Annotated in this window: 184 protein-coding genes, 13 tRNA genes and 2 pseudogenes (2 of these 199 running past the window's edge); 104 read left to right on the forward strand and 95 right to left on the reverse strand. The window is 51.7% G+C overall.

Annotation, left to right across the window (positions count from 1 at the left end):
- From K3T83_RS19095 to K3T83_RS19120, 6 genes are all read right to left on the reverse strand, one after another.
- Positions 1-709, reverse strand: the 5' portion of a protein-coding gene (locus K3T83_RS19095) for an extracellular solute-binding protein (protein WP_220204549.1). The gene continues 506 nt to the left of window position 1, outside the view; 709 of the gene's 1,215 nt are visible here — the first part of the coding sequence; it begins with the start codon at positions 707-709; the stop codon falls past the left edge of the window.
- Between the two features lie 168 nt (positions 710-877).
- Complete coding sequence (locus K3T83_RS19100) at positions 878-1,933, reverse strand: LacI family DNA-binding transcriptional regulator (protein ID WP_220204550.1); 1,056 nt, start codon at positions 1,931-1,933, stop codon at positions 878-880.
- Between the two features lie 178 nt (positions 1,934-2,111).
- Complete coding sequence (locus K3T83_RS19105) at positions 2,112-2,969, reverse strand: site-specific integrase (protein ID WP_373324602.1); 858 nt, start codon at positions 2,967-2,969, stop codon at positions 2,112-2,114.
- Positions 2,915-3,361 (reverse strand): hypothetical protein, encoded by a 447-nt coding sequence (locus tag K3T83_RS56295; RefSeq protein WP_236064931.1) that lies wholly within the window; start codon positions 3,359-3,361, stop codon positions 2,915-2,917. Before K3T83_RS56295 ends, K3T83_RS19105 begins: the two co-directional genes overlap by 55 nt.
- 392 nt (positions 3,362-3,753) lie before the next feature.
- Positions 3,754-4,830: a hypothetical protein gene (locus K3T83_RS19115; RefSeq protein ID WP_220204552.1), complete on the reverse strand. Its 1,077-nt coding sequence runs from the start codon at positions 4,828-4,830 to the stop codon at positions 3,754-3,756.
- Positions 4,764-5,249, reverse strand: coding sequence for an RHS repeat domain-containing protein (locus K3T83_RS19120; RefSeq protein ID WP_220204553.1), 486 nt, complete (start codon positions 5,247-5,249; stop codon positions 4,764-4,766). The genes K3T83_RS19115 and K3T83_RS19120 overlap by 67 nt, the downstream gene beginning before the upstream one ends.
- A 60-nt stretch (positions 5,250-5,309) precedes the next feature.
- Here K3T83_RS19120 and K3T83_RS19125 point away from each other — a divergent pair, with 60 nt between their 5' ends.
- Together K3T83_RS19125 and K3T83_RS19130 are read left to right on the forward strand one after the other, a co-directional pair.
- Entirely contained in the window at positions 5,310-5,714 is a 405-nt protein-coding gene (locus K3T83_RS19125; RefSeq protein WP_220204554.1) for a hypothetical protein, read from the forward strand.
- Complete coding sequence (locus K3T83_RS19130; protein WP_220204555.1) at positions 5,711-6,301, forward strand: replication-relaxation family protein; 591 nt, start codon at positions 5,711-5,713, stop codon at positions 6,299-6,301. Before K3T83_RS19125 ends, K3T83_RS19130 begins: the two co-directional genes overlap by 4 nt.
- 361 nt (positions 6,302-6,662) lie before the next feature.
- On the opposite strand, the gene K3T83_RS19135 is transcribed toward K3T83_RS19130, so the two are convergent.
- From K3T83_RS19135 to K3T83_RS19145, 3 genes are all read right to left on the reverse strand, one after another.
- The gene (locus K3T83_RS19135) at positions 6,663-7,019 is read right to left on the reverse strand and encodes a hypothetical protein (RefSeq protein WP_220204556.1); all 357 of its coding nucleotides are present in this window, start codon (positions 7,017-7,019) and stop codon (positions 6,663-6,665) included.
- A gap of 179 nt (positions 7,020-7,198) precedes the next feature.
- Positions 7,199-7,384 carry a 30S ribosomal protein S21 gene (rpsU, locus tag K3T83_RS19140; RefSeq protein WP_220204557.1) on the reverse strand — a complete coding sequence of 62 codons (186 nt, stop codon included), beginning with the start codon at positions 7,382-7,384 and terminating at the stop codon, positions 7,199-7,201.
- Between the two features lie 5 nt (positions 7,385-7,389).
- Positions 7,390-7,716, reverse strand: a complete 327-nt coding sequence (locus K3T83_RS19145; protein WP_220204558.1) for a zinc-ribbon domain containing protein — start codon at positions 7,714-7,716, stop codon at positions 7,390-7,392.
- Between the two features lie 1,096 nt (positions 7,717-8,812).
- On the opposite strand from K3T83_RS19145, the gene K3T83_RS19150 reads away from it, so the two are divergent.
- Positions 8,813-9,403, forward strand: a complete 591-nt coding sequence (locus K3T83_RS19150) for an RNA polymerase sigma factor (protein ID WP_220204559.1) — start codon at positions 8,813-8,815, stop codon at positions 9,401-9,403.
- 534 nt (positions 9,404-9,937) lie between these two features.
- Here K3T83_RS19150 and K3T83_RS19155 read toward each other — a convergent pair.
- Entirely contained in the window at positions 9,938-10,177 is a 240-nt protein-coding gene (locus K3T83_RS19155) for a hypothetical protein (protein WP_220204560.1), read from the reverse strand.
- A 582-nt stretch (positions 10,178-10,759) separates the two neighbouring features.
- Between K3T83_RS19155 and K3T83_RS57245 the strand changes: the two genes are divergently transcribed.
- Positions 10,760-10,888: a hypothetical protein gene (locus tag K3T83_RS57245; RefSeq protein ID WP_268963468.1), complete on the forward strand. Its 129-nt coding sequence runs from the start codon at positions 10,760-10,762 to the stop codon at positions 10,886-10,888.
- Between the two features lie 244 nt (positions 10,889-11,132).
- Here the strand turns inward: K3T83_RS57245 and K3T83_RS19160 are convergent, their stop codons facing one another.
- From K3T83_RS19160 to K3T83_RS19170, 3 genes and pseudogenes are all read right to left on the reverse strand, one after another.
- Positions 11,133-11,468: a hypothetical protein gene (locus K3T83_RS19160; protein ID WP_220204561.1), complete on the reverse strand. Its 336-nt coding sequence runs from the start codon at positions 11,466-11,468 to the stop codon at positions 11,133-11,135.
- Positions 11,469-12,169: 701 nt separating this feature from the next.
- Positions 12,170-12,607, reverse strand: a pseudogene (locus tag K3T83_RS56300) (ISNCY family transposase); the annotation flags it as partial.
- A gap of 289 nt (positions 12,608-12,896) precedes the next feature.
- The gene (locus K3T83_RS19170) at positions 12,897-13,796 is read right to left on the reverse strand and encodes a tetratricopeptide repeat protein (protein ID WP_220204563.1); all 900 of its coding nucleotides are present in this window, start codon (positions 13,794-13,796) and stop codon (positions 12,897-12,899) included.
- Between the two features lie 179 nt (positions 13,797-13,975).
- On the opposite strand from K3T83_RS19170, the gene K3T83_RS19175 reads away from it, so the two are divergent.
- Positions 13,976-14,614: a TetR/AcrR family transcriptional regulator gene (locus K3T83_RS19175; protein ID WP_220204564.1), complete on the forward strand. Its 639-nt coding sequence runs from the start codon at positions 13,976-13,978 to the stop codon at positions 14,612-14,614.
- 222 nt (positions 14,615-14,836) lie between these two features.
- On the opposite strand, the gene K3T83_RS19180 is transcribed toward K3T83_RS19175, so the two are convergent.
- Positions 14,837-15,265 (reverse strand): glycosyltransferase, encoded by a 429-nt coding sequence (locus tag K3T83_RS19180; protein WP_220204565.1) that lies wholly within the window; start codon positions 15,263-15,265, stop codon positions 14,837-14,839.
- 942 nt (positions 15,266-16,207) lie between these two features.
- On the opposite strand from K3T83_RS19180, the gene K3T83_RS19185 reads away from it, so the two are divergent.
- Both K3T83_RS19185 and K3T83_RS19190 read left to right on the forward strand, forming a co-directional pair.
- Complete coding sequence (locus tag K3T83_RS19185) at positions 16,208-16,687, forward strand: hypothetical protein (protein ID WP_220204566.1); 480 nt, start codon at positions 16,208-16,210, stop codon at positions 16,685-16,687.
- A gap of 243 nt (positions 16,688-16,930) precedes the next feature.
- On the forward strand, positions 16,931-17,140 hold the full coding sequence (locus K3T83_RS19190; protein ID WP_220204567.1) for a septum formation initiator family protein: 210 nt from the start codon (positions 16,931-16,933) through the stop codon (positions 17,138-17,140).
- Between the two features lie 613 nt (positions 17,141-17,753).
- Here the strand turns inward: K3T83_RS19190 and K3T83_RS19195 are convergent.
- The 3 genes from K3T83_RS19195 to K3T83_RS19205 all read right to left on the reverse strand — a co-directional run bounded on the left by K3T83_RS19195 (position 17,754) and on the right by K3T83_RS19205 (position 19,645).
- Positions 17,754-17,969, reverse strand: a complete 216-nt coding sequence (locus tag K3T83_RS19195) for a KOW domain-containing RNA-binding protein (protein ID WP_220204568.1) — start codon at positions 17,967-17,969, stop codon at positions 17,754-17,756.
- 1,131 nt (positions 17,970-19,100) lie between these two features.
- Positions 19,101-19,286, reverse strand: coding sequence for a 30S ribosomal protein S21 (rpsU, locus tag K3T83_RS19200; RefSeq protein WP_220204569.1), 186 nt, complete (start codon positions 19,284-19,286; stop codon positions 19,101-19,103).
- Entirely contained in the window at positions 19,283-19,645 is a 363-nt protein-coding gene (locus tag K3T83_RS19205; protein WP_220204570.1) for a CxxC-x17-CxxC domain-containing protein, read from the reverse strand. The genes rpsU (K3T83_RS19200) and K3T83_RS19205 overlap by 4 nt, the downstream gene beginning before the upstream one ends.
- Before the next feature lie 469 nt (positions 19,646-20,114).
- Between K3T83_RS19205 and K3T83_RS19210 the strand changes: the two genes are divergently transcribed.
- Positions 20,115-20,339: a hypothetical protein gene (locus tag K3T83_RS19210; RefSeq protein ID WP_220204571.1), complete on the forward strand. Its 225-nt coding sequence runs from the start codon at positions 20,115-20,117 to the stop codon at positions 20,337-20,339.
- A gap of 149 nt (positions 20,340-20,488) precedes the next feature.
- Here the strand turns inward: K3T83_RS19210 and K3T83_RS19215 are convergent, their stop codons facing one another.
- The 4 genes from K3T83_RS19215 to K3T83_RS19230 all read right to left on the reverse strand — a co-directional run bounded on the left by K3T83_RS19215 (position 20,489) and on the right by K3T83_RS19230 (position 22,729).
- Positions 20,489-20,938: a hypothetical protein gene (locus K3T83_RS19215; protein WP_220204572.1), complete on the reverse strand. Its 450-nt coding sequence runs from the start codon at positions 20,936-20,938 to the stop codon at positions 20,489-20,491.
- Positions 20,939-21,212: 274 nt separating this feature from the next.
- Entirely contained in the window at positions 21,213-21,644 is a 432-nt protein-coding gene (locus K3T83_RS19220; RefSeq protein WP_220204573.1) for a hypothetical protein, read from the reverse strand.
- 152 nt (positions 21,645-21,796) lie between these two features.
- Positions 21,797-22,213, reverse strand: coding sequence for a hypothetical protein (locus K3T83_RS19225; protein WP_220204574.1), 417 nt, complete (start codon positions 22,211-22,213; stop codon positions 21,797-21,799).
- 153 nt (positions 22,214-22,366) lie between these two features.
- A complete protein-coding gene (locus K3T83_RS19230; RefSeq protein WP_220204575.1) occupies positions 22,367-22,729 on the reverse strand; it encodes a hypothetical protein in 363 nt (120 codons plus the stop codon).
- A gap of 521 nt (positions 22,730-23,250) precedes the next feature.
- On the opposite strand from K3T83_RS19230, the gene K3T83_RS19235 reads away from it, so the two are divergent.
- Positions 23,251-23,565: a hypothetical protein gene (locus K3T83_RS19235; RefSeq protein ID WP_220204576.1), complete on the forward strand. Its 315-nt coding sequence runs from the start codon at positions 23,251-23,253 to the stop codon at positions 23,563-23,565.
- A 40-nt stretch (positions 23,566-23,605) separates the two neighbouring features.
- Here K3T83_RS19235 and K3T83_RS19240 read toward each other — a convergent pair whose 3' ends face one another.
- From K3T83_RS19240 to K3T83_RS19250, 3 genes are all read right to left on the reverse strand, one after another.
- Positions 23,606-24,154 (reverse strand): CHAT domain-containing protein, encoded by a 549-nt coding sequence (locus tag K3T83_RS19240; RefSeq protein ID WP_220204577.1) that lies wholly within the window; start codon positions 24,152-24,154, stop codon positions 23,606-23,608.
- 72 nt (positions 24,155-24,226) lie between these two features.
- The gene (locus tag K3T83_RS19245; protein WP_220204578.1) at positions 24,227-26,986 is read right to left on the reverse strand and encodes a tetratricopeptide repeat protein; all 2,760 of its coding nucleotides are present in this window, start codon (positions 26,984-26,986) and stop codon (positions 24,227-24,229) included.
- Between the two features lie 26 nt (positions 26,987-27,012).
- Positions 27,013-27,699: a hypothetical protein gene (locus K3T83_RS19250; RefSeq protein WP_220204579.1), complete on the reverse strand. Its 687-nt coding sequence runs from the start codon at positions 27,697-27,699 to the stop codon at positions 27,013-27,015.
- Between the two features lie 266 nt (positions 27,700-27,965).
- Here K3T83_RS19250 and K3T83_RS19255 point away from each other — a divergent pair, with 266 nt between their 5' ends.
- From K3T83_RS19255 to K3T83_RS19270, 4 genes are all read left to right on the forward strand, one after another.
- The gene (locus K3T83_RS19255; protein WP_220204580.1) at positions 27,966-29,339 is read left to right on the forward strand and encodes a CHAT domain-containing protein; all 1,374 of its coding nucleotides are present in this window, start codon (positions 27,966-27,968) and stop codon (positions 29,337-29,339) included.
- A 198-nt stretch (positions 29,340-29,537) separates the two neighbouring features.
- The gene (locus tag K3T83_RS19260) at positions 29,538-33,185 is read left to right on the forward strand and encodes a P-loop domain-containing protein (RefSeq protein ID WP_220204581.1); all 3,648 of its coding nucleotides are present in this window, start codon (positions 29,538-29,540) and stop codon (positions 33,183-33,185) included.
- 71 nt (positions 33,186-33,256) lie between these two features.
- Entirely contained in the window at positions 33,257-34,453 is a 1,197-nt protein-coding gene (locus K3T83_RS19265; RefSeq protein ID WP_220204582.1) for a hypothetical protein, read from the forward strand.
- Between the two features lie 38 nt (positions 34,454-34,491).
- Positions 34,492-35,379, forward strand: coding sequence for an LLM class flavin-dependent oxidoreductase (locus K3T83_RS19270; RefSeq protein WP_220204583.1), 888 nt, complete (start codon positions 34,492-34,494; stop codon positions 35,377-35,379).
- Positions 35,380-35,498: 119 nt separating this feature from the next.
- Here K3T83_RS19270 and K3T83_RS19275 read toward each other — a convergent pair whose 3' ends face one another.
- The 12 genes from K3T83_RS19275 to K3T83_RS19330 form a co-directional block, all read right to left on the reverse strand.
- Positions 35,499-35,888, reverse strand: coding sequence for a cupin domain-containing protein (locus K3T83_RS19275; RefSeq protein WP_220204584.1), 390 nt, complete (start codon positions 35,886-35,888; stop codon positions 35,499-35,501).
- Positions 35,889-36,041: 153 nt separating this feature from the next.
- Positions 36,042-36,905, reverse strand: coding sequence for a Cof-type HAD-IIB family hydrolase (locus K3T83_RS19280; RefSeq protein ID WP_220204585.1), 864 nt, complete (start codon positions 36,903-36,905; stop codon positions 36,042-36,044).
- Between the two features lie 11 nt (positions 36,906-36,916).
- Entirely contained in the window at positions 36,917-38,152 is a 1,236-nt protein-coding gene (locus K3T83_RS19285) for a tetratricopeptide repeat protein (protein WP_220204586.1), read from the reverse strand.
- Entirely contained in the window at positions 38,152-39,483 is a 1,332-nt protein-coding gene (locus K3T83_RS19290) for a helix-turn-helix domain-containing protein (RefSeq protein WP_220204587.1), read from the reverse strand. Before K3T83_RS19290 ends, K3T83_RS19285 begins: the two co-directional genes overlap by 1 nt.
- A 219-nt stretch (positions 39,484-39,702) precedes the next feature.
- Positions 39,703-39,867 (reverse strand): hypothetical protein, encoded by a 165-nt coding sequence (locus tag K3T83_RS19295; RefSeq protein WP_220204588.1) that lies wholly within the window; start codon positions 39,865-39,867, stop codon positions 39,703-39,705.
- A gap of 3 nt (positions 39,868-39,870) precedes the next feature.
- The gene (locus tag K3T83_RS19300; protein ID WP_220204589.1) at positions 39,871-40,122 is read right to left on the reverse strand and encodes a hypothetical protein; all 252 of its coding nucleotides are present in this window, start codon (positions 40,120-40,122) and stop codon (positions 39,871-39,873) included.
- A gap of 176 nt (positions 40,123-40,298) precedes the next feature.
- Positions 40,299-41,153: a toll/interleukin-1 receptor domain-containing protein gene (locus K3T83_RS19305; RefSeq protein ID WP_220204590.1), complete on the reverse strand. Its 855-nt coding sequence runs from the start codon at positions 41,151-41,153 to the stop codon at positions 40,299-40,301.
- Between the two features lie 213 nt (positions 41,154-41,366).
- Complete coding sequence (locus tag K3T83_RS19310) at positions 41,367-42,599, reverse strand: hypothetical protein (RefSeq protein ID WP_220204591.1); 1,233 nt, start codon at positions 42,597-42,599, stop codon at positions 41,367-41,369.
- Between the two features lie 25 nt (positions 42,600-42,624).
- Positions 42,625-45,252, reverse strand: a complete 2,628-nt coding sequence (locus tag K3T83_RS19315) for a hypothetical protein (protein WP_220204592.1) — start codon at positions 45,250-45,252, stop codon at positions 42,625-42,627.
- A gap of 14 nt (positions 45,253-45,266) precedes the next feature.
- Positions 45,267-48,275 carry a tubulin-like doman-containing protein gene (locus K3T83_RS19320; protein WP_220204593.1) on the reverse strand — a complete coding sequence of 1,003 codons (3,009 nt, stop codon included), beginning with the start codon at positions 48,273-48,275 and terminating at the stop codon, positions 45,267-45,269.
- Between the two features lie 146 nt (positions 48,276-48,421).
- Entirely contained in the window at positions 48,422-51,109 is a 2,688-nt protein-coding gene (locus K3T83_RS19325; protein ID WP_220204594.1) for a vWA domain-containing protein, read from the reverse strand.
- A gap of 96 nt (positions 51,110-51,205) precedes the next feature.
- Positions 51,206-53,971 carry a dynamin family protein gene (locus K3T83_RS19330; protein WP_220204595.1) on the reverse strand — a complete coding sequence of 922 codons (2,766 nt, stop codon included), beginning with the start codon at positions 53,969-53,971 and terminating at the stop codon, positions 51,206-51,208.
- A gap of 246 nt (positions 53,972-54,217) precedes the next feature.
- Between K3T83_RS19330 and K3T83_RS19335 the strand changes: the two genes are divergently transcribed.
- The 3 genes from K3T83_RS19335 to K3T83_RS19345 are packed head-to-tail and all read left to right on the forward strand — an operon-like array spanning position 54,218 to position 58,526.
- On the forward strand, positions 54,218-54,826 hold the full coding sequence (locus tag K3T83_RS19335; protein WP_220204596.1) for a toll/interleukin-1 receptor domain-containing protein: 609 nt from the start codon (positions 54,218-54,220) through the stop codon (positions 54,824-54,826).
- 24 nt (positions 54,827-54,850) lie between these two features.
- Positions 54,851-56,935 carry a hypothetical protein gene (locus K3T83_RS19340; RefSeq protein ID WP_220204597.1) on the forward strand — a complete coding sequence of 695 codons (2,085 nt, stop codon included), beginning with the start codon at positions 54,851-54,853 and terminating at the stop codon, positions 56,933-56,935.
- 13 nt (positions 56,936-56,948) lie between these two features.
- Positions 56,949-58,526, forward strand: coding sequence for a PDZ domain-containing protein (locus tag K3T83_RS19345; protein WP_220204598.1), 1,578 nt, complete (start codon positions 56,949-56,951; stop codon positions 58,524-58,526).
- A 213-nt stretch (positions 58,527-58,739) separates the two neighbouring features.
- Here K3T83_RS19345 and K3T83_RS19350 read toward each other — a convergent pair whose 3' ends face one another.
- The gene (locus tag K3T83_RS19350) at positions 58,740-59,294 is read right to left on the reverse strand and encodes a hypothetical protein (protein WP_220204599.1); all 555 of its coding nucleotides are present in this window, start codon (positions 59,292-59,294) and stop codon (positions 58,740-58,742) included.
- 84 nt (positions 59,295-59,378) lie between these two features.
- Here K3T83_RS19350 and K3T83_RS19355 point away from each other — a divergent pair, with 84 nt between their 5' ends.
- The 6 genes from K3T83_RS19355 to K3T83_RS19380 all read left to right on the forward strand — a co-directional run bounded on the left by K3T83_RS19355 (position 59,379) and on the right by K3T83_RS19380 (position 66,708).
- Positions 59,379-60,683: a ThiF family adenylyltransferase gene (locus tag K3T83_RS19355; RefSeq protein WP_220204600.1), complete on the forward strand. Its 1,305-nt coding sequence runs from the start codon at positions 59,379-59,381 to the stop codon at positions 60,681-60,683.
- Positions 60,684-60,796: 113 nt separating this feature from the next.
- A complete protein-coding gene (locus tag K3T83_RS19360) occupies positions 60,797-61,063 on the forward strand; it encodes a hypothetical protein (RefSeq protein ID WP_220204601.1) in 267 nt (88 codons plus the stop codon).
- A 27-nt stretch (positions 61,064-61,090) separates the two neighbouring features.
- Positions 61,091-61,669 (forward strand): ubiquitin-conjugating enzyme family protein, encoded by a 579-nt coding sequence (locus tag K3T83_RS19365; protein WP_220204602.1) that lies wholly within the window; start codon positions 61,091-61,093, stop codon positions 61,667-61,669.
- A gap of 62 nt (positions 61,670-61,731) precedes the next feature.
- Positions 61,732-63,915 (forward strand): LysM peptidoglycan-binding domain-containing protein, encoded by a 2,184-nt coding sequence (locus K3T83_RS19370; RefSeq protein WP_220204603.1) that lies wholly within the window; start codon positions 61,732-61,734, stop codon positions 63,913-63,915.
- Between the two features lie 2 nt (positions 63,916-63,917).
- Entirely contained in the window at positions 63,918-65,621 is a 1,704-nt protein-coding gene (locus K3T83_RS19375; RefSeq protein WP_220204604.1) for a TIR domain-containing protein, read from the forward strand.
- A gap of 148 nt (positions 65,622-65,769) precedes the next feature.
- Positions 65,770-66,708: a DUF4097 family beta strand repeat-containing protein gene (locus K3T83_RS19380; RefSeq protein ID WP_220204605.1), complete on the forward strand. Its 939-nt coding sequence runs from the start codon at positions 65,770-65,772 to the stop codon at positions 66,706-66,708.
- A 23-nt stretch (positions 66,709-66,731) separates the two neighbouring features.
- Here K3T83_RS19380 and K3T83_RS19385 read toward each other — a convergent pair whose 3' ends face one another.
- Positions 66,732-67,427 carry an MOSC domain-containing protein gene (locus K3T83_RS19385; protein ID WP_220204606.1) on the reverse strand — a complete coding sequence of 232 codons (696 nt, stop codon included), beginning with the start codon at positions 67,425-67,427 and terminating at the stop codon, positions 66,732-66,734.
- Positions 67,428-67,666: 239 nt separating this feature from the next.
- On the opposite strand from K3T83_RS19385, the gene K3T83_RS19390 reads away from it, so the two are divergent.
- Positions 67,667-70,822 (forward strand): AAA family ATPase, encoded by a 3,156-nt coding sequence (locus K3T83_RS19390; RefSeq protein WP_220204607.1) that lies wholly within the window; start codon positions 67,667-67,669, stop codon positions 70,820-70,822.
- Between the two features lie 73 nt (positions 70,823-70,895).
- The gene (locus K3T83_RS19395; RefSeq protein WP_220204608.1) at positions 70,896-72,167 is read left to right on the forward strand and encodes a DNA double-strand break repair nuclease NurA; all 1,272 of its coding nucleotides are present in this window, start codon (positions 70,896-70,898) and stop codon (positions 72,165-72,167) included.
- Here K3T83_RS19395 and K3T83_RS19400 read toward each other — a convergent pair.
- Positions 72,164-72,553 carry a globin family protein gene (locus K3T83_RS19400; protein WP_220204609.1) on the reverse strand — a complete coding sequence of 130 codons (390 nt, stop codon included), beginning with the start codon at positions 72,551-72,553 and terminating at the stop codon, positions 72,164-72,166. The two genes, K3T83_RS19395 and K3T83_RS19400, sit on opposite strands and share 4 nt — an antisense overlap.
- 775 nt (positions 72,554-73,328) lie before the next feature.
- On the opposite strand from K3T83_RS19400, the pseudogene K3T83_RS19405 reads away from it, so the two are divergent.
- Positions 73,329-73,559, forward strand: a pseudogene (locus K3T83_RS19405) (hypothetical protein); the annotation flags it as partial.
- A 78-nt stretch (positions 73,560-73,637) separates the two neighbouring features.
- Here K3T83_RS19405 and K3T83_RS19410 read toward each other — a convergent pair.
- Positions 73,638-75,311 carry a hypothetical protein gene (locus K3T83_RS19410; protein ID WP_220204611.1) on the reverse strand — a complete coding sequence of 558 codons (1,674 nt, stop codon included), beginning with the start codon at positions 75,309-75,311 and terminating at the stop codon, positions 73,638-73,640.
- A 258-nt stretch (positions 75,312-75,569) separates the two neighbouring features.
- Positions 75,570-76,571 carry a zinc-dependent alcohol dehydrogenase family protein gene (locus K3T83_RS19415; protein WP_220204612.1) on the reverse strand — a complete coding sequence of 334 codons (1,002 nt, stop codon included), beginning with the start codon at positions 76,569-76,571 and terminating at the stop codon, positions 75,570-75,572.
- 476 nt (positions 76,572-77,047) lie between these two features.
- On the opposite strand from K3T83_RS19415, the gene K3T83_RS19420 reads away from it, so the two are divergent.
- Both K3T83_RS19420 and K3T83_RS19425 read left to right on the forward strand, forming a co-directional pair.
- Positions 77,048-78,685, forward strand: coding sequence for a S8 family serine peptidase (locus K3T83_RS19420; RefSeq protein ID WP_220204613.1), 1,638 nt, complete (start codon positions 77,048-77,050; stop codon positions 78,683-78,685).
- A gap of 282 nt (positions 78,686-78,967) precedes the next feature.
- Positions 78,968-79,606, forward strand: a complete 639-nt coding sequence (locus tag K3T83_RS19425; protein ID WP_220204614.1) for a DoxX family protein — start codon at positions 78,968-78,970, stop codon at positions 79,604-79,606.
- 120 nt (positions 79,607-79,726) lie between these two features.
- Here the strand turns inward: K3T83_RS19425 and K3T83_RS19430 are convergent, their stop codons facing one another.
- Positions 79,727-81,214 (reverse strand): lysylphosphatidylglycerol synthase transmembrane domain-containing protein, encoded by a 1,488-nt coding sequence (locus K3T83_RS19430; protein WP_220204615.1) that lies wholly within the window; start codon positions 81,212-81,214, stop codon positions 79,727-79,729.
- Positions 81,215-82,216: 1,002 nt separating this feature from the next.
- Complete coding sequence (locus tag K3T83_RS19435; RefSeq protein WP_236064932.1) at positions 82,217-82,447, reverse strand: helix-turn-helix domain-containing protein; 231 nt, start codon at positions 82,445-82,447, stop codon at positions 82,217-82,219.
- A 144-nt stretch (positions 82,448-82,591) separates the two neighbouring features.
- Here K3T83_RS19435 and K3T83_RS19440 point away from each other — a divergent pair, with 144 nt between their 5' ends.
- Positions 82,592-82,927: a hypothetical protein gene (locus K3T83_RS19440; protein WP_220204616.1), complete on the forward strand. Its 336-nt coding sequence runs from the start codon at positions 82,592-82,594 to the stop codon at positions 82,925-82,927.
- Between the two features lie 69 nt (positions 82,928-82,996).
- On the opposite strand, the gene K3T83_RS19445 is transcribed toward K3T83_RS19440, so the two are convergent.
- Positions 82,997-83,830 carry a helix-turn-helix domain-containing protein gene (locus K3T83_RS19445; protein WP_220204617.1) on the reverse strand — a complete coding sequence of 278 codons (834 nt, stop codon included), beginning with the start codon at positions 83,828-83,830 and terminating at the stop codon, positions 82,997-82,999.
- Between the two features lie 375 nt (positions 83,831-84,205).
- On the opposite strand from K3T83_RS19445, the gene K3T83_RS19450 reads away from it, so the two are divergent.
- The 10 genes from K3T83_RS19450 (at position 84,206) to K3T83_RS19490 (ending at position 90,842) form a co-directional block, all read left to right on the forward strand.
- Positions 84,206-84,487, forward strand: a complete 282-nt coding sequence (locus tag K3T83_RS19450; protein ID WP_220204618.1) for a helix-turn-helix domain-containing protein — start codon at positions 84,206-84,208, stop codon at positions 84,485-84,487.
- A 12-nt stretch (positions 84,488-84,499) separates the two neighbouring features.
- Positions 84,500-85,276 carry a helix-turn-helix domain-containing protein gene (locus K3T83_RS19455; RefSeq protein ID WP_220204619.1) on the forward strand — a complete coding sequence of 259 codons (777 nt, stop codon included), beginning with the start codon at positions 84,500-84,502 and terminating at the stop codon, positions 85,274-85,276.
- Positions 85,277-85,304: 28 nt separating this feature from the next.
- A complete protein-coding gene (locus K3T83_RS19460) occupies positions 85,305-85,670 on the forward strand; it encodes a hypothetical protein (protein WP_220204620.1) in 366 nt (121 codons plus the stop codon).
- Positions 85,671-85,706: 36 nt separating this feature from the next.
- The gene (locus K3T83_RS19465; protein ID WP_220204621.1) at positions 85,707-85,916 is read left to right on the forward strand and encodes a hypothetical protein; all 210 of its coding nucleotides are present in this window, start codon (positions 85,707-85,709) and stop codon (positions 85,914-85,916) included.
- Positions 85,917-86,104: 188 nt separating this feature from the next.
- The gene (locus K3T83_RS57250) at positions 86,105-86,239 is read left to right on the forward strand and encodes a hypothetical protein (protein ID WP_268963469.1); all 135 of its coding nucleotides are present in this window, start codon (positions 86,105-86,107) and stop codon (positions 86,237-86,239) included.
- Positions 86,240-86,353: 114 nt separating this feature from the next.
- Positions 86,354-87,562, forward strand: coding sequence for a rolling circle replication-associated protein (locus tag K3T83_RS19470; RefSeq protein WP_220204622.1), 1,209 nt, complete (start codon positions 86,354-86,356; stop codon positions 87,560-87,562).
- Positions 87,563-87,891: 329 nt separating this feature from the next.
- The gene (locus K3T83_RS19475) at positions 87,892-88,575 is read left to right on the forward strand and encodes a tyrosine-type recombinase/integrase (RefSeq protein WP_220204623.1); all 684 of its coding nucleotides are present in this window, start codon (positions 87,892-87,894) and stop codon (positions 88,573-88,575) included.
- A gap of 242 nt (positions 88,576-88,817) precedes the next feature.
- Positions 88,818-89,474, forward strand: a complete 657-nt coding sequence (locus K3T83_RS19480) for a CpXC domain-containing protein (protein WP_220204624.1) — start codon at positions 88,818-88,820, stop codon at positions 89,472-89,474.
- Between the two features lie 5 nt (positions 89,475-89,479).
- Positions 89,480-89,965 (forward strand): molybdopterin adenylyltransferase, encoded by a 486-nt coding sequence (gene mog, locus K3T83_RS19485; RefSeq protein WP_220204625.1) that lies wholly within the window; start codon positions 89,480-89,482, stop codon positions 89,963-89,965.
- A 1-nt stretch (position 89,966) separates the two neighbouring features.
- Positions 89,967-90,842 (forward strand): WD40 repeat domain-containing protein, encoded by an 876-nt coding sequence (locus K3T83_RS19490; protein WP_220204626.1) that lies wholly within the window; start codon positions 89,967-89,969, stop codon positions 90,840-90,842.
- A gap of 105 nt (positions 90,843-90,947) precedes the next feature.
- Here K3T83_RS19490 and K3T83_RS19495 read toward each other — a convergent pair whose 3' ends face one another.
- The gene (locus K3T83_RS19495; protein WP_220204627.1) at positions 90,948-91,472 is read right to left on the reverse strand and encodes a P-loop nucleotide/nucleoside kinase family protein; all 525 of its coding nucleotides are present in this window, start codon (positions 91,470-91,472) and stop codon (positions 90,948-90,950) included.
- Between the two features lie 324 nt (positions 91,473-91,796).
- Between K3T83_RS19495 and K3T83_RS19500 the strand changes: the two genes are divergently transcribed.
- Positions 91,797-92,192: a hypothetical protein gene (locus K3T83_RS19500; protein ID WP_220204628.1), complete on the forward strand. Its 396-nt coding sequence runs from the start codon at positions 91,797-91,799 to the stop codon at positions 92,190-92,192.
- 366 nt (positions 92,193-92,558) lie between these two features.
- On the opposite strand, the gene K3T83_RS19505 is transcribed toward K3T83_RS19500, so the two are convergent.
- Complete coding sequence (locus K3T83_RS19505; RefSeq protein WP_220204629.1) at positions 92,559-93,953, reverse strand: nSTAND1 domain-containing NTPase; 1,395 nt, start codon at positions 93,951-93,953, stop codon at positions 92,559-92,561.
- Positions 93,954-94,450: 497 nt separating this feature from the next.
- Between K3T83_RS19505 and K3T83_RS19510 the strand changes: the two genes are divergently transcribed.
- The 4 genes from K3T83_RS19510 to K3T83_RS19525 all read left to right on the forward strand — a co-directional run bounded on the left by K3T83_RS19510 (position 94,451) and on the right by K3T83_RS19525 (position 102,391).
- Positions 94,451-99,400: an FG-GAP-like repeat-containing protein gene (locus K3T83_RS19510; protein ID WP_220204630.1), complete on the forward strand. Its 4,950-nt coding sequence runs from the start codon at positions 94,451-94,453 to the stop codon at positions 99,398-99,400.
- 74 nt (positions 99,401-99,474) lie between these two features.
- Entirely contained in the window at positions 99,475-100,185 is a 711-nt protein-coding gene (locus K3T83_RS19515) for a YjbE family putative metal transport protein (RefSeq protein ID WP_220204631.1), read from the forward strand.
- A gap of 147 nt (positions 100,186-100,332) precedes the next feature.
- Positions 100,333-101,352, forward strand: coding sequence for a serine/threonine-protein kinase (locus tag K3T83_RS19520; RefSeq protein WP_220204632.1), 1,020 nt, complete (start codon positions 100,333-100,335; stop codon positions 101,350-101,352).
- A gap of 163 nt (positions 101,353-101,515) precedes the next feature.
- The gene (locus K3T83_RS19525) at positions 101,516-102,391 is read left to right on the forward strand and encodes an isocitrate lyase/PEP mutase family protein (RefSeq protein WP_220204633.1); all 876 of its coding nucleotides are present in this window, start codon (positions 101,516-101,518) and stop codon (positions 102,389-102,391) included.
- A 314-nt stretch (positions 102,392-102,705) separates the two neighbouring features.
- On the opposite strand, the gene K3T83_RS19530 is transcribed toward K3T83_RS19525, so the two are convergent.
- From K3T83_RS19530 to K3T83_RS19540, 3 genes are all read right to left on the reverse strand, one after another.
- Positions 102,706-104,745 (reverse strand): beta-galactosidase, encoded by a 2,040-nt coding sequence (locus tag K3T83_RS19530; RefSeq protein WP_220204634.1) that lies wholly within the window; start codon positions 104,743-104,745, stop codon positions 102,706-102,708.
- Positions 104,746-105,042: 297 nt separating this feature from the next.
- Positions 105,043-105,372 (reverse strand): hypothetical protein, encoded by a 330-nt coding sequence (locus K3T83_RS19535; RefSeq protein WP_220204635.1) that lies wholly within the window; start codon positions 105,370-105,372, stop codon positions 105,043-105,045.
- A 283-nt stretch (positions 105,373-105,655) separates the two neighbouring features.
- Positions 105,656-106,984: a hypothetical protein gene (locus K3T83_RS19540; RefSeq protein ID WP_220204636.1), complete on the reverse strand. Its 1,329-nt coding sequence runs from the start codon at positions 106,982-106,984 to the stop codon at positions 105,656-105,658.
- A gap of 429 nt (positions 106,985-107,413) precedes the next feature.
- Here K3T83_RS19540 and K3T83_RS19545 point away from each other — a divergent pair, with 429 nt between their 5' ends.
- Positions 107,414-108,940, forward strand: coding sequence for a glycoside hydrolase family 10-like protein (locus tag K3T83_RS19545; RefSeq protein ID WP_220208259.1), 1,527 nt, complete (start codon positions 107,414-107,416; stop codon positions 108,938-108,940).
- Between the two features lie 355 nt (positions 108,941-109,295).
- Complete coding sequence (locus K3T83_RS19550; RefSeq protein WP_220204637.1) at positions 109,296-109,679, forward strand: hypothetical protein; 384 nt, start codon at positions 109,296-109,298, stop codon at positions 109,677-109,679.
- A 66-nt stretch (positions 109,680-109,745) separates the two neighbouring features.
- Here K3T83_RS19550 and K3T83_RS19555 read toward each other — a convergent pair whose 3' ends face one another.
- Both K3T83_RS19555 and K3T83_RS19560 read right to left on the reverse strand, forming a co-directional pair.
- A complete protein-coding gene (locus K3T83_RS19555) occupies positions 109,746-110,165 on the reverse strand; it encodes a MerR family transcriptional regulator (protein ID WP_220204638.1) in 420 nt (139 codons plus the stop codon).
- Between the two features lie 60 nt (positions 110,166-110,225).
- A complete protein-coding gene (locus K3T83_RS19560) occupies positions 110,226-112,967 on the reverse strand; it encodes a serine/threonine-protein kinase (protein ID WP_220204639.1) in 2,742 nt (913 codons plus the stop codon).
- Positions 112,968-113,256: 289 nt separating this feature from the next.
- Between K3T83_RS19560 and K3T83_RS19565 the strand changes: the two genes are divergently transcribed.
- Positions 113,257-113,847: a TetR-like C-terminal domain-containing protein gene (locus K3T83_RS19565; protein ID WP_220204640.1), complete on the forward strand. Its 591-nt coding sequence runs from the start codon at positions 113,257-113,259 to the stop codon at positions 113,845-113,847.
- 77 nt (positions 113,848-113,924) lie between these two features.
- Here the strand turns inward: K3T83_RS19565 and K3T83_RS19570 are convergent, their stop codons facing one another.
- The gene (locus tag K3T83_RS19570) at positions 113,925-114,182 is read right to left on the reverse strand and encodes a UBP-type zinc finger domain-containing protein (RefSeq protein WP_220204641.1); all 258 of its coding nucleotides are present in this window, start codon (positions 114,180-114,182) and stop codon (positions 113,925-113,927) included.
- A gap of 302 nt (positions 114,183-114,484) precedes the next feature.
- On the opposite strand from K3T83_RS19570, the gene K3T83_RS19575 reads away from it, so the two are divergent.
- The 5 genes from K3T83_RS19575 to K3T83_RS19595 all read left to right on the forward strand — a co-directional run bounded on the left by K3T83_RS19575 (position 114,485) and on the right by K3T83_RS19595 (position 118,272).
- On the forward strand, positions 114,485-115,405 hold the full coding sequence (locus tag K3T83_RS19575) for a metal ABC transporter solute-binding protein, Zn/Mn family (protein ID WP_220204642.1): 921 nt from the start codon (positions 114,485-114,487) through the stop codon (positions 115,403-115,405).
- 32 nt (positions 115,406-115,437) lie between these two features.
- On the forward strand, positions 115,438-115,578 hold the full coding sequence (locus K3T83_RS19580) for a hypothetical protein (RefSeq protein ID WP_220204643.1): 141 nt from the start codon (positions 115,438-115,440) through the stop codon (positions 115,576-115,578).
- Between the two features lie 82 nt (positions 115,579-115,660).
- Positions 115,661-116,431, forward strand: coding sequence for a metal ABC transporter ATP-binding protein (locus K3T83_RS19585; RefSeq protein ID WP_220204644.1), 771 nt, complete (start codon positions 115,661-115,663; stop codon positions 116,429-116,431).
- Between the two features lie 26 nt (positions 116,432-116,457).
- Complete coding sequence (locus K3T83_RS19590; RefSeq protein ID WP_236064934.1) at positions 116,458-117,372, forward strand: metal ABC transporter permease; 915 nt, start codon at positions 116,458-116,460, stop codon at positions 117,370-117,372.
- A 12-nt stretch (positions 117,373-117,384) separates the two neighbouring features.
- The gene (locus tag K3T83_RS19595) at positions 117,385-118,272 is read left to right on the forward strand and encodes a metal ABC transporter permease (RefSeq protein ID WP_220204646.1); all 888 of its coding nucleotides are present in this window, start codon (positions 117,385-117,387) and stop codon (positions 118,270-118,272) included.
- Here the strand turns inward: K3T83_RS19595 and K3T83_RS19600 are convergent.
- Both K3T83_RS19600 and K3T83_RS19605 read right to left on the reverse strand, forming a co-directional pair.
- Positions 118,267-119,733: a sensor histidine kinase gene (locus K3T83_RS19600; protein WP_220204647.1), complete on the reverse strand. Its 1,467-nt coding sequence runs from the start codon at positions 119,731-119,733 to the stop codon at positions 118,267-118,269. The genes K3T83_RS19595 and K3T83_RS19600 overlap by 6 nt on opposite strands.
- A gap of 26 nt (positions 119,734-119,759) precedes the next feature.
- Positions 119,760-120,434, reverse strand: coding sequence for a response regulator transcription factor (locus K3T83_RS19605; RefSeq protein ID WP_220204648.1), 675 nt, complete (start codon positions 120,432-120,434; stop codon positions 119,760-119,762).
- Between the two features lie 251 nt (positions 120,435-120,685).
- Here K3T83_RS19605 and K3T83_RS19610 point away from each other — a divergent pair, with 251 nt between their 5' ends.
- From K3T83_RS19610 to K3T83_RS19620, 3 genes are read left to right on the forward strand one after another with little or no spacing between them, the layout of a single operon-like run.
- On the forward strand, positions 120,686-121,156 hold the full coding sequence (locus K3T83_RS19610; RefSeq protein WP_220204649.1) for a hypothetical protein: 471 nt from the start codon (positions 120,686-120,688) through the stop codon (positions 121,154-121,156).
- Positions 121,104-122,102: an FAD:protein FMN transferase gene (locus K3T83_RS19615; RefSeq protein ID WP_220204650.1), complete on the forward strand. Its 999-nt coding sequence runs from the start codon at positions 121,104-121,106 to the stop codon at positions 122,100-122,102. Before K3T83_RS19610 ends, K3T83_RS19615 begins: the two co-directional genes overlap by 53 nt.
- Positions 122,102-122,683 carry a ferric reductase-like transmembrane domain-containing protein gene (locus K3T83_RS19620; RefSeq protein ID WP_220204651.1) on the forward strand — a complete coding sequence of 194 codons (582 nt, stop codon included), beginning with the start codon at positions 122,102-122,104 and terminating at the stop codon, positions 122,681-122,683. The genes K3T83_RS19615 and K3T83_RS19620 overlap by 1 nt, the downstream gene beginning before the upstream one ends.
- Here K3T83_RS19620 and K3T83_RS19625 read toward each other — a convergent pair.
- The 5 genes from K3T83_RS19625 to K3T83_RS19645 all read right to left on the reverse strand — a co-directional run bounded on the left by K3T83_RS19625 (position 122,680) and on the right by K3T83_RS19645 (position 129,651).
- The gene (locus K3T83_RS19625) at positions 122,680-123,705 is read right to left on the reverse strand and encodes an arabinan endo-1,5-alpha-L-arabinosidase (protein WP_220204652.1); all 1,026 of its coding nucleotides are present in this window, start codon (positions 123,703-123,705) and stop codon (positions 122,680-122,682) included. The genes K3T83_RS19620 and K3T83_RS19625 overlap by 4 nt on opposite strands.
- Positions 123,706-123,909: 204 nt before the next feature.
- Positions 123,910-124,152, reverse strand: coding sequence for a hypothetical protein (locus K3T83_RS19630; RefSeq protein ID WP_220204653.1), 243 nt, complete (start codon positions 124,150-124,152; stop codon positions 123,910-123,912).
- Between the two features lie 78 nt (positions 124,153-124,230).
- A complete protein-coding gene (locus K3T83_RS19635) occupies positions 124,231-126,039 on the reverse strand; it encodes an NB-ARC domain-containing protein (RefSeq protein ID WP_220204654.1) in 1,809 nt (602 codons plus the stop codon).
- Entirely contained in the window at positions 126,011-127,624 is a 1,614-nt protein-coding gene (locus tag K3T83_RS19640) for a hydantoinase B/oxoprolinase family protein (RefSeq protein ID WP_220204655.1), read from the reverse strand. The genes K3T83_RS19635 and K3T83_RS19640 overlap by 29 nt, the downstream gene beginning before the upstream one ends.
- Positions 127,618-129,651 carry a hydantoinase/oxoprolinase family protein gene (locus K3T83_RS19645; RefSeq protein WP_220204656.1) on the reverse strand — a complete coding sequence of 678 codons (2,034 nt, stop codon included), beginning with the start codon at positions 129,649-129,651 and terminating at the stop codon, positions 127,618-127,620. Before K3T83_RS19645 ends, K3T83_RS19640 begins: the two co-directional genes overlap by 7 nt.
- A 67-nt stretch (positions 129,652-129,718) precedes the next feature.
- Between K3T83_RS19645 and K3T83_RS19650 the strand changes: the two genes are divergently transcribed.
- Entirely contained in the window at positions 129,719-129,856 is a 138-nt protein-coding gene (locus K3T83_RS19650; RefSeq protein WP_220204657.1) for a hypothetical protein, read from the forward strand.
- On the opposite strand, the gene K3T83_RS19655 is transcribed toward K3T83_RS19650, so the two are convergent.
- A complete protein-coding gene (locus tag K3T83_RS19655) occupies positions 129,853-131,139 on the reverse strand; it encodes an MFS transporter (RefSeq protein ID WP_220204658.1) in 1,287 nt (428 codons plus the stop codon). The two genes, K3T83_RS19650 and K3T83_RS19655, sit on opposite strands and share 4 nt — an antisense overlap.
- Before the next feature lie 197 nt (positions 131,140-131,336).
- On the opposite strand from K3T83_RS19655, the gene K3T83_RS19660 reads away from it, so the two are divergent.
- Together K3T83_RS19660 and K3T83_RS19665 are read left to right on the forward strand one after the other, a co-directional pair.
- On the forward strand, positions 131,337-132,452 hold the full coding sequence (locus K3T83_RS19660) for an AI-2E family transporter (protein WP_220204659.1): 1,116 nt from the start codon (positions 131,337-131,339) through the stop codon (positions 132,450-132,452).
- A gap of 184 nt (positions 132,453-132,636) precedes the next feature.
- Positions 132,637-133,203: a hypothetical protein gene (locus tag K3T83_RS19665; RefSeq protein WP_220204660.1), complete on the forward strand. Its 567-nt coding sequence runs from the start codon at positions 132,637-132,639 to the stop codon at positions 133,201-133,203.
- A gap of 83 nt (positions 133,204-133,286) precedes the next feature.
- Here the strand turns inward: K3T83_RS19665 and K3T83_RS19670 are convergent, their stop codons facing one another.
- From K3T83_RS19670 to K3T83_RS19685, 4 genes are all read right to left on the reverse strand, one after another.
- Positions 133,287-133,925 carry a histidine phosphatase family protein gene (locus K3T83_RS19670; protein ID WP_220204661.1) on the reverse strand — a complete coding sequence of 213 codons (639 nt, stop codon included), beginning with the start codon at positions 133,923-133,925 and terminating at the stop codon, positions 133,287-133,289.
- Positions 133,916-135,037 (reverse strand): mannosyl-3-phosphoglycerate synthase, encoded by a 1,122-nt coding sequence (locus K3T83_RS19675; RefSeq protein ID WP_220204662.1) that lies wholly within the window; start codon positions 135,035-135,037, stop codon positions 133,916-133,918. The genes K3T83_RS19670 and K3T83_RS19675 overlap by 10 nt, the downstream gene beginning before the upstream one ends.
- 699 nt (positions 135,038-135,736) lie before the next feature.
- Entirely contained in the window at positions 135,737-136,663 is a 927-nt protein-coding gene (locus K3T83_RS19680; RefSeq protein ID WP_220204663.1) for a DsbA family protein, read from the reverse strand.
- A 117-nt stretch (positions 136,664-136,780) separates the two neighbouring features.
- Positions 136,781-137,722 (reverse strand): manganese catalase family protein, encoded by a 942-nt coding sequence (locus K3T83_RS19685; RefSeq protein ID WP_220204664.1) that lies wholly within the window; start codon positions 137,720-137,722, stop codon positions 136,781-136,783.
- Positions 137,723-138,229: 507 nt separating this feature from the next.
- On the opposite strand from K3T83_RS19685, the gene K3T83_RS19690 reads away from it, so the two are divergent.
- Both K3T83_RS19690 and K3T83_RS19695 read left to right on the forward strand, forming a co-directional pair.
- Positions 138,230-139,576: an ArnT family glycosyltransferase gene (locus K3T83_RS19690; RefSeq protein ID WP_220204665.1), complete on the forward strand. Its 1,347-nt coding sequence runs from the start codon at positions 138,230-138,232 to the stop codon at positions 139,574-139,576.
- A 435-nt stretch (positions 139,577-140,011) separates the two neighbouring features.
- Positions 140,012-142,075, forward strand: a complete 2,064-nt coding sequence (locus tag K3T83_RS19695) for a UvrD-helicase domain-containing protein (RefSeq protein ID WP_220204666.1) — start codon at positions 140,012-140,014, stop codon at positions 142,073-142,075.
- Positions 142,076-142,087: 12 nt separating this feature from the next.
- On the opposite strand, the gene K3T83_RS19700 is transcribed toward K3T83_RS19695, so the two are convergent.
- Positions 142,088-144,634, reverse strand: a complete 2,547-nt coding sequence (locus tag K3T83_RS19700) for a reverse transcriptase domain-containing protein (RefSeq protein ID WP_220204667.1) — start codon at positions 144,632-144,634, stop codon at positions 142,088-142,090.
- Between the two features lie 208 nt (positions 144,635-144,842).
- Here K3T83_RS19700 and K3T83_RS19705 point away from each other — a divergent pair, with 208 nt between their 5' ends.
- Positions 144,843-146,105 (forward strand): RNA polymerase sigma factor, encoded by a 1,263-nt coding sequence (locus K3T83_RS19705; RefSeq protein WP_220204668.1) that lies wholly within the window; start codon positions 144,843-144,845, stop codon positions 146,103-146,105.
- A 60-nt stretch (positions 146,106-146,165) separates the two neighbouring features.
- Positions 146,166-147,194: a CPBP family intramembrane glutamic endopeptidase gene (locus K3T83_RS19710; RefSeq protein WP_220204669.1), complete on the forward strand. Its 1,029-nt coding sequence runs from the start codon at positions 146,166-146,168 to the stop codon at positions 147,192-147,194.
- A gap of 132 nt (positions 147,195-147,326) precedes the next feature.
- Here the strand turns inward: K3T83_RS19710 and K3T83_RS19715 are convergent, their stop codons facing one another.
- Positions 147,327-148,559 (reverse strand): MFS transporter, encoded by a 1,233-nt coding sequence (locus tag K3T83_RS19715; RefSeq protein ID WP_220204670.1) that lies wholly within the window; start codon positions 148,557-148,559, stop codon positions 147,327-147,329.
- A 221-nt stretch (positions 148,560-148,780) separates the two neighbouring features.
- Here K3T83_RS19715 and K3T83_RS19720 point away from each other — a divergent pair, with 221 nt between their 5' ends.
- Positions 148,781-149,629: an MBL fold metallo-hydrolase gene (locus K3T83_RS19720; RefSeq protein WP_220204671.1), complete on the forward strand. Its 849-nt coding sequence runs from the start codon at positions 148,781-148,783 to the stop codon at positions 149,627-149,629.
- 155 nt (positions 149,630-149,784) lie between these two features.
- Here K3T83_RS19720 and K3T83_RS19725 read toward each other — a convergent pair whose 3' ends face one another.
- Entirely contained in the window at positions 149,785-150,279 is a 495-nt protein-coding gene (locus tag K3T83_RS19725; protein ID WP_220204672.1) for a hypothetical protein, read from the reverse strand.
- Positions 150,280-150,534: 255 nt separating this feature from the next.
- Between K3T83_RS19725 and K3T83_RS19730 the strand changes: the two genes are divergently transcribed.
- The 15 genes from K3T83_RS19730 (at position 150,535) to K3T83_RS19800 (ending at position 153,991) form a co-directional block, all read left to right on the forward strand.
- A tRNA-Glu gene (locus tag K3T83_RS19730) sits at positions 150,535-150,607 on the forward strand.
- A 5-nt stretch (positions 150,608-150,612) separates the two neighbouring features.
- Positions 150,613-150,685 (forward strand) — tRNA-Glu (locus K3T83_RS19735).
- A 22-nt stretch (positions 150,686-150,707) separates the two neighbouring features.
- Positions 150,708-150,780: transfer RNA gene (locus K3T83_RS19740), tRNA-Phe, on the forward strand.
- Between the two features lie 82 nt (positions 150,781-150,862).
- Positions 150,863-150,933, forward strand: a tRNA-Cys gene (locus tag K3T83_RS19745).
- 8 nt (positions 150,934-150,941) lie between these two features.
- Positions 150,942-151,012, forward strand: a tRNA-His gene (locus K3T83_RS19750).
- A 5-nt stretch (positions 151,013-151,017) separates the two neighbouring features.
- Positions 151,018-151,089 (forward strand) — tRNA-Arg (locus K3T83_RS19755).
- Positions 151,090-151,096: 7 nt separating this feature from the next.
- Positions 151,097-151,169: transfer RNA gene (locus K3T83_RS19760), tRNA-Met, on the forward strand.
- A gap of 5 nt (positions 151,170-151,174) precedes the next feature.
- Positions 151,175-151,250 (forward strand) — tRNA-Leu (locus K3T83_RS19765).
- 7 nt (positions 151,251-151,257) lie between these two features.
- Positions 151,258-151,329: transfer RNA gene (locus K3T83_RS19770), tRNA-Lys, on the forward strand.
- 3 nt (positions 151,330-151,332) lie between these two features.
- Positions 151,333-151,410 (forward strand) — tRNA-Leu (locus K3T83_RS19775).
- A gap of 4 nt (positions 151,411-151,414) precedes the next feature.
- Positions 151,415-151,487, forward strand: a tRNA-Asp gene (locus tag K3T83_RS19780).
- 5 nt (positions 151,488-151,492) lie between these two features.
- A tRNA-Ala gene (locus K3T83_RS19785) sits at positions 151,493-151,566 on the forward strand.
- A 35-nt stretch (positions 151,567-151,601) separates the two neighbouring features.
- Positions 151,602-151,683 (forward strand) — tRNA-Tyr (locus K3T83_RS19790).
- A 647-nt stretch (positions 151,684-152,330) separates the two neighbouring features.
- Positions 152,331-152,768 (forward strand): peptidoglycan-binding domain-containing protein, encoded by a 438-nt coding sequence (locus K3T83_RS19795; RefSeq protein WP_220204673.1) that lies wholly within the window; start codon positions 152,331-152,333, stop codon positions 152,766-152,768.
- Positions 152,769-152,998: 230 nt separating this feature from the next.
- A complete protein-coding gene (locus K3T83_RS19800) occupies positions 152,999-153,991 on the forward strand; it encodes a peptidoglycan-binding protein (RefSeq protein ID WP_220204674.1) in 993 nt (330 codons plus the stop codon).
- Positions 153,992-154,065: 74 nt separating this feature from the next.
- Here K3T83_RS19800 and K3T83_RS19805 read toward each other — a convergent pair whose 3' ends face one another.
- Positions 154,066-154,428 carry a hypothetical protein gene (locus K3T83_RS19805; protein ID WP_220204675.1) on the reverse strand — a complete coding sequence of 121 codons (363 nt, stop codon included), beginning with the start codon at positions 154,426-154,428 and terminating at the stop codon, positions 154,066-154,068.
- Positions 154,429-154,866: 438 nt separating this feature from the next.
- On the opposite strand from K3T83_RS19805, the gene K3T83_RS19810 reads away from it, so the two are divergent.
- Positions 154,867-155,685, forward strand: a complete 819-nt coding sequence (locus K3T83_RS19810) for an SGNH/GDSL hydrolase family protein (protein ID WP_220204676.1) — start codon at positions 154,867-154,869, stop codon at positions 155,683-155,685.
- Here the strand turns inward: K3T83_RS19810 and hpt are convergent, their stop codons facing one another.
- Together hpt and tilS are read right to left on the reverse strand one after the other, a co-directional pair.
- Positions 155,686-156,270, reverse strand: a complete 585-nt coding sequence (hpt, locus tag K3T83_RS19815) for a hypoxanthine phosphoribosyltransferase (protein ID WP_220204677.1) — start codon at positions 156,268-156,270, stop codon at positions 155,686-155,688. It lies immediately after the preceding gene.
- A gap of 352 nt (positions 156,271-156,622) precedes the next feature.
- A complete protein-coding gene (gene tilS, locus K3T83_RS19820) occupies positions 156,623-158,080 on the reverse strand; it encodes a tRNA lysidine(34) synthetase TilS (RefSeq protein ID WP_220204678.1) in 1,458 nt (485 codons plus the stop codon).
- Positions 158,081-158,224: 144 nt separating this feature from the next.
- On the opposite strand from tilS, the gene def reads away from it, so the two are divergent.
- Positions 158,225-158,746 carry a peptide deformylase gene (def, locus tag K3T83_RS19825; RefSeq protein WP_220204679.1) on the forward strand — a complete coding sequence of 174 codons (522 nt, stop codon included), beginning with the start codon at positions 158,225-158,227 and terminating at the stop codon, positions 158,744-158,746.
- A 204-nt stretch (positions 158,747-158,950) separates the two neighbouring features.
- Here def and K3T83_RS19830 read toward each other — a convergent pair whose 3' ends face one another.
- A complete protein-coding gene (locus tag K3T83_RS19830) occupies positions 158,951-159,343 on the reverse strand; it encodes an RING finger protein (protein WP_220204680.1) in 393 nt (130 codons plus the stop codon).
- A gap of 478 nt (positions 159,344-159,821) precedes the next feature.
- Positions 159,822-162,326 carry a beta-glucosidase H gene (locus K3T83_RS19835; protein ID WP_220204681.1) on the reverse strand — a complete coding sequence of 835 codons (2,505 nt, stop codon included), beginning with the start codon at positions 162,324-162,326 and terminating at the stop codon, positions 159,822-159,824.
- Between the two features lie 291 nt (positions 162,327-162,617).
- Between K3T83_RS19835 and K3T83_RS19840 the strand changes: the two genes are divergently transcribed.
- The gene (locus tag K3T83_RS19840) at positions 162,618-163,295 is read left to right on the forward strand and encodes a response regulator transcription factor (protein WP_220204682.1); all 678 of its coding nucleotides are present in this window, start codon (positions 162,618-162,620) and stop codon (positions 163,293-163,295) included.
- Positions 163,292-164,752, forward strand: a complete 1,461-nt coding sequence (locus K3T83_RS19845) for a sensor histidine kinase (protein WP_220204683.1) — start codon at positions 163,292-163,294, stop codon at positions 164,750-164,752. The genes K3T83_RS19840 and K3T83_RS19845 overlap by 4 nt, the downstream gene beginning before the upstream one ends.
- Before the next feature lie 239 nt (positions 164,753-164,991).
- Here the strand turns inward: K3T83_RS19845 and K3T83_RS19850 are convergent, their stop codons facing one another.
- On the reverse strand, positions 164,992-166,509 hold the full coding sequence (locus K3T83_RS19850) for a glycoside hydrolase family 76 protein (RefSeq protein WP_220204684.1): 1,518 nt from the start codon (positions 166,507-166,509) through the stop codon (positions 164,992-164,994).
- A 194-nt stretch (positions 166,510-166,703) separates the two neighbouring features.
- On the opposite strand from K3T83_RS19850, the gene K3T83_RS19855 reads away from it, so the two are divergent.
- Together K3T83_RS19855 and K3T83_RS19860 are read left to right on the forward strand one after the other, a co-directional pair.
- The gene (locus K3T83_RS19855) at positions 166,704-167,780 is read left to right on the forward strand and encodes a LacI family DNA-binding transcriptional regulator (protein ID WP_220204685.1); all 1,077 of its coding nucleotides are present in this window, start codon (positions 166,704-166,706) and stop codon (positions 167,778-167,780) included.
- Positions 167,781-167,800: 20 nt separating this feature from the next.
- Positions 167,801-168,811 carry an NAD(P)H-dependent glycerol-3-phosphate dehydrogenase gene (locus tag K3T83_RS19860; RefSeq protein ID WP_220204686.1) on the forward strand — a complete coding sequence of 337 codons (1,011 nt, stop codon included), beginning with the start codon at positions 167,801-167,803 and terminating at the stop codon, positions 168,809-168,811.
- 67 nt (positions 168,812-168,878) lie between these two features.
- Here K3T83_RS19860 and K3T83_RS19865 read toward each other — a convergent pair whose 3' ends face one another.
- Complete coding sequence (locus K3T83_RS19865; RefSeq protein ID WP_220204687.1) at positions 168,879-170,339, reverse strand: serine/threonine protein kinase; 1,461 nt, start codon at positions 170,337-170,339, stop codon at positions 168,879-168,881.
- Positions 170,340-170,950: 611 nt separating this feature from the next.
- Here K3T83_RS19865 and purL point away from each other — a divergent pair.
- From purL to K3T83_RS19910, 9 genes are all read left to right on the forward strand, one after another.
- A complete protein-coding gene (purL, locus tag K3T83_RS19870) occupies positions 170,951-173,956 on the forward strand; it encodes a phosphoribosylformylglycinamidine synthase subunit PurL (protein WP_220204688.1) in 3,006 nt (1,001 codons plus the stop codon).
- Complete coding sequence (gene purM / locus K3T83_RS19875) at positions 173,953-175,800, forward strand: phosphoribosylformylglycinamidine cyclo-ligase (protein WP_220204689.1); 1,848 nt, start codon at positions 173,953-173,955, stop codon at positions 175,798-175,800. Before purL ends, purM begins: the two co-directional genes overlap by 4 nt.
- A 78-nt stretch (positions 175,801-175,878) precedes the next feature.
- A complete protein-coding gene (locus K3T83_RS19880) occupies positions 175,879-176,643 on the forward strand; it encodes a phosphoribosylaminoimidazolesuccinocarboxamide synthase (RefSeq protein ID WP_220204690.1) in 765 nt (254 codons plus the stop codon).
- Positions 176,644-176,694: 51 nt separating this feature from the next.
- Positions 176,695-178,191, forward strand: coding sequence for an amidophosphoribosyltransferase (gene purF, locus K3T83_RS19885; RefSeq protein ID WP_220204691.1), 1,497 nt, complete (start codon positions 176,695-176,697; stop codon positions 178,189-178,191).
- A gap of 215 nt (positions 178,192-178,406) precedes the next feature.
- Complete coding sequence (gene purD / locus K3T83_RS19890; RefSeq protein WP_444544562.1) at positions 178,407-179,690, forward strand: phosphoribosylamine--glycine ligase; 1,284 nt, start codon at positions 178,407-178,409, stop codon at positions 179,688-179,690.
- A gap of 133 nt (positions 179,691-179,823) precedes the next feature.
- Positions 179,824-180,453, forward strand: a complete 630-nt coding sequence (locus tag K3T83_RS19895; RefSeq protein ID WP_220204693.1) for a hypothetical protein — start codon at positions 179,824-179,826, stop codon at positions 180,451-180,453.
- 106 nt (positions 180,454-180,559) lie between these two features.
- Positions 180,560-181,222, forward strand: a complete 663-nt coding sequence (gene purN, locus K3T83_RS19900) for a phosphoribosylglycinamide formyltransferase (RefSeq protein WP_220204694.1) — start codon at positions 180,560-180,562, stop codon at positions 181,220-181,222.
- A gap of 681 nt (positions 181,223-181,903) precedes the next feature.
- Entirely contained in the window at positions 181,904-182,476 is a 573-nt protein-coding gene (locus K3T83_RS19905) for a hypothetical protein (protein ID WP_220204695.1), read from the forward strand.
- Positions 182,477-182,492: 16 nt separating this feature from the next.
- Positions 182,493-183,122 carry a hypothetical protein gene (locus K3T83_RS19910; RefSeq protein WP_220204696.1) on the forward strand — a complete coding sequence of 210 codons (630 nt, stop codon included), beginning with the start codon at positions 182,493-182,495 and terminating at the stop codon, positions 183,120-183,122.
- Between the two features lie 2 nt (positions 183,123-183,124).
- Here K3T83_RS19910 and K3T83_RS19915 read toward each other — a convergent pair whose 3' ends face one another.
- The 3 genes from K3T83_RS19915 to K3T83_RS19925 all read right to left on the reverse strand — a co-directional run bounded on the left by K3T83_RS19915 (position 183,125) and on the right by K3T83_RS19925 (position 186,417).
- Positions 183,125-184,540 carry a hypothetical protein gene (locus K3T83_RS19915; RefSeq protein WP_220204697.1) on the reverse strand — a complete coding sequence of 472 codons (1,416 nt, stop codon included), beginning with the start codon at positions 184,538-184,540 and terminating at the stop codon, positions 183,125-183,127.
- Between the two features lie 221 nt (positions 184,541-184,761).
- On the reverse strand, positions 184,762-185,406 hold the full coding sequence (locus K3T83_RS19920) for an alpha/beta hydrolase (RefSeq protein WP_236064935.1): 645 nt from the start codon (positions 185,404-185,406) through the stop codon (positions 184,762-184,764).
- 156 nt (positions 185,407-185,562) lie between these two features.
- Entirely contained in the window at positions 185,563-186,417 is an 855-nt protein-coding gene (locus K3T83_RS19925) for a class I SAM-dependent methyltransferase (RefSeq protein ID WP_220204698.1), read from the reverse strand.
- A gap of 207 nt (positions 186,418-186,624) precedes the next feature.
- Here K3T83_RS19925 and K3T83_RS19930 point away from each other — a divergent pair, with 207 nt between their 5' ends.
- The 5 genes from K3T83_RS19930 to K3T83_RS19950 all read left to right on the forward strand — a co-directional run bounded on the left by K3T83_RS19930 (position 186,625) and on the right by K3T83_RS19950 (position 192,900).
- Positions 186,625-187,908 (forward strand): hypothetical protein, encoded by a 1,284-nt coding sequence (locus tag K3T83_RS19930; RefSeq protein ID WP_220204699.1) that lies wholly within the window; start codon positions 186,625-186,627, stop codon positions 187,906-187,908.
- Between the two features lie 217 nt (positions 187,909-188,125).
- Positions 188,126-188,962: a TRM11 family SAM-dependent methyltransferase gene (locus K3T83_RS19935; RefSeq protein WP_220204700.1), complete on the forward strand. Its 837-nt coding sequence runs from the start codon at positions 188,126-188,128 to the stop codon at positions 188,960-188,962.
- A 143-nt stretch (positions 188,963-189,105) separates the two neighbouring features.
- On the forward strand, positions 189,106-191,097 hold the full coding sequence (locus K3T83_RS19940) for a DUF6909 family protein (protein WP_220204701.1): 1,992 nt from the start codon (positions 189,106-189,108) through the stop codon (positions 191,095-191,097).
- A gap of 185 nt (positions 191,098-191,282) precedes the next feature.
- Positions 191,283-191,996 (forward strand): hypothetical protein, encoded by a 714-nt coding sequence (locus K3T83_RS19945; RefSeq protein ID WP_220204702.1) that lies wholly within the window; start codon positions 191,283-191,285, stop codon positions 191,994-191,996.
- A 268-nt stretch (positions 191,997-192,264) separates the two neighbouring features.
- A complete protein-coding gene (locus K3T83_RS19950) occupies positions 192,265-192,900 on the forward strand; it encodes a class I SAM-dependent methyltransferase (RefSeq protein WP_220204703.1) in 636 nt (211 codons plus the stop codon).
- Between the two features lie 110 nt (positions 192,901-193,010).
- On the opposite strand, the gene K3T83_RS19955 is transcribed toward K3T83_RS19950, so the two are convergent.
- From K3T83_RS19955 to K3T83_RS20020, 14 genes are all read right to left on the reverse strand, one after another.
- Positions 193,011-193,400, reverse strand: a complete 390-nt coding sequence (locus K3T83_RS19955; RefSeq protein ID WP_220204704.1) for a nuclear transport factor 2 family protein — start codon at positions 193,398-193,400, stop codon at positions 193,011-193,013.
- 56 nt (positions 193,401-193,456) lie between these two features.
- The gene (locus K3T83_RS19960) at positions 193,457-194,959 is read right to left on the reverse strand and encodes an FAD-dependent oxidoreductase (protein WP_220204705.1); all 1,503 of its coding nucleotides are present in this window, start codon (positions 194,957-194,959) and stop codon (positions 193,457-193,459) included.
- A 138-nt stretch (positions 194,960-195,097) separates the two neighbouring features.
- Positions 195,098-198,184: a winged helix-turn-helix domain-containing protein gene (locus K3T83_RS56305; protein WP_236064936.1), complete on the reverse strand. Its 3,087-nt coding sequence runs from the start codon at positions 198,182-198,184 to the stop codon at positions 195,098-195,100.
- Between the two features lie 103 nt (positions 198,185-198,287).
- Positions 198,288-198,947 (reverse strand): response regulator, encoded by a 660-nt coding sequence (locus tag K3T83_RS19970; protein ID WP_220204706.1) that lies wholly within the window; start codon positions 198,945-198,947, stop codon positions 198,288-198,290.
- Between the two features lie 107 nt (positions 198,948-199,054).
- The gene (locus K3T83_RS19975; protein WP_220204707.1) at positions 199,055-200,779 is read right to left on the reverse strand and encodes a sensor histidine kinase; all 1,725 of its coding nucleotides are present in this window, start codon (positions 200,777-200,779) and stop codon (positions 199,055-199,057) included.
- Between the two features lie 56 nt (positions 200,780-200,835).
- Positions 200,836-201,363 carry a hypothetical protein gene (locus tag K3T83_RS19980; RefSeq protein WP_220204708.1) on the reverse strand — a complete coding sequence of 176 codons (528 nt, stop codon included), beginning with the start codon at positions 201,361-201,363 and terminating at the stop codon, positions 200,836-200,838.
- Positions 201,364-201,640: 277 nt separating this feature from the next.
- Positions 201,641-202,123 carry an RNA-binding regulator gene (gene rbp, locus K3T83_RS19985; RefSeq protein ID WP_236064937.1) on the reverse strand — a complete coding sequence of 161 codons (483 nt, stop codon included), beginning with the start codon at positions 202,121-202,123 and terminating at the stop codon, positions 201,641-201,643.
- 120 nt (positions 202,124-202,243) lie between these two features.
- On the reverse strand, positions 202,244-203,674 hold the full coding sequence (locus tag K3T83_RS19990) for an anti-sigma factor domain-containing protein (RefSeq protein WP_220208263.1): 1,431 nt from the start codon (positions 203,672-203,674) through the stop codon (positions 202,244-202,246).
- A 390-nt stretch (positions 203,675-204,064) separates the two neighbouring features.
- Positions 204,065-204,961 carry a hypothetical protein gene (locus tag K3T83_RS19995; RefSeq protein WP_220204709.1) on the reverse strand — a complete coding sequence of 299 codons (897 nt, stop codon included), beginning with the start codon at positions 204,959-204,961 and terminating at the stop codon, positions 204,065-204,067.
- 172 nt (positions 204,962-205,133) lie between these two features.
- On the reverse strand, positions 205,134-207,080 hold the full coding sequence (locus tag K3T83_RS20000) for a cyclic nucleotide-binding domain-containing protein (RefSeq protein WP_220204710.1): 1,947 nt from the start codon (positions 207,078-207,080) through the stop codon (positions 205,134-205,136).
- 8 nt (positions 207,081-207,088) lie between these two features.
- The gene (locus K3T83_RS20005; protein ID WP_220204711.1) at positions 207,089-209,515 is read right to left on the reverse strand and encodes an FAD-dependent oxidoreductase; all 2,427 of its coding nucleotides are present in this window, start codon (positions 209,513-209,515) and stop codon (positions 207,089-207,091) included.
- A 106-nt stretch (positions 209,516-209,621) separates the two neighbouring features.
- On the reverse strand, positions 209,622-211,130 hold the full coding sequence (locus K3T83_RS20010) for a protein kinase domain-containing protein (protein WP_220204712.1): 1,509 nt from the start codon (positions 211,128-211,130) through the stop codon (positions 209,622-209,624).
- Between the two features lie 282 nt (positions 211,131-211,412).
- Positions 211,413-211,652, reverse strand: coding sequence for a hypothetical protein (locus K3T83_RS20015; RefSeq protein ID WP_220204713.1), 240 nt, complete (start codon positions 211,650-211,652; stop codon positions 211,413-211,415).
- 307 nt (positions 211,653-211,959) lie between these two features.
- Positions 211,960-212,610: a hypothetical protein gene (locus tag K3T83_RS20020; protein WP_220204714.1), complete on the reverse strand. Its 651-nt coding sequence runs from the start codon at positions 212,608-212,610 to the stop codon at positions 211,960-211,962.
- A gap of 377 nt (positions 212,611-212,987) precedes the next feature.
- Between K3T83_RS20020 and K3T83_RS20025 the strand changes: the two genes are divergently transcribed.
- Together K3T83_RS20025 and K3T83_RS20030 are read left to right on the forward strand one after the other, a co-directional pair.
- On the forward strand, positions 212,988-213,434 hold the full coding sequence (locus K3T83_RS20025; protein WP_220204715.1) for a hypothetical protein: 447 nt from the start codon (positions 212,988-212,990) through the stop codon (positions 213,432-213,434).
- Positions 213,435-213,441: 7 nt separating this feature from the next.
- Positions 213,442-216,798 carry a helix-turn-helix transcriptional regulator gene (locus K3T83_RS20030; protein WP_220204716.1) on the forward strand — a complete coding sequence of 1,119 codons (3,357 nt, stop codon included), beginning with the start codon at positions 213,442-213,444 and terminating at the stop codon, positions 216,796-216,798.
- Positions 216,799-216,805: 7 nt separating this feature from the next.
- On the opposite strand, the gene K3T83_RS20035 is transcribed toward K3T83_RS20030, so the two are convergent.
- Entirely contained in the window at positions 216,806-217,438 is a 633-nt protein-coding gene (locus K3T83_RS20035; RefSeq protein ID WP_220204717.1) for a TetR/AcrR family transcriptional regulator, read from the reverse strand.
- A 379-nt stretch (positions 217,439-217,817) separates the two neighbouring features.
- Here K3T83_RS20035 and K3T83_RS20040 point away from each other — a divergent pair, with 379 nt between their 5' ends.
- On the forward strand, positions 217,818-218,768 hold the full coding sequence (locus K3T83_RS20040; protein WP_220204718.1) for a TIGR03560 family F420-dependent LLM class oxidoreductase: 951 nt from the start codon (positions 217,818-217,820) through the stop codon (positions 218,766-218,768).
- A gap of 99 nt (positions 218,769-218,867) precedes the next feature.
- Here K3T83_RS20040 and K3T83_RS20045 read toward each other — a convergent pair whose 3' ends face one another.
- Positions 218,868-220,553: a serine/threonine-protein kinase gene (locus tag K3T83_RS20045; RefSeq protein ID WP_220204719.1), complete on the reverse strand. Its 1,686-nt coding sequence runs from the start codon at positions 220,551-220,553 to the stop codon at positions 218,868-218,870.
- Between the two features lie 529 nt (positions 220,554-221,082).
- On the opposite strand from K3T83_RS20045, the gene K3T83_RS20050 reads away from it, so the two are divergent.
- The gene (locus K3T83_RS20050; protein ID WP_220204720.1) at positions 221,083-224,598 is read left to right on the forward strand and encodes a DNA polymerase III subunit alpha; all 3,516 of its coding nucleotides are present in this window, start codon (positions 221,083-221,085) and stop codon (positions 224,596-224,598) included.
- Positions 224,599-224,682: 84 nt separating this feature from the next.
- Here the strand turns inward: K3T83_RS20050 and K3T83_RS20055 are convergent, their stop codons facing one another.
- On the reverse strand, positions 224,683-226,269 hold the full coding sequence (locus K3T83_RS20055) for an apolipoprotein N-acyltransferase (protein WP_220204721.1): 1,587 nt from the start codon (positions 226,267-226,269) through the stop codon (positions 224,683-224,685).
- A gap of 207 nt (positions 226,270-226,476) precedes the next feature.
- Between K3T83_RS20055 and K3T83_RS20060 the strand changes: the two genes are divergently transcribed.
- A complete protein-coding gene (locus K3T83_RS20060) occupies positions 226,477-227,094 on the forward strand; it encodes a PadR family transcriptional regulator (protein ID WP_220204722.1) in 618 nt (205 codons plus the stop codon).
- Between the two features lie 175 nt (positions 227,095-227,269).
- Positions 227,270-228,982, forward strand: coding sequence for a PrsW family glutamic-type intramembrane protease (locus K3T83_RS20065; RefSeq protein WP_220204723.1), 1,713 nt, complete (start codon positions 227,270-227,272; stop codon positions 228,980-228,982).
- Positions 228,983-229,057: 75 nt separating this feature from the next.
- On the opposite strand, the gene K3T83_RS20070 is transcribed toward K3T83_RS20065, so the two are convergent.
- A complete protein-coding gene (locus K3T83_RS20070) occupies positions 229,058-229,840 on the reverse strand; it encodes a hypothetical protein (protein ID WP_220204724.1) in 783 nt (260 codons plus the stop codon).
- 376 nt (positions 229,841-230,216) lie between these two features.
- On the opposite strand from K3T83_RS20070, the gene K3T83_RS20075 reads away from it, so the two are divergent.
- Positions 230,217-230,686, forward strand: partial view of an MFS transporter gene (locus K3T83_RS20075; RefSeq protein WP_220204725.1) — the start only. Its footprint extends 799 nt past the window's final position; the window shows 470 of its 1,269 coding nt (coding positions 1-470); its start codon is at positions 230,217-230,219; the stop codon falls past the right edge of the window.

The raw sequence follows: 230,686 nt of genomic DNA on the forward strand, positions 1-230,686 counted from the left end.
CTTTTAAGAAGGCCCAGGTTTTATCCCAACCGTTGGTAGGATCTTTAGGATCTTTGTCGCCAAGCAGGTAGGGTAGCCCCATCAAGAAAGTGCGGCCGGGACCGGAGTTGGAAGGGCGAGCATAGAGAAACTGATGTGGATGAGCCTTGATCCAGGTGCGCAACTCCTCAATGGTCGTCGGGGGATTCGGCACTTTGGCTGGATCGTACTCGAACACAGGGCCGCTGGGTGTCGTGGCGAAGACCAGAGCGTACCCTTTGGCGAGGTCTGTATAAGCTTTGGCAGAAGGCAGGTAGTTATCATCGAGGTTGGGGAACTTGTCCGAGTGTGCTGGTGTAAGCTGCTCAACCAGCCCTTGATCTGTTGAGCTGGCAACGCCATCATAACCGCTGATAATCAACGTATCCTGAATATTGTTTGCATCCTCTTCTGCCTTGAGCTTGCCAGGAAGTTGTGGAGCCTGGATGCGTGGTGGATAGACGACCTTTGAAACTTTGTCGGGATGGGCCTTTTGATAGGCGTCGAGCATCGGCTTAACCTGATCGGAATAGCCGCCAGCATCAACGACTTGAAGTACAATAGGATGGTTGCCCGTTGAGCCGCCATTGCCGCTGGAGGTGCCTCCACCACAGGCTACTGAGAACAGGGCAATGAAGAATATTGCCAGACCATGAATAGAGTACCTTGTGAGCTGTTTTCTCTGGAACATACTGTACCTCTTCCTTGAAAAGTACCATGATGACGATGTGTTACCAGTATGACTACACAAGCAAGCAGTGCATCTAAACGGGGAGACGTATTGAGCGAAAATTGGAATATTGTCTACGCCTTGCCCAGTGCGCTCTGCTTTATACAGTGTGAAAAAGAGACGATGTGTCTATGTTGTTGTGTGATATGGGCTGCAAGATTCGCGAAGTTGCGCTCTGCATTTGAGCGTGATTTTCGCTGCATTTGTGCTTTTGCCATGAGTGAGACCTTCGAGCAAGATCTGTGCGGCTTCTCTTCCTGCCTCTTGTACAGGTAAAGAAAGCGTGGTGAGAGCGGGAACGGTATAGGCGGCGAATGGGGAATCGCCGACGGTGGTGACAGAAATATCTTGTGGTACTCGTAGCCCGGCGTCATACAGGGCTTTGAGTACGCTGGCCGCCATTACATCGTTCGCGACAAAAATTGCGCTCGGCAAGCCGCATTCATGTGCTCTCAGTTCGAGTAGTTGTTGTGTGGCCTGATATCCTCCTTCGTATGTATAATCGCTAATTTGTATCCATTCGGGCGGCACTGTGATGCCATGCTCATGCAGAGCTTCCTGCCAACCGCGATGCCGCTCGATGGCGCTACGTCGGGGTGGTGAATCGTGAATAGGTCCGCTAATCGTGCTGATGCGCGTATGACCGAGCGAGAGCAAATGTTGGGTTGCTTCGTAGCCGGCCCCTCGCTCATCCCATAGGATCTGGGGAATTGTGCTTTCATCCAGACAGCGATTGATAACGACGAACGGCACACCCTCGTTGTTCAAGCGAACGAGATGGTCAAAGGGATAGCAAATAGATAGCGACATAAAGATAAAGCCATCGACCTGCTGTGAGCGTAGGGTTTCGATCGCCTGGATTTCCTGCACGACATCGGGCGCGCTTGCCAGAACGATATGATACCCAGCTGGTCGCAGCACCTCTTCTATCCCAAGAATGACGGGAACGAAGATCGGGTTATCGATCTCAGTCCACACGAGGCCGACCGTCGCCGTTTTGCGTTTGACCATGCTGCGTGCGATAGCATTTGGGCGATACCCGAGCTTATCGACGGCGGCGAGTACTCGCTCACGTTTCACTGCTCCTACATGATGGTCGTTACCGTTTAACACATGAGAGACAGTGCTAACCGAGACTCCTGCGTGTTCGGCGACATCTCGAATAGTGATCAGTTTGCGGCGCATGGACCATCCTTTTTCCTTGTAAAACGTTTTAGTAAAACGCTTTACAAGGATTGTACCCAATCGCTTCTTTGTTTGTCAAGAGGTGGTCAGGGCTGGTTTTAGCCCCTCACACCTCTTCTTCAGTGAGCGTTTTTCGCCCCGTTGGCAGCAACGCGGGCAGCAACCAGCTCGAACACATTTAGCCGCGATTCGACAGCAGATCGTCCAGGCGGTTGATTGCTTCCTCATGGAGCGTTGGGAGCAGGTGGGCGTAGGTGTCGAAGGTCTGGCTCACCTGGCTGTGTCCCAGAGTCTCCTGTACCACTTTGGGGTGGACTCCCAAAGCGAGGAGGAAGCTCGCAAAGGCATGTCTGAGGTCGTGGAACCTGATACGTGGCAGGCCCGCCTTTTCCAGCAGTGGCCGGAAGGAGCGGGTGAGGAGGCTCGCCACCTCGATGGGTCTGCCTACGCTGTTACAGAAGACCCAGCCCTGGTCGTCCCAGAGAGGTCCGGCTGCCAGTCTCGCCTCGTTCTGGCGTGTACGGTGGCGCTTGAGTGCCTCTACCGTGTACGGAGTCAGGTGGATGAGACGCCGACTTTTGGGGGTCTTCGGTTCCGATACCTTGAAGCCCTGTTTCGGTACGCGCGCAATGGTGCGGCGTATCTGTAGCTGACCCTTTATCAAGTCGATATCGTCCCATCGGGTTCCGAGGATTTCGCCTTCCCGTGCGCCGGTGAAAATTGCAACCACATAGAGAGCTTCTAGTGGATCGTCTTTTATCACATCGAGAAAGCGTTGTGCCTGCTCTATTGTGATCATGATCCTCTCCTGCCTCGGCACGCGTGGCGCGTCGAGAGCGTCTGACACATTGCGTGAGACGAGTTCCCACCTGAGCGCGTCATTGAGTGCATGGTGGAGCAGCCGATGGATATTTTTCACCGTACCAGGAGCCAGACCCTCCTGCCGTTTGGCTTTGTAGAGCTTCTGCAAGTGCTGCGGAGTCAGCTTTTGCAGTTTGATCCCGCCCAGTGTTGGCAGAATGTGACGTGTGACGATTTCCCGATAGCGGAAAAGGTTCGGGGCCGCACGTTCATTTGCACGGTATCCTCAAGCCACGAAAGGAGGAACTGGCTAAGCGTTGCGTCCTCGGTGATAAGCGTCCCTTCATCTTTGGCCTTATTCAGCTTGCGAAGCTCTTTGACGGCTTCCGCCTGTGTCTCGCAATAGATCTGCTTGCGTTTTCCGTTTTCGAGAGTGATGGAGGCAACCCATTTCTTGTTCTTTTTCTCCGGGCGATAATAGACACTACCTTCCCCGTTTGCTCGTTTACCCATAGTGATGAACACTCTTCCTTTCTTGACGCTTCCTAGCCCTGCCGATATTTCCTCGGCAAAGGCAAGAAACGTCATCGTAGGATTGGGTCCAGGCAAAGCGTGTGCTGTCTTCATCTTCTCTCGTCTTCTTCCAGTATGTGTCTGCTGACCAGGGCGGAAAGCGCCGCACCTGTGTGCGAAACTCCCAGTCACCAGTTGCACGCTTCGTATAGTAGCACAGACGCGTGGATTTGTGAACAAACGTACCATGAGAAATGCGAGAACCTGATCTTTGTACTCGCTGACAGTGCTTATCAGTTTTTGCTGGCTCGAAAAGACATTGAGGAAAGCTCTGGTGCCGAATGTTACGCATATGCACCTCTCTTTCTTTGGAGCCGGCAACTGTGGGGATTTTCTGGTTGCTGTCGGATGGGCAAGATCTGTTCAAACAGGTCGAAATCAAATTGCGCATCAGTGAACGGACCTGCAAAGTGAAGCGTCACAGGTGACACTCGAACTACATAGCATCAATCTGAGTGCTCACGCACGCCACTGATATAGCCAAGTTCTTTCTTCGCCATCCAGTTGGGTGGATCAAGAAAAAGATGATCGAGGAGGGTCAGGTATTCTGAAGCTTCGGGATCATTTGAGTATCCCTGGTCCATCATTTGCTCTAGCTGTTGGTTGCTTGCCGTTGTGGTTAGTGAACGTGATGCGATGTGTGCGTGGACAGGAGCCATTCGCATAGTAAATGGCTTCGCCCAAAAATCGTTATCATGTATGTGTGGTGGCCTCAAGAACTCCACAAAACAGAGATCAAAGTCTCCTACTGCATCCGGTATATCCCTGGCTAAATTGATGATTTGCGCAATCGCGTAGGATGTGTTTGAGAATAATGTCCTCTCCATAGTATAGGTATTGCCGGTGTTGGTGAGCGTCGTGCCTGACCCGGAGTAAGAGTAGGTGTGTTCCTCCAATCCAAAGGCGTAGACCGTGATCGTCGCGGCAGCGGTGGCGGGATTGCCCGATGGAGTGGTGGTTGCCGAACGGCGCAGCACCCGGTTGCCCGCTGCATCGTAGAGATACCACTCCTCCTGACTGCTGCTTGTGGTTGTCCCATTCCAACGCACCATCTCATCGAAGGCATCATAAGAAAGGGAGCCGTTCTTTCCGCCAGTATTGCGCGTGAGCAGGTTGCCCCAGGTGTCGTAGGTGCCACTGTAGTCCGGGGTGCCACTGGCGCTACAGGTCGGGGAGCCTGATGTGGGAGCAAGCGCTGTGACCTGATGCGGATGGCTGCTGTTACAGTAGAGGTACTGCTCCGTGGTGCCGCTTCCATTCAAGGGACCGCGCCACAGTTGCCCCAGATGGGTGTAGGTATAGCTGGTGGTATAACTGCTGCCCAGCGTACTCTGCAAGGCGGTGCTGCCACAGGTCTGCCCACTGCCAGGAGAGGCAGCGACGCTATTGCTTGCCCACACCAGTCGGCTCTGTTCATCATAGCAGAAGTTTTGCGTCTCGTTGCCGCCTGATCCAGTCACGCCCGGCACGGCGGCCTGAGTGGTGGCACGACTGAGGACATTGCCGACCTTATCGTAGCCCACACTGTCGCTGAAGATGATGCTGCCATCGCTCTGCCAGGTTGTCGTCTTGCTGGCAAGACGTCAGGCAAGGTGGTCGTGGCGATGCTCTGAGTCAGTCGCCCCACTGCATAGTTCGTGCCGGTCCAGGTGACGCCGCTCGGATCGGCATCATAGGTATTCTGTACAAAGGGGTGTGCGCCACTGGTGCAGCCTCCATGTACGTCGAAGCCGGGTGCCGCATCCTGCACACAGCCTACTCGTCCCAGCAGATCATAGCTCGTACCAATGGTCCGACTTCCTGAGACATTGGTCAGAACGTGACTATCGGCATCATAGGTCAGAGTATGGGTTCCCTTATCGGGATCGTTGACGCTGATGACCCGGCCCAGATCATCGTATTGCGCCGTTGCCGATACGCTGGTCACGCTCTGGCCTGGCATTTGGCATGGCAACACCTCTCAGATGCGGCCCCCTGTCAGTTCCATGATCTGTGGCAATCGATGCCAAAAGAGGCAGTGCCACCGGATCTGCTCGCTCCTCGAACGCTTCCAGCAGGTCTGTTTACACAAGAGGTGTCCACATCCTCCAGAGCGATTGTGCGAGGACGATTCGCCACCCGTGCGGCAGAGCCACTCCCCGCAGCATCCACGACCCGTATGCAGAGAGAACGTGAACTGGTCGCCTGGACGAGTCTGCGACTCACCCGCACGCAGCAGGAGATACTCATGCAGGTGTATGCACACCCCTTGTTGGCTCCCCACGAACTGGCTGCGCTGCTGGACATGCAGACCGGAACGCTCCGACGTGCGCTCTCGCCTCTGCGTCAATGTGGCTGTCTTCAAACATGTACAACTGAGATGGGGGAGCGACTGGTATTGGGAGCGCGAGGCATGCGGTTGCTGTGACGCATCTTGCCGAAAGCCGCCAGCACGTGATGGACCCCTTGATCCAACGTGGAGTGCCCTACCTGCAACGCACCATGCGACATACCGCAGGTGTCTATCGGTTCATGGTCCAGATAACACAAGCGGCACGCTCTCAGGGGCACCAACTGCTCTGGTGGGAAACAGGCACACGGTGTAACAGACGCTATCGGTATCGAGGAGCCTGGCATAACCTGTTACCTGATGCGCGGTTTGCCTACAAGACGGGGAAGGAGACGATCCAGCTCTGGTTGGAATGGGATGAAGGCACGATGCGCCAGCGAAGTCTTGCCACTAAGCTGCACACCTATGAGCAGTATATTCGCACGCGACAGTGGCGGCAGGACGAAACGGTGATTCCGCTCCTTCTCATCGTGGTGCCAGATCCAGGGCAAGAACAGCGGCTCTGCCATCTGGCTGGAACGCTGCTGCACGAGATCCCATTGCAGATCTATGTGACGACAGCAAGCAGGTTGGAACGAGCAGGCCCATTGGCTTCCATCTGGCTACAGCTCTCGAACGAGTGGCAACAGAGCATGATAACTCGGCAAGCGTGGATACAGAGATAGCATCTGGAATTGAGGTGAGACCGCGAAGAAAAATGTGTCGAGTGTGCTTGCATTCAAACACGGCTCAAGTCCGGCAGCCGTCTTTACAGATACGGAAGACTTTTACAATCGGGTCCGATGGCATGTTTTCGATAATTAGTTCTCTTACAGAGGTGCCAAAAAAGTTACTCGAAATTGCTGCCAGTTTGTTACGATGGTTTGGTTCTCTTTTCATCTACAGGCTGGGGTCTCATGTTTGCTTAACATGGCCTGGCATGTGTAATGAGGAAATCGAGCCTTATTGCTATGCAAAACCTGCGCAGGTTTTGCGACTGCTCATTGCTACATTTTCGCGTTATCAGAACAAGCGGCAGAGGATGTGTTACGTTTCTTGTTGGAGCCTTCTTCGTCGTTGCTCAGGACTCCACCGGGTCAGGGTGAAGGTTTCGCCATCATTCTTCGGCTCATAATAGACAGTTGCTAGATCAAAGTCTGTTACAGTGCTAAAGCTCACGTAATCAGGGCTGTGCTGACCTTGCAACCATTCAGCCAGCTTTTTCTGCGCACACCCCTCACAAAGGTAGTCAAAGCAAGAGTGTCCCTGCTCATTTCGGTGTTCATACTCGAAAATGGGGATAGCCTGTTTGCATCGCTGACAGAGACGATCCCAATCTTCTCCACCGGTGGTGGTACATCGTCTGAGACTCCAAATAAGTTGGCCTGTCGGTATTCTCTTCATAGGCGGCTTGTCCTCTCCGGCAAGAAAACGCGGGAAAAGCACAGGAGACTGCGTAGATCCATCCCATCCTCATCGGAGTTGCGCCTCGCCCATCTCTCCTGTTCTCGAAAAGAGAGCATGCTTGCATAGAGAAGCACACCCTCTTTCAGGATATCTTTACGAGTTCAACGGAATCGTAGCTAGAAGCGAGAGCGTTTCTGCCTCCGGCGTTGCGCCTCTGCTTTGCGCTTCTGTCGCGCCTGGGGCGTCTCATAGTGACGGCGGCGGCGAGCTTCAGCTAAGATGCCCCCATTTTGCACGCTGCGGCTAAACTGTTTCAGCGCCACTTCAAATGGCCTGTCCGGATTCACAATAATCTGGCACATCAGCATTACCAGCGTGATCTGCTGTTATTGGAATACGCAGTCTCACGGGGCTGATAACAATCCTGGCAATACACGGGGCGGTCATCTCGTGGTTGGAAAGGAACAGTGGCTTCGTTTCCACAACTCGCGCAGGTAGCGGTGTACATTTGTCGTGCTTCGCGCTGGCGGAAGCCACCACGTGTGCCTCCATTTGCCTGTTTGCGGGCAGCCCTGCACTCGGGGCAACGGCCTGGGGTATTGGTGAGTCCACGTGAAGCGTAAAATTCTTGCTCACCGACAGTAAAGGTAAATTCCTGGTTGCAATCGCGACAATACAGTATTTGGTCAGTCAAAAGTAACTCTCTTTCTCACTCTCCGCTTTGCGGATTGAATAAGGGAAATTTCTGTATTGTGCGCCATCACATCGGTCAGTTTATTCAGAGCAACAAAGCACTATACAGTGTTTGTCTAGAATAGCACATTCTCTCTGGTTTTGCAAGAGTACATCTCGAAACTCAGGGCTTTCCAGTTCTCCGCTCAAAGGGGTGCAGGGTCTCCCTGCCGGGGTCTGGGGTGTCCCCAGTTTCCTTCCCTCCTTCGCGCGCCGCCTGCGACGGCGCGCAAAAGAGAAGAAAAAAGGTTTTTGCGGGGACACCCCGCACCCCGGCAGAGGGCTGCCGCCCTCTGCACTCCCGCTAGATGGGAGATTTGGAAAGCCCTGCTCGAAACTGCTCAGACTTTCAGAGGATCTGTTGGGATACCTGGCTGTACATGTGGCTGACAAAGCGTCCAGAACGGCAGCTTGAAGGTATGCCGCCGTAACAGGCGAGCCTGAGGTTGCCGGTGTGGAGAAAGCGAGGGGGCTTTGGCTTTTCCAATTCCTCTTGGAGTACACGGAGTTGCTCTTCTCAATTTGCAATGCGTTCGTCTGCTGTTATGCTTTGAGTTTATCAAAGAGGTCACATCTGAGGAGTTTCGCCGACGTTCCCTTTCAATCGTGGGTTCCCCTCCCTACTGATACTCGGTTTCTCCCTGGATCGGTTCTACAAACGCGAACCAAGGCCAGAGAGGAACCAAAAAGGGGAGACAGATACCCGGCGTTGACAGCGAACTAGCTGGAATGCTACACTCTCTTTATCCCGACAGAGGATCTGTACATGCACTCTTGTATGGGAGGAAGAACGTTGCTGCCGAGACTGGAGGCATTTCCCTTGATGCACTTGAGAAAAAGGACACAAGACTCCAGAGACGCAAGCAGTTTCCACACATTCTTTCTACGGAGGCACGCAACACCGGTGACGCGGAGATGAAAACGGAAGTGATCACCACGTCAAAGGGGTAGCAGGTACATCATGCTCGCCATCTTTGCTCAGAACGTTGCTTCCCCCACATATGAGGCACCACCAACATATCCATCTCCCGTAACCTGTTTGCACTAACACGCTTATTATGAACAATGAGTTGCTCTCATCTCAACCCGAAGGAGCCTCCCCGGTTCCTTCCATCTCGTTTTCTGCCCAGGACGATGTTGCTCTCATCAAAGCCTGCCACCAGCGCAATCAAGAGGCTTTTGCCCTCCTGGTGCGCTCCTATCAACGCCTGCTCTTCACGCTTGCATGGCATATCTTGCAGGATGATGAACAAGCCAGGACTATCACGCAGGACACCTTCTTGGCGGCATGGGAGGCGCTCCCTTCGTTGTCGGCGGACGCCAATGTGTCGCTCTGGCTCTTTCACCTGATCTGTCAACGGTGTCTGCATCTGCACATTTCAGGACCAGAGAGGAACGCCAAGAGAGATGCGATACATCAACAAGAAAACCCTCGTCAGCGAGCCAGGAGAGCGCAAGAGTATCTGCCATACCTGCCAACCCTCCCGCGTGTCGTGGTGATTCTGCGTTATGTGCAAGGACTGAACTATGAAGAAATTGCTCTGGTTCTTACCTTGCCCATACGTACTGTCAAGACTCACTTGTTTAGAGCTAGAAATCTGCTGAAGGAACTGATCCAGACTCATCATCTTTCCGGTCCATCTTTCTAAGAAGGGAAGCAGAAGATGCAGATTCCTGGACCGTGATCTTCTCCTCGTTGCTCCACATTGGTTGATGAGCATATTGCCGCCCCTTTCATCCCAGAGCATTCACACACGCTCTGGGATGAAAGGGGCGGCAACAAGACATAAATACATCTTCTGCAAGCTCAACGTGTTTCCAGTCGGGATGAGTGGTTCTTAGCTCGCTTGTTGGATGTGCGCTCCATCCGGTCAATGCTCCCGGTTGGGGTTCTATAGCCGGAACGTGGCCTATATCGAGTATCCGTTTGAATGCACTGCTTTCCAGATCTGCGACTATGGCAATGACAAACGATGAGCATCATTGGTTTCGACCAAGACCCAACAAACAATGGACTTGCTAAAATAGCTCGGTTCGCCTTGTGCTAGCTCTTTTCGTGTTCCCAAACAGCCGCATGCAGGCATGATCTGAGGAAGCCTCCGTTGGTTTGCTTCACCTGCTTCGACCTGGTCCATTCTCTTCGTTCCCCGTTTTTCATCACCTTTGATTTTTGAAGAAACTTCTCATGGAAATGTAGAGCGGTAGCCCTCTAGAAACGCTTTCGCACAGATACCTGCCCGTTCATGAGCGGCAACCACTGTTATGTATTGGTTGGATTGAAAGAGGAAGACATGGGCAAAATCAGCCGCCAGGACAGCGAGAGCTTTGTCGGTTATAACGCGCTGCTGCTCGCGGTGCCGCTGCTTCATCTGTTGCCCCCGCAGATAAGCTGCCTGCTGGATCTGTTCCGTCGTTTCTAACATGATGCGCTCCTTGTCTCTTGAAAAGACAGCAGGGAAAAGGACAGTCCTCTTGTCTGCTCTACTCTTTTCGATGCAGAAGCGCAACCGTGAGGAGAAGAAACCTCCAACTTCTGCTGGCTACGTTTACGCAGGATCGAGAACGCTTGGGCGAGCCTTGACGAGAAAGCAGAGCGACCAGAAGGTTCCAATACGCGTAAGTTGTTGATGCGACCTGCGTTGGGCCAAAGAAGGATGGCTCACGCTTTGCTGGGATGTTGAGCCTATTCTTACACATGCCATTGCAGATTAGTCGATGACCACTATCCAGAATGAGCCGTTCGTCGCGCATGCCTTGCACATAGGTCTGATTACCCGCAAGCCCGAGCCGGCCTCATGTACCATTCTGATCGTAGCTCTCAGCATGCCAGTCAGATACTCCCAGGCTCAGCCAGGGGTATCTGACAGAAGCATCTTTCTCATGTTTTGTAACGTATTATTGCGGGGGAATACTGTCACGCGTTGGTCTCCCTGAACAACCTGTGTGTTCCCCATGTGAGCGCGTCGGCGTCGAATGGCTAGAGCGAGGGAGGAATGGCAAAGACAATGAAGGCAATCGGACAAGGGATCAGACAACAAATCTGGGTCAAGGTCGGGAAAACCATCATAGTGCTATGCGCTCTGGACGAACCGGCTGTAACCCATCTCGAACAGTTCGAGCAGACAAAGCAATAGGAGGTTGAGCTGCTTGATGAAAGCTGAGTGATCACACAGCAGAGAAAACACAAGAGGAAGGTGTAGCTTATTTCCTGCTTGTCCTCGCTTGAAAGAGCGACAAGAACGAGCAGGAAATGAGCTACACCTTCCTGGTCACCCAATTTGTTGGCTAGTGACCTTGTGTGTCACTCTTGAACCAACAACACTCCTTTGCACAACCTCAAAGGTTGTCAACATCTGAGTTGCCAAACGGAGCTAATGGCTACGAGGTGTGTGATTGACTCTCGGCTCGTTTCTCGGATGCACGCTGCATCCAATCGAGGGCATAGGTTGGCGTAGCATAGCCCAGAAAGTTGCCCATATCAACCATGAGCTTGAGTTCACTGGTTTCCAGGTCCGGGGCCATCGCTGTCACAAAGCGGTGACCATCACTGTCTTCTACCAATGCCCAGCAGACCACTGGCTCAGTAAAGAAGCCTGGTTCCCCTTGTGCTGGTTCCTCTTTCGTCCCCCAAACAGCCCCCCACCCTGGTAATGCTGGCATAATTTGGAGAATACGCAGTCCTGTGTCTTCGCTTGCTTCGATCTGTTCCATCATATCCACCTTTCTTTCATTTCAGGGGTATTTCTCACCCTACATTTTCTGTCTCTCTGTCTCCTGGTAACCGCTTCATGGAAACGCTTTCACGTCGATACCAGCCCATTCATGAGCGAGCTGTGATTACCGTGTTAGAGGTTGGTTGAATTGAAAAAGTGAGACAGAGACAAAATCAACAGTGAGAATCGCGAGCGCCCGATCCGTGTGATGCACTGCTACTTACGATAGTGCAGCTTCATCTGTTGTTCCGCTAGATAGGTTGTTTGCCAGATTCGTTCCACTGTCTTTGACATGATGCGCTCCTTGTCCTCCCAGGAGACAACAGGCAAGATAACGATCCTCTTGCCTGCTTCTCACTATACCCTTTTCGACCCAGGTTTGCAAATCGAGCAACGGAAAGCGATCTCGAACCATTGCTCATTTGCACGTGACCTGCGAACAAGCGTGAACCAAAGAACGCTGCTAGAACCGGAGCCTGATACTGGAGAACGTAACAAAAGCTTTCATCATCGACCATGTACCGGAGCCAGTTACGAGGAGTTATTGCATCCTGGTCTTGACCTGTTGGCGTAACACATACGTGTTCGGCATCCTCACGAGAGCAAACATTTGATTACTCCAGGCCTACACCGTCTCCATTGCCGCATTTCGATACGTGTTCTATAATAGACCATGTTCGGTTCAAGCCAGACAATCAAGACAAGCAGCGATTGCAGTCGCTCCCAATCGGTCACGTGAATGGTCACCAACTCTTCATACCGAGCAAGGAGATTGAGAACGGTTCGTTGACCAATCAAGAGTCCCCGTTCATGCAAGCTGCGATGGATTTCTGCCTGGCTTTGATGTCGTCGGTATCGCAGGAATCCGACCAGCGCAATCACGTCCAATCCATATTCTCCATGTGGCAACACCCATGCCCCTTCCGCCTCTGGCCGATACGGCTGATGGTAGCGAGGGCATTCCGGATGATTACATCGACGCACTGCTAAGTAGAGACGATACTGCCCTTCAAGCGTTGTAACTGTGTGTTGGGTATGATAGGCAATATGAGCAGCCTTGCCACACGTCAGGCACGTGGTTGAGAGAGGTTCAAAGGTTTGAAGAGAAAGCTTGTCCAAAGCATGATGGGGCCTTGCCATACAACTATCTTCTTTCCGTTTCAATGGAGCAGAGAGGTGATGGAGCACCTGATACCGTTGCCAAACCCTCTCTTGATCAGCCAGATAGCTCGCGGCTGGCACAAGGAATCCAAAAGGAGTTTCGTCAACGGTATCGCATAGCGCATGAAAAGTCAGCTCGATCACATGCCCTGTACAGTATACTACCAGCACCTTTCCTGCTAGGTGAGACGCTCCTGGTACTTGCTCTAACGATAGGGAAAGCAGGCTCTAACTCTTGCACGAGCGCTTTTTCATACGTGGCTTGTGCCTATGTGCCCTCTTGTTGGGTAGCCAGAAGGTCTCTCATGTTGGGCATAGAAGACACGAGCGTTGTCAGTCCCATCTCTGAAGCTATGGTAGACGCGATCTCGATGTGGGACTGGGCGTTGGCCGTGTCCCCTTTCGCTTCGTAGATATCCCTGAGCAAGAGGTGATCTAGGGGCAAGTAGGGCTTAAATCTGGCTTCTTCGCGTAGGGATAACGCTTGCAAGGCGAGGGTGAGCGCCTGATCCAGGTTTCCTTGCCTCAATGCATGGATAGAACTATGACGAGTGGGTTCAGTCTTTTCAAAGGGATACCCATGCTGATCAGCTACCTGGCGGGCCTTCGTATAATATTCCTGAGATCGGTCATACTGCTGCGCGCGTTCATACACAACGCCGATTTGAAAGTAGGACTCACTGATTCCTCGGGTATCGTGTAGCGCTTCCCGCAACTCCAAGGCGTGCTGCTGATAGGCGAGGGCTTCATCATATTTCCCTTGACCTTGAGGGCTGAACGGTGAGACGCTATTCTTCAAGCTTGCCACCAAGGTCGCAAAGTTGTGGGCCTGCCCGAGCAAACTTAAAGCATCTGCGATGCCTTGTTGATCATGAGCCGCTTCGGCGATCTGCTTTGCATTCAGAATGGTCGAAAACAGGAGATCAGCGCTCCCGCGAGTAATCAGAAGATTGACGACGAGGACCTGCCCATACAGAATCAATAGCTTGAGACGATGCTGAAGCTCTCTCTCGCTGCCTTCTATCAGTTGCAAAGAGGTACGAAGCAGACGTTGAGCATCGTTTAGTCTGCCAGAAAAAAAGTATGCTCTGGCTATCTCACAAAGCGTATCAATTGCTGTAGCATAGCGTTTCGTAAACTCTTCGTGCGTAGGTGTGAATGACTGCATCTCTTTCTCCTTTACTATTAGCCGTTCCAGTACCAATTGCTAGCCTACTTAACCGTCGTCTATAATACTAAGGCTCGGTGACTCCGCAATCAATAATCAAGCTCGCGCTCTTGTTGATTATTGAACAGAAGAGAGAAACTGTTGAGAAAATATGGCGATCAGAGACAGGAGCAGGTATTATGGCGACCCCGAAAAGGAACGTGGATCGGCGCATCCAGCGCACGCGTCAGGTGTTACAGCAAGCGTTCAAGGAAATCGTCCATGAAAAGGGCGAGGCTGTGATAGGTATCTGGGGAATTGAAAAGGGCTTTCTGGCGATGAGTATCCAGGAGATTACGGAGCGGGCCAACGTCAATCGGGGAACCTTTTACCTCCATTTTGCCGATAAATATATGTTGGCGGATACCATCATCCGTGAGCAGTTTCACCAGATGGTGGCAAGCACACTCCCTTCCTCACCTCGATGGGAAAGCAGGACGTTGCATCTGCTCATTGAGGTGGTGCTGGACAGCTTTGAACACAAATATCACCACCAACACCACTCGTCCTTCGTCCTTGCTCCGCTGCTTGAGCGGGCTACGCAAGAGGAACTCACGGAGCTTCTCTTCACGTGGCTCAAACAGGAGAGGAGCACGAAGACGCGAGGGGCTGTGCCGCTGGAAACGATTGCCAACATCGTCAGTTGGGCAATTTTCGGAGCTGCTCTTCAGTGGAGTCAGGAGGAAACGACGATGTCCAAAGAACAGATGACGAATGCGATCTTACAGGTAATCACGGAGGGAACGGCGTGTCTCGTACCTGATGAATTAGTAGAGTAGCGGCTTGTTGGTTTGTCTCAAGCCTTTGTAGACCAACTCCCAAGTAACCTTACTCATATCCGCTGCTTCCCATCACATGACAGATCAGTACTCACCTTTATATGTTTACAAGTTTTACAGAGTATCTCCTACCAGTCAAGCTTGGGAAAGAAACGGGTCTTTTGCTTTTCACATCCACTTCTATTCTACCATATCATACATTTCCCTATCTTCATATCCTTTTTACGGTTTCTTGACTGCCATCGAAGCTCGCTTGCTCCAGACATGATTGCCGTTCATGGTTTTTTTTGCACCATGAGAAAGCTTGTCCGGCATGAGGAGAGATTCATGTGTTTTCACAGGAACAAGAGGTGCAATGTGTGGCTCCTGGGAGGAATGATACCTCAAAGCGTTCTTTCCACGTGAAGATGCGATGACCTTCTTGTACACTCTGATGTACTTCTCGGTCATCACGTGAGCCGTGAAATGATGCTCAACATGAGTACTGACGGTTGCGCGATCAATCTCGTCGATTCTTCCAATAGATTGCACCATCTCATGTACTCCCTCGACCAGGAAGCCGCTTTTTTGATGGACTACAATTTCTGGTGCCGCTCCACGACGAAAGGCAATGACAGGACAGCCTACCGCCATTGCCTCGATCATCACCATACCAAATAGTTCTTCCCACTAGATAGGGTTGAGCAAGCCACGGCGGGGCAATGTGTGCGATTTTCATAGGTTATCCTTTACAAGAGTGACACAGATACATGGTGGGAGCTAGAAGCAAGTGTGGCTTCTCATGTTAGAAAGGAGCTATCTCTCTCAATAGTCCAGTCTTTGCATAGAAATCATGATTTTCCTGCTCAAGATGGTTACTGATGAGGTATCTCATCGAGACGTTCATTACATATGTCAGAAAGCCTTGCTCTGGTGGGGAAGGAATCGCAGTGCTTCTAGAGTCGGATCTGAGTATGTGTTCATCCAGGAGGCAGAGCGCACGAGAATACATATGCAATACCATCATTATATATTATTTTTTAACTCATTGCAATTAAGGTGAACATGTGGCTTTGGATATACAGATAATATGATAAAATATGATATACTATATACAACATCTAAAAATATATTATGTTGCAGTGCTTATAGAGGACTCCGTTGGGGAGAGTTTTCTTTCGCCTTGCATTTGAACGGTTTACCTAGAGAGAAAGTATTCCGATGAGCAGCAATTGGATCACAATAGTCGAGGCAGTCGCTATAATTAGCAAGAACAGCCATCACCCGGTGAGTCCTTCTCACGTCCAAACGCTTGTCAACGGAGGTAAGATTGGTACGCGATCCTTGTATGGAGGAACGGCATTCCTCAAGCGCAGCGATGTCGAAGCAACCCGTGTGGCAGCAGATACAGGTAACAATCACAGGGAAAGATGTTGAGAGCGGAATAATCAGGATCTCATCAGTTGAAAGAAGCTATCCCCGCTTTGGGAAGTCTCTTTTGCGTAGGATTGTCACCATCTCTGACACCCTGATGTAGAACTCAAAAATGATGATATCCTCATGTTGCCAATCAGTGGCAAGTCATCAGTGAAACAAGCGAAAGGGAAGAGCCAGATGATAAAGAACGCAGTAAGGCAAGATCAGGAGAAGCAGAAGGTGAGAGATATCGGACGAATGTCGGGTTTCTTCAGTGCTTATTCAGCATTGCAAACGGGAATAACACCGTACCACGCCAAGTATGCCATAACATCCGTGTGCGATCCCAAAACACTCAGTGACCCGAAGCTGCTGAAGAGGTCGAAAGAAGATCTCGATCCTCATGCCATCTATCTGGAAGAAAACGACTGCCAGGACCTCTACACAGAAGGGTGGAATGAGGGACACAGCCAGGGAGTTCGGGCGTATGAGACCCGCGATCTGGAACTGATCGGGGAAATCGCACGCCTTGCGGGGCGTCTTGCCCCCTTTTACACCTCTTACACGACAGCGGAAAACGATGCACGCGACTGTCAAGTCGTTGGAGAGGCACGTGCCCACTTCATCATGAACTGGCGACAAACCGGAGGTGATAGACGAAGGCGGAAAGGGATCTAGCTCAAGGGCTGTGTTACAACAAGGTGTGCTTTCATGGCACTGCAAACGGTATCCGGTGCATGGAGAGGCAAGAGCAAAGAGACAAAAGGCGACGTAATGAGAATAGTTTATATAAATAAGTGTAATTGTGTATTTAAATGCGTATTTACATAAATGAATGCACATTCTCTTTTATTTGTTCCAATGTATCACTGTGCGAAAAATAGCAGACCACCTGGGAGGTGAGAAAGGAAAACGGATTATATGGACGGAACCAATTTTGAGCAATTAGCACAAGAGATCCTCACACAAAAGCAGCATATGGATCAACTTGAGGCTGAGAATGGCGAACTGCGTGCGCGTATCGCTGACCTGCGTGCAGGACGAGGACTCACGCTGATTATTTCTGGAATCCATTTCGCTGTAGGAGACAACCCCTCTCCTGGTGCGTACTTGTCTGAGACGAGAAGATAATCTCTTCCTGCTCTCTTACCGTTGCCTGTGAGATGGCAATCTGCAGAACAGGCCATGAGCGTCTGCAGACCAAACGTGATCAACGCATGACGTATACCTCTTAGCCACCTGTGGGCCAGACACTTCGACAAAGGCGCGTGGAGGTATAAGCACAGGATGTCTGGATCACGTTTGGCATCCTCGCCTACTTTCCTGTTTGCAAAAAGTTTTGGGACACTCACTATCTTGTTACGAAATGTGCGCAGAAGTAACGTCGGTGATCTGCTACTGTGACCAACAAATGCTCCTGAGTCGATGGCAGCCATCCTCGCAGTTTTTTCTGTACACACTCCTCACACCGATATCCAAAAAGAGTGCTCCCTTGTTCATTGTAATGTTCATACACGAAACACAGGTGTCTGATGGTGACACTCTTCCTTCTCTTTTGCAGCGGAAACGAGGAAGAGGTGCTACACTCTATCATGGAATTGATTGCGCCTCTTCTCTTGTGCTTTTTTCCTGCTATGAGAGCGATAGGCCATAGATCTAAAAACGAGTTGCCCCTGATAAAAGGAGATCTACCTGTTTCTGACTTGCCATGATGTTTATTATATCCTTTTTTAACGTCTAGACTTTATGTTGTAAAGGATATCTCATCCCCTGGAACGACCAATTCAATGTACGCGTCCTCATCAATATAGGCTTCAAAAAGCCTGGTCTCATGAGTTTCATCTAGCAGTACATACACGACTCCACCATCTGCTGCATTTATTTTTCCTGTTTCTCCGGTGCGTTTGATACGCACGTGATCACCTTCCTGAAAATAGCTTCCATCTGCATCTGTCTTCATTGTTATTCCTCCCTTGCTCAAGTTGCTGGTAGAAGTTTTTCTGCACTTGTCATTCCTGATAGCTCCCCTTCTACTCGCAGCATTGTCAATTGTGGTTCGTTAGCCACCGGTAATTTCCAGTATTCCATCACCATAAAATTGATCCTTTCAGAAATATCTGTATACTATCATACAATATTTTTCATAATTTAACGAATTTTCTTTATTTCTGATACAAATTGCGGTTTTATAAAAAATGGTAGCCATAAGAGGTTGTGGTATTTTAGTAAGTCGTGTTCTCCTTATCACCTCCCCTGAAACAAATCATCCATACTATTCCTCTCATGCAAAGTACTCTTTGAGAGAGTGTCCTCACCACACGATTGAGTGCCGGAAAGGAACTCACCGCGAAAGAATGAGTCGGATCAAGGTAAACTCAATGAGCAGGTCGTGAGTCCTTCGCAGCCCCGAGACACGTGGCGAAAGCGAGCCAACCCAACTAGCGTTCGCTCAATCGCCTAGCGTTTTCGCTGCATCTGAAAGCAGCCTTTGGGCACAGGTACAGGTTCATCATGAACCAATAGCTGGGTTTTGCAGGGCCAGGATGCCAGTTGGTAATTGGTGGCAAAAGACGATTACTTTCACAAGTCTGATCCTCTTGGAGCAGTTATTGGAGCTTTTGAGAGAGAAAACTGGAGGGGGAATGGAAGTGGACTAGCACTGGTGAGAGCGTTGCCGTAGCCCGTCGGTTCCGCGATCAGACCGGCAATGGCTATCGCTGTTGACGGTCTTTTACTTCTTCCCCTCCAGGATTTGCCATCCTCGTTTGCTTTCCTGGAGAGGAAAGTCAGCTTCAGGCCATCCTTGATCCAGGGGCGGCAACTTCATCTGCGACATGCTCTCTCAAGCAATGAACACTTCCTTCTCTTCTGATGCTCCTTCAAAACAGGCCCCACTCTTTCTGACTCTCATGGGGAAGGCGAAGAAGCACAAAGCCTCTATAAAGATACAAGCGAACCCCTACAGAGGCTGTCTTCGTTAAAGTTGCGAGAAAGGTCTTTTCACGAGAAGCGGCCTTCATTGCACGATGCAATCGGGAAGATCACTTATTACACTTATCAAGGTTATATGCTCGTTACTTGGGAATCAAGATTAGCGAACATAGCGGCGGCGTTTACGTCGTTGCGCCTCGGCCTTGCGCTTGCGTCGAGCCTGTGGACTCTCATAATGCCTACGTCGTCGTGCCTCTGACAGAATGCCAGCCTCTTGTACCTTCCGATTAAAGCGTTTGAGTGCGACCTCAAACGAATCGCCTGGATGCACTATAATTTCTGTCATGAAGACTGCCCGTGCGATCTTCGGTCGTTGGAGCGAGGAGTACGCTGAGACTGGTAACAATTACTGCAATAAACTGGTCTGTCTTCTCGCGGCTGAAAAGGTACTTGCGTCTCGCTACCGCAGGTCGCACAGATGGCATCGTACATTTGACGCGCATCGCGGTCCCGATATCCACCGCTGCTTCTGTCAAAGGAAGACCTCGATCCCCCACCAGCCTGCCTATGAGCAGCTCGACATTCTGGGCAGCGGCCAGGTGCATTGTTCAGTCCTCGGCTGGCATAAAATTCTTGCTCACCGACAGTAAAGATAAATGCCTGGTTGCAATCGCGACAATACAGGGTTTGATCAGTTAATGGCATGAGTTCTTCTCAGTTCTGAGGGTGTTTACCCCTCGAAAACGCCTGTATCGCGCAGCTTCCAATAGACATTCTACTCTGAGCAACAATACACCATACAGGATTTTTAAGTATACCATACAAAGCCATGAATTTCATTCATCTTTCCTTACATACAGGGCTTTCCAATTCTCCCATCTAGCGGGAGTGCAGAGGGCGGCAGCCCTTTGCCGGGGTGCGGGGTGTCCCCGCAAAAACCTTTTTTCTTCTCTTTTGCGCGCCGCCGCAGGCGGCGCGCGAAGGAGGGAAGGAAACTGGGGACACCTCAGACCCCGGCAGGGAGACCCCTGCACCCCTTTGAGCGGAGAACTGGAAAGCCCTGCCTTACATAGAGGACATATTCTATAGTACACTTCTAAGATGACGGAGAATGAATAAGATTGCTCTCTCAGGTAGGCTAAGAGGAGAGAGTCCAGAGAAACGAGATAGACTCATGACGATGCCAAATCTCGACCAAACGGAAGGGATCTGGATTGGACGCGCTTCAGATCAGGGATTTCACTTCGTCCAGGATGTGTTTCCAGGAGATACGCAACGTGAACAGTGGCATCGGGCAAATTGTCAGATTTTGATCGCTCGTGGGCAGCTCTGGAGTTGCACCTGCTGGTTACGTAACACCTCATTATTTATCTCGACATCACTCTCTGGATGTACATAGCTCAAAAAAAGTAAATAGTTCTCTAAGGTATCTTCTCGTTCCATTATTCTCACGTCTGCTCATCATTCTCATTTGGGGTTTTCTATGAAAGTGGGTTAACCTCCCATGAAAATACATCAAAACATATCCTCATCAGGACGACTCCCTTCTCAATCATTTTCAAAGTGTTCTAAGACCCATGTATGCCAGCTTTCACGACACTGCTGTTTATAAAAGTCCCATGTGCTTTTCTTTACCTTGAGCATATCCCTTAACAAAGTCAGTTCAGCTTGAGAAAGATCCTCTTCAGCTTGATAGCACAATTTGCCTGTATCTCTTTCCTTTACTACACGGAGAGCCTTTATCCATAGTTCAGGGCCTTCAAGCCGCTTCAACTGAGCCAGGGTCTCAAGGAGCAGCTCCCTTGTCTGTACAAATGTGTTCATCACTTTTCCTTTTCGGATACTCTTCGGCTTTCTCACAATGAAGGAGCGGATAAGAGACATCATAAGCGGGAGGCGAATAAAAATCATCCAGCCATCAGGTTCTGGAGAGCAAGGCACCACATCGTCCTGCAGAGGAAATCCTTCAGTCAGAAACGCGAATGCATAAAACTGCATAGGCAATAATCACCATTATATATTATTTTTAAATAAATTGCAATTAATATGAATTTTTAAATAAAATTACTAAAAATATGATGTATTTATTATGAGCTTAAAATTTACTATCTATTAGTGCTTATGGAGGAACACGCTGGTAGACAACATTGACCCAGAGAGTCTCTACGGGCAAAATTGGATCTCCTGTCAATTTGAGGAAAACTTCGGGAACTGATACAAAAGTTGACCGATATGGTTTGAAAACACTCACTCGGAGAGATATTCGCTTCCTTTACACGTGCGACTCCCGACGGACACGACGTAAATAATCGGCGAGGTGTGCGTGAAATGTTCCTTCCTCACCCCACTCAGGATGGAGCGAGTGATGTGCGTTGAATGCGAGTGGAAGTACAATGGCTGCAAAGCTCTGTAGATTCATTTGCTCTAACAAATTGCGGAGATGATGAGGAGCAGGAGCAAGCCAGTGTGTGTTTGCTCTTTCTTCATATTCCGCTCGATTATTCTTGAGGAGTGTCAAGCATTCCCCGCTCCCAAGCGTATAGCCTAACGCAGACCGTGCTGCTGCCTGCGCTTGGGAAGAGGAAGCAAGTGGTTCCCCACTTATCCAGAGATGCACTATTTGGAAAAGATCACGATCAGAAAGGGCCAGCAAATCCACCTGGACTTGTTTGGCAAAGATTCGAGCTTGTCTTGTTAATCGCATCGAGATCTCCTTGTGTTTGGATGAAAGGAAATTCTATATACTACAGCCATCTGATCTTAGCACGCTTATTATTTCCCTTACACTCTCTGGTCATAATTGCTTGATGGGATGCCTCCTCTTCCTCGCTACGCTTCCAGAGCACCTACCTGCATTCACGCCTCCCAATTATTTTTTCCGTTCTGGCCATTAGAGGATCGATTTGAGATCCTCTGAATGGTTGAGATGATTCCTCTTCCATGCTGTTCAATCAGTTCTTGATCATGCGCATAGTAAAAGGCTTTGCAGTATGTCCCCTCTGGGGTTACAATTCTCACTTCAAGTTGCTCTGCGTCAGAAAGCTCCACATAGGTAGTTGCTGTGGTTTCAGCGCGAGTAAAGGAAATCTCTCTGGCTGGAGAAGTTCGATAGGTTTTTTTGCTGGTGGTTCTCATAGAGAGATGTCCGGCTTCCATCAAAGAAGAGATACTACATGCAATCTCATAGAGATAGGAATCAGAATCCCTGAATCTCTCTTTGAGGATGCATTCATAGGAAATATGAATAAGAGGAACGTCAGATTGCTTCTTCAAAAGATGGGCCTCGTTTGGGAAAACCGACATAGAAATGCTCGCTTTCTCGATAGACACAAAGTGGATAGATAAAAGGAGAATAAACATGCACATCGAATAGTGGAGGATAAAGAAAGGTGGCAGCAAGCAAGGGACAACCAGGATCGCAGACGCTCAGAGATCACCCCCTTCTCCTTGAAGCCTTCGCCGCCGTTGCTCTGAACTCCAGCGAGTGAGAAGCAACGTATCCCCATCATTTTTTTGTTCATAGAAGACAGTAGCGGTGTCAAAGCTGACCTGGCAACAAGCTTCTCCATCTTCAGGCTCCTGCGTCGATTGCAGCCATGCTCGCAGTTTTTTCTGCGCACACTCCTCGCACAGATACCCAAAAAGACTGCGCTCTTGCTCATCGTGATGTTCATACACGAACACAGGCGTCTGATGGTGACACTCTTCGCAGACACGATCCCAGAGATTTTTATTGCGTGTGTATCGATTCAAGCTCCAAATGAGTTTGCCAGATGGTATTCTGCTCATCTCTCTCCTTCCATCACGAGAAATAGTCAACACTCACCTGAAGAAGTTCTGCCTCATTATACAGAAGGCAAAGAGCTAGAAAGAGGATAAATAGAAACATCCAACAACCACGACTTCTCAATGAGATCTTTCATCTGTTAAAGTCTATTTCAGTTCATGAGCATCACATATCACTATAATAAATATACCATAGTTTCGTAAAAAATCCAATACAATCTAAGAAATTTTAAGAATTGCTATCACACTCATAAAATTATGAGACAAATTTGTTTATATATGATATTATTTAGTAATAATTGGATAATATTTTTCCGACTCATTATTAGTCATGTGTTCGAGCAAGCAACTTCATCTGCCCATTTAATAAACACATGTGCTTGCTCCTCCCAAATGGATCAACTTTATGGAAAATCTCCATCCAGATTATGCGTCCAGTAACATATAATTCTTCTAGCACAAAAATTGCTAAAAGATATTGGAATACATCCATATTTTGTCTTTTCTTGAAAGGAAACAAACAAATGGATAAACCTTCTATTGAAACTGGGGAACACTCACGACAACAAAGAATGCGTGATGCTAGTGCTTATTCTGCTCGTCTGCAAGAGGTCATGCGCTACAATCGGCTTCCTTCTTCCGATTATCCTTTCGCTATGGCGATTCTTCGCGCGATATCGCAGGGCGACACGGAAGAAAAATGGAAAGAAGCACTCCAACAGAGGCGAAAGATCTCACTCTCTCCGTCTCCAGAAAAAGAGTCATCATCTGCTGATACAGATGATGACTACACACGATTGGTACTTCGTTTGAAAAGTCTAACGCTCTGGCCCTGGTAGCTGTCTTCTTCTATAGCAGAAAGAGAAGAGGTGTTATACTCTATTCAGGAACATCAGTATCCTTATCCAGCATCTCAAGCTGGATCGCAGCTCGCGCCTGGGTAAAAGTGTCTTGTACAGACAGTCCATATCCTAGCGCTTGGTAGAATGCTTCAGTGAAGGCGAGTGCCGCTGTGTCATGAATTTTGCCTTTCATCGCGATAACGCAATCAACCTCTTCTGTAAGAGGCTCAGCTTCTTGTCTGGAGTAACATGCGTTCAAAACGAGGAGGCGAACGGTATCCTTGACACTGTGGCAGACAGTCTTAAGTGCTTGCAAAGATATAAGTTGAGCATCGTCGTCTTCTCCTAGTTGAAACAGCTTTCTCCCAGGAGAACCATGCCCACTGAAATGTACTATGTTGGGACTATGTTGATTCAACTTGTCGAGCCAATCTTTAGGGCGGCTTGCCGGGACAGATACTAAAGCTAAGCGATCTCTGTATATGGCTGAGCGTAATTTCTCTTCTATTATGCGATATTCTTTATCTACACGGAGATAGCCCTGGTTGGTAGGAAGATTTGTTGAAAGAAAAAGAATCTTTGCCATAAAACTGTTATGTTCCTGTCTTACTTACTCTACATATGAAAAGCTTCATATGTGCGACTTCGATTGTGATACCTATAAATTACCAGATAGCGCCGCTTCTATTATCTGATTTGCTCGTGGATATATCTCGGCTACTGCCGACTCAAATGGCTGTCCGTTTGCCATGCGAAGTTGCAACTCCTCCGTTATCGCTCCGTATTGAGGATAATGTAGTGCCTCAAAAATATCTTTCGCTAGCAGAAAGCAGGCCAGTGCAACATCGTTGCGCTGTACTAACACGTGCAATTGTCCAATGTTTCTGAGTACAATACCTTCCTGCCAGCGATCTCCGATCTCTCTAAAGATGCGCAATGCCTGCATATAATATTCAAGGCTATCTTGTTCCTGCCCACACATCCGATAAAAAACACCCAGGTTATTGCAGGTAATACCCTCTCCTCGTCTCTCACCGATTTCCCGAAAGTTCTGCAGTGCCCGCCGATAGTGGTCGAGGGCTTTCCCGAACTGGTAGAGTTGACTGTAAGCTTCACCCAGGTTATTCCGTGTACGCGCAATTTCTGCCGTATCTCCCGTCGCTTTGTGGATAATTAAAGCTTGTTTGTAGTAGGCAAGAGCCTGCTGATAGTAACTGTTATGACTCTTGTTCGACGCTAGCGCTGCCTGTCCCTGGCTTTGTAGCGCCCGCCCCAGGTTGTTCAGCGTTACCCCTTGCTCAGTACATTCTGGCATTTTTTCACCAAGATGGAGTGCTTCCTGATAATATTTGAGTGCTTGCTCTATCTGCCCATCTGCGCGGTAAATTGATCCCAGATTATTTAGCGCCTTAACTTCTCCTTCTCGTGCCCCTATGCTCTTATATAAAGATAAAGATTTTTCAAAACAATCTTGCGCTTTATACTTGTATCCGAGTCCGTTATAAACTTCACCCAGCTCATTGTGGATTTGTGCAAACCGCTCTGTTTCCTCCTGCAATTGTTCAGAAGATAGTAACAGTTCATAGAGTATCGATAGAGGAGCATTGTCTCCCCAACGATGCAGGTGAAAGAAGAGTCTTTTCTGTTCCATCAAGGCGTAGGCTTCCTGATACTTTTCAGCTTTACAAAGGTGCCAAACCGCTTCGATGAGTGCGTGCATATCTTCTATGCGCTGGTATGGTTTCTCGTATATACTGAAACTATCCTGGTAGTAACGTGCGGCTTCAGCATGAGCTTTGCGGATGTCTATCCGGTTGGCATCATCATTTGTGGTGGAATGATTTCTGAGGAAATCAGCAATCAGTGGATGTAATGCGTAATATTCCTCCTCCACTTGTGAAATATTTAATAGCTTATAATCCTGAATAGCTTCTAATGCTATCAGCGCTTCCTCTTCCGTAACCCGCGTTTGTCTGTGTATAATGGTGTATGCTGCGTGCCAGGGTACGGCCTCACGGTAGATAGAAAATGCAAGGAGTAAATGGAGCTGGTTCTCGTTCTTCAACAAGTGTTCATAAATGTAGTCCCACAAGTTGCGTTTTACGTCCTTGATCCATAGTCGCTTGTAGCGAGGATTGTCAAGCAGAGTTGCAAGGTCTACATGGTGTTTCTGTCGTAGCTGATCTAAGAGTACTAACGCCAACAAGTGTCCTTCACAGTGTTGTATTGCACGCGTCAGATGCTTCTCGTCGTCTTGCACACCCCATTGGCGCAGTAGAGCAACTCCTTCGGGTATATGCAATCCTTCGACGCAGTGTTCTCGCCTGTATATTTGATGATAGACACCTGTCCCTTGAGGATAGGTATGAGCAGTTAATAAAATACGGCAGGCACAAGCCTGGCTGTTTAGCATGTCAAGCCATTCGCTAATTTCTGCATAGTTGCCAGGCTCTCTTCCCGCGTGATCGTCCAGCCACTCTTCAAACTGATCCAGCACGATGAGTCGTGGGGTACTTTCATGTTTCAAAAGATGGAAAAGCTCCACGGCAAGATTGAGGTGAGGATTGAAAAAAACTGGCCTCCAGTCATGCGAAAGAGAATAATCGAAAGTATCGTGAGAAGTTTTTAATGCGACTGCGACAACTCGGATTAGATCTGTTATAGTGCCGCTTGCCTCGATCCTGAGCCAGAGAGCTTCGGATGTGAAAAGACCTTCACCAGCACGGCGACGCTCCTCTGCATAAGAATAGACCTGGGCGGCCAGGGTTGATTTCCCGATACCTTTTATGCCCGTCAAGACTACAGCAGAGACATCTGGTTGGATCAGCTTTGTGTAGACTGTACTGACCACCGATTCACGTTGGAGTATAGCTGTTTTGTGCTGATGTGGTGGTGGCTCTGTGCGTATCACACCTCTAGTTACCTGAGTGGGCCGTCGCAGATCAAGCAGCCGCATAACTTCACGATATATCTCGTCGGCAATACTCGCGTATGCTTCTTCGCGGTGTGTCCAGCTTGTAATAGGCCGTTCCCCATATGGTAATGCCCGTAGATCACCAATAGCAGTCAATTTCCAGCCAGGCGCGAGACGGAGTAGTACAGGAATAACATGTATTCCGGCTGTTGCCTTTCTATATAACGCCAGTTGCATTTCGTTGAGGCAACTATCCTCTTCAAAGTAGTCTGGGCTGATCAGAAGCAAAATGATCTGGGCTTTCTCAAAATAGAAGGTTCTTTCCTGCTCTACAGGTAGTCCGGCTCCGGCTTGAGCCGACTGCCATGTGGTGATCTTTCCCTCTCGTCGTAGTACCACGAGATGTCGGTCCAATTGATGCACCAGTGTCTGATCCACCTGCGAGTTCGCACAGGAATAATAGATTGTTATAGATTTTTTTTCTGCCTCTGAACCTACAGACATATATTTTTCCTTTAATCAGATGGATTTTATTCACCTAAAGCCGCCAGCCGCTTTTTTGCTGATGACAATCCCTTCTGGGCTTCACCATACCAATGTTTCCAGTACCTTGTTTGCTTGATAGAGCGGCTTAAGTCATCAAGAACATCGAGCGCTTCAGAAAATTCATTATATGCCTGTTTAGCCTTTTTCACTCGAATAGAATGAAGCGTTACTTCTCGGCTCTGATTTAGTTTCTCTCGACCACTGTAGATCAGACTCCAGGCAGGCCTTAACGCAAAGTCGAGCGCGGAATCACGGGCTGCTTCGATATCTCCTTCACGATAATTCCCCGAATCCTTTTCGCGCTCTCTCTCTTGTAGAGATTGAAAAACAATCGGGTAAATCTGTTCTGCTGCCAATTGTGCATCATTTTGCAGAATATACAAGTTGAGTTCTCTTTGAGTGGCAATTGCAAGAATAGCAGCTTTTAACCTTAAGATATCTTGACGATCAAGCTGCAACGATTTAACCACTTGCTCTATTTCTTCGGTATCCAGGAGAGGAAGCTGGCTCGATGGCGTATCCAGTGACTGTTTGAGGCGGAACACTGTTTCTTGATCGATGCCCAGATGTTCTAGATACTCCAAATTCTGCCCCCGTTGACTAAGAACACGTTCTAATTCTCTGGTAAAGATATTCCAACATGGCTGCGATTCTTTGTCTTGTTGCTGCATAGATATTTCCCTCCTTGATTTACTATTTTACCTCAAAATAATCGAATATTACAGCTATAAGAATCATCTTTAACATAATATCATTCTTTATTTCTCTTATATAGGTTGCTTGCTAATGTGTAGTATGTGTTGATTGTTGGAAAAGTAGTCTATATGGTTATTGTGTTTATTGTATTTATCTGGTACTCTTTCAAAGAAGAATCATCTTTACTGTCTCAATAGATAACCTGAAACACGAATTATCTCATTACAGGAGGAGATGCGACATGGAGCAGCAGAGAAATAAAAAACAGAATATGAGCCGAAAACCTCTGGTCTACCACGACTTTAACCTGCGTTTTGCCAGTTACAATGAGGCTGAAGGTACATTTAAAGTGTGGGTAGAGGGAGAGACTCTGGGAGGTACGATGCGGCCTGATGACGCTTTCATCTGCTCGTATGAACCAGAGGCTTTCTGGAATGATTCTTCTACTGGAAGCGGCGGTTTACTTGGAGATCTGGAGCGACGGCGGCTGAAGAAAGAAGGGATGTTTGCACTCGGAAAGATGCTCGCCGATCTGGCGTTACCACCAGGACTGGTACGGGATCTCTTCCAACAAAGTCTGAGCGCTCTTCAGATAGGTGAAGGGCTGCGGGTACGATTACACATAGATCCGGCTGCTCTAACCCATTTGCCCTGGGAGTTTATGGCGCTGTCGCAGGTATCGGGGGAACCTCAAGCCACCGATTTTCTAGCACTGCGGCGAGAAATTTCCATTGTGCGTACTGATACAGTAGAGACGTTTATGCAGCCCCTTCCTGAGCGACCTGTTGCACGAGTCGTAGGCGTACTTTCTAGTCCTGATGGTCAGATGGAGCTGGATGTAAGTAAAGATAGGGAGGCCGTCGAAGGGGCTGTGCAGGCACTATGTCAGGCCACCGGACAAAATCTCATCGAGGTGATTTGGGCGAAGAGGCCAGCTACACGTGAAGCTCTTATGCAGGCCCTGGCCGGCGGCGCAGATATCTTTCACTTTGCCGGACATGGTGTGTTTATCGACTCGGAAGGCCAGGTTGTTCTGGAAAAGGGAGATAATACGAGTGACTTCTATAGAGGAGAGCAACTGGCCCAGCTTTTGCATAACGCAGGAGTTCGCCTGACGGTCCTGGGCGCATGTGAGACAGGCCGGCGTAATGGGCGCAATATATGGGGGAGCATTGCAGGGGCGTTGACTCGCCAGAAGATACCGGCCGTGGTTGCTAATCAATTCAAGATCAGAGATGGTGATGCTATTTTGCTTGCAGCCAATATCTATCCACTTATTCTTGCCGGAGGCACTGTGGATGAAGCTGTCTATGAAGCTCGCCAGGCCATCTACCAGCATAACGGTCTGGAAGATCGGGATTGGGGAGTTCCCGTACTTTACTTGCATGATGCAAGTGGTATACTCTTTCCTACGCCTGAAACTGACACAGCCGAGCATTCATCACACAGTCCTTTCTTGCGTGTTTCTGATACCTTTAACAAGGTCCGAGGTCATGTTGTTGATGTCAAGATAGGGGTAGTCACGCAGGGGCATATACAAATCAACAATAAGGTTGATTCTGTTGAAAAAGAGGGAACATTTACCACCTTTGAGGCGGATCAGTTTGGAAGATAAAACGACATACAGGGAGTAGCTTTACAGGAGTAAAGCTATCCAGAAATATATTTCATCGCTAAGAGCAATCAAGCGGCATATGAAAAAAAGAGATAATAGCATGTTAATGTTTTGTTATAGATAAACTCTAACTATATGCTAGTATGAGTAGGAGGATAGAATAACGTCAATGTGAATTTCTATAATTGAGAAGGAAATATGGGTAACGTTTCAAACATAGCCGAGGAAGATCTCTTTTTCAAACCTCTCGTCGAGAAGTATGTAGATAACGACGATTTGTTCATATCCCGATCCTGGCTAACGGAACGTGTTAAAGAAAAGCTAAACGATCCGCTATGTCGCTTTATTCTCATCACAGGAGAGCCGGGCATAGGAAAAACAACGTTGATGGCAGAACTGGCTCGTCAGGACCAGAACAGACTGCGTTATTTTCTCCGACACGATAGTCAGACTCCTTTGAGGGAAGGAACGTTATTATCTTTTTTTCGTGAGATCGGTTATCAATTATTTGAACACCGTCCAGAACTTTTTAAGAGTAAAGAGCTAGAAGTAATTATTAATCAGCATATTCACACCTTACTCCCTGGAGGAGTTGTAAGGGCTGCTAGCATAAAAAATTTCTTCGCCTCTCCTTTTAGCAAAAGAACCCTCGCCATCACACAAGAGGTGGATGTTGCCGGTGGCGAGGCAGAGGCGTTGACAATAGAAAACTTTATATCGGATCAGTATTTACTCGATATAGACAGGCTAAAACTGTTAGCGCTTCTCGGTCCTGCACGAGCACTACAAAAAGAAAACTCTGATGAGCGTATCATTATTCTTGTGGATGCTCTTGATGAGTTACAAAACGGTGATAAACAGCAAAGTATTCTCAACTGGCTTACCAATTGTGCTGTTGACACTCCCGAATTCCCCTCTAACTTACAATTCATCTTGACATCACGACCAGATGACAAGCTGCTGGAACGTTTCAAAGAACGCCAGGAAAAATGGCTACGGGTGATCAATCTTGATCCGACGTCGAAAGATCAAGGCGTTGCGGAGAAGATAAATGAGGACTTGCTGGCCTGTACGGATAAATTTAGCAACCTGGACGCTATCAAGCCCTTGTTTGGTACTTATGGTATAGAAAAAATAGATTTCGCGCAAAATATGATTAAGAGGGCAGAAGGAAACTTTCTGTATATCCGTATGCTGTTCCGAGCGATAGAGAATCCGGTCAACCAGGAACAACAGGAGCATCTCCTTAGACTTGAAGAAATTCCAAAAGGCCTGGGGAATTTGTATCATTATTTTTTAACCTGGATAAAAAGGCGCGACGATCTCCCTGATCTCATAACTGTTTGGGATAAAAAGGCTCGCAAATCTTATAAGATGCCGTATTGGGATGAATTGATCAAGCCTATTTTGGGCGTTTTAGCAGTTGCAAAGGAAGCTTTGGCGATCAGACAAATCATTAATTTTACCGCTGTCGAACTTGAAGAGAGCCTTGTGCTTGATGCCCTGGGATATGTCAGGCAATTTCTGGACGAAGATGATAAGCGCTATTTTCTCTTCCATAATACGTTTGCTGAATTCATGACCTCTGAGGAAACATATAAGGAACATCTTGAGGATTATTGGTCTCCGATAGAGTGGAATAGTAGAATAGCTGCTTATTACTACACAGAGCCAGCTTCCAGGCCGGGTATAGATTGGGATAGATTGGATGAGTACGGTCTGAAGTATCTGCCTACTCATATGGCGGAAGCAGATATGCACCAGGAGCTTTATCATCTGGTGGCGTGTGGAGAAGAGAAGAACGAATGGGCAAGTAGGCGAGCAGAAAGAGATGGTTCTTATGTTGGCTATTTGTATGATCTCAGCCTGGTGTGGAACAGCGTAACTGGCTCGTCCGGCTGGGATGTTACATCTCAGATACGCTGCGTGCTCATTGAGAGTAGCATTCACTCTCTGGCTGGAAATATCATACCATCTCTTTTGCCTTATCACATACAATTTGGAGATATCAAAATAGAGGCAGCTTTTGCCAGTATCTTACATATACCACATCCGCGTCAGCGTGCTCAGGCACTCAAAATCATTGCACCTTATTTGTCGAAAAGTCTAATAGAAACGGCATTAGCACAGGCAACTATTATCTTCAACGACCAGAATCTTTATGAGCGAGAGCGCCTGGATATGCTTTGTGCTATGCTGCCATACCTTTCGTCAGAATCGCAAACCAGGACCGCTCAGACCCTATGGGAAAGATTGCGGGCGCTACCAGAAGGTAAATATCTGGTCAAAAAATTGGTTTCCCTCTGGAGCTTCTTTCCTGATCCCATACAGCGCCAGGCGTTTGAGCGGGTGAAAAACATGGATGACCAGCCGCATCTCGTTGATGCTTTAACTGGATTGATGCCGCAGCTTTCGCCAATTCAACGTGAGCAAGCGCTCGCGAGAGTACAGGCAATCGCTAGTGATACGCTACGCTTGACAGGCCAGGCTAAACTGGCCTGCTATCTGGGCGATGAGAAAAAAATGGACCTCCTGAGGCATACCCTGACCATAACGAATGAACACCAGTGTTTAGCGATTCTGACCCATCTGCTACCAGAACTTCAGGGAACTGAGCGTAGTATGGCGATCAACAAGGCGTGGACAAATATCCAGAAAATAGGAAACAGTTCATACGCTACTCACGCCCTTTATCGATTTACACCATATTTATCACAGAAACAGAAACAAGAAGCTCTTGCTATGGTCTGGCCTGCAAGCTCTCTTAATCCATTGAAGATAAAAACCCTATTCAAACTACTGGAGGATGCTCCTGCCAAGCAGCGCGAAGCAATTTGTGAGCATGTGCGGCAAAGTATGCAAAACTTTATCGATGAAATGCAAAAGGACGATAGTAAGACAGCCAGCCATTTCATGCGGTTGACCGGGTTTATCCCTTATCTTTCGTATGACCAAAGAAGCCAGGTGATGAGCCTGGCTTACAGTATTGCTGATCGTTCTTTACGCTCATGGATACTGCTGAAAATGGTCGAAGAAGATTTAGTGAAATATCTGCTGCCAGATGCTCAGCGTGAATTTGTACGAAAAGGCTTTTTAGTTCAGGAAATAGGTGACTATGCTGAACGAGCGACCATCAGGGCGATACTGGCTGGATATGCATCAGAAAGTGTGCAACGAGATGCGTGGCAAGATGCAGAACGGATTATAGAACAGCAACGAGAGGGACAACTCTCTGATAAGACCAACAAGGCGTTGGAATGGCTTGGGCTGGTTGAATATCTCTCCTCTGAAGAGAAGCAGGTTGAATATGTGGACAAAGCTATAACTCTGCTAAAAGCTGATCGCACGCTGAACGAAATTGCCTACCTGCTTATTCGCTATGGGCCAAATGATGTGCCTTATAAACTGGCTTTTCCAAAAAACGATCTATGGCGTCAGCCTATCAATTTTGAATATGTACGCGATCGCTTGCAACAAAATTTAGGTGGAGAGAGAAAAGGACGGGAGCAGCCAGAGAGAAATAAGGGAAAAGAAGAGCAATTATCACAGAAAGAGAGAAGAGAGATCATCATACATGCTCTAACTTTCATCAAAGAGCACAGTAACAAAAGAACTGATAAGGATGTTCGTAGAGCATTAGATGGTTGGACTGAAAAGGGCTTTTTCTCTGAGAAGGAGTGCAGAGAAATATGGTGTGATGCATTGCGGTCTTCCGCAAGACGAGACCGTAAAACATGCATGTGTGATTTGCTGACCTTGATTCCGTTAACGATTCGCCTGGACGCAGGTTCAGCGGAAGCCGAACTACAACGAGCGCTCCGAGATATAGAAAGGTGGTGGCCCTAAAATATCCCTTTTACATCTATATACCAGGAAAAGTATTGTTGTACACCATTACAATAGAGGAGTTTATTGCTATGGATGATGATATAACCTCTGCGACAGTGGATAATAGTGTGAATGCAGCACAGTTAGATAGCGCGATGGCTTTCACAACCTTTTATCATATTAACGATTATACGGAGGCCGGATACGCCAATTTGCCGCGTTATGTAGCGACAAGCTATCCATTAGTGCTCTGGGCACCATCTGGACTTTTATTGGAGAGATGCTATAAAGATGAAAGCAATGCCTGTTCTATCTCTCCAGATCAATTTATCAAGCTTGTTGAGGCCAATTACATTCAAGTTATCGGAAGAGAGGAATGGTTTGATAAAAGCTGGCGCAATGATCATCGGTGGAAGGATGCGCACTGGCTTGACGGTTTTGACGATAGGCTGGTGGCTATTATGCGCGAACGAGAGAATGCTCCACTTTCTTCACGCTCGGTACGCATAGTAGAAAAAGAAGATGGGCCAGCCTGGGCAGACGAGTATCTGGCAGATAAATCGAGTAGCGTTGTAGCGATTATTTTAAATCTGATTCAGGAAAAAAAGGTGCCTCAAGGAGTGCAGGAAAAAGCTTCGGGATTTCTTGAGAAAGGAAATCACCGGGAGGCAGTTAAAATAGTTTTACGAGATTTACGCAACCATGTGAGAGCGAAGGAACTGGCTGAGGCTAAAGTGCCATTTTTGTCGCAGAAAGATGCTGACTTTTTCCGTTTGATAGAAGCGGAAGGGAAAATTCGTGAGGTCAGAAGGGAACTGGTGGTCAGTGTAGAGATGGGAAGAGCAATCATAGAATTGGTTGAGCGGCTCACGCAACCGGAACACGTTATCAGCCTCGATGGTTTTCTTGGCACCAACTTACATCATGAGCTATCATCATGGTTCAGTCAAGCTACAGATCTAGCAAGCACCTTTTTACCGCAAGATTTCCGTTCTTCTCTCCAAAAACTGCTTGAGGAATATGCAGCAAAAGGACGGTTAAGTGAGTCTTTGACGAGGCGGCTTCGCGGCCAGTCTCCTCTGTTTGCTCCTGTTGTCGATACTGATGCTCTGATTGTCTGGCTTATCCGTCAGGTGATAGATCCTGATGATATACTGGAAACGTCTAACATTTATGTGGATGAAATACCTATCGGAAATGGCATTCTCCAACGGGCAGGGATGGGAAATGCTGTTGGGAGGCAGGAGTTTCCTCACCTTTCTAGTGACCAACTACAGGCGGCTTAGGGCAAGGTAAACAAAAGTGCCGGATCTGAGGAGACGATATGGCAAACATCGAATTTGGCTTAATCATTCGACCAAGCACTTTTACGTTGCCAATAAACCCTTATGACTTGCATGAATATAATTGCCGCTGCATTCAGGCTGTTTCACAGGTATTCACAACCATCTGGGTTGAGGATCATCTTCAATGGGGAAACGATGTCACGCTTGAATGTTTCACGACCATGAGTTATCTGGCAGCCATGTTTCCTCACTTCCGCATAGGCAGCATTGTACTCAGCCAATCGTATCGCAATCCGGCACTGGTCGCTAAAATGATTGCAAATCTTCATTTCCTTTCAGGAGGGCGATGTATTCTTGGCATTGGAGCAGGCTGGAAGGCTGACGAGCACATTGCCTATGGCTATCCTATGCCTGACAAGGAGCGTTGGGAACAGCTAGAAGAGGCCATTGTGATTATTCGTTCCATGTGGATGGAACAGGCTGCTACCTTTGTCGGGAAACATTATCAGATACACAATGTTTACTGTGAGCCGAGACCTTCGCCCTCTATACCGCTTTTGATAGGTGGCGGCGGCGAACGACGTACGCTGCCCCTGGTCGCTCGTTATGCTGATTGGTGGAATTACAATTCTTGTCCAGTTGAGGAATATGCTCATAAAGTTGCAGTACTCAAGGAACATTGCAGACGTATTGGGCGCGATTTCGCTGAAATTACACTTACATATTCAGGTACAGTAAACGTATCAGAAGACCCTGCTGAGATTGTAAGTGCTTCACCCAGATATGTTATAGCAGGCACTAGTTCAGAGGTTATAGAACGATTAAATCGTTATTGTGATGTAGGAGTAAGGCATCTTATGTTACGCTTTTCTGGCTTCCAGGCGCTAGAACATTTTGTTGCAACTGTGGCCCCACACTTCATGTAGCAGTTCGTGATCTATAAGCTTCTGTCGGATATGGCTAAAAGAGCCGCAAGGTTGGGGGGACACCCCCACAAATTAATATCTCCCCAACTCTGTGGCTCTTTCCCTTGCTGAAAGCCACGCTACATTTGCAGTTGAAAAGCAAACATGTCCTGATTCTCCGAGTCAAAAGGAATACTGGAGAAGCATAGCATGGTGCTTCCAGGCTCAAGTAGGAAAGCATGAGCCGTGAGGGGGTGAATTTGAATAACTGATCCCTGACGTACTGGCAGCGTGATCTGTTCCCCGTTGGGTACGCCATCCTCATCCACTGTAACGTAGCAACATTTTCCTCCACCACTGGCAATCACAAAAGTCTCATGTCTTTCCTTGTGAAAATGGTTGCCTAATGGGAGCTTTTCCATGATAGTAAAATACTGCACTGAAGATGTAAGAAAGTTGCATTCCAAAATCTTGCGGCGATTGTCTGAGTGAGCGTGTTCAAAAGTTCTAACCTCGACAAATCCGGTCATTGCTCTGTACCTCATTTAGCACCTGTATGCATTGATAAGTTCAACAGACTGTCGTATCACCAGCTTCTCAAAGTATTCTTTAATTATACGATATAGCAATGTATTTCATATGAATAGTATTTCATTGCGTATACAGTCTCTATTCATGAGCATTCATTCTTTTCTGTGTATGAGATACTCGAGTGTACCTTTTTCGCAGATAGCGTCCGTTAAATGAATAGGAAAAGGGAATGAGAAGCCTCTTAACTGTTCTTTCTCTCCCACAAATACAAATTTGACAGGAATACCATTACGATCTATCTCTGCGGCCATTTCACTATCTGATGGACTATCACCAAATGCGATAAAAGATTGGGAACGGATTTGCTGTTCTTCTAGCCAATGTAGTATCCTCCTGGCTCCAAGAGCTTTACCCAGTTGTTTGTCTTCAATATCAGTAGCAATACGAGTTGGATCAACACGAAATTGATGAGCCAGATGAGTGCGTAGCAATATATTCCTCAATAGCACTTCCAATTGTGCCTGGTCAGCTTTGTATTGCATATAATCGGCTCCAGGCTTCATTTGTGGAGAAAGCACAGCTTCTTTTATTTCGCCTGGAAACATGGTTTCTGCAAAGTTGGAGAGAATAAGTTCTGTAACCTCTTCCCTAAGTGAAGAAGGTATCAATACAACATTTTTTGCAACAACAGGCTTTTCTAAATTTCCCTGTTTATCAAAGGTTACGCGGAAAGCCCCTTTTTGATAAGCAATACAGAGCTTGTTTAGATTACTTCGGCAAGATAATTGATGTTCGAGGGGGGGAAGAATATCCTGGGAAATCCACTGTAATCCTCTTCCAGTATTAAAGGCGACCGGTTCACCATTATCAAGTATCCTGGCAATTTTATCGATGACTTCAGGTTCGACTCTACCTGTGAGGGGATTGGTAATGACTCCATCGATATCAAATAATAACGTGATTGGAAAAGATTGACCCTCCGTACGAAATTCGGAATTGTTAGATTTATCTGGCATGAAATATCCTCTCAGTGAGAAGTAGGGGTGTGATTTGTAAGCCGCCAATAATAAACAAATTCTAGGAATGTCTCTGTAAGCTGTTGACGGGTAAGTATTTTTAGCGAGTGGTACATAACCAGGCTTTGCCATAAATAATGTAAGCCCTTTCGTACGTGCCGCAAAATTAGATGGGCTATTGCTATTCGTCGTAAGCTACTGGCTATTCCTTGCTGATTATGCAACTGGCGGCGCATGGTTAATGATTTTTGCAAATGGATTAAGGCTTCTTCTCCTTGCTGTTCAGTAAGGGCTATACATCCCAATTGTTCATAGGAATCAGATATTCCTCTCTGGTCGCTAATTGCTTCATAATGTGTAATGGCTCGACCACACAGCTTTCGTGCGACCAGTATGTTCCTCTCATCCAGGTAGACCCAGGCGAGATGGTGAGCAGCCGTTGCAATTTTTCCCTGGCTCTGTTCGATTTCTGCCCCTTTCAATAATTGTTCAAGATAGAAGTGCGCTTGTGCATAATCCTTTTTTCGTCGATAAACTACACCTAGCATCAATAGTATATGGCTGGTTGACGCATTTGTTCCCTGTTGCTTGTTTCGTCCGTATATTTCGAGGTAAATTGCCAGAGCTGCATCCAGCTCTTCTCTATTGAGGTGATAAGCTGCTACCTCGGCGCGAATTGCCGCCCATTGTTCAAAGTTCGTTTCTTGTAGTAAAGGTTCTACCTGTTTCATAGTTTGAAAAGCGATTTCATAGTCTCCCTGGTTAAACTGAAGACGTCCGAGGTCTAGTAATGCTCGCGCATATGTGGGCATATCATCTTGTTTGCTTGCTTCTGCCGCAGCGATCAGGTTGTCCTTTGCTTTACTCCACTCTCCTAGCGCATATTGAGTCTGACCGTTGAGTAATAATAGTTGTGCCGATTTCCTTTGTAATGTTGTGTTTAAGGACAGTGTTGCTTCACACCAGCGTAATAATTCCTTTTGCAATCCTCTTTGTTGTAAATAAGGAGTAAGAACTTCGATATATTTATTCAACAACTGCGCTGCCTCTTCGCTGCGAAGGCCAATAAGCCAGTCAAAACTGCTGCGTAAATTGGCAAATTCTGTATCTAATCTGCTATATTGTGCTTGGTACTGCTGTGCCAGGTTAAGACGAGTTTGGGCAGCGATATAGAGCATGGAATGAATTGTGTGGTGTGCCCTGTTCTGTAAATCTATTTGCGCATTATCCGATTGAAAAAGGTTCATTACAGCTCTTGCTCCTGCCATATATTAGGCAACTCACTAAGTACGAATTGTCGAGTGAGTTGGTGGATACTATAACGTATCTGGCTATTGACAAGAGAGGTTTCTAACAAAGAGGAAGCTACTAGCTGATCAATAGCTTCCACTAAAGCAGCATTATTCTCAACCAAACCGGCATTTGCAAGTTCTTCCCATCCTATTGTGGTTACTACAGTACTACCGATATATGTGAGAATGCTCCGAGCACTGTACGAAAGATGTCGCCAGCTTTGGCGAAACATGAAAGAATAGAGCTTGTTTTCAGCGTGTTGTAGTTGATCAAGGACGCGGTCTAGATCTAAAAATCTGGTTTGTGCAAGAACCAGCTTCAATGCCAATGGCGCTCCGCCCGAGACGTTATGAAGCTCGACAATTTTTTCTCGGGAGAGATTCAGCAATTCTTGTCTTCCTTGCAGCGCCAACTCTTGCTGTAAGAAAGCAGAGGTATCATCTAGTTCCAGCCCTCTCAAAGAGTAAGAGTAGCAAAAATCGTGGCGAACTTGCTCTCGGCTAGTAATAATCGCACGGCTTATACCGAGCAAGCTTCGTAAATGAGCGACGAGAGCCTGAGCGTTTTCAGCCGTTTCAAGATTATCTATGAGGATCATGTAAGGCTGCCTTCTCAGTAATTGTACGATGGCTATATGTTTTTCTGTAAACGTTAATGTGAGCAATTCCCAGCAATCCAACTGGCGTGCAATAGTATCTAGTAGCCCATTGAAATCAAGGGTTGCTTCGCTAACACGAATAATTTCCCCACCAACGAATAACTCTTGTTTGGCGCTATCGCCGACAATTCCTTCAAAAACCCCTTGAAGCATCAATCGTTTGCTTAACTCTACTGCCAGAGCGGTTTTACCCATACCAGCCAGACCGTCAATAACAATTGCTAGTGTGTCCTGCGGATCTTGTAACATAGCAAATAATCTGTTCAGGCTTTCCTCTCGTTTTGGTAAATGGTAATAACGTTCATCTGGTATTGCGAGAGGCCATATGATAGGAAGTTCGTTACCACTCTGACGTATAGCTTTTCTACTTGAGATATTTTGCTGAGAATCGGCCTCACCATCCTCAACTACTTTTTCTAACAAGCCCAGCTCATAAGCGTCCTTATTAAAGATTTCGCAGAGCTTGCGACGATAATACGCACTTGGTACGCTACTCCCATTTTCCCAGCGGCTGATATTGACTATGGTCGTCCCTATTTTTTCTGCCAGTATCTCCTGTGTCCAACCAGCAAGTTCCCGCATATGTTTTAATCGACGATTATGATGCGCTCTATTCTCCTTGTCCATAAAGAAATCCTCACAATCTTCTTCCACAAAGAACTGCTATCTTGCCTATCTAGAGAAGACGTTCCAAAGCACTAAATTACTGATACTTTATTTATATTATATATCTCTTCATTTGATATATCAACATTTTATGAAGAGATAAGCCAGTAAATACATACCCAGCTAGAAATAGCGTAACATTCTAGAGGAAAGCCTTTGTGGTTGTGTAACTGGTTTCACTTAGTACAGCGCCTTATTGCTCGCGTAGAGATGACATGCGGCAAGGACCGCACCTGGCAAGAGGCCCCCGATCATTACGACAAGTGGCGTTAAAATGCTGATGGCAAGCAGTCCGATCCCCAGAAAGAGGCACACATCAAAGATGATCGGCCAGAGCAGTTCCATGCCTTATTTCTCTGTCAAATAGTGTGCAATGAGCGGATACCATGCGGGTTGTTCCGCTTCTTCAGCCTGCTGGATCTGGTTCAATGTCTCGCGCCCCAACCGATCGGATGCAACCTCTTGTAGCACTCGCCCCAGGCCCGGGAAGAAGCCGTGTGGCAGAAAAAGCTTCTCATCAAGCAGCTCAAAGGAGGAGTCAAACCAGAAGGAAAGCCACGCCAGGATTCGCGGCACACGCTCCGTCTCACGCGAGAGCAAGAGTTGCTGCTTGCATGCCTGCCAGTAGTCGGGCCAGAAAGACTCAATCGCGGCAGTGAAATAGAGGGAGGTTGAATGATGATGACGTTCTGCTATATCATCCCGACAGTAGAGCTATACTGTTTGTGATGAGCAACAACAAAATTGTTGATGGTGAGCAGTGATAGTGTGGGAACCTATTGTCCATTACTCCTTCTTTTACTTCTCAACTCCTCCACGACTCTACGAATACCTACTGCAATTGAGGCAAACGCGGCATCAGAGTTGCCCCAGGCTTTCACTGACTTTTTCCCAGGAGGGAGTGCGGTGAGCATACCAAACTCGCTGTTCTCCCATTCGGCTGTATCGCGCACGATGATTGGAATAACACGCGCGATACCCGTCTCACGTCGTAGCAGGGCGGCCTTCACCTGTTCTTCATAGAGACGATCTGAGGCCATAAAATCTGGACTCACCAGTAGGAGTACAATATCTGCGGCCTGAAGAGCCCTGTCAGTTTCATCCTGGGCAACGGCTCCTGCCTGGATATCCAGGCTATGCCAACTGGTAATCAGCTTGTTTCTTCTCATCACAGCTAACTGTTTTTCCAGTTCTCGGCAATAGCGTTCGTCTTCAGGGGCATAACAGTAGAAGATAGCAATTGGTTCATCATCTGTTTGTGCAGGAGGAATGGTTTGTGATGATTGTGGTTGATTGGCCGACCCGGATGAACCGGTCGTTTTTCCTGTGCGTTGGGCCTGAGCAACAAGCTGATGTCGCAGTGTTTCTAGTTCATTGGCAAGTGAGATACCAATGATCCGAGAACGTGCATTGTTCAGGAAGATCAATAATGCCCATTCTCCTGAGGAGAGATAGAGATCAGTTAATTGAGAAATAAGCAGACTGATATCGGTGTACGGATTCCCTTCGTTGCGAAGCAAACTACTGCTATTTGGAACTCCAGCTAGCAGAGTTGTTCGCGTGGTATAACTCTGCATGTCAGGTATGCGAAGAAGTAGCTGAATAAGGTCTGTGTGCTGTTGGTGGTTCATGCTCTTCCATCTCGTGTAGAAATGCGAATGCTATCATAGTTTGCTGCATCTCATCTCAAAAAGATAAGATAGCGAACAGGCTTCTTGCATTTGTCACTATCCTCGATCGGATCGGATGATAAGAAGCTAATGATTGATAGCAGTAGAACGACTATCAAAGGCATAGAACAGATGCTATTAAACTAGTATGCACAAAAGAGTATAGCATATAGATTAAAGATGGGAAACAACAACATCGACAAGACTGATCAGATCGTGCGCGCTGGCTTGTAGCGTCGGTGTGACAATGGCATGTACCTGCTGTGTGGATAGGCGCGCCTGCTGCTGACGAATGGCCGTAATCATGGCGCTACTTTCAGGATAGTTTCGCGGTATCACGACGGTCAGCTCGTATGCATTGTTGCATTGGATAAAGATATGCTCCTTTACCTGGGCTAGATCGGGACGTAGTTGCCAGTGGGATTGCTCCGCAAATGCATAAAGCTCCCGTATCTGTTCAACACGTTGTTGCGTGCGTTCTCCAGCGATTGCAGTTGCATGTATGCTCTGCTCATGCTCCTCGTCGTTTTGCTCACCGAGCTCTTGCATAACCTGCGTAATAGCCTGTTGTACAAGTGTATTGCTCAGCGTTGCGGTTAATGAGGCCAGCTCTTCCGCAGCGATGGCCGTGCTATTGCTCCCCCTGATCTCGGCAATAATGGTTTCAATGGTTGGATTTGCGCGTATCCAGAAGGTCTGTAGATACTCTTTTAATGCGGCATGACAATGGGTGCGAAAATCGCCGCCTATTTTTTGAGTCAGGAAACTCTGGTAGACAACCTGTACGCGTTTTTTCACATCCTGTAGCTCTGTGACAAGGCGGCTACGCATACTCTCCTGGCACTGCAACCAGTTGGGGGAAAACTGGACTTGCCGAAGCGTAGCATATGCCTCCATATTTCTCTGTACAAGATCCGGCTGTCCCTCCAGCACATCGGTCAGATTGGTGTTCGGTAGCAGTAGCCGGGCCGCAGGTGGGATCAAGCTATACAGTCCGGGTGTTTCCAGTGAGATCACACTGTTAGCAGCCTGCTGGCTATTCCCCTGTAACACATCTTCCAACGCGGTTTTAAGCTCTTGTATATTATCTGTAGAATGGAACCCTGCCTGTAGATAGGCGACAGGATCGAGCAGGACGATCTTTATATCGATTTCCAGAATACATTTTATGCTAGTAGCCTGAAAAAAGCCGAGCCGTAAAGGGTATGAGAGATGGCGCAGAAATTTGTGTATGGGAGTACGTCGTGAGCCTGGACGCGGCGGTATGGTGCCATCTGGACTGCCCCAGCAGACGGCAAAAATATCCTTTTGCCGCTCATAGAGCCATACCTGGTCATGAGGGATTGGTTGCCTCTGAACTAAAGCAAGCCGATAGTCTATCTGCCCAAGATAAAAGGTATCAGTCATGGAGATATGCTCCTGCTTCTCTCTGTTATAATAAGGCTTCAGCAGAGATGATGATATATGCGAGATGCAGTCCCTGCGTGACACGCATAAAGAGCCACCGTGCCTGATCGGTACTCTCTAATACCTGTGTGCCCGATGGGGAGACGATAGCCGCTAAATTTGGTAACTGCCGGGCATGATGTAGGGCAAGGAATGCTTTATGCACAGATGGATCATCCTGTGGTTTGATGGTACGTCGCAATAAAGGCACGGCGGCATTTGAGAGATCCTGCCAGAGCTGTTCAAGTTGCGCGGTAGATGCCTGCCTGAGAAACTGTTCAATGACGGCCACGACACTATGCCAGTTAGTATGATAATACTCCTGCGTCTCTTGAAAAAGCCATTCTTCTAGCTCCTCCTGGCTGCTCCATGAGCGACGTAGCATCTGCAACGATAGGCTCTGACGCTGTTCCCATAAGTAATTGTGAGCGAGAAACTGGCGGACTGTAGCATGGAGTTCCTGTCTCAGCGTCTCATCAAAAAGGACACGCTCTAACACGCGTTCCTGAAGATGAACCTGTTCCGCTAGCAGGCGATCACGGGTTTCACTGAGGATACCGGCAGGACTGGCAAGCAATGTAATCCTCTGCGTTAAAGCATCGGTTTCTTTGACCATCTGTGCCAGCGCCCAGGACCATGCCTGGCGATCAAGCTCTGCAATGGTTGTATCATATTGCCGTTTCATCTGTCGTAGCGGTTTTTCAAGCGTCTTATTCTGGATAGACCGGTAGATTAGCGAGAGAAGAGCATAGAGGGGCAGCGCTAAGATCAGTCCTACGATGGCAAAAGCAAGGATGTTATTTTTACTGATCAGGAGCGAAAGCAAGACGGACAGCGGCAGCAGTAAAAGCGCACGTCCGGTAATCCCAATACGCCCAGGCGCGCGCTTTAAGGAGTATTGGATGTTGGTAATATGCTCTATCACATTCTGCTGGTAACGTGTGCTGTGTCTATCGGCAAACTCCTGTTGTTGTGTCTCCATAGTGCTGACATCATATGGTGCTTCCGCTTTCCGGGCCTCCGCTATCACGATACGCAGGCTTTCAGGCACAAAACGATACATAGCGGTGAAGGCTGCCTCACCATTATGGAGAAAGGATGTATGATGGCTCCGCATCGCGGCCTGTAATGCCTCAAGATAACGCCGCTGCCGCTCCTGATAGAGATGTAGCAGGTTATTGCGCCGTAGTTTGTTTGCGAACTGCATGGAGAAGCGTGCAAGCGTCTCTTTGATCGCGGTCCGATTCAGCGGATTTAGCTGTAAAAGCTCTTGAATAGTGGCACGATAATCTGTTTTTTGCAGTGCAACAGTGCTAAGCTCAGGCAGAGTTGCCTGGATCTGTTTTTTGTTAAATGAGCGCCGCAACTCTTCAAGATGGGTCTGGACCTCGCCATCAATGCGTGCATCCAGCAGAGGTTCATTGACCAGTTTATCCGCGTGCTCCCCGGCAGCCTGGTCTGGATGATCGCCATGCATCGTCGGCTGAACGCGCTGTAAGAATGTACCGATCATATTGCCATATATCAGGCGATAGAGTTGAGGATAATCAAGGGAGCAGGAGGCAACGCCAAACGTGGCAAATGGGCCGGGATCGCTATAGATTAGCCGCTCTCCCCAGCGCGTGGGGATAAGTGACGATATAACAAGATCACTATTACTGGCAATACACATGTTTAAGGCCAGGGCGGTTCCGACAATGGTTTCGTCTGGCTCATTGCGCCAGAGCCGCACCGGTACGACATTGTTGGCCAGTTGGGTATCAATCAGATAGCATGAGGACAACAATTGTGGTCCCGGTTCTTGCCACAGTTGATTGAGCTTATCAAGAAAGCTATCAGGTGGTGGAGGCACGCCGGGGGGAGAGATCGGGCGTTTTTGCACTGGAATAAGTCGAGCCAGTTCGTTCTGTTCCAGTTGGCTAAATGCGCTCTCATCGCCGCCCGCACGCAGATGTTCCTCCCTGGATGTGCTGCCGACATAGCAGAATACCTGTATTCCTCTGATTAATGTGTCTTGCTGGACATAGAGCTGTCCCAGCAGGCGCAAAAAATCGGGGACAAGTTCACAGGTAGCGGCCTCGCGTGCGGCACAGATAACGGCAATACGCAACTGGGCATCCTGGTCGAGCCCTTGCGTTTGAAAATTGCCCATCTGTAGAGGGGTATTGTGCATATATAATGGCAGTGCAACCGTGCGCAGCCGCTCTCGCGTAGCAGGAAATGCACTGCGAGCCTGCACCCAATCATCGGGATGCCTGTCCTCCTCGCGTATCTGCGGTGGCGTCTCCTCATCCAGAACAGCGATATCGACATTATCTATATCGAATAGTAAGGAGGCAGGGGTACATTGATGCAGAAACCAGCGATCCCAGTCCAGACCCATGATACGTACAAGGCCAGGTTGTATCTCGCCTGCTTCATTGGCCCGTACCAATAGAGGGTGTGTTAACCCCTGTTCCTTCAGTCCCCTCTCAGTGATCGAGAGCCGGACGGCAAGCTGCCTACCAACTTCCTGTCCATACTTGCCAACACAGATCACAAGTGTTGGCAAAATCGGCAGTGGCAGCCGCCTACCCTGTCGCGCAACTGCCTGGGTCATCCTATCCTGTAACATATTTCCCCTCGCTGCTACCGATCAACGCTGACAAACACCCCGGCTTTACGAAACATATTGCTGCTACGGTGCTGATAGGCGCTCATAACGACAAAAATAACCTGTCCAGGCGGCAAAGAAGTCAATCGAACTTCTTTTCGTATCTCCTGAGAATGCGCGTCATATGGGCTGTGAAGCTCCGGCGGCACACATTCCATCCATCCCTGTGTGGCCAGCAGGATATTGAAATCAACCAGTTTCATCAGGGCATCGGCCAGTGCTGGCGTTTGCTGTAATGGAAGGATGATCTCCCTCAGTTTAAGTATAAGCTCAAAGATTGGATCATCTGGCTCCCCTATCACTACGCGCTCATCCTCATCAGGAGGAGAAGCGAGCTGCTGAAGATCCCATCGATAGGTGTGTATCGTCGTACGCACCTCTCTACCTATAGTGGAATGATAGTTTTCTAGACGATCCGCCACCTCTTCCCATTCGGTGATAATCTCGCGATAGGTTATGGATGTGGCAACCAGAGGGCTATAGCCTTTACGCACAGCGTCGGAATAGTCGATATGTAGATAGGGCGCGTTGCGTAAGGTGCTCATTTCATGATAAGCACGCTGTAGCTCATGGATATAGCGTATTGAAGAGATCAGGACACCATGAGAGGTTTTGATATACCCAAGTTCTGTACTAAAATCGGTGGGAATGCACTCTGGCTTTGCGGCATAGTTTCTAAAAAGCTCCTCCTGCGCGAGGTCTGCCAGGTCTTCTGTAGAGATCTGTTGATAGGGATCAGCCCCAAAGCCAAGCAGATCAATGGTTTCCACGTGGGCTGTCAATTCCTGATCGGTATCGGTAGTAATATTCCAGAGGCATTCAGCCCCCTGTAAAAAGGTAGTACGTTGTTTAAGTACGTCGCGTCCGTTATTGGTCATCCTTTCAAGGATGTGCTCGGCATTATCGAGGCTGGTCAGCATATCCTGGACCGTCTCGTTCATAGCAGTTTCGAGCATAGTTTTGACCTCGCCACTCATACGGGGCCAGTCCTCAAAGAGTTCATACTGCATAGTGATAATGCTACGCTCAAGATGCAGCAGCCCGTTGTCCTGGGCAGCCGTGACCTGTTTTTGCTCGTCGTGGCGTGGGCGAAGCATATCCATCGACATCTGTTCACGGCGTATATTTCTGGGGCGTTTCAGTTTGTCCAGGTTCCGGCTCTGACGCGCTTCTAACATTTCATCGACATCTGCCAGCAGCGCTTTGCGTTCACTGAGATAGACCAGGGCGGGCTTGATAATAGTGTCGGCTACATCTTTGTAGAGAAGGGCATGAAAACGAGCGTTGTACCATAGATGGCGTTGATGAGCTTTGCTCTCGGCGATATTCCTGAGTTCTTCAGGGGTGTTTTGCCTTCTGAATGCTCTGAGGATATAGATACGGGTGATCATTTCCAGAATGGCCCGTCCTATGAGTTCTACTTGACTATGAGCGCGTGGGAGACGGCGCGTTTCTTCATAGGAGGTCTGACGCCTGGCAGCATCTTCGTTGCTCTTCTGGGCCTCTTCCTGAATAGCAGCCAACAAAGTACTAAGCCGTTCATCAATACTGACGATTTCCTGTTGTACAGCAATTGGCCCCCGCGTACAAAGCGATTCGCGTATATGAGTATCGATAAACAGCCACAGATCGTTCTTATATTTATTACGAATGCGCTGCCATGTTGGTGAGCGCAGTATATTGTTGAGGGCAGTTTCATATTGTACGGTATACTCTTCAAGCTCCTCATCAATAGCAATCTCGTTGCTGTAGGTACCGGTCGGGCGCAGGGCTTTATCGGGTGGAAAAGGATTGATAGCAGGCTGCTCACTGGTTACACTCTCAAAGAGAGTGGTCGGACCGGTCAACCACGCTAAGAATTGTGGTCGCTGCGGCGTTGCCTGACGAATATGGTCGATCACCTTATTGTCCAGGATGGCGCGTACCCGTTCAATGCTCCAGTCCATTTTGATAGTACTGGAACCAAAGGAGCTATAGATAGAGAAGCGTTTCTGTCCGCTATTATCGGTTCGTCCTCCGCTGGAAAGTGTTTTGCTGCTGAGATTTTTTGCCCGCTCCCAGAATTTGCCCGCCGTTGGTGGCGCGGTTAGCCAGAAAATGGTACGGGCGGTTGTGGTATAGACTCGATCGATGTCGTAGGTCTCGCCGCCAGCAGTGACATTATCGACGAGATAGATATAGTCAAAGGGCAGTTCGGGCGAAGCTACCTGGAAGTTGGTGGAGTAGTCTACATTCCAGAGGTTTCTACCATCCGGGCGCGGCTCTATGCCCATTGCCATATTATGTAGGCGTTCAAGTTCTGTCAGGGCGGCATAAGCATTAGCCTGAAGACGCGTCTTTTGTGGGCGCGAATTGATACGGTTTACATAGGGGCCGGGCATCAGCGCAATACCAACAACAATAGGCTTTTCTGTAAATTTCAGCAAATGGCGCATCACATATGCAACATCAAAAAACAGGCTACTGCCGGTACCGCCACATAAAGAAAAAATGACATAAATGATAGGGCTATTGCCGCTTATCTCATAATTCTGTGCGCGGGCTTGCTGCCGATTAGTAGCATTAGTGATCTCAAATGCAATACGTTGAAACTGTGCCTCGATAGCATGAAAATGGTAAAAGAAACCCATGCGGCCAACGGAACGCATCTGACCAGCCCCTTCATCAACCGTCACCAGATTGGTCGTGTTCCGATTGCCCCACCAGCGTCCAATGATAGGCCAGTTCTCAAGATGTTTCAGAACCTCATTGGGATTGTAGCCGCCGATATAGAGATATTCTTCGCCGTTACGGATCTGCATATGCTCATCCATTCCTGGCGCTTCTTCAAATGAGACCGTATCAAGCACAAGATACTGGAATAGTGGCAGGTTGTAGCCATGTGTTAGCATTTCGCGCTTAATGCGTCGTACAATTTCATTGCCTGTTCCTCCCAGCCCGATAAACACGGTGCGGCGTACCCGGCGTGGTTGTTGCTCGACCATTGCTGCCTCTTTCTTGTCTTTTTCTACTATTGTGGATAAGTGATGCTTGTAACTTTTTTAGCCAGCAGCCTCGTGTGCACCGCTGGTCGTCTCACAAGATCAAAAATCATGATTATGTTTCGCTTATTTTGTCTCTGGCATAGTAACTACCAGACCACTACATCCAGTTCTGAATAAAGAATATCGTTCTCAATCACAATGGCCTCACCTTTCATACAACGCACTGCGGTACGTTCAACCGCCTTGCCAGAAACACGAAACAAGGGCAGTGTATTATCTCTGGCATAGCGCGTGGCTGCCACATTGACACGATAGTTCTTGCCAATGCGTGCAATCGAAAATTCCAGCAGGGCCAGCTCAGGCGTTTCGCGTGTGCTAAAGCGATATACGGAGTCGTTTCTGCGCTCCAGATACCATCTTTCGGAAAAGCGTGTTGCGGGGATAGCAACGGGAATAGCAGTTAGCTGTGTAGACAACTCTTCCTGAAGAGATGGATTGGGATCGGCGGCCTGCATGTCAACAATCACTTTTCCGGTCAGACGTGGTTTACGAAACTGAGCTGTAAATGGCAGGCAGGCAGTCTGGAGCAGGCGTGCAAGCAGGACCGAGAGCAGGAACCAGCACAAGATGCCCCCCAGCAAGTAACGTCCTGTATTGGTAAAGATCGAAGGACAGATCACGGTTGCCTGCCAGCCTGTGGGGTTGACCTGGATTAATGTGTTGCCCGCAGCCAGTTTTGATGGTATGAGCTGATAAGTAAACCTGCTATCAGACCAGAATGGTGCGGGTGCGCATGCATTTACATTGGCTTTCAAAGCGATGTTTGTCGCCGTATTATTGGCAAAGGTTGTAGTGAGCATACCCCCCGGCAGATTGATTGTGGGCGCACCGGTTGCATGGCCGGCTACCTGTGTCGTAAAGGTGAGCGGTTGTTGCGTACAGGCGGTAGACTGGATGGTCACGTTCCATTTGACGGTGCTGCCCGACCACCATTCCAGGTATGCGGGTGCTATGGAAGTAGCCTGGACGCTGGTTGAACTCTGGATATAAGAGGTATAGTCTTTGCCCGGCGCGTAGGTAAGATAATCATACTTGTTATTATTCAACGTCCCCGTTATCTCGCCAAAGGCCGCAAACACATAATGTATTCCACAGCCGCGCTGCGGATGATAGCTACCAAGCAGACGACCATTGTCTGCCGCCTGTGTCTGAATAGGTGTCCAGTTGATGGTAGGGGCCGTTACATCCCGCACAAAAAGGCCGAGGGGCTTCATCTTCACTCCAGCAGGTAGAGATGGAGGCATCATTACGCCGATTGGAATACTGGCGGACGCCGCCAGCGGGTGATCTGCCGTAAACGAAGGCTGAACATTGACGGTCATATTTTGATTGGGTAACTCTGTTTGTGGAATAACAGTAAATGGCTTTGTAAAGTAGTCAGTCTTTCCACCCGTCAGCGCTTCTCCCAGGCCGATCAGGAGCGTAGACTGTCCAGGAGTGTCCAGTATAGCGCCCAGCGTGCCGACCTGAACAGGCACGGCATTGGCCGTAAACGGCGCAGATGGACCAGCAGGATTGGCCGTCAGCTTCACGCCTTCCAGCGGGGTATTATCACTGGTATTCATCGTTGCCAGCAATAGCAATGGTTGGGCCGCAGGCACGTAGCGTGGACTCAAGTCGTCGCCTGATGGAGCTGGATTCAGCAGGATAAAACTTCCCTGTGATTGTGCCAGGATCAAGGTCTGGGTCGGAGTTGCACCAGTGGTTTCCAGATGCCATTGGCCGGTCAGATTGCCCGACCCCACAGTTTCAAGCGCATAGCCACGCCCCTGTGAAGAGTAAAGGGTGCCATTACTGAGGCTTTGCCTGGCCACGTTTTTGCGATCAGGGGTTTGCACTGTCGTCAGCGTCATTTGACCACTCCCCAGGACCAGGACGGTGAGCCGACGTAGATACTCATCGTTGGTGGTCGTAATGACCCGAGGCAGGCTGTTATTAAACGTGGCCAAAAACATGTCCGGGTGAATGCTTACCAACATGTCAGTATACACTTTGGCCAGATCTGGAAAGTTGGTATTATCTACCAGCATCGTAGCGCTGCCACCATGCGCTCTCAAGTGTGCTTCTGTACTGGCAAATTCGCTCTCAGAACCAGGAGGAGTGAAGCCGAACAGTCGCACCGCAATATGTTGATGTTCTAAAGCATTAACCTCACAGAGCCAGTACTGTTCGACAGGGGCATTACAGCCAGCAGGTTGTGGATCGCCAGATAGAGCCAGCGAGTCTGTAATAATGACCACATCTTTGCGATGACCTGGCGGCGATTTGCCAAGGATGGCACCTGCTTTTTGCAGTGCTGGTGTAAACATTGCCGTCTTATTGTGGGTCTCAACCCCGCTCTGCTGGATACGTCCGATAGCATTTTTAATATTTTCGCGGTGGCTACTGACCTCCTCAAGGGGTAAACTGGGTAAAGGCGAGCTAGCAATCTCGACCAGGCCAATCTGATCGCCAGGGGGTGCCAGATCCACATAAAGTCGCGCCGAGTCAAAGCGATAACCCTGCGGATCGTGATCCCCAATACGGTAGATATTATCCATCACCAGTACGGTATCGGCATAAGAAGCGCTGTCTGTGGCCTGTCTGTGTGAGCTGCTCGCCGTATGAGCCTGCGCGGGCTTGCTCTGTAGCCAGAGCGTACCAGTCAGCGCTAAAAGCACCAGCAAGAACACTCCTGCATAGCAACTGGCGCTGACAGAAATATGCAGGAAGGCAAGTGATAGGGTGCTGATGTCCACAGATAGGCGGCGTCTATGCTTTGTTCTATATGGCATACGATGGCCTTTCAGTAATTATTGGTCGCGCTTTCCCAAATAGCAAAAGTCATCAAGGAAACAGGTCAAAAGATGAGCCTGTTTCCTTGATGATCGTTACTGCGAAAACACAATGCCATTTTTGAGACTATCAGCCTGGCGGATGAGGTCAAACCAGCGCATAATCTCCGCTTCATGGGTAAAGAGTTGAGCATCAAGCGCCGACACAAATTGCTCATCCGTCAGTTTCCTCAGCAGCGCAGCATTCAGATCCCTCAGTAATTTTTCAAAATCGCCATCCTCTTCATCGATCCGATCAGGTTCAGCATATTCGTTGACACGATGTAGAATGCTACGCTTCGTCAGCTTGCGAATTTCGCGCAAGAAGTAGTGGATAATAATGAAAGCGCTATCCTGTTGTATTCTTTGCTGCATCTCCAACAATACGTTTTCCATATAAGGATGAACGCGATTGAAAAAGGTGAAGTGTTCTTCATTATTGGACGCGATAAACTGGATCAGTTGAGCAAGTGTGCCCCTTGTCTTGTCCAGAGCATAATGCTCGCCCAGCAGCAAGCCAGAGATCGTAAAGCTACAAATGTTCCCGGCTTGCTCTTTAATATGCTGTTTCAGGCCATCATATCTTGCTTGCATATCAGAATTGTGATCAAAGACACCTACTGAAACCATCTGTAAAGAAAGAGGGCCGCCAGGACGTTCCTCTTTACTCAGGAGTTTCAGGAAGGTATCCGCCAGGACGTCGGCAGCGGAACCGGGCTTTTGCAGTTCTTCTTGTAGCGCTATCAGCAGATCATCGCGCAGGGAAGAGAGGAACTCGCGTGTCTTCAGCTCTCTGCCAAGCCTCTCTGTTACCGGGGCATTTGCTCCTTCGGGACGTCGCCAATCGGTATCGATGGTATGATCAAGATGGCCTTTCTGGATAAAAGTTCTGACATGGCGTACGGCACGAGAGAAAGCTGCCGCTAAAGCCTGATGAAATGCGTTACTGGCAGGTTGAGAGACATTAAAATCATGGTAGAGCTGGTCAACACATTTCTTCCAGGCCTTCTCCATACCTTTGATATTTGAGATAATCGCTTCCTCACGCAGATGGGTCCGTTGCCCCTCATAGTTTGAGCGCACATCAGTGATTCTGTGCGGATCACGATTGCCGATGTCGATATTTCTAGCTTTGAGCTGTTCCCAGCCATAATTGATAAATTCCTGTATGGCGTCGGTCAGTTTACTTCTGGCGGCATCAAGCTGTACCTCATGCCGACTTTCTGTGAGAAAGCGCTCTAAATCGTCGATCAGTATAGGGAGCTGGCTAAATTGCAGCATGGCCTTATGCTGCTCCAGTGTAATATCATTGAAGTTTGTTGCGCTAAAGTCGCCTGGCAGAAACGGGTCAATTTGTCTGAGATCTTCATAGACACCGGCCATATGTCCACGATAGTCTTCGCCACGCTGCTGTAACTTTGGGACAAGCGAGTGCTTCTGTTCCTTGCACTGTATGCCTTGCGTGGCCAGATAGGCATCCTCTGTCCGTATTGGATAGAAGAAGTATGTGTGATTGGGGCCATGCTGATGATACCCTTCATAATTCTCGGGTAGATAGTCCAGGAGATAGCGCATTCCCTCCTCGGTACGGATGCGATCCTCGCCAGGACGGGCAAGATCCCAATGGGCAGCTACGACAAACATCTTACGGGCAGCAATATCAGCCCTCTGTCCCTGAGTGATTTTCAGCTTTACCTGCTCCGAAATCGGTCGCGTCAGATTACCCCTGACGCGGTTTGTGCCAATCACGTAGATCAGGGCGTCAATTTGCTTCAGCTCTTCACTTAAAATCTCCTCATGGCGTTCTTGCCCTGCTTCGCCACCTGGCAGATCGATAAATTCACAGTTGGGCGGGAACTGACTACTGCCGCTTTTGTTTTGTAGCACAAACTCAACATAGAGTACGTTTTTGACTTCGTTAACCGCCGCGCCCACCGGTTCCTGTATATATTTTTCGCATGCCTGCGGCCACTCGGCGCGTGTAAATGGCAGTGGTGATGAGCCATCACGCAGATAGACGGTCATCTTTTCACCATCGGCAGGGTTGTTGGGGTCGGCAAAACGCACCTTGATGCGCGTTCCTGTCACGGCGTCACCACTGCCACTGGGAGAGATATCTTCACCTATGATGGCCCCAAAGAGCGTGCTCTTCCCAGCTCCTGTATGACCAATCAATTTAATCTCAAAGGGGCGCTTAAAATTAAATTGATGTATGGCCTCTGTAAGAGACTGGCGTATCAGGATGTCCGATTGAGGAGCAACGCGATTGGCAACCAGTAATGCTAGAAATGACTGTGTGATCCTGAGCTCGTCTTCCCAATCATGTAGCACTTTGGCGCGTATCTGCCCATTGCCAGGAAAATAGCGCTGTGCCTCATTTTTGTCTATTGATGTGAGTAGTTCTTTTAGAAGATCTTGCAGACGCGCAATGGTTTGCGGCGCAACTCTGGGGGCCTGCGGCTGCGTACTGGATATATCAGGGGTAGGTGCGCCAATATTGAACATATCTGTAGGAGGTGGTATAGAAAGATTATTGGTTGATGATGGCACAAATACAGGTTGATTGTTGATAGGGTCGTCTATTTGTGATAAAACGATACTTCCGACAGCAGGCTCCTGACGCCTGTTCTTGACCTGCATTATCGGTACATTATTTATGTCTGCTTCTACAGGCATAGGAGGTACAGGCTGGGATGCTGCTGCTACAGGTACAGGCTGAGATGATAGAGAAGCTTGCATTTCAGGTATGTACGTGTGACAATTGCCACATTCTCTACCTGCAACGCCGCGCGCACCACAAGTTGAGCAGGATACGATCGCCATCAGAAATTCTCCTTTTAGAATATTTACTTCTACTCAATCCTACCATAAAATTTTGATGCAATCAATATTAATAACGACCCGGACATAGAATATTATACTTTTTTCTATAAAGATGTACAATAATATCTAAGGTATTGACAATATGCTTTGAAAGATATATAAAATAAGTGGCTCGTATTTTCAATCTCGACACATCTGTATACTGGAACAAAATTAATATGGCAATGATGCAACTGGTTTTTATAGATGGCAAATAACATAAGTCGAAAACATATTTTCATCAGCCACTCAAGCCAGGATAACCGCTTTGCACAAGTTCTAGCTCAAGAACTGCAAAACCGAGGCTATGAGGTGTGGTTTGACGCATATAACCTGGATTTTTGTCGTTTTCAGTCACAGCTTGAGGCTACGCTGGCGAACTGTCAGGCTGTGTTGATCCTGCTTTCTGCTGCTGCTATACAGTCTTCATGGGTTAAATGCGGAATAGACGTGGCACAGGAGCTAGAAAAACGCACTGGAGGTATGCTGATTGTACTGGTCCTGATTGAACAATGCGCAGTCCCAGTGCAACTGAACGGTTATCGCTGCCTCTATTTTCTACCAGGGGGTAATCATGCGGCCCAGCTCGATCTCTTCACAGAGATGCTCGAAGATAGGTCGTATCGACAAGCTCAACCAACAACCGAGGCTTCCCCAGCTCAAGCGACGCAAGCAGAGCAGCCAGCGGAAAGGCCAACCACTCACAACAGGGGAAAATTTATCATCAGTGGTTCTATACATGGTGGAACTATTAATATTAATCAAGCGGAAAGTATTGTTACGCATAATACCCTTGCTCGCGATACCGATAAATAGTGGGTATGCTGTTGGAGGTTGATCATGCCAGATGAACAGGCCAGATCTGAGGCGGCCAATAATCAGGGAGCCGCTAATCAGGGAGCTGCTGGTGACCGAGGAGGTGCATCACCACCTCAAGCCCCTCAGCCCGGCAATGCCTTTAATCAACGGCTTGATGAAGCACGTCGGGTTAATCTCAACAACTCTCTAAATAATCCAGCGAACCCGGCGTTTCCAGCACCGCCTGGGGCTCGTCATACTGAGTTTAGTGGTGACGTCCAGGGTGAGCATGTGGGTATTACGCAGGCAGAAGTTGTAATTAATTACAACTTCTCGGCTGAAGCGGCGCGGGCATGGGTGCATGGGGGTGGTAGCAGCGCCCCTTCCGGCGGCTTCAATGGGGGGGCCATCTTCAATCAATACCAGCAGGCCATGCCGGGAGGCATTGCTTTTGCCACAGGGAATGTAAGCGGGGGCACTGCTCAGGATCGGGACACGCTGCCCGCTAATCAACAGGAGATACGTGAATGGTACGGCAGGCTCAATGCTGTGGAGAAGGCGTTTGTGCAGGCAATGGCAATTTTATCAGGTGCACCAGAGCATGAGATCATAGAAGCGGCGGCAGAACTCTACCGGCCATTCCGTGTATCTGACGAGCGGCGAATGATGATCCTTGATCGGTCAGGGGTAGTGGATAATGGCTCCTATACTGCCTTTCAACGGCTGTCTTTAACATTGAATAGTGACTTGCAGGCAAAAACATATACTATACGTCGTCAGGTTGATCGGGTCAGGCGTCTCTTCTGGCAGGATGCTGCCGCCAATGGTTTCTCTAATTTTGCGTTACAGGTATTGAAGATCATTGGAGAGGATACATCCATCGCTGGACCGGTAGGGCAGCATTTTCTACGCCAGCTTGAGAAATTATCAAAATCGCACATGTTCAAAAGAGAGAGCAGCTGGCGCTTACCGCGCACGCTTGGTTCTCTCTGGCTAGACGAAGATGCTTATCAACTTGAAGACATTGCCCGTAACTGGCTTATCGATAGGCGAGGCATGAGAGCAGGCCAGAGGCTCGACGAGCGCATAGGTGAAGCAAGCCAGCTCCTCACCGATGAGAGCGTTGATGAGGTAAGTGAACTCCTCGCCGATGAATACGCTGGTGAAGCTGGTCCCTGGCGCGTTGCTCATTTGCTCTATGGTGCCTATGAAACTGAATGCGGCGATCTGGATGGTGGTAAGGGACAGGTCAGCGGGTCTATTGTGTTGCGCTTGCTCAATACGTGGACGATTGAAGCTCATACATCTTCATCGTCAGTGTTTTATAACCGTTTGGCCTATGCGATTGCCAATACCTGTAGTTTAATCGGTCAAAAGACGCTCCCCGCCGCGCTCAATGGCCTGAAAGAGCTACTACGCTATCCTATCGAAAACGATGGCAGGACTATCTCGATCCCGCAGGAGGTATTTTTCCATGTCGTGCTGGCCTACGTGACGCTGGCTCGCTACGGCTCTCTTGGCGAATTGCTTCGGCATTTCGCTACCACTATTGAATCTCTTTCCTATCACAGAGGAGACCGTAGGATGAGGGATCCAAGGGAGTACCTGAGCCGGAGAGAGGTCACGTTGAATACGCTCTTTTGCGCTTTTATTCTCCTGGCGGTCTTTTCTTTAAGCGATAAAAAGGAAAACACAAGGGGATTGTATAGCCTGACAGAGCATCCAGGAAGAGAGGCAGTGATTCCAGATGAAAAGGGACGCGATGTGCTGCTGGCTGGCATCATCACTAGAGTAGGGCCTGCCTGGAAGCAGGATGTGGTGACTATTCTTTGTGCCATGATAATTGAGGGTGAAGATGAAAGCGAATCGGCCTTTTATCTGATGCACGAATGGGCTGAAACGATTTTACGGGAGCGCGGCCCGCAATGCCTGGACTTACGTGCGGCTTATCTGGAGTTCGTGCTGGATGTGCTCTACCAGGTAGACAGGTGGATCAGGGATTTGCAGCGAAAGATGAATATTCTCACCCTGTTTACAGCTCAACTCAGACAATGGAAAAAGAAAGGCAGCCCATCGTTAGTGGCTTTTGCGAACGATCTACAAAAGAGATTGGGCGTTCGATCCTGAGAAGGAGGCATATATGCAACCCGCCAACTACATGACCGATCAACTGGGCTTAATTGAAATCATTCCTACATCGTTGTGGGATCGGCTCACACTGAGCGTTCCGACGGGCTTTAGCCTGGAAATATTTCGCTCTGGCCGCTATCTTGCCACTCTTACCCCTGAAGATATGAGCAGAAGATGGGATCTGGATGTAGTAATGACAGGGGATACCATTCTCAAGGTCAATCTCGGTTATCGCCATCATACTTTTCGCGGCGAACTCCGTAGCACTGATGGCCTGGTCCGCGCCTATGAAATTGATCTACGCCTGCATATAAGCAATGCACCACTTTTTGCTCTGGAATATCTACAAAAGAGCGATCCGATCTTGCTGGCCCAAAAGGAAGTTACGCTTCAGCTTGAATTATATGCGCAGGGGCGTAATCACAATAGTATGAACGAAGCTGAGATACGTACCATCGCCCAGCGCGATTTTTCGCGCTCTTTAGAGCAGTATTGTGGTATCAGCGTCGATCAAATTATACGTGCCTATCTTCAGCCAGCTTCGTCTTATACGGAGATCCAAACGATCCGAGAGTCTACGATGGTTGAAGAGGTGCGACTGAACGATCAGGCACATCTTGAGGGGTTGCGGCTTCGCAATGAAGTTCCTCTGCAAAGGATGCGCGAAGAGCAAGAGATTGCCTTCCGGGTGCGGGATATCAGGCTAGCAGAGATGACAGACCGGTATCGCAACAGGCAAAGGATATCAGAGGCCATTGGTGAGGGGGCCGCCGCCCGTATCCGCGATCAGTTTCGGCGAGGCTATAACCTGGGAGAGATACGAGACGAAAATCCTGAAATAGAAGGTCTCCTGCAAACAAGTATCCAGGAAGGTACCACCAGGCAGATCCCTTTTGAGCAGCGTGCACAATTACCTGAGAGGACAGGACAAACGCTGCCATCGCGCACTTCACCCCCTTCGCCGACTCCGGGACAGTTTTCCGTTACGCCCAGAAATGTGCGTCAATCGTCGGCTGATGATGAAACCTGGATAGAGCCTCCTTCCTTGCATATCACTGGACGACGACAGGCAAACAGCACGCCACAAGGGCAGGATATCGATGCTATCACTGTCCCTGGCTGTGCCCCTGAGTATACGGATGAGATTATCGACGTGGAGGCGACACCAGTACCACCAGATGTCTCACTCCCTACCGCTGCGACCATTCGGGTAGTGTCGTTTCGCGAGGGGCAAAGGCCACAACCACAACCAGTACCGCCACCCTCTGTGACGCCAGCCGGGGAACCGCTGACTATTGGTCAGCTTGGCATAAGGTTAGTCAACATTACGGAGGAACAAAGAAGCGAGTTGCCCGCACAGGTGGCTCGCGAGATAGCCTTTGTCGTTCAAAACGTTGTTGAAGATAGCCTGGCTCAGCAGGCCCATATACACCCGGGAGATTTGTTAATGGAGATTGCGGATTATCCTGTTACTGATGAAGCTACACTCTTTCTGGCCCTCAACCATCTGGCCACGAGCAGGGCTATCAAGATACGCGTTTTACGCGATAGCCAGATCGTGGATCTGGAAGAGACCAGACCCATATAACAAACGGCGGAAAAACTTTACTCGCATTCATTGAATATTTTGTGTATACTATCTATTAGACATAGAACGATATATACTTGATGGTTTATTGTTTTATGTTTCGCTTGAGGATGGGGAAGACATAATGGAAATAGCAATCATTATCGCAGGTGCAATTATGATCGCCATTATTGCTTCTTTAATGATTGTCAAGTCGCGGCGTTCGCGCCGTACTCACCCAGAAATACCTGGCAGCAATCGTCCATTCTTGTCTTCGCCTACAGGTTCTTCATCCTTGTCATCACCGGCTCTGTCAACGTCTTCTGTACCTACACGGCCTTTGTTAGCATCTTCTGCGCAAAGCACGCAGACAGGTAGTGATGTATCAACTATGCAAGCACCAACACCGAACATACGTGTCAGGAGCAGGCGACCCGGCACAACAAGCGGCTCGGCAGCACCTGCGGTCACTCCAGCAACTAATGGAGCCTCGGCAGCACCGTCAGGAACCGAAGCCACGCTGACAACATCACCCATCACGATAAAGCAAGTACGTCGGCCACAGGAAGTGGCGGCGGCTCCTCCGCCGGATCTGGAAGACCCCATACGTCTGCCGGACACGGTACAGATTTTTAATAGACAGACAATATGCAAAGTATGCAAGGGGGATATCCGTTGGAGTTCGCGACGAGCGGGATGGGCACGCTGTCTCAAGACCAATAGGCTGGTGCATGGATACTGCCGAGATTTTGCAGCAAACACCACAAGTAACACAAACTGGTGCGCCATTTGCAATGGTCCCTGTGCCAGCGGCCAGCCCATGAGAATTGAAGGTATAGATGCTTAGTGTCAAAAGAAGGATGAAGCTCTTCTATGAAAGTTTTACATAAACGCGATTTTAGCATAGAGCAGCAGGAAGAAAGCGCTACAGATCGGCAGGAGCGTATTCAGGGTTGGCATCAGGAATATGTCAACGACGGGCGCGTCCTCTTGCTTGGAGCAGGTGCGCTTGGCAATGAAGCGGCCAAGAATCTGGCTCTGATGGGCCTGGGCTATCTGTTTGTCGCCGACATGGATCATATCACGACCAGCAATTTGAGCCGTGCCGTCTTTTTCAGGAAGGAAGATGTCCAGGAGCAGCGGGCCAAAGCCGACGTTGTAGCACAGCGCTCACAATCTTTGAATGTAAACGAACATGCAGTCGTTCAGACATTTCGTGGAGATATCGTCTGGCGGCTGGGTGGCGGTGTATTCCGGCGTGTTGACGTAGTGCTTGGCTGTCTTGATAATGTCGAGGCGCGTATGCGGGCTAATACACGCTGCCTGCTTACTAATACCCCTTTCCTGGATGGAGGCATCCTGGGCCTGGCCGGTACGGTTACGGCTGTCCATCCGCCCGCTACCGCCTGTTGGGAATGTACGACCACTGCTCGCGAACGCGCGCATGCCAGCAGTCGTTACGATTCATGTTCACAGGTCATGTTGCGCGAGATCGCATCTGGCAAGCTACCGACGGTGCAGGTTGCATCGAGTATTACCGCAGGCTTTCAAACTCTGGAGGCTATCAAAGTTTTACAGGGCTTGCCCTGGTCTGCTGGTCATATTATTCAGTTTGATGCTGGCGCTCCACAGATTGATCTGGATGTGCTCGCTATTTCACGTCGCCCTGGTTGCTGGTGCCATCAAGCTCAGCCTATCAAGGACGTGCTTGAGCTACCACTCTCGGCACAGCACCATAGCTTACAGGATCTCCTCACCTCGCTGCATGAACATGGTTACAGCGATCCACAGGTTGGGCTGGCGGCACCATTTATTGTGATGCGTTCCTGCATAAGCTGTCACCGACAGGAGCCGGTGATGCAGCCGCGTTTTCTGCTCACCACGGAGGCGCTGAGATGTACCTATTGTGGAGCGGAGGGCAATGAATGGATACGCCTGCTCTCCGTTGACAGCACACATCTGAAAAATTTTGAGAAGGCAGATATTGAAAATGCGCCTGCTATGCACGAGCAAATGCTTGCATTATCACTGGCAGCCGTTGGCTTTCCGGCGCTCGCGCTGATCCCCTTCTCTGATGGCGATACCTGGGATTTTGAGCATATGGTAGCCGAGCTTACAGCCGATGCTGTAGCTGTCATGGGCGGTGAAGCCTATGCAACGGTGCGTGAACGAGATTAAAACAGTCCGTCCAGGGCTATTCTCTGACAAGCTAATCAGCTGTTGTGTGAAGATGCTCTGGTCTATCCATATTGTTGATCATTTTTACACCTATGCAAAAGGAGATTGAGACTATGGCTTCTTTAGACCTGACCTTTATTAATGCTGGCGATAATGCTGAACTGGATGCCGAATTGGAAGATACACTCACATCCGATCAGGTTATTCAAGCGTTGATCAATGAACAATTTCTCACACCTCTGACGGACCCGACACGCTCTTATATGCTGACCATCAAGGGACGAAATACTATCGCGGAAGGCCAGACATTGGGGGATGCTCGTGTCCAGCAAAAGGATCGTATCCGCGTGAGCATAACGCAGCGTGGGGGCACACAATAACTGTCACCATAGAGGAGGTTGTCAGCGATGCATGAAAATCAGTACGTTCATCAAGCTCGCTTAGCGAGTGACTACAACTCGATGAAGCAAATCACCGGGAATGTGATTTCCTGGCGCGGCACGCCCGAGGCTGATCCAGCAAATAGGGTATTTCCTGAGAGGTATACCATTACCTATAATATTCTGGCTCCTACGATCAGAGGCGATTCGCGCCATCACGTGATAGAAATCGATTGTTCATCACCAAATTATCCCAGGCAAGCACCCGCCGCCAGGATTACAACGCCGGTAGTGCGACATCCTCATTTTTATGATGATGGGAATATCTGCCTGGGTGGTTTCCCGCTGGAAGAATCTGTAGCCGAACTGTGCGTACGCCTGGCACGCTTTTTACAATATGATCCCGACGTTATTAATATGCGAAGTGCTGCATCATCAGCCTCGATGGAGTGGTACAGATCTAACCGTAATCGCCTCCCTATGGATCGTTCGGAGTTACCGCGTCTGGGAGAAGTTCCTGGCTTTAAACTTAAAAAGCGTCAGTCGCCGCCAGTGCAGGAGCAGGTTAGCGGTGGCATCACCGTCAAACGACGATCTTCCAGCTAGTAAAGTGTGTCCAGCTAACACGATTGATTGTTGCTTATCATTTCTGTGAAAGGAGACGCCTGATGCTTTCTGAGCAGGAGCAGCGGAGGCGTGACGAGGTTGAGGCCGAAATACGGCAGGTAGCGCGTCTGGTGGAAGCCAATGCAGAACCTAAACGCCTGAGTATGGAGTGGAATCAAGCAGCGAGCAGTGAAGAGTTTACCATCAGGCTGACCTTCTTCACGAGAAGCTATGTGGTGTGTGACAGAAAAGTAATTGTGTACTCACCACATAATCTACGTATTAGTATTCCACGCTCATATCCATATGTTACTAGGCTTCATGTAAAAGTAGACTCCTATCCCCTTTATCATCCAAATTTCCCCCTGTCACGGGATTATGAGAGCAGGAGAAATTTAGAGGACACAGTGTTATGGTTATGGGATCTCTTTACGTTTCGTTATATGGACCCCCGATTGGCTTCTAATCAGCGTGCATTAAGCTGGCTAGAAAGTCATCCTGGATACAGGCAGCAATTGGGAACTGAGACAGGCTTGCGGTTGCCGTCAGTTCCTCGTCATGTCGCCGATGAGCAATTTAAGGTGAAAGATAAACGGGGATCTGGTATGAATATCAAGGTGAAGAACAGCCGTTCCTCGGATTATGATGCACGCTCAGGGCCTGACGCTGAAAGGAGGAATGATAGTCAGGGGGTGCCAGCAGTTTCAGAGGCAGGAGAGAGAGCGTATGCCATGAGCCGGTCCATTAGCAGGAGTCAGGCAGAGGAAAGGGTATCCGCTTCTCCTCCCGTTGTTCCAGTGCCCGTACAGGGATTCCTCAATAAAGGATTGCGCGTTTATCAGCCTCAACAACTGGCCTTTCCTGAGCTGCTCAACAAGCGTGACGAATGGACCCGTAGTCCTGACGGATGGCAATATCGGGTGCCCACACACGGGTATACACCCAGCCGCTTGAAAGTGGTATTTCTTCAGAGCGCCTTAACAAAAATTTTCCACCATGCTACTGAGATCAGTAATGTTGAGCGCTTCGGTATACTGATTGGTGGTGTCTTTTACGACGCAGAACGGGCCGAAAACTGGGTCCAGATTGTTGATATGTTACCGGCAGAGCGCGTCCACGCCAATGTTGCGTCCGTTGAGGTCTCCCATGAAGAAATAGCTCGTCTCAATGCGAAAGTTGACAGAATATTAGCAGATACGGGAGATATTATACGCAAAATCGGCTGGTATCATACACATCCTGGTCACGGTATCTTTATGTCTAGCACGGATCAAACCAATCAAAAATATTGTTATACAGCTGACTGGCAAGTGGCTCTGGTTGTTGATCCTCTAAATCGCCATTATGGTGCCTTTTCCGGTCCCGATTGCTATGCTCTGACAAACGGAGTGCTGGTCATCTCTGATGGGCACGCAGCTCAATTAAACACGCCCGCGTTTGAAGCCTGGCAAAAAATTGCACCTCGGACTCCTGATGTGCTTACCTCTACTGTTAATCTGGGATCTCCTCAAGAACCAACCCCGGCAGATACACGTGTTCCGCCACCTGCACCAGCACGAGGGATACCATCAACAGATACAACGCCAGATCCGCCGAGAGATAGCCAGCCGGGCGCTCATAAGCTGATCATCCGGCATGATGTGAATGGTCAAGTGGTAAGCGGAACAGGCAATGAGCCAGTGTCCCAATTACCGATAGGAGGGCAAGCTCTTATCAGGCATCTGAATGTACAGTTAAATAGAGGGAGAAGAAACTGGCGTTCTGTTGCTGTGATTGTAATCTTTCTGTTTTTAGTTTTGCTCGTTCTGGTTGCTTATATAATGGCCCTTACCAGGCTTGATGGGGAGACAACTCAACTTCACGCGCTCGCTACTCAAGTTGCCCCTATGCGACAACAACTTTCTCATACGAAACAGCAACTTTCCAGTATGCAACAGAACGCGGCTCAGACTCAGAAGTCGCTGTTAGAACAGGCCAAAAATGTAAAAGATCCGCTTACTCATCGCAAACTGCTGGAATTAGTTGTACGTATAGACCGTACTTCGGCTAGCGGTAAAACCGCTATTCAGTTGCTTAGTAAACCTGTTTCTTATACTGTGGTAGCAAATGATACCTTTAACGCCATTGCCCAAAGATTTGGGGTATCTCCCAATGCATTGCAAAACGCAAATCCAAAGGTAGATCCTAAACAAATTTACCCGGGACAGGTTCTCATTATACCGGGAGAACAGGTATCTGATAGCTGATCATGCTCGCAGACGCAACACTGCTGTATACACTGAACCACATGGACGGGGACCGGACAGAGAGTAATGGAATTATACATGCGCTCTGGTCGCCCGATGGACAGCAGCTTATCACCTCTTCTTTAAGCAAGAGACAAAATGGCCGTAAACTGAGAGTGTGGGATTTGACTAGCGGGAAACTTCTGGACACTCTTGCTATACCTACAACTCCGCCTATAACTGCGTTCAGCTTGTTCTGGCTGCCCGCTAGCCAACATCTTGTCAGTGCTTTGCGGGACGATGTGCAGGCGTGGGAGTTGACTAACGGAAAGTTGCTGAACGCTGCTCCTCCTCATCGACACCTCAACACCTGGACTTGTTCGCCTGATGGAAAATTTTTGGCTGATGCTCCTAATCCATCTGGCTCCAATCGAGAAGCAACATTGCAGATTCTAGATGCAACCAATGGTCAGCTTTTACGAACCTTAGGACGTAGTGAAGGCAGACGCTCTCGTCTAGCCTGGTCCCCTGATGGTAAGTTCCTCGCCGTTGACACCTTTCTTCCAACAAATAGAGTCTCTATAGAGATATGGGAGCCAGCTATGGGGAGATTGGTGCATAGATTGGAAGCTGGGCAAAATCCGGCCTATGATGTAAGTTGGTCGCCCGATGGAAAGCTTCTAACAGTGAATCGCCAAAATGGGAGGGGTGGTTATCAGGTGGAGTTGTGGGAACCTCTTCAAGGCGTTCTTCTGCACATACATGAAGGTATATATCCGCATTGGTCTCCCGACGGAAAACTTTTAGCTCTCTTTCAGATAGAAGGAATGCAGTATCTGAGGAAAACAATACATATATTGAATGCTGCTGGAAGGCTGCTGCGCGTCCTTGAGAGTGAAAATGACGCTTTCGAGATTATGGCCTGGTCCCCTGATGGGAAACTCCTAGCTACGACTTCTTCCTCAGGTAAGGAGACTGTCTTTCACCTCTGGCGCACGGATATTTGGGAACCAATGACAACGTTGACGGATTTACAAATGTCGGCCGCTAAAATTTCAATTATTGCCTGGCACCCTCATCTCCCACTCATTGTGACTAATGGGCCACAGGAAAGCAGTCTTGCTGTCTGGTGCCTGCGGAAGCAGCAAATTGTCAGCCCCAGTTGTGATGAAGCCTTAACCATTCAGCAAGGAAAAGCTTTGGTACAGGAGGCCGACAAAGTTCAGTTGCAGGTTGCTCAAAATGTAGCACCGCTCCTTCATATCTATATCTCTTCTGCCTCAACACCGGAAGACGAAGCACTTCTGGATGAATTATGGAAACAACTGAGCATGGTGAGGCGTCAGCCTGATGTTCGTTTATGGGAGAAACGCCTTATTTCTCCTGGAGTAAATTGGGAGCAAGATATTGCAACCTGTCTCCAACAAGCTCATCTTATTCTCTTCTTGATGAGTCCCGACTTTCTGGAATCTGATCTCTGCTATGAGGAGATGAAGGTTGCCATCGAACAAAGAGAAATGAGAGGAGCCTGGGTGTTTCCGGTGCTCATACGCCATACGGCGAGTTGGGAAAAGACTCCTGTGGGTGCGCTTGAACCATTGCCTGCTGATCGCAAACCAATTCGTGATCGAATCGATCGAGAAGAGGTGATGCGAACTATTGCGGAACGCATTCAAGATATCACGCAGGCCATACGTCAGAGACTTACAGACGGTTGGTCACAATGAGTCAAAATGGCACAGTTTTGTAACAGTTCTGCCATATAGACGTAATATTATTATTCTATACTCTAAGCATAGTATGGAATAAGTACTTTAACACGCTAAAAATGTTAATCCTCATTAAATTTTCTATAAAAATGGAGATAGGCCAAGAATGCAAACGCAGGAGAATGAACGGCACATGATCAATGTAGATCCACGTGAGCAAGCATATTATCAGCCTACCAATGCGAGAGGAAGATATAGAAGAGAGAGGCAACGGATAGGCATCGGGCCAGTGTGGGTTGTGCTGACAATCCTCATCATAGGCATCGTCTTCTGGGGGCTGGTCGCGTTCCGTCAGACAGCTGCCTTGCCAATACATACCTTCAAGGTTGCTGGACGCGCTCGACTGGTCGTCAGCAATACCGCAGGCGTAATCCACATTCATCAAGGAAAGAGCGATAGCATCGTCGTGCGGGGAACGAAATACACGCGCGGCATCGGTGGCAGCCTCGATGATGTACAGGTTAGCTATCAGCAACAGGGCGATACCGTCTCTGTCACCAGTGATGAGACGTGGAGCTTAATGAATATGCATGGGGTGCAACTGGACATCACTGTACCCGCTACGACTGACCTCAAAATCGACAACGCATCGGGCAACGTTGATATTGAACGGATCAATGGAACGATTGAGGCGCAGACCGAGAGCGGCAGCGTGGAGGCGGATCATCTTAGCGGTACGCTGAACTTATCGAGCGATTCTGGTGGTATTCACCTCAATGATGCCAGCGGAGTTATGATGCTCTCCACCGTCTCGGGTGGCATTGAGGCAAACCATATCCAGCTTCAGGGGCAATCCCGCCTCACAACGACCAGCGGCGGCATCAAATTTCAAGGGACGCTTGATCCTTATGGCAACTATCATATGGAGGCCGTGAGCGGTGGCATCGATCTGACTCTGCCCTCCAACGCCGCCTTTAAGCTGGATGCCTCGACAACTTCCGGCGGTATCCATAACGCGTTCGGGACGACAACGACTGGCAGCGCTCCCCAGCCCGCGTTGACGCTCCACACCACAAGCGGTGGCATCGATATTAACGAACAATAGATGTCAGTGAAATAGAGGGCGAGCTACCCTTCGTCCTCTATTTGTTTTTCCAGCCCAACCTGTCGAGCGATGATATCGCGCCAGAATCTGTGGTGCAGCAGTGGGCAATCAATAAAAGCCTGTGCCTTCTCTACATCTTTGCTGCGACCATGTACAATGTCGTTGGCGAGAGCAATTGTGAGCAATGGATAAGGGCGTTCGACGAGAAAAATTGGCAGGCCCGGCTCGATCAGTCCTTCCCGCTGAACGTTACAATACCACCCTGTACGTCCTGTTTCTGCGACCCGAGCGGTCAATCCTGGCATGTTCCAACGCCGTTCGATCTTCCAGCAGGGATAACGCGGCTCCGTCACGCAAATATGCGCGTCGCCAATTGCATAGATATCTCCAATACAAACCGTTTCCTCCGTCAATCCATCAATGGTAAAGTTTTCGCCAAAACCGCCAGGACCGATTTCAGAATGTTGCAATTCATGTTGCCAGAGCGGATAGTGAGCTGCTGCATATAGCAGTATAGTCTGGGAGGGCGTACCATGATTCTTCGTATCCGCCTGAGCATTGCCTTCGAGATGGGTAGTGAAAAGCCAGCGCGGTTGCGTCGTTGGAACGCGAAAAAAAGATGTTTTCCATCGCCGTTCCATCGTATTGTCTGCTCCTGCCCGGCCATATTGCGTTGGTGCTCCCACCTGCATAGTTTGTAATATCCCGATCTGCTTCATACATTAGCTCCTTCATGGTTTCGATGTGTATAGCTCTCTCTTTGTACAGTTAAAGAAGAGCATACACAATGTGTGCGGAAAGAACAAGGGGACGAATAAGGTTGACGGGTAATCTCCTGCTAGACGTAGCACTGGAATTTTTGTACACTAAGGGCAACCGCATTTCAGATGGGGAGAGAGAATAAGGAGCCGAGAGATTATTCATTGTTTGTTTGCATTGGGAAGGCTGTCAGGATCATATGCTCATTACACGTATTGAGTTAGAAAATATCAAGAGTTATCACAAATTTGCCGTCGATTTTCGGCGCGGCACCACCGCCATCAGTGGCGAGAATGGAGCAGGCAAAACCACACTTGTAGAAGCCATCGGCTACGCCCTTTTCGATTATCTCCCCTACAGTCAGGCACGTTTCGTGCGAGAGGGAGAGAAACATGGTCGCATCGTGGTGCAGTTGATCGGTGGAGACGAGCGCCCCTATGTCGTCGAACGCCGCTGCGGTTCCGGGGCGCGCTGGTTCATTCACGATGAAGAGGCCAATATGCGCATCGAGCAGAGCGCCGACGTACTTGATAAGCTTCATGAACTCTTTGGCATCGACCGCGAACGTCCCCTCGACTCGCTCTTCCGCGATGCCCTCGGCGTCCCCCAGGGCACCTTCACCGCTATTTTTCTCGAAACGCCATCTAAACGCAAACAAACCTTTGATGCCCTGCTTCAGATTGAGGACTACAAAACCGCCGCCGATAATCTGCTCGAAACGCAGCATGAATACAAAGATCAGAAACAAACCCAGCAGGCAAAGATCGATCAACTGACCTATGAGACGCGCAACCTGACCGTCTGGCGCGAACAACTGAAAGATGCCCGTGTGCAGGACGAGGAATGGAAGCAGCTCAACGCACAGTGGGCGATCCAACTGACACAGCTTGAAGCGCGCCTGATCGAGCTTACCGAACAGTATAATCGCTTGCAGGAACTCAAAAACGGTTATGAGACCAGCAAAACAAAGCATGAAAGCACACAAAAATTGCTGGCCCATCACGAACAGCAGCTTCGTCTGGCTCAAATAGCCCAGCAAGCCGTCAACGAGAGCAGCGACGACTATCAGCGCTACCAGCAGACGGAAGTGACCCTGCAAAAGCTGAGGCAGGACGAACAACAGCGCTCAGCTCTGCGGCAACAACAGGCTACTCTGCAAAATCAACAGGCACGTACGCAGACCAATCTGGAGAATCTACAAAAACGCTTGCAGGAGGTAGCCGATGCACGCCAGCTTGTGGTCGAACTGGCACCACTGGTGGATCAGCAGATTGAATTAGAGAAGCAGCGTGACGACCTCCGGCAAAAATGCGTCCTCTATACCAATATCGTCTCTGAGGGCAAGCAGCTTGTCATACGACGAGATGGCTATCAGCGCAAAAAAGAGGAGCTTGAACAAAAAATCAGCGAGATTGAGCCGCTGGTCCCCATTGCCAACAGCTTGCAGGAACATACGCAGAAATTGATGGATTTGCGGGTGCAGCGCAATCAACGCCAGAACAAAACAGAACAGTTGCAGGAAAAGCGTCAAGAGCTGGCAAAAAGGCAGGCCGAGAGCGAGCAGATCGCCGAACGGTTGCGCAAGGCAGAGAACAACGTCGCGATCATCGAAGAACATCGCAGCGAGGCCGAGGAGATGTCGGGCCTGCAAGAGCGCTACGAAAAGCTGACAGCTCAGCAGAACCGGCTGGAAGGCAATATCGAAGGGTACGCGAAATCCAGGGCGCAATCGGCTGGTGGGCAATGCCCCCTGCTCAACGAAAGCTGTCTCAATATCAAGCAGCGTGGTCTGGTCAGCCTGGAATCGTACTTTGAGAGCCTTTTAGAGAAGGAACATGCACAACTGGCTGGTGTGGGACAGCGACAGAAGGCCGTGACGGAGCGCATGAGTGTGATCAAAAAATATGCCGACGCACTCAACAAACTGGATCAATATAAAGAGCGGCGCGACACACTGGCCGAACAGGCTGGGCGCAACAGCCAGGAAAGCACACGGCTCCAACGCGATATCGCCAACCTGACCCGCGAGTTGGACGAGCTGCAAACGGTCGAACAGCAGTTGCGTGAGGTCGAGGTGGCCTACAACGAAAGCAAGAATGCAGCGGCACGAGTGAGCGATTTGCCGGGTCTGCAAAGGCAGGTGCAACAGCTAGTGGAGCAGATTCAGCAGTGCGAACAGGATGTGCGCGAACGACGCCAGAAGGCCGAGAGTCTGCGTGGCAGCGAGAACCTGCTCAAGGGCGTGGAGACGGATCTTGACCAACTCAACGATCCACGCACACGCAGCAAAGCACAGCAGCATACAATTGCCCAGGAAAGCAGCCATCTCGAACAGCAGCGTGGAGAGCAGCAACGCGCCTTCGAGCTACAGAGGCGCTTGCAGGAGCTTCAGCAGCAGCTTGCCGCCTACGAGCAACTCGACGCCAATATTGCCCGGCAGGACGCGCTCTTGCAAATGACTCGTCCTGGCTATCACGCTTACCTCAAATCTATCGAAGTCGCACGCACATTGCCCGCACGAGAGCGCGACTATCAACAACTGGTGCGGGAAAGCGAACTGGCCCGGCAGACGTTGCAAAAGATGGAGCAAACCTATTGGGCAGCTCGCTCCAACTTTGACGAAGCGGAGTTGTTGAGGGTGCGCGATCGCCTCGATCTTTTGCGTAAAGAGCAGGCGGGACTGGCTGAGAAGATGCAGCATCATCAAAAATATATGAACGAGTTGGAGGGCAGGATCGCCGAAGCGGAGGAGAAGCAGAACGAACTGGAAGCGGCGCGCAACGAGTATCAGGAGCTTGACGATCTGCATACCATGACGGAATATTTTCGCAAGCTGATCAAAGAGGCCGCGCCGTTTGTCCTCAAAGCGATGCTGAACGATATCTCATCTGAGGCCAACCGCATCTTTGGCGAGATTATGGGCGACCGCAGCGCTCATCTTTCGTGGCAAAACGATTACGAGATCATTCTGCGGCGTCAGGGCGTGAACCGCACCTTTGCCCAGCTAAGCGGAGGCGAACAGATGAGCGCGGCCCTTGCGGTGCGGTTGGCGCTGCTGAAAAAGCTCTCCACGCTCAACCTTGCCTTTTTCGACGAGCCAACGCAGAATATGGATGAATTGCGGCGCATGAATCTGGCCGAACAGATTCGCCGTGTGCGTGGCTTTGAGCAGTTGATTGTGATCAGCCATGATGACACCTTTGAGCAGGGATTGGATAGCCTGATTCGGCTGCAAAAATCGGGCGGCGAGACGCGCTTGCAGAACGAGGATGCTTTGCCGCAGAAATCCACTGAGTCAGCGCCCAACACGATCTGGGGCCAGGATAACATCGATAATATTTATATAGCGCAATAAAAATCTATACTAAAGGGGATCACACCATGTTGATCTCTCAATAAAAGCTGTCGATACCAAAGGGGATCACACCATGTTGCACAAAGGGAAACTACAGGCGGCGCTCAAGCTCAAGCAGGGCCAGTTCTCGCTCTACGACGGCAACTTTAGCGAACAACTCGGCGCTTATCGCCGCTCGCTGGAGACGCTCCATCAGCGCTATGTCTCCAGTGCTCAACTAGAGCATATGTTGCCGCCAGATGAGAGTGGGATGCCTTCAGCGGGTGCGCGACCGAGCATCGAGTTTGATCGCTGGCTGGTCAACGCCGAGATGAACGATTATCGCGGCCCTGTCTTCCCCTTTGGTCGCGAATTTACCAATCACGAGCAGGCGCGACAATGGGCCGAGTGCATCGAGGGCATCACAACTCTGGCGGTTGATGGCAGCCAGTTGCTCCCCTGGCGCGATGCCTCGGTGCCAGTGGCATTAATCCAGGTCGGCTTTTTTATCAATCCACACACGCCGGGCCGACCGTACACCAAAGATGTGCGCATGGAGGTGTTGACCCCTGACGAGATCATGGAGGAATCAAGAAGCGAGAGTGCCGATCCCGATAGTTATCCCTATTCAGACATGCAGGTCACGCTTCGTCGCTATCTACTGGAGATCGACACGCTCTGTCAGCAGATGGAGCAGTGCGCAGCTGCGCGCCGTTCCGATGATCCTGTCCATAGCCCGGTGGTCTTCTTCGATGGCTCGCTGGTCGTCTCTTTTGCCCTGACCATGCCCAATCCCTATCGCGACCGCTATATCCGCTCTGCTGTCTCGCTGTTGCGCGCCTCTGAACAGTTGCGTGTGCCGCTGATTGGTTACATCGATACCAGCTATGCCCGCGACATGATTACCATGTTGCGCCGCCTCGATGCCACCGAACGCCAACCGATTTTGCGCGAAACCAAGCGCATTCACGACGCGCTGCTCTGGCAGGGACGCTTGAAGTGGGGGGACCGTACGCCTGCGATGATCTGCACCCGCAATGATATTCTGGAGAGCTACGGCCCCTATCGCGATCAGGTGGCCTTCTGTTATCTGCAAACCAAGACGAGGCGACCGCCCGCGCGCCTGGAGTTCCCGCGCTGGATGATTGACGAGGGGCTGGTTGAGCCGGTGATGGATGTGGTACGTGCTGAAATCATCGCCGAGGGCAGCGGCTATCCCTATGCTATTGAGACAGCCGATGCCGTTTCTGTGATTACGATGCAGGATCGCAGCGAGTTCTACACCCACTTTCAGGAGTTTTTGCAGCGCCAGGGCGTTGACTTTACCTTCTCCAACAAATCTATGAGCAAGAGCAGGAGGCGTTAGCTCACCATGACCTGCGCGATCACAGTGTATGCCTGAACCCAGGCATCTTGATAGGCTGGGGTCCATTTGGGGCCGAGGGTGGTCTGGAATGTTTCAATCAGCACCTCGCCAACAATGGGATAGTGATCGGCAACCACGCCGTAGGTTTTATGGCGTGCTCCCAGCTTTTGCAGCGTCGGGATCAGATCTTCCCCCTTCTCGACGCCTGCGACAACAACGGCCAGCGTCGCAGCCAGAGTGCGCGCCTGTTTCTCCATATCAGTATTTGCGAAGAATGCACGTGTTGCTGGATATTTCTCAAATAATCGCTGATAAAATGATGCTGCAAATTCGTCTTTTTCCGGTTCAATCAGGCTAAAGCTCTCTTTCAGCAAAGCTGCGTTCATAAAATAGCTCCTTTTCCAGGGAATGAAGGGATGGTGAGGCGTCGTTGGGGCTGAGCAAGAGATGGAAGGCACCAGGCCAGCCTTGCTCCCTGTGGAGGAAACCGCGCTGAATCCTTCAACTCATTCGTTCTAGTAAAAGTATAGCGGCAGGCGGACAAACAGAACAGGGATAGGTTTCATAAAAACAGCTGCAATTTATCGGGCAAATTGCCTAAAAAAGAGAGAGATGACCATATTTTTTATTGTTATATGTCCAGAAATTAATTTTAAACTCTACAAAAAGAATATTTCATTTGTGTAATTTACACAAATTACTTATCAGATAGCCATAGATGAAGTGAATGGTGTCCGGTGCTCTGGCTCGATGAAGGGACTGTAACCTCGCTCTATTCGCGCGTGATCTGCGATATCTTGCTCAACAATATAGATGATCTGCCTACACTTTTTTAGCTAGTGGGAGGGTGTATGATAGGATGCAGAGAGGGCCATTGCAGGCAAAGGGAAGTTCATGTTTTTTGATTTACAGAATGGTATCAGATCTATGATTGCGAGGTCAAGATATGAGTGAGGATAATCTGGAAGCTGGAAAGCTAGAACGAGAAGAGCAGGCGTTACAAGATCTTCTCGAATTTCCCCTGGTTGAAGCACTTTTTGGCCGCAGATCGCGCCGTTTCTTCTGGGGCGCTGAGATACCCGATGGACCTCTCGCCTATCGTTCGCGTCACGAGCCGCTGCCGCTAACCGAGTTGGAGCGTATGCTCATACTCACGGCAATAGCAGTGCGCAGGTCCACGATGAAAAGTTTCGCGAGTGTGTGGCATTGCAGGCACAATATGCCTACGACACCTTCGGCAAGTTCCCGGCGACCGTGCCAACCATCTTTATTCTCATGTATGTCCAGGCGCACCATCTCGATCTGGAATACTACGACACGCTCTTCCAGCCTGGAGCCTATTTACATACCCATGCGGAACATCTTGAGCGCTGGCACGGGATCAAAGAATAATAAATATTATCGTAGTGGAGCGATTTATCGCGCAATCCCGCCTCTGCGCGATAAATCGCTCCACTACGATAATATTTATTATAAGCGCCAGATATTGACGTTGCGAAATGTTGCTTCGGTGCGATTGCCAAAGGCGGCGGCAAAGAGCGCGAATATCCCATCATGCCGCGTGTTGTCGGTGAAGCTGCCAATTTTCTGCTTGTTGATGTACAGATCAAGCGTGTTGCCGCGTGCGACGACCGCCAGCAGATTGCTCTGATTGTAGCCGGTGTGCAGGGCCGCAACAGGCTCATCAAGCAGCCGTGTGTAGTGTCCACCATCGGGATAGGCAAGCAAGCGTGCAATGCCATTGGCGCAGGCGACAAAGCGATAGCCCGAATTATCTTTGACGTTATATCTAAAAGTGATGCCGCCACAATCGCCTTTGAGCAGTGTGATCTGTGCTTCGTAAATGAAGTTGCTGGTGTGCAGCGTTCCAGCGTCGCAGTGAAAATAGCGGTTATCGGTCACGACCTGGCTGATAGAGTAGGCTCCGTTCTTGAATGTGCAGGCGCCGCCCCAGCCCTTAGCGATTTTATTTCGCCAGAGGAACGGTTTGTTTAACGGATCATTGACCAGCAGCGTGCCTTGATGGGTGAGATAGGGATCGCTGGCAACACTCGTAGCGGTGAGATTGGGTGATGATGTGGGGGCGGAGATCGTGTCAGAGGCGGCTCGTTGTCGCGTCAAAGTCAAGTAGGTAGCATGGAAGGTAGCACCCGGTGTCGTCAAGGTTCCATCGTCGGAGGTGAGATCGGTAGCGCTACCGAGACAGGAGCAGTGCATTGCAGCGAAGACGCCATTCTCGGCCAGCGTTTGCAATGCCCGGGTGTTCCAGTTCTTGATAAACGTAGCATCCCTGCTCTTGTCATCGTTCACTTGACTGTTGGCGGCATAGTTCCATGCTGAAATAATAACGTGTACCTCTTTGCCCATTGTAGCCTTCATAAGCTCGCGGGCACTCTGGATGTGCTGTGTCCAGTCGTTGATACGGTTGAGGCAGATTTCGTTGTCCCAATTGTTATTGCAGCTATATTCATGCCAGCTTATCTCGTCCGGCTGTGGCTGTGCGTTCTGCAAAAAGGTTTTGAGATAGGCGCTATCAAAGTGGTACGTCACTGGACCCAGAAAAAGCGCTCCCGGTGCCAGCTTTTTGAGTTCGGGAATCGCCTTGTTCCAGCCAGCTGTGTAGGTTTCGGCGCTGACTGCCAGTGCATCCTCTTCATCACCATATTCATAGCGAACCGCTTCGCCCGCAAAGGCGCTCTGCATCGCCTTCACGATCCGCGTATTTGTCGCCATCGCATTGGGGGTGAGCAAGTCCTGTAAGACAACGACGGGCACGACATCCATGTTTTTGAGCGTCAGAGCAATATTCTTGAGCGCGGCATCTTTTAAGTTGGAAGGTGGCGCGAGGCGCACACTATGCACGGGGACATTCACCAGGGTGGGAGAGAGCGTGGTAAGCGCTTGATCGCGATTTGCGGAAAGATCGAGGTTGGTGCCAAAAATGAGCGGGGAGGCCGAAGAGATAGGCGCGCTTTGACTTTGAGTTGGGGTAGGTGTGATGCTTTTATTGGTGGTTCTGCTAGACAATCGATCTGGTATGTTTATGATAAGCAGACTGGCAATGAGCATCACAGCAGCGATACCAGCGACAATCACCCACCAGGGGAGGTGTTGTGAACGATCTAACCCGGCATGGGGATGCATACAATAAACTCCTCTGTTCCTGATGAATAAGGCCATTTACTTGAGGCTTCTGGCAAATAAGAGCGACATTACTATAGCATCTGGTATTGATCTGCAATAGGAGGAAAGAGGGAAGGAATCGTCAGCAAGGCCCACATCCCTCCCATAATGAGTTTTTACGAACAAATCTGGTGATGTCTTTCGTAGTCGAGCGATTTATCACGGGAGGAAGCACATCCCACCTGCCTCCCGCGATAAATCGCTCGACTACGAAAGACATCACCACTCGATAACAACTTTGCCAAGATGTGCTCCGCCTGCCAGATACTCGAATGCTGCTGGAGCCTGCTCAAAGGGAAATGTACGATCGATGACTGGATGGATACGATGTTGGGTAATAAAGTCATTCATGGCAGCGAACGTGGCGAGGTTGCCAACATAGAAGGTTTGCACAACGCCGAGACGACTACGGAGATCGCCGAGATTGACCGCGCCGGTGAAGCCACCCAATCCGCCGATCAAATCGACATGTCCGCCCAGGCGAATAGAGCGCAACGAATGCGTAATGGTGTCAGCCCCTCCGACCTCAAGCACGTGATCGACGCCATGACCTCCTGTGAGTGTGCGCACCTGCTCATCCCATTGCGGATAGGTAGGGGTATGAATCGTTTCATCCGCACCCAGAGAGCGCGCTTTCTGTAGCTTCTCTTCCGAGCGGGAGGTGACTATTGCACGCGCCCCGGCTGCCTTTGCAAACTGGATGCCAAAGATCGAGACGCCTCCGGTTCCCAGCGCCAGGACCGTTTCGCCAGCCTGTAGATTACCCGTTGAGAGCGCATTCCAGGCTGTGACGCCAGCACAGGGCAGCGTGGCTCCTTCTGTATAGGTGAGATGCTCAGGCAGCGTCAGCAATTCTCGCTCTTCAGCAACAACATAGTCCACCAGCACGCCTGGCGTTCCAGGCTCGCCTCGTGCCGGGAGAACTTCCTCGCGTGGGGGACCATCGAACCAGCGCGGGAAGAAGGGGAGCAGCACGCGATCACCAACATTAAAGTGCGTGCTTCCCTCGCCCAACGCCTGCACTTCTCCAACTGCATCCGATAGTGGGATCAAAGGGCTGTTTGCTGCTGCGGACCGCTCAAGCATATAGAGATCGCGATGATTCAAAGAGGCGGCGCGAATCTTCACGAGCACCTGTCCCGGTCCGGCGTGTGGCTGCTCTAGCTCTCTTTTCTGTAACTGAGTGACCCCATCAACAGGCACAAGATACCAGGCATACATAAGTAGTTTTCCTCTCTAAACAACAAGCAATAATTGTTTTCTACTACGTTCTGTATGCTACAACAAATTGAGAGAACGGATACCCTCCATCTGGCCCCTCAACCCTGTAAGGTATTTCTATGCATTGTACTTATTGATTCAAGAAAATAGAAGATTCTTCTTGTATTCAATTTTGTATATATTTGCTAATATCGATATTAATGTGTGAAAAACATTACATATAATCTGAATCATAACCAGCTCTTAACCAGAATCACAGGTTTTCTCCTTAGACGCTTGCTTTTGCCTGCCCTATACTCCTCCTCAGTGATGCCCGAAATAGGAAGATAAGCGATATAACGAGAAAAACTGAACTGTTAGCAGCATCTCGCATCTCGCCAGATAGAGTGGCAATGCGCGAAAGGCTATCCGGGCGTCGTTTATATGAAGCTGCGAAGCTGCAACGTATTTTCAGTTAGTAGGAAAGGAAGACGCGTATGCGTATTCTCCATTCGCGTTGGAGTATAGCCGTGCTACTCGGTGCGATTGCTCTGGCAGTCGTGGGAATGGCACTCGGTAGCGCCCTTTTCAGCGCGAAAGCTGCTGCTCCCGTCTCCACATATATTGTCCTGTACAATGCAGGCGCGCGGGCCAATCAAGCGACCCTCAAGGCCCATGGGCATACCATCATCAGAGATTTTTCGCAGGCCGGCCTGTTGATCGTGCGGTCGAGCAATCCAGCTGATTTAGCGACCATGCCAGGGGTGAGCGGCGTGGCGCAAGATGGCCTACACATGAAAATCCCCACCGATGAGGGTGCCGCCATCAAAAGCGCTCCAGGTAAGCCTAAAGGCTGCTCCAGCACTACCAAGACCTGTCCATTCCAGTGGGATATGGCACGTATGCATCTGCCGCAAGCCTGGCGAACTACGCAAGGCTCAGCCAGTGTTCGCGTCGCGGTCCTGGACACCGGGCTACGCTCCACACATGAAGAGGTAGGCAGCAACTATAATGCTATCGCCAGCCGCTCATTCGTGCAGCCAAGTCCCGCTTGCCCGCAAGATGCCAATACCTATAGCAGCACCGAGGACTTCAATGGACATGGCACCTGGACTAATCTGCATGTCGCAGGTATCAACGGTCCGCTAATGACTGGAATAGCTCCCGCCTCGACGCTGATCAATATTCGCGTGCTGGGTGCCTGCGGCTCCGGCACCGACAGCTGGATTCTCACGGGCATGCTCTACGGCAATGAGGTTGGCGCGCGCATCGAAAGCATGTCGCTGGGCGGTTTCCTATGTGCTGATGGTATTGTTCCTGGCTCGGCCTATTGTGGCACCAAAGAGCAGGTCGGCGATCAGCCAGTCATCTATCGCGCCTATCAGCAGGTTGTGAATTATCTGCTCAAGCATGGTACACTGGTCATTGCAGCGTCAGGTAATGAGCACGTGCAGTTGGATCAGCAGGGACGCGTGAGAAGCGTTGGCAGCGCTGCTTATAGCAGTCCCAAGAATGATCCCAAAAACGATCTGCGCGGTACGACGGAGATCCCAGGTGGTCTTCCAGGTGTGGTCTCGGTCGCTGCTGTGAACCGTATTACGGGACTGGCGCCCAGCAAGGCGGCGACGAAATTTGGGCAGTTCGGCACCGGGCTGCGCGATCAACTTACCTACTATAGCAACTATGGACCGCGTATCGATGTCTCAGCGCCGGGAGGCAGTCGTAACTACAACATTCCCAAATCTGATTGCCTGAGCGATAGCTGCGCCCGTCTAGACCCCTCAGCGCCAACGGCCAGCGACAATCCGGGCGACTTTGGAGCCTGGGCTGTGGATGCCAGCGGCAAGCCATGCAACACCTGTTATATGAACGTCCAGGGCACGTCAATGGCAACTCCACAGGTTGCAGGGGTAGCAGCGCTGGCTCTTGCCGCCCATCCTAGCCTTACCGCAACCCAGCTGAGTCAGCTTTTGCGTAGATCGGTGACAGAGTTCTTCAACACCAATGCTACACCGCCTATCAGCTCGAATCCAGCGCAACCAACGTATAACTACAGCCTGGATTATAGCGCCCCGGGCATCTCTAATCGTCAAATGGGATCTGGCGTCATTGATGCCGCCGTTGCCGTTAACTAATACTTATCCTCCAGCCGGCCCTGACACACCAGTCAGGGCCAGTTTTTATCCCATAATTCGTAGTCGAGCGATTTATCGCGGGGCGCTTGTCGTGCTGTTCCCCGCCGCGATAAATCGCTCGACTACGACATGAGTTTATCAGGTTAAAATCGTTCTGTGTAACCCAACCAATAGCTGAGAAACGCTTTTCTCCTCATGAGCGTGTAGGTGTTGACACTGGCATGTCTTCTAATTTTCAAAGCTATTGACGCAATCTGCAAGTCAAGAAGGGGAATCACACCGATGAAACAGACGTTAAAAAGGCAGAATATACTCCCCATGCGCAAGGGTATCATCACTCTGATAGGCCGTTCAGAATCTAGCTCCATGATGCAAGACGCTGGATTGTTGCTTCTGCGGCTGGTTGTAGGTGGATTGCTGGCCGGTCATGGATCGCAAAAGCTCTTCGGTTGGTTTGAGGGACCGGGGATGAAGGGGACGAGAGGGATGGTCGAATCGATGGGTTTTATGCCCGGCGCACCCTGGGCCGCGGCAGCTTCGACCTCCGAGTTTGGTGGTGGCGTGTTGACAACAACTGGCTTCCTACATCCTCTGGGGCCGCTGGGGACAATCGGAGCAATGCTCATCGCGGCGCTCAAAGTTCATGGAGGCAAACCTATCTGGGCCACTAAGGGCGGAGCGGAACTGCCAGTCATCAACATCGCAACGGCCCTCGCGCTTACCATGACGGGTCCGGGGCGTTTCTCGCTGGATAACCTGTTCGGTATTCGCCTGCCGCGCTCATTCGTAGCCGCTGTTGCAGTGATTGAGGCCGTATTGATCGTTACGGGCCTGATCCGAAGTGCTACGCCCGCCGAAGAAGAGACAGAGGAACGCCCGGCAACAACGACAAGCGTTTCAGAATCAAAAGCGGGGGTATAGCATCAGAGCTATAGAGTGCTGGCTGGCACAGTTTTTTAAAGTAGAGATATAGCGTCGTTGCTATAACAAGGTTCCAGTACAGCGGCGGCCTGATTTCGCAGCATATAGGGCTGGCACCCCTTATGCACTGGTTTTGGCCCCCTCCTGAGCATGTTCATGGCGATTCAAGAGGCCGGAGAGGTTCAAACCAAGCGTGCGCAATGAGATCAGGCCAATGCTTGGTATCAAGATGACACAGACAAGATGCACCAGGATCGCCATTGCATTCACTTTTACCGTATTGAAGCCTAGCAGGGTGACGAAGACTATGACTTTGGCCCCTTCGTTGGTGCCAACACCGGCGGGAGGATTGGGTAGGATAGAGAACATTGTATAGACCGTGTAGCCAAAGATCGCAATGCCGAGGTTCATAGACAGACCCACCGCCTGAAACCCTTCCCAGGCAAAGATTCCTTCACAAAGGACCGCTAAAGCAGTCAACATCAATGCTGGAATAAACGATTGCGGACGACTGGCTCCTTCCAGCAGCGAATTGATAAAGCCCATTGCGAAGCCTTCGATTTTTTGCCCAATACCTTTCGGAAGGAAGCGCAGAAAGAAATGGATCAGAGCCATTGCAACCGCGCGTTTCCAGATCATCAATCCCATTACCACAACCATGCCGATCAGGATGCCGCCAACCAGTGCCAGAATCAACCAGAGCGTGATATTCATGTGAATGCCCGGAATGAACGGCACAATGGCGATAATGAACAGCACCGGCATCAGGTCAAGCGCCTTATCCATTGCAACGGTTGGCAATGATTGGCTCACCGGGATACCTGTGGTACGCTTCAGCATTACGCTTTTCGCCAACTCGCCGCCCTGAACCGGTAAGATGAAATTGAGGAAGACGCCAACCCAGAAAATACGAATAGCCGTTAAGAAGCTCACGTTCTGGATGCGGCTCAAAAAGAGCTTCCAACGCGCGCCACGCAAACTGAACGCGGTTGCAAAGGCCATCCCTGAGATCACGGTATGGAGAATGCCAGGGAACGTGGTCAGGTTTTCCGCGATGACGTGGGCGGTCTCCGTGAAGTTAATCAGGCGGCTCATCAGAAGAATAATGACCGCACCAACCAGCAGACCAATAGCGCCTTTGGCAAGCGGAGTGTTGAGCATCTGCTTCCATTTTGGCTGTGCTCTCACTGGAGCCTGCCCCTCGGTGTGCGGTAATTGCTGATCGAGCGCGATCTGTCCATTCTCTATCTTTACCGCAGGGATCGAGCCGGTGAGCGCCTTCTTGATCTCGATGGCAGGCATAGGGGCTGAAACCGCCTGCATCAGGCCACTGAGTTGCATCAGGTGAACTGTACTCATACTGCTCAGGTCAAGATCGTCCTCGATATGATTGTCGATCACCTGATAGTCTTCTGGACTCAGAGAGAAATCTCGCTCTCGTGTGATCCCTCTACCTTCGAGGAGAGAGAGCCTGGTCGCTGGAAGATCCAGTGGATGGTCGTGGTCTATTTCGGCTAATTCTATTTTGTGGAAGGGAAAAGGGCGCTTGATTAATTTACCGCCGGTTGGCACAGCTGATGAGTAGGTGGCTTGCTCGTCTCGTTGCATGCATTCCTCGCAAAAATAGTGTTTTGTTTCTCCAGGCTGTAAAATATGTGGATATATTTCAATATATTTGTTTAGTAACCCGGCCAATCAAAGAAGCGTCTTCGATAAGGAATCCACAATCCCCTCATTAATTAGCACGAGTGGTGATGATTCGTCAAGGAAACCGCCTGTAATTAGGTAATAAGGCTATTGCTTTACGATCTCGATACAACTTTTGCACGAGAAGCGACCGGGAAGCTCTGATACGGGTTGAAGAAGAGGGCGGTGAGTAAGTGTGTGTTCTCTACACAGCAATGCAGGATGGAATATGTTATACTTATACAGTATAATCAGGTGTGAAATGACTTCCCTGGCTGTTTTACGCTCTTTTATGGTGCTGCATCTGTTATACTTCTGCTTTTTCTCTAGCTAGGATTTTTGGTGAGGTATGCCTCTTTTTCTGAGACTCGCGCAAATGGTAGATTTTGGCTGCTTCTCAAGCTATACTAGAGGGGTAGCCGTCAAAGAGGGTGCTGCTGCTCGGAAGAGTTTGAAACATCAACAGGTCCAGTCGCAAGAGACCATCGATGCGGGCCTAAGAAGGGGCAGCAGCTCGGGAGAGTTTGAAACACGAGGTCGAGATCGGGTTTTTCCTCCTCGTTCACAGTCTAAAAGGAGGCTGCTGCTCGGGAGAGTTTGAAACAGGATCAGTAGAGAGCTAGTTGGCGCAGCAGTTGTGGCCTAAAGAGGTATGACCGCTCGGGAGAGTTTGAAACCCTCTGGTGATTGTAGGAATTGCACAGCTTTCTTCAGCCTAAAGAGGCATGGCTGCTCGGGAGAGTTTGAAACTAGGCATCGCAAACACGCTTAATGCAGTGCATACAAAGTCTAAAGAGGGATGATAGCTCGGCAGAGGTTGAAAAAGAAACAGATGTGTGAAGAGATTTACACATCTGTTTTTGTTTGCTGTTTATGAGTTGGGGAAGGTTGAAGGGTGGCTAATGGCTTGCCGTGAACATTCCGTTATACCTCTGGTTTGGTGCCTTCATTATCTGGTATCTCCTCGTACAATTCAGAGATATGTACATCGAGTGCAGTTGCAAGTTTCGCAAGCGTTGTTGTCGTAACTTCCTTATAGGGATTGCGGAATATGTCTCTAATGGTTGGATGTGAGAGATCTGCTAGCCGCTCAAGTTTCCCCATGCTGTACCCTTTTTGCTCGGCGATTTCCTTTACTCTTAGCCGTATCCTCAAAAGTTTCTCCTGATTGATGATAGTTTGATTGTAGCAGGGGTTGCTTGTTGACAGAACTCAAATCGTAATTATATAGTTAGAGCTACGTAGTCATAGGTACTGTTATCGGTATAGGAAGTTCGAGATATGAGGAAGGATTTTTGTATGGAGGATGGAGAACATACAGTTGTGCCGATTTCGCAAAATGATGTCCTGGCGCTCCGGGCTATTCTTCAGTTCTATGGAACGTATCTTATGCAGAACAAGATGCCTTCTGCTAAACGGAGTGCTGATCTACTGATGTTGCAGGTGCTTATCTTTAAGTTGTCCTACGTTAGTTCACTGCCCTTGCTCGTTGAGGAGTTAGAATTGATGAAGGCTGCTTTAAACATCTTTATTGCTGAGGTCAAGCGTCGGGTGTCTGGATCTAAAGGGCGTGATGGCGTGCTTGAAAGTTCTGAGCAGCTTCTTCGATATATTGATGAGTCGTTTAGTGTGTAGATGAGATAAATAGAGGCTCTTACGGCGGTATCAGGTGGTAGATATCTTGTAAGAGCCTGAGCTTATTGTTTATGCGTTGTTGGTTGCCTCCTTGCTTTTACGCCTGGGTTTATTTTGCTTTTCCCACTCCTTGAGACCTTCTTTGTAGCTGTCGAGCAGAAATGATTGAGAGGTTTCAACGTCCAGGACAAACTTTAGCCTTTTTCCTAGCCTTTGACCATATTCTTTCATTCCTGCATGTAGAGCCATTGCTATTCCCGTTGGGGTCTGGCTGGTTGCGTACAATTTTGTGAGAATGATACCATCCTTTCCTAATTCTTTCATTCTGCTCATTATACCCCTTATGAGTACTCTGACATAATGCATCCGGGTAGTATCGTCAACATCCTGCTCGCTGACTATTATAAGCAGGCATTCCAGGGGTTTTCCTGGCTCGAATGGCTCTACGTTTTTGGATGTGATGTCCCAGCCTCTTAGTTTCCCTTCCATGAAGTTTATCAGTGCCTCATGCTCAAGTGGAAGTAGATGGAAGAAAGCAACAACTTTTTCGCCGTGTTTGACGACATAGCAACTCTCGGCATTTTTAGAAAGCCAGTCTCGACGGGTTTCCGCGCTCATGGTTTGCCCTATTGCGCGTTTAGAGAGGTCGTAAACTGCGTCCATATCTTCGGGTTTTGCTATCTCGAAAACGGTTTTAGGTGGCTCCTGGGCGGTAAGGAATGCAAACCACTTTTCGGCATATGTGTCTACCTCTTCTCGAAGATAGACACCGTTTTGTCTTCCCGGTGGGATTACTTTCCTTAACTTTTTCTGGTTTACAAGGTTGCGCAAGGCTGGTTCGGTTATGCCTAATTTGCGCTGTACTTCTCTTCCTGTGTAGTATCTGTCGCTGAGTTTAGCCATTTTATGCTCCCTTTTGTTCGAGTCCCTTTTATATATGAGTGTGATTTATGTTAACCACAAAACTATTATACATCAATTTGTGTTAAGTGTGAAGATGAACAAAAGTTCATCTTTTGAAATTAGTGAGAATGTTTATAATGTGAATGTGAAAAAGGTTGACAGACGAAAAGATATCATGGTATACTCTGAGCATGATAGTGTGTTTAGTGTGAATGTGAAAAGATGAAATGGCTTGCTATTAGGAGTGTTGGCTAAGGTTTGGTACACCTCAGCCAACAGTGAGTCCAGGTCAAACACTGTTCGGTCGTTTTTACTGGCTCGTGTCTAGTATCGCTGACATGGGTCAGGATGTCAATCTCAAGAAAGGGATGGCTCATGTCAGTTTCTATTACATCTTCTGCTGGTGTGGTGACGGTTGCTCCCTTGATGCCAGGGGTGTCATCGTTGAAGTATCAGCGCTTGCTGCGTGGGTGGTCACAACAAGATGTCGTGAATGAATTGTCAGGACTGATTGCGGTGGCTGGTCGGCCTGCGGCTGGAGTGTGCGTGGATATGGTGAGTCGGTGGGAGCGTGGTGTGAGCAAGCCCTCCGTGCTCTATAAAAAGTACCTCTGTCAACTGTATGGCATGAATACGCTTGATTTAGGCATTTTTTAAGGGGGTGGACTCATGGCAATTGCTTCTTCTGCGTCGTCGGTGCATCCATTAAAGCTCGCTCGGATGCAGCGCAATTTGTCACAACAAATGTTAGCCGACTTTACTGGGTTAAGTACTCCGACTATCAAACGCATTGAAAGTGGCAAGCCTGCACGCGTTGATGTTCGCCGCCAGCTTTGCGAATACTTCGGCAAAACCTCGGAGGAATTGGGGCTGTATGATCGTAGTGAGGCCGCCAGGGAACAGGAAGAATTCGCGGTGTTGCTTCGGACCTATCGTAAAGAGATGGGGTGGACGCAAAGTACATTAGCCGAGAAGTGGTCTTACTCCTTTGAAACCGTTTCGGCCTGGGAACGGGGCAAGCGTTTTCCTGCCCGAACAGAGATTGCTCGTCTTGCCGAATTTCTCGACATGGAGGTGGAAGAGGTGGAGGAGATTGTCATTGCCAGCAAAGGTGGGCCGCTCTGCAAGAGGGTGGCAGCTCCAATGGCAAGCCATCAAGAACCCTCGTCAGATGTGGCATCTCCTACACCGTTTGCTGATGGGCGATTGCTCTGGACGCTACACCTGGGGGTAGAAGCTGGTCGGCTGCAATGTCGTATTTCCTGCCCTCTCTCCAGCGGTGAGGCGTGGGAAATGGTGCTTGATCCTGAAATGAGCGGGGCTGATATTCAGTCCATTTATCAGATTGTGCAAGAGCATGTCATGATGCAAGGGATCAAGCAGCATGCGAACGAGCAAGAGGTTTCTTCGCCCAAAGTGTTGCGGTTTGGGCCTCTTGCTCGGTAAATGGCTTGCCATGAAAGGGGGTATGCCTATGAAAACAGGTGTTATTGGGTTGGTGGTGGTTTTGTGGTTGTTGTTTCTGGCTGGTTGTACTGCGTTTGGGAGCCAACAAGTAGCATCGCAGTCTTCTTCTGCATTGCTTGGGGGGCGCGTGGTGGAGGTGATGACGATAAAAGGGACGCTCTCCAGTGCGCAGAAGAGTGCTTGTTATGATCTCAAATCGGGTAACTTGATCTACCGGGTGGTGGTAGATGGTCATGAGGAGGCGTGGCATACCGGGGGTGAATTGCCTTCCGTAGCAGAGACACGTTTTGGTGATCCACAGGTCGGTGATTGTTTTCTCCATGAGGGCAAGTATTATCGGGTGGTTGAGGTCGTGTACCTGCGAAGTTCGTAGCTTAAATGGCAAACCATAAGAGAGGAGGTGATACGTATGAATGGTGATGAAGTCAACCTGACCGAACTAGTAGAGGAGTTAAAAGGGTATGGCTGGACCGATCAGCAGATACAAGCGGGGCTGCGTGGCTGGTTTACGGTGGATACGCGCTTGTTGCAAGCGGACGGGCCAATTGGAGAGGAATATTGTTGGATGCATGATCCTGGCGGCTGGTGCTGTTCCGAGTGCAGAAATAGCTTGCCGTAAAGGTGCTTGTGTGTATGTGTGTGGCAACGCTGCGGGCCCGCAACCTTGCCACACGCTTCTAATGAGAGCAAAGGCGGTGCTTATGGCAGATATGGTCCTGCAACTCAATATGGGGTGGCTGGTTTTTGAATGTCTGTTTGTGTGGGGAATGGTCCTATGGCTGTGTTTTCGCCTTCTCAAGAGGGTGCGTGGCGGTCAGTAGCAGTGGGGGGCGTGTCCGTTGCGGGTTAGGGGCGCTTGCTCCAACGACGCGCCTACTCACTCCCCCCCATCTCTCGCCAGGAGGAGCGGCGGGGGTGCGCTTGTACGCGGCGGTGGGGTAGGGGCCCCGCCGAACGACGTACAAGCGCCAGTGCCTTCCCTTGACACTGAAATGGTTAAGTCACACAGGTAGATGAATGAACAAACACACACACGAAAAGTAGGGAGGTATGCCTATGGATATGATGAAAGCAATTGAGTCGTCGCCGAACTTTATTCCGTTGTCGGTGGAAGAGCGAGCGGCGCTGGCAGAACACTATGGAGTAGAAACGCTCTACTATTGTAAAGACCCCTGGGCTTTGCGTCGGTACTGGCAGAATAAACGCACAGGGGAGGTACAACGGGCGCGGTGCAATCGGTGGGAATGTGCCTATTGTGGGCCGCGCAAGGTCAATTTGTGGCGTGAACTGGTGCGACAAGCGGAACCGGTGTTGTTTCTCACGCTCACGAAAGCAGGGAAGACGGTCGAAGAGGCGCGGCGTGCGCTGACCACCTTTATGCAAGCCTTGAGGCGTGGGTCAAAGGGCTTGGGGCCGAACCATAAAGGGGCGCGTGAAGCCTATCCAGTCGAATACTTCGCGGTGCTGGAACGACATAGCGATTTCGAGCGTAACGGGTTTCACTGGCATTTATTGCTCAAAGGGGTAGAGAGTATCCCGTATAAAGAGGTCATTCAGCCGCTTTGGATGTCGGCAACGCATTATCGACCTGCTACAGAAGAGGATGAAGGCCGGGGGGCAAAGATTGCCGATATTCGGCGGATACGCAACAATAGGGCGATTGGCTATGTCACCAAATACTTGATGAAAGCTTTATCCATCGGTGAGAGGGGGAAGAAAGAGGTAAAACGAGAAAAAGAGGTGCTGGTTGTTGAGGACAATGGGGCGCATCGGGTAGAAACACAGGTGGTGACGGAGCTAGTGACCAGTAAAGCCCATCGAGTCTGTTATTCGCGTCAGTTCTTTCCTGAGCGGGTAGCGGAGTTACGCCAGCGGTTATTCGCTGGTTTAGACCACGACACGACAGGTGGAGGGGACGATAGCAAGCCATTAGAGGAGAGTGAAGAGGATCAGGGGTCAGATTGGGTGCTGGTTGAGCGGGATGTCGAAGGGTATATCGATATGCAGGAATATCAGCGAGAGCGGTATGCAGAGGTCGCCGAAGAGTTGGAAGAGGTGCGCGAGGTTGATCCTGAAGCCTATGCGGAAAAAAAACGGGAGGTTGTGGCTCAGATTGCGCGTGAGGCGCGGCTAGCAGTGCATCAGGTCTATAAGCGGTTGAGTAGAAGGGTATTAATAGAGGCACTAGAAGAGGGAAAGAGTATATCAAGAAGAGTGATTAATATGTGGGACTATCACCGGAAACAAGTACAGTTAGCTTGTTGAGGAAGGATGGTGTGCCTATGAAAGTTGATGAGACAATTACGCATTACCTGTTGAGTCTTGAGGCTCGTCGGTGTTCGCCTTATACGAAAGTTGCATATCGTCAGGCTCTCTCGATCATGGCTCGTTTGCTAGCTGATTTGTTTAGCGTGGAAGAGTTGGAGCGGGTGACGGTGTTGCATTTGCGTCAGTGTGTCCAGCACCTTTTGACGACTCCTGTTGAGAAGAAGAGGGCGCGTCCTCCTGCGAATGGTGGTGTACTCAAGGCTTCTAGCATATGTAGCTATATTCGACGGTGGAAGACATTTTTTACGTGGTGCTGTAAGGAAGATTTGCTAGAAAAAAGCCCTGCCGCTCGTTTAGAATATCCTCAAACTGATGAAGAGGTGATAGACACATTTACTGAATTTCAGATAGAGGAGATGCTTGGGGTGTTTGATCTTTCAACGCCTGGTGGTTTTCGCGATTATGTGATTATTCTCCTGATGCTGGATACAGGTATTCGCCGTTCTGAGGTGGCAAGGCTGCGCGTTGAGGATATTCATGAGACCTACATTTTTGTCTTTGGAAAGAGGAAAGAGCGGCAGGTAGGTATTCATCCAAAGATCAGTACGTTGTTGTGGAAGTATATTCATAAATATCGTCGTCCCGCTCGTCCTGATGAACCTATCCTGTTTTTGGGAGTTGGTAGAGGTCATGCCGGGCATCCCTTTGGACGTGGAGGCATGGAGGGTCTAATGAGGCGACTCAAAGATGCAACCGGGATTGATGACGTACGTCTGTCTTCACACACGTTCCGACACACCTTTGCTTGTATGTACCTGGATGAAGGGGGTGATTTGTTTAGCCTGTCGCGTGAGTTGGGGCATTCTAACATCAAAACGACTGAGAGGTATCTTAGGAGTTTTACAAGCAAAAATGCAAGAAAACATCATAATGATTATTCACCGATAAACCGTGTTAAATTGCGCTCTCTTTACCGGAAAGAAGGGAAAAAGAAAAAATCTGAAGAGTAAAGTATAACAGATGTGACAACTGTCAAGTATGTTATACTAGTTTGAAAAAGTGGGTTGAAAAGAGCTATTGAGGGGGTAAAAACCTTGATGGCTCTTTATGCTGCCCTGGCTTCTAGCCTTGATGAAGTGATATCTGTATGAGAAACAGCGAATTGGTACTCGACCGTTGTCATATGTTATACTTATACAACATACTTTTGATTGTTCGCTATCACCAGTTTTTTAAGCAAAGAACCGATACTATGTCTCGTTCGAGTATACAAACCTTTACCTGCCCCTGTGGTCAGGTGTTTACCAGCACAATTTACGAATATGTCAATGTCGGTCAGCACCCGCAATTGCGCTACATCGTCCTGGCCGGATTGCTCAATGTTTCGACCTGCCCCGCCTGTGGACGTCGGGCTGCCGTTGCTACGCCGTTCATTTATTCAGATCCAGCTCACGACCTGCTGGCCTACGTTCATCCACGCTCAGATGCCCCCGAAGAGGCGCGCCTGCTGATCCTTGAAAAGTTGCGTTCGGTCTATGTCGATGCCACTTCAGCGCAGGAAGAGGGCAATGGAGAGCAGACAGACGGCAACGGTGGACGAGTGGTCTCGCTGACGGCATCGCAGGCCAAAGAGATGCCACCGCTCCAGGTGGTTTTCGGCCTGGATCAACTGCATACTCTGATGAACGGTGTGCTGTCGCCCGATGAGCGCCTCGGTAAACTGGCCCTGAGTACGCAGAGTCGCAATGAGGCCGAGCGCGGCCAATTTCTGGATATCGCTCGCAAGCTCGCCTCTGAAATGGATTGTAATGTCGAGGTGGAAGATATGCCCGACGACTACACCGTCTGGCTCTATGGTTCGCGCCGTCAGATCGGAGCGTTGATGCGCGAACTGGCTCCCGGAGGCTAATGCATATGTTCACGATTGGTGTGTTGACCATCAGTGATGGTGCCTCAAAGGGCGAACGGCAGGATGTTAGCGGAGAAAATATTCGCCTGTTGGTGGCACAATTGCCCGGGGCGACCGTCGTTGAGAGCAAAATCATTCCCGATGAGCGCGAACAGATTGCTGCGGCCCTACGCGAGTGGTGCGATGAAAAGCACTTGCACCTGATCCTGACGACGGGCGGCACCGGCCTGGCTCCACGCGATGTGACTCCCGAGGCGACTAGAACCGTGATCGAGCGCGAGGCTCAGGGCATCGCTGAGGCCATGCGCAGTATCAGCCTGAAATATACGCCAATGGCAATGCTCTCTCGTGGTATCGCTGGGATGCGCGGTCGTACCTTGATTATCAATCTGCCGGGCAGCCCCAAAGCGGTGAAAGAGTGCCTAGAATATATACTACCAGTGCTACCCCATGCCATCAATTTATTGATTGAGGGACCAAAGGAACATTAGTATGCGCCTGACCTATCGCGGCCACAACGATAAAGTCTTTACCGTTGCGTGGTCGCCCGATGGTAGTCAGATTGCTTCGGGGAGCCGCGATGGGGTGATCCAACTCTGGAACCCTCACAGCGGCACCTGTCATCTCTCCATTACCCACCCCACCAGTTGTATTCTCTCTCTCGCCTGGTCGCCCGATGGCCGCTTGATCGCCGCAGGCGATACGGCGGGGATGGTTAATATCTGGTCGTGCAGCAATGGAACGGCCCCCATCACCAGTTATCGCGGTCACATCCGCTTTGTTCGTAGCGTGGCCTGGTCGCCAGATGGACGATATCTGGCAAGCGGTGGCGATCTGGGCGATAGCACGGTGCAGGTCTGGGATGCTGCAACGGGTCAACGTGTGCGGTTGCATACAGAGCAGTATCGTATCTTCGCCGTACGTTGGTCGCCGGATGGAGAGATTATCGCGTCGGGCAGCTTTGATGGCGTGGTGCAGTTGTGGCAGCCGTTCAGCGGCGAAGTGCGCCTGATCTATCGTGGTCACGATGGCCCCGTCTTTGGCCTCGCCTGGTCTCCTGACGGCCAGCAACTCGCATCCGCTGGACAGGATGCAACGGTGCAGGTCTGGTCCACCAGCGACGGAACAAGGGTGCGGAGCTATTGTGGTCACTCGCGGCCCATCAAAGCGCTTGCCTGGTCGCCAGATGGAATTGCCATCGCGTCGGGCAGCGATGACACAACGGTCCAGCTCTGGTCTCCTCAGACGGGCCAGCAACTCACCGTCTTTGATGAGCTGTCAGCCTGGATACGAAGCGTGACCTGGTCGCCCGATAGCGCACAACTTGCCGCCGCCAGCGATAAAATCGTTGCGTTATGGGATGTGTGAGCGCATCACCTTCCCATTTCGTAGTTGCGCGATTTATCACGCACTACTTGTATGATTGTACAATGCGTGATAAATCGCGCAACTACGAAATGGGAAAATATCAGGCTATTGGTTGATATAGCTCAATGCGCTGGCAACGCACTCTTCCAGTGGTCTTGTTGTCTGTAACGTGAGCGTATGGGCAGGGAGATGGGAAAAGAGACGCCGTTCATCCTCGGTCGACCTGACCTCGCTATACGGCAGCGAGGGGGCGACTGTGCGCCTGCTTAGCCTGGACGAGCGCTCTTCATAATCGACAGAACATAAGATTACCTTGAGTTGCGCATCTGCCCGACGTGTTATCGCCAGAGCATGATCGAGAACAAAGGGATGGAGCGCAGAGCTATCGAAGATGGCCGACATGTTTTGCCGCATCAAGATGTCTTGTGCAACATCAAATAAAAGCTCATAGGCCATAGCCGAGGCCAGAGCATCGATCATACTCATCGTGGCAAATAAAGATTTGTACATATCCTTATCGAGGACGAGCCAGCGTAGTTCGCTACCCAGAGCAAGAGCCAGCGTTGTTTTTCCGGCACCAGGAAGTCCTGCCATCAGGACCAATGTTGGTTTTTGTCGTTCGCAGGTCATAAAGTCACCATGTAAATCTGGCTGTTTGAAATAACCGTCTTATCCAGTAGATATTATATAACATTATGACCAGAAAACAGCGCTAAACTGTGCTAATTTTTGCAGGGCGTGAGATACAGCTTCCAGCCCAGTTTCAATAGAGGTCGATTTGTCCCTATTTCCCCCCTTTTTGGCCTGATGGCTTGAATAAACTTAGGAAGAAGAACCCTTTGACGTTGGGATAAGTCGTTATGATCAGATGCCAATTGCATCATACATTATATGTAAAAAACGCATATAATGACAAATTTTGCATTATAGATGAACAGAAAGGAAAAGAGACGCATGGCAACACCTGGTGGAGGTAGAAAAAGCTTTGAGGGTATGAGTGGTGGTGAAGGTGCAAGAGGCGATAATGGTAAAAATAGAGAAGGGGAGATGGAACTTCAGAGACTTCTTTTAGGGGGTAGACAGGAGGGGCAATCTAGCGAGCAATCGCCAGAATTTATTGCTAAGCAGCACAGGTTGAAGGAATTCTATGCTACCAGTGAGAGGGCTGGTATCACATGGCCGAAACCAAAAGATGGATCTGTCCCCTGGGAAAATCCCAATCACCGCATACACGAGAAAAGAATGGGTGATTTGCGTGCTGCGATGGGGAAGGAAGGGGGCTTGGAGGAGCTAAAAGAACAGAACCAGCAAGGTCAGGTTTCGCGCTCGGAAGTGCTACCAGATATGTAGAAGTAATAACGGTAGCATTGCTTGCTAGTCTTCATCGCAAGCCCTTTACGAGGGCAGCCAAGGGCTATCGAATAGTGATCATAGCTTAGAATTTAAAGAGGAGCAGAGCCAGGCGACGCGATTCCTTGCAGAGAGTATGCGTCAGGCGGTGCAACTACTTGGAACTCCTGAGTTGGCTGGTATCAGATCAGCGGAACTAGAAGATCGATCTACTTGGATAAATCTCTTTCACCCAGTGGAGCGTAAGGATGCTGAGATGATAGTGAGCAGGGAGTTTGCAAGACCAGAAGAATAGAACTTGTAAGGTGGAGTTTCGCAATCGGATGCACCACAATCAGACAAGAGGGAGCAATAACGCATTGCTCCCTAATCTTCGTCGTTGCCCCCCGCAAGCATTTCCATCTCGATCAGATTGTTGAAGAGCATTTCGATGGCTCGCTGGCGCTGACGATAGAATTTGCGCGTGCTGCTCAGCCCCAATCGACCGACGATTTGTTCGTTTTTGAGATGATGCTTGAAGTAGCGATAATACAGAATGTTATAAAGTTCCCAGCCCGGAGCCATATCGTTCCGTAAACCAACGCCATGTAGCGACTCAAAGGCGTCGGTCAAAACGCTGCGCACTGCTGCCCCGCGCTCCAATGCGGAGGAGCGACCGTTATTTTTCAAGCGCTGCGAAACGGATTTGAGATGCCGCAAATCGCTCTCGCCCAGTGCTTTGAAATCATCGATATCATCAAGTACCTTTTCAACAAGGTCTATGCTCATACGAAACAGGAGGATCTGATATTTGTCGCGCACGAACTTGCGGAACAGGCCGCTTTCGCTCAGTTCTGGCAGCGTGCGCTCACGCTCGCCCTTGCGCTGTGCCTCGTTCCTCAATTGATCTCGCTGCACTTCATCCAGGCGTTCCCAACTGGCCTCGAAATGGTGTTGCAATTCATTATACGCCTGTATTTTGACGCGATTGGGATTGAACGGTTGCCCGTTTTGCGTTACTTTCTCCTCAAATAGATAATGGCAGACGCGTTGAATAAAGAAGGGATGTCGCCCGGCCTGTCGTAGCACCCACACGCTTTCCTCTTCTGAGAACGGCACCCTTGCTTTAGCCGCCGGTTTCTGTATCAGTTGCTCGGCCTCTTCAGGTGTCAGAGGTCCGACCGGATACATGGCAAAGATGTTGAAGAAAGGAGATTCTTCGACAGCCCGATGGCAGATCTGAGCGAGCGGCGCAACAGATGCAGTGACATACGAGACTTTTGTTGCTTGCGAACGTAGGAACGAGAAAAACTCCAGATCGAAGTGCGGGTTGCGAGCAACGTTATCAAAGGCGTCCATCAATAGGACCAGATGATACCCTTGCTCATTGACCTGATCCAGCAGGCTGCGAAAGATCTCCGCGCGCTCCTCCTCTTCATCCTCAACCAGCAGATCGACCTTGTCGGCGCAATGCTCTATGATCTGTTTGTTCACCTTTTCAAAGAAGTCATCGGCGGTCTTGCGAGACGGAAATTCGCGCAGATCAAGCCAGACAAAAATATGATGGCTCAGATCTTCTTCAAAAAGCTGCTGTACGGTTGGGGAGTCCATACTACATAAGATAGACGACTTCCCGATATGTCGCGGCCCCACCAGAGAGACGCTCTGTTGATGAGCTACCAGAGAAAAAAGCTGTTGGAGCAGATCCTCGCGCCCAAAAAACATCTCAGCCGGACGAACCGCCATCATGTTATAGTAGGGATTAAGTGGCCTGGACTTCATCACATGCTATGCGTGCATATCCCTGGTCTCCCGGGAAAAACACGCCTCTCCTTTCTGGAAGATTGAGCAATCTCATGTTTATTGTACAATAATGACGGGCGTTGCCCTCGCTTTTCGGCTCTTCCTTCTTTTCTAGAAAATGGCAATAATGCGAGAACTGATATATCATTCTTCAGTATAATCGTAAATTGTGCAGCATAGTGCCATATCTCTGCCACTTAACAGGTCAATTGTGATACAAAAAGCTGCTATTTATATGTTTTTCTCGCTGGCACTATTCTGGCAGAAATCTGGCAGAGGAAGACAGCAGTAAGAACTTATAATTCGGTCAACTTCTGTTATGCTATAGAAAATAATCATTATAGCGAGACAGAAGCACTCAGGCCATAGTAACTGGCACAATTTTGTCACACTCTGGCAGAAGGAGACCTCTATACTGTTTTAAAAGTGCGCTTTAAGCGCACTTCTCTGTAAAGAAGAAATAGACGGGGTGGGTTATGCCTGTTTCCGAGCTACAGGACGCATTACGTATCGGGTTGGCAGTAGTTTCCGAAATCTGGCATCATAGCACAAAGAGTTGGGTGACTAGTGTAGCCGCCGCCGATATTGATTCTGATGGTGATATCGAAATCCTCGCTGGATCGCGCGATGGACGCGTCCATGCCCTCACCCGGCGCGGCGATCTGCGTTGGGAGCGCGTCGTTGGCAATAAGAGCTGGGTAGGAACCCTGGCAGTACAGCCGGAGAGCAGTTCACTGGTTGCGCGCATGCTGATAGGCAATCGGGAGGGTATGATCTTTGCGCTTGACAAAGATGGCAAAATCGTTTCGCCCGATGGCAAGTTGTTTGCGCCGCATCGTCAGGATTGGGCCAATGAGCCTGAGCAGACCGCGTACTGGCTCAAAAGCGAACAGGTGATCCGTCAGGTGGTCATTACCGAACCCACACCAGCATCTCCCAGTATGATTGTTGCTGGGTCAGAGGATCGCCGCGTCTATGCCCTGGATGCCGAATCGGGCAAACTGCTCTGGACTTTTCCCACGCAAGGCCCGGTACGAGCCGTCTTTGCTGCTGATGTGAATGGGGATGGCGAGATAGAAATCCTGGCTGGCTCCGGCGACCATCACCTCTATCTGCTTGATAGTCGAGGCCGTTGTCTACACCAGCATCTGATGGAAGATCGCCAGATCTACACCATCTTTGCCGCCGACATCGATCACGATCAGCGCATAGAAATCCTGGTCGGGACCGATGCAAAAGACCTGCTTGTCCTCACGCCCAAATTTTCTCCCAAATGGTCGCATCACTTCCCGAATCGCCTCCTCTGCCTGCAAGTGGCCGACCTGGATAATGATGGACAGAACGAGATCATCGCCGGATCGGAAGATCAGCATCTCTATATTCTGGATCACCAGGGTACCCAGCTCTGGCGACACAATCTTGGCGCGGGTATCTTCAGCCTCTATGCCATCGATTTTGATCACGATGGACAGATTGAGCTGCTGGTGGGGGCAGAGGATAAGCGCCTGCACGTTCTGCGCATACGACTCGTCCGCCAGCTTGCCCGCAAGATTCGCCGCCAATACCAGATGCTGGGAAAACCTCTACTGGAGAGCCTGACCGAATTATTGCCAGCGGAACAGGATCTTTTACGAGATATCCTCGAAGAAGATTTTCGACCACATGCGTTCATCAAACCTGCCACTCTGGAGTATGCGCGCGTGTGCATGGCGGCCGGGGAATATCTCCAAGCGCTGATCGAACTGCTCCGATTGCAACAACAAAAAGTCCAGCGGCGCTGGTATAAAGACAAAATAGGCCATATTCGCGCTCTCTATCTCGGCGATATCTCAGGTGATCCGCAACGAGAGGTCGTGATAGGCACAGCAGAAGGTCTTGTGCAGGCTTTTAACACCACTGGAAAAAGCCTGTGGAATTTACAACTGGGTGGTCAGATTCTCGCCCTGCAAACTGGCTACCTCGACCATCGCAAATGGCAGGATATCCTGGCTGGTTCTTCCGATCATCATATCTATGTCATCAGCGGTACGAAAAAAAGCGTGACGCGCACATCTGCTATGAGCGACTGGATGTCCAGCTTCTATATGCTTGCTCAGGAGAGGCACGGCACTCCTTCCGTGATTGTAGGGACTGAGGATAAGAAGCTCAGCTTTTATGGCAGCAATCTTGCAACGCCTTTGCAGACCATTTCCACACCTCAGGGAATTAAAATCGTCTCTGCCTATGACGCAAAGCAGGCTCCCCATGCTCCTGGTGAACAGATCCCGGAGGTGATCGCAGGCAGCCTTGAGAATACTGTTACGGCCTACAGTCGGCGTGGCCGCTTTCTCTGGAACTATCACACACATGATCGGGTGCTGGCGATTGCGATAAAAGACCTGGACGGTGATGGGCGTGTCGAGATCATCATTGGTTCCGAAGATCGCAATGTTCACGTTCTCAGCAATGATGGGCAGCTTAAATGGCGCTACTTTACCGAGCATCGCGTGATTGCCATAGACGCCTGCGATCTTGATAACGATGGGCTTCTGGAAGTCCTTGCAGGCTGTGGCGATGGTCGGCTCTATGTGTTAAGCGCCCAGGGTGATCTGCTCTGGCATTATCAAACGAACGACCGGATTCGTGTGGTGCGTGCTGAAGACATCGACGATGACGGCCACATCGAGATCGCGCTGGGTTCGGAAGATCGTCTGGAATTACTAAGCGTCATCGATCAAGAAGAGGTGAGCCAGCAGATAGCGACTTGTTGGGAGGCGTTGTTACAGGACCGCCAGGACAACGAAGTTATCACTGCACTGCTGACACATAACAATCCTCTGGTGCGCGCCTTCGCCCTGCGCAAATTTACTGAGCGACCAGATTTTTCTGCCAGCGATATGCAGATGCTCAAAGAGCGTGTCAAGGATGGAGCGCTTCAGGTGCGCTTGTCACTGACATATTCCACCATTCATCGCTATTCAGTTGATCCCCAGCAGGCTACGCTGCTCCTTAATCAACTTTCCACCAGTTGGGATCGCACGTTACGTGTGGCATTTGTCGCCCAACTTCCGGCGTTGGCGCAACAGAACTGGGAACTGGGCCTCGAATACCTCGAACGCTTTTTGCGCAATCAGGATCGCTTTGTACGTCGCGCCGTCATTCGTCAGATCACGCAACTCATTCCTATCGCTCCTGAGCTGCCAGACAATCCCTTGCTTCAACTGGTCCTTCTGGGCTTCAACGACGAGGAATCCAGATGGATTCCCCAGGAGTCAGCTCGCGCCTTTGCTCGCTTCTTAGACAGATATCATGAGCAGATCATCGTCTATCTCTACCATTTTATTACCAGATGCAAGTATTATGATCTTTTACATCTTGTTTCTTACTATGCTTGTAATCCACAGGCACAGCATCTCTTCAGTGCGATGGCTACTCTGTTGATGCATCTGCATGCAAAGGATGCGCAGAAACGTGTTGATGATGCTGTGAACGATGTCGTAGCTGCGCTGGCGGAGATCAGGATGCTCCCATATGGTCAGGATAGCTGGCTGCTCTATCGAGAATTTGCCCGTCTGCTCTCTCTGCGCACGATTGAGAGCATTGCAGACTACCAGTGTAACTTACAGCTCAATCAGTTCAGTCCAGAAAACGAATATGTCCCGCTCACACTGCATATTCTGGGGCGCTTCGACAGTATTACTCGCCTGCTCACGATCTATCTTCATCGCACCGCGCTCAACGATCAACTGAATAGCCTGCTGGAGGCCAATGCCGCTATTGAGAAACTACAGGAGTATCTGGAGCAACAATATACCAGCGCTCTACATGGTGAAAATATCGCGCGGCTGCCGGATCGGAACCTGTTCGAGATCATCTTGCAACAATGGTCCTCAACGGTCAAGGTGGCCTTTAGTGAGCTAAGTGGCCGTCCTGATCTACATGTAGAGCTGAAAACAACCAGTGCCAGGCGTGAAGAGGTGGTTACTATCCAACTTATCATCAGTAATCTGGGGCGCAGTTCCGCCCATCAGGTTAAAACCACGCTGCTGGATAGCGCCGATTTCACCGTCATTGGCCCTGATTCGTCAGAGATCGGCCCCATTTTCTCGCAGGAAGAGGTTGAGGCTGAATTTACTATTCGTCCCCGACATTCTGTCTCGCTACTCACCCTGACCTTTGAAACCGTCTACTATGATGAATTCGCGAATGGCGGTAGCGAACATGCTATGAAGTGGCTGTCATACGAGGGAAACCTGGAACTGACCGCGCCTCCCCAGGAGTTCAAACACATTCCCAATCCATACTCCACAGGCACGCCAACACGCGATAAAAACATGTTCTATGGCCGTGCGAACGATATTGCCTTCCTCAAGGACAACCTGACCCGTACGGAGGCAAAAAGCGTCATCGTCCTCTATGGACAGCGCCGTTCGGGGAAGACCACGCTGCTGCGCCATCTCGTCAACACTTCCGTTCTAGACAACCATATACCCGTGCTGATCGATATGCAGGAGGAAGAATATAAGATTACGGTCAGCAAGTTTCTGCACCATGTTGCTCACCACATCTTTCAAGCGTTGCGGAAAAGAGACATCACGTTGCCGCGCCCGGAAAAAATGGAGTTTACCTCCGATCCGACCTTTGCCTTCAACCTCTTTTTAGATGAGGTCGAGGCGTGTCTGAGTGGTCAAAAGATCGTGCTGCTGCTTGATGAGTTTGAAGTGCTGGAGACGCAAGTAGAGAAGAAACAGCTGGAAGCAGAAATCTTTCCCTATCTGCGCAGCTTGATGCAGCATCGACAGAGCTTGAATTTTGTGCTTTCGGGAACGCATGAGATGGGCCAGTTGACCAGGGGCTACTGGTCCGTCTTCTTCAATATCGCACACCATCACCGGCTCTCGAGGCTGGCTCCACAGGATGCTCACGATCTGATTATCCGACCTGTGGCCGACTATCTGCAATATGAGCAACATGCGATAGAGAAGATTCGGGTGCTGACGGGCGATCAGCCCTATCTCATTCATCTGGTCTGTCGCTCGCTGGTTGATCTTTGCAACAGCAGGCATAAAGCGTATGTCACCATCCATGATGTCAATATCGTGCAACAAAATGTGATGCAAACCGGGCAATTCCATTTCGACTGGATCTGGGATCAGATCACGTCAGACGAGCAAATGGCGCTCTCGGCCATTGCTGAGGGGCGCAAAGAAGAAGGGCGGCTCATCTCGCTCTCTGAAATCGAGGATCTCTATCGTCAGCACCATCTGCCGCTCAAACGCGATGTGCTGCTGGAGGCAATCAAACGGCTGTCGGATTTTGATGTAGTTGAGGATGATAGTACTCAAATTGCTCCTGAAAGAAAACGTTATCGTATATCTGTTGGTTTAATTGGCAAGTGGTTGCGAAAGGAAAAAGCCCTTGAGTTACTACGCAAAAAACTAAATTAGTCTGAAAAGAGGTCGCTGGGCAGAGAGCTACACCCCTCTACCTCTTTCACACGTACAATAGAAGGAGAGCTACTGTGCTTGATTGGTTGCGAATCCTGGGGAGCATTATCCTCGTTGATCTGGTGTTAAGTGGGGACAATGCGTTGGTAATAGGTGCCGTTGCCGCCGGCCTGGGATCAAACCTGCGCTGGATTGCTTTCGTCGTCGGAGGTGGAGGAGCGATTCTCGCTCGTATCTTACTCACCTACTTTTTTACGATTCTACTCCAGATTCCCTATTTAGAGACTATCGGGGCTATCCTGTTACTGATTATTGCTGTGCGGCTCCTCTTGCAATCACCGGAAGAGCAGAGCAGCAGTTCCCTCCCATTACGACGTGAGCGCGACAACGCCTGGACACGCTTTATGAAGCGGCATCATATATTGATGGCGATTCTGACTATTTTTCTTGCTGATGTGACAACAAGCCTGGACAATATTGTGGCGATTGCTGCTCTGGCCCGCGACAACACCACCCTCCTCATCACCGGCCTGTTGCTAAGCGTGACATTATTGTTGATCGGGAGCGCCATTGTATCTCGCCTCATTGAACGGTTGCCCTGGCTGATCCTGATTGCCTCAGCAATTCTGGCTCTGACGGCAGTTCAATTAATTATTCAGGATCACAATTTCCTCGACACGTTTCCTCAATGGATAGAACCTGCGATGTATGTAACTGTGATGGGGTTGATGTGCATTCCTGGCTTCATCTGGCTGCGTCATTATATTGGTAATATAGCCAGGTAGCAGAGATTAAGCGGAAATTTTCATCCCCTGTCACGATTCTGTCACACTTTTCTTCCCGGGGACATATCACGTCTATTAAAGTATAGGCAGAAGAAGGATGTGGTTGTCACGTCCCTGGTTTCCTGAGTTTTGGGAAGCGAGAAAAGTATGACAAGCGTACATGCAGAGACAACGTTATTACAGGGGAAGCGCATTGGTCCCTATAGACTGCAACGCCCACTTGGACATGGCGGCTCTGCCCATGTCTATCTGGCTACACATGTGCAGTCTGGTCGTCATGTCGCCATAAAATTTGTACGTCGGCCCGGCTCTGATGCAGCGATCAAGCAACTATGGAACGAGGCAAGGATCTTGCCTCGCCTGCATCATCCCCACATTGTACGCATGCTGGATTTCTACAACAATGAGACATTTTCGTTTCTCGTCATGGAGTACGCTCTGCGCGGAACATTGCGTCAGCAATACACTGTTGGCACGCAACTGCCGTTCTCAACCGTTGCTCGCTACGTTCAGCAGGTCGCAGCGGCCCTTCAATACACGCATACATTCGGCTACATCCATCGCGATGTTAAACCGGATAACCTGCTTCTGACGCTGGATGGCCTGGTTCAACTGAGCGATTTTGGTATCGCAACAACCGCGTATTATGCCGATCGTCTGCGCGATAAATTTGGGACTGCACCCTATACCGCGCCAGAGCAGGCGGATGGAAATCCATGCGCAGCTAGTGATCAGTATTCTCTCGCGATCGTCGCTTACGAGTGGCTTTGCGGCCATCCACCATTTGCCGGAACAACGCAGGAAATTCTCTGGCAGCATCATATGGTGAGACCGGCAGCGCTCGTCAGTCGGGGAAGAGTTGTGCCCCAGGAAGTTGAACAGGTGATGCAGAAGGCGCTGGCGAAAAATCCACTGCATCGCTTCGAGAACGTGCTGCAATTCTCGCATATGCTCACCTGGGCGCTGCAACAACCAGTTCATCCCGCGCAAGTCCAGCCGGTGGAGGGGCATAGAACTTCTATGACTGGAACGTCTCTGAGAAGAACGACGAGAAACACCATCTCGTCGGTGCGGAGCTTGCCACAAACAGAGCGAACGATCTTCTCTCGCCCTCCAATCACGCAGGGATATAGACCCGCAAAGCGCCGACTGCCGCGCTTCTCCTAGCACCAGACAACAATTGTTCCACCTCCTCGAACAATTGTTGACAGGCATGTCTTCACAAGGCGTGCCTGGATTGGCAAGCTTCATTTCTTGTGGTACGTACAATATACCTCATGAGTAGTTTTCAAAAACAATGTGCCGTATCGACTGAGGAGGCTCGCCCTGCATGAATGTACCCACGCTACATCAACAGTTACGCCAACAGTTCCGTTCCAGATTGACCGATCCCACGCGCGGATTGCTGCATGTGTTAGGTGCCTACGATGCCTGGTCAGCGCGTTTGATGGAGTGGGCTGGCTTTGAGGCAATCTATATGTCCGGGTTTTGCGTCGCAGCTTCTGCCTGTGCCGTGCCTGATCTCGGCTTAGTAACGATGTCAGAGATGGCGCAACATGCCGATGCGATGTGTAGCGCAGTACGAGTTCCTGTGATTGCGGATGCCGACAACGGCTATGGTGGCGTCAATAATGTGCGCCGCTGCGTGCAACACTACGAGCGAGCAGGAGTTGCTGCTCTTCAGTTAGAGGATCAGGTCTCCCCCAAGCGATGCGGCCATTTTCCCGGCAAGGAGGTCATCAGCCGTCAGGAGATGGTTGCCAAGATCAAAGCGGCCCGCGATGCACGCTGCGATGAGCAATTGGTGATCCTGGCGCGCACGGATGCCAACGCCGTTGAAGGGATTGAGTACACGCTTGAGCGAGGGTGGGCCTATTTTGAGGCAGGCGCTGATGCTTTGTTGATTGAGGCTCCACGCTCTTTGCTGGAACTGGAAAAAATCAGCCATGTCTTCAGCGGCAAAATACCGCTTGTTTTCAACATGGTGGAGAGCGGCCTGTTGCCGCAGCTCTCGGCACAGCAATTGGAAGAGTATGGCTTCCGACTCGTCCTCTATTCTACAAAAGTTCTCCTCGCCGTCACTACTTATATGTGCAACATGCTCACCCAACTGGCAAAGCAGCCCACAACCACGCTCCCTGTGCTCCCCTTTGAGGAATTTCTCACCCTCATTCGCTTGCAGGATTATCGGGATATGGATGTATAACAACTGAATTGGTGCATCCGGCAAATGTGCAAGAGAGAGATGATTTCTCCCCACCCGTAGCGACAAGGAGAGGTGTGGAGGGGTTGTGGGGGCCTTGCGCTTGTCGCTCTCGCCCCCGAATGATCCTCTCCCTCTGGCGGCGTGCCAGGGGTGATGAAGCGGCCTGGCGAGAGCGACAAGCGCAAGGCCCCCGTCAAGACCCCCAACACCCCTTGTCGCTACGGGAAACCCAACGTGCTTTGTTCCCTTACCATTCCCCTTCAATTGCCAGATGCACCAATTATCGCGCAACCACTTCCTGGGAAATTAGCAGGCTACACCATCATAGAGAGAATCGCCACATCTCGTGCGGCCAATTGCAGTGTATCGGCCACCGTTTTATCGGCGATCAGATCATGATAGCGTTGTTCCCTGGGAAGCGTGATCTGTACGCTTTCGGCATTGTGGTTGAGCAGGAATAGCAATGTGCCCTGTTCGGTATCCCGGCGAGTAACTTCAACCCCGGTCGGAGCCTCAAGCAGAGGTTGTACCTGCTGTTCTGTCAGCAAACGAGCGTAGAAATCGTTCAGGAAATGTTCCTCTGGCTCGCTGGCGATGTAGTAGGCGGCTCCTTTGCCAAAGCTGTTGCGCGTGACCACAGGCTGTCCGGCGTAGAAGTCCGTGCCATAAGTTGCCAGCGCTTCGGCCCCCTCGCAATGGATAATCTCGCTCAGGCGACCACAGGTGTAGGTGCCGCTCTGATCGTTCATCACAATCTGGTTGCCCTGCTCAGGATAGAGCGCGTCGATCTCCTCGCTCCAGATCCCCAGCACACGCTTCAAGGGGCCGGGATAGCCATTTTCAAAGGCCAGATCATGCTCATCGACCAGACCGCTGAGATACGTTGCAACGAAGGTGCCGCCCTGCTCGACAAACGCCTCGATTCGTTCTGCAACGCCGGGCCTGACCATATAGAGCATCGGCGCGACCACGATACTGTAGCGGCTGAGATCGGAGTCGCTAAAAACGATGTCTACCGAAACGTTGCGGTTCCAGAAGGCGGAGTAGTGCTGACGAATCACTGGCACATACTCTTTCTCGCGAACCGGTCCAACCGTGTCCTGCAAGCCCCACCAGTTGTTCCAGTCAAAGAGCAGGGCCACCTTTGCGGGAGTGGTGGCACCGAGCGTTTTGTCGCCCAGGCGTTCCAGTTCTGCACCAAGCGTTGTAACTTCCTGAAAGACGCGTGCATCGGTGCGTCCAGCATGCTCGACAACGGCACCGTGCATCTTTTCGATGCCGCCACGTCCGCGCCGCCACTGAAAATACATCACCGTGTCCGCTCCATGCGCGACGGCCTGATAACTCCACAGGCGCAGGACGCCCGGCCGCTTCAAGGCGTTGATGGCCTGCCAGTTCTGGCTGCTGGGCGTCTGCTCCATCAGCATAAAAGGCTGTCCGTCGCGCAGACCGCGATGGAGATCGTGTTGGAAAGCGATGTTGGCTGGTGAGTCGTTGGGACGGGGATAGTTATCCCAGGAAACGACATCCATCTCCTTTGCCCACGAGCGATAGTCCAGATCGAAATAGGTTCCCATCAGATTGGTTGTGATCGGTACATCGGGCGAAAAGACGCGAATCGCATCTCGTTCCAACTGAAAGCAGTGTAGCATCATCTCACTCTGGAAGCGTCGATAATCGATGTTTAACCCATGAATTGCGCGCTCACCATCAGCATAGGGAGGCTCGATCTGTTCCCAACTCGTATAGGTGTGGCCCCAGAAAGCGCTCCAATAGCAAGCGTTTAGAGCGTCCAGGCTCTCGTAGCGCTGCTGCAACCAGGAACGAAATTCGCTGGCGCACGTCTCGCAGTAGCAGGTGCCGCCATATTCGTTGGAAATATGCCAGGCGACCAGTGCGGGATGGGCAAAATAGCGTTCAGCCAGGCGACCGGCGATCTGCTGGGCAAAATAGCGATAGTTGGGCGAGGTCGGGCAAAAATTGACGCGGTTCCCGTGATGGCGGCGCTGTCCTGTGTTGTCGGCGCGCAACACATCGGGGTATTGTTGCGACATCCAGGCTGGCTGTGCTGCGGTTGGTGTCGCCAGACAGACGAAGCGACCGGAATCTGCCAGTTTGTCCAGAATGGTATCGAGCCATTCAAAGGTAAAATGTTCCTCATCCGGCTGCAACTGAACCCAGCTGAACACGCCAACGGTCGGAACGGTATAATGACTCCGCTGCATCAAACGAATATCTTCATCCCAGACAGCCGGGGGCCACTGTTCAGGATTATAATCGCCGCCATGCCAGATAAACGAGGCGCGTGGGTTAATGGGCGGAAACGTGGCTGCCTGATCTTTCTCCAGATCCATTGAAGCTACCTCCTAAAAATGGTAAGGTAGTTCGTAGTTTCCCGATTTATCGGGAAACTACGAACTACCTTACTAGACTTGTTCGCAAAAAGTAAGGAACCGGGCCGCATATATCAACGGCCTCGGTCCCTTCATCATTGCACGTAGGCGCAAAGAAAATCAAGCAGGTAGCGTCTGTATTTGTTTGCTGGATGGCACTTCCCTCATGAGGGGAGCGGCTCGAAAGGATGAAAATCCCCTGATCCAACTATTATATTGGCACAATGCGATTGACATTGATCTGGTTGCATTACCAGATCAAGCGAGCTGTTCCTGAATACTCACTTCCTGCAAATTGCCGCTTAGCCAGGGGCTAACAGGATGGCTGCGCGCTATGCTTTTACGCACCCGCTCGATTCGTACTTTGAGCTTTGCCAGATCTTGCACCACCTGTGGGCCATCAGCTGTATGAAAGACGTGTTCTTTTGCACGTGCATACAGTTTTTTCAAATATGTATCGCAAGTTGCCAGGCTCTTTGTTGTTTGCTCGCTATTGCCCTCCGCCACATGCTTCTCCAGGTCCTCCACCTTGCGTTCCAGCCTGCTCAACCATGATATCAGCGCTCCAGCTGTGTTTTCACCCTGCATGTTTTTCTCGCTTCCTCATGATCCCAGCACAAATTATTAAACCTTCTTGACTGCCTACAAATCAATTATACCTTCCCATACCGCATCCCGGCAAAACAAAATGCAGTATCAGGATGTTCAGCTAGCTCTCTATACCAGCAGTATACATAATTTGCATAGATTTTGCGACCATGCTAAAAACGCCAGTCACGTTTCTAGATTACAATAGACAAGAAATACTGCTCAGGACGCGAACATCCTGAGCAGTATAAACGAAGGTGTGGAGCCGAAGCGTGCGAAATATCTAACCCCAACCAATCTCATGGGCATCAGTGAGTACTGTTCGCCCATTTGTTTTGCCTGTACCGTATTCGTAGATTGTTGGTGGCGTATTTGCACCGCTGATCAGGGCAGAACCATTGCCGGTCGAAGAGTTCTGAAGATCGAAGGCCGAGCCATCGGCGTGCCAGGAAGCCGGACCACGCATATAAGGGGTGTAGCTCTGAACGGCGCTGGTATTGGCAAGAGAGGTGGTGAATGGCCCCAACTTTGCGATAATCGAGGGTTCGGTTGCTACTACCGTCTGGCTATCAGGACTCCATGAAAGCAAGACATCGTGGCCGAACAATTCCTGCGGGGCCTGTTTGAACAGTTCAATAGAGGAGCCGTTCTGGAGATTCTGCTCTTGAATACCCATCACTGCCTGAGCGCTGACGAGCTGTGCCACCAGATGATTGCCATCGGGCGAGACATCCCAGCCTGGCAGGACGATCTGCCCCGACTGACTGCTGCTGCACCAGGGTTCAGTGCCCAGATCAAGCACTTTCTTGCTATCCGAATCCGGCTTCGTGACCGAACGGCTATAAATGCTCAGTGTGCTGTCGTCTTTCCCGGGATGCTTGACCGTTTGATAATACAGCATGCCACTGCTGTAGCGCATAGAGAGAAGCAGCGGCTTGTTGTCATCAGTTTTGCCATTATAAAGTGTATTGGCGTCTAAATCGTCGAGCGATATGACCTTTTTCACTGTCTGGGCCGTCAGATCATAGCGATATAACCCCGCGTTCTTGCCATCTTTGGCCCCATTGTACCAGGCAAGCAGGTGTGTGGCATCTTCCCAGAACATATATTGCCAGGCATCGCTTTGCGGTTGACCGCTGGTGGCTGCATGTGGGATGGGCGTCACGGGTGACACCTGCGCCATCGCCTTAGCCTGTGTATCGTAGACATAGAGTGCGCCATTTGCCCCGTAGTCGGGACCGGGACAACCGCCGCCTCCCAGACCTGCTGGCAGAGCATTCATAATAAAGGCCAGATAGCGAGCATCCGATGACCAGAGAGGGAGGTGCCAGAAAGCATTGGGTCGTGCCGTATAATCAAATTTCGTGAGCTGCCCGGAAATGTCACCTTGCAGGTGGACCCAGAGTTGATTCTGACGCACAAAGGCATAGTTCCCGTCCGGCTGCGAATCTGCCGTTGTCGTCGCGGCAGATGTTGGCTGCGATGACGCGGTCGGTGTGGTCATGTTCTGAGCGGTCTCGCTCGGTTCCTGGGAGCCTCCACAGGCGGAAAGCAGGGCAAGAACGAGTAATAATGTAGAAAAGAGAAAAAATTTACTGCGCTGTTTTACCACAAATAATGCTCCTATTGTTTTTCTTGCATTTTTAAACATGGCATAGGGAAAAGGGAGCCACGTCCGTGCTAGAACGAAGGGACCAGATAAGAAAATTCTGGCCCCATTACAATAATCGCATAAACTGTGGTAATTGTATCTAAAAGGGATGACTATGGCACAATTGGTTGTACCCCTTTTCTCTTGTACCATCTTCCTTACTCACCGCACGTCCCGCACAGATTGCTTGTGTGTATATACTGGCAAGTAGAGCAGACCCTTGTCGCGAGGAAGCGATTTGTAAGAAAATAGCACTTGTTATCACGTTCTTTATGACGAAAGGGAAGATTAGCGGTATAGTAGTAAGAAACAATAGGAGGTGCGGACGTGGATGGATTGAAACGATACCCTTTAGCGCAGATCAGTGCGCAACTGGTGTTGCTGCTTGGCATGCTGGGGTTGCAGGCGTGCGGCGTGGACGCCAGAGGGTCCGAACCTGCGGGGTCATCTATTAACTGTCCTCCTGTGCAGAAGACGGATAGTGCAGCACAACGACAATTACGTGCTGCCTGGATCGCCACCGTCACCAATATTGATTGGCCGTCTAAGCCAGGGTTGCCAGTTGCTACGCAGAAGCAAGAGTTTATCAACCTGCTCGATGCGTTGCGACAGATGCATATGAACGCGGCGATTGTTCAGGTCAAGCCAGCGGCGGACGCGTTCTATCCGTCGCACTATGGCCCCTGGTCCCAATATTTGACCGGCACGCAGGGGAAAGATCCCGGCTACAATCCACTGGCGTTTATGATCGAAGAGAGCCATCGTCGCAACCTCGAATTTCACGCCTGGTTTAATCCGTTCCGCGTTAGCTTGCAGGATGATATTCAAAAGCTTGCTCCCAATCATCCAGCGAGACAACATCCTGATTGGGTCGTGAGCTATGGCGGCAAGCTGTATTATAATCCAGGTCTGCCAGAGGTACGCACATTTGTTATCCAGAGCATTCTGGAGGTGGTCAAAAACTACGACATCGATGCGGTCCATCTCGACGACTACTTCTACCCCTATCGCGTCGCCGGGCAGGATTTTCCCGATCAGGCCGCCTATCAGCAATATGGCGCGGCCCACTTCCCCAACAAAGATGATTGGAGACGCGACAATATCAATCGCTTCATGCAAGACCTCGCACAGAGCATCAAACAAGCGAAATCGTATGTGAAGTTGGGGGTCAGTCCCTTTGGCGTCTGGCGCAACAAGAGCGTCGATGCAACTGGCTCCGATACCACCGCAGGCCAGACGGATTACGACGACCTCTTTGCTGATACACGCACCTGGATTCGTCAGGGCTGGCTCGACTACATCGCCCCGCAAATCTACTGGAACTTCGGCTTTCCAGCGGCGGCATATGAGAAACTGGTGCAATGGTGGTCGCAAGAGGTCAGAGGCAAGCGAGTGCAACTCTATATCGGGCAGGCGGCATATAAAATCACAAACTGGTCAGATAGCAACGAGATGCCGAAGCAATTGCAATACAACCTGACGATCCACGAGGTACAGGGGAGCATCTTCTTCAGCCTCAAAGATCTGCTGGCAAATCCGCACAATATTCGAGATCTCCTGAGCAACGATATCTACAAGCAACCGGCGCTGATACCGACGATGCCCTGGCTGGCTGGCAAGGCTCCTCAGAGCGTGGCCCACCTGAGTACACAACAGGCTGGATCAGCAATTGTGCTGCACTGGCAGGATACAACGAACAATAACGCTGCGTATTACGCCATTTATCGCGTCGAAAGCACGCAACAATGCCAGACGATGCTGCTCGATATGACGCGCAAAGCCGGGAACAATAGCACGCAGGAGTTTCGCGATACCACAGCGGTCAAGGGCAAGACATATACCTATTACGTGACGGCGCTGGATCGCCTGCACCACGAAAGCAAGGTCAGTGCTGGGATCAAGATCACAGTGCGTTAGTTCGCCTTTTAAGAAAGTGGCAGGAGAATGTTATCATCTCCTGTCGCTTTTCACCGTACGCCACGCTGCACTATTCCGCCTTTAGACCTCCCGCGCTCACGGGATGCTGATGTGGCAGTCTTCCCCGAGCCAGGCACCTCGTATGGGGGGGTACACAAGGAGAGCAAGAGAGAAGAAGTATTCCTCTTTTCAAGGCGGTAGAATAGGTGCGTGGTATCTTGTCAGCATGCCAGCCATTCCACAAGGATCAAGGAGGTTTTTTGCACATGACAACGACATCCACTATGAACAATCTGGCAGGCAATCATGGCGGAAAAACGCCAGGTGTGCTTCCAGTCAAAGGGCACGAATCATTATGGTGACGATTACTGTTCATGAAGATTGCGGCAATGCGCCGAAGAAATTATTTCTGAAAAATTTTCTCGTTGCGGTCACAAGCCTCGACCGTGCTTTTGTTGCCCGCAACACGACCGACGATATCCGCTGGGACCTCGTTGGCGATCAGTGCATTAGCAGAAAACAGGACGTTCTTACAGCACTTCAACGGTCGAGAAGTGATGAGGTTGTGGAACTGATCATCAATACGATTGTCACGCACGGATACAATGGTGCCGCTAATGGATTGCTGAAGTTCAAAGACGGGAAGACGGTTGCTTTCTGTGATGTCTACCAGTTCCGTGCCTCAACGAACAATGCGCCCATCAAAGCGATCACCACGTATGCGATTGCGCTGGCGTAAAGGTGGGAACAGCATCACCTCCCTTTTTTAATCACCCATTACCCGGAGATGGTATGAAAAGTAATATTAACTAACGGCAGTTTCAGCTGGCACCGTATCGAGGACAGCGCTCTTGTTTTCGTCAACAATCAATCTTTTATAAAGGTCAATCTTGGCTTCGATGACGGTAAGATGCTGCTCAAGTTCCTGCATATGGGTTAGTACTGCTCGCTGATGCTCCTCCAACAGAGCCAGACGTTGCGTCGATGTTGTCGAACCCTGTCTGCGCAAGCGGGTGTACTCTAGCATCTGGCGTATGGGCATTCCGGTAGCACGGAGCCGCATCAGAAACGCGAGCCAGGAGAGATCATCCTCGGTATAGCGACGGTGGCCGCTGCTGGCTCGTCCGACCATATCGAGCAGTCCCACGCGCTCATAATAGCGCAATGTGTGGGCACTCAAGCCTGTGCGCTCGGCCACCTGCTGGATAGTCAATTCTGTATTCATACCAATCATTATATAAGTTAGAGTGCACTCGAAGTCAAGGGAAAATTATCTGTATGGGTTTCAGATTGTGACCTTCCAGACATGAACCGTCGTATCGCTGCCTGTTGATGCAATAGACTTGCCATCGGGCGACCACGCCACAGCATTGACCGGGCTGTTGTGTCCACGATAGATGAAGACCAGTTTGCCGGTCCTGGCTGCCCAGATGCGGACTGTTTTGTCGCTGCTCGCCGATGCGATATACTTCTCATCAGGCGACCATGCGAGCGCATTAATGGCGGAGGTATGCTCCAGATAGGTGAAGATAATGTTTTGCGTTGCCAGTTCCCAGATCTGAACGGACCGATCATCGCTGCCCGAAGCCAGCCATTTTCCAGATGAGGACCAGGAGACCGTGCGAATATCGCTTAAATGTCGATAGGTTGCAATGTTTGTATCGTTTTGTGCAGACCAGATGCGCACCCGTTTCCCGCCGCCTCCCAACGCGATATATTTACCATCCAACGACCACGCGATCGCCAGTACTGGCTGTGAGCCATCAAGATAGCCCGTCGTCACTGTGGCGGTGCTGACCTCTTTCACCCAGGCCAGCCTATGATCGGCCACTGCCAGATATTTCCCGCGTGGAGACCAGCTCACGGCATGCACAGGACTCGATCTGCCATAGTTCTTGAGCATTTTTCCACTGGTTGCATCCCAGATATAAACGTTCTTATCGTCACCTCCTGCCGCGATCTGCGCCCCATCATTCAGCCAGCCAACCGCTCTGATTCCGCTGAACGGACCACGACAGGTTCGCACCATTTTCCCAGTTGCTGCATCCCACATCGGCACGCTATTGCTATTGCCACCAGCAATAATGTATCTCCCATCGGGCGACCACGCTACCGCATTCAGAGAAGAGGCTGCGCCCTGATAGGTTGCCACGGTCTTTCCGGTCGTTGCATCCCAGATCTGGATCGTGCCATCGTTGCCCCCTGAGACGATCCGTGTCCCGTCGGGCGACCATGCTATCGACTGCGAAGGATAGCCGGTGTAGGTCAGCCGCAAACGCGATTTTCCCGATACGCTCTCCCAGAGCGAGACGTTCCCATTGGTATCAAGTGAGGCGAGTTGCTGGCTATCGTGCGACCAGATTAGCGCCTGTACAGCAAGATCCCCATGGGAGGAGAAGATAGTCTTTTTAGAGGTTGCATCCACCACAGCAATAGAGCCATCCTGATACCCGGAAGCCACATTACCGTCGGGGGACCAGCGCACTATCTGGAGCGGATTATTTCTCTTATTGGACATGTGGACTTCGCCCGTATCAACGCGCCAGATATAGAGCGCGCCATCGACGCTGCCAGAGGCGATCAGGGTATCATCGGGGGACCAGGAGAGCGCCAGGACGGTATCCACGTGGCGGGTAAAGATGGCAACGACATTGCCACTCTCGATCTCTTGCACCTGAATCGTCTCGCCGGAGCCAGCAGCGAAATACTTCCCATTATGGGACCAGTCAACGACCATCGCCTCTTGATCGTTGGAAGGCAAGGTACTGTGTCCGTTTGTGGCCCTCCAGATCTGGACCATGCCGTTCTGATCGGCAGAGGCCAGATAATTGCCATCGGGCGGAGACCATGTCACAGCGTTTACACGAGCATTATGCCCATGATAGGTGTACAGCGTCGTCGATTTTGCCGCGTCCCAGATCTGAACCGTGTTGTCATCGCCCCCAGAGGCCAGGCTCTTACCATCGGGGGACCAGGAGAGGGCACGCACAGTTCCGCTGTGGCCGCGATAGATCTGTATCCCCTGCTCAGCATGCAAAGAGTTCCATAGCGCTGCACCTCCCGCAATTGCACCCACCAGAGCCGTCCCGCCCAGCGCTATCATCATCGTGCGCCTGTTCATTAATTGCTGCACGGGTTCCAGCCGCTTCGCAAAAGGGATCGCGCTATGCTTTGCTGGCTGCGTTATGGCATGTAGAGGAGTTGTTCGGGCCAGTTCCAGGAGATAGGCATGTTCCAGGGCATCAGCAAATGCCTGGACGCTCTCATAGCGCTGCTGCGCATCTTTCGCCAGCGCCTTATGCACCACCTTCTCGACTTCATGAGAAACATCTGCATTTTTTGTACTCAGCGGTGGCACTGGACGTGTCTTGTGCTGATTCATGAGATGGAAAAAAGAGCCGCGAAAGGGAGCTTCTCCGCACAACCATTCATAGACGACGATTCCGAGTGCATATTGATCGCTGGCAACGTCGGGATGACCATCTATCTGCTCAGGAGCCATGTAGCGTGGTGTACCCAGCACATCTTTCTTCGCCAGCGGGCCAGTACGCGGCACCACCGTTGCAATGCCAAAGTCGCTCAGTACCACCTCTTGATGCTTACCCAGCAGCATATTTTCGGGCTTGACATCGCGGTGAATCACCTGCTGACCATGAGCATAGTATAAAGCCGAAGCCACCTGTTTGACATAGAGAACCACCAGATCAAGCGGCAAACGGCTGCCTTGCGGGTGTTGCTGGCGTAGTGTGCCACCAGCAATATAATCCATCACCAGAAAGGGAGAGCCTTCTTGCACCGCGAAATCGAGGACGCGTACGATATTGGGATGTACCAGATCAACAAGCGTTTTTGCTTCGGTAAGAAAGTGTTCTGCATCCTGACCAACAAGATGGGCATGAAGCAGTTTGATCGCCGCATGATTGTTCAGATAAATATGCTCGCCCAGATAAACCTCCGCAAACCCTCCCTCGCCTAAGAGACGTAGCAGCCGATAGTTTCCTAGCTGTTCTCCTACACGGTCAACCATACAGAGTCCTTTCTCAGCAATTTTAAGCGGCCTTACTAGAGGCGGAGAATATTACAAAAAAGCTATTGAAAAAGATCTTCTATTTATTCTATAGAATAGAATGCTGTAAAATAGAAAAAGTAACATTTGAGATAAGCGATAATTGAGACAGCTATCAGATTTGTATAGAGAATACCCCAGATTTTACCAATAATGCTCAAGGCTTTTCCCCTTGACGATCTACTGATATTAGATTATAATTTATTAACATTAGAAAAACAAGTAGTTCTGTTAGGTAGTGAGGAGCTTTATGGCACCAAGAGCTGGATTGGACCAGGCGGCGGTTGTGCAGGCGGCGGCGAAGCTGGCTGATGAGGATGGGTGGGAAAATATCTCGCTGGCAACGCTCGCTGCACGATTGGGGGTACGCACGCCAACTCTGTATCATTATGTGGAAGGCTTATCGGGCCTGCGGCGTGAGTTATCGCGCTACGGCCTGCACGAGTTGACAAAGTGGCTGGGCCGAGCTGTCATGGGCAAGGCGGGCGACGATGCGGTTATTGCGCTGGCAAACACGTATCGCGATTTTGCTCATGCTCATCCGGGCCTCTATGCAGCAACAGCGCGGGCCGTTCCCCAGGACGATGAAGAGCTGCTGGCAGCCAGCGAGGAAGCGCTGGACGTTGCGGTACGAGCGCTCAACGCCTATCACCTCTCTCAAGAAGAGGCTTATCATGCAATTCGGATGTTGCGCAGCTTCGTACATGGTTGCGTCACGCTGGAAACTATTGGAGGCTTCGGCATGCCACTGGAAGTTGACGAGACCTTTCGCCGCCTCATATCAATGTTTATTCACTATCTTCATCGCTCTGACACGAAAAGCGAGAGCGACCAATCCTGATAGGTATAAGATCTCACCTGTGCCGTAATCGCGAGGATTATGACACAGGATGAGAATCTTGCATTGCTGTACGCTATCTAGACATAGACCTGATCGATATAACACCAGCGCCAATCTTCGCCAGGCTCAAACGATTGGATAATCGGGTGATGGGTGGCGTGAAAATGTTTGGTGGCATGCTTGTTTTTGGAGGAATCGCAGCAGCCAATATGACCACAAACCAGGCATTCGCGCAGATGTACCCAGCTATCCCCCATTTGCAAACACTCTTCGCAACCTCCAGCGCTCGGCTGAACATCACGAATCTCATCGGTATGGACACATGTTTTCGCCATAGTGTTCCTTTCCTTCTCGTTATTGAACAATTAAAACTGCATCAACAAGCACAACAACGCTATCGTGCTGTTTGTAAGCTATGCCGATCAATTGTACTCGTGTAGTCCAAACATCTCCTTCCCCTCCCTCTATATAATATTACTCAAAATCGATAGCATATGGAAAGGGAATGACTATGTCATTATGTCTAACTCAGCAAGATGACAATCTGGTAATTGATACCTCATCTCATTGACATATGCCAGATCTTCATGTATGCTATTCGTAATAGATATACAGTCTCATTAAGGAGTAATTGTTCATGTCCTTTTCTTTTTCAAGGAAGATTGTTCTCTGGCTCTCATTAGCCGGTATCGCTTTATTTCTTCTCAGTGCATGTGGTGGGAAGGCAACAGGGAGCGTGCCCAATTCTACGTCGCAAACTATTGTAGTGGTCGCTGCCGAAAACTTTTATGGCGATATCGCGCAACAGGTGGGAGGCAGCCATGTTAACGTGCAGAGTATTCTCTCCGATCCCAATGTTGATCCTCACGAATACGAAGCAAACACGAAAAGCGCGCTGGCCGTATCGAAGGCACAACTGGTGATCGAGAATGCTGGCGGTTATGATGGATGGATGGATAAATTGCTCTCCAGCTCGCCCAACAGCAGCCGCGTTGTCATTAAAGCTTTCGACATCGCCAAAGTCAAGCTACCCGATAACGAGCATGTGTGGTACAGTATCGATAACGCGAGCACCATTGCTCAGGCAATTACTGATAGCTTGAAGAAGCTGAACCCGGCCAGCGCGACGGAGTTTGACCGCAATCTGCAAAAGTTCCAGGCGGCGCTTCAGCCGGTGCAGCAGAAAATAGCTGAGATCAAGACGAAACATGCCAATGCGCCCATTGGTTTGACCGAGACCATCTTTTTGTATCAGAGCGGACCGCTGGGCCTCAATGTGCTGACCCCGCCGGAGTTCCAGAAGGCCATCGCTGAGGGGAATGATCCGCCCGCCAACGCTGTTATTACAGCCGAGAACCAGATCACGAAGCGTCAGATCAAAGTGCTTATTTTTAATGAGCAAACCGTCACTCCAATCACAACCAGGCTGGAAAATGACGCGAAGAGCAGCAACATCCCGACCTTGCCAGTGACCGAGACCATGCCATCCAGCAAGACCTACCAGAACTGGATGCTCGATCAGTTGAATGCGCTTGAGCAGGCGCTAGGAAAGTCATAACGATATTGGTGTATCTGGGAGGCTACTCGAATATGGCAGGGGCGACGGCTTGTCCTCGCCCTGGCTCGCAATATCGGCAATGGGGTAAAACAGGCGAGGACAAGCCGTCGCCCCTGCCATATTCGGCCTTACCCACAGAGGAGTTCGTGGATGCACCAGATTATAAATTGTAATGATTTATGGCGGTGATCCCCATGTCGTATTCGCGCGAATACGACATGGGAGGGAATTGGGAAGCAGGAGGCGAAGATTTTTGTGAGTACTGCATCAGTCATAGAGTTAGAACAGATACAGATCCGTTTGGGGGGGCTGACCATTCTGGAAAATGTCTCCCTGGCGATTAATGAGGGAGAGTTTATTGCTGTCCTTGGACCTAACGGAGCCGGGAAAAGCACGCTGCTCAAGCTATTGCTGGGCTTGATACGCCCCTCAGCAGGCACTATCCGCGTGTTGGGGCGTCCACCCAGGCGCGGTAACGATGCCATCGGCTACGCGCCGCAGCATCGTACGTTAGAGGCGGAGCTTGCGCTGCGCGCTCGCGATATCGTCGGATTCGGTCTGGACGGCAATCGCTGGGGACCAGGCTGGCCGAGCCGCAAGCGTAACGCACTGATTGAGCAAGCGCTGGAAGAGGTGGATGCACTGCACTTTGCCAACGCCCCGGTCGGGCAGCTCTCCGGCGGCGAGCAGCAGCGCTTGCTGATTGCCCAGGCTCTTTTGACCAATCCTCGCATTCTGCTGCTTGATGAGCCGCTGGCAAACCTTGATCTCACGCATGAGCGCGAGATTGTGAGCGTCGTTAACCGGATCTGTCGTGCCCGTAACGTCGCGGTCCTGCTGGTGACACACGATGTCAATCCACTGTTGCCAGTGGTAGATCGTGTTATCTACATTGCACATGGTCACAGCAAGATCGGCACGCCGGACGAAGTGATCACCAGCTCCACTCTGACCGAGTTGTACGGCTCTCCGGTCGAAGTCGTTCACGCCCTGGATCGTTTGTTTGTTGTTGGTGCGGATACATAGGCTACAGGCAGGGAACTATGTTTGAGATGGGTTTTGAAATATTACAGGCTCCGTTTATTCAGAACGCGCTGCTGGCGGGGTCATTGATTGCGGTCGCAGCAGCCATTATCGGCTACTTTCTGATCGTGCGCGGCCTGACCTTTACGGGCCATGCGCTGCCCAACATTGGCTTTGCTGGTGCGGCTGGTGCGGTTCTGCTGGGCGTCGATCCCGTTTTTGGCCTGTTTGCCTTTACCATTGCCGCAGGAGTCGGTATTGCGCTGCTGGGCAAAGAGGTGCGAGAGCGCGATATCTCCATTGGTATCCTTATGACCTTTGCCCTCGGTCTGGGACTGCTCTTCCTCTCGCTCTATTCCGGCTATGCACAGCGCGTCTATAGCATCTTATTTGGCACCATCCTCGGCATCAGTCAGGAAGACGTGCTGATTACCGCCCTGATGAGCCTGTTGGTGTTGATCGTCCTGTTTGTTCTCTTTCGTCCTTTGCTCTTTAGCTCGCTCGATCCCGATGTGGCGGAGGCGCGAGGCATACCAGTGCGCTTGCTGGCAGCCCTTTTCCTCGTGCTGGTGGCCGTGACGATTTCGATGGCTATCCAGGTTGTCGGGGCTCTGCTGGTCTTTACTCTACTTATCGGACCTGCCGCCACCGCGATTCGCATCTTTCACCGGCCGCTGTGGGCGATTGTATGCGCCGTTGTGCTGGGACTCTGCTACACCTGGTTGGGAATCGTGCTGGCTGCGCTCCAGGGCGATTGGCCGGTGAGCTTCTTTATCGCTACTATCTCTTTTGCTATCTATCTACCTGTGCGTCTCCTCTCTCCGCTCTGGCTGGGCAATCGCAGCAGAAAGCAGATAGCACGTGCACCAGAGACACCAGCGCAACTTGAGACTGTTACTGCTAACGAGGCCGCAACGACCATGCAGGAAGCGACGCGTTCGTAGGGAGGAGAGATTATGTTCAGTCTGTTTCAATATGAATTTGTCCAGAACGCCTTTCTTGGCGGGACCATTATCGCGATTGTGGCGGCGGTGGTCGGCTATTTTGTGGTGTTGCGTGCCCAGGCGTTTGCTGCCGAGGCGCTGACCGATATTGGCTTTGCTGGTGCGACTGGTGCTGCTATCCTCGGTTTTGGTGCTCTGCTTGGTATGTTGCTTCTGACGTTGCTCTCGGCTCTGGGAATGGGGGCGCTGGGAGAGCGGGTGCGTGGACGCGACATCGAGATTGGCATGGTGTTGTCGTTTGCGCTGGGACTGGGCGTGCTTTTCCTCAGCCTGTACACCCAGAATAGCGCAGCCCATGCAACGGCGGGAATTGGTATTCTGTTTGGCTCGATTCTGAGTATTGGCCGTCAGGACGTGTGGACCGCGCTTGGCTGTAGCTGTGTAATCCTGCTGGTGCTGACGATCCTCTTCCGACCGCTGCTCTTCGCCTCGGTCGATCCCGAAGTGGCACAGGCGCGAGGGGTGCCGGTGCGTCTGCTTTCCGTTGCCTTCCTGATTATCCTGGGCGCAACAGCAGCTCAGGCGGTAATGGTGATCGGCGTGCTACTGGTCTCGGCTCTGCTCATCGCTCCCGCCGCTACCGCTGAGCGACTTACGCATCGTCCCCTGACCGCGCTGCTCCTCTCGGTGGTATTGAGCCTTGCGTTCACCTGGATCGGCTTGATTCTGGCGTTTATGGGAACCGGGCGACATCTACCTGTGGGCTTCTACATTTCCGCGCTTGCCGCCCTCTCCTATTTTAGCGCCGTTCTCATCAGCCGACGCGAACGTACCGTGCGGCGAGAGAAGAAGGTAGGCTGTTGCAGCGAGCGAGAAGAGCGTGTTCCGATGGCATTATAAAACGTTATTGGGCGTCTCCATGGGAGTTGGTTTCTGTATGGAGGTGTTGCGGGCCTGGGGCAAACGGAGCGTGGCAGTTGTTCCCTCCCCTGGAACGCTGGTGAGCGTCAGAGTGCCATTGTGTACTTTTGCAATGCCATGAGCGATGGAGAGTCCCAGCCCGGTCCCGCCAGCTTCACGTGAACGGGCCTTATCCACGCGGTAGAAGCGCTCTCCCAGATGTGGGAGATGCTTAGGGGCAATGCCGACGCCCGTATCGCGCACCTCAACCAGCGCATCGTTATCGCGTATAGCTGTGAGAATCGAGATCGACCCGCCCGATTTGTTATATTTAATGGCGTTATCGATTAATACCAGCACGGCCTGTTCCAGCAGTGAAGAGTCGCCGATCACGCAGGGAGAGTCCTGGCTCTCGATCTTGAGCGTGATCTCTTGCTGCTCGGCAAAGGCTTTGACGCGTTGAACGACGGCTTGTGTCACATGATCGAGATAGACAACCTCGTGTTCGCGATGATGGTCGATATCGCCAGCGTCCAGGCGAGCAAGCGTCAACATACGGTTCGTCAGCGTCGCCATATGGTTAACTTCGGAAACTATATCTTCCAGCAGCATCACATCCTCTTCGGCCAGATGCTTACGTCCCCGCAGCAGCACATCAGCATCGGCATGCAGCAGCGTGAGGGGCGTGCGTAGCTCGTGCGAGGCGTCGGCGATAAAGCGCTGTTGACGTGTAAATGCCTGACGTGTTGGCTCCAGAGCGCGATGGGCCAGGAAAAGCCCACCCAATCCCGCTCCTATCAGGGCCAGCATGCCCAGGATCAATAAGAGCGTCAGCAAAATATGTAGCGTATCTTCCTGCACCGCGACCGATGTTCCCACCTGCAACACAATCTGCTGGGAGCCGCGTACTGTAATAATTTGAGCGCAACGATAAATAGGGCCGATGGACCCGCCGCCATCCACGATATCGTTCACAGCTTGGCCAGTTTGCCATGCCTTTTTTGCCAGTGCATTGGAGAGGAATGCCGTTGATGTTTGCCCGCCGCTGACGCTGCCTATGAGCATACCATTCTGATCGAAGCAGGCAACCATAAGATTGGGGTCAGGCTCCGCTGGCCTCTCCCCATTATAGGGGCTGGGGTCGGGGTCGCGTCTGAAGATAGGCGAACTGGACATAGACGAGCAGGGAGCAATCGGGGCGTACTGCCATTGCCTGGCCCGTTCAAGTGCATGCTCTGTCAAATAATTTTGAGTTGAGCGGAAGAGTACCTGCTCGACCCCCACATAGAGCGCAGCTCCGAACAGCACAAGCGCCACCGCCAGCACGCTGCAATACCAGAGCGTGAGACGCAGCCGCACGCCACGAAACATGCCTGCCCCTGGCTCTCTTGAGCGAGTCGATCTTCTCAATGGCAGCGCTGAATGCAATTTGTGTGTGTGATCTTTGCTGCTCTTGCTCATAAGCTTGCTTCTCCTCAACCAGCGCATCAGCCTTCGATCTTATAGCCTACACTACGTACCGTCTTGATGAGCGAACGAGAGAAGCCCCGGTCGATCTTATCGCGTAAATAGTGTATGTAGATATCCACCACGTTTGAGAGTGCCTCCGAATCATAGCTCCAGACCGCATCGATAATCTGTGTACGCGTGAGTACCTGGCCCGGATGTCGCATCAGATATTCCAGCAAGGCAAATTCTTTCGCCGTCAATTCGATGATATGTCCAGCTCTCTGCGCCTCATGCCGCACTAGATCGAGCTTCAGATCGCCAACGCACAACTGAGTCTCCATTTCCAGCGGTCGATCACGTCTCCGCAATAAGGCGTTGATGCGGGCCAGTAGCTCCTCCATCGCAAATGGTTTGGTCAGGTAGTCGTCGGCACCTGAGTTGAGGCCGCGCACCCGATCCTCAACGGCACCGCGCGCAGTCAGCATCAAGACGGGAGACATCACGCCCTGGTTGCGCATCTGGTGGCAGATCTCAATGCCATCAACATCTGGCAGCATCACATCGAGAATCACCATATCATAGGTGCCGCTGGTGGCAAGCAGCAGCCCCTTCTCGCCATCCAGGGCCAGATCGACCGTGTGGCGCTCTTCCAGCAGGACGCGACGCAACAAAGTGGCCAGACGCCGCTCATCTTCGACAACCAGGATTCGCACAACTTTCCTCTCTGTTTTTCCAAAAGTGCTGACATGCCAAAGGGATGGGCGACAACCGCAAGGGATTGTCGCTACTATACCATCTGTACTTTACTATACCAATATTGGAGCCAGATTGGAAATTGATGATCTCTTGAAGAATATTTGAGAGTTTCCACACATCTTTCTAATGAACCTCCAATACAAGAGTGTTATGGTAGTAACCGTCAGCAGTATGATGAATTTTAACAATAGTGCGGAGGACATCGCGAATGTTTCTTCAAGACGATAGAGAAAATGTATACGACCAGCCATCTATACCATATCAACCCGCGTATCAAGAGACGGCATTCAGGGCCAATCAAGAGCAAGAAGCTGCGACATCATCGGTAGAGCGTGGTGCGCGGATGCCAAAGGAGCGTGCCAGAGCACTCGTCAATGCCTGGAAGCGCTGGATTGTCGTGGCTTCTCTGGCGAGCATGGGTGCGTTTGCTGGCCTGGTTGCCACCCATTTACCGGCATCGGCCACGACGGAGCAGCAGCCCACTAGCACAACGACCACCTCCAACAACAATACGCAGACGACGACTTCAGGTGAGCGCCATCATCATAGACACAATGATGACGATGTTTCCTCATCGAGTGATTCATCGTCTGGCAGCTTTTTCCAGCAGCAGGGAGGTGATCAATTTGGCTCGTCCAGCTCAGGCCAGCAGCCAGTCACTCGCTCCCACTCCTCATAAGGATCTCTTCTTACCTGTTGGTATGCAGCGTCAGGAGTTTCGTGCAATGGGCACCATTATTGAACTGCTATTGCCACAGGGACAGGCAGAGCAAGGAGGCGAGGTGGTGCGTCTGTTGTTTGCCCATTGGGAACAGACGTTGAGCCGCTTTCAAACCAATAGCGAACTCTCGCGGCTCAATCGTGCGTCAGGCCAGTCAACTCGGGTCAGTCGGTTGTTGCTTGACGTGCTGCAAACGGCTCTGGCCGCGGCGCAGGCGACCGAAGGGATGTTTGATCCGACCCTGCTCAACCAACTGGTGCGCATAGGCTATGATCGCAGCTTTGATATTCTCCCGTTGCGCCTGCCCGACGTGTTCTCAGCAGCGATTCCCGGTGGCGGTTGGCGAGCAATCAAGATCCAGCACGATGGCGAGCAATCGTATGTGACGCTACCGGAAGGCGCTGCGCTGGATTTCGGCGGGATCGCGAAAGGCATGGCGGTTGACGCCTCGCTCAAGCGGCTCAAACGGCTTGGCATTCAAACGGCCCTGGTCAATGCGGGTGGTGATCTGGCCGTGCTTGGCCTGCCTACTCATATGGAACACTGGTCGGTTGGCGTTCAGGGGAAAGATGTTACCTGGAATATTCCCTTGCGAAGTGGCGCGCTGGCAACTTCGGGGACGGGCCGCCGTCGCTGGCAGCAAGGCACCCAACAACGACACCACCTGATCGATCCGCGCACGGGAGAATCGGCTCAGAGCGCCCTCTGGTCCGTCTCTGTGGCAGCCGGACGCTGCGAACAGGCCGAAGTCGCGGCGAAAGTGGCTTTTCTACTGGGGCCGGAGGACGGCAAAGCCTTTCTACACAAATATGGACTCGCTGGTCTGTTTCTCTGCGAGGATGGCGGATGGACGACCGCTGGCTCCTGGCCGATAGATCGTATGCAAACAATAGAGGAAAAATAATGCAACTCTGGACATCAATTAGTTGGACGCTGGTACGTGCAAGCGGCCTGACTGCCTACCTGCTGCTCTGCCTCTCGGTCATTACAGGGCTGGCCCTCTCTTCTCACTGGCAATCAGCTGCGAAATGGCCGCGTCTGATCAATAACGAGCTACATAACTTTCTGACGCTGCTCAGCCTGATCTTTACAACCATACATGTACTGACAGCCTGGTTCGATCCCTTCACCCATTTTGGCTGGCAAGAGATCTTCATCCCCTTTGCCACCAGCTACCGGCCCGTCTGGATGGCGCTGGGCATTCTCGGCCTCTACCTGGGATTGGCAGTGGGCATCAGTACATGGTTACGTCCCTACATCGGCTATAGCTGGTGGCGCAAGTTCCATATCGTGACATTCGGGGTCTATCTCCTCGCGCTAACCCATAGCATCTTCACTGGCACCGATAGCCCGGCGTGGTGGGCTGTTGGTTTGTATGCCGGGAGCGCCGCTCTGGTGGGCATACTGCTTGTGATACGATTGAGCGAGAAGAAGACCCGACCAGAGCAGGCGCGGCAACCCGTCGAAGCTATGCAAAGGCGCTAGCTAATGGGACTGCTTAACGTCGGCCAGCCGTTGCTACTCCAATTCACCTGTCGGATATAGATCTTGACGGCTCCATTGGCAGAGGCATCGTACCAGTGATGGATCAGCAGCGTTCTGCTCCCATCCTGGTAGAGCGACTCTCCGCCGGGACCGCGCATATTGCCGGAGCTTTGCAACAGGATCGTATACCCACCCTGATCCATGCGTACACCCGATTCATCCATATACGGGCCGGTAATGCTGCTCGAACGTCCCACAACGGTCTTGTAGGTGCTGTTTGCCCCCTGACAACAATTATCGATGGAGGCAAAAAGATAATAGTAGCTGCCGTGATGGAAGATGTAGGAGGCTTCGATTGCATCAGGCGAGGCCCGTTGTGCAAGCGCGTAGATGGTCGTATCACTTGACGAGGGCTTAAAGGTGCTGGCATCGAGGCGGCGCAACTTCAGACCGCTCCAGAAGGAACCAAAGGCCAGCCAGGGCACATCGTTGCCATCAAAGGACAGGTTGGGATCGATGGCATTGTAGTTATTCGAGGTCGTTGAGCGCAGGACCAGCCCCCGATCAACCCAGTGATAGCGCGAATCAGACGGGTCTAACGTGACATTTGTAGCCAGGCCAATAACCGAGTTATTCGAGCCAAAGGTGGACCCGGCATAGTAGAGGTAATAGATACCATTGACATAATGAATATCGGGTGCCCACAGATCGGTAATCGAGCCAACTGCGCTTGTCACCCAGGATGGGATGCTGCTAAAAACGGTGCCTTTGTCGGTCCAGGTTACAAGATCAGGCGACGTTCTGATCTGAATCCCTCCACCTGTCGAGAAGACATAATACGTGCTACCTTGCTTGATGAGAGTGGGATCATGAGCTGCTAGATCGCCCTGGATATTTGGTGCCAGAGCGTGAGTGCTGGCAGCTCTTGCGCCCGATGGCGAGAGCAGAGCAAGCAGGCTAAAAGCCAGGAGAACTGTACTGCTCAGCAAAACATTGAGAAGTTGAGGGCATGGTCGTTTCATGAGCATCATGCTAATCCTTTCTTATATCATCCTGATATATAACCATTAACCTTGCACCATTGCACAGGTAGCATAGCATGAAAAATGCTCAAAATCAAATAAGATGAGAATGTGTGTTATTGTGGAGACTCAATTCGTAGTGGAGCGATTTATCGCGTTGGGACCGCATCAGAAGCACCTCCACCAACGCGATAAATCGCTCCACTACGAAAGAGATTGCTGGATTCGTTTGGTAAAGTTCATAATTGGTGCATCCGGCAAGTGAAGGGAGAATAGCTCTGAGCGCAGAAGATGTTTGGGCACCCGTAGCGACAAGGGGTGGTGTGGAGGGATTGTGGGGGCCTTGCGCTTGTCGCCCTCCCCTTCATCGCTGCTCGCCACGTTGCCAGAGGGAGAGGACCATTTGGGGGCGAGAGCGACAAGCGCAAGGCCCCCGTAGCCCTCCACACCACCCCTTGTCGCTACGGGTGGGGAGAACCTCTCCTCTCCCCGGAACATTTGCTGGATGCACCAATTATCGGGAAGCTACGAACCTGTTTCATTTAATTGTTTTGAATATACCTCTGCTTGTGCTGTATCGCCTCTTGCCCGAGCTACTTGAGTTAAATAGGTCAGAGCTTCACGGATAAAATGGTCTTCGGAGCGCTCACGAGCGAGCAGCAGCGCCTCGCGGAGATGCACTTCGGCCTGATTATACTCCTCCTGCTTTGAGGCCACATGGCCTAGATGTAATAGCACCGGCAGGACCGTTAGCGTGTCGCCGGACCAGATCGCGAGGTGGTAGGCTCGCTGGAGATGGAGCTTTGCCTGTTCGTAGAGGCCGCGAGCCAGCAGGAACGGCGCAAAGGCCACGACGCCCTGCATAAACCTGGGATGCTGTCCCGCCTCAAACGCATATTTCAAGCCAGCCAGAATGTTGCTGCCCTCTCGCTCTAACAACTCGTAATCGCCTGCATGCTTGTCAAGGTAGGCCACGACATAGGCTACGAGCCGTTCGCTTGCCAGCGTTTCGGTCAGGGAGGTGCTGGCGTAGTCGGCAATGGTCTGATGCAGGGTGTAGCGTCCGGCGCCGCTGCTCTCAAGCAGGCCCGCATCGGACAATTGATCGAGGACTTCCACCGGAGCCTGGGCAACGGCGAGTGCAGCCTCTTCCGAAAAGCTATTGGGTTTGGGAGGGAACACGGAGAGCATGCGCAACACGGCCCGCGCTGGCTCCTCCAATTGCTGATCGCTCACTTCAATCACTGACTGCAACGAGATCGGGGTGCCAGCTTCCAGGCTTGGCGAGCGCTCTACCGGGGATTGGGCTTCGCTTAAATGCAACCGCTGGGGCGCATCGTGCAAACGCTTCAGCGCGGCCCGAACGCGGCGAGGCTGGTTGCTGTGCGCTTGAGTTTGAAGATACTTTCCCATCAACGTCAGGGCCAGGGGCAGTCCTCCCACCGCCTGCACAAGCACCTTCGCAGCCCTTCTATCATGCGCTACTGCTGTCGGAGCCAGTTGTGTTAACAGAGCCAGACCATCATGAATAGGAAGCTCGTGCAGCATATGGGCACTATCGCTTGCCAGGCTCACAGCAATGCCTGGAAAGCGCGTGGTAACTAGCAGCGCGCAATTGGGGCCGCCCACTTTGAAGGGAAGCACTGCCTCTCGGTCCCACGCATCATCAACAACCAGCAGCATGCGCCGCGTCCCGATAGCTTCTCGCAAAGCAACAGCCCGTGTCACCAGTGCGATATCGTTGGACGGCTCAGCTTTTCCTTGATACTCTCCGTCCGCCTGAACAGCTTTTGTCTCTTCATGAGGATAGTGCAACATACGAGTATATTGTAACCAACGGCTGAGCTGCTCTAGAAGATTGGGATGTGGACCCAGGCCAGCCCAGAGGATACCGTCACGAAACGTCTCAAGCACGCGGGGGTGATGCACTACCTCAATCGCCAGCGCCGTTTTGCCCACGCCTGGCAGACCGCTCAACGCCACATTTTTTCCAACACACACCTGTTCCACTAGACGTTGAAGCACGTCCTGACGACCCACTAGATTGCGTCCCTCATTGGGCAGGGGAGGGATTAACGGATCATAGAGCGAGGCCGACAATGGGGGAGAGGGCGTGAATGGCTCATCTTCGCCCTCATCCTCAATAAAACCGAGGTCACTGGCACTTTTGCCAAAAAGTGCGCAGAGTTTTTCGCGATAATGGGGATACGGCGACGAGACGCCACGTTCCCAGCGGCTCACATTGCGTTCCAGGGTGCCGATTTCCTGCGCGACCCTGGACTGGGACCATCCGCGCAGTTCTCGCTCATGTCGGAGTCGTTGATTGGGCTTCATCCTTGCGTCCTTCCACATCCTGGCCCCATCCGCCGCCGCCGGGAGAAGCAATAATCAGGCGATCTCCTGGCTCTGTGCGAAAATGGGCCTTTCCAGCAAGCAATGTCTCCTGTCCCTCGTGTAGCAGACGATTCTCGCCGCACTTGCCCGGCTCTCCTCCATGCAGTCCATAGGGAGGCAAGCGGCGGCGCTCGGTCAACAGTGTGACGGTGGTAGGAACCTCAAAAGTAATCTCGCGAATCAGACCATCACCTCCACGAGCAGCGCCGCGTCCACCGGAGCCATCGCGAAGTTGATAGCGGGTGATCCGCAAAGGATAGGCATACTCGAACGCCTCAATAGGAGTATTCAGAGTATTGCTCATGTGGGTATGCACTCCCGAAAGCCCGTTCAGCCCTGGACGCGCTCCCATGCCGCCACCCATTGTTTCATAGTACGCGAAAGGTTGCTGCGTGCGCGGATCGATGCCACCCGCCGTAATATTGTTCATCGTTCCCTGGCTGGCCGCTGGCACAACGTCGGGCAACGCCTGTGCAAATGCTCCCAGAATAACATCCGTAATGCGTTGTGAAGTCTCCACATTGCCCTGTGCAACGGCGGCAGGTGGGCGCGCATTAACCACCGTTCCACCAGGAGTAATCACCGTGACGGGTGCGAAGGTGCCATGATTCATCGGGGCGTCGTCGGGCATCAAACAGCGAATCACGTAATATGTGGCAGATTTCGCGACCGCCGCCACCGTGTTGACGTTGCCGAGCACCTGCGGACTACTGCCGGTAAAATCGACGGTCACATGATCGTTACGCACGATGACAGCGACGGTCAGAGGGATCGGCGTCTCACTGATGCCGTCATCGTCGAGATAGTCGGTGAACTGGTAGGTGCCATCGGGGATCTGTTCAATCGTGGCCTCTGTGATGCGCCGGGCGTAGGCGATGAGCGCCTCGAAGTGTTCTTCCAGCGTGGGGAGTCCCCAGCGATCAACCATTTCCTGCAAGCGCCGAACAGCCGTGCGATTGGCGGCAACCTGGGCCGTCAGATCTCCGCGCCGTTCGTCCGGCGTACGCACATTACGCAATAGCAGCGAGAGCAGCGCTCGATTGGGCTGACCAGCTTCCCACAGCTTGATCGGTGGAATAATCAGACCTTCCTGATAAATCTCGGTTGCCAGCGGCATCGAACCCGGCGACATGCCCCCGACATCGGAGTGGTGCGCGCGATTGGCTGCGAACCCGATCAACCATTGCTCGTTGTCGATCTCCACAAAGATAGGTGCAATGAGGGTAATATCTGGCAGATGAGTACCACCGAGAAAGGGATCGTTAAGTGCAATGATATCTCCGGGTGCGAAGTGGTCGAACGAGACGAGAGCCGCTGCCACCGAATCGGGCATGGAGCCGAGATGCACCGGGATGTGGGCTGCCTGAGCGATGAGCTGACCGTGAGCATCGAAGAGGGCGCAGGAGAAGTCGCGCCTCTCCTTGATGTTCGGCGAGTAGCTGCTATGCGTCAACACCACACCCATCTCCTCAGCAATCGCAGTCAGAGCGCTACGAAATATTTCCAGGCTGATAGGATTTACCACGAAACAGTCCTTTCTTCTCTCTCTTGCGCCTCAGTCGGTTCAATGATGAGGTTGCTGACAGCATCCACGTGTCCATGCCAGCCAGGAGGAACCACTGTGGTTGTATCATATTGCGTAATAATGGCAGGTCCGGTAAAAGTATAGCCAGGAAACAAGGCTGAGCGTTCGTATACAGGCACTTCATGGGTCGCTGGCTGTTCCGACTCGGCGAATGTTACCTTGCGCCTCATCACTGGCTCAGCACAGGTACCTCTCACCATCTCCTGTTGCTCTAATACGGGCGCGGTGGCGAGACCTCTGGCTTTGAGCCGCACATTCACTACCTGCACGCGCTCGTTGGGATCGCAGTAACCATAACGTCGCTCATGGGCTGCGTGGAAGTCGTTAGCGGCACGCGTCAGATCCCCATCAAATGGGATTGTCAATTCGTACGACTGTCCCTTGTAGCGTAGATCGAGATAGCGCTCGATGACGATCTTTTCGGGCGGAACATCTTCGTGCAACAGATCGGCGCGTCCCTGGCTCTCAAGCTCATCGAGGGCAGAGGCGACCACATTCTGTGCCTCTTCGGTCAGTACCATCACGGTACGCACATAGTCTTTCAGGATATCGGCGATCAACATGCCGAGCGCCGAGAGAACTCCCGGAGTTGCGGGTATCAGCACACGTGGAATGCGCAGAGCCGCCGCCAGTTCGCAGGCGTGCAGCGGACCAGCGCCACCGAAGGCAACCAGCGTAAAATTGCGCGGATCGCCGCCGCGCTCGACCGAGATCACACGGATCGCCGCCTCCATATTGGCATTGACGATACGGATAATGCCCAGCGCCGCCTCTTCAAGCGAAGTGCCAAGTCTGCGCGCAATCTTGCCTATTACATTGGTTGCCTCCTCCATATCCAGGTACATCGCACCGCCCAGGAAGGCATCGGGGATCAGTCGTCCCAACACGACATGCGCATCGGTTACGGTCGCCTCGTCGCCGCCACGTCCATAGGCAGCTGGACCAGGATCGGCCCCCATCGACGCGGGACCAACGCGCAACGCGCCGCCCAGATCGAACCAGGCCATGCTACCACCGCCAGCACCCACCGTATGGATATCGATCATCGGCAATTTTGTAGGGTAGCCGCCGATCTTGCCTTCAGTCGTCTCGGTCATGACACCATCGACCAGCGCCACATCTGTTGAGGTGCCGCCTATATCAAGCGTGATGATCTGCGAAAAATTGGAGGCGCGGGCAACAAACGCTGCTCCCACCACACCTGCCGCCGGGCCGGAGAGCAGGGTTCGCGCCGCCTCGCGCCGGGCCATCATGCTTGATATCGAGCCGCCATTGGATTGCATGATACGCAGAAGGGCGTGTGTCGGTAGCTCTTGCTCAAGTCGTTCCAGATAGCGGTCGATCAACGGTCCAATATAGGCATTTAGCACGACCGTACTGGTGCGTTCATATTCGCGAAATTCGGGCAAAACTTCGCAGGATGCCGAGACGTAGCGCCCGGTTGCGCGAACCGCCTCAGCCACGCGCTGCTCATGGGCGGGATTGACGAAGCTAAAGAGGAGTGAGATCGCCACCGCATCGACATCCTGTTCCTGCAAGGCAGCGAGGGCGTTTTGTAGCGAGGCTTCATCCAGCGGAATCAACACATCGCCGCGCTCATTGAGCCGCTCGACGACTTCCAGGCGGCGCGAACGAGGGACCAGCGGGGGCACTTTTTGGACGCGCAGATCATAGAGTTTGGGGCGTGTTTGCCGACCGATCTCCAGCACGTCACGGAAGCCAGCGGTTGTAATCAACGCAGTACGCACGCCCTTGCGCTCAAGCACCGCATTGGTCGCGACCGTCGAACCGTGTACGAGGACATATAGATCTTGCATGGCATTCAGCTGTCCAAGACCGCTCAAAATGGCTCTCGATGGATCATCCGGGGTTGAGAGTACCTTGAAGACCTTCAGCTTGCCATCCTGCAACAGCACGATATCCGTGAAGGTTCCCCCGGTATCAACGCCAGCCAATAAGTGAGTCATAATCGTATCATCTCCTTCAACAAAACCTGCGCATCTCCTTCATTGTATCTCTTAATTGTGGAGGAATATGGCAGGGGCGATGGCTGGTCCTCGCCCGGCTCCACAGGCCACACGATGGGGCAAACCAGAGCGAGGACCAGCCATCGCCCCTGCCATATTTGGCTCTCCGGTTTCATTTGCCGGATGCACCAATATGACAATTTAATCGGTCGCTACCAGATGCTCGCCTCGTGTTTCTGGTAGGAAGAGCAGGGCAAGCAGGCAGAGAGCGTAGCCCAGCGCGCCAAAGCCAATCGCGCCAGCCAGACCGACCGTGACGGAGAGCAGACCGATAATCGTCGGGAAAAAGGCTCCTAGACCGCGCCCAAAGTTATAGGTAAAGCCCTGCCCGGCACCTCTTGCCTGACTGGGGAAGAGTTCCGCCAGATAGGAGCCAAAGCCGCTGAAGATGCCCGATGCGAAGAAGCCCAGCGGCGCTCCCAGGATCAGCAGCACTACGTTTGCCCCTGTTGGGATCTGCGTATAGAGATAGATCAGTAGCCCGCTACAGACGGCATACAGGGCAAAGGTAGGGCGACGACCCAGCCAGTCGTTGATATAGCCACTAATAACATACCCCAGGAACGAACCAATAATCACGGTGGCGAGATAGGGAACGCTGCCCACAATCGAGAGGTGCCGCTCCGTTTTAAGAAAGGTTGGTAGCCAGGTGAAGATTGCATAGTAGCCTCCCTGCGCTCCCACAGCCAGCAGTGACGCTAATAGCGTTTTACGCAAAAGCGGCGGTTGAAAGATCTGCCAGAGCGAGATCCTCTTGCCTGCATGCTCATCAGGCACATATGCTTCCGACTTTGGCGGTATCTTCAAACGGACATAGACGATGATAAGCGCAGGGAGTACGCCCAGCCAGAAGACAATACGCCAGGCATACGCCGGGGGAGCAAAGCTGAAGACGAGCGTGTAGGCGATCAGGGCCAGACCCCAACCAATTGCCCATGCACTCTGCACCATGCCCAGCACGCGTCCTCGCTGTACCGAATCCGCCACCTCAGCTACGACGAGCGCACCAGCAGCCCATTCGCCGCCGAAACCCAGACCTTGCAACGTACGAAAGGTCAGGAGCAGTGGATAGTTGGGGGCCAGCCCTGAAAGAAATGTAAACAGGGCATAGACGCCGATGGTTATCATCAGCGTTTTTACTCGTCCGATAGAGTCGGCCAGCACACCTGCCAGCACGCCACCAAAGGCCGAGACTACCAGCGTCGAGGTAGCGATCAGGCCAGATTGTGTGTTTGTCAGGCCAAAAGCGACGGCTATTGCAGTTAAGACGAACGAGAAGATCTGATAATCAAAGGCGTCCAGTGCCCAACCGAGGAAAGAGGCCCAGAATATATGCACTGCCGGGCCAGGAAGCGTACGATACCAATCCAGAGTGAAGAGCTTGTCTTGTCGCGACGGCATATCAGGTGTGGTTTGTTCAATAGTCATTATCTGACCTCCTGAGAGATGGCGGCAACAAAATACGTAGGATCAGAGATAACCGCTGGTCATAACAAAACTATACTCGATGATCCCAACACCGCATAAGGCCAGGAATGGGTCAACTATAGTCCATCTTGCTGACTGATAAGAGATTGTTTTCCTACTTATGATTGGTTCATTCGTAGTACACATAGATTGGTTGTTTGAGCTTGAAGACGAAAGGACTGTTTGTGCTGATCAACTCCTGGAAAGATTCTCTTCCGTTACGAACAATTATAGTGGGAGCGAGCCTGGCAATTATCATAGCTGGTATGAAGTTCCTCTCGCCCATTTTAGCACCTATCCTTTTCTCCCTGTTTATCGCAGTGCTCTGCCTGCCGATGCTGCGCTGGCTTCAGAGCAAACATATCCCCACCTGGCTTGCTCTGCTGCTGATCTTGCTGGGCCTGTTCATCTTTATCGCGCTCGTATTTCTCATTGTCTATATTTCTCTAAGCAATCTCGATGAACGCCTTCCCACCTACCAGAAGCAGTTCAAAACGCTGCTCACCGAGGTTCTCCCGCTGTTGCAACAACTAGGGATCGATATCAACGATATCACTGGTGCTATCAACGCGCCGGGCCTTTTCGGAACCATCTCCAACTTCTTGCGATCCACGATAGAGAGCCTCACCAGTTCGTTTTTGATTATTCTGGGTGTGCTGTTCGCCATGTTGGAGGCGGAGAACTTTGCAAACAAGCTCCGCCAGAGTGGGGAGAAAGCCAGGTCTGCTCTAGAGGTTGGAACACGCTTTAGCGTTGCGTGTCAGCAATTCTTCTATCTCAAAGCCCTCAATAACGTGATTGTGGCAGCTGGCGCAACGATTTTTCTCTTTTTCTTCCGCATCGACTTCGCGCTGCTGTGGGGCATCGAGATCTTCTTTTTGAGCTATATCCCTAACATTGGCATCGTGATTGCCTGCATTCCTCCCGTTGCTCTCGCTCTGTTGCAACACGGCCCTTTGAGTGCGTTGATCGTCATCGTCGCGCTGTTTGTGATCAATCTGATCGGCGATAATGTCATTACTCCGCGCCTGATGGGGAGCGGCCTCAACGTTTCGCAAAGCATCATTTTCTTCTCGTTTATCTTCTGGACCTGGCTCTTTGGAGCATTGGGCGCGTTGATCTCCGTTCCGCTCACCGTGCTGGTAATCTTCATTCTGGACACCAATCAGGAGACGCGCTGGCTGGCAACGTTGATGAGTGCCAATACTGGCGGCAAGCAACAGAGCAAACTCATTCCGACAGAAGACAACCCCGGCGATACAGCGGAACAATAGCGGGAAGCCTGATGAGAAGAGGGACGAGGAACTTTACTGTCCCTCTTTTCCTCTTGCAGCGTTTTTCCTACCTCTCTATACTTTTTTTAATCCCCCTTATGCTTGATAAGCTTAACTGTGGCTCATCTAAGCACATTTCCAGGTATAGATTTGTATATGAAAGACTTAGGAAGGCAAAACGTTCATGTATTACTTGAAAACTGGTTTGAAAAAGTATCGATGGCGTCTCATTCCCCAGTTGCTTCTGGCGGCGATTGTGGCGGTCGTTCTTGCAGCAGGGAGCGCTCAGACCTCGCAGGCGGCCAGCCTGGCTCCACAGGTAGGAGGCGACACTACTCATTGTGCGAATCCTGGCGCGCTGGTGGATGTGTATCCTATTACTGCACATGATACCAGGATAGGTGAAGTCGATCTCTATTATAATCGATCTACCGGCTATAACTGCGCTTGGACCAGAGCTTCAGGTCCTGCATCGAGTGGAACTAAGGAGATGCGTGTTTTTCTTGATGTTTGTGGCAAGGCTGTTGGAGACCCCTCTGATCATACTGCTCCAAGTGGGACAACTAATAAGCCAGGTGTTCCTTGTAACCCTAGCGAGCAGGATTACGATACTGGTAATTACCATTCTTATGCAGGCCCTGTGGCTGTTTCTGCGAAAGGTGTCTGTATTGCTATTACAGGTTCTATACAATGGAAAGGAACTGTTTACTGGGGCGGCAGTGACTCAAAAACAAGTCATTGCGGCAGCTAATCCCGAATAATACATGAGAGCTATTATGGTGGTTCTGGCGGGCTGTTTCATGGTAGGTCTCTACCATGAAACAGCGGATGAGGCTACAGGCTCTCCCGTAATAGAACTTCCTGATACTGTTGACGCAAAAAGGCGGTCTCGTTTAAGCGCACCAGACTCACTCGCGGGGGCCGAATGAGCAGTTCGGTCACTGAGGCGTTGTCGTGATGGAACTGCCAGCGCCGATTGAGATCGATCCCCAGCAGATGACAGACCAGCACGCCGATCAAACCCGCGTGAGCCACCCAGAGAACGGTACCATCGGGATAGCGGCTGTGCCAGCGATCCAGGCCACGAGCGATACGGTCGCGAAACTGGATCAGAGTTTCTCCCCCCACCGGAGCCGAGGTTGAAGGATCGGCACGCCAGCGCATCAGCACATCAGGCTCGACAGCCTGAACCTCTGCCGGTGTCCTGCCCTCCCACTGTCCCAGCGAAAGCTCGCGCAACTGTGGATCTTCCTCAACAGAAAGCTGATGATATTTCGCAATCGCCTGAGCCGTGAGCTGGGCGCGCTGTAAATCAGATGATACGATAGCGTCAAAGCGATCAGTTGCCAGATAAGCGCCCACAGCGAGCGCCTGCTGCTCTCCAAGCGGACTCAAGGGCACATCTGACTGACCGGTGAAACGATCCTCGACATTGTTGAGCGTCTCGCCATGACGCACGACGATTAGCCGCACAGTGCCTCCTGTTCCGTGAGACCGGTTCCCTGTGCAAACAGATGATAGTGCTCGGTAGACAGAATATCGTTCCGCTCTAGAGGCAGATCAAGCAGTGCTGGATAGAGAACAGGTGGCGTAATTTCAAGCTGCATCTCATTGCAGATTTGCTCTAACTGACGCTCAACGACTGGAGGGAGCAGGTCTTTAAAGTGGAGGAAACCTCCCAGACTGTCGGCGATCATACGCTGAATATGCTGGTCGTCTCTTTTCTCGTGGAAGTGTGGGCTTTGAGCCTGATATTGTTGCAAAAGCACGTGTCCCGGCTGCTGCGATGTCAGCGCGTGTGCAAAGAGATCAAGCAACTGGAAGGTTTCCACCGAATAGCCGGAGGAGAAGCGTAGCGTTTGCGCGGTCCTCATCGTAAAGCCCTGCTCACCAGCATTTGAGGTGATGATTGTACTGTCGTCGCCAGCGCCCAACCATTCGGCGGCGAGCGTAGTCATCAGGGGAGAAACAACTCGCGTACAACGTCCGAGTATTCCGGGCGTGATGGAGCCGCTGCCAATCGCGGGTTTGGACGACCAGCAAATGCGCACGTTATGCAGGTATGGGAGCATCGTGTCGAACTGAGCACGCTCCTGCTTTTCCTGCAAGAAGAGCTTGCTCATCGCCAGGGTATATTCCATCAGAGCATTTGGAACAAAGTTATCTGCATCGTAGAAAACGATCCATTCGGGATAGCCGAGCAGCGAGGCCATCAACGCACCAATATACATGCCCTCGCCCTTGCCATTCACCACCTTGCCATCTGCACCAAGAATAGTATGCACGCCGTATCTCAGGAAGAAACGCGCAATCGCCTCATCTTTCTGATGAATGAGATAGACCTCGCGATGTCCGGCCAGATTTCTGAGCAATCCCTGCCTCAGTGCCTCTTCCTCCGCCTGGGAGCAGTTGGTCACAATCAAAATGGGACTGTTGACCGGCAGATACCAGATGACGCCGAGCAGGGTGTCAAGGGATTCGCTCTTGTGCGCGATGACAAAAGCTGTGCGCGAGAAAAAGTAGTTCAGGTCATAGAGGCCGTTGGCTTCGAGAATGTGAGAGAAGCGCATGGTGTCAATGTTCACGTTAGCATCCTTTTCGCAAGCTAATCTGACAAATCGACATTGGATTGCTGGCATGGGTAAACTGTGCGTTTTGGATTTCGCAACGCACATATTGAGCATGAGCAGTGCAACTCCACGCCTGAAATTGCCATTACATGCATTTGGGAAAAGCGCCCATATGTAATGGGAATTCAAAGTACATCGCAAATGGTTGTCAGGAGGCGAGAAAGAAGATACTTACAGCAGTGTAAATAGAAGCAGGTGCAACGACTTCCCTTATGACGAGAAAGTACAGATATGCTTAAAGTTTCTGACAAACTCTACTATAAATAGTAGTTATTGAACAGAGCTGCTCTGTTCTTTCATCCATAAGTTCTACGCTGATTTTTTGTCGAGGCACAATGTAAGTATAGCAAAACTACATGCCTTTTGTCAATCGTCTGGCACCAAATGGTCTACCTGTTAGACATCGGTAGGAAGCATTGGCAACAGGTTGAACAAAACAGGTACAACTTGCAACATTGAGATCGCCGCAATGTTTCAGAATTATGCTCTTCTTTGTCTATTTTTACTCTATTTTCTTGGAGCAATTTTTATACATATTGCACAATCACGGACTGCGAAAATTGTAGAGTATATGTTATTAATAGTTCGTAGTCGCGCGATTGGTCGCGGGGGTGAACCACACAACAAACCGAACCTGCGCGATCAATCGCGCGACTACGACCGACTCATATAGATAGGCTCGTCGCTTGGCGTATCATCGGCCAGCAGGAGGGTTCCATTGGCAACAAGCGATTGTAGCATTGCCTGAACCTGATCGAGATTGTCGTAGTCCAGTACTTCCATCAGTTCGCGTGCGACAACGCGCCGCCAGCGTGTTACATAGGCAACGGTAAGCTCTTGCGACGACATGGATGATGTCTGCTGGGTGATACCAGGCACGAGATGCTCTATTGCAGACCGTAGTGCATCGTAGGGCCGATAGCCGATAAGCACGATGCCACGTTCATCGTAGCGATGCAGGATCAGCGTCGGGAAACGACCGATGCCATAATACGCAGCATCGCGTAGATCCTGACGGAAGCTATCCATTGGTTCGGCGGCATCAAGATCGGCGCAAAAGCGGTCGAGATCAAGGAGGCCAGTTGCGGCGGTCTCCTGTGCCACTGCCAGCAAGATATCCCGACGAGCAATATTACGCCGCTCCATCATTACAGCTTCGCGCAACCGACGTAGATATTCTTCTATAGCGGTCGGCCCCTGGCGTTCGGCAGCTTTGACGGCAATACAGGCTGGATATGACGAGGCAGGTGGATCGATCTGCCAGAGATGGTCATCCAGCGGCATCCCTGACATCTCATAGACCTGAAACCACTGTGGCCCCATCTGCGAAGGGCTGCGAATATCATTGAGTGGATCGTCGTAGCTGCGCCAGTCAGCGATCAGGCCGCCCATACGATAGCGCCAGTTCAAGCGTTCAGCGCACTCATAGCGGAGGCGACGCCATTGCACTTCAAATGCCCAACTCCAGGAGCAAAGGGGATCTGTAAAATACTCGATCTGCACAAGAGCCTGTTCACCGGCTTCGTTGTTGCCTTCCACGTGTCTGTCTGGCATTGCTTCCATCTGCTCATGTATCGACACAAGAGACCTCCTGAACATGGGCTATTCATCATTGATGACTGACGTAGAGACGACGAGAGGAGCGGAGGACAGGCCATAAGGCTTGCCCTCCTGAACGTGCTACACTTTTCAGTGGTTCTATGGTTTACCGGAGAAGCTCCAGGGATTTTGTTGGGACTTGATGGCCTGATCGATTTCGGCACTGCGCTGCTGGCTTTGCAGCTTGTTCTTCTGAAGCACTTGTTCGGGCGTCAGGTTGGTTCCCTTTATGGGCAGTTGCGTGTTGCCCCGTGTCTGCATCACTTCCTGCACGGGATCGGAGATAAACTCCCAGCTCTCGCCCGGTCCCCACGGACCCTGTCCCTGGTTCCACGGTCCCCGTGAACTGCGTCCGTTGGACATATTGAAGTAGGCATGTGTATAACGTGGATCGCCCTGTAAAATGCCGGGCGGGAAATTGGGCTGGATGGTGTCAAGTGCGGCTGTGAACATCTGCATGTGAGCGATTTCGCGTGTCATCAAAAACGAGAGGCTCTCTATGACTAGCGGATCTTCGGTGAACTGCATGAGATACTCATAGACGATCTTGGCGCGCGACTCGGCGGCAATATTGGAGCGCAGATCGACCGTGAGATCGCCGTTCGCGTTGACGTAAGCACCACTCCAGGGAACGCCCTGGCTATTAGTCACAGCAGGACCGCCGCCTGTGAGCGAGAGAAACTGGGGAGCGGTTGCCGCCTCTTGAATGAGCTGTTCGCGCTCGCTCTTGCCTTTGAGCAGGCGCATCAAATCACTGCGTTCGGCGGCATCTTTTAGTTCCCCATTCACGCCAGCGAGCAGCATGGTGATCGTGGCCCCGACGATTTCGAGATGGCTGAACTCTTCGCTCGCGATATCCATCAACAAATCGTATTTGTCGGGATATGGCTGGCGTACAGAGAACGCCTGGACGAAGTACTGCATCGCAGCCTTTAGCTCGCCATTTGCGCCACCAAACTGTTCGAGAAGCAAGGTAGCAAAGCGTGGATCAGGCCCGGATACACGTGCATTAAACTGCAATTCCTTGACATGATGAAACATACTGTCTCCTCAATACATCGTTACAATAAGAAACTACCTGACAATTTACCAGAAAAACCTACTTTACAGCCATACAAGTAACAATAGATACAAGATGTGTTAGCCTCTCCAGGCAGCCTTTAATAGACACGCAAGACACACCGAACTCGTTACTCGTAGGAGGATTAAATTCCATGATAGTCTTATAGATGTGTCTGAAGCACAAGCATAAGTATTGTAGAAACGATGGAGATGGTCAAGACCAATCCCAACGCAACCAGGGCAATTCCTACAGCTTCGCGACGGCCCGTTTAAAGGGGAGCGCTGAATTGATTGCTTCATTTATTCCTTATTGGTGGGTATCTATTCTTTGCCGTATGCCATTTCAATTAAAAGCTGCTCAGGAACCATTTTTCCCCTTAGAAACAAGCTGAAATAAGACATTTTCAAAGAATCTTTTACAACGGTGTTGGCAGAAAACAATGGAGCAAGTATACTTTTCAGGAAAAATTGTTGAAGGTGTTGGCTATGTTGATTGCTCCCCAGAATGTAGGAAGAGCACTCGCAAGAAGTGTTTCTCATTGGGGCAAAAGTGCTTTTGTGCGACCTCTACTGGCTCACCCTGTCGCTGGCACATTTATAGTGGCGGTGGTGGTACGGCTGCTCTATAATGTGACGGCGGCTCGTGGCTATGTTCCCAAATACGATGCCGCTCTTTACCATATCCTTGCCCTCCATCTGGTCCAGCAGCATTATTTTTCCTTATATACCTTCCATCCCACGGTCAGTCGCGCTCCCCTCTGGCCGCTGCTGATGGCACCGCTTTACGCGCTGACCGGACCCAATCCGCTCGGACCTCGCCTCCTGCTCTGCGTCATCGGGGCGGGCACCTGTGCTATCCTTGCTCGCTGGGCTCTGGATCTCTTTGGAACACGAATCGCCTGGTTTACCGGGTTGCTGGCTGCCTGCTATCCCGGCCTGTTTCTCTATGATGGCTGGCTCTTTAGCGAATCGCTCTACACCTTTCTGTTGACGGCATTTACTTACTCCCTCTTTCGACTCCAGCGCGGCAAAATACTCCCGTGCCATATATTGTTCTGGAGCCTGGCGAGCGGGTTGCTCCTGGGATTGGCGGCCCTGACGCGTCCCAATGGGGTACAGCTCCTCGGCGTTCTCTGGCTCTGGGGCTGCATCCTGGTCTGTTTCCGACGCATTCCCTGGCCCACAATGCTGCGTATTGTGGCGTTGAGTACTGCAATAGCGCTTGCTCTCATCTCTCCCTGGACGTATCGCAACTTTACTGTCACCCACCGTTTCGTGCTGGTGGCATCGGGAATGGGTGATGTCTTGCTGGGAGCCTATAACGATACTGTGCTTCATAACATGCCATTCACCGGACCAGGTTTCTGGGTCTCGCGCGATCTGGTTCGCCCACGCATCACGGTGGCAGGACACGACGCCTACGCCTATACCCCCGACGATGAGCAGCGAGACGTTCAAACGGCCTTGCGTTGGATGAACGAGCATCGGCAAGCGGTGCCGCTCCTGTGGTGGTATCATTGGCAACATATGTGGCAACCCGAGACGTTCGAGCCAGGCCTGCCTATCAACGAGTTCCCTGAGCGCTTCTCTTCTCTGCTCGTTCGCAATATGCTCAATGACATATCGCCGCTGATCTTTCTCTTTGCCGCTGCTGGTATCATTATTCTCTGGCGACGCTGGCATCGCCAGTTGCTCGCCGTCTATCTCGTCCTTGCCCTGACGATCTTACAAAATATATTTCTCTATGCCAATATGCGCTTCCGAGCGCCGATCGAGCCGCTGCTGGTCTTGCTGGTCGGGGGTCTATTCTGGTGGCTCTCTCACAGGTCGTAGTGGAGCGATTTATCGCGGGGGGAACTGGTCGTGTGAATCCCCCCGCGATAAATCGCTCCACTACTGGTCTGTCAAACTTCATTCGTTGTGCATCCACAACATCCTCTGGGGGTGATCGGATATGGTAGGGGCGATGGCTTGTCCTCGCCCGGCTTCACAGGCCACGCGATGGCAACCCGGGCGAGGACAAGCCATCGCCCCTACCATATCCGGGGAATATCCACCAAAACCGAACGATCAAGGTTGACAGAGTACTACGACCTGTGAGGGCGTTACCGGATTATTTGGTAAAACTCATCAATCTTCACGATAGTAAATGGTACTGATGCTTTTACTTTGTTGGCGCTATCCCCGTTTACAACTGTGGATATGTATGATGTATTGTATCAAATTTGACAATTACTGTATATATGGTTGCTAGAGAGGGTTGATGCAATGACCGCGAACTGGTTGGCGACGATGAAGTTCAATTTTACTAACGAGTGGTTGGCGCTTTCTCCCAAAGAGGCCCATCAGATCCTCGCCAAGATCAAACAACTGACGCAAGATCCAACGCCCGATGCCAAAGTAAAGAAACAGCTCAAGCATTTGAACCCATCTCTCCATCGTATCCGCTGTGGCGATTATCGCATCTTCTATACCTTCGAGCATCCCTACATTAGCCTGCTGGCGTTGCGGCGACGCAAAGAGGACACCTATGAAGAAGATATCGACGCTGAGTTTCTGGGTGGTTATGACGCCTCGATTGCAGAGAGCAAACCAGGAGAAGCTTCTGTTCGCTTCCCAACACAGTTCCCCACGACGCCTGCCGATCCTCTGCCTGAACCAATTACTGTGGAGCTATTAATCAATCTACGTATTGCTTCACGCTATCACGCGGCCCTGCTCACGCTGCAAACGGAACAAGACCTGATCGATTGTCAGGCAGTGCCGTCTCAAGTGCTTGAAAAACTGATGGAATACCTCTTTCCGCGTCCTCTTCGTGAGATTATGCAGGATCAGCCAGAAATGATCTTGCAAGAGGTTGATGATCTGATGCGCTTTAAAGAGGGCGAACTGCTTGGTTTCCTATTGAGATTGTCGCCAGAGCAAGAGGGCTATGTAAACTGGGCGATGAACACGAATGGGCCAACGTTGCTCAAGGGTGATCCCGGCACCGGTAAAAGCCTGATCGCGCTCTACCGCGTGCGTGTACTGCTCCACCATTTACGCCAGCAGGGACAGAGCGATGTGCGCATCCTTTTCACCACCTATACTAACGCTCTGATCAATCTCTCAGATCAACTCTTGAAGCAATTGCTCGGCCCTGATAGAGACGCCGTTGAGGTGCAGACCGCTGATCGCATCGCCATCTCATTGCTGGCTCGCGCTGGCAAGGTTCCCGCGATTATTGAGCATGGCGAGGCTCGATATATCCTGAATAAAGCCATAGAGACAACTCATTTCAATGGCGATCAGGCTATCGAGCGGCTCAGCCCGGACTATCTTCATCAAGAGATACATCAGGTCATTGTTGCTCGTCAACTGCATACGTTGGAAGAATATCTGGTAGCCGCGCGCCCAGGACGCAAGCTGGGCCTGAATGCGCTGCAACGGCGGGCCGTCTGGTGCGTCTATGAGACGTATCGGGATCTGCTCGCGAGGCAGGGTAAGGCCACATGGCGACAGATCAGGGCCAGAGCAGAGGAGTGTCTTGTGCAGGGAATCGTGAGCGAGAGATATGATGCTGTGATCGTTGATGAGGCTCAGGATCTCGATCCGAGCGCCTTGCGATTGCTGGTTCGCCTCTGTGTCTCGCCCAATCGACTCTTCGTCACCGCCGACGCCAACCAGTCGATTTACGGCAGTGGTTTCACGTGGAACGATGTTCACGCCAATCTACGTTTCCAGGGTCGTACTGCTATCTTGCACACAAATTATCGTTCCACTCGCGAAATTGGCGAGGCTGCCCAATCCTATCTTGCTGGTGGCACACTGGATACGGAGCTGGTCGAGCGCTCCTATATCAATCGGGGTGAGCGACCAGTGCTGCGAGTGGCCCGTAGCGCGACTGATGAAGTGCAAACGCTGGCTCAACTTTTGTCAGAAGCGGCTCGTGCGTGTCGGCTTGGCATGGGAGCCTGTGCCATCTTCTGTCCCACACAAAAGGCCGGGCAAGTGCTGGCGATGGCGCTCACCCGGCACGGCCTGCCTGCCACGTTTATGAGCGGGCAGGCGCTCGATCTGGAGCGTCCAGGCATTAAAGTGATGACGCTGAGTTCCTCAAAAGGGCTGGAGTTTCCGGTGGTGGCCCTGGCTGGCTTTCTCAGCAGTGCCAGCTACGGCTACCTGCCCCCAACCATCGTCCAGGAGGAGCGGAGCGAGACCTTTGAGCAGCGCCGCCGCACCATCTTTGTTGGCATGACGCGAGCGATGCGCCGCTTGCTGGTCATCATTCCCGCCGGCACAAAGTCTCCACTGTTGACGGGATTTGACAAACGCTACTGGAATAGAGAATAGCCAGCATTTCGTCTAGAATGGATGGTCGTCGTTCCCCACCTCGTCGCTGTCTATCTCGTCAATGTTGGTTTGCCGATACCGTCTCATAATCAACTGTAATGGTACAAGCTCGGTTATTAGAAAGCGGAAGGTGCCTAAGTGGGCGAGAATTTGTGGGCCATAGAGATAGAGAATCCAGCGCCAGTAGGAGGCGAGGCCGGTTTGCCTGCCAGCACTCAACTCTGCCCCTCGTTGAATAAAGTCCGCCACCAGCGTCTCCATCACCTGATTTGAAGCGGGTTCAGTTAAATGGAGATAGGAGAAGCAGGCATCGTAAAAGTGACCCCATTCCACGCTCTGGTCTTGCCAATCAGTCGGGCGTGTCTCTGGTGGTTTGGGTTGGCGATAGTCGGCGAACTGTTTGTCATAGCCCGACGTGAGCAAATTCACCTGATAGAGTCCGGCACCACCAGCGGTAATTGGCCAGTAGAACCAGGCTTCGGGAAGATGCGTCGAGGATGACCGGCCCAGGAAGCGCTCTCGGATCGTCTGACGGAGGATTTCGACCGCGCCCTGTTCGCCAAAGACCATCCGGTGAAATTCTTGTAGTGCAGTGTTCACGCTCTTGCGATGCCGCTCTCCTAGAGGGAGTTGGGGAGCCAGTAATTTACTCAGGTGGAGGATGTGGGCATTGTAGCGCTCGATCTGTGACAGCAACGATGGAATCTGTGCCATCTCCTGACGAGCTTGTTGCACGTAACGCGTAAAGGCTGGCTGGTTAATGTTCCATTGTCCGTCCTGGTCAAGCGTCACCATAAGCCATTCTGGTTGGGTTGCAGGGAGATCTGGCAGTCGTTCCCCGTTGATACAGATCGAGCCGCATTTTTCCCGGTTGATGGTCAATCCGCTGGCCTGACAGAAGGACTGGATCGCTTGCCAGGCTTTGCGCGCCTCCTCAGCAGAAGCGGCGATAACACAGATATCGTCGAAGATGCGGACGATCTGGACGCGTGCGACGCGATAGACGGTATAATCGAGCAGCCGTAACACCTGTTCACCTAAAAGATCGGAGAGTTCGCGTGCATTGGGAATGCCTCGCTGTACCCGAACCACTTCCCCATTGTGCTGGAGCGGGATAGCTAAAAAAGTGCGAAAGAAATTGAGGTGCGTCTGAGGGACATCATAGCGCTGGAGGAGTGCCAGCGCCAACTCATGAGAGATGTTGGGATAATAATCCTTGAGATCAACTTTAAAGATGTGCAGCGGTTTATTGGGAAAAGCAGCTCGGGCCAGCATAATTTCAGCATTGATCAGTTGCAGCGTTGTAAACATGGAGTTGGGTTCGTTTTGGTTCTGGCCCATCCCGTAGCCAGAACGGAACCGTTCAATTTCCCGTAAACTTTGTTTGTACTGCATACGTTTGGCGGTAATAGAAGTATAATAGTTTATCAGGCGTGGCTTCTCGAAGGTAAAAGGTCTGTACTCCCTGGCCTCATCCCAGATATCTATCTCTTCGTGCTCATCCACATCCGATGCTAACCAGCTAGAGGTGTTGCGATGGGTTGCACCGCTCCAGGCACGGAAAAGCTGTTGTGCCGTCTCCTGATTGATGACGCTGGTTTGTGGAAATGCTTCCTGGAATTGTTGCGTGGCCTGATAAGCGACTATGTTTTCGTGTGGAAATGCCTGTCTGACCTGATCACTGGCTTTACCTCTGACCTGAGCAGAAAATTGCTTGAAGATCAGCCGCCAGCGCTGCCCCAGCACTGCTAGAAAGCTGGCGGTGGGCAGGTCTTCATCGAGAAAGAGACGCCATTTTTGATTGACCTGCGTGCTATGGGCGGGAATGCCATCCTGCGGCCACGCCCACTCTTCGATATGCGCTAGCTGGATGGTCAACGCGTCGGTGAGTTCTTTCAACATCACCGGGTCATTCAGGAATGCCTGTGCTTGCAGATGAATGGAAACGCTACGATGCTCGTCGCCAGCTATCCATTGGAGCGCAGTTTTCACTTCAGCTTGTTCAACAGACTGAGCCATGCTTTCAGCAACCAGTTTCCGCATAGTTGCAGGGAAATCGGGGTCAATGAGGTGCAAAATAGAGAAGAAGGGATCGAACGCGGCGTCATCAGGTCCATTCGGAGCCGTCTGGGTGATGGGAGCAATGAGCGCGGCTTGCTGTTCCGCCTGTTCTGAAGAGATTTTATGGGGTTCGGCCTGATAGTGTGCCCATTCTTCTAAAAGAGCGCCAAATGTATAGACAATCTCGGCGCGCAACTGACCATTCGCCAGTTCTTGTTCCAGCCGGGTGTGCCAGAACGAGAGCGTTTCCTGGGCAGCCTGGTCAGCAGTTATATTGCTCAGCAGTGGTTCCAGATTGGCGATATCGGGATGAAGGGAATGGCGTGCAAGTTGGATTTGCCGTAATCCATCGTAAAGTCCTCGCAACTGTCCTGTTTCTGATGCTTGCTGGTTGATTTGTTGGTACAATGTTTCGTAAGCAAGTAGTAGTTTCGTTCGTTGTTCGCGTAACTCTCTCAATTTCATCTGTGTGATAAAATGATCGCTTTTTGTTACCATACAGTATTTCTCCTTGCTTGTTTTAAAAGTTCGATAATCGAGAAGACTCGAACATATATTCTTGTTGCAGGATAAAATAGCGGAAGAGAAATCTAGCGTATTCTTAGCAATCGGCGTTTTTTTGACAAAAGAGGGTATTTTTTGTGTAAGGTTTTTGGGCCAGAATGCGACATTTTTATGGAAAGCAAAAGGGAGGCAATCGTAACGCATGTCTGATACAGTATGGTCTGGAGACGACGAAGATCAAGCTAAAGAGAAAGGGGCCACAACCGAAGGGGACGGATATATCGCACTCATCCGTAATCTAGAAACGCTGCTGGCGGATGCCAGACCACGCCTGACACGCCTTGCCCATGCATATGGTGTGACACCCGATGGGGTTGAGGATGTTGTTCAGGAAACGCTGGTTAACGCCTGGCAAAATCTTGCCTATTTGCGCGCACCAGATCGCTTTGAGGCCTGGTTAAATGGTATTTGTCGCAACGTAAGTATGCGCTGGGCTCATGCTCAGGGCACAAATGATCGTCGCCAGCGTCCATTCTCCTCTCTGCAACCGGTGCAGGAGAGCGATATCGACGATTCTACATTCGACATTCCCGATCTATATACGCCTGATCTGGCCGAAGAACTCAATCGCCAGGATCTTGCTGTGCTGCTCGACCGTGCTATGAATCATCTGCCTGCCCCAACACGGAAAGCTTTGGAGATGCACTATCTTGCCGACCTGCCACAACGTGAGGTCGCGCTGCAACTGGGTATGACGATCAATGCCCTGGAAGTGAAGCTCCATCGCGCCCGGCGTCAGCTTCGCCAGATACTCCAGCAGGAATTGCGTGCTGATGCCGAGTCTTTTGGCCTGCTTCCCGATGATGAGGTAGCTCAGCAGGGATGGCGTGATACGAGCATCTGGTGTTGCATCTGTGGGCGTCAGCGTTTACAGGGATGCTTTGAACCACTACCCAACGGCGAAGTGCCCCTCCGTCTCCGTTGCCCAACCTGTTTTTTAGTGAGTAAGGATGACCTGATCAATACTGCTCACATGATGTCGTTCGGGAATATGCGTTCCTTCCGTCCTGCCTTGAAGCGGGCTGTACAAACCGTGCCCGCTCTCTATCGGCAGGCATTTACCGCTGGACATCAACCGTGTAGCATCTGCGGACAGCCCGCTTTATTGCTCGGTGTTGAACCCGAAGTGTTGCCAGCGCCTTATTACACCCGGCTCAGCATCGTGTACGAATGCCCCACTTGCGGACGCTCATCATCCAGCATCATCTCGCTTTGCCTGACATATCCTCCAGCCGTTCAATTTGTGATGCAGCATGAACATCGTGTTCTCGAACCTGAAGAACTGATTGATTATCAGGAGCAACCAGCGATCAGGGTTAGCATTAGTGATCTCTTGAGCACCGCACGCCTCACGATGATTCTTCATCGGCAGACCTATGAGCTGCTGGCTGTCTTTCAAGACTAACCTTCTTTTGCTGCTTTCCCTGCTCTTTTATGAAATACGAAATAGTCTAAGGAGTTTCCTATGTCTCTCTTACGTCGTGTACTTGCTTCCAATATGGGGCAACTGGTGATTGAAATTGTCCTGGTTGCGGTTCCAGCGGCTGTGCTGGTGGCTCTGTTGCACCTCATTTTTGGATCGTCTATGGAGGATAGTCTCGTTGGAGACGTGTTCCTCAATATCCTGGAGGCTGCCGTTGTCGCTGTTGTCTTCGTTCAGGCGCTTCGCAAAATCGAACATCTCTCCCCATCAGAAGTAGGCTTGTCAAAACATCAGTGGTTTCGTCAACTCCTGATCGGCTTCTTAGGCGGTGGCGCGTTGATGACTGTGGTTATGATTGTGCTGGCGATCACTGGCTCATATCGTATTACCAACGCGAATCCGTTTGTTGTTGTTCAACTCATCTGTCTCATTGTGGCTGCATGTCTGCTCGCACTACTCTTTACGCGCAACAAAAAGATTGGTTTTCTCCACTATGTCCTCTTTGCTTTGCTGGCCTTCGGCTTCCTGCCTGCGACGGTTTCTCTGCTGATACTGATCGGAGGAGCGGTTCAAGAGGAATTCGTCTTTCGTGGCATCATCTTTCGCAAACTGGAAAGCTCCTTTGGTTCCTGGATTGCCATAGCAGTTAGCGCGATCCTTTTTGGCATTCTCCATCTGCTGTCTCCAACTGCCACTCTGGTTGGTGCCATAGCACTTGTGATAAGTGCGGGCGTTCTCTTCGCCGCTATCTACATACTGACCCGTAGCCTGTGGTGGGCGATAGGAGTCCATCTTGGTTGGAATTTTTTTGAAGGCCCAGTCTTTGGCGTACAGGTCTCCGGGCATGTCATACCCGGTTTCTTCTCTTCCGCCATCACTGGCCCTGAAATCTGGACGGGGGGCAGTTTTGGCCCCGAAGCAGGTCTGGCGGCTATCTTCATCGTCGGTGCTGTTGCCTTTTACCTCTGTTTCCGTGCCGCTCGCCAGCAACGCATGATTCCACGCAACCAACTACAGCGTATAGCAGACGATACTCAGGTGGAGCATACTGATGCGCCCGTAAATCTTTAGATTTTATTACTATCAATCTTCATCGGCTCTGGACGAAAGATGGGCGATAACCGGTGAGAGTTTCATTGATTGTCCTGTACGCAGTCAGTTAAAATATGTCAATATGGTCCGAAGCGGCAACACAAGCGGACTTCACTCGAAGGCGTTTTTGGCCCCTATCTCACGCAGATGCGGATTAAGCGTGGCTGAGAGGGCATTGAGCGTCAGACCACCTGCCATGAGCAGGATAGTGAGCGTTGTCCCTCCATTCTGGAGCAGGAGTCCGGTCAGCGCCATACTCACAGGACGACTCCCCAGGCCAAAAAGCCGGTAGACACTATTGACGCGGCCTTGCAAAGTGCTAGGAAGCAGAGCCATCCGCTGGCTGCGCTGGAGGACATCGAAAATGGGGAAAAGAAAAAAGAACAGGGCGAAAACTATTCCAAGCAGGAGCGGACCCTGAACCAGGATCAGAAAAAGGGGGAGCAGCGCTTCTGCCCATAGCGTGCTGATGACGATGGCAAAGAAACTCCAATGACGGCGCAGCAACGGGGCGGCAAGAGCGCCCAGAACCCCAGCGAGGCCAGTGCCAGAGAACAGGAGACCCAGATCGACCGCCGAGGCATGCAAGTGTTGCCCTAGCACAATAGCGATCAAAGGGAGTCCCTCAGTCATCAGATTGCAGACGCAAAGCAACAGGCCCAGCGAGCGCACGAGTCGCTGCTCCCAGAGCCACTTCAGCCCTTCTTTGACCTCTGCACTCAAGGAGTGTGCGGCAATGTTTCGCTCCTGCTGAAAGGCGGTCTGAATGAAGAGCAATGAGAGGACGGAGCACAGATAGGAGAGAGCGTCGAAAAGAAAAGGAAAGAGTCTACTTACCCCATAAAGCCATCCCCCTAGTGATGAGCCGAGTAGCGCTGCGAGATTGAGGGCCGCAATATTTTGTGCGCTGGCAGCAGGGAGTTGTTGCTTGGAGACAACCTGGGGGAGGCTGGAGACCTCAGCGAGATCGAAGAAAACGAAGAGGATTCCTTCCAGGAGAGAGACCAGGTAGAGTTGAACCAGGGTCACATGGCCCAGCCACAGTGCCAGCGGCACACTTGCGACACACAAGCCCCGTCCGAGGCTACAGAAGATCATCACCCGCTTGCGATTCCATCGATCCACCAGAGCACCAGCAGGCAGGCTCAGGACCAGATAAGGCAGAGATTGCAGTGCTGCCGCGATCCCTGTCTGAGCGGGGGAATGTGTGAGAGCGAGGATGAGCAGTGGAAAAACCAGTTGTGATACCTGTGAGCCAGTCATCGAAACCACCTGACCGCCCCACAACAGTAGATAGTCCCGGTTGTACCACAGAGGAAGAGGTTTGTGCTCAGCTTTTGACATCACGAGTCCTTTCTCAGAGACAAAGAGGCCCCGCCAGATCAACAGCGGGGCCTTGAACACATGAGAAGAGTATACCATATTCCTTGTGAATTTCCATCTTTTGATGCAGCGTTGGTCTACCCTTCAGTTAATTTGCCACATAGCACCTTGTGCTGGCAGAGGGATATAATGAAAGTGTATGAGTGGGAAGCTTTGATCCAATAAAGAGGGAAACACTATTTATGGTATCTCGTACTGCTACTACTGCCGCCGATATCGCTGCGGCACGGTTGCCTGCTGGCACAATTGCGCTCTGGTGGTTGGGACAGGCCAGCTTCGTGTTGCGTGGCCCAACCAGCACATTTTTTATTGATCCATTTCTCTCTGCGACGAAAGAACGCCTGGTGCCGCCACCATTTCGGGCCGAGGAGAGTCCACCTGTCGATTATGTGTTGTGTACGCATGAGCACGGGGATCATCTAGATCTACCAGTTCTCAAGGTGCTTGCACAGCGCTCTCCTAATGCTCAATTTGTGGTGCCTCGCCCCATCGTCGATCTGCTCACGAAAGAGGGTATCGCAGCCGAACGTATCCAGGGCGTGCAGCCGGGCGAGGAGATTGTGGCGGGCGCGACGCGACTCTTCCCAACGCCTGCAATGCATGGGTTGAACTGTCCACCTGCTATTTACGATTTCGGCTTTGAATTGAGCGATGGCCTCTATCGCTACCTGGGCTATGTGATCGAACTGGAAGGCGTGCGCATCTATCATCCCGGCGATACGCTGGTCTTCGATGGTCTGATCGAGCGCCTGCGCCCCTTTGATATTGATATCGCCTTGCTACCAATCAATGGCCGCAGCTATTTCCGCGAACAACAAAAGCTGGTTGGCAATATGGATGAGCGCGAGGCGGCTGATCTGGCCGCTGCCGCCGGAGTAAAGCTCCTGGTTCCTACGCATTATGATATGTTTGCTGCCAATCTGGGACGCCCTGGCCTGCTCGTCGAATATGTGCGCTCCACTCATCCCGAGCTTTCCTGCCATCTCCCCTCACATGGTCGCCGTTTCACTTTTATGAAGGGCGATGCGTAATTGTTGGGTTATGAGTTGTAGCGGTAAAGTGTGCTGTTGTAGTGGAGCGATTTATCGCGCAATCCCGCACATGTCGCGATAAATCGCTCCACTACAACAGCACACTTTACCATCATAAATCATTAAAACTCGTAGCCACGCCTCTCTGACTACTCTTATTTCAGCATTACCCACACATCGCCTGTTGCCTGTCCCCTGGTCACATGCAGATTCCAGCAGCCGGAGACTGGAAAATTGAAGCCCGTTCCCCATTCATCGCCGTTATGATGCCAGTTGGAGCTATCATGCTCTTCAGGCCCGAAGACGACGTGTGCCTTTTCTCCATGTGGACCTGTCGTGGTAAATTGGGGATCTCCGCTGCCCGTCATGCGCCAGACGATTTTCTGGTCGTGCGTTGCTACCAGATCGTTAAACCACAACGCCCAGATCTCCATACCCCGTCCAACACCCTGCGACTCAGGCAGGCCAGTTGCCGAATTGTGTGTGGCCGTTGGCGGATTGCAGCCGGGCGCTCCAACAGCCTGTTGTGCCGTTGGCGTGGTTCTCGTTGCTCCGGGCTGTGTCGCTGCATTGGTAGAACAGGCTGCAAGTACCATAATCAATAGAGCATAAAAAAGGATTAGACGGCAATAAATATGATGTATTCTCATGAGTAATCCTTCTTTCTTTTGTGGATTACTCTAGTTATGTCTTACTAGCCTGAAATGAACCTGAAAAAGAGGCATCTTTATCGCTATGCATCATGCAGAAATTGCTTTGAAAATGACTTGACAAATAGCAAATATAATGTTAATCTGTCAAGTGTAAGGAACAGTTATGACAGACATTGAGACAAGGAAGGGAAAGCGAACGAGTGCGTTCATCACTGAGGATATGTCGAACGGTTGTCAGAAGTTACAAACTATGCCTTGTTCGTCTAGCGGTCCAGGATTTCTCGTTCTCAGCGAGAGGAGGCGGGTTCGATTCCTGCACAAGGTATGTTCGCGGACGAGGACAAATGGGTGAGTCGTCTCGCTTTCAACGAGAAAATAGCGGGTTCAATTCCCGCCGTCCGTATGTGAGGTTGTCTCTAGTACATGGTGAAGTAGCTCAACTGGTAGAGCGCGTGAGTGAAGACCACGGCGTTGCGGGTTCAAGCCCTGCCTTCACCATTTTCTGGTTCCGTAGCATATCAGTTTAGTGCAATCACCTTATAAGTGATAGAACACAGTGCAACTCTGTGCGGAACTATCTGGTATCGTGGTCAAATGGTAAGGCACCGCTTTGCAAGTGCGGGAATGGCAGTTCGATTCTGCCCGATACCTTTGGCTCAGGGGCAGTAGCTTAATGGCAAAGCTTCCGGTTGTGGCCCTGACGACGCAGGTTCGATTCCTGCCTGCCCCTTTGATGGTGATGTAGCTCAATGGATAGAGCAACGGCGTGCGAAGCCGTCGATGAGAGTTCGATTCTCTCCATTATCTTTGGCTTGATGGTATAGCTCAAGCGGTAGAGCAGCAATTTCATATGTTGCGGGTTGCAGGTTCAAGTCCTGCTACCATCACTTTTGTTGGTGTAGCCCAATTTGGCAAGAGGCGTGCGCCTCAGAAGCGCAAGGTTGTGAGTTCGAGTCTCACCACCAACATTACTCAGGTGGCATAGCTCAACGGTAGAGCGTCCGCCTTTTAAGCGGGGGAGTGCAGGTTCGATGCCTGCTGCCACCATCGGGTGACGTGGTGCAACTGGTAGACACATGCAGCTTAAACCTGCATTTTTCATTGAGAGTTCGAGTCTCTCCGTCACCATTTCGCGGGTGAAGACAAAGGGTAGCGTCGTCTGTCTGTCGAACAGAAGAGAGTGGGTTCAAGTCCCATCATCCGCGCTAATGGGGCCTGTGGCGCAATTGGTAGCGCACCCGTCTTGCACACGGGAGGTTGAGGGTTCAAATCCCTCCGGTTCCACTTAGATAGAGGCACTTGGGCCTCTATCTATATCTGGACGGTTGGCTGAGCGGCGAAAGCAACCGGCTGTAACCCGGTCGTCGAAAGACCACAGAGGTTCGAGTCCTCTACCGCCCATCCCCGTTTGGGATCTGGATAGTTTATTGTCCTTGCACTGATCCAGACCCGGACTTCTCTCCTCTCCTGAAGAGGGCAGGCGGTCTCAATCGGGCGAGACCGCCTGCTTCTCGTTATCTCCCAACACTGGCAAACTTGTGTTGATCTGATCTTCTCCCTTACATCTCAGTGTGATAACGAGCAAATACGTTAAAAAATGCGAAGAAAATCGGACACTGTCCGATTTGTCCTGGTAATAGGCTCATATATCAGCTACGCTTCTCATGTTCCCGTCAACGGTTTGTTCGGCAAGTAAGCTTGGGGTCGGGTAAGGGTGTCGTTCACAGGTTTTCTCTTTGCCCTGGAGATGCAACTACAAGCAGACATGCGGGCGGTATCCTTCGGGAGCCTTCCCCGGCGAACGTGCCGAAAACCAGTGTAGTATGCCAGTCAATGAGAGCGTGTGTGGTGGAGCAGAGGCTCGTTGGTGCAGATCGTATTCTTACGCCTCAGAGAGTGCGAGAAGAGGACAGCCTTTCGCTTCTACCATGTCCCAACACTCTCTCATTGTCTGGTTTTCCCTATGCATGATGCATATGAAGCGGAGATGTCCTGCCAGGGCATCAACTTCCCCCGGCTACTATGAATCAAAAAAGGAGTTGAGTTTTATGTCTCGCAAGAAACTTCTCATCCTGGGCACCGGTTTGCTGTTTATGCTGGGCATACTTCTGGTTCCCGGCCTATTTTCTGCAACTGCCCACGCTAAACCATTAGACCCACCTCGCATCTGTCCTCCAACAATTGGTAATGGTGATGCTGATGACTCTGAGAATGGTCCAGTTCACAAACTGCAAAATGATCTGAATAAGTGGTATGAGTGGTACAGTAGTGGTGATGGCAAGGATTACTACAGTGCAAAAAAGACAAGCCATCCTGATTTTAGCAAGGACTTTAAGCTCACCGTTGATGGGGTATTCGGACCGAAAACTGAACAGGCCGTCAAAGATTATCAAAGCCTTCATAAAGATCGGAATGGGGCGCAACTAGACAAAGATGGTATTGTTGGCACCCTGACCTGGGGTTCGATTGGAGAGTGCCATTCCTGATCATATGGGCCATGTTAGCTTGATGCCGTAGAAAATATATGCGTTTGCTCATCTCCTGAAGATATTCCCCCTTTTCTTCAGGAGATGAGCACGTTTGCATTTGTCCCTCTTTTCCCCTCATCCGTTTCATGCAAAGGTGCTATATTTCATAAAGTTGTGCCTTTGATGAGTGTATTGATTGGAACATCTTATCGATCCAATGAGATGAGACGATAGAGGAGACATCGCGGATGCCATCATCTCATCATCCTAATCACGCACTGCGAGCGGGACGAAAAAAGCAGGGATTGACGCAGGAAGAACTGGCGGAGGCGCTGGGCGTATCCTCTAAAACCGTGGGCCGCTGGGAAAGAGGCTTGACGCATCCAAGCGACTATGAACGCAGAAAGCTATGCCAGATTTTACAGCAAAGCGAAGAGCAGCTTGGTCTGCATCATTGGCAAGAAGAGCAGAGCGATGTCGCTGATTCCAATGTATATAGAGAAGAGATAAAATCTGTTTCCCAGACAGATGCACAACTTTCAGACCTATCCCCGGAGAATGCACGTGAAGCCCCTTTCTACAGCGAAACTCCTGACCAGCAAACCTCGCTGCATTCAATGGAGAGATCAAACCTCTTCACAACCTCTTCTTTTGCATCCAATCAAACCAGAAATGGTGCCCCCATAGTATTAAGCAGGCGTCTCCTGGTGCAATCGGGACTGGTGGGTCTTGCTCTGGCCTCAGCCGTGGGATTGTTTCATATGATAGCGGATAACGGCGTAATTGGCGGCGGCGTGCTGGCGCGCAGGCGGATATGGCCGATAGCCACCTATAATCCTAATACGGTGGTGCCCATAGTGCGGGCGCTGCAATGGATGCTCAAAGCTCGCTCCTACGATCTTGGTTCAACAGGCGTTGATGGCTTTTTCGGAAAACATACGATGAGTGCGCTCCATGCTTTTCAACACAACAATAAACTGCCTGTTCAGGATACAGTTGATACGACAACCTGGGAAAAGTTGATCATCCCCTCGTCTGTAAATGCCAAAGGCGACCATGTGCAGGCTTTACAAGAGCAGTTGAACGTACGTGGCGTCTATCCAACCGTTATCCCTGATGGCGTTTTTGGGCCGCAAACGAAAAACGCTGTTATCTCTTTTCAGAAGGCCTGTCAACTCTCAAGCACCGGAGAGGCCGATCTTGATACCTGGTGTTTCCTGTTAGGGGGTCATCTCTCCTGAGGCTGTATGTAGCGTAACGACGAAGAAGAGGTGCGGAAGGGAGCCTGGCTGTACTGCTCGTGGCTCCCTCGCACTCATTGCCTCTTTCCACTCTTTTTGGAGATCCACAGCATGATCGCCGCACTGACCATCAGCGAGAACAGGAGGTCCACTGCCGTCTTGTCCAGCCTGCCATACAGCCAGGCAATGACAGCGTTGAACAGCACACCGAACATGAAACTGCACCCGACGGCGAACATGGTTTTGTTCGGTATCTCGTACCTGCACACGAGGATCACGCTCAGGCCCAGCAGCCCGCCTGTAATCCATCCCCATAGGGACGAGGCAGAGATGCCGTTGAGCGGCAAACTCAGCACGAAGCCGAAGATTGCATAGACCAGATAGCGTCTCGCGTTTTTGTCCCAGAACTTGAACAGCTTGTCGAGCGAACGCGACATGCTTACTCCTTACGAGAGTCGGAACAGGATTGGATGCACCAGATCTGGAGGCACGCAGACCTGACCATCGATAGGTTCATTTGCTTCGGCGCTTCAAACATGACGCCCTACGGCAATCACGCTGTCCGCACAGAGACAGATGAACCGGGCTTTTCAATACAAAGGATAACCAATTTTCTTCAGGAAGTCCAGTTTGCGCCTTTCTCACATCTTTACCTGTGCGCAAACTCTCTTGCCCGCTCATCCATAATTCCTACTCCCGATTTCTCCAACCTGAACTATATTGACATATTGTCCCGTTTGTTTTATGCTATGCCAGCCAGGTTTTTGTGGTAGAGGTAATGGCTGATTTTCTGGCACATGTAATCGTTGCTGTACATCTCTCTGTCCATGATAGGAGCGTGCTGTCCTACTTCACACGCTAGAAAGAGTGCAGGAATGCGACTTCATTCCCCTCACTTTCGCCTCGTTATCGGCCTGCTCACCGCTCTTTTGCTGATCGGTGGCATCTTTCTCACGCTGAATCTGGTGAAGAAACCCGTTACCGCCCAGAGCACATTTTTTCAGAGTACTTTGAAAAATCCTACCGGCAGCTTGCCTGGTGCGGTGCAGAGTTCTATCAAGAGCCAGCCTTTGGATCACAGCACAATCACGATTATGCCGCTGGGCGATTCGATCACGGCTGGCGTTGGTTCATCCACGCATGCAGGCTATCGGAGCCAGTTGTGGAGCGATTGTCTGACCGCGCATTGGCACATACAATTTGTCGGATCGCAGCTAAGTGGACCAGCCAGCTTAACCGATCGGGCGCATGAAGGGCATCCAGGTTGGCGCATCCGACAGATATCTGATCATGTGGTGAACTGGCTCCAGACCTATAAACCACGCGTGGTGCTGTTGCAGATCGGCACAAACGATATCGTCTATCACGATGCCGTGAGCACGGCCCCGGATCGTCTACGCTCGCTTATTCTACAAATCCACGAGACGCTGCCTGGCACAACAATCATCGTGGCACAGATCACCCCCCTGCGCAATGCCGCTCTGAACTCTCAGGTGATTGCGTACAATCTCGCCATTCCTTCTATCATTCAGGGATTGACTATGCAAGGACTGCCCGTTCGCTATGTTGATATGTATCATGCAGTGCCGGTGAGCGATCTGGAAGATGGTATTCACCCGAACGATAGCGGCTACGACGCCATGGCCGGAGTCTGGTATCGTGCGCTCCATAGCCTGCTCGCTCCGGTGGAATAATCATGCTTTTTCCGCCGGGCTGATATGTGTCTCTTCTGGGCGTGCAACACCTTCATAGACGGAGGGCTTCAGGATACCAATATAGGGCAGATTGCGATAGCGCTGGGCATAGTCCAGGCCGTAGCCAACGACAAATTTGTCTGGAATGCTGAAGCCAACATAGCTTACTTCGGCCTGTTTGAGGCGTGTGCGTTCTTTATTGAGCAGGGTACAGATGCGAAGACTGAGCGGGTTGCGCTGCCTCAACAGGTCCACGAGGTAATGAAGGGTCAGGCCGCTATCAATGATGTCCTCGATAATCAGTACATGCTTCTGGTCGATCGGCCCTTCGAGATCTTTGATAATGCGCACCACTCCGCTTGATTGGGTGGTATTGCCATAGCTGGCAACCGCCATATAATCGACCTCCAGCGGCAACTCGATGGTGCGCGCAAGGTCAGCAATAAAAGGGACCGCTCCCTTGAGCGTTCCCAGCAAGAGCAGATTTTTGCCCTGATAATCGCGCGTGATCTGCTCTCCTAACTCCTGAACCTTTGCGCGCACCTGTTCTTCCGAGATCATTATCTCGTCGATATCTTCATGCATGCGTACCTCCCATGATCTTGCTATTGTCTGCTTATGGATTTTTCACAAAATATAATATCCGCCATAGTGGAGCGATCATTGTTCGTCCGGCAAATGCGCCGGGGAGAGAAGGTTCTCCCCATCCGTAGCGACAAGGAGTGGTGTAGAGGGGTTGTGGGGGCCTTGCGCTTGTTGCTGCTGCCAGGCCAATCTCCTGAGGTCTCCTCTTTGCCAAAATCATCGCTCCCAACGGCGGCAAGCGCAAGGCCCCCACGTCCACCCTTAACCCCCCTTGTCGCTACGGGAGACCCAACATCCTCTCTCCCCATAGCTATTCCCCTTTCAATTGCCGGATGCTTCAATGATCGCTCCACTATGGCGTGCCCGAGTTAGAAACGAGCGATAGACGGATAATCCGCCGGGTTGTTGCGGTCAGTCGAGCGCGTTCGTCAATGCAGATTCCTCCCAGCCAGATGCTTGATCCCTCTGAGAAGAAGAGCGGTATCCTGTCGCGCTCGGAACGAGCAATATGTTTGTCTACCAGGATGTCCTGCACCTTTTTCTCGTGTACCATGCCAAGCGGCTGGATGCGATCTCCCGGTTGTCGGGTACGCACGACAAATGCTGTGCCCGCCCTGTCACCATCAATATATACAACATTGGGTGTCGTGGCAAGAGAGTGCCAATCTCCCACTCTGTTTGCCTGTTGTACTGCCTGTGCCTGCTCTCCCGTCAGCACCTCTGCAATCGCTATCCAACCAGTTCCAGGTACGACGACCTGACCCGGGACTGGCAGTATAACTTCAATATGTTCTGGCGTCGTCTGACGAACTTCGTCAAGGCGCTCGAAGATGATCTCTTCCCCGATACGCAAGACACGTAAGCGGCCCGGCATGTGTTGCTCTAGCTCTCGCCCTTTACTGTCGAGCCTTGCCAGTTGTTCGATCAGTTTATAGTGACGAAGCTCCAATGGAGATTGACCATCGCAGAGGTGCGCGCTGACACGGCGCAACAGATGGCGCTGAATGCTGAGTGGCAGGCTGCATAATGCGCTGCGTTGCAAACGAATGCGCTGCGCCTGCTCCGAGATTACAACCTCCGGCCAGCTGGCATCGATCTGAGCTTCGATCCAGGCAACATCGACCTGCATCACCTCGGCTGTGCGGAGCTGGAGCGAGCGAAAGCCAGGATTCATCGCTTCCAGCAGCGGCAACAGTTCGTGACGGATGCGGTTGCGCAGAAAGCGTGTATCAGTGTTGCTCGCATCTTCCAGTGGCATGAGGCCATATGCGGCACAATAAGCCAGTGTGTCGGCATGCGTGATGGCGAGGAGTGGACGAATGACGTCTTGCTGCACTGGCTGCAAACCAATCATACTGGCGATGCCCCCGCCGCGCAACCAGTGCAGCAGCAGCGTCTCCACCTGATCATCAGCATGATGGGCGACAGCGATGCGTCCTCCTCGCGCAATCTCGCGCAGGAAACGATAACGGGCAACTCGTGCTGCATCTTCCAATGAACGCTGTTCGCGCCGGGCCAGCGCTGGCACATCGATGCTGCCAATAGCCGCAGGCAGCTTCCAGGCCGTCGCCAAGTGTGCGACCTCCTCTGCCTCACGTGCACTCTCCTCGCCGCGCAACTGGTGATTGAGATGGGCAACGCGAAGCCGGACGCCTGAATATAGCTTATCGGGACCGCAGAGGGCGTGGAGCAGATGCAGCAGGCACAGCGAATCGCTTCCTCCCGAGACGGCGACCACCACCTCACCCTCGACAGGAAGCAAGCGATGCTCTTCAATGGTATTTCTGACGGTTTCAACAATATTTGACATATTCGTTTCGTTGCAATCTGGCATGTCAGTTTGCGTAACACCTACTGATATGATAGGATATAGAGCAATTATAGTGGTTGAGTAGGAACCTCACAAGAGGTATCCTGGATTTTTTCAGTGTTGTGCAGGGGTGAGAGCGAGATTATGGCAATTCGCAAGATTATTACATCAGAAAATCCTATTCTTCGGCAAAAAGCGAAAAAGGTGCATCGCTTTGAGCCATCTTTGCAGAAGCTTGTCGATGACATGTTCGAGACCATGCACGTCGCTCATGGTGTTGGGCTGGCTGCACCACAGATCGCGCAATCGATTCGCGTGCTCGTGGCCGAATACGATGATCCCGAGACAGAGGCGCATTACAAAGTGGCGTTGTTCAATCCCGAGATCATCAAGGCTGAAGGCGAAGAGATCGGCTCTGAAGGCTGTCTGAGCATCCCTGGCTATGTGGGGGAAAATATTCGTCGTGCCGCAAAGGTTCAGGTGAAGGGCCAGGATGTCAAAGGCAGAGCGATCAAAGTAAACGCTGAGGGCTGGTGGGCGCGCATTTTGCAGCACGAGATTGATCATCTCAACGGCATCCTCTTCCTTGATCGTCTGGACAGCCCGGAAGATCTACGCGAAGCCCAGCCAGAAGACCTCGAAGAAGAGTCTGCTCTGGTGGAATAGAACTTCTTACCACCCATCCCCCCGTAGCGACAATCCCTTGCGGTTGTCGCGGGCCAAAGCGCCACCATGCACAGGAGCCGCGACAACCGCAAGGGATTGTCGCTACGGGGTAGAAGAAAGCCTGGCAACCTCCAAGAGATTGTCAGGCTTTTCTATGTATCGATGGTAAACAATAAGAAAGGCTGGCAGGATATATGGAACGGTTTATCCGAGTTTTTGCTGGCGTCGTAGCATTGGTACGGCCTGTTTGCCCAGTGTATGGTCGCACCCTTCACAGAGATAGAACCCCTCTTCGCGGTAGACCAGTTCGCTTACCGGGAAGTGCAGATAACAGATCCCACAGCGCGTAGCGTCCGGCTGGCTTGCTATCTGGCGGTCATGCTCGAAAAGTTCGTGCAATGATTCGATCATTTGATCAAAATCAAATGCACCGCCATAGTTACGCTCCATCCCAGTTGTGCCGAGGGGTGGTAGCATGCCGGTTATATTGTTGGCACGGAATTCACGACGACTTGCAAACGAATTGGTGTTACTATTGCTCGATGCTCCATTGCCAGAACCCGGTGTATAATGACTGCTCAAGGCATAGAACTCCACAGAAAACGGACCATTCCTTCACAGCATGAATGTCCGGGAAGGAATGGTCCCTTCTTAATGATGGGCTGATGGGGGGAACATCGCCCCCTCCTGTCTGATAGCTATAGCCATCATTGGTTCCTTTGCTTTTGCCCGGAACGGGCCTCCGTTTTCACGGGTAATGCTCACCTCGACAACGTGTCCCAAGCGGTTTATTGGACAGGGTACCGACTTCTCCCTCTACACCTTTTAACCCGGTCCTGTAGTGGTCCAAACTGGTGAAGCATCTGGACGTACCTATTGACATCGGCTGCGCCGTATTCGCTGGGAACGTAGCCCGATGAGAGGAAGCTGTCCTCTCCTGGCTGAGTCTGCTCATGTCTCGGGCCTACGAACAGTGTTTGCTCTGTCCGTAAGCCTCCGCATGCAATGCGGGGGTACATGGCACTATCGAATAGAGAATATATTCATTATAACCCTTTCACGATCCTGTGTCCAGTTAATCTTTATCGAGGGTTCCACCAAACCGGGAAGTTTCGGTCAGTGTAAACGATGCCTTTCCTTGAATCGCCTGCGATGACGAGCCTACCAGCACCTCAAACTCGCCTGCTTCGGCCACCCACGCCTGGGCTAGATCGTCGTAATAAGCCAGGGCTTGCCGTGCCAGCGAGAGTGAGACCGTCTTGTGCTCTCCCGGTTCGAGCTGCACTTTGGCGAACGCCTTTAGCTCTTTGTCTGGACGATGCAGCCGCGATTGCACATCCCGCACATACACTTGCACAATTTCTTTGCCCGCGCGCTCACCCGTGTTGGTTATGTCTATTTGCACTTCCAGCGTCTCCTCCGGGCCAATCGAGCTGGTACTGAGCCGCAGGTTATCATAGTCGAACGTCGTGTAAGAGAGTCCGAAGCCAAAGGGGAAGAGCGGCTCTATCTTCTTCTTCTCATAATAGCGATAGCCGACGAATAGCCCTTCGCCATAACGAACCTTGCCGTTCTCGCCTGGATAGTTGATGTAGGCGGGATTGTCCTCCAGGCGTACCGGGAAGGTCTGGGGAAGTTTGCCAGAAGGATTGACATCGCCAAAGAGGACATCTGCAATGGCGTTGCCGCATTCCTGGCCGGGGAACCAGGCTTGCACAACCGCCTCCACCTGCTCAAGCCAGGGCATTGCGATGGGCGAGCCGGTGTTCAGCACCACAATCGTTCGCTTATTTGCCGCCGCCACACGTTCTATTAACTCGTTCTGCTGTCCCACAAGATCGATGTTGGGGCGATCAAACCCTTCGCTCTCCCACTCGCCGCTCAATCCAGCAAAGATCAGCGCAACATCGGATCGGCCCGCCAGCGCGACCGCACGTTCGATCCCATCGGCTGGCAGTGGCGGGAGACAGCCTGGTCGTACCGCCGCAATCAGTCCATCCTGATTTTTGGCATATTCAAGAGTGAGAATATATTCCTGTCCCACAACCAGATCGCGCTCTGTCTTGACCTCAGTAGAACCCATGCCAAAGTATGATTCGCCTCGCATCTGCTGCGTCCAGTTCTCGACTGCCAGTTCGTCATTGATGAAGAAGCGGCTCAAACCTGCGCTGGTCAGACTAAAGGTATAGGTTCCCGTCACTGCTGGCATGAAGCGAGCGGTGGCACGCATCGAGAAGTTGTGGACATCAAAATTGGGATTGATATTTGAGCCGAACCACATCAGTTCAGGTTGCTTGCTGATCTCTGTATAGATGGGAGAGCCGGTCAAAGCGGGACCGTTGAAATAGTCGGTGCGCCATCCATGCTCGTTGCCCTCAACGCCAGCCAGCAATTGATCCATCTCGAACTGTGGCAACTGTTTATGATTGGGGCAACCAAGTTCATACCCGATCTCTACCTGCTCGCCGAGTTTGAAGGCCACGCCATCATGGGGCGTAATGGCGTAGTGGGCGTTGACCTGGGCGCTTCCACCCGCCATGATGCGCGCCACTTTCGCGTTCGGACCGATGATTGCAACCGAGTTCAGCTTCTCGTGTTGTAATGGCAGCACATCGCCCTCATTCTTGAGCAGGACGATGCCCTCTGCCGCAGCTTCGCGGATCAGGGCGCGATGTTCTGGCAAATCGATGCCCTGCTCTGCTGGCTCTTCGGGATGCTCAAAGACGCCTGCGCGCTGCAAGAGGAGCAGAAGGCGACGAATGCTAGTGTCGAGCGTGGCCTCGTCAACTTCGCCGCGCTCAACGGCCTGCAACAACAGTTCGCCGCGCCATACGCCCGGTCCCGGCATCTCCAGATCGAGTCCTGCGTTCACCGAAGGGGCGGTACTTTTCACTGACATAAACCAGTCGGAGACCACCAGTCCGTCGTAGCCCCACTCGTCGCGCAAGATCTCGGTTAACAGATAGGAATTCTCGCTCGCCGCAACACCATTTACCAGATTGTACGAGGCCATGATCGTCCACGACCTCGCCTCGCGGATGGCAGCTTCAAAGGGAGGCAAATAGATTTCGCGCATTGTACGCTCGTCAACTTCTGAATTGATCGTGTTGCGCTCAAACTCTGAATCATTGCAGATATAGTGTTTTACCGATGTGCCGACACCTTCGCTCTGCACGCCGTTGATATAGGCCACAGCCATGCGTGCGCTTAAATACGGATCTTCGGAATAGTTCTCAAAGTTGCGGCCATTGAGGGGTGAGCGGTGGATATTGACAGTTGGTGCTAGCAGCACGTGTGCTCCCTTGCTTCTGGCCTCCTGTCCAAGCGCCTGCCCGACGCGCCTCACCAGATCGGTATTCCAGGTGGAGGCAAGAGAAATGCCAGCCGGGAAACAGGCCGCCTTTGTACCACCGACGAGGCTCCCGCCTCCTCGTGCTCCGTTCGGTCCATCCGACATCTTCAATGCAGGGATGCCAAGGCGCTCAATTGCGACGGTGTGCCACATGTCTGAGCCTGCGAGCAGCGAGACTTTCTCCTGAAGAGTCATCTGACCGAGCAGGTCTTCGATTCGGTCACTCATTGCCATTCTTCTCCTATCAGGTTTATCAATCGATAGATCTTCTATCAACGCTGATGTAAGGGAACTTTTCCCTCCTAATAGTAATGAACATTTTTGTCTTGAGCAGAAAGAGGAGAATTGCTTTATGTGGTTCAAAATCGCAGAAAGGAAGACTTTTGCTCGATCAGAAGCCGATTTGTCAGGTTAATGATAGGGCTTTTACTTATGAGGGGTGTTCTCATCGTGATCTCATATAATGGAGCATGATATTGTATATCAAGACAATTTTCTGTGAATCGGGAGAAACCATCTATGCGAATATTGGTGGCAGAAGATCATGCTGAACTCGGATCTGATTTAAAGAGAGGGTTAGAATATTGCAAATATATGGTTGATCTGGTGACGCATGGTGAGGATGCTCTCTCGCTTGGGTTAAGTACGCCCTATGATCTGATCATTCTTGATATTATGCTCCCCGGCATGAGTGGGTTGGAGGTGTGCCGTCTGCTGCGTCAACAGAAGCGTAGCATGCCCATTTTGTTCCTTACTGCTCTTGGAGAGGTAGAGCAGCGGATTCAGGGACTTGATTATGGTGCGGATGATTATCTTGCCAAGCCTTTTAGCTTCCGTGAATTGGAGGCGCGAGTACGCGCTCTCTTGCGCCGAGCAAGTGCGGAAAAAACGTCGGTTTTGCGCTTTCTGGATCTCACGCTGGATACGCGCACGCATGAGGCCTGGCGTGGGGAGCGTCTCATCACGCTTTCTCACAAAGAATATGTGTTGCTTGAGTATTTGATGTATCATCCACGCCAGGTCTTGAGCCGCAATATGATTGCTGAACATGTCTGGGACGATGAGGCTGATCGCCTCTCCAACGTGATTGAAGTGTACATTCGTTATTTACGCAATAAGCTCTGTGCTCAAGGAGAGCCAGATGTGATACATACTATTCGGGGAGCTGGCTATCAATTGAGGGAGCCTGAACCATGAAACGCATCTTTTCTCATATTTACCCATTGGGCATTCGTTGGCAATTGATGCTCTGGTATAGCATCATCTTTGCCTTGTTGATGGTATTCTCCGGTTTGCTCTTCTATACACGTCTGCAAACAACGCTGGCTGGTAGCCTTGATACTGAATTGCAGTTGCAGGCGCAGCAGATTGCAGGTGATATTACTTATGATGAAGATGGAGATATAACAGCCCATGATGCAACGGCAGATTTGCCCGGCTTCGATCCCTCTGGTAAGGTGCAGCATGTACCTCCTCCAGCTGATGTCAACCTTGATATCCTGGTGCGGGTTCTGGATAAAAGAGGCTTGCCCCTACGAACGACGCCAGCCTTTTATGCTCTGAACGTCCCTCCTGAGAGCGTGACTCAACCGCTGCACGGTCTTCCCTGGCAGGGAACGATCAGTACAGCCGATGGTCAAGCGGTGCGGCTCTATAGTCGTGCGCTGGTTGACGACAATGGGATTTTTGGCGTGGTGCAGGTTGGTACAACGCTCACTCAGGTCGATACAACGTTGCAGGATGTCTCAGTCGAACTATTGCTATTGGCCCCCTTTATGTTGGCGCTTGGTGGCTTGATCAGCTATTGGCTGACGGCACGCGCGTTTATGCCTATCGAGCGTTTGATTAAGACGGCGCGGAAGATCAAGGCTGGCGATTTGCGTCAACGTGTGCCTGTGCCGCGCCCTCATGATGAGGTGCGTGATCTGGCCCTGACGCTGAATGAGATGATAGAGCGTCTGGAGCAGGCGTTTGCACGGCAACAGCGTTTCGTTGCTGATGCATCGCACGAGTTGCGTACACCTGTTGCCGTCATTCGCAATAAAGCGGATATGGCCCTGATGCAAATATTTACCCCTGATGAACACCTGACCGTGTTTCGCTCGATTTATAATGAATCAGAACGACTCAGTCATCTGATCGGCGATTTGCTGGCCCTGGCTCATCTCGACGAGGGGCATGTGCGGCAGAAAAAAGAGGTGGTGAAGCTGGATCATCTGGTGCAGGTCGTTGCCGAGATGACGGAGCCGTTGGCTACAGAGCATCAGGTAAGCATGCAGGTGGCGGCGAACAACCAGGTGCGCATCTGTGGTGATGAGGCGCGATTGCTGGAAGTGGTGATGAATCTGACGGAGAATGCTATTCTCTATAACAATTCTGGTGGCACAGTCTCGCTTTCCGTCAAGAGCGAAGATACTCAGGCGTTGCTAATTGTGCAGGATACCGGCATTGGTATTGCTCCTGAGCATCTTCCTCATCTTGTGGAGCGCTTCTATCGCGTCGATTCGGCTCGTACCTATACTGCTGGTGGCAACAGCGGTTTAGGTCTGGCTATTGCCGATAGTATTGTGAGAGCGCACGGTGGCTCATTGACTGTCGAGAGCCGGCTCGGGCAGGGATCGACATTTACCGTCGCGCTCCCTCTTTCTCAATGAATGAAGAATCGTTGTAGTACTCTGTCAAACTTCATTGGGGTGTATCCAGAAACTCCTCAGGCGTGTTTCCGTGTATGGCAGGGGCGAAGGCTTGTCCTCGCCCACCTCCACAGGCCGCGCGATGAGACACCAGGGCGAGGACAAGCCTTCGCCCCTGCCATACACGGGGAGTTCTCACCGCGTCATGTGCCAAATGAAGCTTGACAAAGTACTACGACGGTTCTGATTGTTCAATCTCGTTAGCTGCTGTACACCCCCAGTTCGTAGATACGCGCCGCCACAGTTTGCGTGCTGGATTGTGGATTGGTGATGTTCAATTGCACGTAACGGGCGGTTCTGGCACTGATGGTATGAGTGGTCGTATTTGACGTATTGCCAGTAACAGTTACCACAGTTGTCCAGTTGGTACCATCGCTGCTGACCTGAATGTTGAAGTCGCGCGTATTCCAGGCCATATTTTCTCCTCCAGCGCCCGCATGTTGAATAGTAAATCTGGCAATGCTCATACTGCTTTGCAGGTCCACTCGTAACCAGTATTTTCCGCTCGTGCCGCCAGAACACCATTTGCTATTGTTCGTAATGCTGCCATCTACCGCTTTATTGGGCGTTTCTGAGGATGAGCATGTGCTATCTGCGCTGGCCGGTTTGTTGAGGGCAAGATTTGCGCTGCTAAAAGGAATGGCAGCGTTGATGGCATCCAGTGCTGAACTCTGGCGCGAGGCGTCGGCGCTATCGAAGGGACCATACCACTGCAACCCGAGCTGATTGCTGCTGTTGCGGTCGTTCGCCCAGATGGAATCGACGTTGCGTGTGATGAAATCGCGATAAGCCTGTTTGCTGTCGGTCTGGTAGAGATAGTAGAGGTTGCGCATAAAGATGCCCTTGAATTGGGATGCATCGCCGTTGCAGCTTGTTTCGCAAGGCTCTTTGAGGATACCATTGGCGTTGATCAGCGTACTGGTTGCGGCGTTGGCGATGGCCTCTGCTTTGCTCAGGTATGAAGAGGTTCCGGTGATTTTATACAGGTCGGAGAGGCCAGCCAGGATGACGCCCTGATTGTAGGTCCAGGTAGTTTGTCCGTTGTTATGGCAGGAGCTATCGAGACCATCGTTGATCAGGCTGGAGCTGTTAATCATGCCGCTATTATTGAACCAGTTCCACTCCTGGTTGCTCCAATCAAGATAACTACCGCTGCCACTGTCGCCTGGAGTACGCTGGTGGAGGCTGGTGGCGAGGGCCAGGAAGAGTTCGTTGGGGATGGCGTTCTTGTAGCTACGGGCCTTGCTCCACCAGATGCCGCCGCCGCAGGTCGTATCCCAGCCACCCTTCATATCGTTGAAGATCGTTTTCGCCATTGTCAGGTAGCGGCTGTCGTTGGTAAGATCGTAGGCTTTGACCCAGGTCAGTGCCCACCAGCCCTCGTCGTCGTAATAATCGTTGAGGAAGTTGCCTGAAGCGTTGGTATTATATGAGGTGGAGATATCGCCAGTGTATGCGGTGCTGCTGGTGCGAGCGGAGTAGTCGATGATTGCTCCCAGAGCGTTTGCCGAGTTCCACCAGCCAGTGGTGTTGAACTGGCCGTTTGAGCTATTGTACCATCTTTGCAGCGTTGCCGCTGCTGCATCTGCATAGGCCCGATAGCTGCCTGCTGCATGAGTGGTAGAAGACATGAACGGTATACCGAACAATACGAGGTTTACTAACAATGCACATATGAGCCGTCCTGGTTTGCTCCATCGTTGGGCGTGCAAAAACATAGCCTTGAACTCCTTTTCAGTGGCTTTACCGCCATCATCTTCAGTGGTGACAGCGTTGTCATGACTGTACCATTACCGTGCAGTTATTGTCAACTGGTTTAAAAGGGGTATTTAGGAGGGGTGTAGCAATAAAAAGGAATCTTTGTTACAATGAATGTCGGTTGCAACGAAGGCAGAGACGGGAGGATGATGTGATGCTTAACGAACGCGATTTTTATAGCGACGAGCCAGGGTCATTCGGCGAGAGCGAGGGGCGTATTGACGCAGGTAAAATGAGGCCGACCATGCAGAATGTTGCGAAGGCGGCGGGAGTGAGTCTGAAGACGGTTTCGCGGGTGGTGAATAATGAGCCAAACGTAGGCGAAGATACGCGTGAGAAGGTCAGCAAAGTGATTGAAGAACTGGGTTTTCGTCGCAATGATCTTGCCAGAAATCTACGCCAGGGCCAGATCTCCACTACTATTGGCCTGATTATTGAGGATATCGCGAACCCTTTTTACTCCAATATTGCGCATGGAGTTGAGAAAGTTGCGCAGCGCTATCACTATATGGTGATTATCTGTAATTCTGAAGAGAATGCGCAGCGTGAGCAGGAGCTTTCCAACGCCCTGTTTCGTCGTCGCGTGGCAGGACTGCTCATGGTGCCAGCCAGTCACGACCATAGCTATCTACTTCCAGAAGCGCGTCTGGGAACGCCGATCATTTTTCTGGATCGTCCACCAGATCATCTGGATACCGACACTATTCTCTTAGACAATCGTGGTGGTGCGCGTAAGGGCATTGAACATTTAATTGCGCATGGGCATCGACGTATTGGCGTGATCGGCGGTGATCCGCTGGTTCACAGTGGGGCCGAACGTCTGGCTGGCTATCGAGAGGCGCTGGCAGATCGCTCCATTCCGTATGATGAAGCGCTGCTGCGTTCAAATCGTGATGAGCCGCTCAGAGCGCAGGAGGCTGTTCACGAACTGTTGATGCTCGCTGATCCTCCAACCGCTTTGTTCACGACAAACAACCGTATCAGCATTGCCGTGATTCGTGCGCTGTACGGCATGAAGCGTCAGATTGCGCTGGTTGGCTTTGACGACTTTGAGCTTGCCGAGCTATTGCCGGTGCCGATCACCGTGATTGCACATGATGCAGCTGCATTGGGCGAGCAGGCCGCCGAACTGCTTTTTGCTCGTCTGCATGGTGATGATCTTCCCCCGCAGCATCTTGTGATCCCAACAGAACTGGTGGTGCGGGGCTCTGGCGAGTTGCCGCCTGAATAGCTAGAAGGAGAGCGTGTTTTATGGTATCAGTTGGTGTAATTGGGAGTGGAGCCTGGGGTACGACGCTGGCGCTGCTTCTCTCCAGAAAGGGCATTGCAACGACGCTTTGGGATCATCGACCGGAACGGGCCGCGACAATGCAGCAGCGGCGCGAGAATAGTGATTTTCTGCCAGGCTTTCGTTTTCCAGATACATTGCGGGTGACAGGGCAGATCGCGGAGGCTGTGCAGGGCAAAGAGATGCTGGTCCTCGTCACGCCCTCCCAGAAGATGCGTGAGAATCTGCGTTTGCTGGCTCCATATTTAGGAGAGAAGACCCTGCTCCTCAACGCCAGCAAAGGCATAGAGATTGGCAGCCTCAAGCGGATGAGCGAGATTATCGTTGAAGAGTTGCCGACAACAGGCGAGCGCGTTGCCACATTGAGCGGTCCGAATCTCTCGCGTGAGGTGGCACAGGAGAAGCCGACGGCGGCGGTAATTGCCTCCACAGCATATGATGTAGCCGTAGAGTACCGTACGCTGCTGACCACATCCAGTTTTCGCGTCTACAACTCGCACGATGTTGTGGGCGTTGAACTGGGAGGCTCGCTTAAGAACATCATTGCGATTGGCGCGGGCATCAACGATGGCCTGGGCTATGGCGATAACGCCAAGGCTGCGTTTATGACGCGAGGGTTGGCGGAGATCTCGCGCCTGGGCGTGGCAGCGGGGGCTAATCCGCTCACTTTTGCCGGTTTAGCGGGTATCGGGGATCTCATTGCCACCTGTGCCAGCGATCTGAGCCGCAACAATCGTTTGGGCCGTCGCCTGGCAGCCGGTGAGAAGCTCAACGATATCTTGCAATCGACGCATTCGGTTGCCGAGGGTGTCTGGACCACACAAGCAGCCCTACAACTGGCCCGGCGCTACAACGTTGAGATGCCCATCGCCCATCAACTCAGTCTCGTTCTCTTTGAAGAACTCGATCCCCACAAGGCCGTACCAGAATTGATGCTTCGCGATCCTAAAGGAGAATTAGAGGGCATTATATAGCAAAACATGAGACAACTCTAGCAGATCGGTTTCCTTCTTGCAACACAACCTTGACAACTATGTTCTTTCAATGCTGAAGTGGAGGAGGCTGCTGTCGCAGCCGGGTTTGAGAAATTCGCCTGAACAGCCTGTTTTGCAGCTGAGTCTGGAACGGCCAGAGGAGGAGCTTCAGACAGAGTGCCAGGACGAGACCCAGGATGTTACTAATAATTATGCAGGCGATGATAAACAGAATAAGCGCACTAAGCCCATGGGCGGAGGTAGCTACGATGAGGAAGATCATAGCGGGTATGAACGAAAGCCAGAAGAGCACTTGGCTTATCCTCCCCTGTGTCTCTCTGAAACTGTAGCTGTCCAGGCCCTCAATGATATCCAGGAAGCGTTCCCAGTGCTTGGAGGAGATATACCGGGCGGTAGATGGTGGGAGAGCAGGGGTATCAGGCCAGGAAATCAACACGCCGGGGTGTGTGCGGGGGCGAGGAGGCTGTGCAGGGAGGACAAAAGGAGGTAGCTGTGGAGCGGAAGAAGTGGTTTGCGGCAGGAGAGGGGATTGTACACCTACACGCAGGCCAGGCCAGAATATTGATGCGTTGGAGTGTGCATGGGAGCGACGAGGAGGTCTTTGCAGGGGCAGAGCATGTCGTACGCCTGCTACGTGGGCGGGTCGATAGTGTGCAGAAGCATGAGAAGGTGTTTGTGGTGGCAGATCACGTGGCTCGATATCTTGCTTCATTTCGCTCAGATGCCTGCTCACTGCTTGCACACTTTCCGGTCGTTTGCTGATCTCAGGCTCCATCATTCGTTGCAGCAGCTCTTGCAATGATTGAGGGATGATCACGTCGGCAGGCCAACCATCAGTTTTGATCTCTAAAGGATCTTTGCCTGTCAGTAGTGTTTGCAGTGTGGCTCCCAGTCCGTAGATGTCCGTCTGAGGGGTAGTTTGTACCCTGCCATACTGCTCAGGAGCCGCGTAGCCAGGAGAGCCGAGCGCACCTGTGTCTTTTGCTTGTTGTGTTCGGTAGCGCCGTGCGATCCCAAAGTCAATCAGGTAGATGGTGTCGTGAGAAGTGAGCAGAATATTGTCAGGCTTGACATCGCGAAAAATGATGGGAGGTTTCTGCTGATGGATATAGCCAAGGATTGAGCAGAGCCTGATGCCGATGGTAAGTACCTTGTTCAGAGGCAGCCGTTGCCCCTGAAGACATTGCTCAAGCGTTTTCCCTTCAAGATATTCCATAACCACATACCAGTGTTCAGGCTCTGTGAAGTGGTCATAGATGCGCGGCAGGCCTTCAAGGCGTAGCGCAGAGAGCAACGTGACTTCGCGGTTATAAGAATCAGTGATCTCGATCTTTTCCTGAGCGCTCAGGTTCACTGGCATGTTGAGTTGTTTGATGGCGACAAACCTGTCGTACTGCTCTTCATCGCATGCTTTATAGACGGTTCCGAAACCGCCTTCGCCTAGCGATCCCAGGATGCGGTAGCGCTGCCGTAAGAGCATACCGGGAGATAGTGAGGTATTTTGCATGATCTCTCTTTAAGATACAATCCAGTCTATCAGAGGAAGAAAATGTTGATCCCTATTCTAACACATTCCCCTCTGGTTTTGCACGTCGGTCGCCCAATGTTTCAGGGCTTTCCAATTCTCCCATCTAGCAGGAGTGCAGAGGGCGGCAGCCCTTTGCCGGGGTGCGGGGTGTCCCCGCAAAAACCTTTTTTCTTCTCTTTTGCGCGCCGCCGCAGGCGGCGCGCGAAGGAGGGAAGGAAACTGGGGACGCCCCAGGCCCCGGCAGGGAGACCCCTGCACCCCTTTGAGCGGAGAACTGGAAAGCCCTGCCCAATGTTTCTTTCTTACTCACTTTCTCAGAAAATCTCACTAGCAAAAAGTGAGCTTGACCAAGAATTCCCATAAATCACGGCGCAAGTTTTAGCAATGCGTAATGCGCTCTTATGATTGGTTCAGGTCAATTCCTACGTAAACTCTACGACAAGTAAGTGTCATTTGTACACTCTTACAGCTATCTCCAACTTGCCGCGCTCTGAAAAAAGGTGTTACAATGAACCTGTCTCATGAGATGGGGCGTGATCCACCAAATTTTTAACTGACAGGATATTAACAGCCAGCCAGGAACCAGAAACGTGACTTTCAATAAAATTGAAATTCGAGCAGCGACCGAGCGGCATGATGTGCATGCTCGCCAGCTTGCTCGCGAAATATCCCATTTACCGATACAGGCCCTCCCTTCGCTTGCAGCTATCTCTCAACCAGCCCTTAGCATCCGTACCGCCCAATTATACCTCCTCACTGGCAACCTCAGCACCGCCCAACTCGATCAACTTACCCAGCAATTGTTGACCGATCCGGTGGTGCAGGAGTCCGGGCCAGCTGCTCTTTTGCCCAACGCGCATACCGTCGATGTCTTCTTCCATCCCGGTGTGACCGATACGCTGGCCGAGAGCGTCCTGACCGGCGCGCAGATGCTTGGTATTACAGAGTTGCAGCAGGTGGAGACGGGGCGCCGCTATATCCTCGATGGCCGGCTGAGTGAGGCCGATGCCCATGCAATCACTCAGGCCATTTTATACAATCCAGTAATCCAGCAATATGAGTTGCATCCCGCTCACGTCACGACCGATACTCCTCATGCACATGTTCAGCCAACGGAACAGGCTGTAGCAGGACCATCTATAACCACCGTTCCGTTAATCGACATGAGCGATGAGCAATTGATGGAGGTTAGCCGTGCCGGGTTGCTCTCGTTGAACCTGGATGAGATGCGGGCCATTCAGCAGCATTACCGCGAACAGGGACGCGAGCCAACCGATGTCGAACTGGAGACGTTGGCGCAAACCTGGTCCGAACACTGTTCCCACAAGACCTTCAAAGCCACCGTTGCCTATCGTGAAGTAGATGAGCAGGGCAATGTTCTGGAGACCGAGACGATTCCAGGTCTGCTCAAAAGTTATATCATGCGCGCCACCCAGCAGATCGAGATGCCAGAACTGGTCTCCGCCTTCAGCGATAACGCGGGCATCGTGCGCTTCACCGAAACGCAGGATATCGCCTTTAAGGTCGAGACGCATAACCATCCCTCCGCCATCGAACCGTTTGGTGGCGCGAATACTGGTGTTGGCGGCGTCATTCGCGATGTTGTGGGCGTCTCGGCCTATCCCATCGCCTGCACCGATATTCTCTGCTTCGGGCCACCCGAGACGCCAGCCGACGAACTGCCATCCGGTGTCCTCACGCCGCGCCGTATCGCCAGTGGCGTTGTGAGTGGTGTGCGCGACTATGGCAATAAGATGGGCATTCCGACCGTCAACGGCGCGATCTGGTATCATCCGGGCTATATCTACAATCCGCTCGTCTTCTGTGGCTGCCTGGGCATTCTGCCACATGGAAGCCATCCCAATCAGGTGCAAACGGGCGACCTTATCGTCGTTCTTGGTGGGCGCACGGGACGCGACGGCATTCATGGCGCGACCTTCTCCTCTGGCGAGATGAGCAGCGAGATCAACGCGCAGGCCGGTACAGCGGTACAGATCGGCGCGCCCATCACCGAGAAGAAGGCGACGGATGTGATCGTGCAGGCGCGCGATCTTCGCCTCTATCACGCCATTACCGATTGTGGCGCGGGTGGCTTCTCCTCAGCAATTGGCGAGATGGCCTCTGAGACGGGAGCGAACGTTGAACTGGCGAAGGCACCACTGAAATATCAGGGATTGGCCCCCTGGGAGATCTGGCTCTCGGAGGCGCAGGAGCGCATGGTTCTCGCTGTGCCGCCGGAGCATCTGGCAGAGTTGCAAGCGCTCTGTGATATAGAAGAGGTCGAGTTGAGTGTGCTTGGCACCTTCACCGGCGACCACCGCTTGAAGATCACTTATCAGAGCGAGGTCGTCGCCGATATGGATATGGGGTTTCTGCATCACGGCATTCCCAATAAAACGCTAGAAGCCGTCTGGACGCAGAAGCAAGCGGAGAGCGGCACATCCCCCGAAGATCTCCCCGAACAGCTTGTAGAGGGCATTGCGCATGCATGGACGCCAACTTTGCTGGGGCTGTTGCGCCATCCCAACATCGCCTCGAAAGAGGAGGTTGTGCGCCGCTATGACCATGAGGTGCAGGGCGCAACCGTGGTCAAGCCGCTGGTCGGCAAGGCTGGCAATGGTCCGGGTGACGCTGCTGTGTTGCAGCCCATTCTGGATGAAGAGACGCGCGCAGGCATTGTCCTCTCCAATGGCATCAACCCGCTCTACGGCAAGTTTGATCCGTATCATATGGTGTTGAACGCCGTCGATGAGGCGCTGCGTAACCTGGCAGCGGTTGGTGGCGATGTAGGACGCACGGCCATTCTCGACAACTTCTGCTGGGGCAATCCCAACGATCCCGAACAACTTGGCCTGCTGGTGCGAGCGGTTAAGGGTTGCTATGATGCTGCGGTTGGCTATGGCGTGCCCTTCATTTCAGGAAAAGATAGTCTCAACAACGAATATCGCGCGGATGGTCGCCGCCTGCCAGTGATCCCGACGCTGCTCATCTCGGCGGTGAGCGTGATCGAGGATGCCTCTCGCACCGTCGAGATGGCACTCAAGACGCCTGGCAACCTGCTCTATCAGATTGGAGCGACGCACAATGAGATGGCGGGATCGCACTATGGCGAGATTGTGGAGCAGGACTCGTTTGAGCAACTCTTCCCGCAGACGACGGTGCCACAGGTCGATATTCCACATGCCTATGCTACGATGAAGGCGCTCGGCGAGGCGATCCGCAAGGGGCTGGTTCGCTCCTGCCACGATCTTTCAGAGGGCGGGCTGGCTGTGGCTGCTGCGGAGATGTCGCTGGCGGGTATGCTTGGCGTCAATCTCGATGTCCATCGCATCTCGACGCATACGCAGGGCATGAATGCAGTGGTACGCAATATCGTGCGACTGTTCAGCGAGTCGGCGTCGCGCTTCCTGGTGGAGCTTGCCCCTGAGCAATTGGGGCCGTTTGAACAGCATATGCAGGAGAGCGGCGTGCATGAATTAACCTATCTTGGTACGGTTACGAACACGAACCGATTCGTTGTGCAGGATAGGACACAGGAGTTAATCAACGTGAGCGTGGCCGAACTACAAGAGGCATGGAAGGGAGGGCTGGCATGATCCGCGCCCTGATACTGCGTGCGCCGGGCATCAATCGCGACCGCGATATTGCCTACGCTTGCAAACTGGTGGGATTTACCCCCGAACTGGTCCATATCAACACGCTGATCAAAGCGCCCAACACGTTACTAGACTACCAGTTTCTTGTCATCCCGGGCGGCTTCTCCTATGGCGATGATCTCGGTGCTGGCAATTTGCTGGCGAAGAACCTGACGATCCACCTGGGACCGCAACTGCGCAGCTTTATCGACGAGGGACGTCCGGTGCTGGGAGTTTGTAACGGCTTTCAAGTGCTGGTCAAGGCCGGCTTACTTCCTGGCCCATCGCTCAACGGCAAAGTGAGCCTGCGCGCGACGTTGACTGACAATGAAGTGGCCCAGTTCGAGTGTCGTTGGATTAAGATGGCTATACAGCCGAGTGTCTGTATCTTCACACGCGGCATCGAGCGCTCTATTGAATCGCCTATCGCGCATGGCGAAGGGCAGTTTGTGCTGGCCGGTGATCTGGCAGCGTTGCGCGAACGGGGCCAGATCCCCCTGGTCTACACCTCGTCCAGCAACGGCGTCTCCGACCACGTGCCCTATCCCGATAATCCTAACGGTTCAGTTGGCAATGTGGCGGGCATCTGCAATGCTCGCGGCAATGTGCTGGGGTTGATGCCGCACCCAGAAGATTATGTGCGGGCGCAACAACATCCGTTGAGGCGCGGTCTGGCAGATGGTGAGGGCGATGGCATTCTACTCTTCAAAAATGCTTTTCAATATGCAAAGAAACTGGCTGCTGAGGGTACAAAGCCAGTAGCGACCACTGACGAAGCTCCTGTATCCCTCTCGTATGCGGCAAGCGGCGTTGATATCGCTGCTGGCGATCAGGCGCTTCGCTTGATGAAGCGCGCAGTTCGTTCCACACATGGGCCGGAGGTGCTGGCTGGTATGGGTGCGTTCGCGGGAGCTTTTGATGTGACGGCATTGCAGAAGATGCATCAGCCAGCACTGGTGGCCTCAACGGATGGCGTCGGCACGAAAACGCTGCTGGCATCACAGGCACGGCGCTTCAACACCATCGGCTACGATATCGTCAACCACTCCATCAACGACCTGATCACGCAGGGTGCTCGTCCATTGTTCTTTATGGACTATCTGGCCGTCAATAAATTGGAGCCGGAGCAGGCAGCGCAGATCGTCGAGGGCGTGGCTGGTGCCTGTCGTGAGGCAGGGTGTGCTTTGCTGGGAGGCGAGACGGCGGAGATGCCTGACGTCTATCTGCCGGGAGCGTTTGATCTGGCTGGCACCATTATCGGCGTTGTCGAGCGCGATGAGATGGTTAATACCGCCTCGATTGGCCCCGGCGATGTCTTGCTTGGCCTGCCCTCTAATGGGTTGCATACCAATGGCTATTCGCTTGCTCGTCGCGTCTTTGCCTCTTATGATCTGGATACTGTATTGCCAGAACTGGGCGAGTCGCTGGCTGATGCTCTCTTACGTCCTCATCGTAGTTATCTACGCGAAATTCAACGATTGCGCGAGTATCTGGCGGATCGTGGGCACTTCATTAAGGGTATGGCGCATATTACTGGCGGTGGCTTCGAGGGTAATATCGCGCGCATTCTTCCCGCCGGAATGCAGGCCGTGATTGAGACCGATGCCTGGAGCGTGCCGCCGCTCTTTCAATTGATTGCGAAATTGGGCAAGATCGAGAAAGAGGAACTATATCGCACCTTTAATATGGGTGTGGGCATGGTGCTAGTACTCTCTCCCAAGAGCGCGGTCGAGGCCCGTTGTGTGCTGCCAGATTTACTCACGGTGGGCCATATCGTTGAAGGCGAAGGCGTCGTATTGCGTTAATGATCTTATATGCAGTGCAGGCGACCATCATTCTTATGTATGGTGGTTGCCTCTTATCGTGATTGAGGGAGCGTTTCGATGGTCAATTATTCTGAGCCTGGCCCTCTGCTGGCGCAAGGGAAGACGAAACAGATCTATGTCTATCCGAGCGATGAAGCTCTGGCCTATATGGTCAGTCAAGATAACATTACGGCAGGCGATGGTGCCAGACGCAACGAACTGATCGGCAAATCACGCTGGAGTACAATTACGACCGCGAATGTGTTTCGGCTGCTGAACGAGGCTGGTATCCCGACGCACTTTGTGGCGCAGGTCAACGATGTCACCTTGTTAGTACGGCGTTGTACGATGATCCCAATCGAGCATGTGCAGCGTAGAATCGCCACCGGCTCGTATCTCAAGCGTCATCCCGAAGTGAGCGAGGGAACTCGTTTCGATCCCGTGTTGATCGAGACCTTCTTAAAGGATGATGCACGCCATGATCCCCAGATCTGGCCCGACGATATCGTGCAGGCAAAGATTGCCACACGGGAAGAGATTGCAGAGATGGTACGACTGGGCCGCAACGTCTTTGAGGTGCTGGAGCGTGCCTGGGCCGGCGTGGATGTGACGCTGGTTGATCTCAAGATCGAATTCGGGCGTGATAGCAACGGCAACTTGCTGGTTGCTGACGTTATTGATAACGATAGCTGGCGACTCTGGCCGGGAGGCGATAAGTCTCGTATGCTGGATAAACAGGTATATCGTAATTTGCAGGAAGTTACCACTGAAAGTTTGCAGGGGATTGCAGACCGGTATGCTCTGGTCGCGGACCTGACAGGGAAGTTGAAGAGCTATGCATAAGGGTATCTCGCCACGATGCCCGAACGAGAAACGTTCAGAGAGGAGCCAGGTATGGAGCGACTACACGATGCTTGCGGTATAGTGGGTATCTACGCGCAGCACGACGAAGAGAATCTCGATGTGCGCCGTTATATCACACTCGCGCTCACCGCTTTGCAGCATCGGGGTCAGGAAAGTGCAGGGATGGCAGTGTATGATGGTGATGATCAGATTGTACACCGTGTCGCTATGGGAAAAGTACGCGATGTGTTTCAAGATTCGGGGACGAGTCTCCCGTTCACACATTGTGGCATCGGTCACGTGCGCTATTCGACTACCGGGTCCAGTTGTGTAGAGAATGCGGGACCGTTTGTGGTAGGAGGACGTCCGGGCCAGTACGAATCCGTCGCCGTCGCCCACAATGGCGATCTGGTCAATGGACCGACGCTGCGGGCCGCTCTGCCGCAAGATGCATTGAATTCGACCACTGATAGCGAAGCAATCGCGTTGCTCCTTCTGAACGCTGATGGCGAGACGTTCCGCGAGCGCATGCTTGCCACGATCCCCCTGTTGCGTGGATCATATAGTCTAGTGATGCTGGCCGAGGGCAAGCTCTATGCCTTGCGCGATCCCTGGGGCATGCGTCCGCTCTGTCTTGGTCGTCTGGGTAAAAACTGGATCGTGGCCTCTGAGTCGTGCGCTTTGGATCGAACTGGTGCCACGCTTATTCGTGAGATCGAGCCGGGCGAGCTGATTACCATTGATGAGCAGGGTTTGCGCTCGGATATGCTGGTCAAGATGCCGCGCCAGACGCTTTGTGTGTTCGAGTATATCTACTTTTCTGATGCAACCTCGCAGTTGAACGGGCGCTACACCTATCTCGTACGTGAGGCGCTGGGTCGGGAACTGGCGAGAGAGCATCCCGTCGATGCTGATCTGGTGGTTCCTGTGCCTGACTCGTCGATCCCAGCCGCTTTGGGCTATGCCGCCGAATCGGGCATCCCGTATGGGCAGGCGATCATTAAGAATCGCTACAGTGATCGCACCTTTATCAAGCCCGACCAGCGCTTGCGCGAACTGGAGGTTGATCTGAAGTTTAATCTGGTCAAGCCCAAGATCAAGGGTGCGCGCCTGATCGTCCTCGATGATTCGATTGTGCGCGGTAATACGGTGAAGCGGCTGGTTTCGGCGCTGCGCCATTATGGAGCAAAAGAGATTCACCTCCGTTCCGCCTCGCCGCCGCTGCGTTATCCCTGCTACTTTGGCATCGACATTCCGAGAGAGAAGGAGTTGATCGCAGCGGGTCGCACCGTTGAGGAGGTTCGGCAGTATATCGGCGTGGACAGCCTGGGCTATCTCAGCCCAACAGGTCTGGGACGCGCGATCAATACGGCGATGTCCGAGACTGAGATTCCCGACGACAAGCAAGCGTTGCAGATGCTGCATAGCGAGTTTTGCTATGGTTGCATGGAGACGCAGGGCTGGCCGTTCGATCCGAAAGTGGAGGCGAAACACGGCGCTCAGCTTGTCAATTTGACGCCGCGCAGGGTGGCGGTCAAAGGACAATAGATGTTTTCGGCGTAGCGATAATTAATGAAGCTGGATATGGTAGGGGCGATGGCTCGTCCTCGCCCGCCTCCACAGTCGCACGGTGAGCAACGGGGCGAGGACAAGCCACACCTACTCTCGCCCCTACCATATCCGACCATGCCCGGAGAATTTCGTGGATACATCGATTATTGCCATTGTCGAAAAAAGCACATAAAGAAAACGTATTTGGGAGGATGAGAGCAGTGCGTGTACTGGTCATTGGTTCGGGGGCGAGAGAGCATGCTCTGGTGTGGAAGCTGGCGCAGAGTCCACGTGTCTCGCGCCTGTATGCTGCACCTGGCAACCCTGGTATGACACCTTACGCGGAATGCGTGCCGATAAACGTAAGCCAGTTGAGCGAACTGGCAGACTTTGCCGAGCGGTCGGCGATAGATCTTACCGTCGTCGGGCCGGAGGTGCCGCTGGTTGAGGGCATCGTTGATGTCTTTCGGCGGCGTGGCCTGCGCACGTTTGGGCCGGATCAGGCGGGAGCGGCTCTTGAGGGCAGTAAAGCCTTTGCCAAAGAACTGCTGACCGAAGCAGGCATTCCCACGGCGCAACACCGCACGTTTACTGTCTATGCAGAGGCTATTGCTTATCTGGAGCAGCATGGGGCACCGGTTGTGGTGAAGGCCGATGGCAATGCAGCCGGGAAAGGGGCTATTGTTGCTCTCGATATGGCGACCGCGCGCGACGCCTTGCAGCAGATGATGGTCGAGCGTGCCTTTGGTGTCGCCGGGGATATCGTGGTCATCGAGGATTATTTGCAGGGTGATGAGATTGGCTCAACCGCTATCTGCAATGGGACCAATTATTTGCCCCTGACGCTGACCCAGGATCACAAGCGCGCTCTCGATCACGATCAGGGCTTAAACACCGGCGGCATGGGCGTCTTTACACCGTTGCCCTTTGTCAACGTCGAGCAGGAACAACAGATACGCGAGCGCATCATCCTCGCCACGTTGCAGGCGCTCAAAGCACGCGGCATTCATTTCACCGGCGTTCTCTACTCCAACATCATGTTGACCCGGCAGGGGCCGATGGTGTTGGAGCATAACACGCGCTTCGGCGATCCTGAAACGCAGGCGTTTATGCTGCTGCTGAAAGAAGATGTCCTCAATGTGCTTGAATACGCCGATGGCAAGCAAGCGCCCTCAAACAATCTATGGCATCCCGGCTCGGCAATCAGCCTGACGCTGGCCTCTGGTGGCTATCCTGGCAAGTATCGCTCAGGAATTCCCATTACGGGGATAGAAGAAGCGAATCGTCTGGATGACGTGCAGGTCTTTCATGCTGGAACCGCCATGCAGGATGGTCGGCTCGTCACCGCTGGTGGGCGCGTGCTGAGCGTTGTGGCGCGTGGGACTACGTTGCAAGAGGCTGTGGCGAAAGTGTACGAGGCAGCGGCACACATCTCGTTCGAGGGCATGCATTATCGTCGCGATATCGCGCATCGCGGCCTTGAGGCGTTGACTTAAACCGTAGAGTATCGTCAGCCACTTTCCAAAGTACAATTTGCTCAGGGAAAGTGGCTGCTTTGTGTTAACGTTGCTCTATAGGTTACAATGCGGATAGATCAGTTGGGGAAGTTTGTATGCAGGAGGAAAGGGTATGACGGCCGAAGCCTCTCAAAGACCGAATCTGTCGCGTCCGGCTGTGATAGGTATTGCAAGCGGGATCTTCTTCATGACCTTTTTTGGAGCGCTCTGGGGTTTGATGAGTGCAGGCTTTATGGATGGTGCTGTTCAGCCGGTGGCGTTTGTTGTGATTGGCCTTGTGACGCTCGGTTTTCTTGGCCTGGTGGTCATGCTGGTACGCTATGCTCGTTCTTTGCCCGAAACAACCTCCTTGGAGGAGGCTGCTGTCGGGAAAAAAATCGGCATGTGGTTTGGTATCGTCTTTGGTCTTGAGGCTCTGTTGATTGCATTAACTAGCATAGTGCTTGGCAGGCTGCAAGCAGATCAATTTATTCCTCCCGCAATAGCCCTCATCGTTGGCCTCCACTTTCTTCCGCTGGCCCGCCTCTTTCGCGTCACCTTCTACTATATTACGGGCTCATTGCTATCAGTGCTGGCCCTGGCAGCCATAATTGCGCTGCTGCGTGGCCTACCAATTGCAGGTCCATCGCCTTACAACTGGTCGCTGGTTGTGGGTCTCGGGGCAACGCTGATCCTCTGGCTAACGGCACTCGTCGTCAGCTGGCAGGGGTTGAGCGTGATGCTGGCGGAGAGCGAAGAGTAGCTCAGGAGAAAATATTAGCAAAATTTGTTATGATAGCAGAGGAATTCTGCCCGGTTGCGTTTGAGTAAGGTGGGTGTGAAAAACTAACGAAGGATAAGAGTATCGAGTGTCTATACAGCAATCATCCGATTCTAATCTATCTCCCTTGCGCCTGGCCGTGCTGGTTTCTGGCAGCGGCAGCAACTTACAGGCGCTCATCGACGCCATTGAAAGCGGACAACTGCCCAATACACGCATCGTTCTGGTCGTGAGCAATAGAGCGGCGGCGTTTGGCTTGCAGCGAGCGTTGGAGCATAAAATCCCGTCCATATATTTGCCCTGGGCAAAACGGCGCGAGGAGAGCGAGGCAAAGCTTCAGGTCTTGCTCGATCTGTTCGAAGTCGATCTGATCGTGCTGGCAGGCTTTATGAAGATCTTCACGCCAGCATTCATCACGCGCTATCCCCAGCGCATCATCAACCTCCATCCGGCGCTGCTTCCCGATGATAGCGTGGGCAGCACCTATACGACCAGCGATGGGACCGTCATTCCCGCCTTTAGAGGCGCTCATGTGGTGCCGGATGCGCTCAAGGCTGGTGTGAAAGTGACTGGCAGCACCGTTCACTATGTTATCCCGGAGGTGGATGCTGGTCCTGTCATCTGTCGCGAAGAGGTGCGGATCGAGGAAGGCGATACAGAAGAGACGTTGCATGAGCGTATCAAAGCAGTGGAACATCGCTTGATTGTGCAAGCAGTTCAAGCGCATCAAAAACAGAACGAGCGTGGTTGAGAAAACTGTCCCTATATCTGGATAGTAAATAGGCTGCATGCAGCATATACTAGAATCTCTAGTGCGCATCATGCTTTATTATGTCTCAGGTTTGAGGTAGCTCACCTGTGATGCTGTGCATGATGTATCCGGTGAAGTTCATCGCGCCGGCAGTCGCTGCCTGCTAGCAAACGTGGTTGCGCTTGATTGCTGCATAAACGCAAGCTGGTATGTAACACTGTAAGGTCTCGCAAGGGGTCGATGATGAACAGAGGTCGAACGTCAGAAAAAGCATAGAAAGGAGGTGCCACCAGCACTAGGGTCTCCCTTTCTGTGCTTTTTTGCGTGAAAAAGGGGGTACTCTATTGGGCTTATTCGACGCAATCAGAAAATTTCTCAACGATGAAAGAGCCGAGAGCGACATCTCAAGGCATTTCTGGGAACAGGTTACAAATGGGGAGATTGAGTTCGACCCGGAGACAATGTGCTCTGTATGCGGCTATTCTCTCTGTGATGACTGTTTCGGTTGTTTACGAGCGGAATGTGAAACTCATTGTACCTGTCACCGTGAGGAATAGATAAGTCGGACGGAGTTTGGTGTTGGACACCTGTAGTTCTTGCTGTACCGATGTTCTGCGGGAGAGAATTTTCTCTTCCCGCGCCTCATTGCAAAAACAAGCATCTTCGAAAAGGAGCAATACTTTGACTGTCGAGCAGAAGCACCAGCGCTGGCAGGAAGTGACCGCATGGTGTGAACAACTCGATCCGCGCAGTCCTGTCGATCCAGGCATCAAAGAGACTGTGATTGCCCTCAACATTCTGGATATACCAACCGTCATGTCCTGCGAGGGACACCTGCATGGCCCTTTTGCTCCCTGGATAAAAATCGCCGCCCCCGACTTCTACGAGAAACGGAAGCGTATCAAGCAAGTGCAGAACTGGCTTGAACAGCAACCGGAGACGGACGAGACCCGACGTGTCGTTGAGTATATGGAGCAGCAAAAGAGCGTTACAATTCGTGAACACCTCACCATACGTAGACGGCTCTATGATTATCTTGCACATTTCTATCAAGAGCGCTGTGTTCCCTATGAGCGGCGTCTCGTTTTAAGCGGAGGCGATGGCATTACCAGTCTGGGCAGCCAGGGAGATGTCTTGATGGAGATCCTTCCCCTGGAGGAGAGGCGTGAGCGATTGCTTGCGTATCAGGATGAGATGCGAGCGTTTACTGCTTTCTTGAAACAGCTCTACTTTTCTTCTGAAGATGAGGGATGATTGGATGGAGGAAGCTTTGACCTATCAACAAAAGTTGCGCAGATGGCAGGAATTGGAAGAAGAGAGCGCACGTGTCGAGGTACAGCCTGGGATTCGAGAGACGGTCGTGGCTCTACAAGCGCTTGGTATTCATACCGTCGAGGCGAGCGAGGGATACCCGGACAAAGAGCCGCTCTTTCCTTATGTGAAGGTGGCTATCCCCGAATATGAGCAGGAGGCGCAGCGGGTTGAGCAGGCCGATCAGGAGGCGAAACAGGCGCGCAATCTCCTCTCACGATTTCAGAGAGCAGATGAGGGCAAGAAAGCAGAGCTGCAAGACAGGGTTCCCTCGCGCGAAGAAGTCATCCACCAGGCCCGGGTTACAACTGAGATGAGGCATACTTTGCTGGAGAAGCATTTGCCAATAATCACGCAGCTATTTGTACACCTCACCGCTTTTTATCAAGATCGAGCAATCTCGTTTGATTGCGCGCTTGTGGTTACAACGAATGGAATCGGGCGCGTTATCGTGAGGAGCCAGGGTGCTATCTTACAGGCAGACCGGACTCCCGAAGAACAGGCGCACCACTTTCAGGCATACCAGAGCGAGATGAAGGAATTCACCGCCTTTCTCAAACAGTTGTATTTCTCTTCCTCGGATCAATAAGCTTACAGCTCCGTACTTTTGCTGCTTTTCAGATCGGATGCATATTTTTCGGCTTTTTCTTGCAGGCTTTTGATGATCAGGTCGGGCGTGAGGCCGAAGAAGGCCGCCGCCAGCAAAAGTTGCGGCGAGGTGTTGAACAGGCTGGACAACGCGCTGGTCGTGGCGGTTGGCGCGAGCGAACTGGAAAAGATCAGCGTGATAAATGCGCCCCCGATACCGGCCAGCCCAGAGAGCAGCGGCGTCGCAAACAGGCGCATCACGGTCAGACCATAATCATCAACGGCGGCACGCGCATTTGCTTCCCGATAAAATCGGCCAAACATGCCGGCGATTGCTCCAATGATATAGAAGATGGAGGCAGCTGTAATGGCCGACGCAGGCACGTGAATCATAATGACCAGGCAGAGCAGGATATATGTGACCAGCCCCGTGAGCGTCATGGCAAACATCAGGTGATTGCGCACGCGTAGCAGACCATCCCAGCTTGTATCGCGAAAATCGTTAATGGTGTGGCGAATCTCGCGCAGCGCAACGCGCGCCCTTGCCCGTGCCTCCTCGTCGGGAAGCGGGAGCGCCACAGATGGCTCTTGCTCGTGAAAATCGATGTTCGCACCTGGATGGACCGTTTTAAACGCCCTGGCTATCTGCTCGATGCCCCTGGTCTGGTGTTGGAGCGCATCGTGTAAATCCTCGCTGATCTTCGTGGGTTGATGCTCCTTAAAGTACACCATTGCGGCTGGATCGAGATCTTTGACCGCCTGTAGAAGTTGATTGAGCAGTTCGTCGGTATTGCCAATGGCGGATTTCTCGATGCGTCTTGCGTCGTAGAGCGCATTCTCAAGTACCATGTTGATAGGCTCAACCTCGATCAGCGCCTCTTCCGCCTGATGCAGCGTGGCCCATGCATCGAGATAGCCGATGCCAGAAATCCAGCGCAGATTGCTGGGTGCGCTGTTCAGGCTCTCTTGCAGCGTGCTATAGCCAGCCTCAACCTCTGCAAGCGCAATCTGGCTATACTTCGGCAATGGCTCGTCCTGCTCTTTTTGTTGCCTCTTCAGCGCTTCCAGGCGTGTTTTCAATTGAGCCAGATCGCTCATCAAGAGATCGTAACTGCGTCTGTTTGCGCCGCTGGCACTGACAAAGCGGCACAGAGGAACGGCGATCAGCAGCCAGAAAGCGCACGTTCCAGCACAGCCCCAGAGAATGGCATACCATGATTCCGTCAGAATATAGCTGATAACAGTGATGATCGCTGCGACGATGGGAAGAATAAAAAGGACACCAACCAACGAGGCGAGATATTGATCAAGCAAAACCGATACATGTCTTTCGATACGAAGTGCCGTATTGCCGCTCGGAGGGGTAGATGTGCTGGTCTGCATGGCTGCTTCCTCCACAAAAATCTGGTCATCCTTCATACGTTGCAGGTCTTTCTTATCTATTCCTGCCCGATGGGTATTTATTGGTAACAACAAGCAATGAATTCATCTCACTTATATAGACGTTAATAGAGATGAAAATTCTCAGGGAGATAGTGCGGAAGAGCGTTATGATAGTCCCTTTTAGAAGATGAAGGTGAATATGAAGATACACATAAAAAAGATGCAGGTTGCAAAGAAATACGAGAAACTGCCAACCGTCAGGCACTGGCAAATTGTCTCAGCCAACTGCGCGCTTCTCGTACCTCCTCGTGGCTGATGACGTGGCCGCCGTTGTGCTGATGGAGTGAAATGGTGGCACCAGCGCGTTGCAGCAGTTGAACCAGCCGCTCGGTCTCGCTGATCGGCACCAGAGGATCAGCGAGACCAGCACCAATGAAGACAGGCTTATTTCTGAGGTCGGGCAAGGTATCCGGGACGAACGGCACCATTGGATGCAAGAGTGCCGCTGCCGACAGCATGTGAGGTCGCAACAACAGCATGCTCGCCGCGATATTCGCGCCATTAGAGAAACCGACGGCGATGACCTGCCTGAGATCAAAATCATAGGCGATACTGGCAGCTTCGACGAAATCGGACAGTTCGTAGGTGCGGCGCGTCAGATCGGCGATATCGAAGATACCCTCGGCGAGACGGCGAAAATAGCGGGACATACCATTCTCCAGCACCTTGCCGCGTGGACTGAGCAGCGATGCATTGGGGTCAAGCAGGCGTCCCAGATCGAGTAGATCGTTTTCCGTGCCGCCAGTGCCATGCAGCAACAATAGTGTGCGTGATGAATTTCCCGTTGCTGAGGGGATAAAGCGATGGATAAAACTGGTGATGCCGTCTTCTCCCAGGACCATAATACTTCTTCTCCTGACAACCCGTTCTACATGCTTGCTTGGTTGATATTGCAATGATACTTACACGACATCTTACGCAGAGCAGTCGCTTGTAGCTTTCAAGCCTAAACGTATCATGTAAGACTGTATATGTCAATATAGATATGAAGGCTCCATCTACTTCTCTACTCGTCCCCAGGCTCTCAGAATATACAACAGGGCGCGAAAATCTTCTGAAAGCATCTCTGTTTGCGACTGGTTGTACAGTTCGTCGAGCTGCTCCTGGGTTGCCAACCCAAGCTTGATGAGGAAGGGTTGCACCAGTTTTTGGCCGACCCGCATATTCTCGAACATGGCCTGATGAGCGGGCGCACCAGCCGAATAATCCGCAACATATGAGCGCTGTTGAATATCCTGGCAGCCAGCCTCGCGTAAAAAGTGTGCCAGCATCGGCGTGATGCCAAAGTTGTTGCCGAGCGGATGAAACGAATGTTCGGTGCGCCACAACGCCTGCATGCCGAACTGTGTTAACGTCTCGAAGGCCACTCCATTGGTGCGGCCTGGATCATCTGCTTCTGTCAGCACGATGAAGCCGCCCGGACGCGTGATGCGTACAAATTCATGCAGGACAGACGGCCAGGAATCTTTATGCAGAAAACCAACCATTGCACGTGCATTGATGATATCGAAGGTGTTGTCCGCAAAGTGGAGCGGCTGTGTAGCATCGACGATCTCGTATGTTAGATTCGTTAGCTTTTGTACTTGCGCGGTGGCACGAGCATATTGAATCATGGTTGTGCTGATATCGATGCCCGTAATGTGCATATTGCGATGCTGAAAGGCGACCTCTTGCGTCCATTCGCCGGGACCGCAGGCCACATCAAGCACGTGCTGTATCGTGTTGACATCGATATCCTCTGGGAACAGGCCGCCCATTGCTCGTGTTGCCATATTTCCCTGTTCGATCAGGCGAGCCATCTCTGCCGCGCTTTCGGTCGGCATAACATATCGATTCTTGTTGTCGTCGCTCATGTCATTTTCCTTCTCTCTGGAGGCCGATTCGTATTTTCTATACTATACAGCATTGTTGAGGTTCAGACGATGGGTGAGTACTTTTACGTGTAGTTCCAGACGCGTTATGTCTCGTATGATCAGGATATTGAAACAAGCTCACATTAACAAAGCAGAATGGGAAAAACTCTAGGGTTGAATCATCTTGTATGATACAATAAACACAAGATGAACCTGTGGACCGACTTAGACAACAATCTCCAACCCCCTTTTGATCTGTCGGTGCAAGGACGCACACGGCGTCTCACCGAACGTGTCATCCTGTCCTCTTTACGTTCGTGGTTATTGCACGATTACGCCGCTAACTATTGTCGCTCGCTTGCCGCAACGCGCATCTTTCGTCGCTGTTACTGGGTCGATGCCCTGGGGATTAGCAGCAAAGCCAGTATGATTCCTCCCGCAGTAATTGAGACTGTCCAGCCAGAGCGTACGAGTAAGCGGCGCAAAAAAGATGTGGCTCCTGTCCTGTTACCCCCGGCGTTACAGCCAATCGCGGCACTCTCCCAGACATTAGCACAAGAAAGCCAGTCTTTTACGCTCTATGGCCTCTTGCTTGAGGCTGGCAGCAGCAAACGGAGGGAACGGCGAGCAGTTTCGAACGGAACAATGACCCCTCATGCCTGGACGCTGCCGAAAGAGAGCGGCATTCTCGCGGCAAGCTGGCTGGAAGCTGGCTCGGCATTGCTGGCGGGTATCGAGCAGGCACCGGCCATTTTTCTCCTCAACCCCTGTGGTCCGACGCTGTTCTCCTATGACGATCTTGCGTCGTTATATCAGCGCACCGTGCCAACCGAGCTATGTTTATTGCTTGCCCATAAACAGATCGAAGGACATCTCCTGGCTGCACAGCGTTCACCAACTCAGGCAAGCGCTCTAACCACGTTGCTGCGTAGCGATCGTTGGAAAACGCTGCCAACGCAGGATGAGGAGCGTGCCCTGGCGGTACAGGGCTTTCTCGATCTCTTCACCGCCTCGATGAAACGCCATTTCCTCTTGCCGGTTCAGTGCATCGCCCTGCCCATGCAGACTCGCCCGGCATTTGTGGAAGAGATGGCCTACACGTTGATCTTTGCTACGCGCCGCCAGGATAGTTTGCTTTGTATGAACGATGCTGTGTGTCGCAATCGCCGTCGTGTGCATGAAGAGAGTCATCGCGGCGTGTTAGGAGAGGAGTGGTTTACTGCCCAACTACGCGAACGGACTGAAACTGCCAGACAACAACTCTATCAGCGTACCCTGCAACTTGGTCGGGCGCAACGGCTGCGGCGCTGGCCCGATCTAAGGCAGCAGTTATTGCTTGCGAATTTTGGATTATTTACATCTGACGATTACGATGCTGTGCTCCGACAGTTATTACTAAATAGAGAGGTGCGATGTGAATGGCGCAGGCCGCCAACTGAGGGCGAAGAGATGCGTTTGCCTGGTAACGAAGATACGCTCCTGTGGTTGTAGGATTGTCGCTACGCGGAGAGCAGCAGGAAAGGGATGTTACCAGGGGGAAACGCCAGGCATGGGGAGACCCAACGTTTTAGTAACATCCCTCACATCTAGTGTACGCTAAAATTGTGTGTTTAGTGGCATGAATTTTTAGAAAAACCTACAATTTTTCGAAAATTGGAACGTTTCACTGTTCAGTTCCCGTTGTATTTTTTCTTTTCGGAGTGGCCCTGTGGAAAACGATAGTATCTCAGCAAAAAATATGTTAAATGAGCTGACCGGGGCGGAGTGGCTCTATTTTACGAAGAGTCTTCTGACTACCACCTACCCTTCCGCTTACGGCCACGAGTTACGCAAGGCGCACGGAGCCAATAAGCCGCCACAACTGATGAGCCAGATCATCGAGTTCTTCACCAAACCGGGGGGGCGGGTACTCGATCCGTTTGCAGGTGTAGGTGGAACGCTGATCGGAGCTTCGATCTGTAAAAAGCCACGCGAAGCGGTGGGCATTGAGATCAGCCAGAAGTGGGTTGATATCTATCTACGGATTATCGCTGAAAGCAACGGAACGCTCTTGCCGCAACAGATGCTTTGTGGTGATTGTCTCGCGCTGATGGAGATGCAGGAAAGCGCCTCTTTTGATTTAATTGCTACTGATCCGCCATATAATATCCATTTTGAGCAAACGATGTCGAATGGGCGTTATGCGAAAATGCACGTCAATCGACGAACCGACTATGATATGCGCTCGACCGATCCCGCAGATCTGGCGAACCTCGCCGACTATGAACAGTATCTCAATGCGATGGAGCGGGTCTTTGCGTCCTGTTATCGTCTGTTGAAGGCGGGAAAATACATGGTTGTGATTGTGCGCAACGCCTATCAACACGGCGAATATATCTTTACACATGTAGACCTGACCCGGCGCGCCCAGAAGTATGGCTTTGTTCCCAAAGGAGAAATTATCTGGTATCAGGTGGGAACTCGCCTGCGTCCCTATGGATACCCCTTTGCTTATATCCCCAATATCGCGCACCAATATATCGTCGTGATGCAGAAGCCAAAGTAAAGTTATTGCATGTCACAAATTGCGCTCGGCACCGACTCTGACGGCTAAAAAACCCTCACCTGTAACGTTCGTGATGTATAATATTTGGAAATAATAGCGAGAAAGACAATCTGAGAACGTATCTCAGAAAAGAGAGATCGTAAATGCCACGCAAACAGAAGAATAATGGTCGTGGTGAGAATGAGCAACCACGCATGAATCCGCAATTTGAGAACGAGCATTTTGAATACGCAAATGCTCTCCCTGTTGAAGATGGAAGTATTGCAGAGGTAATGGAAGATGAGGTGATTAATCAGCACAGAGGGCACACGATATCCTCCGCCCTCGAACATGGAGAGAGATATCATGAAGCAGGGAAGCGCGACGTTGAGTTGTATATTCGTACGTATAACACATTGTTACGAAGCTCAGGTGAGGTTAGCTTGAAAGCGCTTGTACAAGCTCATTACAACATTGATTCCAGTCTCCATCCCGATGCACGCTCATATAACCCTGACATGTCCGCATTCATTTATAGTGTTCTGCGCCTGCCTGCCTCGATTTTGTACTGCAATCTGGTACTGCTTGGGCAGTCGGAAGAAGTGTTTCAACAGCAGGGACTCCCGGTTGATACCTGGCAGGCTGTTACGGCTTCGGCCCGGCGGCGCAAATGGTTTTATGATGGAAAAGAGACGCTGGCGGTCTATGTGGCCAGCGTGAGCGACACCGACGATATCGTCCCGATCCTGGTCGCTTTTCAGATTGAATGGAACAAGATCAACTACCTGGTCAACGAAGATCCAACAACGATCCAACTGTTGGAGACGCGGATGGAGCGCAGTTCGCCAGTCTTTGCCGAGATCAGCAAAGTGTTGCGCGAACGATTGCATATCGCCCCCGATGATTGGCAGCGGTTAGAGGTCATCTGGGGTGATCGACTGTGGGAAAACCTGCTCATTATTGGACGGCACCGAAAGAGTTTCGGGTTGCGGATGCTGGGTGGGTCGCATGTGGGATATGTGCGGGCGACACGTAAATGGTGGGCACCGGTAAAAAACGTGCTGGATACGCTGGGCTTACCAGATCGTCCGGTCTACTTTGTCTCTAGCAATACACACAGCATGGTCAATCTGCTCTCCGGGCTGATCCGCAGCCGTGAGGACGAGCTGACGGAGTTTGCGCTCAAGGGACCAGATCCCTATCTGACTGAGGAGTGTCGCAAGTTGCAGGATGGCAAAGTTCCCGGCAACTGGCAGAACTTCCTCTACTTTGTGGCGCGTCAGTGGTTGAATACGCCAGCCGGGAAAGAATTTAAGCGGAACCGGGCGCGAGAAGAACAGGAGCGTGGCATCTGGTACGTCGGCGCACGCTATGGTCTGGAGATCGACGCTCAGATCTGCGAGCTATCCAAACTGCGACCGATGGCGGTCGATCCACGCTGTCGCATGCCACATATGAACTATCTCGCGAAAAGCGATGCGATTATCCTCAATATCGACTATCCGCTGGGGATGGCCGCGTATCGCATGCTGCGCGAGATCATGGAAAATCTGACCCATATTCGCGGCATCTATATTCTGGGAAAGGCGGCCACGCTCAACGGCAGCATTGGCGATGTCATGATCTCAAACGTTATCATGGATGAGCATAGCCAGAACACCTACTGGTTGGATAACTGCTTTACGGCCCAGGATGTACAGCCATACCTGATCTACGGCTCCGTGCTGGACAATCAGAAGGCGGTGGCGGCCAAAGGTACGTACCTGCAAAATCGTCAATACCTGGATTTCTACTACCAGGCCAACTTTACTGTCGTGGAGATGGAGAGCGGCCCGTATCTCAACGCCGTTTACGAAGATCAATACCTCACGCGTTACCCAGTGGGAGAGAACATCAATTTTGCGCGCTTGCCCTATGATCTCGGCATCCTGCACTACGGTTCCGACACGCCCTATACGCGTGGCAAGAACCTGGGGGCGGGCAGCCTCTCGTACTTCGGCATGGACTCAACTTATGCTGCGTCAGTTGGCATTATCCGTCGCATCTTCGAGACCGAGATCGAAGCCGTTCGGCGTCAAGTCTCGCGCCCTCTGGAAGAAGAGGTGGGAGCATTGGCAGAAGGCGAAGAGCCTGTGGTGAAGCAGGAAGCCGTATAGTAGTCACCTGCTGTAGTAAAATACCATCATCCATCTCCTGATGAGCTATGTTTTCAGGAGGTGGATTTCACCCCCAGATTTTTCCCGCAACTACGCATATGATAGTATTCTGCTGCTGGTATAGGTATACTTTCAACGAAGATGCATATTCTTATCAAAATACTACAGTAATATGAGGAGATTGTATGCGTAACAGAATACTTTTATGTCTGTTTGTAAGCGCCATCGCTGTAATCTCGACCCTCGTTTCGCCGAACTTGCCGACAAGTCGTGCGGCAGTGCATACCACCGCTCAAGCAGAGAGCGCGTCGGTCACTATCTACCTGGATCATAGAAAGGTACATGATATTGATGCCTGTGCGACCCCAACTGAAAACTGCCGTGTAATTGAGTATGTGAATGCTGGATCGTATCAAGCAAAGTGCCAGAAACAGGGCGATACCGTCTCAGATCTGGGATATACAAATAACTGGTGGACCGACGTGTTAACTCCCACTGGTCACTGGGGATGGGTGACGAACATTTACATCAAGGGTGCCACAAAAATTGCTGGTGTTCCTGATTGTACTGATGCTGCACCACCGCCGCCTTCCCCTTCGGGCGTCGCCTGTACGAATAAGATGGCCCCGCTCGTTCGGCTCTATAAAGAAGCCGACAAGAGTAGCACATGCTATAACGCCGTCGCAAGTCCTGTCGAGACCGTCTCAAACGTTACCTATATGTGCGTGAATGGGAGTATCAAAGTCACGTTTGAGGCTCCGGCTGGCTCCGCTCCAACAACCCTTGAAGGTGGTGGTTATTACGTGGAGAAGACTTTTAGCCCTGCTACGACAATCCATATTACCAAAATTGAAGAGATGGGAGACGGGTTCCACATTAATTACTGTCACATCGACTAGCTCTTCAATGCATAGATGCTAACCTGTAAGACATGAGCCATCCCTAAATTCGCAGCTCATCCTCTAAAATTTAGGGATGGCTCATGTCTTTTATTTTCGTTCGCACAAACGCAAGATTTTACAAGTTGGTCTGCATCCATCCAGGTATACTAGCAGCACGTCTATGAAGCAGGCGGCGACTCTGTCCATTGTCGATAATGATCCCGACTACCTCTCAATATAGAAACGCAACATGAAAGGCAACATTTCAATGCGATCAGAAGATGATATGCTACGATCACAACAGGAAGGTTTTGAGCAGCTCTACCAGGGCCAGGACGCACCGGAAATAGGGCTGCTCCATGAGGGTCTGCCAGCGTGGGAAGTAGGATACCCACAGCCAGCTTTTCAGCAACTCGTTCAGCAGGAAAAAATCAAGGGACCGATCTTGGATATAGGGTGCGGAACAGGAGATGCCACCCTGTATCTTGCGGAACAAGGATATGAAGCATGGGGTGTAGACTTCTCGCCGACCGCCATTCAACTTGCCCGTGAGAAGGCGGCACAACGTGCTGTACAGGCCACATTTCACGTAGGGGACGCGTTAAATCTTCAAGCCCTTTCTTCTCGCTTTGAAACGATTATCGACAGTGGACTCTTTCATACCTTCTCCGATGAGATGCGCCAGCCATTCGTCGAAAGTCTGGAGAGCGTTCTGCGAAAAGGAGGCCACTATTACCTTCTCTGTTTCAACGACCAGCCACCGCTTCCAGTGAAGTTTCCCAGAAGTATTAGCCAGCAGGAGATCTACGAGACCTTTCAAACTGGCTGGCACGTTCAAGACATCCAGCCGACCCTTTTCATCATCCGACCATTCCCCGCTGGCTTGCCCGCATGGATAGCAACGCTTGTCTATACCGGTTAATTTAGGAAGAGGATGAAATAATTTCGTAGTCGAGCGATTTATCGCGTTGGTAGGCCCTATTGTGGATGGTGGACCAGGCGCGATAAATCGCTCGACTACGAAATTACAGTTTAACCCTGGAAGAGCGCGACGATTGGCTCGGGATCGAAGTAGAAACGAAGGCTTTGAATCTTACCGTCGTCGTTGATCTCGAAAACATCGATGCCTGCTGCCTGCGCTCTGCGGCCATTTTTCGCTGTGATAAACCCTGTATAGTACACAGCAGCACCATTTCCCATGATGAAGGTACGCTCTATCTGGACCTCCATCTTTTGAAACGGGATCAGCGATTGTTCTGCGACCTGACGAACCGCCTCCTGCCCACTGATTGGTGAGACCTCTCCTGCATTATAGAGTGACGCATCAGGGGCGAACGCGTTTACAAAACCTTCAACATCCAGCGCATTGTTCGCAGCAAAGTAGGCGGTAATAGTTTTCAGAATAACTTCTTGCGATACCATTTATTACGTTTCCTTTCACATGGAGAGTTGCATATACCTTTTTATGATGCTGCTTCTTAAAAGCCTTCTGGCAGCTGGAAGGTACTCGAGAAGTTTGGGGCGATTCCTGCTAGAACTGTCTCGATGGATTGATCGTACCCCGCAAACAGTTCGGCGAGTATCGCTTGCTTGCTGGCCTGGGTCTCGCTTTCTAGCAGAGCGTTGAGCATGTCGGCGTTGATGACCTCGCGGGGCGCAATGAAGAGCCAGTTCATCATGAAGTATTTGAAGAACAGCATATTGAACTCGCCCTTTTGCTGCAACCGCTCCAACTGGTGAGTAGACTGTTTGAGGCAGAAATCGAAGTATTTATGCAGCAGCGGGACATCTTGAAGCGCGTCAGGACCGCTATGAGTTACGCCAGGCCAGAGTAGATCCTCAACGGTGCTGCGCCACCACGCGGGAGCAATGGCATCCTGCATCTGTTGTAGCATATGGCGCTCAAAGCCGCGCTGGGGCTGGCCCTGCTGTTCGCTCAAGCTGGCGGCGAGGGTTTCAACTTCGATGGCGGCGAGGGTCATGCCCTGACCGTAGACTGGATCGAAATGGCATAATGCATCGCCCAGCACGAGCAGGCCGGACGGCCACTCTTCCATGCGCTCATAGTGGTGACGCACACATTCCGGGATGCGATAGCCGCGCGGTTCTGATAGCGGTTCCGCGCCTTGCAGCATGTCGGCCAGCACGGGACTGACGGGCAGGCTTCTCAAGCCAGCTTCAAATCCTTCAGGGTCGGTCGGTGGATAATAGCCGCCCACGCTGGCAAGGCAGACCGTCCAGATGTCGTTCTCAATGCGCTTGAGGACTCCGCCCGTGAAGTGTCCGGTGGCAGGACTGGCCTCAACGACGATGACGGCCACGTTCTCTCCCCGATTCGCTGACACCTTATAATTTCGCGTTGTGTAGCCGATATTGGCCTTGACCCGCTCGTCTTCCGGCAACTTATAGCCAAGAGCGGAGAGCCACGATGAGAGCTTAGAAGAGCGCCCACTCGCTTCGACGACCAGATCCGCTGAGAGCGTCACCTGATGCTCCAACTGACCGCGCTCACGGATGCGAACGCCAGTGACGACGGTGCGATCGCTGTTGGTTTCTAGAGCGATCACCTCTTGATGGTAGAGGAAACGCACATTGGGGATGGCCTGCACGCGTTGGCGCAGCGCCCATTCCAGCAATGCCCTGCTATACGTCATCGCCTTGCCATCTCCAGGGAAGCCCAGCGTCCCATAGCGATTGGTCATTGTTGCAGTGGCGTTGGGCGACGAGAATGCCCCGAGCGCCACCAAATCCTCCAGGAAGCCGGGGAAGAAGCGTTCCAGGATCATTTCGCCGCGTGGCAGTACTTGATGGAGGTGAAACGATTGAGGTACTCCGGCGCGCGTTCCAGGCATTTCCGGCTGGCTATCGCGCTCGATAACCACAACATTATCATAATGCTCAGAAAGGACACGTGCTGCCATCAATCCGGCGATGCCTGCCCCAATAACCAATGCACTTTTTTCTGAAGTATTGTTATTCATTATTTTCCTCTTTCACTGGAATTGTGTTTATTTTTCATGAAAACGTTGTTTTGTTTCGTTCTTGTGATGAAAGTATAGTTCGCCAGAGAGGAAAATAAACCCTCCAACCGGGTTATTCAGCGGGTGGTTCTGAGTGGGCTAGATGAGGTGCAAGCTGCGGGCAACCTCGCCTGCCTGGACGCGGTTGTTGACATTGAGTTTGCGGTAGATGTTTTTGACGTGACCTTTGACGGTATTGACGGAGACGATCAGCGCTTCGGCGATCTGTGGATTGCTGTTTCCGGCGGCAAGCAAGGAGAGGACGCGTAGTTCTTGCGGCGAGAGCGGTTCAAATGGTGAACCGCTGGTGGCATGCTCTGGACTGGTAAAGGTGCGCAGGATGCCTTCGGCATAGGTACGCAGCGGTTTCTCTGTAAGTGACGGGAGAAGGGAACGCAGAAGGGCGGCGAGCGGCTCCCCCTCATTGAGGAATAGGCGCATAAAACCCTCGTTGCGTGCTTGAGAGAGCACCTCGTAGAGCCGCTGTTTGGCTCTATATTCTTGTTTATCGGCAGCATAGGCCAGCGCGATGAGCAACTGGATCTCCAGTACACGTAGCATATGCTTGCCCATCAGGGCTGTGATGAGGAGACGCTCAAGGATGCGCAGTGCAGCGGCAGCCTCACCTCGCCCCAGAAACAGGCGGGCGCGCAACAATTGTAAGGTTTGAAGTTGCAGCGGTGACATCTCTGCTTCGTAATCGGCAAGGAAACCAAGCGTGCGCCTGGCCGTTGCAAAATCCTTATCTCTTAGCTGCAAACACGCTTGCAAGGCGAGAACATCGGGAATGAGTCGTTTCAGGCCAACAGCGCTGGCCTGGAGTCGCACAAAGAGATAACTCAATTGTTGTTGTGCTACATCAGCTTCTCCGCGCGCGTGAACCACCAGCAGCCGTATAAGCTCGCCGCGTGTGCGCGCCTCCTCTTCCCATTGTGGTAAATAGCCGCTAAACTGGTGAGCAATGATCTCGCGGGCCAGTTGTTCGGCCCTTTCAAGCTGATTCCACTCATAAGAGAGGCGTGCTAACCCATAGAGAGAGGAGGTGTATACGATCTCTTCTCCCCGCTCCTTTTGTTCGTTCACTTCGAAAATTGTTTGTTGATAATATTCTGCTGATTGATGCAGATCACCCAGTTCTGTGCAGACCTCGCCAAGTTGCTTTCTGAGAATAGAGGTAAACGAGCGGTCAGCGTGATTGAGACTGAGCGTATATGCATCCAGCATGAACTGATAGGCTTTATCAAAATGGCCCCCTTGCATCGCCTCTTCTCCTAGCGCGGTCAGGCAACCACAACGCCAATCAATCCAGCTTGCTTGCTGTTTGTTGATGTGACTGCCTGCCTGCTCTGTCGAAAGAGGCCAGTATTGCAATGCCAGACGAGCATGTTTGACTGCCTGGGTATGACCGCTCTGGATCAAGGCAAGCGTGGTGCGGAATGCATACAGAAGGCCAATATGCTGCAAATCTTCTTGCTGACGCCACACTTCCTCGGCCATCTGAAGCAGAGCTTCTATCTGCTCAACCTTCAGTTGAGAGATATCAGTATCTTCGCTCACATACAATGTCTGCGCATAATAAAAGCAGAGAGTGGGGCGTGTGCGCAGGAGGCTCTCTGGCAACTGTTCAAACCAGCGCAACAACGTATGATACTCAGAGACGTAGACCTCCTCGTTGAGTTGCTCGATCAGGTTTGCGGCATAGGCGCTCTCATGGGCAGCAAGGGCAGCTTCGATGGCCTCCATTGGCATCTCATGCGTTTCATACCAGCGCGCGGCCTGAAGTAATAAATGGCGCAGCCTCTCTTCTCCAAAACGGCGGGTCGCTTCGGTACGCATGGTTTCGGCAAAGAGGGCATGATAGCGATACCACTCGCCGGTATTATCCAGTGCTTCCAGAAAGAAGCCGGAGCGTTCGACGATCTCTAGCCAGCGTGCGCTATCCTCTCTGCCCGTGACAGCATCACAAAGAGAGCCGGAGAGACGGCTAAGAATGCTGGTCTGAAGCAGGAAGAGTTGCTGAGGCTCTGGCAGTTCGGAGAAGACCTCGCTCATAAAATATTCCTGAATCGGTCGAGAAGTCGTAGAGCCGACGTTGAGTTGTGTAAGGTAGTCATCGACGGTTTGTGGCGTGATATGGCTTTGCAAGCTCAATGCGAGCAGGCGCAATCCAGCGGCCCAGCCTTCCAGATGGCAGTGTAGCGAGTGGATAGCCTCTGTCGAGAGTTGATGAGGGATAAGCTGCTGGAGGAAAACGGCTGTTTCTTCTGGTGAGAAGCGCAGTTGTGCCCCCTGTATTTCCAGCAGATCGCCTTTCGCTCGCCAGCGCACCTGCGGCAGCGGCGGTGTACTACGCGTCAGGATCACCATGTGTAATCCTGCTGGCAGGTGTTCGACGAAAAAGGTTAGCGTCTCGTGAATGCGCTCGTGTTCGATGAGGTGATAATCTTCCAGAATCAGGATGCCTTCTTCAATGGCCTGGAGGTCATTGATTAGAAAGGCAATGGCCGTTTCCAGAGATGAGGCGGCGAATGGACGGTGCGGCGGTTGTGAGAGATGCACGAGCGCTGCCTGTCCAATGGAGGCATCAAACGTCCGGCAGGCGGCGATGACCGACGACCAGAAGCGGATCGGATCGTTGTCGCTGCTATCGAGGGAGATCCAGGCAATCGTCAACTGTTGTGCTGTGCCGGTGTGAAGCTTTTGACGACGGGCGATCCATTGTGTCATTAGCGTTGTCTTACCAAAGCCAGCTGGGGCTTGCAACAGTGTGAGCTTCTGGTGATGTCCACTATCAAGCAAGGTGAGCAGGCGATCGCGTTCGACGAGCAGAGCAGGAAGGCGTGGCGGCGACAGTTTGGAGGCCAGCAATGGGAGCAACGAGCTTGTGGATGTCTGCTCGATTGCTGAGGTGCTGGCAGCTTTGTTTCGCGCGGTTCGTGCAGCATGGCGTTTCTCTCGCTGTTTGCGCACCCGCTCTCGATTCGCTATTTGTGCATGCTCAGCCCGGCACGTGTCGGAGCAATAGCGTGGGGGGGGGCCAGGATAGCGTTGTTGTGTTGTTTGCTGCTGACAAATGATGCAGATAAACGTGATCTCGCGCATCGAGACTGTGCGCTGGTATGCTTGCTGCTCAGACTGACCGAAGACACGAATGGTCTGCTGAGGAGCAGGTTCTCGCTCATGCATGAAATATTCTCCTGCGCCGATACCTTGTCGTCACACTATACCACCCTATAGAAGATGAGTCAATGTGATCGATATGAGCAGGTTATCGTCACAGAGAAGTGGGTCATGGCAAATCGATCTCATCCAGGGAGATCATACCCTTCTTGAGCGCGTAGATCACGGCCTGGGTGCGATGGGCGAGCTGGAGCTTGGTGAGGATATTGCCCACATGGGTTTTGACCGTCTCCTCGCTGACGACCAGGGCTGCTGCTATCTCCGGGTTGGTGCGGCCCAGGGCGAGTTGGCGTAGCACCTCTTTTTCGCGCTCAGTCAGTGTCGCACTATGCTTGCCTCCGCGCAGCAGTTCTTGCATCACAATATTTGCGATGGCAGGATCGAGCAGCGATTGGCCACGAGCGGCGGCCCGAATGGAGTCGAGCAAAATCTCGGGATCGGCATCCTTGCGCACATAGCCAATTGCCCCAGCTCGCAGCGCGGCCACAACGCGTGCATCGTCGGTATAGCTGGTGAGGACTACGACTCGCGTATTGGGCAGCAATGTGTGCAGACGACGAATTGCCTCGATGCCATCTATCCCGCCCGGCATCAACATATCCATCACCACCACATCTGGTAGCCACTCCTCACACAGTTTTAGTGCTTCTTCGCCACTGGATGCCTCGCCCACGACGAGAATATCCTGAAAGGCCTTCAAAAAGCTGTGTAACCCCTTGCGCACAATTTTATGGTCATCGACCAGCGCGACGCGAATTTGCTCGGCCATTGCCGTTTTCCCTTCTTTAAGAAAATGTTTTTATATGTCGTAATTGCTCGCTTTATCGCGGTTGCTCGAACCGGACTACTGGCGCTCCTCCGCGATAAATCGCTCGACTACGACTTTCGGGCTCGTTGTTTCCAGCGTACTACTTGTAGATAGTCCAGGCATGGAATAATGACTCCGATCACGATAATAGCAAAAACACTATCGCCTATCAGTGTGCCGACAGTACGGAGTGGGTTGTTCAGCAGCGGATGCTGGAGAATGATATTAAAGGCGAGAATGAGCAGCCAGATTCTAATACTTCTGACTCTTCTCTTGCTATCTTGCTCCAGTTCCCAGTCCAGTTGAGGTTGTTGTAACACGTAATAGTAGCGGTCGGTAAGACGGTAGCGTTGTATGAGTTCAAAAGCCAGGGAGCCGCAAATCAAGAGCGTAAGAGCCAGCAAAAGCCAGGGAGACGCCGCAAAATAGCGCTCTGGCGTGAAACGAATATAAAGGTAAAAGACTGCGAACAGGAGAAACGAAAAGAACAGCAGACGCACACCATGCTCTCGCCTCTCTAAAGAGCGGTTGTCAATGCTCTCTTTCCCGGCCAGCAGGACTACGCGCGCTTTTGTATAGATATACTGAATATAGCCATAGAAAATCACTCCAATGGCGATAAGCGTGATATAGTATGGAGCGTTGATCAGGGCCAGGACGCCAGAAATTGTGATGGCCGACGATGCTAGCTGAATGCCAAGTCCCGCCTGCTCGACCATCCTCCTCAGCTCTAATTGTCGCCGCTCCAGTTCTTTCTTTGAAGGGAGTGCATCTAGCAGCGGAATGATGGCGGTGATGCTGGTACCTTTGCCAGGGCTGCTCTCAATAGTGAGCGTGCCATGTATGCTATGAGTGCGCTCCTGAAGGTTATTTAATCCCATGCCGCGTTGAATTGTCCTGGGATCAAAGCCCTGGCCGTCGTCGCGAATCTCTATCTGGAGCTTTCTGGCTTGTTGAGAGAGCGTGAGCCAGATCGTTTCGGCGCGTGCGTGGCGTGCGATATTGGCGAACGCTTCCTGCACGAGCCGGAAAATCGCCTCCTGCGCTCCCGGTGGTAACTGGTCCGCGCCGGGTAGCGCTCCAATGTTGACATGCACCTGTGCGCCAGTGCGATAGCCTAGCGCCTGGGCCTGGGTCTCTAACGCCGCGCGCAGATCGGTATTTTCCAGGGGTGAAGAGCGCAGTTGTTGCAGTAGCGCCTGCATCTCGATCTGGGCCTCCTTGACGCTTTGCTGGATATCTGCGACGGCTTCTCGCGCATCTTCGCCGCCACCGCTCATATGTGCTTTGGCCGCCGCCGCGCTGACGCTGATGCTGAAGATCTGCTGCTTGATCGAATCGTGGAGATCACGTGCGATGCGGTTGCGTTCTTCGAGGGCGGCGGCTTCGCTGGCCTGGCGCAAGGTCTGTTCGCGAAATTCGGCGGTCATCTGGGCCTGTTCCTGATAGACTTTGATGCGCTCGCTGAGGCGATGCAACTGCATGAAAAGCGAAGTGAGCGGCCAGCGCCAGAGCGCCGAGACACTCTCTGTTGGCGGTTCTTTTCGGGCGAAGCGGTCGAGCAGCAGTTCCAGCAATTGCAGATTATACAGGAGATTCAGTGTCAGCAGTAATCCCATAATGCCGCCTCCTATCAGCGCGACCGTGACCAGTTGTAGAGGCGACAACCCGCTTTGTACAAGCCAGTAGAAGAGGGCTATAGCAATTCCGCTGGCGATGATGTGGCTGAGGAACAACTGGCTGGCTGTTGCCACCTGAGTAGTTCCGGCTCGTGGGGATATATTCTGCTGCATGCTCTGACCTTCCCCGATGGGTTTTTAAGTGTTTGCGATGACATGATGTTGCTATTTTACCATTTGATTTTCTGTACCTGCATTGGCTGCTGAAGTCCGTAGCGATTGGCGCGCAGATATAGACAGACCTTCTCGGCAACAATATTCCCCAGGAACAATGTGTGCAGGATCGAGATGAGCAGAAGTATCGGCAGGACAGTCTTTCCCAGAGGCGAATAGGTGAGGTAGGCAGCTCCAATCTTCAATACGAGTAGCAGGCACCAGAGAATCAGGCTCAGCGTACTTGCCCTGGCGTAGACCTTGCCGCTGGCTACATCCAGGCGCAGATGAGCCAGGTTGCCTCGAAAGAAACCCAGTCCCAGACCGAGCAATAGTCCAACCACCAGCGCACCAATGAGCCATGTGGGATCAACTACCGATTTCGCAAATTCCGCTAGAATGTTGGTATAAGTGTAATATGTTATTAGCGCGGGGGTAATGATGAGCGTGGTAGGTTTTATCGGGCGCTCTCGAAACTGGTTTGAGATCATATAGATGACGACGGCAAATATGAGGACACCTGTAGTAAGTGTTGTAATCGACATATGTACTCCTTCAAGCTGTCGTGTTCATGCTTGTAGTATAGAGGCATATGCTTGGGTTGCCATCGCCGGGTAGCGGGTTCTTTCTCTCCCCCGAAGGGGGGATATGGTTATAGTGAGGTATGCACTGTGTCGTTGGGGTGAGAGGAGATCGATGAAGGAGAACTATGAAAAAAAGCCTGCTGACAAGGCCCGGGCGGGAAGATAAACTTCCGCGCCCTACTTTGGAGAAGGCTTTTTGTGAATGTGTTCTCCTGTCGAGCAGGAGAACGATCAGGCCCTAATAACGTCTTTCGCCGCGATAGCCACCGCCGCCGTTGCCCCGGTCATAGGAGCGTCTTTCGCCGCCGCCACCGCCACGATAGCCACCGCCGCCACCGCCACGATAGCCACCGCCGCCACCGCCTGAGCGAGGCGCACGCTCGTTGGCCTCATTTACAACGATGTTGCGGCCTTCAAGGACGGAGTCGTTGAGATTGCTCATCGCATTGCGGGCTTCCTCATCGTTGCTCATCTCAACAAAACCGAAGCCTCTGCTTCGTCCGGTTTCGCGATCTGTAATGACGTTTGCTGAAATGACCTCGCCGTACTGCGCGAAAAGGTCAGCCAACTGATTGTCGTCTGTTTGGTAGGGCAGCCTACCGACATAAAGTTTCATCGAAATCCTCTCATAGAAGTCCATCGCTGTGATCGCGGCGATGGAAGGAAAAGAAAGCCCGCGATGCGGCGAGCGTTGATCGATGCCGCTACGATCTGTTGCCATGAAAAATGGATGTGCTAGCTTTGTCTGTTATTTCGCTTGCACATCCACAAAACGAAGTAGCAACATATGGCACTAATTCCATTATACCATACCGGCTACGATCATAATATCTTTTCGCTACTATGCACCGGGTCTCAATTGCAACATCGCCATCAACTGTCCATGTATGTATCCGGTGATTGCGCCGCCCTCGCCTGGCACGGGATCGACATGCTCATCGTTGTCGAGATCAACCCCATTCAGAGCATGATCGGAGAGTGTGATAATCTCCTGAATTTTGCCCATATCGCCAGGATTGGTGAGTAGGCTGTTAGCATCGTTATCAATCGTGGTGGTCCATTTGGTCAGATTGTCCATGCAGATGCGAACGTGGCCGGCATGCGTTTTAATGGTTGCTGTCGTATCTGGTGTTGTCGCGGCGAGCGAGGCGTGCAGGGAGGCCGTGCTGATATAGCCTTTGCCGAGCAGACCGAAGCCATCGCCCTTCTCGGTCATATTGAGTCCCTGGCAGGCTCCTGTTGGCTGCTGATAGTGCGTGCCGTTCTGTCCTTCGACGATATCGATGATGCTTTGTGACAGGCACATGACCGCTTGCTGATTATGCGCATTGTTTTTCAGCAGTTGCGCCTGCGTTTGCAACAACTGCGTCTGTTCGCGTAGCCCGACCAGCAAACCAACGTTTTGAGGCGTGGTATCGAAGTGGAAGAGCAGATGGCGAATATGCACAAGTGCCTCTGGTGGGAAGCTGCCCGAGAGGACAACGGTCCCGGTCGGCACGGTGACCTTCCCTGCCGGTTCCAGCGTTACTTCTAGCTTATTGCCAGCTCCGATCAGGTTGGTATGGCGGGTCGAGGCTGTCACCAGGTAGGATTTGTCTGGTTGCTGTACCAGGGGGCCGAGCGAGATGATCGAGCTTTCGTTTTGCGTATCGACCATCCAGGCCAGGTATTGATGACCGGCTGCTGGTGGCTTCAGGCCATTGGCGGTAATTCTTACCGTGCTGTTCGATGTGGTTGAGTTTTCGCTATCGCTAAACGATCCCAGCCCGGCTACGTCTGCTGTAGCACCACCTGTTGTGGCCTGTCCTGTCGGGGCTGTTGTGGCGGCAGCGCCACCTTTCCCGGTATTGGTTTGAGTTGTATTGCGGTTCAGGGCGAGGACACCGGCGGAGACGCTGAGAACGAGTAAGAGCAGGATAATAGCGATAAAGGCGACGGTGCGTGGGTTCAATCCCCTTCCTGATGGTACAGGTGGCATGACGGGCGGCGTGAAGGGTGCATTGCCTGGCGTGGGCTGCTGATAGGTGCCCGGTGCAGATTGCTGATATGTTGCATTCTGCTGATGAGGAGGAGCAGGTGTCGGAGGTTTGGACGAGGGCGAGTAGAGGGTCTCCGCCGCAGTTGCATTGTTATACTCATGCGATTGAACGATCTCGGTGCGGTCTCCTCCTACTGTGGCCCCTCGTGCCAGCAACGGCGCTACCTGCTTGCCACAATTACCGCAAAATGCCGAACCCTCTTCCAGCTGTGCGTTACAATTTGGACAGTGCATAGTATTGCTCCTCGGCTTTGTTTTGATCCTGATATACGGTGACAATTTTGTGTATGCTTAGTAATGTATTATACCTCAGAACGGGAGAGAAACAGCTTCATCATTTCAGTAATCAGGCGAATTGTGTATAAATTCACACAATAGCCTGATAGAGTATCAAAACGAATTGTTTTAGAGCTACAGATAAACATCTATTTGTAAGTATAGCAAGAATACCATGCAGCTTGCGAGAGTGGATCGGCAATTCTACCCATTTGCCAGTGAAATAGTATAGGTAGTTCTACCCATTTGCCAGTGAAATAGTATAGGTGAGAATGATGTGATGCTGCACTGTCTCTTGTTGCTACATACACACATTCTCACCTATATAGACGCCAGCAGGTAACGTTTTTACGCGGCTGGTATAAGATGGAAAACGTTGGAGAGTAGCTCCAATGTGCCATGATAGAGAATGACAATCACGGCCAGGATTGCCAGGATGATGTGAATGGTGCGCCAGGTGCGTATTGTCTGGCGCGCGCTAGTTTGTCGCCGCAACGACCGCACCAGCCTCCCACGCTGCTGCAACGTCTCAGCCGCGCTCTGGAAGTCAGCAGCTTCATACGCCTTCAATTCGGGTGTTGTATTCAACAATCGGCTCCCGCCTTTTTTCTGTCCCAGTGCTTTCAAACAGTATTCTTTGAACGCTTCCGATTTGCCAGCAGAGAGGCGCTCCACTGTGTACTCTAATTCTCGAATGCGCTCTTGTAGGGATTGCGCAATGCCAACACCATTTGTGCTGGCCTCACGTGCAATCACATGCGTCTGCCAGATATCGAGGAACCGGCCCAGAATGCCGCTGACAACAAGGAAAATGAGCGCAAAGAGCGCGGCACCTCCCCAATCGGAGCCGGTGAGGTCGCTTACTCCCTGCATAAATTCATGAGAGATGAAGACAAAGTTTTCATGCAGCATGGCGATAATGATCGCTGTGATGCCTGCCCAGATGTGTAGCCACAGCCAGTCCTGCACTTTTCCCGGCAGACCACGCACAAAACGACGACGTAGCGTATACGAGACCGTGATGATCACAATCACGTAGGAAACGATGCCAAAGAGTCGCAGGGGATCGTCAAAAGGACCGGGTGCTTCCTGCGTCTTGATGGTATAGAAATACCAGCCCGCGATGCCGCCGGAGAGGACAAGGCAGATCGCCAACCAGAGCCATTTTGCTCTGGAGGCCGGTACTTTCCAGATGCGGCGCAGGCGGTTCTGCGGCTCCTGCGCTCTTGATGTTGCTATCGACATATGTGCTTCTCCTGAGCAATGACTACCCTATCATCTGCACAAATTTGTAATCTCCACGATTTCGTAGTTGCGCGATTTATCGCGCTGGTTGCACTTCTCGGATGGCGGGCCAGGCGCGATAAATCGCGCAACTACGAAATCGTGGGAATTATATATTTTCTTTATTAAGTTCTTATTTTGCGCGTTTGCGTAAAATTTCCTCTGTTGAGCCAAAGAAGGTAGTAGGATTGACGCGTAGCGCTGCTCCCATCGGACATGCCTGCACGCACGCTTGATTATCGTAGCCTGCACACAGATCACATTTGATGGCGATCTTTTTGCGCAACTCTCCATATGCGTCCTTTGGTTGTGCCCTGTCCAGTGGACCCGGAGCAGCTGCCATTGGCAACGTTTTATGGCCACGCTCTTTCCCGCCGCCCTTTGTGAAGAAGCTGCTGAATTGTTGCCAGGCCGAGCGCGAGACGCCCTCCTCTTCAAGCGTCATAATGGAAATGTTGTCGTATGGGCAGCGCTCGGCACAGATGCCGCAGCCGATGCAGCTTTCCGTAATGTAGATCTCTCCACCCGGCATGCGCGCAATCCCGGCCCGACTGCACAGCATACACACCGGGTCTTGACATTGCCGACAGGCGGTGGCGATACTGATATTGCCCACAACCATACCGGAGCGGTTCATGCGCGAATGGCCGTGACGACGCTCGCAGGCCTCTTCGCATTCGTTACAGTGGATGCATTTATCAAGATCGATAATCAGTACTTCGGTGCCTTCAACGACGCCATCGCTGACCAGCGAGTGCAGGCTGGCGCGTGCGGCGGCATCTGAGAGTGGATTGACGGTCTCCGCCTCTTTTTGTAGTTGCGAGGTATCAAACGGCTCGAAGATCGCGCTATAGGCGGCCACTTTTGTATCGTGATAGAGGCGCAGGCGCTCTTGAAAACGCTGGTTGACTTCGGGATAGCGGGACAGGAGCGTGAGTAGCGGGATGCGCGGCAGTTCGGCCACAGTGACGCGATTAATTGCTGTCACCGTCACGGCCCGCCGATCCCCCAGCATATCCAATCCACCGGCGAAGTAGTCTCCACCCTGACGATAGGCGATGATGCGCTCATTGCTCTTATCGCGACCCGTGCCAGCAATCGTGCGCCGTGCCACCTTGACGAAGCCTTCGAGCAGGATGTGCAGCGTCTCGCGCGCTGGTTGCCCCTTGTTATCTTCAGTAAAAAGCTTCTCGTCGCGGTCGTAACGTCTGGTGATGGCCTGTTCAGCCACCTGGCGCAGATCGACGCTGGCGACTCCCTGGAATAGCGACATGCGCCTCATAATTGCTTCAATCGAGCGAGTCGCACTGAGCTGTTCAAAGAAGCTCTGGACCGCTGGAACAATCTCCATCAAGCGCTGCAAGACCTGTTCGGGCACCTCCAGCACCACCGCCGCCGTCTGTGCGCGCACGGTCGCGTTGCGGGGCTGTCCGGTGAGCATGCCGTGCTCGCCCATATATTCGCCGCGCCGCAGAACCGCTATGGGCAGTTCCTCGCCTTCCAGACCGGTTGAAGAGAGATCAAAGCGCCCTTCCAGGATGAAATAGATCTCGCGTCCAAATTCACCCTCGCGCATAAGGACCGTGCCGGGCAGCACCGTTTGCATTTTCGAGGTCGCGACAAAGTGCAGCAGATAGTTATCCGGCACCAGTCGTGGGTCGCTGAACATGGGCTGTTCTCTGAGCCGACTGAGCAGCAGGGGAATATCCCAGCCCTCCGGCAGATAGCCCAGTACGCGCTGCATATCGACCTTGCCGTCCCACGAGATCCCCAGACGTTGCTTGAGCGAGAGCATCAGCAGATCGCGATGGTTATCGACCGGGCAGACCGGAACGCAGGAACCGCACATCACGCACTCGTCGGTAAAGCGTGCCACATGTTCGGCGACATCGTCTGAAGTCGTGGCTCTATTCAAATCGGCTATGTTTACCATTGCTGAGAGCGGGACCGGGCAGGCTCGCATGCAACGGTCGCAGCCGATGCACATATCGATCTCAAAGCGTACCTCCTCTTCGGTGAGAGGGCGTACATCTGTGCGATGGGTCATGCCCACGAGAAAAGGTTGTTTGGCTGATTGCATAGATTACCTCAATATCCGAGCATACCCGTTGCCAGCGGTGCGCTACAGCTTGCACAGAAACGCGCAATGCGTGTATTGACCATGCCGCATTTCTGACAGATGACGATTTGCGATGAGGTCGATTGACCCTGCGGACTTTGCTGGCTGGCCGCTGCTGGTACGCGAGCAGCCGTATGCTGCGCCGCCACTGCACCAACTTTGATCGTTCCCTCTACCTGTGGCGCTGCTGCCGCATATGCTTGCAGCGGGGAAGCTTGTTGCCCCGCCTTTTGTAAATGGGCTTGAAGATGAATAAAGTAGATCAGATGACCGCCAATCGTGACGCGATCCCCGTGTGAAAGCGGGTACGGGTTATCAATCGGCGTCTGGTTCACAATTACACCGTTGCTGCTACCGAGGTCGCGAATGTAAAAGCCCTCTGGACCTGGCAGCACTTCAGCGTGACGGCGCGAAACAGCGATGTCCAGAATCTCAATATCATTCTCTTCATCGCGTCCGATCAACGTATGCTTGCCTTCTTTAAGCAGACAGACTTGCGGTGCCTGGGACGCGTTTTTGATCACCAGGAGCGCTGGGGCGCTTTTGAGAACGGTGACGATATTGGCGGGAACGGGAACCTTTGTGCCGGGTAACAGCAGCGAACCATCGGGACTGAGGACGGGTAGCCCTAGCGGTGCGTTGTCTTTGCGCGGATCGTAGGGCAGGCCGATCATGGTGATGTCTCTTCTCGCTGCCTTCACTTTGGGATTGATGGCTCGCTGCGTGAAGGTGAAATTGACCTTTGTCCCAAAGCGAACAACATCGTCGGGCTGCAATATATAGGGATTTTGCGCCGTCAGCCGCCTCCCATTAACAAACGTGCCGTTACTGCTGCCCACATCTCGCAGAATGTATTGCCCGTTGGCATAACTGATCTCGGCGTGGCGACGCGAAACCGTTCCCTCGTCGATCAACAGTGTGATACCAGGCTGGCGACCAACGCTGACTACACGAGTCTGGCTCATGCGCGTTTCTGAAAGTTGCAGCGCACGAGCATATTCTGGTTGTGGTATCAGCAACGATTCCATTGGCTGCTGCTCTTTCATCCCGCCTGCGCCAATGGGTGCCGCTGTTCTCCCAGGATAGGCAGCCTGCTGCACGATTCTATCGCCGGACCGCGTGACGCCAAGCCGGGCCGGTGGTACACCCTGTTTCGTGAGCCAATCGCCCAGCTTAAAATCGTCGTCAAACAGACGATCAAGCACGGGCGAGAGATTAATTTTTGCATCGATGGCCTGCTTAAAGGCGAGCGCCTGCTTGCGATTCCCCAGCGAGATCATACCTACTGGAACGCCATTTTTCAGCAGCACTTTACGATACATGCGCGGCTTCGGTGGTGCGACCAGTTCCTGAAAGCCAGCAATGTTGGTGATGCCAACCGAGGCGAAATCCAGCCCGTAGAGAAAGGTAGCGTTATAAAAGGTGCTGTTGCTGAAAGGTCGGTCGGTGTCGAGCAGGTCGAGCATACTATAGGCGGCAGCTCGTGCCTGCTGGATGGCCGGATACCATTGTCCAATCACGCGCGTACGTTGGGTTAGCTCGTCCCTCGTTTCCAGAATGTCGCCTGCTGCATAGATGTCGGGAACGCTCGTGCGCATTTTCCCATCAACGTGGATGCCGCGACCACAGGCGATGCCGCTACTTTGAGCAAAATCGATGATTGGCTCGATGCCGATCGCGATAACAACCATCTCACAGGCAATACGATCACCATTTTTTGTGACCACGCCCGTTACCTCGCCATTTTTGCCCGTAATGGCGGCTATCTCGTCCTCCATACGCACATCGACGCCATCGCGCTGCACTTCATGGAGAACCAGATCGGAGGCGGTCACATCAAGCACTTCGGACCAGATCGTGCGGCGGCGCAAGAGATGGGTGACGGCGATACCGCGATGGCGCAGCGTCTCCACCGTTTCGAGTGCCAATGTGCCGCTGCCGCTGACGACCACGCGCCGGACCGTGTTGAGTCTGCTCAAAATTTTCTGATAGTCATCCACCGTCCGTAGCGTCGTTACCCCGTTGAGATCGAGGCCGGGACAGGAGAGTTGTGCTGCTCGCGCTCCATTTGCCAGAAGCAGGCGGTGATATCCGAGGCGGCGGCCACTCTGCAAGTACACGATATGTTGATCTGGTTGAATACCGACAACGCGGTCGGCGTGGAAGAGAATACTATGATCTTGATAAAAACTTCTCGGCCTTGCCCATAATTTGTCTTCGCGCACACGACCGCCCAGATAGTCTTTCAGGGCGGGACGATAATAAACGGGAAAGGGGTCGTCTGCGATCACGGCGATAGTGGCAGCAGAATCTTCGCTTCGCAAGATTTCTGCCGCAGTGATGCCAGCGATGCCATTTCCAATAATCAGGTAGGTTGGACCCGTCTGCTCTGCCATCTCATCAAATCCTCCAGATGCATCGGGGCGACCACAAGAGTTCTCATATGTCGGTAGTGAGATCGTTATGATTGCCCATCAGTGTGAAAACCGTTGGAGGGCCGTGTCACGCCTGAGTGATCGTGCCATCCGTATTGACAGATATCTTGATTGTTGTCAAAGGCGTATGTGCTGGTCCTTGCACTACCTTAGCGCCTTTGGCTGGATCAAAAATGGCACCATGACAAGGGCATTCCAACAACTTGTCCTGATTATTATAATCCACAGCGCATTGTTCATGTGTACATGTTGAGTCAAACGCGACAAATTGGTTATTTGGGAGATGAATAATGAGTCCCGGGTTTTTCTGATTCGCTATGGCAAACGTTTTTGCACTATTTACCGGTATCTCTGAAGTTTTTGCCAGGACTTTTGCTCCCTGTGTAGTCTTAGCCTGAGCGGGAGGCTGTGTGGCTTTGGCCTGAGCGGGAGGCTGCGTTGCCTGTGTGGTTGCGTCGTTCATGGCAGCCGAGGGGGTGCCGCGCAGGAAACGGGGGCCAAAGGTGAGTAGTAGAGCGGCAACGCCGATGCCGGTTCCCGAACTGATCAGTGTCGTCATCAGGCGGCGGCGTGAGGCATCTACTGGTCGTTGTGTGGGAGGCTTGATCACTGTTGGTTGCTTTTCCTGGCGCAGACTGGTTGATGGGCTGCGTCTGCCCAGGTCTCCCGTTGCGGTAGTGGCGGCGGGCACCTGATCCGGGGCCACGACTTTGTAATAAGCCAGCGTCAATTCGCTTGGGCGGCGGAAACGCTGTTGTGGCTCTTTCGCCATTGCTCGTGCGATCACCTGATCCAGCTCGGCAGGCAGGTCGTTGCGCCATCTTCTGATCGGTGGCACTTCCGCATAGAGGTGTTGCTCCATAATGGCTTCACGGGTTGTGCCTGTGAAAGGTGGCTGGCCCGTGAGCATCCGATACAACACAGCACCCAGCGCGTAGGTATCGGTATAGGTATCGACCGACTGGTTTTGTAGTTGTTCGGGCGAACTGCCCTCGCTGCTGCCATCGTAGCGAACCAGCGCGCCGCTGCCCTGCACTATGGTTGCAAGTTGAGCCGCTTCACGCATGCGCAACAGGCCGAACTCTGAGACCAGCAGCCGTTGTTTATTGTACAGAAAGATGCTACTGGTGGAGAGATTACGATGGAGAACTGCGCGTTCGTGGGCATATTCGAGCGTACCACTGAGTTGGCGTAGAAATTGACCGATGGCGAGCGGATCAGCCGGTCCTCCTTGAGCAAGCAGCGTGCGCAATGAGACCAGCGATAATGCAGGGTAGACGAGGTAGGGAAGACCCTGGTAGTTTCCATAGTCAAGCAGTGTGAGAATATTCGGATGTTGCAACTCGGCAACGTGATTGGCCTCTTGCTGGATATGTCCCAGATAGACCAGGCGCGCGTTTGCATCGAGCTGCTGCGTGAGATGCGGTGTATCCAGGAAGCGGACCAGCACGGCTTTGCCGTCACTCGTGCTGGCTTGAAAGATCGGACCCCAGGGGTGCCGCTCGACGAGGCGGTCCAGCCGGTAGTTTCCGACAAATTTTCCTATCAGTTGTTCATATGATGTACGCTCGACCATAAAGGTTCTCCCTGATAATTTCATTTGCGCTGATCTTGATTCTGGCTATGATGATACAGCTTGCTACATTATGTCCCTTCATATTACATAAATATATGTGAGAAGTCATCTGTTATTCATGTGTAGCATTACCCATTTCCTAGAGTTCGCAAAAAATCGCAACCTGTATACATAAAAAAAGACGATGGGGGCACGTTGAATCCGTGCCTGATTTCCCGTCATACATAAGACAAACAGCCAGTAACAAAATGCTACTGGCTGTGGTTTTTATACATTTTCCTATTAATCAAACCAGGGAGCTGCGACAGGCATTTCCTTTGCTCCTGGCGTGTAGGCTACAACGGCGCTCGACTGATCGTTGAGTTTGATCACCCAGATATTGTCAGAGAGCGCATGAAGCTTCTCCGCCTGTACCGGAGGAACTGGCTCCGGCGCTATACCATACATCCTACAAGCAGCCTGAATCACCTCGACTGGTGGTTTTAACGTCGTGCGTTTGAACAGATTGAGTAAATGGCTCATGATGTTTACCTCTTGCGTTGGCAAGTACCGGCAACATCAAGCGGCCTCTTCGCTCGGATGAACTGCGCTGGTCATGAGACTTGATGTGCCACACCTTTTGTTCCGAGCATTGATGCTTCCCCTTTGTTCCTTTTGTTTCGGGTCGGTCCCTTCCGATCCCGGGTTTGCGTGGATACCTGATAAAAGGGCAGTGCCTCAAATGGACAGGGTGGTGAGCCTTACCTCACCACCTTCTCATCTATTGTAACGTTAGAGTCAAGTCGCTAGCCACATTTTCCGTCCGTTTGTTAGAAAGAAAGAAATTGCTTTAGCGGTGTACTTTTGACAATGGGCCAGCATTATCGGCGAAATTGGCGGTATTTAATACCTGGATGCCAGCATGCTGCTCACCGTTGAAGGGGGTGACAATAGGTGCCTTTGCGCCCGGCTCACAGCCAAGCTTGAAAGGAACCGCCGGATCGTTGAACCAGAGGCCGAGGTGAAACTGATGGACAGGCTTAAATGTGGTCGTGGGACCACCAGGGGAGACAGAGAACGTTTCTGCATCAAAGATGCCACGCACCGTGACGCTGCCAGCACCATGCGAGTCGGTTTCCAGATCGCTCTGATACCAGGAGACGCCAAAGGGTTTGTTAGGCAACTCGATAACGAACAGATCATATTCGGTGTTGGGGGCAAGGCCCGTCACGCTAACCGTCATTTCGTCGTTGAGCGATCCCGGCGTCACCTTTACATGCCCCTTTGCGTAAGGCAGACAGGCTTTGATGCCCGGCGAGGCTATCATATCGAACTGGTAGCTGTTTGCGGTTTGCACCTTTTGTTGTACAGCGGCCGTGCTGCTTAATGCATTGGTCAATGCCGCTGGATCAGAGGCACAGGCGCTCATCAGCGCTAATGCTGCCAGAGAAAGCATTCCCAGCAGACCTTTCATTGTAAAATGGAGGAAACGTTTTTGCATGCCACAGAACCTTCCTTTGCTTGCTTCTTGTGATCGATAAACTTGCTTACAGAATATATCTATACAGGATTGATTGAATGTTTTTAGTATAGAGATGGCCAGGGGTAAAATCGTCGGCAGGACTACTCATTTGCCCGGAGCATGCTTTATTGGTAATATTACCCACAGAGCAGATCTTGTGTAGTATAATCGTGACAAGCGAAAAACTTTCGGATCTCAGGCTGCAAAAAACTATACATTCGATCTCCCGGTTGTAAATACACATGCGAGAGAGAGGTGTATCGCGCGTTCACCTGATAAGAAATTAAGAACAGATTCTCATGACAGTCCTTTGAAGAAGGGTGTACACACACGCGATATGCACGGAGAGAAAGCGCATGAACCCTGAAGTGTTTAGTAAGTATGAACGAATCCTGGCGCTATTGGCAGGTACATTTAATGCTGTGATAGGATTCATTTTCTTCTTTTTGCCAGAATTACCTGAATTGCAACATGGTGTATGGCCTGGAGAGATCCCTCCTGTGCTGGCCCGCTTTGTAGGTGCGATTATATTAGGAAATGCCGTAGGAGCGATCTGGCTCTTCGGCGAGCGTGAATGGGCGCGCGTCCGTCCTCTGGCGCTGGTGGCTACAGTGTATGGAACGCTGGTAGCCTTTGCCCTGTTCTATCACCTTTTCTGGCTTCATGCCACCTCTTTTTTCTGGCTGTATTTCCTCTTTGATATCCTTTTTTTACTGGTCTTCTATGGACTGTTCATTTATCACGATATTGCTCCGCGTTTGCTGAGGCAGAAGGCAGAAACAGTCAAACGCAGGTATATGTAGGAGTAACATGCAGGCACCATTCGTTGATCCATTGATAAAATTGGAGCGATTGAGAACTCCCCTGCCACTCATAGGTCGCTCATTTGAATTGCAGGTTATCCGCGTCCTCCTGGAGACTGTTGCGCAGGATGTAGCAGTAGGAGCGCGTGCCCTGACTATTAGCGGAGAGATGGGCGTGGGTAAAACGCGTCTGCTGGCAGCTCTGTGTCAGGAGGCCAGTCGTCGCCATTTCCTGGTACTGGAGGCCAGTGCGTATGAAACTGGCAAAACCATACCATACTTTCCCATTATTGAGGCGTTACGTCCCTTCTTGCGTTCAACGTCACGCGATCAACTGAGACATTACCTGGGACTGTCCCCATTATCGCAGCAGGAAGACGACGAGGAAGATGCAACTGGCTCTCAGGGAGCCTTATCGTTAGCTGGCGAACCCCTCATTGCCGCGCTGACGCGTCTCTTCCCGGAACTTCCCACGTTTCTGGATTATGAGAAACGGACCCTTTATGAGCATGTCGAACTGTTGTCTCCCGATTTAGAGAAGTTTCGCTTGTTTGATGCTGTGGCGACGCTACTTGAGCATGCAGCTGAGGAGCAGCCAATCGTGCTGGCGATTGATGATCTGCAATGGGCCGATAGTGCCAGCCTGGAATTGATGTTGTATCTGACCGTGCGGTTGCATACAAGCAGAGTGGCGCTCATAGGCGTGACGCGTCCCGAGCCACCTCGGGGATACAATGGGGAGGAGTCGCTCATCTCGGCGGAGGCTGCGACAACGGCGGCACGCGTCGTGGGCGATCTCATGCGTCAGGGGATGCTTCTGCTGCTCCCGCTCTCTCCGTTGAGCCAGGAGGAAGCAACGGAGCATTTGCAGGCATTGTTGCCCGGTGTTGTGCCCGAGAGTGTGCAGCAAAGCCTGTTGAGTCGCGCCGAGGGCAACCCCTTCTTTCTTGAGGAGTTAGTGCGCACGCTGACCCTCTCACAACAATTGTTGCTCCGCAATGGCATCTGGCAGGCGCAACGCGTCAACAACATCAAATTGCCGGATGGCATCGTGTTGGCGGTTGAGCAACGACTGTATAGCCTGAGTGCTCCCTGCCGCGACCTCTTGCAGGTCGCAGCTCTCTTTGGACGCTCCTTTCCTCTCGATGCCCTGGCTATGGTGGTTGCCGGAGAGGTAAATGATCTGCTTGCTTTGATTGATGAAGCGGTTGGGGCGGCGATTATCGCTAGTGATGTGATCGTGTCGGACAATGAGCAGACAGAGGAAGAGAATGCGATCTGGCCCCTATTTCTGAGGGAAGATATGCCCATGCAGCGCTATCTGTTCTGTCAGGGGATAGTCCAGGAGGTGCTGATTGCCAGCCTGCCAGCGAACCGGGTGCGACAGTTGCATGGAGCAATTGGCAAGGCGCTGGAGAGCTGCTATGCGGAGGACTCGGTGAAACATGCTGCGGAACTGGCGCGGCACTATGCTCTAGGTGGAGAAAAAGAGGCCACCTTGCGTTGGAGCTTGCAAGCTGGCGAGGACGCAGTACAACAACAGGCACATCGCGAGGCCATCGGTCATTTTCGCCTGGCTTTGAAACTGCTCGAGGCTGAAAAGGGTGCCAAAATCTCATCATCTGAACAGCAGCCCTCAGTTGCGGAATTGTTTATGTCCATTGGCGAACTCTGGCTTATGCTTGGGGAGCTTGATCCAGCCGCCCACGCCTTGCAACAGGCATTGCAGCGCCTTCAACAAAGCTCGGCTCCCTCGCCCTGGTTGCTCTCGCGCGTTAATCGCTTGTTGGGCGATACATACCGCCTGCAAGCTCGCTACGATCAGGCGTTGGCCCATTTGCAGATTGCAAGCAATGCCCTGGACGAGGAGAATGGAAGCCAGGAGCAGGTGGGTAAGATGGTGGAACATATTCGCTGGCGGCCCGATAGCTACTATGGTGTTGGTGCGGTCGAACTACAGACGGGAAAGCTCAATACAAGTGAGCGCATCCATATGCTGCAATCCCAGGCGACGCTCCAGGTCTTATTGAACCGTCCACAGGAGGCCGAAACCCTGCTATGGCAGTCGTATCATCTGGCGATCAGCATTGGCGATAGAGGCGGTCAGGCGTTTGCTCTGCACTGGGTCGGTTATCTGCGCGGCTGGGGCGAGCAAATTCACGAAACGATTCGCCTGCAAGAGCAGGCTCATACACTGTATCTGGCGATTGGCGATCCCTTCCGAGCCACGCTTGGCGAGCTGGGCCTGGGGATGATTTATCAGGGGCTTGGCGAGATGGAGAAGTCGCGGCTGTATTCACTGCGGGCTATGGAGCATGCGCGCCGTTATGGTATTCGCCGCGCTTTTGGCTGGTTCCATTGGAATCAGGGCATGATGGCCTACTCATTGGGCGAGTGGGAGAACAGCATGGCCCATCTTCAGGAGGCATTGCAGGAAGCCATGACGCACGATGACGCGCGCCTCAAACCGGTTGTGTTATTGACCCTGGCAGAGCTTGCCTTCCGGCGCGGCAACTGGCGTGAGGCTGAGCAGTTGTTTCTCGACAGTATCCAGGCCGCAACCGCGACCGAGTGGTTCCCCAGCACAATTGCGCTCTATGGACATTTTCTCGCCGTGACGGGACGACGCGTGGCCGCGCGCACCCAGCTTGATCGCGCCGCTGCAATCGCGGAGCCGCCGGGCATCGATGGGAGCTTCTATCTGCCATTTCTGGCTGAGGGTTATATTCATCTCGATTTGCCTGATCAGGCGGCTATCTACAGTGAGCGTATTCGCAACCTGCATAGCTTTGTCTATTACGGCAATGCGGTTGATCGCATTCTTGGCGTCATTGCCGCGCATATGGGTAACTGGGCGGAGGCGGAGGAGGCATTTGAAAATGGCTTGCTGCTCTGCCAGCGCATGGGGAATAGGCCGGAAGAGGCCGCGATTCTCTATGAGCAGGCGCGGATGGCGATGATGCGCGGCGAGGTTGTGACACGCGTGCATACGCTGTGTGCCGAGGCGAGAGAGATCTTCCTGGCATGCGGGATGGAGCGAGCCGTCGCAATGGTGGATACGCTTCATGATGGCGCGGATCTACTTGCTGAACCAGCCGATACAGCCGAACAGGAGGCTGTATCTCAGACGACCGAAGCCGCTGCTGAGCGAGCAAACGGGGCAGGATTGGAACAGCAACTTACCAAGAGGGAGCTAGAGGTATTGCGCCTGGTTGCTGAGGGGTACACCGACCGCGAAGTGGCAGATATCCTGATTATCAGCCCACGTACAGCCAATCGCCATCTCAGCAACATCTTCATGAAGCTGGATGTGCCGGGGCGTGCAGCGGCGGTCGCCTACGCAGTGCGTCAAGGATTGGTCTGATGCTCGATTACGATGGCTTGATTTGATGAGCCTGTAAGAAAAGCGTCACGCAATGGTCAATGTGCTGCTCGATCTCTTCCTCCGTTGGAGCAGGACTTACTCCCAGACGCACTCGCTCAACGATCTGTCCTTGCAATAAGGACACAAAAGCCAGGGCCGAACGAGGAGGATCAGGAACATGCAAAACCCCTTGTTGGGCTAGCTCTTGAAGATAGCTGCTCAGGCGCTCGGCTTTCTGGGTCAAATGATAGTACATGCGTCCTACTTCGGGAAATTGTTCCAGCGCGCCGAGAATGACCCTGTAGAGCGCAACCTCTTCAGGGTTGAGCGCAAAGGTTAATCGCGCTCTGCCCAGCTTTTGTAGTACCTCGGAAGGGCGGCCCTCCCACAGGGTCTCACGAGCATTTTTGTTCGCCTGTTGTGCGCAAAGATGCTGAATCACCGCTTCAAAAAGGATGTCTTTCCGGCTAAAGTGGCGGTAGAGCGTCATAATCGAGACGCCAGCATGTTTGGCGACCATCTCCATCGTCGTGTTTGCATATCCATGCTGGAGAAATAGCTCTCTGGCCGCTGCCGTGATCGCCTCATGTTTCCGCTCAAGCAGCCGCGCTTTCGGATGATCTTCAGACCATGTTCGCATGATACCCCTCATCAATGTATAAGATTTGTTCTGCATGAGCAGAGCAGAAGATACGAGAGATTCTATTCTAACATATCTCCACCAACAGGGCTTTCCAGTTCTCCGCTCAAAGGGGTGCAGGGTCTCCCTGCCGGGGTCTGGGGTGTCCCCAGTTTCCTTCCCTCCTTCGCGCGCCGCCGCAGGCGGCGCGCAAAAGAGAAGAAAAAAGGTTTTTGCGGGGACACCCCGCACCCCGGCAGAGGGCGGCAGCCCCCTGCACTCCCGCAAGATGGGAGAATTGGAAAGCCCTGTCTCCACCAATGGATTGCTTGACTTCCTCCTACCAAAACGATAATATAGATTATCATATCGTTTGAAAAAAGAACGAAAGAGGGAGTATATGTCATTAACATTTGGGGTGATTCTGCCGCAGGGTCCAATGAATGAGTTGGCGGGGATCGATGATCCGGTAGAAGCGTATGAGACGATGACGCGGGTTGCGTTGACGGCTGATGAGGTGGGTTTTTCCTCCGTCTGGGTTGCCGATGTTCTCTGGCCCGGCGACTTTTCGGGCAGCGCACAGGGATTGCTATTTGAATGCTGGACGACGACGGCCGCGCTTGCTCGTGAGATGAAACGTGCGCGTATCGGTCAAACGGTCACGTATAGCGGGCTGCGTAATCCGGCGTTGCTGGCGAAGATGGCGAGTACCGTTGATGTGATGAGTCATGGCCGTCTCACGCTAGGGATCGGGTCAGGCTCTCCCATACTTGCATCGCAGTTTCGCGCCTACGGATACGACTATCCCGAGACTCCTGTTCGCTCAGCACAATTGCGTGAGGCACTTCAAGTTCTTCATGCCATGTGGACGCAGGAGGAGGCGACATTTGAAGGCAAGTATTATCAGGTGCGAGGCGCGATCAATCAGCCCAAAGGGGTGCAGCAGCCACATATTCCCGTGTTGATTGGAGGCAACGGCGAGCAGGTCACGCTCAAACTGGTGGCGCAGTATGGTGATGCCTGCAATGTGTTTGGCGATCCGGCTACCATTAAGCGCAAGCTTGTGGTGCTGCAACAACATTGCGAGGCAGTTGGCCGCGATTACAATAGCATTCGTCGAACCGCAGGTTCGTATTGCGTTATGGAGGATACGGATGAACAGGCCTGGGCGAAGACTCCCGCGACGGAGAGGCAGCGTTTTGGTACGCATGCATTGATTGGCAGCCCTGCGACGATCCGCCAGCGTATTGCAGCCTATGAAGAAGCTGGTGTACAGGAGCTATTGCTCAGATTCCCCGATGCCCAAAACCCGGATGCGCTCCGCCGCTTTGCAGACGAGTTTATCAAATAGGCAAGATGTATGCTTATCATGTCGCCCATATACAGGTAAGCAAGCTCATAGCGCAAATGGGAGGAACGAAGATGGACCGTCTTCGTTCCTCCCATTTGCTTATCTGCGTGGCGGCCTATGTTGGCCCGGTGGTCGTCGGAAATGTGTTGTCGTTGGTGTAACATATCTGGTCGGTGTAGGGCTTGCGAGAACCGGTGTAGGCGTGGTTGATGCAGGGGTCGGCGTAGGTGGTGCAGAGGTCGGAGTTGGAGCCGCCTCGGTTGGAACTGGTGTGGGCGTGGGTGGAACCGGTGTGGATTGAGCTGATGTCGGCGTTGGCGCTAGCGTCGGTATGATACTTCCGGCGTCCGGCGTGGAGGATGCGAGAGGCGTGATATCACTTGATGGTGTATTCTGCTTGCTGTTGGACGATGTGCCAGCTGTTGCAGTATAGCCGGGAAACCCTCCTACCGACGCTGGATAGACCTCAGATGTTGCGGTGTTATTTGCCTTGGTATAGGTTGCGATAGCTGTCACGCTTTTCTCAATCTGTGTTGGCGCCGCGTTGGAGAGATAGGTCTGATTGAGCCACAGACCCACACTTCCCCCTAATAACGTAAGCGCGATAGTAAATAGCACGACCAGTTGCCAGAAGTGGCGCTGCTGCGAGGAAGAGGTCGTAGCGATCGCCGTTGCTATGGCAGAGATGGGAGCTGCGGTTGCGATGGAGGCTTGCTGGCTCAAAATAGGCGTTCTCAATGCGCTTATGAATTGTGGTTGCTCTATCATCACAGTTGGTTGGTCTGCCAGAGTAAAATATGTTTCTGCAAGCGGGGAGGAGTCGAGCGGGAACGATGGCTGGCTGGATGATGGTATAGAGGCACCAGAGCCGTTATACCGTTGGAACGAATGGTGGCCTGAATGGTGGGTTATGCTGTTTGAGATTGTCGCTGAGGCGAGCGCGAAAGAGGATGGCTGCAATGAGTGGCTTGCCTCGGTCAACGCTTGTGCGAACATCAGTATATTCTCAAAGCGGTCTACCGGGTCTTTAGCCAGTGCGCGAAAGATAACCGCTTCGACGGCTGGAGGAAGGTCGTGTATTCGCTCACAGAGAGAGGGTGGTGCAGAGAGTACCTGCTGGCTGACCACTTCCATAAATGTGCCGTTAAAGGGACGCTCTCCGCAGAGCCATTCATATGTTGAGATGGCGAGGGCATACTGGTCGCTGGCGAAGCGTGGTTTCCCCTGAAGCTGCTCCGGCGGCATATAAGGAAGTGTTCCTGCCATCTCTTTGGTACTCTGGGTACTGGTGCTTTGTGCCATTAGCGCCAGGCCAAAGTCGCTCAGCAAAATCTGGTCGTTCGGTGCAATCAGCATATTTTCAGGCTTGACATCGCGATGGATCAATTTTTGCTGATGGGCATAATAGAGTCCGGCAGATAGTTGCTGGACGTACGAGAGAACCTGTTCGAGCGTCAGGCATGTTCCCCGGGCGTGGCGTTGTCTCAGCGAGCCGTTGGGAGCGTATGTCATGACGAGAAACGGGGTGCGTTCGTCTGTGATGCCGCATTCAAAGACGCGGACGATGTTTGGATGTTCCAGCTTCGCGATAGTCCGGGCCTCTTGCAAGAAATCCTCGGTACTCGACGTTGAGAGTTGGACACGCAAGATCTTAATTGCAGCCTGTGTCTTTAAATAAATGTGTTCTCCGAGGTACACATCTGCGAAACCTCCTCGCCCTAATAATTGAATGAGGGAATAGTTACCTATCTGTTGCCCAACGCCATATTGTGTATATTCTGCCATCTCTGCCATCCCCTTATAACACTTACCATACAGCTAAGAGTGTTTGGGTATATTGTGCTAAATAATGAATTTTAACAATTTATGATGGTAGCCTCCCACATTTCGTAGTTGCGTGATTTATCGCTCTGGAGTGGCCTGTGAAGCTGAACGAGCGCGATAAATCGCGCAACTACGAAATGTGAGAAGTTATCGATTTATTTAGTTAAAGCTCATTATAGCCCTTAATCGTGCGATCAACCTGGTCGCTCCTGTGCGCTCCTAGTCTACCGCAAAACCTTTAAAAAAGAAATTCCAAAAATAGAGTATTTTTGCACGCGTGTCGTATGGGCAATTTTGATAATATGGTGAAGATGAGGAAAAAATTTCATGATCAGCCATTGCAGTTCGGCGCAATTCAGGGCATACTTGAAGGTATACATTTGAATATAACCGAGAGATAGCACGTAAATCCCACCGTTTTTTCATCACTTGACCGCCGCAACAAACTCTTTTACGCTATCTACAATGCTAATCTAATGGAGATTTATTTATGGGTGCTGATTTTGCACACTTACATGTACATACGGAATATTCTTTGCTTGATGGGTTTAGTCGTACGAAAAAGCTTGTAGATCAGGCCAAAGCGAAGGGCATGAAGCACCTCGCGATTACCGATCATGGCGCGATGTATGGCGCCGTCGAATTTTACAAAGCCTGTAAAGCGGGTGGCATCAATCCCGTGATCGGCATTGAAGCTTATCTGACCGAGGATATGTATGACCACTCCAAGCGCTTCAGCGACGACTATCATCATCTGCTCCTGCTGGCGAAAAACAATACCGGCTACTACAACTTGATGAAGCTGACCACCATTGCTCATACTGAGGGCTGGCACCTGCGGCCACGCGTCGATAAGAAGGTGCTGCAAAAGTATGCCGAGGGGTTGATCGTCACCTCCTCATGTCTCTCAGGCGAAATCCCCAAGATGTTGTTGAAAGAGCAGCAGGAAGAGGCATACAAGACGGCTCGCTGGTATCAGGATGTTTTTGGGCCGGAGAACTTCTATCTGGAAATTCAGGAGCATCACGGTATCTTTGATGATGGGCAGCCCTCGCCACAGGGCAAGCTCAACCAGATGCTCTATCAGATGCACAAAGATCTGCAAATTCCAATGGTGGCGACCAACGACTTGCACTACGTTGATGCTCATGATTCCGGCTCGCATGATGTGTTGCTTTGCGTCCAGACCGGCAAGCAGCTGGATACTCCCAAAAGGATGCGTTTTGATAGCCAGGAATACTATCTCAAGAGTCCCGAAGAGATGCTGCGACTCTTTCCCGATCTGCCAGAAGCGTTGACCAACAGCGTGCGCATCGCCGAACAGTGCAGCGTCGATCCGCTGGCCTATAAAGCTAAATTGCCAACCTACACTATTCCAGCAGGATTTGAGAGTCAGGAGCAGTTTCTTTATTCGCTCTGTCAGAAAGGCATCGATGAGCGCTTTGGCGGCATGACCGATCAGATCAAACATCAGCTTGATTATGAGTTCAATATGATTGCCGACAAAGGGTTTGTGCCGTATTTCCTCATTGAGTGGGATTTTGTGAACTATGCTCGTTCAAACGGCATTCGCTGTTCCGCCAGAGGTTCGGCTGCTGGTAGTATCCTGGCCTATTCGCTTGGTATTACCAACGTCGATCCTTTACGTTATCAACTGCCGTTTGAGAGGTTCTTCAATACCGAGCGCGCCGACATGCCTGATATCGATATGGACTTCCCGGATGATCGACGTGAAGAAGTGATCGAGTATGTAGCGCACAAGTATGGCGAGGACTGCGTGGCGCAGATGGTCACGTTTAACACGATGGCCGCCAAAGCCGCTGTGAAGGACGTGGCGCGTGTCATGGGTCAGCAAGATCTGGGGGACCGCATCACCCGCATGATCCCGACCGGCCCCAAAGTGACGCTGCAAGGCTCACTGGATTCAGTGCGCGAACTGAGTACGCTCTACACTAACGATAAGGCTGCTCAAGAGATTATCGATCAGGCGCTCAAGCTCGAAGGCTCCGTACGCACCACCGGAGTTCATGCCGCTGGTGTGATCGTGGCAAACGAGGCGCTGGAACACTTTGTTCCGCTGCAATTGCGCGATGTCAAAGATGCGAGCAAGGGACGCATCACTCAGTATGAGCAGAAGCACCTGGAGGAGCTGGGCCTGATCAAGTTCGACTTCCTGGGTCTCTCCAACCTGACCATCCTTGATAACGCAGTTAAATTTATCAAGGCGGCGCGCGGCGAAGATGTCGTGCTGGAAAAGGTTCCGCTTGATCCAATCGGAGACCCGGAACAGGACCGCAAGCGCGAGAAATCTTTTGAACTGCTTGCCAGTGGAGAGACAACTGGTATCTTCCAGCTTGAGGGTCCAAAGATGCGCGAATATATCAAGCAGCTCAGACCAACACGCGTGGAAGACGTGATGGCGATGATCGCGCTCTATCGTCCCGGCCCGATGGATAGTATCCCAGACTTTATTGCTGCCAAACATGGCAAAAAGAAGATCACCTATCTGGACCCGCGCCTCTCCGAGTGGCTGGAAGAGTCCTATGGGATCATTGTGTATCAGGATCAGGTGTTGTTTATCGCGGTCAATATGGCCGGTTTCTCCTGGGGCAAGGTCAACAAGTTCCGTAAAGCGCTCAGTAAGAAGATCATGCACGAGGTTGAGGGCTACAAGGCCGATTTCATTAAGGGCTGCGTGGCGAATGGGATGAAGCAGAAAGATGCGGAAGACCTCTTTACGCTGGTACTGCCCTTCGGTGGTTACGGCTTTAACAAGGCTCACGCCGCCTCATACGCGGTGGTCGCCTTCTATACTGCCTATCTCAAAGCCAATTATACTGCCGAGTTTATGGCGGCCACGATGACGACCGAAGCCTCGGACGCCAAGAAGGTTGCCAATGCGATTGCTGAATGTAAGCGCATGGACGTGGAGGTCTTCGGTCCCGATGTGAACAAGAGTGAGCGCGGTTTCACGGTGCAGGATGGTGGTGTACGCTTCGGTCTGGTGGCGATCAAGGGTATCGGTGATGGACCGATTGGCGAGATCGTGCGTGCGCGACAGGAGGGCGGCCCCTTTACCTCGCTGGGCGATTTCTGTACCCGCGTCGATCCCAAATTTGTTGGCAAAGGCGCGATTGAGACGCTGATCAAAGCCGGAGCGCTGGACAGTCTGGCCGATGGCAAACGTCACCTGTTGCTGGCCTCTGTCGAGCGGGCGATGCAGTTTGGCAAGAGCGAGCGCGCGGCCAAAGCGAGTGGATTGATGAGTCTGTTTGGTGATGTGGAAGAGGTGAGCAGTATCATCGGCTTCTCGCTCTCCGAGGCCAAAGAACTCTCTCGTAAGCAGTTGCTCGAATGGGAAAAAGAGTTGATCGGCCTCTATATCTCTAAGCATCCGCTGGCATATCTGAGCGATGCCTTTGCGGAGAAGGTCTCTCATACCACTGCTGAGATCACCGAGGAACAGGATAAGCAAAAGGTGAAGGTGGCAGGCATCATTCGCGAGGCGAGGCGTCTCACGACGAAGAAGGGCGATACAATGTGCGTGGTGCAGCTAGAAGATATGTACGGCACGATTGGTGTGACCATCTTCCCCAAGACCTATGAGGATACCGCCGAACTATGGGTAGAGGATACGGTGGTGATTGTGCGCGGTGAGGTGCAGGTGCGTCGCGACGAGCCGGGCATTCTCTGCAACGGCGTTGAGCGTCTCAAACAGGTGGAGGAGGAGATGAATCGCAAGCGCTATCTGGTCTGGTTGCGCCTGCAACTGAGCGGGACCGACGAGCTAGCCGTCTCCAACGATATCATGAAGGTGCAGGATGTCTATCGCTGTATCGATCAGCGACCGGGGCGCGATCACTTTGAGATGTTCGTTGCCAACGGCGAATGGGAGGCCCGCCTCGTTCCCGCCAACAACACCATGCATTACGATCAGGCCGTGCATCTCAAATTAGAGGAGCTACTTGGCAAAGGTGCGGTGGAGATTACCGTATTGGATAATTAACCGCATCGCCCTATAAGCGCGAAAAAACTCTTTTATACGGGCCTGATTTATCAGGCCCGTATAAATTTATTTGATGTAAAAAGTTTATAAGATTCCTGTCTCAACCTTGTCTCCTGCGTTCGTTGGCGTGGTAGCAGGCGCGGAAACTTTCCGGCGGCTCTGGATGGAGCGGAGGATGACGAAGCCTGTGAGCGAAAGCAGGCTTGCGATGCAGAGCCAGGCGAACAGGTCTCCAACAAGGGCGTAGATGGTTGTGACGCCTTTCTTCGGGACGAAGGCGATCATGGTTTGCTCGTTAGTGGTGAAGTAGTCGCTGGCGGCCAGGATATGTCCCTGATAATCGACTGTGAGCGCCAGACCATTGCTTGTTTGCCGTACCAACGAATAGCCGTTCTCGATGGCGCGGAAGGCAATATGCTGTGTATGCATGGGATCGATGCCCTGCCAATCGTTGGAGGGAACGAGCATCATATCAACCTGCTTGCTGCCTCCCTGCCTCATTAAGTCAAGAAAGTCGCCATCAAAGCAGATCACATTTGCCAGACGCCCATAAGGAGTATCGACGGTTGGAACTACCCCATCGCCTGCCGCAAAGCTCTCCATACCCGGAATAGGATGCGCTTTATCATAGGTCCAGACGACATTGCCCTGTGGATCAAGCAAGATGCTTCTATCGTGTAGAGCTGGGAGAGATGAAGCCTTATATTGGACCACTACGAGTCCCATTTCCAGGTAAATTTGCTCTTGCCGGGCCAGCGTCTTACCTCGTTCGACCAGCTTTGCTTCATCTTCAACCATCGTCAGGGCCGCCGCTTCGGGCCAGACAATAATCTTTGCTCCGGCGCGAGCTTCGCGCTGGCTACGCGTGAACAAATCCTCGTTATTGAGGGCAAAGGCGGCGCGCAACGGCGAGAGGTCAGCATTCGTCAGTTGCTCTTTCGTCGTAAAGTTTCGCCGCTGCTGTAATAATGTCTGACGCGTGGTAGTCCCAACGCTGATCCCCGCGACACGAACGGTCTGAGCTAAGGGTGGAAAGAAGGCGAGCCGTATGCTGCCACCGATCAACGTCAGCGCAAGCAACGTGCCGTAGAGCAGCGCTGCCTTGCGAATCCTGGGCCAGGCAAAGTGCTGCTCCCAGATGCCGTTACCCACTGAAGCGAACCAGGCCATCAGGAAACTCACTCCATAAATGCCGGTGATGGAGAGGAGTTGTAAGAGGGGCAGGTTGTCGTATTGGGTGTAAGCAAGTGAGAAGAGGCTTCCAAAGGGCGTGGAGGAAACGAGGTATTCGCAGACAACACGACCTAGAGGGAAGATCAGCGTCGTCAACAGCCCACTTGCGACACTGATGCGAGGGGCAAGGAGCCGATCAAGCAGGTAAGGCAGCGATAGTACGGTGCTGAAGAACAAGCAGGCGATGGTAATCAATGGATTGAGTAACTGCGATTGATAGAAAAAAAAGAACATGGCGACAATGGAGGACAGCCAGATGCCACAGAAACCGATGAAGGGTCTACTGATGCGTGTAAACCGCAGGAAAAAGAGAGGATAGAGCCAGGCTGCTATAGGGATATCCCAGCGTCCATTTGTGGCAAAGAGTGAGAGGATAAGGCCAAGAGCCAGCCACAGATACCCATATCTTTCCTGATGGGAAGCAGGTTGCTTTTTCATAGCATGCATAAACCTTTCTGTATGAATAGCAGAATGAATTTGTAGAGAATAGGAAAAGTATATCGAGCATATGTGGCTGACATATGGCAAAAGTGTTACGTATTTGTGACAATGAAGCTGGCTATGTCTTGTCAAGCCAGCTATGACCTGATAGCATATGATGAGTGAACATAGTGCTAATTAATTTTGGAGTGCAGTGGAGTTGCCATGAGTCGCCCTGAAGCATATCCGATTACCTATGGCGTCCTGGGCTTGCTGGCTTTCTGGGGGCCAATGTCTGGTTACGATATCAAGCGCCTCTTTGACCATGTACTTGCTCCGATGTGGAGCGCAGCACATAGCCAGATCTATAATGAGCTACGGCGCATGCAAGATCTGGGCTGGCTGGAGATGGAGCGCGAGGAACAGGAGTCGCGCCCGGATCGCAAGGTCTATCGGATGACGCAGGCAGGTCATGACGCCCTGGCTGCCTGGCAGAAGCAGCCACCGGCCATCCTCCAACTGCGCGATGAATTATTGCTGAAAGTGCTTTTTGGCAGGTTCGCTCCTCCCGCTGCACTCGAAGAGAACCTGCGCAATGGAATTGCAGCACATCAACAACGCCTGTTGCAATATCGGGAGATCCAGCAATATCTGCCCGTGCGCGACACTCCAGTCCAGGCCAGTGGTCGGCCCAATCCCTACGCGACCGAAGAGGAAGAGGATCTCTATTTCCGCCTCGTTGCCGACTTTGCCATTGTTTTCGAGAAGACCTATCTTAACTGGCTCTATGATGCGCTGGCCCTTGTGAGTGGATCACTAGAGGGCCACGAGGCAGAGGAATAAAAGTCGTTCTTCGGCCTCTTTTTATCCCTTCTTGTACTGGCTGTAATGCGAGAAGCGCGTCATTTTTGATATACTACCAGTGGGATCGTTGTACTGTTTAGGAAACTCTGTGCATGGTTCAATCGTACTATTGCTAACGTAGAAATATAGTCATCAAAAAGAAGGCTGAATAATCGTGGGTTCTGAATACATGGGGCCGTTTCCCGACCCCACACCACAAAACTATCAACGCTTTCCGCCACGCCGACCATCACCACCTCCATCAGAGCGATTTGATGATGAAGATACACAGCCAAAGCTTCGTACCGTGCCGGCCAGGGTGAGGCTTGTACAACAACCTGCACAAAACCTCCCACCAGAGCCAGTCTATCGCGAACACGTCACCGGCTCGCTGGCTGTACCCAGGTCCGAGGCTCCAAAGTTTCGTCCAGCGTACCAGCCCTATCAACCAGCCCCTGGATCAATGCCGTCTGCCCCTCAGATGAGAGGACAACAGCAGCCGTTCCATCCTTATGGTCCCGCCTATGGACCGCCACCAGGATATAACGGGCAACGCGGCTATCCTTATCCACCTATGCCCTATGGCTATTATCCAGGTTATTATTACCCTTACTGGTATCCTCAGAAGCCACGTCGTAGCGGGTATCAACTCGCTACTGCCATCACCTCGTTTGTTGGCTCGATACTATCCATTATCACCGGGTTTCTCTGCCTGTTCATCTTTCTGATAACTGTGCTCATGCCATCTACCAGAAGTATCAGCCAGGATATGCAATTTGCGAGTCTGATGGAGTTTCTCGCCTTTGCGCTGGCTGGCCTGGCTGGTGGCGGCTTCGCGCTGTATCATAGCATTCGCGCATGGTTTTTCCCCCAAAAAGGGTCGTCTCGCTTCAAACTGCCTCCGTTCTGGGCATTTCTGGGACTCTACCTGTTGGTGATCGCCGTTGGTACGTACCTGTACTTTACCAGACAATCGGTAGCATATCCCGCGCTGACCGTGCTATTGATCGTGCTGTCCGGCATCTTGCCTGCCGCCACGGTCATGTCGCTTGGGCTACGTCGCATCCATTTTCCCAAACAGATCCAATGGCCGACCACGTGGCGACGTTTCGCGGTCGCGCTCATCAGCGGTTCGACGTTGGGGATCTTGCTGGCCCTCGTCTTTGAGCTGGTGCTATCCGTTGTCGTCTCGCTGGAATTAGGCGTGAAGATCACTTCGCTGGACAATCCTGACCAGCCTGTTCCCAATGATTTTCGCTCGATCCTGTTCATGTTCATCCTGGTCTCGGTGATTGCGCCAATCGTTGAGGAGGCCGTCAAGCCGCTGGCAGTTGTGGTTCTGATCGGGCGTATCCGCAGCGCGGCAGAGGCGTTTGTGCTGGGAATGGCTTGCGGCATCGGTTTTGATCTGGTTGAAACGACCGGCTATATTGGTCAAGGCTATCAAGACTGGTTGAGCGTGGCGTTGCAGCGCAGCAGTGCCGGATTGTTGCATGGCTTTGGCGCTGGGATGGTTGCGCTTGGTTGGTACTTTATCACGCATCGCGACTCGACGGGCAAGGCCAACCGCGTCTGGCTGGCCTTTGGTTGTTGGGGATATGCCATTATGCAGCATGCCCTCTGGAACGGCTCATTTGGCCTCCAACTGCTACCGGCTCCTATCGGCCCATACCTTGAGAATGGTACGCTTCCGCTTGGTCCAGTCACATTGCCGGCGTTTATTCTGGTTTATGTGGTTGAGACCGTGTTGATGCTGGTCTTCTTCCTCTTCGTGACAAAGAGGCTGCGAGCAAAGAACGAGGAGCAGCAACCGCCTGCCAACGTCAATCCGTCTCGTCCAATGCCTATCAATCAGCCAATCCAACAGCGCGTTCCAGTTCGTGTATAAGCGAAGCAATAGAAAAGAGCATCTCTGAAAGCGCTTCAGAGATGCTCTTTTTATCTGAAAAGCAACGTGGAGATTTTAGTTAGCAGGTTGCTGAGCAGTCTCCGCGATATCGCCAACAATAATCATACGAGCCTCCTGGTTATTGCTGGTGTTGCCATTCTGGGAGAAGGCCGGCGTTACGCTAACGTTCTGGCCTGCTTTCAAGTCGTCCGCAGTCCCGGTCGTCTCTTTAAAGATAGTAGTTGTATCGCTCAATTTAACGGTAATTGTTTTCCCCGCCTGATCTGTTCCGGTCAATTGATTATCCTGCACTTTTGCGTTCTGGAGCATGATCCGGCGCATCCCATTGGCCGGCGGTGTACCATTCATGCCAGCAGGGGGAGTGCCGCCGCCAGGTCCACCTACGCGCGGTGTACCATTCTTAGGGCCACCAGCAGGTGGTGCCCCATTGCCCATCGCGGTTGTGTCCGACACGGTAATGTTCTGTGCTGTGTAAGTTCCATCGCTGGCTTGCTGACCCATGACTGATACCCTGATGTCACTGGTGCCCAGCGCCGTACTCAAATCCTGAGAGCTGATCTTCTGGCTCTTCACTATGCGAGCATTCGTGATTGTGAAGGTGGCGGTTGAGCCATCGCTCTTCTTGACGGTCAGCGTCTTAGCGGTTGCATCGTATTTATCAATAGTTCCGGTCTCCATCGCACCTCTTCTTGCACCCTGTTTCGCGCCGGTGCCACCGGATGAGCCTGTGGAGGCGGCGGCGTTGCCATCACCGCCGCAAGCGACCAACATGGTCGTTGCTATCAACAAGAGGAAGGAAGCGCCAACAAAAGTTTTAGGGAACGTTCGCACTAACACTTTCTTTCTACTCCTTATGCACATATCAAAATTGTACCTGGCGAACCATGCCGGCGAAAAGAAGGTCCACAAGAAGATACGTCAGGTTGACGTGTACAGAAGAGTAACGTTATCCCTGTGATTTTCGTCGCAAGTCCGCCCTGCACGATCTAACTATACTCTTGAGGCAAGTAATAAGGGTCAAATAACTGTAAACATTGTGTAAGAAAAATTTATGATTTTACATTTATCTAACGCTTTGGTGTAGTCAGCAAATCATCCATGCGATCACTCATTTGCATGATGCCAGAGCGCGGCTGTGTAAGCTACACTATTGCCATGCGTTTGTACATTGTCTGCTTTCTACAGCGAGTAGAGAGCTCTCACGGAGAAGACCATGCATTCATCTGATGTCTCAGAAACTATAACTGTTCAGGGGCGTTCGACGGGGCCGGATCGCAAGACCTTCGCTTTTCTTGTTGTGACCGTTCTGCTCTCTTCGTTGGGTGGCACGATCTTTTTACCGGTGATGCCCTTCATCGCTCAAGAATATACACGTAATCAGGGTGATCTAGCCCTGGTGGTTGGCTGGCTGGTCACGATTTACTCGATCTTTCAGCTGCTCGCGGCTCCCACGCTTGGTGCCTTGAGCGATCATTTCGGTCGCCGCCCGTTGTTGCTCATCTGTCTGATTGGCTCAGCCATTGGCTATGCGCTCTTTGGGATAGGCGGGGCGCTCTGGGTTCTCTTCCTGTCGCGTGCCATTGACGGACTGACTGGCGGAAACTTCAGCATTCTGTTTGCGTATATCGGCGATACTGCACCAGCGGAGGAGCGCGGCAAATACTTCGGCCTGTTTGGGGCACT

This window comes from Reticulibacter mediterranei (assembly GCF_016587455.1).

Excerpts from the sequence above, each read along its gene's own strand:
- K3T83_RS19695 (WP_220204666.1), top strand. The coding sequence starts at position 140,012 with ATGACCGCGAACTGGTTGGCGACGATGAAGTTCAATTTTACTAACGAG.
- K3T83_RS19150 (WP_220204559.1), top strand. The coding sequence starts at position 8,813 with ATGAACAATGAGTTGCTCTCATCTCAACCCGAAGGAGCCTCCCCGGTT.
- K3T83_RS19720 (WP_220204671.1), top strand. The coding sequence starts at position 148,781 with ATGGTATCTCGTACTGCTACTACTGCCGCCGATATCGCTGCGGCACGG.
- K3T83_RS19580 (WP_220204643.1), top strand. The coding sequence starts at position 115,438 with ATGGCAGGGGCGACGGCTTGTCCTCGCCCTGGCTCGCAATATCGGCAA.
- K3T83_RS19895 (WP_220204693.1), top strand. The coding sequence starts at position 179,824 with ATGACGGCCGAAGCCTCTCAAAGACCGAATCTGTCGCGTCCGGCTGTG.
- K3T83_RS19445 (WP_220204617.1), bottom strand. The coding sequence starts at position 83,830 with ATGGCTAAACTCAGCGACAGATACTACACAGGAAGAGAAGTACAGCGC.
- K3T83_RS19155 (WP_220204560.1), bottom strand. The coding sequence starts at position 10,177 with ATGTTAGAAACGACGGAACAGATCCAGCAGGCAGCTTATCTGCGGGGG.
- K3T83_RS19280 (WP_220204585.1), bottom strand. The coding sequence starts at position 36,905 with ATGCCAGATAAATCTAACAATTCCGAATTTCGTACGGAGGGTCAATCT.
- K3T83_RS20055 (WP_220204721.1), bottom strand. The coding sequence starts at position 226,269 with ATGAAAAAGCAACCTGCTTCCCATCAGGAAAGATATGGGTATCTGTGG.
- K3T83_RS19800 (WP_220204674.1), top strand. The coding sequence starts at position 152,999 with ATGCCATCATCTCATCATCCTAATCACGCACTGCGAGCGGGACGAAAA.
- K3T83_RS19595 (WP_220204646.1), top strand. The coding sequence starts at position 117,385 with ATGTTCAGTCTGTTTCAATATGAATTTGTCCAGAACGCCTTTCTTGGC.
- K3T83_RS19195 (WP_220204568.1), bottom strand. The coding sequence starts at position 17,969 with ATGAAGACAGATGCAGATGGAAGCTATTTTCAGGAAGGTGATCACGTG.
- K3T83_RS19305 (WP_220204590.1), bottom strand. The coding sequence starts at position 41,153 with ATGAACCACCAACAGCACACAGACCTTATTCAGCTACTTCTTCGCATA.
- K3T83_RS19295 (WP_220204588.1), bottom strand. The coding sequence starts at position 39,867 with ATGGAACTGCTCTGGCCGATCATCTTTGATGTGTGCCTCTTTCTGGGG.
- K3T83_RS19545 (WP_220208259.1), top strand. The coding sequence starts at position 107,414 with ATGCTGGGGTTGCAGGCGTGCGGCGTGGACGCCAGAGGGTCCGAACCT.
- K3T83_RS19705 (WP_220204668.1), top strand. The coding sequence starts at position 144,843 with ATGTCTGATACAGTATGGTCTGGAGACGACGAAGATCAAGCTAAAGAG.
- K3T83_RS19170 (WP_220204563.1), bottom strand. The coding sequence starts at position 13,796 with ATGCAGTCATTCACACCTACGCACGAAGAGTTTACGAAACGCTATGCT.
- K3T83_RS19375 (WP_220204604.1), top strand. The coding sequence starts at position 63,918 with ATGCTCGCAGACGCAACACTGCTGTATACACTGAACCACATGGACGGG.
- K3T83_RS19575 (WP_220204642.1), top strand. The coding sequence starts at position 114,485 with ATGTCCTTTTCTTTTTCAAGGAAGATTGTTCTCTGGCTCTCATTAGCC.
- K3T83_RS19465 (WP_220204621.1), top strand. The coding sequence starts at position 85,707 with ATGAATGGTGATGAAGTCAACCTGACCGAACTAGTAGAGGAGTTAAAA.
- K3T83_RS20035 (WP_220204717.1), bottom strand. The coding sequence starts at position 217,438 with ATGCGAACATGGTCTGAAGATCATCCGAAAGCGCGGCTGCTTGAGCGG.
- K3T83_RS19390 (WP_220204607.1), top strand. The coding sequence starts at position 67,667 with ATGCTCATTACACGTATTGAGTTAGAAAATATCAAGAGTTATCACAAA.
- K3T83_RS19500 (WP_220204628.1), top strand. The coding sequence starts at position 91,797 with ATGGCAACACCTGGTGGAGGTAGAAAAAGCTTTGAGGGTATGAGTGGT.
- K3T83_RS19335 (WP_220204596.1), top strand. The coding sequence starts at position 54,218 with ATGGCAAATAACATAAGTCGAAAACATATTTTCATCAGCCACTCAAGC.
- K3T83_RS19945 (WP_220204702.1), top strand. The coding sequence starts at position 191,283 with ATGCGTAACAGAATACTTTTATGTCTGTTTGTAAGCGCCATCGCTGTA.
- K3T83_RS19425 (WP_220204614.1), top strand. The coding sequence starts at position 78,968 with ATGAAACAGACGTTAAAAAGGCAGAATATACTCCCCATGCGCAAGGGT.
- K3T83_RS19440 (WP_220204616.1), top strand. The coding sequence starts at position 82,592 with ATGGAGGATGGAGAACATACAGTTGTGCCGATTTCGCAAAATGATGTC.
- K3T83_RS19975 (WP_220204707.1), bottom strand. The coding sequence starts at position 200,779 with ATGCAGCAGAATATATCCCCACGAGCCGGAACTACTCAGGTGGCAACA.
- K3T83_RS56295 (WP_236064931.1), bottom strand. The coding sequence starts at position 3,361 with ATGAAGACAGCACACGCTTTGCCTGGACCCAATCCTACGATGACGTTT.
- K3T83_RS19855 (WP_220204685.1), top strand. The coding sequence starts at position 166,704 with ATGCTTAACGAACGCGATTTTTATAGCGACGAGCCAGGGTCATTCGGC.
- K3T83_RS19220 (WP_220204573.1), bottom strand. The coding sequence starts at position 21,644 with ATGCGATTAACAAGACAAGCTCGAATCTTTGCCAAACAAGTCCAGGTG.
- K3T83_RS19610 (WP_220204649.1), top strand. The coding sequence starts at position 120,686 with ATGTTTCTTCAAGACGATAGAGAAAATGTATACGACCAGCCATCTATA.
- K3T83_RS19450 (WP_220204618.1), top strand. The coding sequence starts at position 84,206 with ATGTCAGTTTCTATTACATCTTCTGCTGGTGTGGTGACGGTTGCTCCC.
- K3T83_RS19430 (WP_220204615.1), bottom strand. The coding sequence starts at position 81,214 with ATGCAACGAGACGAGCAAGCCACCTACTCATCAGCTGTGCCAACCGGC.
- K3T83_RS20020 (WP_220204714.1), bottom strand. The coding sequence starts at position 212,610 with ATGCAAAAACGTTTCCTCCATTTTACAATGAAAGGTCTGCTGGGAATG.
- K3T83_RS19470 (WP_220204622.1), top strand. The coding sequence starts at position 86,354 with ATGGATATGATGAAAGCAATTGAGTCGTCGCCGAACTTTATTCCGTTG.
- K3T83_RS19950 (WP_220204703.1), top strand. The coding sequence starts at position 192,265 with ATGCTACGATCACAACAGGAAGGTTTTGAGCAGCTCTACCAGGGCCAG.
- hpt (WP_220204677.1), bottom strand. The coding sequence starts at position 156,270 with ATGCATGAAGATATCGACGAGATAATGATCTCGGAAGAACAGGTGCGC.
- K3T83_RS19625 (WP_220204652.1), bottom strand. The coding sequence starts at position 123,705 with ATGAAACGACCATGCCCTCAACTTCTCAATGTTTTGCTGAGCAGTACA.
- K3T83_RS19190 (WP_220204567.1), top strand. The coding sequence starts at position 16,931 with ATGGACGGAACCAATTTTGAGCAATTAGCACAAGAGATCCTCACACAA.
- K3T83_RS19185 (WP_220204566.1), top strand. The coding sequence starts at position 16,208 with ATGATAAAGAACGCAGTAAGGCAAGATCAGGAGAAGCAGAAGGTGAGA.
- K3T83_RS19415 (WP_220204612.1), bottom strand. The coding sequence starts at position 76,571 with ATGTATGCCTGGTATCTTGTGCCTGTTGATGGGGTCACTCAGTTACAG.
- K3T83_RS19710 (WP_220204669.1), top strand. The coding sequence starts at position 146,166 with ATGTCTCTCTTACGTCGTGTACTTGCTTCCAATATGGGGCAACTGGTG.
- rpsU (WP_220204569.1), bottom strand. The coding sequence starts at position 19,286 with ATGACAGAAATTATAGTGCATCCAGGCGATTCGTTTGAGGTCGCACTC.
- K3T83_RS19240 (WP_220204577.1), bottom strand. The coding sequence starts at position 24,154 with ATGGCAAAGATTCTTTTTCTTTCAACAAATCTTCCTACCAACCAGGGC.
- K3T83_RS20010 (WP_220204712.1), bottom strand. The coding sequence starts at position 211,130 with ATGGTCGAGCGTACATCATATGAACAACTGATAGGAAAATTTGTCGGA.
- K3T83_RS19565 (WP_220204640.1), top strand. The coding sequence starts at position 113,257 with ATGGCACCAAGAGCTGGATTGGACCAGGCGGCGGTTGTGCAGGCGGCG.
- K3T83_RS19290 (WP_220204587.1), bottom strand. The coding sequence starts at position 39,483 with ATGGACAAGGAGAATAGAGCGCATCATAATCGTCGATTAAAACATATG.
- K3T83_RS19700 (WP_220204667.1), bottom strand. The coding sequence starts at position 144,634 with ATGGTAACAAAAAGCGATCATTTTATCACACAGATGAAATTGAGAGAG.
- K3T83_RS19125 (WP_220204554.1), top strand. The coding sequence starts at position 5,310 with ATGCCAAAAGAGGCAGTGCCACCGGATCTGCTCGCTCCTCGAACGCTT.
- K3T83_RS19840 (WP_220204682.1), top strand. The coding sequence starts at position 162,618 with ATGCGAATATTGGTGGCAGAAGATCATGCTGAACTCGGATCTGATTTA.
- K3T83_RS19535 (WP_220204635.1), bottom strand. The coding sequence starts at position 105,372 with ATGCAGGGTGAAAACACAGCTGGAGCGCTGATATCATGGTTGAGCAGG.
- K3T83_RS19400 (WP_220204609.1), bottom strand. The coding sequence starts at position 72,553 with ATGAACGCAGCTTTGCTGAAAGAGAGCTTTAGCCTGATTGAACCGGAA.
- K3T83_RS19530 (WP_220204634.1), bottom strand. The coding sequence starts at position 104,745 with ATGGATCTGGAGAAAGATCAGGCAGCCACGTTTCCGCCCATTAACCCA.
- K3T83_RS19590 (WP_236064934.1), top strand. The coding sequence starts at position 116,458 with ATGGGTTTTGAAATATTACAGGCTCCGTTTATTCAGAACGCGCTGCTG.
- K3T83_RS19495 (WP_220204627.1), bottom strand. The coding sequence starts at position 91,472 with ATGACCTGCGAACGACAAAAACCAACATTGGTCCTGATGGCAGGACTT.
- K3T83_RS19655 (WP_220204658.1), bottom strand. The coding sequence starts at position 131,139 with ATGACTATTGAACAAACCACACCTGATATGCCGTCGCGACAAGACAAG.
- K3T83_RS20025 (WP_220204715.1), top strand. The coding sequence starts at position 212,988 with ATGAACCCTGAAGTGTTTAGTAAGTATGAACGAATCCTGGCGCTATTG.
- K3T83_RS19175 (WP_220204564.1), top strand. The coding sequence starts at position 13,976 with ATGGCGACCCCGAAAAGGAACGTGGATCGGCGCATCCAGCGCACGCGT.
- K3T83_RS19205 (WP_220204570.1), bottom strand. The coding sequence starts at position 19,645 with ATGCCATTAACTGATCAAACCCTGTATTGTCGCGATTGCAACCAGGCA.
- K3T83_RS19715 (WP_220204670.1), bottom strand. The coding sequence starts at position 148,559 with ATGTCAAAAGCTGAGCACAAACCTCTTCCTCTGTGGTACAACCGGGAC.
- K3T83_RS19560 (WP_220204639.1), bottom strand. The coding sequence starts at position 112,967 with ATGGTTGACCGTGTAGGAGAACAGCTAGGAAACTATCGGCTGCTACGT.
- K3T83_RS19550 (WP_220204637.1), top strand. The coding sequence starts at position 109,296 with ATGGTGACGATTACTGTTCATGAAGATTGCGGCAATGCGCCGAAGAAA.
- K3T83_RS19925 (WP_220204698.1), bottom strand. The coding sequence starts at position 186,417 with ATGAGCGACGACAACAAGAATCGATATGTTATGCCGACCGAAAGCGCG.
- K3T83_RS19920 (WP_236064935.1), bottom strand. The coding sequence starts at position 185,406 with ATGGTCCTGGGAGAAGACGGCATCACCAGTTTTATCCATCGCTTTATC.
- K3T83_RS19880 (WP_220204690.1), top strand. The coding sequence starts at position 175,879 with ATGGTCAATTATTCTGAGCCTGGCCCTCTGCTGGCGCAAGGGAAGACG.
- K3T83_RS19930 (WP_220204699.1), top strand. The coding sequence starts at position 186,625 with ATGAACCTGTGGACCGACTTAGACAACAATCTCCAACCCCCTTTTGAT.
- K3T83_RS19160 (WP_220204561.1), bottom strand. The coding sequence starts at position 11,468 with ATGATGGAACAGATCGAAGCAAGCGAAGACACAGGACTGCGTATTCTC.
- rpsU (WP_220204557.1), bottom strand. The coding sequence starts at position 7,384 with ATGTGCCAGATTATTGTGAATCCGGACAGGCCATTTGAAGTGGCGCTG.
- K3T83_RS20050 (WP_220204720.1), top strand. The coding sequence starts at position 221,083 with ATGGGTGCTGATTTTGCACACTTACATGTACATACGGAATATTCTTTG.
- K3T83_RS19665 (WP_220204660.1), top strand. The coding sequence starts at position 132,637 with ATGTATTACTTGAAAACTGGTTTGAAAAAGTATCGATGGCGTCTCATT.
- K3T83_RS19455 (WP_220204619.1), top strand. The coding sequence starts at position 84,500 with ATGGCAATTGCTTCTTCTGCGTCGTCGGTGCATCCATTAAAGCTCGCT.
- K3T83_RS19135 (WP_220204556.1), bottom strand. The coding sequence starts at position 7,019 with ATGAAGAGAATACCGACAGGCCAACTTATTTGGAGTCTCAGACGATGT.
- purM (WP_220204689.1), top strand. The coding sequence starts at position 173,953 with ATGATCCGCGCCCTGATACTGCGTGCGCCGGGCATCAATCGCGACCGC.
- K3T83_RS20030 (WP_220204716.1), top strand. The coding sequence starts at position 213,442 with ATGCAGGCACCATTCGTTGATCCATTGATAAAATTGGAGCGATTGAGA.
- K3T83_RS19250 (WP_220204579.1), bottom strand. The coding sequence starts at position 27,699 with ATGCAGCAACAAGACAAAGAATCGCAGCCATGTTGGAATATCTTTACC.
- K3T83_RS19480 (WP_220204624.1), top strand. The coding sequence starts at position 88,818 with ATGTCTCGTTCGAGTATACAAACCTTTACCTGCCCCTGTGGTCAGGTG.
- K3T83_RS19490 (WP_220204626.1), top strand. The coding sequence starts at position 89,967 with ATGCGCCTGACCTATCGCGGCCACAACGATAAAGTCTTTACCGTTGCG.
- purF (WP_220204691.1), top strand. The coding sequence starts at position 176,695 with ATGGAGCGACTACACGATGCTTGCGGTATAGTGGGTATCTACGCGCAG.
- K3T83_RS20000 (WP_220204710.1), bottom strand. The coding sequence starts at position 207,080 with ATGCAATCAGCCAAACAACCTTTTCTCGTGGGCATGACCCATCGCACA.
- K3T83_RS19725 (WP_220204672.1), bottom strand. The coding sequence starts at position 150,279 with ATGAGAATACATCATATTTATTGCCGTCTAATCCTTTTTTATGCTCTA.
- K3T83_RS19940 (WP_220204701.1), top strand. The coding sequence starts at position 189,106 with ATGCCACGCAAACAGAAGAATAATGGTCGTGGTGAGAATGAGCAACCA.
- K3T83_RS19310 (WP_220204591.1), bottom strand. The coding sequence starts at position 42,599 with ATGACTGATACCTTTTATCTTGGGCAGATAGACTATCGGCTTGCTTTA.
- K3T83_RS20015 (WP_220204713.1), bottom strand. The coding sequence starts at position 211,652 with ATGAGCCATTTACTCAATCTGTTCAAACGCACGACGTTAAAACCACCA.
- K3T83_RS19235 (WP_220204576.1), top strand. The coding sequence starts at position 23,251 with ATGGATAAACCTTCTATTGAAACTGGGGAACACTCACGACAACAAAGA.
- K3T83_RS19635 (WP_220204654.1), bottom strand. The coding sequence starts at position 126,039 with ATGAAGCCCAATCAACGACTCCGACATGAGCGAGAACTGCGCGGATGG.
- K3T83_RS56305 (WP_236064936.1), bottom strand. The coding sequence starts at position 198,184 with ATGCATGAGCGAGAACCTGCTCCTCAGCAGACCATTCGTGTCTTCGGT.
- def (WP_220204679.1), top strand. The coding sequence starts at position 158,225 with ATGGCAATTCGCAAGATTATTACATCAGAAAATCCTATTCTTCGGCAA.
- K3T83_RS19650 (WP_220204657.1), top strand. The coding sequence starts at position 129,719 with ATGGCAGGGGCGATGGCTGGTCCTCGCCCGGCTCCACAGGCCACACGA.
- K3T83_RS19380 (WP_220204605.1), top strand. The coding sequence starts at position 65,770 with ATGCAAACGCAGGAGAATGAACGGCACATGATCAATGTAGATCCACGT.
- K3T83_RS20045 (WP_220204719.1), bottom strand. The coding sequence starts at position 220,553 with ATGGCAGAATATACACAATATGGCGTTGGGCAACAGATAGGTAACTAT.
- K3T83_RS19180 (WP_220204565.1), bottom strand. The coding sequence starts at position 15,265 with ATGGTGATGATCGAGGCAATGGCGGTAGGCTGTCCTGTCATTGCCTTT.
- K3T83_RS19410 (WP_220204611.1), bottom strand. The coding sequence starts at position 75,311 with ATGCATCCCCATGCCGGGTTAGATCGTTCACAACACCTCCCCTGGTGG.
- K3T83_RS19525 (WP_220204633.1), top strand. The coding sequence starts at position 101,516 with ATGAATGTACCCACGCTACATCAACAGTTACGCCAACAGTTCCGTTCC.
- K3T83_RS19230 (WP_220204575.1), bottom strand. The coding sequence starts at position 22,729 with ATGAGCAGAATACCATCTGGCAAACTCATTTGGAGCTTGAATCGATAC.
- K3T83_RS19350 (WP_220204599.1), bottom strand. The coding sequence starts at position 59,294 with ATGGCGCACCAGTTTGTGTTACTTGTGGTGTTTGCTGCAAAATCTCGG.
- K3T83_RS19395 (WP_220204608.1), top strand. The coding sequence starts at position 70,896 with ATGTTGCACAAAGGGAAACTACAGGCGGCGCTCAAGCTCAAGCAGGGC.
- K3T83_RS19330 (WP_220204595.1), bottom strand. The coding sequence starts at position 53,971 with ATGGCGATCGTATCCTGCTCAACTTGTGGTGCGCGCGGCGTTGCAGGT.
- K3T83_RS19275 (WP_220204584.1), bottom strand. The coding sequence starts at position 35,888 with ATGACCGGATTTGTCGAGGTTAGAACTTTTGAACACGCTCACTCAGAC.
- K3T83_RS19520 (WP_220204632.1), top strand. The coding sequence starts at position 100,333 with ATGACAAGCGTACATGCAGAGACAACGTTATTACAGGGGAAGCGCATT.
- K3T83_RS19215 (WP_220204572.1), bottom strand. The coding sequence starts at position 20,938 with ATGCAGTTTTATGCATTCGCGTTTCTGACTGAAGGATTTCCTCTGCAG.
- K3T83_RS19120 (WP_220204553.1), bottom strand. The coding sequence starts at position 5,249 with ATGCCAGGCCAGAGCGTGACCAGCGTATCGGCAACGGCGCAATACGAT.
- K3T83_RS19915 (WP_220204697.1), bottom strand. The coding sequence starts at position 184,540 with ATGAAGGATGACCAGATTTTTGTGGAGGAAGCAGCCATGCAGACCAGC.
- K3T83_RS19370 (WP_220204603.1), top strand. The coding sequence starts at position 61,732 with ATGCTTTCTGAGCAGGAGCAGCGGAGGCGTGACGAGGTTGAGGCCGAA.
- K3T83_RS19865 (WP_220204687.1), bottom strand. The coding sequence starts at position 170,339 with ATGCAAAATACCTCACTATCTCCCGGTATGCTCTTACGGCAGCGCTAC.
- K3T83_RS19265 (WP_220204582.1), top strand. The coding sequence starts at position 33,257 with ATGGATGATGATATAACCTCTGCGACAGTGGATAATAGTGTGAATGCA.
- K3T83_RS19320 (WP_220204593.1), bottom strand. The coding sequence starts at position 48,275 with ATGGTCGAGCAACAACCACGCCGGGTACGCCGCACCGTGTTTATCGGG.
- K3T83_RS20005 (WP_220204711.1), bottom strand. The coding sequence starts at position 209,515 with ATGGCAGAGCAGACGGGTCCAACCTACCTGATTATTGGAAATGGCATC.
- K3T83_RS20040 (WP_220204718.1), top strand. The coding sequence starts at position 217,818 with ATGTCATTAACATTTGGGGTGATTCTGCCGCAGGGTCCAATGAATGAG.
- K3T83_RS19100 (WP_220204550.1), bottom strand. The coding sequence starts at position 1,933 with ATGCGCCGCAAACTGATCACTATTCGAGATGTCGCCGAACACGCAGGA.
- K3T83_RS19340 (WP_220204597.1), top strand. The coding sequence starts at position 54,851 with ATGCCAGATGAACAGGCCAGATCTGAGGCGGCCAATAATCAGGGAGCC.
- rbp (WP_236064937.1), bottom strand. The coding sequence starts at position 202,123 with ATGGCAACAGATCGTAGCGGCATCGATCAACGCTCGCCGCATCGCGGG.
- K3T83_RS19365 (WP_220204602.1), top strand. The coding sequence starts at position 61,091 with ATGCATGAAAATCAGTACGTTCATCAAGCTCGCTTAGCGAGTGACTAC.
- K3T83_RS19270 (WP_220204583.1), top strand. The coding sequence starts at position 34,492 with ATGGCAAACATCGAATTTGGCTTAATCATTCGACCAAGCACTTTTACG.
- K3T83_RS19955 (WP_220204704.1), bottom strand. The coding sequence starts at position 193,400 with ATGGTATCGCAAGAAGTTATTCTGAAAACTATTACCGCCTACTTTGCT.
- K3T83_RS19255 (WP_220204580.1), top strand. The coding sequence starts at position 27,966 with ATGGAGCAGCAGAGAAATAAAAAACAGAATATGAGCCGAAAACCTCTG.
- purD (WP_444544562.1), top strand. The coding sequence starts at position 178,407 with ATGAGAGCAGTGCGTGTACTGGTCATTGGTTCGGGGGCGAGAGAGCAT.
- K3T83_RS19990 (WP_220208263.1), bottom strand. The coding sequence starts at position 203,674 with ATGCACTGTCCAAATTGTAACGCACAGCTGGAAGAGGGTTCGGCATTT.
- K3T83_RS19845 (WP_220204683.1), top strand. The coding sequence starts at position 163,292 with ATGAAACGCATCTTTTCTCATATTTACCCATTGGGCATTCGTTGGCAA.
- K3T83_RS19685 (WP_220204664.1), bottom strand. The coding sequence starts at position 137,722 with ATGTTTCATCATGTCAAGGAATTGCAGTTTAATGCACGTGTATCCGGG.
- K3T83_RS19980 (WP_220204708.1), bottom strand. The coding sequence starts at position 201,363 with ATGTCGATTACAACACTTACTACAGGTGTCCTCATATTTGCCGTCGTC.
- K3T83_RS19360 (WP_220204601.1), top strand. The coding sequence starts at position 60,797 with ATGGCTTCTTTAGACCTGACCTTTATTAATGCTGGCGATAATGCTGAA.
- K3T83_RS19420 (WP_220204613.1), top strand. The coding sequence starts at position 77,048 with ATGCGTATTCTCCATTCGCGTTGGAGTATAGCCGTGCTACTCGGTGCG.
- K3T83_RS19385 (WP_220204606.1), bottom strand. The coding sequence starts at position 67,427 with ATGAAGCAGATCGGGATATTACAAACTATGCAGGTGGGAGCACCAACG.
- K3T83_RS19995 (WP_220204709.1), bottom strand. The coding sequence starts at position 204,961 with ATGTCGATAGCAACATCAAGAGCGCAGGAGCCGCAGAACCGCCTGCGC.
- K3T83_RS19345 (WP_220204598.1), top strand. The coding sequence starts at position 56,949 with ATGCAACCCGCCAACTACATGACCGATCAACTGGGCTTAATTGAAATC.
- K3T83_RS19260 (WP_220204581.1), top strand. The coding sequence starts at position 29,538 with ATGGGTAACGTTTCAAACATAGCCGAGGAAGATCTCTTTTTCAAACCT.
- K3T83_RS19505 (WP_220204629.1), bottom strand. The coding sequence starts at position 93,953 with ATGAAGTCCAGGCCACTTAATCCCTACTATAACATGATGGCGGTTCGT.
- K3T83_RS19970 (WP_220204706.1), bottom strand. The coding sequence starts at position 198,947 with ATGGCCGAGCAAATTCGCGTCGCGCTGGTCGATGACCATAAAATTGTG.
- K3T83_RS19805 (WP_220204675.1), bottom strand. The coding sequence starts at position 154,428 with ATGTCGCGTTCGCTCGACAAGCTGTTCAAGTTCTGGGACAAAAACGCG.
- K3T83_RS19690 (WP_220204665.1), top strand. The coding sequence starts at position 138,230 with ATGTTGATTGCTCCCCAGAATGTAGGAAGAGCACTCGCAAGAAGTGTT.
- K3T83_RS19860 (WP_220204686.1), top strand. The coding sequence starts at position 167,801 with ATGGTATCAGTTGGTGTAATTGGGAGTGGAGCCTGGGGTACGACGCTG.
- K3T83_RS20060 (WP_220204722.1), top strand. The coding sequence starts at position 226,477 with ATGAGTCGCCCTGAAGCATATCCGATTACCTATGGCGTCCTGGGCTTG.
- K3T83_RS19645 (WP_220204656.1), bottom strand. The coding sequence starts at position 129,651 with ATGACTCACTTATTGGCTGGCGTTGATACCGGGGGAACCTTCACGGAT.
- K3T83_RS19810 (WP_220204676.1), top strand. The coding sequence starts at position 154,867 with ATGCGACTTCATTCCCCTCACTTTCGCCTCGTTATCGGCCTGCTCACC.
- K3T83_RS19960 (WP_220204705.1), bottom strand. The coding sequence starts at position 194,959 with ATGAATAACAATACTTCAGAAAAAAGTGCATTGGTTATTGGGGCAGGC.
- K3T83_RS19835 (WP_220204681.1), bottom strand. The coding sequence starts at position 162,326 with ATGAGTGACCGAATCGAAGACCTGCTCGGTCAGATGACTCTTCAGGAG.
- K3T83_RS19315 (WP_220204592.1), bottom strand. The coding sequence starts at position 45,252 with ATGTTACAGGATAGGATGACCCAGGCAGTTGCGCGACAGGGTAGGCGG.
- K3T83_RS19460 (WP_220204620.1), top strand. The coding sequence starts at position 85,305 with ATGAAAACAGGTGTTATTGGGTTGGTGGTGGTTTTGTGGTTGTTGTTT.
- K3T83_RS19555 (WP_220204638.1), bottom strand. The coding sequence starts at position 110,165 with ATGAATACAGAATTGACTATCCAGCAGGTGGCCGAGCGCACAGGCTTG.
- K3T83_RS19325 (WP_220204594.1), bottom strand. The coding sequence starts at position 51,109 with ATGCCATATAGAACAAAGCATAGACGCCGCCTATCTGTGGACATCAGC.
- K3T83_RS19510 (WP_220204630.1), top strand. The coding sequence starts at position 94,451 with ATGCCTGTTTCCGAGCTACAGGACGCATTACGTATCGGGTTGGCAGTA.
- tilS (WP_220204678.1), bottom strand. The coding sequence starts at position 158,080 with ATGTCAAATATTGTTGAAACCGTCAGAAATACCATTGAAGAGCATCGC.
- K3T83_RS19210 (WP_220204571.1), top strand. The coding sequence starts at position 20,115 with ATGACGATGCCAAATCTCGACCAAACGGAAGGGATCTGGATTGGACGC.
- K3T83_RS19285 (WP_220204586.1), bottom strand. The coding sequence starts at position 38,152 with ATGAACCTTTTTCAATCGGATAATGCGCAAATAGATTTACAGAACAGG.
- K3T83_RS19245 (WP_220204578.1), bottom strand. The coding sequence starts at position 26,986 with ATGTCTGTAGGTTCAGAGGCAGAAAAAAAATCTATAACAATCTATTAT.
- K3T83_RS19795 (WP_220204673.1), top strand. The coding sequence starts at position 152,331 with ATGTCTCGCAAGAAACTTCTCATCCTGGGCACCGGTTTGCTGTTTATG.
- K3T83_RS19620 (WP_220204651.1), top strand. The coding sequence starts at position 122,102 with ATGCAACTCTGGACATCAATTAGTTGGACGCTGGTACGTGCAAGCGGC.
- K3T83_RS19355 (WP_220204600.1), top strand. The coding sequence starts at position 59,379 with ATGAAAGTTTTACATAAACGCGATTTTAGCATAGAGCAGCAGGAAGAA.
- K3T83_RS57245 (WP_268963468.1), top strand. The coding sequence starts at position 10,760 with ATGAAGGCAATCGGACAAGGGATCAGACAACAAATCTGGGTCAAGGTC.
- K3T83_RS19570 (WP_220204641.1), bottom strand. The coding sequence starts at position 114,182 with ATGGCGAAAACATGTGTCCATACCGATGAGATTCGTGATGTTCAGCCG.
- K3T83_RS19600 (WP_220204647.1), bottom strand. The coding sequence starts at position 119,733 with ATGAGCAAGAGCAGCAAAGATCACACACACAAATTGCATTCAGCGCTG.
- mog (WP_220204625.1), top strand. The coding sequence starts at position 89,480 with ATGTTCACGATTGGTGTGTTGACCATCAGTGATGGTGCCTCAAAGGGC.
- K3T83_RS19850 (WP_220204684.1), bottom strand. The coding sequence starts at position 166,509 with ATGTTTTTGCACGCCCAACGATGGAGCAAACCAGGACGGCTCATATGT.